The sequence below is a fragment of the Chromobacterium sp. Beijing genome (assembly GCF_021496765.1).
Classification (GTDB): domain Bacteria; phylum Pseudomonadota; class Gammaproteobacteria; order Burkholderiales; family Chromobacteriaceae; genus Chromobacterium.
Genome location: NZ_CP053750.1, coordinates 4,014,183 through 4,236,018, shown reverse-complemented (window position 1 = coordinate 4,236,018; position 221,836 = coordinate 4,014,183). Strand labels below are relative to the sequence as shown.

The following is a 221,836-nucleotide window of genomic DNA, read 5'->3' as shown; positions in this document are numbered from 1 at the left end:
GGTGCTGTCGCTGAAATAAGCCATCCCGACGCTAGAAACCCGGCACGCCGCACGGCGCGCCGGCTCCCGGAAAAAGGCGGCGGATTGCCGCCTTTGAACTGTCCGGGACATTTTATGTCTTAGCCTGTTGCGCCAATACCCTTTTAACGATGCCTCAGGCTTGTTACCGGAGTGAAACAACGCTATACCGATTGTCAGCAGCAGGGAGTTAATATCACCTAAGCGCCTAAGACAGTTGCAGAAATAGCGGGGCGCCGGTAATCTTCTCCGCCTGTTGCCAACTCTATGCTGGAAGCACCTATTATGGCCAAACTAACCGAACAGGATATCCTCAACTGGACCGGCGACGATTACATGAACGCCGACCATCTTGAGTTTTTCAAAGACCGGTTGTTGCAGATGCAGCAGGAGTTGCTCTCTAACGCAAATGCGACCGCCAATCACCTGCAAGAGCAGGAAGCCACGCCGGATCCCGCTGACCGCGCCACGCTGGAAGAGGAATACGCGCTGGAACTGCGCACCCGCGACCGCGAGCGCAAGCTGCTGCAAAAGATCCAGGCCTCGCTGCGCCAGATCGAAGACGGTTCTTACGGCTTCTGCGAAGACACCGGCGAACCGATCGGCCTGCGCCGCCTGATGGCCCGCCCCACCGCCACACTGTCGGTGGAAGCCCAGGAACGCCGCGAACGCATGAAGCGTCAGTACGCCGACTGACCGTTCCGGCTCTCGCCCGCAAAACGCCCTGGCCGCATCCGGGGCGTTTTTCATGTCCGCCTGTCCCTCGTCCAAGAAAAACAAGCAGATAAATCGGGAGCCGATAGCTTATCCCTAACGATCATCTAGTATGAATTTAGGGCATTAAAGCAGGCCGGCCGCTTGTCTAGCGTCGTGGAATCCGGTTATCTTGCTGCTATGCAAAAACTGAAATAGCAAGGAAGCCGCCTTTATGCAACGCCAGACCGACGACGTCAGAATCCGCGAAATCAAGGAATTGCTGCCGCCCATCGCCCACCTGTACGAACTGCCGATCACCGAGGCCGCCTCCGAGGTGATTTACGCCGCCCGCCGCGACATCTCCGCGCTCTTGCGCGGCGAGGACGACCGCCTGCTGGTGGTGATCGGCCCCTGCTCCATCCACGACACCGAAGCCGCCATCGAGTACGCCAAGAAGCTGGCGCCGCTGCGCGACAAGCTGTCGCAGGAGCTGGTGGTAGTGATGCGCGTCTACTTTGAAAAACCGCGCACCACCGTCGGCTGGAAAGGCCTGATCAACGATCCGCTGCTGAACGAATCCTTCGACATCAACAGCGGCCTGCGCATCGCGCGCCGCCTACTGCTGACCCTGAACGACATGGGCATGCCGGCCGCCACCGAATTCCTGGACATGATCACGCCGCAGTACTTCGCCGACCTGATCAGCTGGGGCGCCATCGGCGCGCGCACCACCGAAAGCCAGGTGCACCGCGAACTGGCCTCCGGCCTGTCCTGCCCGGTGGGTTTCAAGAACGGCACCGACGGCAATCTGAAGATCGCCGTGGACGCCATCCGCTCCTCCAGCGTGCCCCATCATTTCCTGTCCGTGACCAAGACCGGCCACTCCGCCATCGTCTCCACCGGCGGCAACCCGGATTGCCACGTGATCCTGCGCGGCGGCAAGGAACCCAATTACTCGGCCGAACACGTGAGTGCCGCGGCGGCGGAACTGGTCTCCGTGGGCCTGCCGCAAAAGCTGATGGTGGATTTCAGCCACGCCAACAGCCGCAAGGACTATCGTCGTCAGATGGAAGTGGCCGACGACATCGCCGGCCAGCTGGCCGCCGGCAACGCCAATATCTTCGGCGTGATGGTGGAAAGCCACTTGGTGGAAGGCCGCCAGGACCTGAAGCCGGGCTGCGAGTTGACCTACGGCCAGAGCGTCACCGACGCCTGCATCGGCTGGGACGACACGGAAAAACTGCTGACCACGCTGGCCGACGCGGTGAAGGCGCGCCGCGCGCGTCAAGACTGAGCCGGCGCCAAGCCGACTGCCTCGCGGCGGAGCATGCGCTCCGCCGTTTTCATTGGCTCAGCTGCTCGCCGGCCAGGCGGCCCAGGGTGGCGATCGCCCGCGCCAGCGCCGGCGACCACGGCTGGCCGAAGTTCAGCCGCAGGCAGTGGCCGAAACGCGGCTCGGCGGAAAACACCAGGCCCGGCGCGAAACTGATGGATTCGGCCAGCGCCCGCTCCAGCAAGCGGCCCGCGTCCAGCCCTTCCGGACACTCCACCCACAGCAGCAGACCGCCCTGCGGCCGCCGCAGCCGCGTGCCCTTGGGGAAGGCCGCCAGCACCGCGTCGGCCAGTTGGCCCATCTGCCGCGCCAATTGCCGCCGCAAACGCTCGGCGAAACGCGCGTAGTCGCCGTCGGCCAACACATCCGCCAACAAGCCCTGATACAAGGCCGAGCTCACCAGGCTGCTGCTATTGCTCAGCCGCGCCAGCGCCGCGTGATGGCGGCCGCCGGACAGCCAGCCCAGACGGAACGAAGGCGCGAAGCTCTTGGTGAAGGACGAGCAGTAAATCACCTCGCCGCGGCTGTCCCAGGCTTTCAGCGGCGTCGGATGCTGCTCGCCGAAGTAAAGCTCGCCGAACACATCGTCCTCGATGATGGTCAGGCCGTGACGGTAAGCCAGCTGCAACAAGCGCTTCTTGGCTTCGTCCGGCATCAAGGCGCCGGTGGGATTCTGAAAATTGGTCACCGTCACCAGGCAGCGCGGCGCCGGTCCGTGGCGCAAGGCGAACTCCAGCGCCTCCAGCGACAGGCCGGCGTCCGGCGTGCACGGAATTTCCAGCGCTTTCAGTCCCAGGGCCTCCAGGGTTTGCAGCAGGCCGAAGTACACCGGCGTCTCCACCGCCACGGTGTCGCCCGGCCGGGTCAGCAAGCGCAGCGACAGGCTGATCGCCTCGGTGATGCCGTGGGTGAACAGGATGGCGTCCGGCTCCAGCGCCAGCTGCCACTGCGCCGCCAGCCCGCACACCAGCCGGTGCAGCCGCGCCTGCTCGCCGCGCGGCAGATAGGCGCCGATCAGCTCCGGCCGCTGGTTCAGCGTCTGCTGCAGCCGACGCGCCAGCGCCGCCGCCGGATACATGCTGCCGTGCGCTTCCGCCATGTGCAGCTGGGTGCCGATGTCCAGGCCCGACCATTCGATCAATTGCGACATGCGGCTGTCCACCCGCACCAGGGTCGCCGCCGACGGCAAGCCGTCGTCCCGGGCATGCGCCTGCTGCGCGCGGCTGGGCAAGGCGGCGAAAAAGCCGGCGCGCGGCCGGGCGCTGACGCGTTGCCGGCGCTCCAGATGGCGGTAAGCCGCCAGCGCGGTCAAGACGTTGACGCCGTGCAGGGCGGCCAGGCGGCGCACCGAGGGCAGCCGGCTGCCGGGCGGGTACTCGCCGCTGTCCAGCCCGCGCTCGATGTCCGCGGCAATGCGTAGATACAGGGAATCAGTCATCGCTGTTATATAGAACAGATTGTGCGCAGCATAAACTGTTTGCGTCGGCTGTGGGAAGGCGAGGCGCGGCGCTTGCGCTAGGCTGGCCCTACTTTTCATCGCAAGAAAGCGCATCATGCCGTCCACCTTCTGGCGCGACCTGTCGCCCTCCGCCGCGCTGGCCGCGGCGCTGGCCTTATTGGTCGGCTATTCCGGCCCCTTCCTCATCATCGTCCACGCCGCCCAGTCCGCCGGCTTGTCCCCGGCCCAGCTCGGCTCCTGGATCTGGGCGGTGTCCATCGGCTCCGGCGTGGCCGGCCTCTACCTGTCCTGGCGCTGGAAAGCGCCGGTGATCACCGCCTGGAGCACCCCCGGCGCGGCCCTGCTGCTGGCTGCCCTGCCCGGCGTGCCCTACGGCGAGGCGGTGGGCGCCTTCCTGGCCGCCGCCGCCATCGTCACCCTGCTGGGCGTCAGCGGCCTGTTCGACCGGCTGATGAAGGTGTTCCCCGCCGCGCTGGCGGCGGCGATGCTGGCCGGCATCCTGTTCCGCTTCGTCGCCGAACTGGCCAGCGCCGCCGGCCACGATCCGCTGCTGGTGGTCAGCATGGCCGCGCTGTTCTTCGTCGGCCGCCGCTTCTTCCCGCGCTACGCGCTGCCGGCCGCCATCCTGCTGGGCCTGCTGCTGGCGGCGGCGCAAGGCCTGTTCCAGCCGCTGCCGGCCCACGGCGGAGGCGGCGGTCCGCTGTTCACCACGCCGCAATGGTCGTGGAGCGCCTTCTTCAATCTGGCCTTGCCGCTGGCGCTGGTGGCGCTGACCGGTCAATTCCTGCCCGGCATGGCGGTGCTGGCCTCCTCCGGCTACCGCATCCCGGCCCGCTCGCCGGTGTCGCTGCTGGGCGCGGTGTCCATGCTGACCGCGCCCTTCGGCGGCCACGGCGTGGTGCTGGCGGCGATCACCGCCGCCATCTGCACCGGACCGGAAACCCACCCCGATCCCAAACGCCGCTACGTGGCCGGCGTGATCTGCGGCGCGCTCTATCTGGCGATAGGCGCGGCCGGCGGCGCGCTGGCCAGCCTGATCCTGACCCTGCCCAAGGCGCTGGTGGCCACCGCCGCCGGGCTGGCGCTATTCGGCACCCTGGCGTCCTCCTTGAGCGCGGCGCTGAGCGACGAGAGCCGCCGCGAAGCGGCGCTGATCACCTTCGTGGTGGCGGCCTCCGGCGTCAGCATCGCCGGCCTGGGCGCGCCGCTGTGGGCCTTGCTGGCCGGCGGCGCGGTGGCCTTGATCCTGCGGCCGGCCAAGGCCCGGCAGGCCGAAGCCGCCGTCGGCCAGCGCGGCTGAACCGGCACTGGCAGCCCGGCGGCGGGCATGATAAGTTAAGGGACTGGATACAATATTCCGCGCGGCGACCGAACCGGGCGGACCCTGCCCACCCTCGAGGAAACCATGTTCGCTGCCACCGTATACGCGCAACGCCGCGCCCGTCTGCAAGCGGCCGGCCTGTCCGGCCTGCTGCTGTTTGTCGGCAATGTCGATTCGCCGATGAACTATCACGACAACACCCTGCCCTTCGTGCAGGACTCCAGCTTCCGTTATTTCTTCGGCCTGAACGAACCGGGCCTGGCCGGCCTCATCGACGCCGACAGCGGCGAAGCGACTCTGTTCGGCAACGATCCGGACGTGGCCGACATCGTCTGGACCGGCCCGCTGCCCAGCCTGGCCGAACGCGCCGCGCTGGCCGGCCTGACACACAGCCGCGGCTACGCCGAACTGGCCTCCGCGCTGAGCGCCGCGCGCGCCGCCGGCCGCGCCGTCCATTACCTGGCGCCGTACCGCGGCGAGACCCTGATTGAAATGGGCCGCTTGCTGGACGTTCATCCGGCCAAGGTCAAGGACGGCTTCTCCGCGCCGCTGACCCATGCCGTGGTGGCGCTGCGCGAAATCAAGGGCGACGAAGAAATCGCCGAAATGGAAGCGGCGCTGGCGGTGACCCGCGACATGCACGTCGCCGCGATGCGCCACGCCAAACCCGGCGTGATGGAATACGAGGTGGTGGGCGAGATGGAAGGCATCATGCGCCGCCGCGACTGGCAGCTGGCCTATCCGTCCATCTTCTCCCGCCGCGGCGAAGTGCTGCACAACCATCACCACGACAACCGCCTGGAAAGCGGCGACCTGGCGCTGAACGACACCGGCTGTACCTCCGGCGGCGGCTACGCCAGCGACATCACCCGCACCTTCCCGGTGGGCGGCAAGTTCAGCCCGCGCCAGCGCGAACTGTACAATATCGTGCTGGACATGCAGCTGGCCGCCATCGAGGCGATGAAGCCGGGCGTGCGCTATCTGGACGTGCACAAGCTGTCCGCGCGGCTGATGGTGGAAAGAATGAGCGCGCTGGGCTTCTTCCAGGGCGACGCCAACGCCATCGTCGAATCCGGCGCCTACGCCATCGCCTTCCCGCACGGCCTTGGCCATCAAATCGGCATGGACGTGCACGATATGGAAGGCCTGGGCGAAGACCTGGTGGGTTACGGCGAGGACACCGAGCGCAGCCCGCTGTTCGGCCTGGGCTACCTGCGTCTGGGCAAGCCGCTGAAACAAGGCATGGTGGTGACGGTGGAGCCCGGCATGTACTTCATCCCGGCGCTGATCGAAGCCTGGGCCGCCGAAGGCCGCCACAGCCAGTACATCGACTACGACAAATTCCGCGAATACCAGGACTTCGGCGGCATCCGCATTGAGGACAATGTGTTGGTCACCGCCGACGGCAGCCGCGTGCTGGGCGCGCCGATTCCCAAGACGGTGGAAGAAGTCGAAGCCGCGATGGCCGGTTGAAACCCGCCGCTCCCGCCTTCCAGCCGCCCATGGGCGGCTTTTTCACGCCCGGTCGCCTGCGCTCGCCCCCGCGTCGCATTCTGACCAGCCCCCGCCGCGGGCCGATGCTAGTGTCGGTCTTTCCTTGCGTCAGCATCGGGAGACCCCTACATGGCTGCATTACCGGAAACCGGGGCGACAGACCGCCTCAACCGCACGGTGTTCCTCGGTTCGTCCAGCTGCATTCTGGCGCTGGCGCTGTGGGCGATGCTGGACGCCGACGCCGCCGCCCGCGTCATGGCCCAGGTGCTGGGCTGGATCACCGAGGGCTTTGGCTGGTACTACTTCCTGGCCGCCACGCTCTATGTCTTGTTCGTCCTGGTCATCGCCTGTTCCCGCTTTGGCAGCATCAAGCTGGGACCGGCCCATTCGCGGCCGGAATACAGCCTGTTCACCTGGGGCGCGATGCTGTTCGCCGCCGGCATCGGCATCGACCTGATGTTTTTCTCGGTGGCCGAACCGGTCACCCACCTGCTGGCTCCGCCCGAGGGCGCGCCCGGCACCCACGCCGCCGCGCGCCAGGCCATGTCCTGGACCCTGTTCCACTACGGCATCACCGGTTGGTCGATGTACGCGTTGATGGGCATGGCCCTGGGCTATTTCAGCTATCGCCATCAATTGCCGCTCAGCATCCGCTCGGCCCTCTATCCCATCTTCGGCCGCCGCATCCACGGCGCGCTCGGCCACGGCGTCGACATCGCCGCCGTGCTCGGCACCATCTTCGGCATCGCCACCTCGCTGGGCATAGGCGTGGTGCAGCTCAACTACGGCCTGCGCTTCATGTTCGACATTCCGGAAGGGGTGCTGGCGCAGGCCTTGCTGATCCTGCTGTCGGTGGCGATGGCCACCCTGTCCGTGGTCTCCGGCGTGGACAAGGGCATCCGCCGGCTATCGGAATTGAACGTGCTGCTGGCCATCCTGCTGATTCTGTTCGTGCTGTTCAGCGGCAATACCGTGTTCCTGCTCAACGGCCTGGTGCTGAACGTGGGCGACTACCTGAACGGCTTCGCCGGCATGACCCTGAACACCTTCGCCTTCCAGCGCCCGGTGGACTGGCTGAACGCCTGGACCCTGTTCTTCTGGGCCTGGTGGGTGGCCTGGGCGCCCTTCGTCGGCCTGTTCCTGGCGCGCATCTCGCGCGGCCGCACCCTGCGCCAATTCATCATCGGCACCCTGGTCATCCCCTTCGTGTTCACCTTGATCTGGATTTCCATCTTCGGCAACAGCGCGCTGGACCTGGTGCTGGCCGGCAACCAGAGCTTCGGCAAGACCGCGATGGAGACGCCGGAACGGGCGTTCTATTCGCTGCTGGCGCAATACCCGTGGACCGGTTTCAGCGCTCTGCTCGCCACCGTCACCGGTCTGCTGTTCTACGTCACCTCGGCCGACTCCGGCGCGCTGGTGCTGGGCAACTTCACCTCCATTCTCAAGGACCCGGCCAGCGACGCGCCCAAGTGGCTGCGCATTTTCTGGTCGCTGGCCATCGGCATCCTGACGCTGTCCATGCTGATGGTGGGCGGCGTGCCCACGCTGCAGAACGCCACCATCATCATGGGCTTGCCCTTCTCTTTCGTGATGTTCTTCATCATGGCCGGCTTGTACAAGGCGCTGCGGCGCGAAGGCATGCGCGAAGACAGCCGCCAGGCCAGCCTGGCCGGCTCGCTGTCCGGCCGCACCTACGCCCACTCCGATCCGCGGCTGAACTGGCAGCAACGGCTGAGCCGGGCGATGAGCTATCCGGACGCGGACCAGACCCGAACCATGCTGGAACACAGCTGCCTCCCCGCCTTGCGCGAGGTTTGCGCCGCGCTGCGCCAGCGCGGCGCCAAGGCGCGGCTGGAACAGGAAACAGACCCGCAGACCGGCCTGCCGCGGCTGGGCCTGCTCATCGCCGGCGACGGCGACGCCGCCTTCCGCTACCGCATCCAGGCCGCCATGGCGGCCACGCCCTCCTTCGCCATCCGCGCCGCGCCCGGCCATTACTGCCGATTGGAAGTGCACTTGCAGGACGGCAGCCAGGGCTACAGCCTGTGGGGCTACCACAAGGAACAGATCATCGCCGACATCCTGGACCAGTACGAACGGCATCTGCACTACCTCCACCTCAGCCGGCAAGCGCAGTCCGCCGCCTCATAGGCCTCTGCGCCGCCGGGCTGGACGCCGCCGTCGCGGCGTCGCACCATGCGCTATTCAATCCGGCATGATGGGAAGCGCGATGGAAACCGTGGAATGCGTGGTGATAGGCGCCGGCGTGATCGGCCTGGCCGTGGCGCGGCAGCTGGCGATGGCCGGCCGCGAAGTCCTCATCGTGGAAGCGGAAAGCGCCATCGGCCAGCATGCGTCCAGCCGCAACAGCGAAGTGATCCACGCCGGGCTCTACTATCCGCCCGGCAGCCTGAAAGCGCGGCTCTGCGTGGCCGGCCGCCAGCGGCTGTACGACTACTGCGCCCAGCGCGCGATTGCCCATCGGCGCTGCGGCAAGCTCGTCGTCGCCGCAAACGAGGCCGAACTGCCGCGGCTGCAAGCCTTGCAACAGCGCGCCGCCGCCAACGGCGTCGATGATCTGCGCTGGCTGGACGCGGAACAGCTTCAGGCGCTGGAGCCGGCCTTGCAGGCCCGCGCCGCGCTGTTGTCGCCGTCCACCGGCATAATAGACAGCCACGGTCTGATGCTGGCCCTGCTGGCCGACGCCGAGGCCCACGGCGCGACGCTGGCCTTGAACTCCCCGTTGCAAGACGGCCGCGTGAGCGGCGACGGTTTGGAGCTGAACATCGCCGGCATGCGGCTACGCGCAGGGCTGACGGTCAACGCCGCCGGCGCGTGGGCGCCGCGGGCGGCGGCCAGCATTGCCGGCGTTCCACGTGAAACCATTCCCACGCCCTATTACGCGCGCGGCGTCTATTTCGCGCAGCAAGGCCGCTCGCCGTTCCAGCGCCTGATCTACCCGCTGCCCGAGGCCGGCGGCCTGGGCACGCATCTGACGCTGGACCTGGCCGGCCAGGCGCGCTTCGGCCCGGACCTGGAATGGGTGGACGCCATCGACTACCAAGTGGACCCGGCGCGCGCGGAGCGCTTCTACGCCGGCGTCCGCCGCTGGTGGCCGACGCTGCCGGAACAGGCGCTGGCGCCGGCCTACGCCGGCATCCGCCCCAAGATCGCCGGACCCGGCGCGCCGGACGCGGACTTCCTGATCCAGGGGCCGGCGCAGCACGGCGTGCCCGGCCTGCTCCAACTCTACGGCATCGAATCCCCCGGCCTCACCGCCAGTCTGGCGCTGGCCGAATACGCGGCGGCGACGCTGACGGCATAGCGCCGGGACGAGTTGTCCGCTTACAATCGAACCGTCCCAACCCGCCGCCTCGCAGTCTATGCTCATTCTGAATCAACGCCAGCAGGAATTGCTGGCCATGGTCAAACGCGACAGCTACGTCAGCGTGGAAAAGCTGGCCGAACATTTCTCCGTCACCCGGCAGACCATACGCCGCGACATCGCGCTGCTGGCCGAGCATCAGTTGCTGCAACGCTATCACGGCGGCGCCAGCGTGCTGTCCAGCGTGGAGAACGTCGCCTACCAGGCGCGGCAGGTGCTGTGCATAGACGAAAAGCGCCGCATCGCCGAATGCCTGGCCCGCCACATCCCGGACAACGCTTCGCTGTTCATCAATCTGGGCACCACCACCGAGGAAGTGGCCAAGGCGCTGCACCAGCACCGCGGCCTGCGGGTGATCACCAATAATCTGCACGTGGCGGACACCATGTGCGACTACCCGGACTGCGAAGTCATCGTGCTGGGCGGCATGCTGCGCAAACGCGACCGCGGCATCACCGGCGAGGCCACGGTGCAGCTGATCCGCCAGTTCCGCGTCGATTACGGCATCATCGGCATTTCCAGCATCGAGCTGGACGGCACGCTGCGCGATTACGACTACCGCGAGGTGCGCAGCGCCGAGGCCATCATCCAGCAATCCCGCCATGTTTTCCTGGCCGCCGACCACAGCAAGTTCGACCGCCCGGCGCTGGTGGAGCTGGGCCATCTGTCGCAGATAGACGCGCTGTTCACCGACCAGCCGCCGCCGCCCGCCGTCGTCGAGCTGATGCGGGAGGCGGATACCCAATTGTACGTGGCGGACTGAGCCGGCCTCGGAGCCCGCTCAAGGTCCGTCCGCCTTGCGCCGCGTCTCAGGGCTGCTGCCGCGTCGCCGCCAGCACGATCTCGCGAATGCACACATTCTGCGGCTGCTGATAGGCGTAGACGATGGCGCTGGCTACGTCTTCCGCCGCCAACACGCCGCCCATCTCCTGTTTCCAGGCTTCGTAACCGGCCTTGATCGCCTCGCTGCTGGTATGCGACAGCAACTCGGTGTCCACCGCGCCCGGCGCTATCGTCACCACCCGCACGCCGTGGTCCGCCACTTCCTCGCGCAGATTCTCAGACATCGCGTGCACCGCGAACTTGGTGCCGCAATAGGCCACATGGTTGGGGAAGGTCTTGCGCCCGGCCACCGAGCTGATATTGATCACCGTGCCGCGCTTGCGCTCCACCATGCCGCCCAGCACCGCGTGGATGCCGTTGAGCAGGCCGTGCACATTGACGTCGAACATGGTTTTCCACTCTTCCGGCGCCTGCTCGGCCATCTGCCCCAGCAACATCACGCCGGCGTTGTTGACGATGGCGTCCACCGGCCCGAAGCGGCCCTCCGCCTCCGCCACCGCGGCGGCCAGCTGGGCGCGGTCGGTCACGTCCACCGCGCGGCACAAGGTATTGGGCAAGGCCAGCGCTTCCAGCCGCTCCACCCGACGCGCCAATAGCAAGAGCGGATGGCCTTGTTGCGACAACAAACGGGCGGTGGCGGCGCCGATGCCGGAGCTGGCGCCGGTGATGACAATGAGAGCCTTACTCATGGAACTTCTCCTTTAGCAATAGAAATAACTGATATCAAATCCTTGAGCAGCACTATAATTCGCTGACGATTCCACGAAAAATCGTTTATTCCACTTGCTGCCATCGGTTTAATTTATGGATATCCGCTCACTCAAAGCCTTCATCGCCGTATTCGAAGAGCGCAACATCACCCAGGCCTCGGCGCGTCTCTACCTGAGCCAGCCTGCGCTGTCCGCCACCATCCGGCAACTGGAAGAACAGCTGGGGGCCGCGCTGTTCCAGCGTCAGCCGCGCGGGGTGGAAGTGACCGACGCCGCCCGGCTGCTGTACCCGGCGGCGCGGCGGCTGGTGGAAGAAGCCGACAGCCTGACACAGCTGTTTCGCAGCCGGCAGGACTGCCTTCCGCTGACGCTGGGAGTGGCGGCGGACCTGGGCCAGGCCGACGTGGCGCGCGTGTTGGCGGCGGCCTACCGCGCGGTGGACGGCTTGCTGCTGGAACTGGCGGCGGGCTGCGCCGGCGACGCGCGGCTGGACGAGGAGGCCAATCGTTGCGAGGACGAACTGTTCCTGCCGCTGTGGGAAGAGGATTATGTGCTGGCGATGCGCGCCGACGCGCCGCTGGCGGGACAGCCGCTGCTACGGCCGGGACAACTGCTGGGCCAGGACCTGATCGCCTGCCCGGACCATCCGTCGCACCAGCGCTTCGCCAGCCTGTTGGGCGAGGCGGCGCGGGAACTGGCGGTGGCGGCGCGCTGCGCCACCCTGCAACAGGCGGCGACGCTGGCCGCGGCCGGCGCCGGCGTCGCCTTCGTCCCGCAGGGGCTGGCCAAGGACCACCCCGAGCTGCGCTGCGTGCAGCTGGAACAGGCGGAACTCAGCCGCCGCGTCGGCCTGTGCTACGCGCCGGACGCCTTGGCCAAGCCGGCGCTGGCCCGTTTGAAACAAGGCCTGGCCGGCGGCTGAGGACCTGTTTTAACAGCGGCTGACAAAACTCAGTTTTACGGCTGAGGCAAGACGCGCCGACGTAACCAGTCCCTTGAGCACGGCATCAGCGGTTTTGTCAGCCGCGCTTGGTCTTAGAACCTGTTCAAAGTCTCGCGAGCTAAGGCGAGACAAGGCGAAAACGGCTGAGAAAGCGGAATGTACACGTGGTACATGAGCATTTCGAAGCGGTACTCACCGTGTCACATTTCACAACGCGCAGCAGATCGTAAACAGGTTCTTACTGCACCGCGGCGAAAGCCTTGGCCACATAAGGCGCATTGGCGCGGGTCAAGCCGGCCACGCACATGCGGCCGGTGCCCACCAGATAGACGCCGAAACGCTCACGCAGGGCGTCCACCTGGGCCTGGCTGAAGCCGGTGTAGCTGAACATGCCGCGCTGATGGACCAGATAGGCGAAGTCCTGCTCCGGCAGCGCCTGCTTCAGCACCTCCACCAGAATGCCGCGCATCTCCAGGATGCGGCTGCGCATCTCGTTCACCTCGGACACCCACAGCGCTTTCAGCTCGGCGTCGCCCAGCACGGTGGCGATCAAGCGCGCGCCGGTGGTGGGCGGATTGGAGTAGTTGCGGCGCACCGTGGCCTTGAGCTGGCCCAACACCAGCTCCGCCTCGGCCTGGCTCGGGCATACCACCGACAGGCCGCCGCAGCGCTCGCCGTACAGCGAGAAGATCTTGGAGAAGGAGTTGCTGACCAGGAAGGACACGCCGGCGTCGGCCATCGCGCGGATGGCGTAGGCGTCCTCTTCCAAGCCGGCGCCGAAACCCTGGTAGGCGATGTCCATGAAGGGAATCAGCTGCTTGCGCTTGGCCAGCGCCACCACCTGATCCCACTGCGCATTGTCCAGATCCGAGCCGGTGGGGTTGTGGCAACACGGATGCAGCAGCAGGATGCTGCCGGCAGGCAGGGTTTCCAGCGTGTCCAGCATCGCCGCGAAGTCCACGCCGCGGGTTTGCGGATCGAAATAGGGGTAGCGATTGACCGCGATGCCGGCGCCTTCGAAGATGGCCACGTGGTTGTCCCAGGTCGGATCGCTGACCCACACCTGGGCGTCGGGGAAATAACGCTTGAGGAAGTCCGCGCCCACTTTCAGCGCGCCGGAACCGCCCAGGGTCTGGATGGTGGCGACACGGCCGGCGGCCAGCGCCGGATGTCCCTCGCCGAACAACAGCTCCTGCACCGCCTTGCGGTAGGCCGGCAGGCCGTCCATCGGCAGATAAGTGCAAGGCTGGGCCGGCTGGGCCGCCAGCTTGGCCTCAGCCTGCTGCACCGCGTTCAGGCGCGGAATGCGGCCCTGCTCGTCGTAATACAGGCCGATGCTGAGGTTGACCTTGTCGCCGCGCGCATCCTTGCCGAAGGCGTCGACCAGCGACAGGATGGGATCGCCGGCGTAGGCGTCGACGTGCTGAAACATGTGTTTCTCCTTGAGTAGTGTGGTATCGCCTCGTGCAGCCGTTTAGAACGGCTAACAAACCCCTGATGCTGCGTTGCGCCGACTTGCCGTACTCAACGGCGCGCCATGCCTCAGGCGTGAAACCCATGTTTGTTAGCCGCTCTTAGAACGTGTTTACGATCTCGCGAGCTCAGGCGAGACCAGGCGAAAACCGCTGAGAAAGCGGAATGTACGAGTGGTACATGAGCATTTCGAGACGGTACTCGCCGTGCCATGTCTCACGACGCGCAGCAGATCGTAAACAGCTTCTTACGCCGCCCTCTGACGGGGCGGTAAAGATAGAGTATTGTGCCAGACGGATTCAGGACCCGGACGCCAGATCGTCGCGCTTCAGCGCCAGCATCATCGCCGCGATCCACGGCAGGATCAGCCAGCCGCCCAGCACATTCAGCGCCGCCACCAGCTTCAGCCGCGGGCTGCCCACCAAGGCGGCGGTCAAGGTCGGCACCAGATAAGCGCCGCCCAAGGCCAGCGCATTACCCAGATACATCGCCCATTGCTGCCACTGCGGCTCTCCGCTGTAAGCGCCGTAAGCCCACAAGGCCAGCGCCGCCGCCAGCACCGTGAAGAACAGCTTGCGCGCCATCGTCAAAATCTTCATATCTTCCTAATCCGTTCTCGCCGCGACAGCGCCATCAGCCGCCGCCACAATGAAATGCCAAGCTTAATCAGGCTTGCGCCAATATGGCAAAAGCAATTGCATAAATCAGACAGTTTGCGCCACATTTTTACCAAACAGCGCAAGATTGATATGCATCAGGCAAGCATGGGATTCCCATTTCAACTAATGCGAACCATCTGCCTACAATCCACTTACCCTCACCGCCAACCGCCGCACGCTTAGCGCGCGGCCACCATGAGCCGTCTCGCACCGCGACTGACTGCTCAGAACCTGTTTACGATCTGCTGCGCGTCGTGAGACGTCACACGGTGAGTACCGCTTCGAAATGCTCATGTACCGTTTGTACACTGCGCTTTCTCAGCCGTTTTCGCCTTGTCTCGCCTTAGCTCGCTAGATCGTAAACACGCTCTCAGAGAAGAGGAATGCATCATGACGCCGCGCCCTACCCTGCTTGCCCTGGCCACCGCCCTTGCGCTGGCCGCCCCGCTCGCCGACGCCTGCTCATCGCTGATCGTCGGCAAACAGGCCTCCGCCGATGGCTCCATCATCATCGCCCGCAACGAAGATTATTACATCAATAACTGGAACAAGCGCCTGGTGCTGCATCCGGCGCGCGCGGCGGCCAAGGATGAGACGCTGAGCTTCAAGAACGGCCTGAAAGTGCCGGCGCCGGCACAGTTCTACCGCTACAGCGGCCTGATGGACTGGAACGGCGACAGCGCCGGCGGCGACGGCCTGTACGAGGAACGCGGCGTCAATGAATTCAATGTGGCGGTGTCCGCCACCAATAGCGCGGAGATCAACGCCCGCGCCAAGAAAGCGGACCCGCTGCTGGACAACGGCGTGGTCGAGGCGGTGATCCCCTCGCTGATCCTGCCGCAGGCCAAGACCGCGCGCGAAGGCGTGGAACTGCTGGGCCGCTATCTGAGCCAATACGGCGCCGGCGAAGGCAATGGCGTGCTGATCGCCGATCCGAACGAAGCCTGGTATATGGAAATCGGCTCCGGCCACCACTGGCTGGCCTATCGCGTGCCGCAGGACAGCTATTTGATGGTGGCCAACGGCCTGCGCCTGCACGACATCGACCTCGCCGACCGCGCCAATGTGATCGCCAGCCCCGGCCTGGCCGAGTTCACCGCCAAACACCAGCTGCTGGCCAAGGTGGACGCCAAGCGCTTCAACTTCGCCCAGGCCTTCGGCGTCACCGGCGACAAATACAATGTGGACCGCGAATGGCTGGGCCAGCATCTGCTGAACCCGGCGCTGCGCCAGGCCACGCGGCAGACGCAATACCCGCTGACGCTGAAGCCGGAGCACAAGATCGCGGTGGCCGACGTGGCCAAGGTGCTGCGCGCCACCTTCCACAGCACCGCGCTGGCCAAACAGAAGGACGCGGACCGGCCGATGGGCGTGGACCGCACCATAGAAACCCACGTCATCCAGCTGCGCGCCGGCCTGCCCAAGGAACTGGCGGCGCTGACCTGGCAATCCTTCGGCAGCCCGGCCGGCGCGGTGCTGGTGCCGATGTATGAAAACGCGATGAAGGACATCCCCGTGCCGCTGCGCGCCGGCGCGGCCAATTACGAGAGCGGCTCCGCCTACTGGGCCTTCCGCGCCAACGCCACGCTGGCCCAGACCAAGCCGGACAAATATCTGCCGGTGCTGGCGCAATGGCAGGCGCGGCTGGAGCGGCAGTTCCAAAGCCAGCAGCCGGCAGTGGACGCCATGCTGACCAGCCTCTACGCCAGTCAGCCGCAAACCGCGGTAGGCTTTGCCAGCCAGTGGAGCGGCGGCAATATGCTGAGCGCGGTGCAATCGGCGCGCGACGTGCACGCCGGCCTGCTCACCGACCTGACCAAGGCCAGCGAGAAGAAATACAGCCCGGAGGAGCTGGAAAAAATCAAAAATCTATAAGTAGCTAACTGCCAGGAGCGGCGCGGGCAAACCCGGCCGCTCCCGCCAGTCCGGGCGTGTTATCTTTGATGGCATCCCCCTCGCCCGGCTGGCTGCGCCATGACCCTCCACATCGACACCGATCCCGCGCGGCTGGACCGCGAACGCGTCTACCGCTACCTGTCGGAGCAATCCTACTGGGCGCGCCAACTGCCGCGCGACATCTTCGAGCGCTCGCTCGACCATTCGCTGTGCTTCGGCGCCTACGCCGCCGACGGCGAGCAGATAGGCTTCGCTCGCGTGATCACCGACTACGCCACCTTCGCCTATCTGGCCGACGTGTTCGTGGTCGAAGCCTGGCGCGGCCAAGGCGTGTCCAAGCAATTGATGGCGGCGATCGATAGCCATCCCGGCTTGCAGAACCTGCGCCGCATGCTGCTGGCCACCGCCGACGCTCACGGCCTGTACGCGCAGTTCGGCTTCAGCCCGCTGTCCCGGCCGGAATGGATGATGGAAAAAAGAGACGCCGACGTCTACCAGCGGCTGGCCGCGAATCCCGGAAGCGCGGCATGAGCGTGCTCAAACAGTTCTGGGTCGATCCCTACCAGACCGAGCTGCACACCACGGTGGCGCACGTGGACGGCTCGCGGGTCTGGCTGGACGCCACCCTCTTCTACGCCTTCTCCGGCGGCCAGGAAAGCGACAGCGGAAGCATAGGCGGCCGTCCGGTGCTGCGCGCGGAAAAACAGGACCAGGACATCGCCTACACCCTGGCGGACGATCACGGCCTTGGCGCCGGAGACGCGGTGACGGTGGCGATAGACTGGCCGCGCCGCTACCGGCTGATGCGGCTGCACTTCGCCGCGGAACTGGTGCTGGAAACCATTTGCCGCGAGCTGCCCGACGCGGAAAAGATAGGCGCCCACATCGCCGAGGATAAGGCGCGCATCGATTTTGCGCTGGCCCGGCCCATCACCCCGCTGCTACCCGCCATCGCCGCCAAGGTGCAGGCGCTGATAGACGCCGATCTCGCCATCGTCAGCGCCTATTCCGACGAAGCAAACCAGCGCCGCTACTGGGAGCTGCCCGGCCTCTACCGCGTGCCCTGCGGCGGCACCCATTTGCGCCGCAGCGGCGAAGTGGGCGAACTGCGACTCAAACGCAAGAACGTGGGCCAGGGCAAGGAAAGAGTGGAGATCACGCTGGCGCGGCCATAAGAGCCTGTTCAATGTCTGCTGCGCTACGTGAGTAGCGGCGCGGTGAGTACACCTTCGAAATGCTCATGTACCACGTGTACATTCCGCTTTCTCAGCTATTTTCGCCTTGTCTCGCTCTTGCCCGCGAGACTTTGAACAGGCTTTAAGAAAAACCCGCGCGGGCATGCCTCGCGCGGGTGGTTTCACGTGGAACAGCAATCTGCAAACGCTCAGGCAGGCTGCTTAGGCCAGTCCGCCTCGGCCAACTGCGGCCACGCGGTCTGCTGCGGCAGGCGCGACAGCTCGACGCAGTAACGCTTCCACGCCGTCAACAAGCCTTGTTCCTGCGTCGTCGCCAAACCCAGCTCCTGCGCGTCCTCCAAAGGCCGGCGCTGAGCATAGGCAATCGCCAAACGCTGCTGCAACTCCTGCTGCGCCTGCGCCGTCAGCGCCGCGCGCTGCGCATCGGCGTCCACTTTCCAGACTTTCTTGTTCCACACCGCGAAGGGCGGCGGCTCCAGCTCAGTGGCCTGCAAGCTGTCCGGCGTGTCGCCGATTTGCGCCGTCACCGGCTGCGCGCTGGCCTTGCTCCACAGCTTGAGCGCGCGAAAATCCACCACCAGCAGCCAGCCGCCATCGCGGTAGACCGCCGCTTGCCTGTCCCCTGCCTGCGGCGGTTGCTGCTCGGTGGCATTGGCCGGAATCAACCAAGTTTCCTCAACATCCAGCGGCGATAGATCCGCCGTAGTGGTGCCCAGATACTCGCCGGATTCCGGATGGTAGGCGTAGACGGTTTTCTGTTTGCGTTCTTGCATGGCGGTTTCCTTAGTATTTGATGCAGGCGAGAAGGGCTACGTTGCGGGGACGGGTTTCAACGCCAATGCCACTGTTTGCGCCCGTTACGAGTGTCATTTGATCAGATGACAACATCACTCTGCCGTATGCCCAGGCGCCACCGCCCGAGCCAGGAGTAAGCGCCAATGCACCTCCATCGTTTGGGCGTATGATTGTGTGGACATGAGGCCCGACAATCCCGGCCTGAGCACTCCCCAGCGCACGGCCCGGATCAACGTTGCCCCCATCATCCCACCCTCGCACAAACTCCCCGCGCAAATCAGGCAGATTGAACGTCGTCGAGCCATCTCCGGCACCATAAGAGGCTCCAATCACGGCAAACAAACCGGGGTAAGTGCTGCGACTGACCGGAGAGCCGTCGCACTTCAACCAACCAGGCGGCGTATAAGGCATCGCGAAATGCCCTACCAGGCCCGGCGCGCCGGACATGGTCAGCAGATTGGTGATAGGGCCGTCCTCGCACTGGGTCAGGTCCACGTAAAAACCACGAGACTTGACGCCATCGTTGTTGAACACGCGGAACTGGTTGCCCCAGACATCGATATTCACGTCGCTGAGCTTGCTGTCGCTTTGCGGCGCTTGCAATTGCAGCTGGCCGCCTTCCTTGCCGCCCTCGGCCAGGAAACGAGAATTGGGCTGAAAATCCACCCGGCCATTCATCTTGCCGCCGCTCAGCGGCAAAGCATCGGTGATGCCGTAGCCGGCCAGCGTGGTCGGCTTGCTATTGCCGCCCCAGGTCAGCTTCTTCAGCGCCTGCAACAACTGGTCCTTGCGTGCCGGATCAGCGCTCTGGCCGCTGTCGCGTATCACCGTCAACAGCTCGTCCTGGCTGGACTGGGCGGCGGACTGGACATTGTTCAACCACTCCGAGGTCACCACCGTGCCCAATTCGCCGGTGTAAGGGTTGCCGTCGTGGAATAGGCCATCCGGGCTGTTGATCGGCTTCATGGTGTTTTGCATCGCGCTCTCGCTCCATTTACAGGGTTGGCCCGCTGGCCGGGCTGGCGGCTTGGGGCGGACTCCGGGCCGGTAGGGTGGTCCGTAAACCACCCGCTGACCTGCTTCGCTAGTGAATCAATACAGTGATTTTGCCGGGAAGCGACGCGCGTCAGCAGTGGACGGATGTCAGTAGCTTGGAGCGCAGCCACAAAGCAAAACGGCGGCCGAAGCCACCGTTTTCCAAGCACACAAACTCAATGTTTAGACAGGCGCCGCAGGCCAGTCCGCCTTGCCCAGCTGCGGCCACGCGGTCTGCAGCGGCAGCCGCGACAGCTCAACGCAGTAACGCTTCCACGCCGTCAGCAAGCCCTGCTCCTGCGCCGTAGCCAGCCCCAGCTCCTGCGCGTCCTCCAAAGGCCGGCGCTGAGCGTAGGCAATCGCCAAGCGCTGCTGCAACTCCTGCTGCGCCTGCGCCGTCAGCGCCGCGCGCTGCGCATCGGCGTCCACTTTCCAGGCTTTCTTGTTCCACACCGCGAAGGCCGGCGGCTCCAGCTCGGTGGCCTGCAGGCTGTCCGGCGTGTCGCCGATTTGCGCCGTCACCGGCTGCGCGCTGGCCTTGCTCCACAGCTTGAGCGCGCGAAAATCCACCACCAGCAGCCAGCCGCCGTCACGATAGACCGCCGCTTGCCTGTTCCCCGCCTGCGGCGGTTGCTGCTCGGTAGCGTAGGCCGGAATCAGCCAGGTTTCTTCAACATCCAGCGGCGACAGGTCCGCCATGGTGGTACCCAAATACTCGCCGGTTTCCGGATGGTAGGCGTAGACGGTTTTCTGCGTGCGTTCTTGCATGGTGATCTCCTTAGTGTTTGATGCAGGCAAGCAGGGCGATGTTGCGGGGGCGGGTGCCTTTCAAAAGGTTGGTTGTCGACCCTGTAACAGCTTGCGTCAATGTGCCTCCAAGAAGTTGAGCTTGCCAGTTCGGGATCGGAGTTACACCGTAATTAACCACGGAAGTACCATCGACATGGTTGCTCTCAAAACCATCATCAAACAGACCACTCACCCATCCCAATCTATCGTTGTAACTGCTTTGCCATGCACCGCTGCGCGTCGGATCGATATAGCCTTGGTAAGGAATCAATGAGCCCATTTGCCTAGACGCAAATGCACGTCCCACGTCTACTACAGGGTGATCGCTGCTCCAGCCGCGGATAAATTCTCCGCGTAAATCAGGCAGGTTAAACGTTGTTGTCCCATCTCCTGCACCGTATCGCGTCCCAATTGCCTCAAACAACGCGGGATAAACATTGCGGCTGGCCAAGGAGCCATCACATCTCAACCAACCAGGCGGTGCAGATGGCATTGCAAAGTAGGCCACTTCGCCGGCTGGCGCCGCGGCACGCAATTGACTAGTCGTCGCGCCATCGGCAATGCCATAACCAGCCAGCGTACCCGCTTTGTCCGCCTTGATGGAAACCTCTGCCTTAGTGGCCCCATCGGTAATCCCGTAACCCGCCAAAGTAGTCGGCTTGCTATTGCCACCCCAGGCCAGTTGCTTCACCGCCTGTAGCAATTGATCCTTGCGGTTGGCGTCCAATGCCTGGCCGCTGTCCTTGATCAAGGCAATCAACTCGTCCTGAGTGGCGACAGTCGCCTGCTGCAGGCTGTTCAGCCAATCGGCGCTGACGATGGTACCCAGTTCGCCAGTGGTGGGGTTGCCGTCATGAAACAGGCCGTCCGGGCTGTTGATCGGCTTCAAAGTGTTTTGCATCGCGCTCTCGCTCCTTAATGAGTCTGCCCATGAGCCGGGCCGGCGACATAGGCGGGGTACGGACCACATTAGCCGTCGTCAGACCGCCAGTTGACCCGCTTCGCTAGTGAATTAATGCCCTCATTGTGCCGGGGAGCGACGCGCGTCAGCAGCGGACGGATGTCAGTGGCGAGCAGGCAAAAAAATGGCAACCCCGCAGGATTGCCATACTTGAAAACCGATGATGTTTACGGCGCGATCGGCGCTTTGTGTACGTAACCGCCATGCATACCGGACAGCGCTGCAGGCAAGGCCAGTTGGAAGACCGAGTTATTCTCGGCAAAAATGTGACAGTTGCTATAGCCACGCCCCCAGTCAGTCATCCCAGCCATATGCACCCAGCCATCGCTCGGCGTGATGCGCTTATTCTCCATTGGCTTGCCATTGCGATACTGGCCGCAATCAAGGTAAATAGAGCCGCTGATACAACGCAGCCAGCTCATGAATGTAACTAGTCCATCGGTACCGGCCCCATACGCCATCGCCAATGCCATATTTTTTCCATCGAGCACTTGCGCCGAATGACTCAATGCTCCACAGCGCAACTCCGCAATATGAAACTCGTTGCCATAACGCTTTTGATCACGCCCCATGCCATTCAATAAATCCTCTACCGGCTGCGCCAACTTCGGGCCAGGGCCTTCATACGAGCTATTATCATGAATGAAACGCCCCACAGAGCTAACACTCTGGCTATATGAAACATTATGCATGGGGGTGGCAAACGGAGTGGTGATCTGAATGGCTCTCACCTGGGCAATGCCCTCCGGCGTGAATGGATCGAAAAAACGCCCGCCGTCCGCCAATAGATTACGCCGCGGCAGCATGCCCACAGTGATGCCGTCCTGGATGCCGTAGCCCGCCAGGGTGCTGGCCTTATCGGCCTTGACCGCCACTTCGGCCTTGGTGGCCCCATCGCTAATGCCGTAGCCCGCCAGCGTGGTCGGCTTGCTGTCTCCGCCCCAGGCCATTTTTTTCACCGCCTGCAACAACTGGTCCTTGCGGCTGGCGTCCAGCGTCTGACCACTGTCCTTGATCAAGGAGATCAGTTCCTCCTGGGCCGAGCGCGTAGCCAGTTGCAGGTTGTTCAACCAGTCGGCGCTGACGATGGTGCCCAGTTCGCCGGTGGTGGGGTTGCCGTCGTGAAACAGAGTGTCCGGCGTGTTGATGGGCTTGAGTGCTTCTTGCATGGAATCGCCTCCCGCGGAAATGAAGAATCGGCCACGGCCGATGACAGGTGTCGTTACTGAAAGGATTTGGAGGGGATTTTGCAAGAAACACAGCAGCAGCAGCAGTGGACGGATGTCAGTGCACCGGAGGAGGGAGGCTGCTTCAAAATCCAGCGAGTGAGAACGAAACACAGCAATATCAGCTGAATACATACATAACAGAACATTCTGCAGGCATTTTCAACGTCGCTGTCTAGCTACCCTGCTAAAGCGCAGTAGACATTGAACAAGTTTTAAATACCCCGGCACCGATAATACTCCGCAATGACTTGAAGAAAAAACGGCAGCGCATGGCTGCCGTTTTGATTGATAAACCCTGAATCAGACAGGCTGCTTCGGCCAGTCCGTCTCCACCAGCCGAGGCCACATCGCCAATTCAGGCAAACGCGATAGCTCCACACAATAACGCTTCCATCCCAGCAGCCGCGCCAACTCCGCTTCCGTCGCCATGCCGATTTCCGCCGCATCCTCCAAAGGACGACGGCTGGCATAGGCTTCCACGAGGCGCTGCTTCAATTGAGCCTGCATTTGTGCTACCAAAGCGGTAGCCTGGGCCGCCTTATTAATGATCCAGCCTTTGCCATCCCAAGCCGCAAACTCGCAGGGCTCCAGCAAGGTGGCACGCAAGCTGTCCGGGGTCTCGCCTAGCTTGGCCTGGACCGGTAGTGCGGTCTGCTGGCTCCACAGTTTAGTACTGCGCCAATCCGGCATGACCATCCAGCCGCCATCGCGGAATACTGCGGTTTGACGTTCCGCAGTGACCGACGGCTGTTGTTCGGTGCTATGAGCCGGCAACAACCAAACATCTTTTTCCAGTGGCGACAGGTCCGCCTGTGTGATTCCCAGATACTCCCCGGTTTGCGGGTGGTAGGCGTAGACGGTTTTGTTTTTGATTTCTTGCATGAAAGTCTCCTTAGAACTTGATGCAGGCAAGCAGCGCAACGTTGCGGGGACGTGTGGAAAACGCCCCATTATCTCCACTGCCAGGGACAGCAGAGGCAACTGCAACGTAGTAAGTGGTATTGCTCATATCAGTGGGTGTTTTGTTGCCCTCGACATTGACGGACCACCCCTCCGTATTCCAAGCCCCGATAGCGGAAGTGCCTATTGGATAGCCTCCACTCAACTTATCGATCAGATTGCGAATATAGGTAGGGCTCTGGGATGCTCCCAGAGCACGCCCCGAATCCACCCCTCGTCCATCATCCCAACCACGGATGAACTCCCCTCGCAAATCAGGCAGATTAAAAGTCGTTGAGCCATCCCCAACACCAAACCTGGTGCCTATCGCCGCAAATAAAGCGGCGTATTCGGTTCGGCTTACCGCGGTGCCATTAGCCTTCAGCCAACCCTCCGGTGCATCGCTCATGGCAAAATAGGCGACTTGCCCGGTCAGATGACCGTCATGCATCAAGGTATGCCAGGGGTTCCAACGCTTGGCGTCGTCGTTGCGAGTACGAAAACGCATGGTGTTTCCGCGCTGATAGTCGGCCGTCAGTTGGCAGGAGTAGTCAATCTGGCCTCCCAATCCACCAAAGGCGATGAACGGGCCAGTCACGCCGCTGGAGGTGCCATAGTTGAATCCCATTTCCCCGCCGGTGATGGAAGTATCCAACGAGGTGCCATCCTGCGGGTCAATACGATAGCGACGTTTCTTGATCAAAGACGTGTCATTGCCGGAGTGCCATACTCGGAATTCACCGCCGCCTGCCTCTTTCAACACCAGTGTTTCATCGCCATAGCCTTTGTGCACCAAGGCTACCGCGCTATATCCCGGCCGATGTAGGCCTAAGGATGGGAAATCCACGCCGGTGGAGCACAGTTCCATAGTCCCTCTGCTGTACATAGTGGCGTCGTAGTTATTCGGCGTGGTCTTCAGGACATGCACAGTCTGCGCGGTAGACAGCGCCAAAGTATTAATGCCGTAGCCCGCCAGCGAATCGGCCTTATCCGCCTTGCCTGCCAGCTTGTTGGTGATGGTGGCCGCGAAGTCCTTGTCATTGCCCAGCGCCGCCGCCAGTTCCTGCAGCGTATCCAGCGCGCCCGGCGCACCGTTGACCACGCCATCGACAGCGGCCTTCAACTCGGACTTAGTCACGCCATCAGCGATGCCGTAGCCGGCCAACGTGGAGGCTGCGTCAGCCAGTTTCTGCCACTGCGCCCAATGTCCCCGATAACAACAGCGATACCAGATACCAGCATCGTTGTAAGCCTGATAGTTCTGATACACCATATTCTCGTCGGCATAGACTTGCAGCTTGCCGGCATAGGGTGTCGGGTAGTTCTTGCCACTGGCCGCTTGTGCGTCCCCCGCTGGCTATAAAGACCCGTGACGTTAATATCGTTCAGATCCACCACACCCAACGCCGGTTTCAACGGCAAAGCGTCGCCAATACCATAGCCTGCCAACGTGGTTGGCTTGCTATTGCCGCCCCAGGCAATCTGCTTGACTGCCTGCAGCAGTTGGTCCTTGCGCTTGGGGTCGGTACCCTGGCCACTGTCCTTGATCACGGCCAGCACTTCTTCCTGAGTGGCCTGAGCGGCAGACTGCATACCGTTCAGCCATTCAGCGCTGACGATGGTGCCAAGTTCGCCACTGACCGGGTTGCCGTCGTGGAACAGCTTGTCAGGCGTGGGAATGGGCTTGATGGGTTCTTGCATGAGGCGCTCCTGAGGAAAAGAGTAAAGAGCACAGACTCCCGCCCACTGAGGACGGGGCTGTGAGGGGAAGGGAGAAAGGACGGGAAGGTCCGCGTGAGGCGCGGTTTAAGGCTGGTAGGCGAAGTAGACGTAGGTGTGGGCCGGCTTCAGATCCTTGAACAGATCTTCCAGTCGCGGATCGCCGAAGGTGGTCAGGCGTTCTCCGGCCAGCGACTGGCCGGCGCGGAAGAAGTACGGCCGGGTCTTGGCACCGAACACGGTGACTTGCCACACCCAGGGGATGTCCGCCGTCCACAGCTGCTGGCCGGCGCGGTTGAGACCGGCGCGGAACGGCTGCGGCTCGCTGATGGCGATGCGGTAGCCCATGCCCGACGCCAGCCGGGTGAAGTAGGGAATGGACAGGCCGCCGGTTTCCGCCAGCTTGGCCAACACCGCCTGCTGGCGCTGCTGGTAGGGCGCGTCCGTCGGCGGGGTCAGGCCGCAGACGCGCTCCCAATCCGGCAGCAGGCCTTCGGCCAGCAGCGGCGTGGTGGCGCCCACCAGCTGCCGGGCGCCGTTCTGCACCCGGTCCAGCGCCGCGCCTTCGCTGCCCAGCTCGGCTTGCAGCCGCGGTCCGTCCGAACTGTAGCTGACCGGCGGCAGCAAGCGCGTCAGCAGTTCGCTATGCGGGGTTTGCGGACTCATTGCATCCCCCTCACCGTGAGTTTGCCCAGGCGCAGCCATTCCACTGTTTTCTCATTCACCGCCGGCGCGATATTGTCGGCGGGCGACAGCAATTGACGGTCCACCACGCCGGGCAGGTCGGAGATCAAGGCTTCCAGCCGGCTCTTGTACAGCTTGCTGCCGGGGGCCAGGCTGGAGAAATGAGCGGTCAGCACCTGACGCAGCGGCTCGGTGACGGCTTGCACGGTGGTGCCGTCCACCGTCAGCGCCACCTCGATGTCCACCGGACGCGGCGTGGGCGCCAACACCAGGCAGTTCTTGGCGGTGACCGGGCGCAGGTCTTCGATATGGGCTTGCACCGCGGCCAGGGTGTCGGCCGAGGGCAGGCTGTCCTGGGCGGTGATCACCACGTCCACGGTGCCGAGGCCGCGGCGCAACGGGTAGACGTAGGCGGCAGACACGCCCGGCACTTCCAGCGCCCAGCGTCGGTAATCATGGCGGTTGCCGCCGGCCGGCGGGCGACGGATCAGCTCCAGCAGCCGCGCCAACAAAGCGGCGTCGTCCTCTTCGTCCACGCCGCCGTCCATGCTCGCGAAGCTGACGCGGCTGGCCAGGCCGCTGGGCGCGGCCATCAGTTCCGCCACCGTGCCGGCCGGCACATTGCCGGCCAGGCCGGGCAGATCGGCGGCCACCGCCGCGCGGGCCTGGCCGTCCACATCCAGCTGGCCGCCGGCCTGAGTGGTGTAGAGCTGTTCGCCCAAGCGCACTTTCAGACCGGCGGCGAAGCCGGCGCCGGGATTGCCGCTCAGTTGCAACAGGCCTTTGGCCGCCACCGGCGGCTTGCGGCTGAGACCGCGCACCCGGGCGTGCTGTTCCAGATAGTCGCGGTCGGCGCTGTCCGGGAAGATCTGGCGGGCGATCCAGTTTTGATGCTGGTACAAGCCTTCCACCGCGCTGGCGACCGAGCTGGCGCGCACGTAAAAGTCGCTGTCGGGACCGACGTCGGCGTCGGCGCGCAGGTTTTGCAGATCGCGCAGCAGCGCGCCGCGTATGGTTTCAAAATCCGGGGTGGACAAAGGCATCAGGCTATCCTCACATGGTGTTGGAAATGTCGGGTCTGGCCGCCGGCCTCTTCCACTTCGACCAGCAGCAGCAAACGGCCGCTGCCGGGGCGTTGCGCCTCTACGCCGACGCGGCGGGCGCGTCCGTCGCGCAACAAGGGTTGCAAGGCTTGTTCGGCGTATTGGCAGGCCAGCAGGTCTATCTGGTTGCTGTCCTTGCTGCGAGACAATAGATGCAGGCGGGAGCCGAGTTCGGGATCGGCCCACCAGCCGCCCAACGGGGTCATCAGCCTCAGGTAGACGGCATTGGCCAGGGTGTCGGTGGTGCCGCCGGCGTAATCGCCGGTGATGGGGTCCAATAGAGGGTCCATGGCGTTATTTTCCGGGTTTGAAGGGATTGGGGATAAGGGAAGCGGGTCAGTGCCGGCGAGCGTTCAAGCAAGCGATATCAACAGCACGCTTGGTGAAAATCGTGTTTTACAACGGTGGGCTGGTCGTACCATGCACGCCGTTATGTTGGTGTCCCACCAGGCTCTTGCCACCGGCCACCACGTCGCCGCTGACGGTGACATTGCCTTTCACACTGGCGCCGCTGCCGCCCTGGATGGCCATGCCGCCGTTGCCGTTAATCTGGCCCTGAGCCACCAGCTGCGCGCTGGTGCTGAGCGTGGGCGTGGTGAAGCTGGCCTGTTCGCTGGCGTTGACCTGCCAGTTCTTGCAGCGCAGGCTGAAGGTGTCGCACTCCACCTCGATCAAGCGGCCGCGTTTAAGCACGATCTTGCTGCCTTCGTCGCTGTACAGCGCCACTTCGCCGGGTTTGAGCTGCTTCAACCGATAGTTGCCGTGCTCGGTGGCGATCACCACGCCGTGGCTGCTGCGCCCGCCCAAGGGCAGCACCACCGCCATGCTGCCCGGCGGCGGATTGGCGCTGTAGCCGTAATGCTGGAACAGCTCGACGTCCTGCAGTTGCTCGCCGGCCAAGGCGTCGGCCTGCACGGTTTGCACGTCGCCGGCGCTATCCACGCGGGTCAACACCGCGCGAAAGCCCTGCCGCACATTGCTGAAGGCGCGGCGAATTCTCTGGTCTACGTCATTCCACATCGTTTCAACCTTTCTTTAGTTTCAGCGTTTGCGCATGACCGGCAGCCAGCGGCCGTCCTCTTTCAACGTCAGCCGGGTAGTGCTGCCCTGCCCGCGCCCGCCGCTGAAGGTGCGCGCCATCAGGAAATAAGTGCCGCCCTTGATGCCGTGCGGCTCGCTTTCCACCTGGATGCGCTGGCCAGGGGCCCACAGTTCGCCGGCGCTGTTGCGATGTCCGGCCACGGTGGCGCTGAGGGTGTAGCCGGCCAGCCGCGCGTCGGCCAGCATCTTGTCCGCGCGCGCCGCCAGTTCCGCCGGGTTGGCGGCGTCCGGCTCCACCACGATGCGCGGTTTGTGATAACGAACATCCGGGTCCGCGGACTGGTGCTTGAGATCGTGTCTGCCCGGGGTCAAAGCTTGACGGTGGCCCTGGCCCAGCAGGGTCAGCTGCGAGTAACGCGGCGCGTGGGAACGGGTTTCCGCCAGGCTGAGCACATTGTTGCCCTTGCCGTCGCGGCGCAGGATCAGCTTGGCCTTGGCCGGCGCGCTGTAGTCCGGTCCGCCCACCACCAGGGTGCCGTCCGGATCGAACCAGGCGGCCAGGCCGTTGGCTGCGGCGGCGCGGGTGAGCACGTCCCAGGCGCTGTTGCCCGGGTCTACGCTGATTTTCTCGATCTGGCCCTTGGCCTTGCCATCCACGCGCACCCGGCTGACGCCCAGCGGCTTGATCACGTTCTCCAGCACGTCGCTCAGCGTCATGCCCTTGCCAGTGAGCAACGGCGCGCTGCAGTCCAGCAACATGCCGGCCAGATCCCGGCCCGACAGCGTCAGCTGGTGGCTGCCGGCGCCTATGCTGTGACTGATGTCGTCCACCCGCCCCTGCAGCACCACGTCTGCGCCCACCAGTACCTTGACCTCGGCGCCCGGCTCCACCGCTGGCGGCACCTCGCCGCCGGGCAGGCCCAGCGACACCTGCCAGGCGTCGGCGGCCACGGTCAGATCGGAGTCGATGCTGTACTGGGTCCAGTAACGATGAGCCTTGCCGGCGATCTCCAGGCTGACTTCGTTCTTGGCCGAGGCGCTTTTAGCGGGCGTAACCATGGATCAGCTCTCCTGCTTGCAGATGGTTGGGATGCGCCAGCTGCGGATTCAGGCGCAGCAGTTCGGCGGCGCGGCCGCTGTCGCCGTACCACAGGTGGGCCAGCTGACGCAGATTGGCGGCGGACTCCACCTTGCGGGTAATCAAGGGCGGCTTGGCGGCCACCAGGCCGGCGGCGCTGCGTTGCACCTGCAGGCCCAGATCGCGCAGGCTTTCAATCACCTGGCGCGCGTCCTCGCCCGGCAGCGCCTTGCGCCATTGCTCTATGGTCTGCTGCAAGGTGGCGCGCACGTCGCCGGCCACTTGCTCCAGCGCCGGCGGCGTCAATGTCGGCTGCGCGGCTTCCGAGCGGAACAGATCGGCAGCGGCGTTCGCCATCGAGGTGGACACGGTCAGCTTGAGCAAGGCGTCGATGCGGATCTCGTCCTCGGTCCAGACCTCCAGCGCCTTGCCGGCCTGGCTCAAGCTGTCCGACGCGCGGCCGATTTTCTTGGACACGCCGTTGAGCCTGTCCTTCATCGCGTTCCAATCGGCCAGAGTAGCCTGCGGCAGCTTCGCTTCCGCCTCCCACTTCAGGCCCGGCCAGATTTCCAGCTTGACGCCAAAACGCCAGTTGGCGACCTCGTCCACCAAGGACGTCACCTGGCCGATGAAGGCTTGCGGATAGGCCAACAAGTCCACCACCTGGGCAATGCCTTGCTGCGCCATGCCGGCAAGCTGCCGCACGGTATCGCTCAAGCGCACGCGCAGCGCGCCCAGCCGGGTCAGCGCGGTATTGGCGTTTTGCAGCAGGCCCTGAGCCTTGGCGAAGGCCTCGCCGCCCAGGCTGCGCGCCTTGGCCGCCAAAGCGCTGATGGCCTCCACCTGCTGCAAGGGCTGCTGGCTGGCGAAAAAGGGATTGCCCGGCGTGGCCTCCACCCAGTTCGCTTCCACGGTGCAGGAATCCGGCGCGTCAGCCTCGTGACTGATCTGGTAATCCAGCAGTTGCGCCTTGGGCATGCTGCCGAATACCGGGTGAATCAACTCGCCCGGACCGGCCTGGTCCAGCGCGGCGACGAAGTCGCGCAGCCGCTGCTGATAATCACGGCCCCAGAAGAAGACGCTGAGCGAAACCTTGCGCGCCTTGCGGCCCAGGTCTTCTACGTCGGCGCCGTCCAGATAGGGGTATTCGTGCATCGCCTGGTCGCGCTGGGCGCTGTCCACGCTGCGCAGGCATTCGAAGCGCACCCCGCGGAAACTGGCGTCCACCAGCGCGCCGGCGGCGGAACCGGCAAACAGACTGAGATTGAACATCAGCTTCTCCTTTGTTGTTGGCTATTGGCGGTGTTGACGGCGGCGACGATATTGCCGTTTTGGACGTCGACGGTGACTTGGATGGGTTGGGACAGCACGCTGCTGAGTTGGGACAGGGTGGCTTGCAAGGCGGATAAGATAGCTTGCAGTTGTGCAGCATCTGCTCCCCTGTGTTTGTACTGGCAATTTCTCTTCCCTCGGGTAGCAGGATCCCACCAGCCGGTACGGGAGCTGCCTTAGGCTTAGCGGCCTCTTTTACCTTGGCCTGTTCAGCTTTTTGCTTGGCTGCTTCTTGCGCCTTGGCTTGCTCCGCCTTTTGCTTGGCCGCTTCTTGTGCCTTGATTTGCTCAGCTTTTTGCTTGGCCGCTTCATGCGCCTTGGCTTGCTCAGCTTTTTGCTTGGCCGCCTCTTGTGCCTTGGCTTGCTCAGCTTTTTGCTTGACCGCCTCTTGTGCCTTGGCTTGCTCAGCTTTTTGCTTGGCCGCTTCTTGCGCCTTGGCCTGATCAGCTTTTTGCTTGGCCGCTTCTTGCGCCTTGGCCTGATCAGCTTTTTGCTTGGCCGCTTCTTGCGCCTTGGCCTGACCAGCTTTTTGCTTGCCGGCTTCTTGTGGCTGGGCCTGACGCTTGGCCCCTGTGTCTGCAGTCTGTTGTTCAGCTCGGGGCAGTTTGTTCTTGGCCGTCGTTGTGAGCTGAACTTGTTCTTGTGCTCCTACCTTTTGAGCACCTGCTTTGTTCAAATACTCTGCTCTGGGTCGCAAAAACTTTTTAGGGGTTCCCCAATAACCACTATCTGGTCCGAATTTCGCAGAAGCAGGCCCAGTACTAGATTGCGAGCCAAAGAATTTCCCGTTTCCCGTTTTAGCGTCAAACTCCTCAACTAAGCCTGTGTGATTATTTCTCCCACGCCACAAAGCAATATCACCTGGCCGTACATCTTTTAGATCAACCTCCTCGTAGTACTTTGATTTATCCAGTCCACCCGTATTTTCATAGGGTATCTCGTAACCAGCGCCTTTTATTACCTGGCTAACCAAATTTGAACAATCAATTTTACGAACACCACCAGCACTCGCCTTACCGTTACTACCATACCCGTATTGATAGCCTTTGAAATGTTCTCGCTGATCAAGAATAGCCGAATAACTTTTCATTGACTGCAGCTGGTTTTGTACATTTTTAACTGAATTCGAGACACTCCCCTTTGAATTTATATCTTCAGCAGGTTGAGCTTGAGACACCCTAGCTGAGCCAAGTTCTTTCAAGTAATACTGATACCTTTTTTGGCGATCTGACAATCCGTTGCCACCACCATTAATCAGTTTAGTAACGGCCCTCACATTACCATTCCTGGCATATTTAACTATTTCAGGTTGTTTTTTTTGCCAAAACCATGTTGCAATTTTAGCAGCAATTGCTGTATTTTCAGCCAACTCTGGGTTGGCAATCAAATCCAAGTTTAAGGCTTTTCCCGCAGCCTCATAATTAGATCGACCAGTGATTTGTATGAAGCCACGCCCCCGATACCTGAATCCATCACCCTTTTTATTATTTCCTAGATTTTTTTTACCCCACTCACCACCATAAATCGCTTCATAAACTTTTTCTTGACCAGAATTTATTAAGGATTGCACTTGAGACTCTGTTGTAATCCCTTGTGCATTGAGCCGATCTTTGAATTTTTTCAATACATTTTTTGCCGTCCGGTAATTCCCTTCCCGCAAAGACTCAAACCCTCCACTTTCATGAGCCATTTGTGCCAGAAACATTGCCTGTTCTTTAGGGTCACGGATATTTGCTGCTAGCATTTCATCGATCAACCTAGCCTTATTGGAAGCAATAGCCTGTTGGCGTTTCTGTTTCATATTCGCCATAATGTGCCCTCTGGGAAAAAGCGGTGTGCCATCGGCACACCGCATACAGTCAAATTAAGCGTGTTACTCAATTACTTTCCGCAGCGACAGCAGCTTGATATCGCGGCGCGCTTCGCTCTCCACACCGTATTTCTCGCCCACTTCCAGCGTGAAGCAGTCCAGGTAGCTGGTGCGCTTGCCGCCCGGCGCCACCGGGAATTCGGTGAGCTTGGCGCCTTCGATCGCTTCCCAGTCCAGCTCGCCGGACAGCGGGATGGAGACGGTGACGGACAGCTCGTATTCCGAGATGCCGCGCGCGAAGCCGCGGGCGCGGCCACTGCTGTTCATGGTTTTCACCAGCTTGCGGCCGGTCTTGCTGCTGACGTTCAGATCGATGACGTCGATTTCCTGGCCGTTGACTTCCAGTACGATCGAACCTGCGTATTCTTTCAAAGCCATGTGAATGTCCTTTTCGGTTTCATGTGGGCGGCCCGGCCGGTTTGACGGCGGGCCGCCGGATCAAGCGTTAACGGGGAAAAACTAGGTCCACCCGGGTAAGCGCGCAGGGGCAAGACGGCGCGCCGCGGCACCCCGCGTGTTTACCCAGCGCCGCTTACAGCAGCAGATCGATGCGGCCGGCGAACACGTGCAGACCGTTGACCACGTCCACCGGGATCTTGGCGTCCAGACGGTTCACGTCTTGCGCGTCGCGCTCAACGATCAGGCCGTCCTTGTTGGCCTCCACCGCCTCGATGATTTCCAGCTCTTCCAGCTTGTAGAGCACGTCCAGCAGCTCGGAGCGGACCTTGGACGGGGTGCGATCGGACAGCTTTTCGCGCGGGAAGCGCAGCGCCACGCGCTCGCGGCATGCGCGGCGCACGTAGTCCAGAGTGCGGATGGTGGTCAGATCCAGCAGCGACACGTCATCCACGCCCTGCGCGTCCTTGGTGTAGGTGCTGATGGAGCGCACGATCTGCACGCGTTCGCCCGGGCCCACTTCCAGCGGGGTCACGCCGTTGTAGAGGGCGTTTTCCTGCTCGGTGCGGCTGGTGCGGGCGGCCAGTTCCACCACGTCCAGGCCTTTGAGCTCCAGGGTGTTGAGCGGACGGGCCGGATCTTCCTCGCTGGCGATCACCGCGGCGTAAGCGGCGGCCAGTTCGCCCGGCAGCTTGGCGGAGCCGCGATACCAGGCGGCGCTGACGCGGCCGCTGGCCAGTTTGGAGGCGACGGCGCTGACTTCCGACAGCGCGCCGACGGCGCCGACCACGCCAATGGCGCCGCGTTGCTCCATCGGACCGGACACGAAGTCCAGATGGGTGCGCAGCGCGGTGAAGGCGGTGTCGTTGTTGAAGGGGTTGACCACGATGTGGTGGCCGCCGCTGACCACGGCCGCCAGCGCCGGAGCGATGTCCGGATCGGCGGCGCCGCCCTTCATCGCGCCCACGGTGATGCCGAGGCCGGCGATCTGTTCCTGCGCTTTCAAGGCGACGGCGTTGCCGGCCGCGCCCTTGTGGCGAGCGGTCAGGGTCAGCACTTCCTTGGCCGCGACGGCGGTCACCGGCAGATCCGCCAGCTTGTCGACGGCGGCCTTGGCGGCGGCGGCGATCTTGGCGGCGTCGTCGCCGGCGGCCACGGCCACGTCGATGCGGCGGCCGCCGATGAACAGGCTGGCCACGCCGGCGCCGGTGGCCGGGCCGGTGAAGGTGAAGGTGCCGACGGCGGCGGCGGCGCTGTCCGCGTCGTCAACCGCGATCACGCTGAGTTGCAGATAGGGGTTGGCGTTGATGGCGGCGCGGGCCAACAGATGAGCGTAGGAGCCGCGGCCGAAAGCCTGAGCGGCCTGCTCGTCGCTGAACACATCCAGCGCGGCCAGAGCCGGCTGAGCGGAGTCGGCGAAACGCTGGCCGATCACCAGCACGCGCTGCGGATTGCCCGGCAGGGTGCGCACCGCCAGCTTGGTGTTGAACTCGAAGTATTTGCCCGGCTTGCGGATGGACGCCGGAATCTGGTCGAAGCTGATGTTGGGGCTGGCCATAAAGTATGGGCTCCTGATTGATGCGGTTGGGGGAAAGTCGCCGCGCCGGACAGCGCGGCGGGATACTGCGAAAAATCAAACGGCGGGCGGCTTGGGCTGCAGCACGACATCCTGGGCCTTGACGGCCGTTTTGCCGTCCAGGCTGTAGTCCAGCCGGGTGCTGCGCCATTCGGCGGCGGGGCCTTCCAGCCTGCCGCCGAAGCGGGCGAACAGCTGGTCCGGATCCGTCTCGCCTTGCGGCGACGGCCAGTGGCCGTTGTCCAGCGCCTCGTCCAGCCAGTGGGTGGCGAAATCGCAAGCCACCAGGCTCCAAGGCTCGCCGTCCCGCTGCGCCTGAGCCAGCGGTCGCACTTGCTCGGGAATCAGCGGCGACACCGCCAGGCCGAAATCCTGGGCCGCCAGCAAGCGACGCACCGCGTAAACCAGCTGCCAGACGCCGGCGCCGGCGTAGCCGCGATCCGCCTGCAGGCGGTCGCCGACGATGACGGTGAAGCGGGCCTGCGCCTTGTAGCGCTGGCGTTGGCTGGCCGAAGGCTGGCAGGCGATAACGCCGCCGGCCACGGTCCACAACGCCGGCAAGCGCGCCAGCGCCTGCGGATTCAGACCCGGGCTGCCCGCCGCCGGCGTCAGCCGGCTTTGGTAACGGCCTTGCGCCAGATCCAGCCCGCAGAGGCCGGTTTCGTCCAAATCGGCCGCCACTTCGCGCACCATGCGGCCCAGGCCTTGGCGCAGGCGGTCGGCGATGGCGTCTTGCAGTTGGATCAGCTGGGACATGATTTCCTCAATGATTCAGCGGTTTATCGATACGGCTATTGTCTCGCGCCCGCGGTTTTGGGCTTAGCTGAGCGATGTCAGTGGGGGCTTGCAGCCGCGGGCGCGGCCGAGGTGGATCAGGCCTTGATGCAGGCCAGCAGGGCGAGGTTGCGAGGACGGGCGGTGCCGACCGAACTGAGGTAGTTGCTCAGCGCGCCCTTGACGCCGGTCACGTAGTGCATTTCCAGACCGGGGTAGCCGGCCAGGTCCGGAACGTCCGCGCCGAAGGCCGCGGTGCCGGCTGCAGCCTGACCGGTGCCGACATTGGTGCTGATGTTGTACAGCTCGTTGTCGCTGAAATACTCGTTGGCGGCGACCAGCGTGCCCTTCTGCGCGCTGCCGTTCTTGCGCGCCGGATCGACACCGCGGCCGTCGTCCCAGCCACGGATGAATTCGCCGCGCAGGTCAGGGACATTGAACATGGCTTCGTCGCTGTTCTTCGCATCGCGGAAGCTGTCGCCGATCACGCTGAACAAGACGGGATACGCGCTTTTGGCATAGGCCTTGCCATCTGCCTTCAACCAGCCTTCCGGGGCTTTCTCCGCGGCAAAATGCATGACAGCGCCGCTGGGCACGCCTTGTCCCTTGCCTGCCTCTTGGCCGCAACAAGTCGCGTTCATCTGGAACTGCGCGCCCTTGCCATCCGCAGCCATTGCAGCGTCTTCATGGCCAATTAAATTGAACTGCAGCTGCGGCTTGATACAGATCGTCGTTTGCGACATCTGGATTCCTTTCACTAGGTTTGAGAAGGGGGAAATTCGACGCCGCGCCGGAGGCGGGCGGATGAAACGGCGTGCCGCCGCTCAGTGGATCAAGCGCTTGAGGAACTCGCCCAGCAGCGTCACCGCCAGCGCGGACACCGCGCCGGACAAGGCGCCGCTGCGCGCGGCCTGGACTTCGACGTCGCGCAGGCGGCTGTCCAGCTCTTCCAATTTTTTGTCTTGTTTGGCGAGGTGGGCCACGATCATGTCCAGCTTGCCTTCTATGCGGCCCAGGGCCATCAGATTGTCATGTTCCACGTGAAACCCGCCTTTCAGCCTTCGGCCAGTTGTTGGCAAATCACGCAGCGGGTGCAGCTGGGCATGATCGCCCGTCGCGCGGACGGAATGGGGTCGCCGCAATCCTCGCAGTGGCTGTAGCCTGTCTGGTCGAACTGCTGGTAATGGCGGGCAATCGCTTGCTCGCGGAACTCGGTTTCCAGCTCGCTGGCCCGATCGAAAAAGTCGCTCATGGTTGTGGTCCTTCGGAAGTAAACAGCCCGCCGAGCGCCGTCAGCCTTTGTTCCAGCTGCTGGCACCAGGCGCCGTAATCGGCGGCGTGGGCCAGGAGGTCTGCTGCCGGTAGCCCGGCGCCGGCGGAGGCGGCTTGATGGGGATTTGCAATAGATACGGAGTCGGTTGCGGGCACTGCGGCGGCGGCGTAGCCGAGGACTTGCCGGTAGAGGCGCAGGCCGTCAGGGCCAAGGCCGCCATAGCGGCCGCCATCCTGTTGCACGACATATTCGATCCTTTGTTTCTGGTCTCGCAGCCGCTGCTGCAGATCCTGTTGCTGACTCAACAAGCGCGCCTCCTGCCTGCCCAGCAGTTCGCGCAGACGTTGCTGCTGCTGCAAGGCCGCCTGCAGTTGCAATTGGGCGCGCTCCGCTTCCGCGGCCTGGCGGCCTTGATCCGCCGCCCGCTGTTCGGCCAAGCGCGCGCGCCAGTTCTCCGCGCCGTGTCGCAGCCCCAGCGGGTAGGCCAGGCCCGCCGCCAGCAAGGGCGGCAGCAGCCAGCCCCCCAATTTCAGCCATGCGAAGCCCGGCCCCATCAGCGCCCGCCTCGATCGCGCCAGGCGGCGATCAGCCGCAAGCCGGCGGAGTAGCCGCCGACGATGCCGAGATAAATCAGCCAGATATCCGCGCCCAGGGTGCCGCGCAGCCCTTCCACCACGAACAAGAGCGTGGCCGCCGCGCAGGCGATGTTCGCCCACAGCCGGGAATGGCTCAGCCGGCGGCCGCCGGGCCGGGTCAGCAAGTCGGACAGACGCATCATTTTTTCTCCTTGTCGAGGTCGGTCGGATTCAACTCAAAGTGGGGAAACTCGCGGAATGGCGCGTCCGGTCGGCCATACCAATTCAGGCCTAGCGCGGCGCCGATCTCGCCCATCAGCTGCCAGTGCGGATGGTGGGCGTCCCAGACCGGCTTGCCGCCGATCAGCGGCACCACGTCGAAGGCCCGCGCGGCCGGACTGCCGTGCAACATGGCGTTGTGCGCGGACTGGCCCGCGCGGGCGTTGGTGACCTTGAGACCGGGCCGGCTGCGGCCCTGCGCGTACAAGGCGTCCTGTTCCGCGCCGGAGCGCCAGGTGCAGGTGATCAAAGCCTCCACGCCGGCGTCGCGGCAGCGCCGCACAAAGGCCTCGGCCAGGGGTTGCAACTGCGGATGCAGGTCGGAAATAGCTCTGCTGGCCATGAAAACTCCTTGTTGTTGGCGAAACGTGGCTCATCGGCCGGCCGTAAGCCGGCCGCCTTGCGCGGCGCGCGCGCTGCCCTGCCAGGCAGAGGCGGAACCGGCTGGAAACAAACAGGAGAAATCGGAAGAGAGGAGAAGCGGAGTACAGCCTTAATGCAGATCTTGACTGGGCGTTTTCAGCACGCGCCACACCATGCGGTCGCTCAGTTGGAAGCGGATGGCCAGCACGCTGACCGCCTCGTTGGCGCCCAGGCCTTGGTCCAGCAGCTGATCGAAGTCGCTCAACAGCTGCTGATTGCGCGCCAGACGCAAGGCTTGGCTGCAACGCGGCACGTACAGGATGTCGCCGCCAAAATGATGGGTCAGACTGGCGGCGGCGTCCTCCCCTATCACCTCCACCAACGCGGCGAAGCGCAGCTGGCCCGCCTTGCTTTGGTTTTTGGAGATGGGCAAGGTGGTGCCGCCCAGCGCCTGCACCAGTTGCAAGGTGCGCGGCAGCCCGATCAGCTCAGCCACCAGGCGCATGGTTTCGGGCAGGGCCGGGGCAATATTGGCTACGGTCATCGCGGAAATCTCCTTGTGAGCACGGAACAAAGACGATAAGTTCTAAATAAGTTATAATTAATCAAGGCCATGTACGCCGTTCGCATTTAGAACTCGTGTTCTAAACGCTGGCAAGCCCATGAATTCTATTGAATTCGGCCTCCATAGCATCTTCTTCTACGGGGGATGGCTGTGGGCATATTTGTTTTGAACTTTACCCAGGTGCATGAGTGCTATTTTAGTTCAAAACATAAAACTGATCAATTAGTACGATGTCACTACCTGTCCTTTTGTACAGGGCATTTGACCGGGCCGTGGCGCCGGCCTCGCACGCCAAATGGAGTTCTATATGGAAAAAAACTTGGAACAGAGTGACTTCAAGCAACGGCTGGAGTCGTTGATAGGCGCGGAGAAGCCCTACGCCTGGGCCACTCGCATTGGAATCAACAAAGGCTCGTTCACCAATATGTGGTATCACGGCGGCGTGCCGCGCGCGGCCACCGCCAGCAAGATCGCGGAGGCCAGCGGTTGCAGGCTGGAATGGCTATTGCACGGCAGCGGCCCGCAGTACGACGCGGCGCCGCCGGTAGGCGCCTCGATTAGACTAGAACGCGATTCGGACTGTTTTGTACCCGACAACGTCCATGATGAGTTCTGTTTCATCCCGCGCTATAACCTGAAGGCTTCGGCCGGCTTTGGTTCCAATGCCAGCGAAGAGGCGCCGATGTTCTATATGGCCTTCCGCAAATACTGGATCAAGAACCATCTGAACGCCTCCGCCCGGGACTTGGCGGTGATCAGCGTCAAGGGCGACAGCATGAGCGGCGTGCTGGAGGATCGCGACACCATCCTGGTCAACACCGCCGAGCACTCCCCCGGCGAGGGCTTGTACGTAATCCGCATGGGCGAGGACATCTTCGTCAAGCAGTTGCAGCGTTTGCCCGGCGGCGCGGTGCAGGTGCGCAGCGCCAATCCCTTGTACGAGACCTTCACCGTGGACCTGCAACGCAATACCGGCGAGTTCGAGGTCATCGGCCGCGTGGTCTGGTTTGGCCGCCAGATCGGCTGACCCGGACCCGACGCGGGTGTAAACTGCTGTTTTGCCGCACCGCATGAAACGAGACACCACCATGATTCAACACATCGAAGCCAGCCTGAGCGAGGCGCAAACCGCCTTGGCCAATCTGCTGGCCAACCCGGAAGCGCTGGCCAGCATCGACGCGGCGGCGCAAACCCTGATCGCCAGCCTGACGGCCGGCGGACGCATCTTTTCCTGCGGCAATGGCGGTTCGATGTGCGACGCCATGCATTTCGCCGAGGAACTGACCGGCCGCTATCGCAAGAACCGCCGCGGCATGGCCGCGGTCGCCATTTCCGACCCCAGCCACATGACTTGCGTGGCCAACGACTACGGCTACGAGTTCGTGTTTTCGCGCTATCTGGAAAGCCACGCCCGCGCCGGCGACGTGCTGATCGGCATCAGCACCAGCGGCAACAGCCAGACCATCGTCAACGCCGCGGAGGTGGCCCGCGACATGGGCGTCAAGGTCATCATCCTCACCGGCCGCGCCGGCACGCGGCTGGAGCCGCTGGCCGACGTCTACGTCAACACGCCCGGCGGTCAGTTCGCGGACCGGGTGCAGGAACTGCACATCAAGGTGCTGCACATCCTGATTGAATTGGTGGAACGCCACTTCTGCCCGGAAAACTATTGAGTTTCCCTTTCGTCACGCTTGCCATTGTGCGGAAGACGCGCGCCGCGCCCTATGCGACGCCTGTCAGTACAACGGCATGACGGCGCCGCGTAAAAAACCGCCGCCCGGTCAACCCGGCGGCGGTTTTGCTTTCCGGCTGCGCGGCGCTAGCGGTTGAGGAAAGCGCCGATGCGCTGATACACCGCGCGGCATGCCTCGGGCACGATGGCCTCCAGATTGAGAAAGGCGTGCACCATGCCGTCCAGGTGCATGTGCTCCGCCTCCACCTCCGCCGCGCGCAGCTTGTCCGCGTAAAGAAACGCCTCGTCGCGCAGCGGATCGAAACCGGCCGACACCAGCAGGGTCGGCGGCAGTTTGCGGCTGAAGCCGCCATGCAGCGGCGAAGCCTGCAGCCGGTTTTCGGCATGCTGGAAGTAATTGTCGAAATACCAGGCCACCCGCGCCTTGGTCAGCAAATAGCCCTCGCCGTTCTCGTCCACCGAGGGCTGGCTCAAAGTGTAGTCGACGCTGGGATAGATCAGCACCTGACGCTTGATCCGCAAGGAGGCGTCGTACTGGCCCAGGCCGCTGAGGCTGGAGGTCAGCGCGCCGCCGGCGGAATCTCCGGCCAGCGACAGCTGACGCACATAGGGCAGCTGGCGCGCGTCCAGCGCCTGCCACAAGCCCTTGGCCACGACGGCGGCGTCCTGCAGGCCCGCCGGATACGGGCTTTCCGGCGCCAGCCGGTAGTCGGCGGCCACCACCACGTGCTGGCTGGCGGCGGCCAAGCGCCGGCAGATCGGGTCGTAAACGCTGACGCTGCCCACCATGTGTCCGCCGCCGTGGAAAAACGCCAGCACCGGCAGCGCGCGCTTCGGGTCCGGGTGGTAGATGCGCACCGGCACGGTGAAGTCGCGGCCCGGCACCAGATCGTCGTTGACCCAGGCGATGTCCGGCCCCGGCGTCACCATCTGCCGGGTCAGATTGGCCAGCGCTTCGCGCGCGCCGATCGACGTCGCCTTATAGCCTTTGGCCACCAGTTCGGCCAGTTCGCGGTTGTATTCCTCCAGCCAGACGGCCAGAGCGGGATCGAGCTGATGCATGCGAGCTCCTATCGGCCCAGCGTGAAGGACGGCGCTCGGGCGCAAGCGGGAAGAGGGGAAGCCGGACGCGAAACGCGCTGGCAGGCTATTCCGTCTACGGATTTAGCCAGCTTATACCATTGGTATTACAGCGCAAGCCCGCCGCGCGCGCCTGGCATGCCCGCCCCCTTAGAACTTGTTCAAAGCCTGCTGCGCGTCGTGGACGCGTTACACGGTGTGCACACCTTCGAAATGCTCATGCAGCACGAGCACATTCCGCTTCCTCGGCTGTTTTCGCCTGGTCTCGCCCTTGCTCGCGAGATTTTGAACAGGCTCTTTAGGCGCTCAGCCAAACAGCCGTTCCAGCAGGCTGGGTTTGCGCGTTTGCAACAACTGCTCGGCGCCCAAGAGCAAATCGTCTATCAGCCCCGGGTCGGCGCGCGGTTGCCGCGCCTGCGCCGGATTGGAGCGGCCGGACGGCGCCAGCTCCAGGTTCGGCCCGCGCCGCGTCAGCCTATAGCCGCCGGCGCAGCTGGGACAGAAAATTTCCTCGCCGTCGGCCATGCCGCGCGGCACGGCGATGATGGGGCCGCAGCCCTGGCAGCTTTGCAAGGGAATGCCCGGTTCGCTGTGGCCGATGATGTGATCGAAACGGCCGGCCTCGCCCAGCTGGATGAAGCGCTCACCCAGTTCGCGGTCGAACTGGCTGCCCAGGTTCTCCCGGATGATGGCCAAGGCGCGCTCCTTGGGCATGCCCCTCCGGTACGGCCGGGTACTGGTCATCGCGTCGAAGGCGTCCGCGATGCCGACGATGCGCGCCGCCAGCGGTATCTCCTTGTCCCTCAGCCCCTGCGGATAGCCGCGGCCGTCCGGCGTTTCGTGATGGCGCAGCACCGCGTCCAGCGCCAGTTCCGCCAAGGGATGATCGCTCAACAAATCCGCGCCCACCTGCGGATGGGTCTTGATCACCTCGTATTCGGCGTCGCTGAGCTTGTCCGGCTTGTTCAGCACCGCGTCCGGCACGCCCACCTTGCCCAGATCGTGCAGGAAGCCGCCCAGCGCGATGCGTTCCACCTCGGACTGCGGCAGGCCCAGATGATCGGCCAAGGCGTAGCACAGCCGCGACACCCGCCATAAATGCCCGCCGGTGTAAGCGTCGCGCGCCTCCACCATCATCGCCATCGTATACAGCGTTTTCAGCAGCTCCCGCGCTTGTCGCATCTCTATCCCCGCATGCCGATGAGGCCCGGCCGCGAGAGCGATATCTGCAAGCGCTCCGGCGGCGACTCAGGCCGAATGATTTCAATATGGCATATCAATGCGGCTTTGCTGCGCTGGCAGCAATACGACAGTCAAACGCCCGGAAATAGAGCAATCATTCCATTCGCATGAAATTTTCATTTTTCTTGGCTAGCCTAGGCGGCACGCGGATTGCGCGCCGCCCGCGGCGCCGGTCCATGCGTTTTCGCCGTCGCCTGACGGCGTTCCACACGAGGAGACAACAATGAAATCGCTGCTATTGCTGGGCCTTGCCCTGGGCCCCTTGGCCCATGCCGCCGCCGCCGAACCGATTCAACCCGATCCGCGCTACAGCCATGTGCTGTCCTCGTCCGGCCCGCTCAGCCGCGAACAGCTGCTGAAGACGGCTCCGCCGGCGCCGATGAGCCGCGCCGCGCGCGGCGACGCCAATATCGAGCTGATGTCGGTGCCCGGCCCGGCCACCTACACCTATTTGCGCTGCTATTACCGCACCGGCAGCGACGCCGCCAAGCCCACCACCGACTACGTGTGGGGGCTGGACCCCAGCAGCGGCGATTACTACCGCTTGAACGGCTACTGGTGGTCCAGCAGCGCGCTGGACTGGAAAAACATGTATTACACCGACGTGGCGCAGAGCACGCTGCAATCGGTCTGCCGCAACACCTTGCAGAAAAAAGGCATTCAGCAGAACCCGGCGATGGTGTTCGCCGCCGACAACCAGCTGTCCTTCAACTACACCGTGTGGACCAACGGCAAGGCCGGCCAGGGCGCCGCCGTCAACAAGATCGTCGCCTTCGGCGACAGCCTGTCCGACAACCAGAACGTCTACAACGCCTCGATGTGGACGCTGCCCAACCGCAACAGCTGGTTCCTAGGCCACTTCAGCAATGGCCAGGTGTGGGTGGAATACCTGGCCGGCCGCCTGCAGCTGCCGGTGTACAACTGGGCGATAGGCGGCGCCGGCGTGGACACGCAAAAACTGGTGATTCCCGGCGTGCAGCAGCAGGTGCAGTCGTGGAAGGATTACATGAAGCAGGCCCGCGACTACGATCCGGCCACCACCTTGTTCACCATGCTGATCGGCGGCAACGATTTCGTGAACTACAACAACTCGGTGGACAAGGTGATAGGCGGCCAGAGCCAGGCGCTGACCAGCCTGATCGACGCCGGCGCGCGCAACATCCTAGTGCTCAATCTGCCCGACGTGTCGCGGGCGCCGGTGTTCCAGTTCAAATCCGGCGCGGCCCAGGTGGCCGTCCAGGTGCGCGACTACAACCAGCGTCTGAACGCCCTGGCCGACCAGCTGCGCCTCAAGTACGGCAGCGGCCTGAATCTGCGCGTGTTCGACAGCTACGCGCTGTTCAACAAGGTGCTGAACAACCCCTCCGCCTACCAGTTCAACAACACCACCCAGTCCTGCCTCAACATCAACGCGGACTCCAGCACCAACTATCTGAGTTCGCAGAGCCCGCGCGCCAACTGCGTCAATCCGGACAGCTTCGTGTTCTGGGACACCCTGCACCCCACCACCCGCACGCATAAAGTGCTAGCGGACGAGGTGTACGCCTTCCTGAACGGCTCCGCCGCCCTGGCCCGCCGCTGAGCCGCCGCGCATTCTCCAACAGGCCGCCGCAGGCCGCCTGAGCCCGCGCGGAGAGGACGAGGCCCGGCTTTGCCGGGCCTTTGGGCGACACGCGGATGCGCTTGGTCCGCCCCTGGCCTATTGTTTTGCAAAGGGTTTTCCCGACACGCATTTGAGCGCGGCTGCGGCAAAGCATACAATGAAGGATTTTCCGGCGCGCCCGCCTCCGCGCAGCGAGCCGGCCCGGAACCGCAAGCGAAGGCCCCCGATGTCCTCCCTGACCCCATTGCTGCACAGCGCCGAAGCGGCGCGCGCAGAACTGATCGCCCGGCTGCAAGCCGAAGACACCAATTGTTACCGCCTGTTTCACGGCAGCGTGGAAGGCATGCCCGGCCTGACCGTGGACCGCTACGGCGAGCAGCTGCTGGCGCAAAGCTTTCACCAGCCGCTGAGCGACGACGAGCTGGCGGAAATCCGCGCCCATTACCAGGCCAGCCACCCCGGCCTGCCGCTGATGTACAACGACCGCAGCGCCGGCAATTCGCGCATCGGCAACCCGCTGAGCCTGGAACAGCAGGCCGAGGCCGAAGCCGACCACACCATTCGCGAGCTGGGCGTCAACTACCACTACCGCGCGCGCCACAAGGGCCAGGACCCGTGGCTGTTTCTGGACCTGCGCGCCGCGCGCCGCCATGTGATGCAGCTGGCGGCCGGCAAGAGCGTGCTCAATCTGTTCGCCTACACGTGCGGCGTCGGCGTGGCCGCGGCCAAGGCCGGCGCCAGCTTCGTGATGAACGTCGACTTCGCCGAATCCAGCCTCAGCATCGGCCGCGCCAACGCCAAGCTCAATCTGCTGGCCACCCGCCCGCGCTGCGTGCAGAGCGATGTGTTCGCCGCCCTCCGCCAGCTGTCCGGCATCGGCCAGCCGGAACGCGTGCGCGGCAAGAAAATGCCGCCCTTCCCCAAGCTGGAAGCGCGCCAGTTCGACCTGGTGTTCCTGGACCCGCCGCGCTACTCCAAGAGCCCCTTCGGCGTGGTGGACCTGATCAACGACTACCAGGCGCTGTTCAAGCCGGCGCTGCTGGCCACCGCGCCCGGCGGCACGCTGATCTGCTGCAACAACGTCGCGCAAGTGGACGGCGACGCCTGGCTGGAAGCGCTCCAGCGCAGCGCGGCCAAGGCCGGCCGCGAAGTGCGCGCGGCGGAATGGATAAGCCCGGACGCGGACTTCCCCAGCCCGGACGGCAAACATCCCTTGAAGATTGTCGCGCTCAGCGTCTGATCTGTGCTCTTGACGGCTTGAGGCTACGCCCCAGTTGCCGCAACCAGATCCAATCTGGCTAAACGCCCGCCTTGCGCGGGCGTTTTTGCATGAAAAACCACACCGTTTGAACCATATGGCATTTTTACGGATGATTTAAAATTACCGTTTATTTTCACCTGTAAATACTTAAAGATCCCGGTACGGCATCACGCCGCTACAGCCGCGCTAGACGGCATACAACAGACAGCTTGACTCAAATCACGTATCGGGAAAGTCTCTATGAAACCTCAACTGCTACGCGGCCTGCTGGCCGCGGCCGGCCTGTTCGCCGCCAGCCAGGTTCACGCCCAGCTGGACCCGCAACTGGACTATCTGTCCCCGGGCGGCCCGCTCAGCGAAGCCCAGGTCAAGGCCGCGGCGGCCAAACCGGCCGTGGCGATGGGAGCCGCCACCTACACCTATCTGCGCTGCTATTACCGGCTGGACATGAGCCCCGGCAAGCCGCAAACCAATTACCACTGGGCGCTGGATCCCAGCAGCGGCGATTACTACCGCGTCAACGGCTACTGGTGGTCCGGCAGCATCGTCGCGCTGAAGAATATGTTCTACAGCGACGTGGCCCAGGACACCCTGGCCGCCGTCTGCCAGAAGACGCTGGCGGCCAAGGGCCTCAGCCGTCCGGTGGCACTGTACGCCGCCGCCAACAACCAGATGTCCTACAACCACACCATCTGGAGCCAGGACAGCGCCAGCCAGCCGGCCGGCGTCAACAAGCTGATCGTGTTCGGCGACAGCCTGTCCGACACTCAGAACATGTACGGCGCCTCGCAATGGCGGCTGCCCAACGCCAAGAGCTGGTTCATCGGCCGCTTCAGCAACGACCGGGTCTGGGTGGAATATCTGGCCGAACAGCTGAAGCTGCCGATCTACAACTGGGCGATAGGCGGCTCCGCCGGCGATCAGCACCTGGTGGTGCCGGGCTTGCTGCAGCAGGTGGAATCATGGTCGCAATACATGCAGAAAGCCGCCAATTACCGGCCGGAAAACACCCTGTTCACCATGCTGATAGGCGGCAACGACTTGCTCAACTACGGTCGCACCGTGGACCAGGTGATAAGCGATCAGGGCAAGGCGCTGGAACGCATCATCGCCGCCGGCGCGCGTCACATCGTGGTGCTGAACCTGCCCAACCTGGCCCGCACCCCGGCGGCCCAGGCCAGCGGCAAGGCCGCCGCGCTGGCGCCGCAAGTGCGCGACTACAACGCCAAGCTGGCGCTGCTAATCACGCAATTGCAGCAGAAGTACGGCAGCACGCTGAAGCTGAATCTGTTCGACAGCAACACCTTGTTCGACGACCTGCTCGACCATCCGGCCAAGTACCAGGTCAGCAACGCCACCCAGTCCTGCCTGGACATCGCCGGCAACGCCAGCCTGCCCTATATCTGGGAGCAGAAGCCGCGCGCGGAATGCGGCAATCCGGACGCCTTCGTGTTCTGGGACGTGCTGCACCCCACCACCCACACGCATAAGCTGTTGGGCGGCTACGTAGCCAACTTCGTCAAGGCCGCGGATCCGGCGGTCTCCGCCGCGGCGGCGCTGAAGGCGCGCCGCTAAGCGCTGACCCCAAGCCGCCGCCATGGCGCGGCGGCTTGGGGTAAGATGCCGGTTTCAGCCGGACTTTCCGCCATGAGCCAGACACCGCAAACCGCCCTCAGACCCTGCCCCAAATGCGGCGCGCCCGCCTTGCTGGTCAAGGCCGGCTCCCGCCGCCTCTGGGTGCAATGCAGCCGCTATCCGGACAACGGCAATTGCAGCGCCATCGGCGCCCAGGCCGACAACAAGAAAGAAGCCGTCGCCAACTGGAACGCCGGCCGCTGAGCGCGCACCATGAATCTCTCGCCCTATCTGCTGACGCCGCTGCTGCTGGTGTTGTCCAATGTGTTCATGACCTTCGCCTGGTACGCCCACCTGAAGGACATGTCGTCCAAACCCTGGTGGCTGGCCGCGCTGGCCAGCTGGGGCATCGCCTTGTTCGAGTATTTGCTGCAGGTGCCGGCCAACCGCGTCGGCTACGGCGCGATGACGCTGTCGCAGCTGAAGATCATTCAGGAAGTGATATCGCTGTCGGTATTCATACCGTTCGCGGTGTTCTACATGAACCAGCCCTTCCGCTGGGACTATGTCTGGGCCGGGCTGTGTCTGGTGGGCGCGGTCTACTTCATGTTCCGCGGCTGAAGCCGGCTACTGGTTGGCGCGCACCCAGCGATGCCATTGGGAGAACAACTCCGGATTGAGCGCGGCGATGGCGGAACGCTTCCAGATCACATCGCTCCAGTAATCGTCGCTGTTGAGGCTGGCGATCTGGCCGCCGGCCTCTTCCAGGATCACCGCGCCGGCGGCGTAATCCCACAGCCGCTGGCCGCCATGAAGATACAGATCGTAGCGGCCGGCCGCCAGATAACACCAATCCAGCGTGCTGGAACCCAGATTGCGCAGGCTGCCGCAGGGGCAGGTGCTGCCGATGCGCGCGGCCAGCTTGCCGGAGCGCAGGTATTTGACCTCCACGCTGGCGATGGCGTCGCACATGGTGTTGACCACGGTTTTCAGCGGCAGGCGCTGACCGTTCAGATAAGCGCCCTCGCCGCGGCTGGCGTAGAACATTTCCTGGGACACGGGGTTGTAGATCACGCCCAGCCGGCTCTTGCCACCCACCATCAGGCCGACTGAGATAGCGAAATACGGCAGGCCGTTGACGAAGTTGGTGGTGCCGTCTATCGGGTCCACCACCCACAAACCGTCCTGATTTTCCGCCCACAGCCGGTCCTGCTCGGCCAATTCCATCTCCTCGCCCAGCACCGGATGCGGCAGGATGCGGGGCAAGGCGGCCTGCAAAGCCTGCTGGCAAGCCATATCGGCCTCGGTGAACAGCGTGCCGTCGTCCTTGCGGCTTTTGCCCACTCGCAAAAAGCGCGGCATCACCTCGTCGCGCGCCACTTCCCTGAGCACCTGCATCACCTGTTCCAGCACCTGCATTCGTTTTCCCCCAAGGCCGCTGCAATCTATTTGCTGCAATCGCAGCAAACAAAGCAAAATACCGGTATCAACAGCGACTTTCAATACGTCATGCCCAGGTTTTACATTGACGCCGACCTCAGCGTCGGCCAAACGCTGGCCCTGCCGGACACCGTGGTGCGCCATGTCCAGGTGTTGCGGCTAGGCGCCGGCGACGCCGTCACCTTGTTCAACGGCCGCGGCGGCGAGTACGCCGCCACGCTGGACGCGGTGATGAAGCGCGACGCGCATTGCCTCATCGAAGGCTTCGACGACGTTTCACGTGAAACGCCGATCTGGCTGGGCCTGGCCCAAGCCATTTCCGGCGGTGACAAAATGGAGTTCACCCTGCAAAAAGGCGTGGAAATGGGCATATCCGCGTTCCAGCCCATCGCCGCGGAGCGCTCCATCGTCAAGTTGTCCGGCGAGCGCGCCGACAAGCGCGTGGCCCGCTGGCAGGAGATCGTGATTTCCGCCTGCGAACAAAGCGGCCGCAACGCCATTCCTCAAGTATTGCCCATCCTGTCGCTGGAGCAATGGCTGAAACAGGCTCCGGACGCCGACGCGCGGCTGATTCTGTCTCCGGCCGGCACCCGGCGCCTGGCCGACATCGCCGCCGCGCCGGCACGCGCCTGGCTGATGGCCGGCCCGGAAGGCGGTTACTCCGCGCGCGAAGAAGCCGCGGCGCTAAGCGCCGGCTGGACGCCGCTGAAACTGGGTCCGCGCATCCTGCGCACCGAAACCGCGGCGCTGGCCGCGGTGGCGGCGATACAGACCGTGTGGGGGATTACCGCTAGCCCGAGCGGCGCGGGGCGCTCGGCCCCGCTATAGGAAACGCAGCGGATCTATCTTCCACTTGTCCGGCGACTCATGCTTGACGATGCGGTCGCCGCCGCCGAAACCCATGCCGCGCGACAGGTCCACCAGCTCCGGAGGGATGTAGACATTGCTCTTGGTGCTGAAAAACACCTTCACCTTGGGCGAGATCAGATTGCTCTCGTTCTGCTCCACCACCACGCCCAGCCGGCCGCTCTCCAGCCGCACCAGGGTGCCGATAGGATAAATGCCTATGCTGCGCATAAAGGCCTGCACCAGCTGCGGATTGAAGTGGAACTTCGACCACTCGTAGATCTTGCGCAAGGCGTCGGTGGGCGCCATGCCCTTGTGATAGCAGCGGTCCGAGGTCAGCGCGTCGTAGACGTCGACGATGGCCGCCATCTGCCCCAGTTGTGAAATCTCCTCGCCCTTGAGCCCGGCCGGATAGCCGCTGCCGTCGTGGCGCTCATGGTGCTGGGCCGCCACCAGCACCGCGGTTTCGGAAATGCCGGTGGTTTGCAGCAGGATCTGCTTGCTCTCCACCACATGGCACTTCATCACCGAGAACTCCTGCTCGGTCAATTTGCCCGGCTTGTTGAGGATGCGGTCCGGAATCTTCATCTTGCCGATATCGTGCAGCATGCCGCCGATGCCGGCGTGATGAATCACCTCCTTGCTCATCCCCATCGCGTTGCAGAAGCTGACCATCAAGGCGCCGACGCTGACCGAATGCTGGAAGGTGTAATTGTCCTTGTCCTTGATCCGGCACAGCGACAGCAGCGCGCCGCCGTTGCGCAGGATGGACGAGGTCATCTTGCTCACCGAGGGCTCCACCATTTCCAGCTCCACCTGCTTGCCCAGGCGCACGTCCTTGAGAATGCCCTGGATGATCTGGTTGGCTTCGCTGTGGATCAGCTGGGCGCGGCCGAACTCGGCGCCGGCCTCCACCTGCCGCTCCAAAATGGTTTCGCTGCTGCCGAACTCGCGGATCTGCTCCTCCAGCAGCTTCTTCACCTCGGTGGCGGTCGGCGCGGAAGGCAGATCCAAGCCCTTGCGCGTGTCGATGTACACCTCGTGAATGCCGGAGTCGGCAATCTTGTGGATCTCTTCCTCGTGCTTGATCAAAAAACGCTTAAGCAAAAAGGGGTGCGACATCCAATCGCAGTTCAGATCGTGGATGTACATGCCCACCTTGAGATCGGCCACTTCTATGCACTTGATCATTCTGTGCTCTTTATCCCGCCGCGCGCCTGTGCCGCCGGCCGCGCGCATGCGTCTCCGCCATCCTGTCACCCAGACCCCGCCGGCCGATGTCGCCGGCGAAAATGGACCGGCCCGCCCCTTGCCGCCCGGGCGCGCCTTCTTTCAGCATCAACTCCACTATCGGCATTTGCAAGGTATTCCATTAGCCCGTCGGTCAGGCAAGCGGCTTCGCATGACGTGCGAATTCACCGTCAAACTCGCGCAAAGCCTGCTAGATAACGCAGCGCGCCGCCGCTTGTCACGCGGCTGTAAATATTGCCGCCGCGTCCGCTGTGGCGCGCTCCCCACGTTCGGCCGCTTCGCAGCCCGCTTTTAGCGCGTCGGCATGGACCGGTGCGTGGCTCTGGCTTTAATGTCTATAAATAAGGGCAAGACGCCGGGCTTCGCCTCCGCTCGCGCGCGGCCGCGGCAGACCGCCATAGAACAAGCTTCGCAAGGTATTGGGGAAAGAAGAATGGAACAGCAGAAATGGGGCCGCCTGAGCACCCGCATCATTCTGGTGGCCGCGGCCGCCATCGCCGTCGGCTTCGCCGTCATGATCGGCCTGATCGCCTGGCAGAGCTATAGCTCGGCGGTGGACCAGGGCTACAAACTGGCCTCGGAACAGGCCAGCAGCTACGCCAAGGACGCGGAAAGCGACTTCGCCCGCAACTTCACCCTGCCGCGCCATCTGGCCGACGCGGTGCAGGGCATACAGCGCGTCGCGCACCCGGACCGCAAGCACACCGACAACACCATCCAGCAGATGCTGGACAACGCGCCGCAATCCGTGGGCCTGTGGATGCTGTGGGAGCCCAACGCCTTCGACGGCAACGACAACGGCTTCCGCATGGACTGGCCGCGCCACGACCCCACCGGCCGCTATCAGCCCTATGTCACCAAGAACGACAAGGGCAAGGCGCAGATGGACGTGATGATGTCGGCGGACCGGGTCAAGGAATTCCCCAAGTTCAAGGAGCATCCGGAAAGCTATCAGCCGGACTACGAAAAACCGGGCTGGGGCGATTTCTACTACGTGCCCAAGCAACGCGGCCGCGACACCATCACCGAGCCCTACCCCTACGAGGTGCAGAACCGCAAGATCCTGGAAAGCTCGCTGGCCGTGGTGATCAAGGACGCCGCCGGCAAGATGCTGGGCGTGTCCGCCACCGACATCGCGCTGGACGATCTGCAAAAAAAATTCGGCCAGATCCGGCTGTATGAAACCGGCTACGTCAGCATGCTGTCAGAAAGCGGCCTCTACGTGGTGAACCCGGAAGCCGGCCTGCTGGGCAAACCCGCGCCCAAGGACAGCCCGCTGACGCCCTATCTGGCCAAGATCAAGCAAGGCGAGGACTTCGTCTACGAGGCCGGCGGCTTCACCCACTTCTTCCACCCGGTCAAAGTGGCCAATACCGGCCAGTTCTGGACGCTGGGCGTCAGCATTCCCACCGCCGCCATCACCGCCGACGCGCGCAGGCAAAGCCTGACCGCGGTGCTGATCGGCGCGGTGGCGCTGGCGCTGATCCTGCTGGTGCTGGCCGGCGTGGTGCGCGCGCTGACCCGGCCGCTGAATCATCTGGCCGCCACCATGGAACAGCTGGCGTCCGGCAAGGGCGATCTGACCATACGCATCCCGATCCGCAACCGCGACGAAATCGGCCGCACCGCCGACGCCTTCAACCGCTTCATCGCCAGCCTGCGCGACATGTTCGTGGAAGTGCGCGAACAAAGCCTGGCGGTCACCGCGGCGGCGGTGTCCCTGCAGGAGTCCGCGCGCCAAGTGGAAAGCGCCTCCGCCTCGCAATCGGACGCCGCCAGCGCCACCGCCGCCGGCGTGGAGGAAGTCACCGTCAGCGTGCAGCACATCGCCAACACCGCCCAACTGGCGGAGAGCACCGCGCGGGAAACCGGCAGCCTGACCGAGCAGAGCGTCGCCACCGTCAACCAGGTCACCGCCGAAATCCGCCGCATGACCGACAATATGCACGCGCTGGCGGAGCGGGTGAACGGCCTGGGCGCGCGTTCGGCCGAGGTCAGCACCATCGTCAACGTGATCAAGGACATCGCGGACCAGACCAATCTCTTGGCGCTGAATGCGGCGATCGAAGCGGCGCGCGCCGGGGAAATGGGCCGCGGCTTCGCCGTGGTGGCGGACGAGGTGCGCAATCTGGCCGGCCGCACCGCCGAGGCCACGGTGGAGATCAGCCGCATCGTCAACGCCATCGGCCAGGAAACCCGCGACGCGGTCAGCGATGTGCAAAAGAGCAGCCAGCTGGTGGGCAATAGCGTGGCCATCGCCGAAGACGCCAATCAGGCGATGCAGACCGTGCTGGACCGCAGCCACGGCCTGGTGGGCAGCATCGTCGACATCGCCTCCTCCACCCGCGAGCAATCCGCCGCCAGCCTGGAGATCGCCCAGAACGTGGAGCGCATCAGCAGCATGGCGCAGAGCAATAGCGACGTGGTGCGCCAGGTGGCCGCCTCGGTCGGCCATCTGCGCGAATTGTCGGCGCGGCTGGAGGCGCTGGTGGGCGATTTCCGCACTTGAACCGCCGGACCACGAAAGGGAAATCCTGATGACGGCAATCGACTGGTGGCCGTTTGTCGCCGCCTCGCTGCTGCTGGTGGTGACGCCGGGCGCCGGCACCCTGTCCATCCTCGGCGCGCTGAGCGGCGGCGGGCTGCGCGCCGGCTACGCGGCCCAGGCCGGCCTGCTGGCCGGCGACCTGATCCTGATCGCGCTGGCCGGCGGCGGCGTGGCGGCGCTGCTGGCCGCCCACCCCGGCTGGTTCGAACTGTTGCGCTACGCCGGCGCGCTTTATCTGGCCTGGCTGGGCGCCAAGCTGCTGTTCCGCCGCAACGGCGGAGCCGCGGCCGTGACCGCGACGGATCAACGCAGCCCCGGCGCCTGCTTCCGCCGCTCGCTATTGATCACCCTGGCCAACCCCAAGGCCATCCTGTTCTTCATGGCCTTCTTCCCGCAATTCCTGGACGCCGGCCGCGCCGGCCCGGCCGGCTTCGCACAGCTGGCCGCGGTGTTCTGCCTGATCAATATGCTCTACCTGGCGCTGCTGGTGTGGCTGGCCGGCCATCTGCGCCGCCGCGCGTTCGCCCCCGGCGGCCGCCTGCTGCTCAACCGCCTGCTAGGCGTCTGCTTTCTGGGCCTGGGGATCAAATACGCGCTGCGCTGAGGATCTGTTCATAGTCTGCTGCGCGCGCGGAAGTGTCCCTTTTCTGCCATCAATTTCGATAAATGCGACACGGGTCTTACCGCCGATCCAGAATTGGGATTACAATCCCGCAATTTTGTTCGGACCACAGGCAATGAACCACGCAACGACGCTTCCCGCACGACGCACCGCCCGCCACGGCGGCGATCTGGCGTTGGCGCGAGGCCTTGCCGTTCCCGGACCCCGACGCAGTAATAAAACAAGCTCCTGATGCCAGGGGCTTTTTTTTTACCCGCGACTCATAAAGCCAATATTGAAAGGACGCGACCATGGCCAACCCCCTCTACCGCAAACACATCATTTCCATACCGGACTTCAGCCGCGAGGAACTGGAGCTGGTGGTGGCCACGGCAGCCCGCCTGAAACAACAGCCGCGCAACGACCTGCTGAAGGACAAGCTGGTGGGCAGCTGTTTCTTCGAACCGTCCACCCGCACCCGGCTGTCCTTCGAGACCGCGGTGCAACGGCTGGGCGGCAGCGTCATCGGCTTCGCCGACGGCGGCAACACCAGCGCCAAAAAGGGCGAAACCCTGGCGGATTCGATCAAGATCATCGCGTCCTACACCGATGCGGTGGTGATGCGCCATCCCAAGGAAGGCGCGGCGCGGCTGGCCAGCGAATTCTCCGCCGTGCCCATCATCAACGGCGGCGACGGCTCCAACCAGCACCCGACCCAAACCCTGCTGGACCTGTTCACCATCCGCGAAACCCAGGGCACGCTGGAAAACCTCACCGTCGCCTTCGTCGGCGACCTCAAATACGGCCGCACCGTGCATTCGTTGACCCAGGCGCTGTCGCTGTTCGGCGCGCGCTTCTACTTCGTGTCGCCGGAGCAGTTGGCGATGCCGGACTACATCTGCGAAGAGCTGGACGAAAAAGGCATTCAGTACACCGTGGTCGGCAGCCTAGACGACGTGATCCCGCAAGTGGACGTGCTGTACATGACCCGGGTGCAGCGCGAGCGCTTCGACGAGGCCGAGTTCAAGAAAATCCAGGGCAAGTTCGTGCTGCGCGCCGACATGCTGCACAGCGCCCGCACCAATATGAAGATTCTGCACCCGCTGCCGCGCGTCGACGAGATCGAAACCAGCGTGGACGCCACGCCGCACGCTTATTACTTCGAACAGGCCAAGAACGGGGTCTACGCGCGCCAGGCGCTGCTGTCGCTGGTGTTGAACGAGACCGTCTGATTCAGGAAAAGGAAACCATCATGCAATACACCCGCACCGTAGAAGCGCTGAAACAAGGCACCGTCATCGACCACATCCCGGCCGGCCAGGGCCTGATCATCCTGCGCCTGTTCAAGCTCAGCGAAACCGGCGAGCGCGTCACCGTGGGCCTGAACCTGTCCAGCCGCCACATGGGCGCCAAGGACATCATCAAGGTGGAGAACATCGCGCTGTCGGAAGAGCAGGCCAACGAGCTGGCGCTGTTCGCGCCGCAGGCCACCGTCAACGTGATCGACAATTTCGAAGTGGTGAAGAAACACAAGCTGGCGCTGCCGGACACCATCGAAGGCATCTTCTCCTGCCCCAACTCCAATTGCGTCTCGCACAATGAGCCGGTAACCAGCTTTTTCTACGTCAAACCCCAGGCGCGCGACACAAAAATGAAATGCAAGTATTGCGAAAAGGTGTTCAGTAGGGATATCGTTGCAGAGGTGCGCTAAGTCGTACAAGGGTGAATAGAGAAATATCAAGAAAACACTGCGTTCGACAGTGGTAAAAAGCACGAGCAAGCGCCGCAGTCATCTGCGGCGCTTCTCATTTCAGGCTCAGGACGCCGCCGGACCCTCGCTGGCGCCGTCGATGAAGCGCTGCAAGAACACCAGGTCCAGCCAGCGGCCGAACTTGAATCCCACCTGCGGCAGCATGCCCACCTGCTGGAAACCCAATTTTTCATGGAAGCGGATAGAACCCGCGTTGGCGGCGTCCACCGCGCCCACCATGGTGTGTTTGCCCAGCGCCTTGGCGCGCGGGAACAGCGCTTGCACCAAGGCGGTGCCTATGCCCTTGCCGCGCGCGTCGGCGGACAGATGCACGCTGTGTTCCACGGTGAAGCGGTAGCCCGGCTTGACGCGGAAATCGCCAAAGCTGGAAAAGCCCAGGATCTTGCCGTTTTCCTCGGCCAACAGCACCGGATAACCGGCGGCGGTGCGGTCCTGGAACCAGACGGCGAACTCGCCAGCGGACAGCGGATCGTCGTTGTAGATGGCGGTGGTGGTGGCGATGACCTCGTTGTAGATATCGAGTATCGCCGCCAGGTCTTCCAGCGTGGCGTCGCGAATAATCATGTTCTGTCCCTTGCTGATGTGGCTTGTTGTTTGGATCGCGGGCACGGACGCCGACGCGGATCCTTAGAACCTATTTACGATCTGCTACGCGTCGGCGATACCGCGTTGAAACCAACTTCGAAATGCTCATGTACCACCTGTACATTCCGCTTTCTCAGCTGTTTTCGCCTTGTCTCGCCTTAGCTCGCGAGATCGTAAACACGTTCTTTAGGAATGCAAACAGTGTACCAGCAGCCGGTTCAGCCGGCAGCAGCCGGCTTTTTGCGCGGGCTGCGCTTCTTGCGCACCGGCGTCTCCGGCGTCGGCTCCGCCGCGGGCGGCGTTATCACGGGCGCCGCGAGTACGGATTCCCCGTCCTGTTTGAGCCGGATCTCGCAATGCAGTTTGGAGCCGTTGCGACTTTCCTGCACCGTCAGGAAGTCCAGCTTTTTCACCATCTGCGACAGCCGGGAATGACCGTAAACCCGCGGGTCGAACGAGGGGTCGTTCTTGGCCAGATAAGTGCCCACCACCGACAGCTCGGCCCAGCCGCTGTCGCGCGACACCGCCTCGATCGCATTGGTGAACATGTCCTGCAGCGGATGGCGCTCCTTCTCCGGCTGCGGTTTGGCGCGGCTGCGCGCGCTGCGCGTCTTGGGCTTGTCGGCCGCGCTCTTGGCCGCCGCCGGCTCCGGCCGCAGAATCTCGGTGAACACGAATTTGTCGCAGGCGGCGATGAAGGGCCGCGGCGTCTTGGACTGTTCGCCCAGGCCGATCACCATCAGCCCGGATTCGCGCAGCCGGGTGGCCAGCCGAGTGAAATCGCTGTCGGAGGACACCAGGCAGAAGCCGTCGAAATTGCCGGTGTAGAGCAGGTCCATCGCGTCTATGATCAGCGCGGAGTCGGTGGAATTCTTGCCCTTGGTGTAGGCGAACTGCTGGATCGGCGAAATCGCGTACTGGTGCAGCACTTCCTTCCAGCCCTTCAGCTGGCTGGTGGTCCAGTCGCCGTAGGCGCGCTTGACCACGGCGGTGCCGTATTTGGCCACCTCGGCCAGCAACTCGGCGATCAGCGCCGACTGCGCGTTGTCCGCGTCGATCAATACCGCCAGTTTGCGGTTTTCCATGCTTGCTTTCCCTTAGGCAACCGAGCCATGCTAAAACCGGCCGTCGCGGCTGTCAAAACCGGCGGCCGGACGCGGCGATGAACCGCGGCTACGGCGGCGCGGCGCGCAGCGTCTGCTCCACAATGGCGGCAATCCGCCCCTCGCGCTTCATCTGCTCCAAGACGGCGTTCAACTGCCGGATGAAATCGTCCAGATAGGGAAAACGCTGCTGGCCGTGCTTGGTGAAACCGACATAGGCCTGCTCGCCGTTCAGGCTGGCCGCCGCCACCAGTTCGCCGCGCTGCTCCGGGCTGATCGCGCCGCGCCGCTGCAAGCGCTCCAGCACGTAGAGAATGGACAGTTTGTCGTTCAAATAACAGTCGGTGCGGCCATTGATCAGCTTCAGCAGATTGCCCTGGGTGTCCGGCGCCTCGTCCAGCTGGATGTCTCCGCGCTGCACCGCCAGCCAGAACGCCTTGCCGCCGGGACGGAAACCGGCGTTGTTGCCGAAGCGCAGGCCCACAAAGTCCGCCGGCCAGTGCGGACGCGGCGCGCGCATGATCTCCGCCCGGCAATACACCGCCAGCTGCTCCTGCCAGAACGGCGCCGAATATCCCATGTAGTCGCGCTCCGGCCGGTAATACGGCGGCGACAGCGCCGGCGCGCGGCCGGCTTCCAGCTCGGACAGGCCGCGCTTCCACGGCACCGGCCGCAGATCGATGCGATAGTCGCTCAAACGCTGCGAGGCCGCGCGCAGCACCTCGTTGTAAACGCCCTCCGCCCGGCCGTCCTTCTCGTAGGAATACGGCGGATAGCCGTTGTCGACCAAGACCACCACCTGGCGCGGCGGCGCGGCGGCGGCGCCCGCCGCCAGTCCGGCCAGCAACCATAACAACAAGCCCGATCTGATCATTTGAATGACATAATCCGTGTCGATAAACACGTTATAGCCGCTGCGCCGTCCAGGCGTTGGCACGAGTCTTGCAGCGTCGCAGGCATCGTCCACTCCTGCCGCGAGGCCCGCCATGAAACTGTTTTCGCGCCAAACGCCCGCCGCCGCCAGCGAGGTGGTGATGTTCAATTATCGCCGGCCGGTGCGCGCGCGCCAGGTGGCGCTGGGCGGCGGCGGCCGCCTGTGGCTGGTCGAGGCGCTGGACCCGACCCACAATGTCTGGGTATGGCAGGAAGAATCCAGCCAAGCGGAGGCCGCGGTGGACACCGCGCGCCGGCTCAGCCTGATGCTGAACTGAACCGGAATGGTGCGCCGCGGCACCAAGCTGGCGCGCGGACAAGCAAAAAGCCGCCCTTGGGCGGCTTGGATCGCGCTACGCGTCTTCGCTTATTTCTTGGCGACGCTCTTGCCGAAGCTTTCCGCGGCGGCGCGCATCTTGGGCAGCAGCACCGGCTCGGCGGCCTTCAGCGTATCGCCGGCGATGGTGTTGATGATCTGCGGCTGCTGCTTCAGCAGTTTCTGACCGGCGGCGGTCTTGTAGAACACGTTGATCTGCTTGAGTTCGTCGGCGCTGAACTGAGCGCTGTAGGCCTTGGCCACGGTCTGTTCGAACTGCTGCTTGGCCGCGCTGGAACCGAAGTAATCGCTGGCCAGCTTGTGCACGTTCTCGCCGTAGGTCTTGAAGCCTTCCTGCGCTTTTTTCTGCTGGGCTTCGCTCAGCTTGATCTTGTTCTTGACGAAGTATTCCTGCAGCAGCGGCATGGCGCTGGCGGTGGTGCGCTGCGCCAGCTCCGGCAGCATATTGTTCAGGTTCAGCGTGGCGGACAACTCTTTGACGGCGGCGTCCTGGGCGGCGTCGGCGTGCGCCAGCAGCGGCAAAGTCAGCGCCAGGGCGGCCAGGCCGGCTTTGAGCGGGCGTGATGCGAACATGTGGAATCCTTTGGCTTGAGTTGGAAACAGCTGGCGTCGGCCAGGCCGACGCGGAAACACCGGCAGTGTGACACCGCCGCCGCCGCAGGTCAAAAAAGACCGGGAACCGTCTCCTAGCGCGCCGCCGCGGGCGCCGGCGGCAGCTGACTCTGCCAACCCTGATAGGCGCCGATATTGGCGCGGGTGATCAGCTGCACCGGCACCGTCACCGTGCGCGGCTTGGCTTTGGGATTGTCCAGCAATTGACGGCCCAGCTTCACCGCCTCCACGCCGATGGCGTACGGGGCCTGGCTGGAGGACGCCACGATCTGGCTATCGCCGCGCAGCGCCTTCTCGATGTCCGGCGAACCGTCCACGCCGGCTATCATCACCTCCTTGCGCCCCGCCTCTCTCACCGCCTGCTCCGCCCCCAGCGCCTGGCGGTCGTTGCTGGCGAACACGCCGTTGATCTCCGGGTAGCGCCGCAGATGCCGCTCCATCAGCCGCTTGCCGCCCCAGCTGGACGCCAAGCCGCTCTCCTGATGGCTGAGCAGCCGGATCTTGGGGAAAGCGGCCAGACTGCGGCGACAGCCGGCCACCCGGTCCCAGACCGAAGACACCGGCGGACCGCTCTGAATCACCAGCGCGCCGCGGCCGCGCATCCGCTCCGCCAGATAACGGCAAGCCAGCGCGCCGGCCTGGACATTGTCCGATTTGACCGTGCCGTCGGCGCCGGGCGCGTCCACGTCCACCGCCACCACCCGCACCCCGGCCTGATGCGCCAGCCGCACCAGCGGCGCCACCGCCTTGCTGTCCGCGGCCACCAGCAGGATCAGCTCCACCTGCTGGCGCAGCAGCTGCCGCACTTGTTCCTCCTGCCGCTCCAGGCTGAAATTGGCGGACAGGGTGGTGACTTGCGCATTGGGATTGGCCGCGCGCGCCTCGTTCAGCGCGCCGCGCGCGACGATCTGGTAGAAAGGGTTGTCCAGCGCTCCCACGGAGATGCCGATGCGGCTCAAGGGCGCGGCGTAAACGGCTCCGGCCAGGGACAGCCAGCAACAGGCAAGGAATCGGCTCGATCTCATGGCCACCCAGGATGGTTAGATGCGTGTCACCCCAGTTTAGATCACGCCGACCCCGCTACGAAACCGGACTCGGCGCCGCCGAGCCAGGGCGAGGCAAGGCCTTGCGGCCGAAGCCGCGGATAGGCGAGCCCGCTATCGCCCGCCGCAAGGCGGCAGACAGTCAACCGCTTCTCAAGCCGCCTGGTTCAAGCTGGCCCTCACCCTTTGCGCCAGCAAATCCAGCTGCAGCCAGCCCTCCTCCCACTGCCCGTGGCCGGACTCCACATTGATGTGGCCGGCCTGGCGCAGCCAGGCGATGGGCGCGCGCCAGTAACCGGCCAGCCGCGCCGCGCGCGGGGTCTTGCAGAAGGGATCGTTGCTGCTCGCCACCATTCTGGCGGGAAACGGCAGGGCTTGGCGCGGCGTCGGCGCAAAGCCCATCAGCTCGCGCGGCACGAAGGGCCGCTCCACGTCCGCCGGCGCCACCAGCAAGGCGCCGGCGATCCGCCGCGGATGGCGCTGGGCGTAATGCGCCACCGCCACGCAACCCAGGCTGTGGGCGATGACGATGACCGGCTTGCGCGTCCGATCCAGCGCCTGATCCAAGCCCCGCAGCCAGTCGTCCAGCTGCGGCGCGTCCCAATCGCCCACCTCCACCCGCGCGGCGTTCAAGCGGCGTTGCCAATGGCTTTGCCAGTGCCGCGGGCCGGAATTGCGCCAGCCGGGCTGAATGATCAAGTCGAAATCCGCCAGCGAAGGTTCCATCGCTCAGCTCCTCAAAGGGGAACTCGCACTGTAGAATGACTTTGATATTCTTGGAAATGATATTGAACGAGAAACTTATTCCCTATTCCTCTAAAAGATCGCGCCATTACATAGACTTATTTGGAATTTAAAGATAAAAAACAATCACTTCTGGCGCTAAAACATTTCTGATTAGATGCATTCATCGCTTGCCTCCTCAGGACACCGCCATGCCACGTCATACCTTCCGCCACGCCCTGCTGTCTCTCGCCTTGTTCGGCGCCGCCGCGCCGCTGCTGGCCGCCGAGCTGCTCAACGTTTCTTACGACCCCACTCGCGAGCTGTATCAGGACGTCAACAAGGCTTTCGCCGAGCAATGGAAGAAACAGGGCGGCGACGTCGCCATCAAGCAATCGCACGGCGGCTCCGGCAAGCAATCGCTGGCCATCCAGCACGGCCTGGAAGCCGATGTGGCCACGCTGGCGCTGGCCTACGACATCGACGTGCTGGCGGACCAGGGCCTGCTGCCCAAGAACTGGCAAAGCCGGCTGCCGGACAATAGCTCGCCCTACACCTCCACCATCGTGTTCCTGGTGCGCAAGGGCAACCCCAAGGGCATCCGCGACTGGGGCGATCTGATCAAGCCCGGCATCCAGGTGATCACGCCCAATCCCAAAACCTCCGGCGGCGCGCGCTGGAATTATCTGGCGGCCTGGGGCTATGCGCTGAAGCAGCCCGGCGGCAACGAGGCCAAGGCCCGCGCCTATGTCGGCGAACTGTACAAGCATGTGCCGGTGCTGGACACCGGCGCGCGCGGCGCGACGCTGACCTTCGCCCAGCGCGGCTTGGGCGACGTGTTGCTGGCCTGGGAAAACGAGGCGGTGCTGGCAGTGAAGGAACTGGGTCCGGACAAATTCGACATCGTCACCCCTTCTCTGTCCATCCTGGCCGAACCGCCGGTGGCGGTGGTGGACAAGGTGGCCGACAAGAAAGGCAATCGCAAGCTGGCCGAAGCCTATCTGAAGTTCCTGTACACCCCGCAGGGACAGACCATCGCCGCGCAGAACTACTACCGGCCGCGCGACGCCAAGATCGCCGCGCAATACGCCGGCCAGTTCCCCAAGGTCAAGCTGTTCACGCTGAAAGACACTTTCGGCGATTGGCGCGGCGCCCAGCACAAACACTTCGCCGACGGCGGCGTGTTTGATCAGCTCATCACCAAGAAATAACCCGCCCCTCAACGCGAACAGCCCGGCAAAGCCGGGCTGTTGTCAATGCGGGAAACGCGGATCAGGCCGTCTGGCTTTCTCTCCAGGTCAGCCACACCCGCATGTCGAACTCCAGCTGGTGGTAGTCCGGTTCCATGTGGCAGCACAGCTGGTAGAAGGCCTTGTTGTGGTCCTTCTCCTTCAGGTGGGCCAGCTCATGCACCACGATCATGCGCAGGAAGGGCAAGGGCGCGTCGCGAAACAGCGCGGCGACGCGGATTTCGTTCTTGGTCTTCAGCTTGCCGCCCTGCACCCGCGACACAAAGGTATTGGTGCCCAGCGTGCCCTTGACCGGGTGCTGCTGGCTGTCGTACCTCACCTTGGCCGGCAAGGCGGCGTTCTTCAGATAACGCAGCTTGATCTCGGACACGTACTGATACAGCGCCTTGTCCGTCTGCACATCGTGGCTTTCCGGATACTTGCGCGCCAGCCAGCCGCCCAGCTGGCCGGAATCCAGCAGCGCCTGCACCTGGCCGAGCAAGGCGGCGGGATAATGCTGCAAATAGTTGAGGGTAGACATCGCGCCATTGTAAAACGACTGCGCGATCAGGTGTTGCCGCGGCGCAAACCGGCATTACAGCAAGCAGGACGGATCGTCCCACTGATAACTGAGCGCCAGCGCGCGCCGGCCGCCGACGGTGTCCACCTCGCAAGGCGCGGACGCCTCGCCGCCCAGCGCCCGGTAAAAGGCGCAGGCGTCCCGGTTGGCCTGGTAGGCCCACAGAAACAAGGGCCGCCCCGGCGCGACGCGCAAGGCCTCCGCCGCCGCCGCCGCCATCAGCGCGCGGCCGATGCCGCGTCCCTGCTGCCCGGCCTTCACATGCAGATTATCCAGATACACGCCCCGCTCCGGCGCCTCGTCCGGCAATAGGCAAACAAAGCCCGCCGGCTCATCCTGCCACAGCGCCAGCCGCACCCACAGCGCGCCCGGCGCGGCGAAGCGCTCCCGCCACATGGCCAGGCGTTCGTCCGCGGCGCGCAAATCCAGGTATTCGTCCGGCAAGATGCCGCGATAATGCTCTTGCCAACTGGCGACATGCAGCGCCGCGATCCGCTCGGCGTCCCGAGCGTCGGCCGCTCGCAACAACAAACCCTGATTCATGTTCGCTCCCCTTGCCGCGGTGGTTCCACACCGGCGGTCCAACTGGCTCTGGCCAAGGCCGCCGGCAATCGAGACAATACCGATACCGCCTACCTTATGCGAGGAAGACTTTCCATGCATGTCGTGATTTTTCGCGCCGCCACGCGGCAACTGGATGCGGAATACTCCGCGGTCGCCCAGCAGATGCGCCGGCTGGCCATGGAGCACTTCGGCTGCCTCGCCTTTGTTTCCGCCTGTGAGGACGGCCAGGAAATCGCCTTGTCCTACTGGCCAGACGCCGACAGCATCCGCGCCTGGAAGGCGCATGCCGACCACGTGCTGGCGCAGCAACTGGGACGGGAGCGCTGGTATCGGCAATACCGGGTGGAGGTGGCCTGTATCGAACGCAGCTATGAATGGACCTTGGACGCGTCAGACTGAAGTCCGCGGCATGGCGCTGTTTCACGTGGAACCGGACCGCGGCGCGACTAGCCGCTTTTTATCCGCGCCCGCGCTTTCTTTAGCCGCTTTTTACGCGCCGGAGCCTAGCATGCAGCCAAGATCCCACTGCGAGGCCCTTGCCGATGAGCGCAAGCAAACCCGTCCGCCGCGCGCTGCCGACGCGCGGCATTCCCGACTATCTGCCGGATGATGACGCGGCGCCCTTGGCGCTGCGCCGTTATATTCTCAACGCCCGCTTTCCGGCCGCGCCCGCCCGGACCCCGCCCGATGGCGGCTGGCGAGCGTCCTTGCGCGCCTGGTGGCGCTTGGTGAGCGCGCGGCGATGAAGCGCGGCGATCTCGCCCTGCGCCACCGCCGGCTATTGCACGCCTACGCCCAGGCCCGCCATCAGGATAGGCCCTGGCTCAAACGCAAGACGCGGCTGCCGCGCGCGGCCCAAACGGGCTTGCTGCAGCGGCTGCGCGCCTGGCTACGCCTTATTTGAGCCTCAGCGGCTCCACCAGCACATTGTTGGACTCGTCGGCCAGCCACATCTGACCGTCCTGGATGGTGGCGCTCAACTGCATGCTGCGCTGGCAGATGGCGACCAGTTCCGCCAGCGTGGCCGTCTCGACGCGAAACACGCTGAGCTTGTCCAGCCGGGCCAGCTTGTTCTCCATCTGCGGCCACCACACTTCGCTGGCGCGGCCGCCGTAGCTGTACAACACCACGCGCTCGGCGCGGCTGCACGCTTTCTTCAGCCGTTTTTCGTCGGGCTCGCCCAGTTCCACCCACAGCTCGATCTCGTCGGCATAGTTTTTCTGCCACAACTCGGGCTCGTCGTCGGCGCTCAGACCGCGGCTGAATTGCAGGGTTTCGCTGGCGTTGAGCGCAAAGGCGGCCAGACGCAGCATCATGCGTTCCACGGTTTCGGACGGATGCTGGGCCAGCGTCAGCTGATGACTGGCGTAATAGCCGCGATCCATGTCGGATACGGCGAGATTGGCTTTATAAATGGTGGCGGACAGGGCCATGCGGAAACCGGCTTTGCGAAAAAAGAAGCCATTGTACGGGGCCGCCGGCCATTGCGCCCGTTCAATCGCTAGACGGCGGGGCGCGCCGCCATGAACGGCCTCTTAGAACGCGTTTGCGATCTCGCAAGCTAGAGCGAGACAAGGCGAAAACGGATGAGAAAGCGGAGTGTACACACGGTACGAAGCGGTACTCACCGTGTGACGTCTGACGACGCGCAGCAGATCGTAAACAGGTTCTTAAGGCGAAGGCTGGCTGGAGCAGTCCAAAGGTTCGCCGCGCCAGGTGATGCTGGCCTCGCGGCCCTTGATCCACAGTTCCAGCCCCGGCGCCGCGTAACGCGCGCCGCTGCCGCTTAGGCCCTGATGCAGAATGGCGGTGGAGCCGTTGTACTCCAGCTTCACCGTGGGCGGGTGGGTGCGATAGAAGGTGGCCAGCACGGTGCGGGTGGCGTTGCCCTTGCAGACATAGCGCAAGGGCGTCAGCGACGGCGCCAGCCCCCAGGCCGCCTGCAATTGGGTGATGCGCATGATGTAGACGTCGCCCAGACACATATGCATGTCCTCGGTCTTGACGCAGTCCTTCAGACTTTTGACCCAGCGGCGCTGCTCGGCGATCAGCTTGGCCTCGGCCCCCGGCCGGCCTTGCTGGGCCTGTTCCAGCGCCAGGGCGTAGACCTTTTCCAGCCGATTGTCCTGGCGGGTCAGGCTGTCGTCCTGGCACACCATGGCCTCCACCGGATTGCCCGGCTTTTCGCAATTGAAATCGGTCGCCGCCGGCGGATTGGCCTCCGCCGTGTCCTCTGCGATCCTGCCGCTCTCCGCCGCGCGGCCGTGGCCGCCTTCCGACCCGCCCTTGCCGGCGGCCAGCGCCAAGGCCGGACACAATATGATCAAGCCGACCAGCCTATGGGCGGATCCAGGCATACCGATTTCCTCTGAACTGCGTTATTCGCCGCCCATGCCGGGCGGACACATCAAAACAGGGCATCTCTCCGCCGCGGGCCGATGCGCTCAACCCCGGCGACGTGACAGCATGATACCAGTTCGCCCATTCGCATTTATTAATAATATCGGCCGTCAAAAAGGCTTTTCGCGGCTCAGGATTCCGTTGGAATGGATATGACAATGCCGCGACAAGTTCCCAAACCGACAATTTGAAGGTAAACTCCGGCCTCTCGCGCGCAATTCCAATCTTTGCGCGTCGCGCGCGCTTCATCCCGAAGCGCCCATCGCATCCCTAACTTTTTCCCGTCAGCCTGGATTGGTTCGCACATACTGCGATAGGCCGTCGCAGGAGCAAACATGTCCACACTCACCTTTGCCGACCTCGGTCTGGCCGAATCCCTGTTGCGCGCCGTCAGCGAAACCGGTTACACCACCCCCACCCCGATCCAGGCCCAAGCCATCCCGCAAGTGCTGCAAGGCGGCGATCTGCTGGCCGCGGCCCAGACCGGCACCGGCAAAACCGCCGGCTTCACCCTGCCCTTGCTGCAGCTGCTGATGGGCAAGCCGTCCACCCAGCCGGGTCGTCCGCGCGCGCTGGTGCTGACGCCCACCCGCGAGCTGGCCGCTCAGGTGGAGGAGTCGGTGCAAACCTACGGCAAATACCTGCCGCTCAAATCCATGGTGATGTTCGGCGGCGTCAACATCAACCCGCAAACCCGCGAGCTGCGCAAGCCGCTGGACATCCTGGTGGCCACCCCCGGCCGCCTGCTGGACCACGCCGGCCAGCGCAACATCGATTTGTCCGGCGTTGAGATCCTGGTGCTGGACGAAGCCGACCGCATGCTGGACATGGGCTTCATCCACGACATCCGCAAAGTGCTGGCGCTGCTGCCGGCCAAGCGCCAGAACCTGCTGTTCTCCGCCACCTTCTCCGACGAGATCAAGGGCCTGGCCGATCGTCTGCTGGACAGCCCCAAGCTGGTGGAAGTGGCGCGCCGCAACACCACCAACGAGCTGGTGGATCAGAAGATCCACCTGGTGGACCGCGACCGCAAAACCGATCTGCTGATCCATCTGATCAAGGAACACAACTGGTTCCAGGCGCTGGTGTTCACCCGCACCAAGCACGGCGCCAACCGTCTGGCGGAAAAACTGGACAAGACCGGCATCCCCGCCGCCGCGATTCACGGCAACAAGAGCCAGAACGCGCGTACCCGCGCGCTGGCCGACTTCAAGAGCGGCGAATTGCAGGTGCTGGTCGCCACCGACATCGCCGCGCGCGGCCTGGACATCGACCAACTGCCGCATGTGGTCAACTTCGAACTGCCCAATGTGCCGGAAGACTACGTGCACCGCATCGGCCGCACCGGCCGCGCCGGCAGCAGGGGCGAGGCGGTATCGCTGGTCTGCGTGGACGAGTTCAGCTTCCTGAAAGACATCGAGAAGCTCACCAAGCAATCGATCGAGCGCTTCGCGGTGCCGGGCTTCGAGGCCGATCTGTCGGTGAAGCCGGAACCCATCCCGATGGGCGGCGGCAACCGCCGCGGCCAGCCGCAACGCCAGGGCGGCGGCGGCAAACCGCGCCACCAGCCGGACAGCAAGCCCACCGGCCACGGCCATCGCTCGCCGGCGTCCAAGCCGCGCCAGGGTCAAGGACAGGGTCAGGCCAAAAACGCCACAAACGGCCAGCCGGGTCAGCGCTCGTCGCAAGGCCAGGGTCAGGGTCAGCGCGGCAAGCCCGCCTCCTCGCGTCCGAGCTCGGCGCTGTTCAGCCCGCCGAAAGGCCGCTAAGAACCCGTTCATAGTCTGCTGTGCTTCGGCGATACGGCGTTGAAAACAAGCTCAAGATGCTCATGTACCACGTGTACATTCCGCTTTTTCGCTTGTTTTCGCCTTGTCCCGCCCTTGCTCGCGAGACTTTGAACAGGCTCTAAGACCCGCTAACAAAACCCCTGATCCAGCGTTGCGCCTCCTTGTCGTACGACTTGTACTGCCTACGTCGGCGCGCCTTGGCTCAGGTTCTCTGCGAGGTTTGGTTAGCGGCTCTAAGCCCGCGCAAGCGGCGCCGCGCCCTTGCGGCGCGGCCGCCGCCGCGCTTCTTCGCCGACCCCGCGGCGATGGAAGCGCTTTACGCCGGACGCCAAACCTGCCTACGATTCAGCAATAGGCCCTTGGGGCCGACAACAATATCGAGCGGAGACGGCGCGCGCCGCGCTCCGCACGGGCAGCACGCATGCCGCGCGCACAGATCGAGCAAGGATTCGGGGAAATGATGAGACTTCGCAGCTGGCTGCTGGGCAGCCTGGCTGTAGTCCTGCTGGCGGCAGCTCAGCCGCAGGCCGCGCCACGTCTGAAAATCACCCTGTCCAACCAGGAGTGGCCGCCCTATATGGGCAAGGAACTGCCGTACGACGGCATTTTGTCGCGTTTGGTCAAAGAGGCCTTCGCCCGCGCCAACGTCGACGTCGCCTTCCGTTACTACCCCAACAACCGCACGCTGCAATCGGCGCGCAACGGCACCGTGGACGGCAGCTTCGGCTGGGCGCCGACGCCGGAACGCAAGCAGGACCTGCTGTTCACCCAACCGGTGTTGCATGCGCGCATGGTGTTTTTCCAGCGCCGCAGCGCCAGTTTTCCCTGGAACGATCTGTCCAATCTGCGCCACGCGCGGGTGGGCGTCACGGTCGGCAACTTCTATTCCGACGAGTTCAACCGGCAGGTCAAGGCCGGCCACCTGATTCCGGACATGGCGCCGGACGACGTCACCAATCTGCGCAAGCTGCTGGCCGGCCGCATCGACTTATTCCCCATCGACGTGGAAGTGGGCCAATACCTGATCGCCCGCAACTTCCAGCCGCGGCTGGCCCAGCAATTGGAGCCGCAGAGCAAATCGTTCTGGGTGGCGCCGCTGCACGTGGTGATCTGGCGCAAGCACCGCCAGGGCCCGGAGTTGGTGGAACGTTTCAATCGCGGCCTGAAGGCCTTGCAGGACAGCGGAGAGTTCGAGCGCATCGTGGCGGAGACCCGCGCCGCCAGCCTGGCCTACCACAAACCGATCAAGGCGCAGTGAAGCGAAAACGGCGCTAAGGCGCGTCCGCGCTGCTCAACACCACCGGCCGGCCGTGAAAATAGCCCTGGAACCAATGGAAGCCCAGCGCGCGGCAACGTTCGAACTGCTCGCGGCTGTCCACCTTTTCCGCCAGCAGGATGCCGTCGAAATCGCTCAATTGCGCCATCAGTTCCGGCAAGCGTTCCGCTTCCACCGCCGCCACGTCCACTTTGACGATGTCCACCAGCGGCAGCATCGCCGCCTGATCCGGCCCCAGGTGGATCACGTCGTCCAACGCCAGGCGAAAGCCGCGCTGGCGCAACAAGGCCATGCGTTGCAGCAAGTCCTGGGTGACGGTCACCGTTTCCAGGATTTCCAACACCAGCCGCTCCGCCGGCAATTGGTCCAGGATGGGATCTTGCAACAAATCGGCGCTGGCGTTGATGAAGCCGGGGAACTGGCCCAACACATCCGCGCAGCCCAGCTCTCCGAAGGCGTTGCGCAGCACCTCGGCGCTGGCGAGCAGATCGTCGCGCACCAAGGCGAAATTGGCCGGGCTGGAACGGAACAATAGTTCATAGGCCACCAGCTGCTGCTGGCGGTCGACGATTGCCTGCCGGCCAAGATAACGTGAAGAATTAGGCATGCCGACGATACTACAGGATATTGCCGCCGCTGTTGGGCATCTCCTGCTGGTGCCGTCAAAAAATATGACAGCTTATGCCTGACCATCGTCATTAAATGCGGTAAGGTTGCAAATTACCCTCAAGTCAGCGAGTCCGCCATGTTGCCAACCCGACAAATTCCCCGCGAGGAGATCAAGGCGCTGCCGCTGTTCGCCGGCCTGACGCCGGAACAGGTGCGGCTGGCCGCCACGCCGGAGCTGGCCGCCGCCGCGTTGCGGGACCTGGCCGGCTGCGCGGAGCTGGGCTTCGACACCGAATCCCGCCCCACTTTCCACAAGGGCGAAAAACCGACCGGTCCCCACCTGGTCCAGCTGGCCTGCGACGACCGCGCCTGGCTGTTCCCGGTGCAGGACGGCCAGTGCGCGCCGGAGCTGAAAACCCTGCTGGAAGACCCTCAGCGGCTCTTGGTGGGCTTCGAGCTCAGTTCGGACCAGACGCTGCTGCAACAGCGGCTGGGCATCCGCTGCGGCCGGGTGCTGGACCTGGTTGACCACTTCTCCAGCGACGATGCGCGCATCACCGTCGGCGCGGTGCAGGCGGTGGCGCGGCTGTTCGGCCAGTACTTCCGCAAATCCAAGAAGCTGTCCACCACCAACTGGTCCAAACTGCCGCTGACGCCGGCGCAACAAGCCTACGCCGGCAACGACGCCTGGGTGGCGCTGCGGGTGTACCGCGAGCTGGACGCCCGCGGCGGTTTGCGGCGCGGCGGCTGAAGCCGCGCCGGAACATCAAGGCAGCCGCGTGATGCGGTTCAGCGCCGGCACCGCCACTGGCGAAGCGCTGGCGAAATAGCTCTCCAGCACGTCCACGTCCACGCCGCCGCCCACCCGGTTGCTCCCCTGGGTCAGCACGGTGAAGCCGTCGCCGCCGCCGGCGATGAAGTTGTTGACCTGCACCCGGTAGCTGGCCTGCGGATCGATGGCCACGCCGTTGATCTTGATGCTGGCGATGTCCACCTTGGCGCCCGCCGGCGCCGACTGGCTCCAGCTATAGCTGAATCCCTTGGACACTTGCAGAATCTTGACCTTGGACGGATCGCTCCATTGCTGCTCCAGCAGCTGGTCGATCTGCGCGCCGCTCAGGGTCAGCGTGGTCATCACATTGCCGAAGGGCTGGGTGGTGAACAATTGGTTGTACGTCACAGCGCCGCCGACGCCGGGAAGGATGTCGGCGCGCACGCCGCCCGGATTCATGAAGGCCACCACCGCACCCTGGGCGGCGCCGGCCGCCAATTGCGCGTCGGCCACCACGTCGCCCAGCGCGGTTTCGCCGGCCGCGGACGGAGTGCGGTCCAGGATGCCCGCCGCCTGGCCCACCACGCGGTTGGCCACCGGGGCCACCAAATCCTTGTACAGCTTGACCAGATTGCTGACCGAGGCCAGCGGCGCGATGTCGCGCGCCACCACCCGGTTCTGCGCCTGGATGGAACCGGGCTTGACGTCGCGGGTGGCCGGGTCCAGCACGAAGTCGATCTCGGTGAACAACTGACCGTAGTTCTTGGCGCTGGTCACCCGGCGGCCGTCGATCACGCAGTTGTAGGCCTGATGGGTGTGGCCGGTGACCACCAGCTTCACCGCCGGGTCCAGCTTCTTGACGATGTCGACGATGGGGCCGGACACGCCGTTGCATTCATTGAAATTGCCGCTTTGATAGCCGCCCTCGTGCACCACCACCACCACGGCGGACACGCCCTGACGTTTCAGTTGCGGAATCAGCTGATTCACCGTGGCCGCCTCGTCCTGGAAGCTCAGCCCCTTGATGCCGTCCGGCGACACGATTTCCGGCGTGCCTTTCAGCGTCATGCCGATGAAGGCCACCGGGATGCCGCCGAACTTCTTGATCTCGTAAGCGGGGAACAAGGTGCCGCCGTCGCTTTTCTTGACGTTGGCCGCCAGAAACTTGAACTTGGCGCCGGCGAACTTGCCGTTCTGGCAGGAGGTGGTGGGCGCGCCCGTCTTGCAGCCGCCGTTCTGCATGCGCAGCAATTCCTGCTGGCCGTCGTCGAACTCATGGTTGCCGACGGCGTTGAGGTCCAGGCCCAGCAGATTCATCGCCTCGATGGTGGGCTCGTCGTGGAACAGGCCGGATACCAGCGGGCTGGCGCCGATCAGATCGCCGGCCGACACCACCACGGTGTTGGGCGATTTGGCGCGCAGCGATTGCACCCAGGCCGCCAGGTAATCAACGCCGCCGGCGTTGATCTTGATCGTCTTGCTCGGGTCGGCCGGATCCGGCACCGTCAGTTGGCCAGGCATGTCCAGATTGCCGTGGAAATCGTTGAAGGCGATCATCTTCACCGCCACCGGCTGGCGCGAGACGCCGGTGTTCTGGTCGCCCGGCCCCCAGCCGCCGGAGCCGGCGGAACAGCCGAACAGCGCCAGGCTCGCCGCCAGGCACAAGCTCATGGTTTTCAGTTTCACGAAACGCATCCTTGTCTTGTTTGTTGTCGCGCGCGCCGGCGCCGCCGGCCGCGACCGAATGAGGAGACGTCCGTCCACTGCCATGGACCGCGATGGACGCTCCGATCGCGCGCACTATAGCAAAACAAAATGACAAAGAGTTAAAACTTTCATGATGCGAAACAAATCGCCATGCGGCCTCAGTCGGCGCGCGGCTCCGACTCCAGCGCCGCCAGCGCATCCGCAGTGTTGAGATTGGGAAAGAGATGGTCGAAGCCGACTTCGACATGGTTAAGACCGGCCAGCCAACCACGGATGGAACGGCCGCCGCCGGCCAGATAGGCGGCCAGCCCGGCGCGGAGGCCGGGCCCCAGCGCCAGCAGGCTGGGATGCCAGCCTTCGCGGTCGCGCGCGCTGGCGGCCTGGCGGCCGCTCGCCACTTCCGCCAGCAGCCGGCGCGAGAAATCGGCCGGCAGCCGCACCGCGTCGCAAGGCATCACCAGCCAGACCCCGCCGTCCTCGCGCTCCAGAGCCGCCAGCACCCCGGCCAGCGGCCCCGGATAATCCGGCAGACTGTCCGGCAGCAGCGGGCAGCCAAAGCCGGCGTACACGTCCAGATTGCGATTGGCCGAGATCCACACCCGTTCGGGCGGCGGCGTCTGCGCGGACAAGGCGGACAAGGCGTGCGCCAGCAGCGGCCGCCCGGACAATATCACCAGGCCCTTGTCGGCGCCGCCCATGCGCGTGGCGCGGCCGCCGGCCAGAATCAGCGCCTGGTGGCTCATTGCCAGCGTTCCGCCGCCTGGGCGTCGCTGTGTTTGGCCTCCACCCAGCGCTCGCGGCCGTCCGCCAGGATTTCCTTTTTCCAGAACGGCGCGTCCTGCTTCAGATAGTCCATCAGGAATTCCGCGGCGGCGAAGGCGTCGCGGCGGTGGCTGCTGGCCACCGCCACCAGCACGATGGGCTCGCCCAGCGCCAGCCGCCCCACGCGATGGATGACGGTGGCCGCCTGCAGCGGCCAACGCCGGCGCGCTTCCTCCACGATGGCCTCCAAGGCCTTTTCGGTCATGCCCGGATAATGCTCCAGCTCCAGCGCCGTCACATCGCGGCTGTCGCCGTAATCGCGCACCAGCCCGCTGAAGCTGACCACCGCGCCGCAGGCCGGGTTGCCGGACAGCGCGTCGATTTCCACGCCGGCGCTGAAACGCTGCGGCTGCACCCGCACCGTGAACGCGTCCATGCTCATCCTCCGGTCACCGGCGGGAACACCGCCACTTCGTCGCCGTCGCTCAGAACGGAGTCCAACCGCGCCATCTGCTGGTTCACCGCCACGCGGAACACCCGGTCGGCGGCCAGTTCCCGCGACCAGGCCTCGCCGCGCAGCCGCAACTCCACCAGCAGTTCCTCCACCGTGGCCGCGTCGCTGTCCAAATGTTCGCTCTCCAGGCCGAACTCGTCCCGCAAGCGGGCAAAATACAAAAGATTCAGTTTCATCGCCTGCCTCTGCGCAGTTGAGCGGATACCGCAGTGTAAGCAATCCGCGCCGGGCCTCCAATACGTCAAGGTGGCTAGGCGCCCGCCCGCAAAAAAGCCCGCTCGCGGCGGGCTGATCCAAGAAGAAGAACTTGGCCTTACTTAACGATCTGCGCCAGCTCGCCCTTCAGGTATTTATTGGCCATGGCGTCCAGGTTGATCGCCTTGATCTTGCTGGCCTGACCGGCGGAGCCGAAGGCTTCGTAGCGGGCGATACAGATGTCGCGCATCGCGTCGGTGGACACTTTCAGGTATTTGCGCGGATCGAACTCGGCCGGATGCTGGGCCAGGAAGCGGCGGATGGCGCCGGTGGAGGCCAGGCGCAGGTCGGTGTCGATATTGACCTTGCGCACGCCGTGCTTGATACCTTCCACGATCTCTTCCACCGGCACGCCGTAGGTTTCGCCCAGATCGCCGCCGAACTCGTTGATGATCTGCAGCCATTCCTGCGGCACGCTGGAGGAGCCGTGCATCACCAGGTGGGTGTTGGGGATGCGGGCGTGGATTTCCTTGATGCGGTCGATGCGCAGTACGTCGCCGGTGGGCTTCTTGCTGAATTTGTAAGCGCCGTGGCTGGTGCCGATGGCGATGGCCAACGCGTCCACGCCGGTGTCCTTGACGAACTGGGCGGCTTCTTCCGGATCGGTCAGCAGCTGGCTGTGGTCCAGCACGCCTTCGGCGCCCACGCCGTCTTCTTCGCCGGCCATGCCGGTTTCCAGGCTGCCCAGGCAGCCGATCTCGCCTTCCACCGACACGCCGCAGGCGTGGGCGAAATTAACCACGGTGCGGGTCACGTCCACGTTGTAGGCGTAATCGGCCGGGGTCTTGCCGTCGCTTTTCAGCGAGCCGTCCATCATCACCGAGGAGAAGCCGAGCTGGATAGAACGCTGGCACACGTCCGGGCTGGTGCCGTGGTCCTGGTGCATCACCACCGGGATGTGCGGAAACTCTTCCACCGCGGCCAGGATCATGTGGCGCAGGAAGGGCGCGCCGGCGTATTTGCGCGCGCCGGCGGAGGCCTGCACGATCACCGGGGCGTTCACCTTGTCGGCGGCCTCCATGATGGCGCGCATCTGCTCCAGGTTGTTGACGTTGAAGGCCGGCAGGCCGTAGCCGAATTCCGCTGCGTGGTCCAGCAGCTGACGCATGGAAACGAGAGCCATGGTGTTCAATCTCCGCAAACTGCTCCGCCGGGGCGGAGCATGGTTGGCGCCCGGACCGCGCGGCGGCCCGAGGCGAATTCATCAATTCAGTGTCTGGACACGCCGGACAACAACAGGCCGGCGCCGACGAAAGCGCCGCCGGACACTTTGTTGACCAGCTTGAGGCGCCGCGCGCTGTTCAGCCAGCCGGCCAAACGCGCGCCGCCGCCGGCGTAAGCCAGCTGCCAGGACGCCTCGATCACGTAAAACGTCGCCGCCAGGATCGCCAACTGCGGCCCCTGCGGCTGCTGCGCGTTCATGAACTGCGGGAACAGCGCGGTAAAAAAGATAAAGGCCTTGGGATTGCTCATCGCCACCAGAAAACCGGTGCGGAACATGCCCCAGGGCGTGTGCTTGCCGGCCGCCGCCTCGCGGATTTCCTCCACCGGCTGCGGCTGGCTGCGCCAGGTCTTGATCCCCAGATAGATCAAATACGCGGCGCCGGCGTATTTTACCAAGGAAAACAGCAGTTCGGAGGTGGCCAGCACCGCGCCCAGTCCGGCGGCGGAGCCGAACATGATCAAACCCAGCGCCGTCATCAGGCCAAGACAAGTCATCAGCGTGCGCCGCACCCCGTAGTGAATGCCGTGGGTCATCGCCAGCAGCATATTGGGGCCGGGCGTGGCCGAGACGAAAAACACAGTGGTGACGAACAGCAACCAGGTATTGAGCGACATGGATATCTCCGGCGGGTGGGCCATCAGAATGAAACGGCGGCGAATACGCCAGTGTAACGCAAGCCATTCATCCCGATAGCCTTTTTCCCCTCAGCCCGCGCGCTCGGCCAGGATGGCCACCGCCGGCAACTCCTTGCCTTCCAGGAACTCCAGGAAGGCGCCGCCGCCGGTGGAGATGTAGCTGATGTCGTCGGTGATGCCGTACTTGGCGATGGCGGCCAGGGTGTCGCCGCCGCCGGCGATGGAGAAGGCCGGCGAGGCCGCGATGGCCTGGGCCAGGGTCTTGGTGCCGCCGCCGAACTGCTCGAACTCGAACACGCCCACCGGGCCGTTCCACACCACGGTGCCGGCCTGGGCGATGATGGCGGCCAGCGCCTGCGCGGAATCCGGGCCGATGTCCAGAATCATGTCGTCGGCCTCCACCTCCGCCGCGCTCTTGGTCACGGCGGCGGCGGTTTCGGCGAACTCCTTGGCGCAGACCACGTCAGCCGGCAACGGCACATCGCCGCCGCGGGCGCGAATCTTGGCGATCACTTTTTTGGCTTCGTCCACCAGCTCGGCCTCGGCCAGCGATTTGCCTATGGCCTTGCCCTCGGCCAGCAAGAAGGTGTTGGCGATGCCGCCGCCCACGATCAACTGATCCACCTTGTCGGCCAGCGATTCCAGAATGGTCAGCTTGGTGGACACCTTGGAGCCGGCGACAATGGCCACCAGCGGCCGCGCCGGCGCTTGCAAGGCCTTGCCCAGCGCTTCCAGCTCGGCGGAGAGCAGCACGCCGGCGCAGGCGGCCGGCGCGAACTGGGCCACCGCGTGGGTGGAGGCTTCGGCGCGGTGGGCGGTGCCGAAGGCGTCGTTGACGAACACGTCGCACAAGGCGGCGTAGGCGCGGCCCAGGTCGGCGTTGTTCTTTTTCTCGCCCTTGTTCAGGCGCACGTTTTCCAGCATCGCCACTTCGCCGGGCGCCACGCTGAGGCCGGACTGCCAGTCCGCCACCAGGCGCACCGGCCGGCCCAGCAGGCCGGACAGGCGCTCCACCACCGGCGCCAGACTGTCTTCCGGCTTGGGCTCGCCCTCGGTGGGGCGGCCCAGATGGGTCATCAGGATCACGCCGGCGCCGGCTTTCAGGCACAGCTCGATGGACGGCAGGCTGGCGCGGATGCGGGTATCGTCGCCGATGACGCCGTTTTTCACCGGCACGTTCATGTCCACGCGGATCAGCACGCGCTTGCCGGCCAGGGCCTGTTCGGAAAGTTTATTGAATTTCATCGTTCGCTCGCTCGGGTTTGGATTCGCTTGTCGATTGATTCATCGGCGCAGGCTCCGGCTTGGCGCCGGGGCGGCCGCATTTTTTGCAGTACGGAAAAAAGGCGAAATTGCGCGCGCCGCAGTCGCAGCCGCGGAACAGCTGCAGGCCGCAGTGCACGCAGTAGTCGGCGTCGTCGCCGGCAATATTGTATTGATGGTCGCAGGACGGGCAAGTTTTCTTCTGGTAGGCGCCCAAGGCCTGGGCGTAGGCCACGTGGCGCGCGCGCTCGCTCTGGCTTTGCTGCAGCTCGGCGCGCTTTTTCTCGGCGTAGCGCTGGAAGGCCTGAATCATGCGCAGGCCGGCGAACACCGTCAGCGCGATGCCGACGGCCAGCCGCACATAGCCGCCGAAATTGGGCAGATAGGGCAGCAGTTCGACGAAGAAGGCGAACAGCGCGAACAGGCCGAAGCCGTAAACGAAGAACCAGTAACGATGCGTCCGATAGCGGCTGAACAGCCATACCGCCAGCAAGAGCAGCGGCAGGATCACCGCCAGCCGCAGCAGGAAGACTTTCAACTCGAAACGCTGGTAGGCCTGCTGGTAACGGTCCTGGGCGACGGCATCCACCCGGGCGATCTCTTCTTGCAGCGTTTGCCGGCTCCGCTCCAGCGCGCGCAGGCCGTCGCTCGCCCGGTCTTCCTTCTGCTGCCATTGCAGGATCTGCGCCTGCAGGGCGTCCAGTTCCCGGGTGCGGCGGCTGACTTCGGCGCTTTGCTGCGGATCGGCGCTGGCGGCGCGGCTGGCCAGCCAGTTGGCCAGGCCCTTGCGCTGAGTCTGGTAATTGCGCTCCAGCTGCTCGCGGGTGGCGCCGAGGTTTTCCAGCTGGGCGCGCTGCGCGTCGTTCTGGCGCTGCAAGACCTGCTGCCGCTGCCGCAGCGGCTCGATGCCGGCCTGCCGCTGCAGCGTTTCCAGCTGCGGCGGGCCGCCGTCCGGCACGTAGAACAGATCGCGGATCACCAGCTCGCCCAGATTGGACAGAAAGCCCGCGAACACCAAAGCCACCAGCCAGGAGGCCAGCCGAACCCATTTTTCCGGGCGGGACAATGCTTGGTTCTGTCGCATGCTGCTCTCCTGTGACGGCGGTTCAGCGGGGGGCGATATCGGCGATCGCCCGGCCAGTGTATGCCAAAAAAACGGCCCTACCTTAACACCAATCAAATGCCGGTGGATGTAGCGCCCGCGCTAGCGGACGCAAAAAATCCGGGCCGGCAACGCATGCCGGCCCGGATTTCCTGGATCACTTCGTCGTCAGCAAGCGAACATCGCGCGCGCGGTACGCAGCATCTGGCAGCTGAAACCCCATTCATTGTCGTACCAGGCCAGCACTTTCACCATATTGCCGCCGGTCACCTTGGTCAGCGTCGAATCGAAGGTGGAGGCTTCCTCGGTGTGGTTGAAGTCGCCGGACACCAGCGGCAGGGTGTTGTAGCCCAGGATGCCCTTCATCGCGCCGTTGGACGCTTCCTTCAGGATGTCGTTGACCTCGTCCTTGGTGGTGTCGCGCGCGGCGCTGAAAGTCAGGTCCACCAGCGAGACGTTGATGGTGGGCACGCGCACCGAGAAACCGTCCAGCTTGCCCTTCAGCTCCGGCAACACCAGGCCCACGGCCTTGGCCGCGCCGGTCTTGGTCGGAATCATATTGTCGGTGGCGGAGCGGGCGCGGCGCAGGTCCTTGTGCTTGACGTCGGTCAGTACCTGGTCGTTGGTGAAGGCGTGAATGGTGGTCATCAGGCCTTTCTTGATGCCGATGGCCTGGTGCAGCGCCTTGGCCACCGGGGCCAGGCAGTTGGTGGTGCAGCTGGCGTTGGACACCACGGTCATTTCCGGCTTCAGCACGTCGTGATTGACGCCGTAAACGATGGTGGCGTCGACATCGTCGCCGCCCGGCGCGGAAATCAGCACCTTCTTGGCGCCGGCGTCCAGGTGGGCCTGGCATTTTTCCTTGCTGGTGAAGGCGCCGGTGCATTCCAGCACCAGATCCACGTCCAGCGCTTTCCACGGCAGTTCCGCCGGGTTGCGGGTGCTGAAGAACGGGATTTTGTCGCCGTTCAGGATCAGGTGGGCGTCGTCCTGCTCGACCTCGCCGGGGAAACGGCCGTGCACGGTGTCGAACTTGGTCAGGTGGGCATTGATGTTGAGATCGCCGGTGGCGTTGACGGCCACTACTTTGAAATCGTCATGCAGCTGGTTTTCGTAGATGGCGCGCAGTACCTGGCGGCCGATGCGGCCGTAACCATTGATGGCGATGCGGATAGTCATGCTTCTAAATCTCCTGGGGACGATCCGGAGCGCCCGGTTTCCCGGCCGGCGCTCCGCGTGTTGTGTAGTGCGTCCACTACATGAAACGGCGAACAAAAGGCCATTGCTTTCGCAATGGCCTGTCTTTACATCACAGCAGCGCTTTGGTCTTGGCCACTACATTGTCGACGGTGAAGCCGAAGGCCTGGAACAGCTGCGGGGCCGGGGCGGATTCGCCGAAGTGGTCGATGCCGACCACGTCGCCGTCCAGGCCCACGTATTTGCGCCAGAAGTCCGGGTGGCCGGCTTCGATCGCCAGCCGCGGCAGGCCCGCCGGCAGCACGCTGTCGCGCCAGGCCTTGTCCTGGCGGTCGAACACATTGGTGCACGGCATGGACACCACGCGCACGGCGACGCCTTCCGCCGCCAGCGCATCCTGCGCCTTCAGCGCCAGTTCCACTTCGGAACCGGTGGCTATCAGCACCGCGCGGGCGCCGGCGGCGTCGCGCAGCACATAGCCGCCCTTCTGGATCGCGGCCAGCTGCGCCGCGTCGCGGGCGACGAAGGGCAGGTTCTGGCGGCTCAGCACCATGCTGCTCGGCGTGGTCTTCTGCTCGACGGCGTGCGCCCAGGCCGCCGCGGTTTCGGCGGTGTCGCACGGACGCCAGGTGTGGTGGTTGGGGATGTAGCGCAGCGTGGCCACTTGCTCCACCGGCTGGTGGGTGGGGCCGTCTTCGCCCAGGCCGATGGAATCGTGGGTGAACACGAAGATCGGATTGATCTTCATCAGCGAAGCCATGCGCAAGGCGTTGCGCGCGTATTCGCTGAACATCAGGAAGGTGCCGCCGTACGGACGCAGGCCGCCGTGCAGGGTCATGCCGTTCATGATGGCGGCCATGCCGAACTCACGCACGCCGTAGCTGATGTAGTTGCCCTGGCCGTCGCGGTCAATCCACTTGGAGCCGGACCAGTTGGTCAGGTTGGAGCCGGTCAGGTCGGCGGAACCGCCGACGAATTCCGGCAGCGCCGGTGACAGCGCTTCCAGCGCGATCTGGCTGGCCTTGCGGGTGGCCACGGTCTGGGCGGCGTCGGCGATCTTGGCCAGCGCGGCGGCCTTGGTCTCTTCCCAGCCGGACGGCAGCTCGCCCTGCATGCGGCGGCTGAATTCGGCGGCCAGTTCCGGGAAGGCGGCGCGGTAGGCGTCGAAGCGCTTGTTCCATTCGATCTCGGCCAGCGCGCCCTTGTCGCGCGCGCTCCACTCGGCGTAGATCTCGGCCGGGATCTCGAACGGCGCGTGCGGCCAGTTCAGGCCTTCGCGCGCGGCGGCGATTTCGGCCGCGCCCAGCGGCGCGCCGTGGCAATCGTGGCTGCCTTGCTTGGTGGGCGCGCCAAAACCGATGGTGGTCTTGCAGCAGATCAGCGTCGGACGCGCGCTTTCCTTTTGCGCGGTGGCGATGGCGGTGGCCACTTCCACCGGATCGTGGCCGTTGACGTTCTTGATCACCTGCCAGCCGTAGGCTTCGAAGCGGGCCGGGGTGTCGTCGGTGAACCAGCCTTCCACATGACCGTCGATGGAGATGCCGTTGTCGTCCCAGAAGGCGATCAGCTTGTTGAGCCCCCAGGTGCCGGCCAGCGAGCACGCTTCGTGGCTGATGCCCTCCATCAGGCAACCATCGCCCAGGAAGGCGTAAGTGTGATGGTCTACGATCTGATGGCCGTCGCGGTTGAACTGCGCCGCCAGCATTTTCTCGGCCAGCGCCATGCCCACCGCGTTGGTGATGCCCTGGCCCAGCGGGCCGGTGGTGGTTTCAATGCCGGGAGCGTAGCCGTATTCGGGATGGCCGGGAGTCTTGGAGTGAAGCTGACGGAACTGCTTGAGGTCTTCGATGGAGAGGTCGTAACCGGTGAGGTGCAACAGGCTGTAGATCAACATGGAACCGTGACCGTTGGACAGCACGAAGCGGTCGCGGTCTGGCCAGTTGGGATTGGCCGGGTTGTGTTTCAGGTGATCGCGCCACAATACTTCCGCGATGTCTGCCATCCCCATCGGGGCGCCGGGGTGACCGGATTTGGCTTTTTCAACGGCATCCATGGACAGGAAACGGATGGCGTTGGCAAGCTCGGTACGGGTGACCATTTCGGGAAAACCTCAAGACTTGTGTGGAAACCGGGACGACGGCCGCGCCATCCGAACATGCCTCCGGCATGGACCAACCGTCGCAAAATCATGGAATTATCGCCGATTTTCACCATTGGCGGCAACCGCCCCGCCGCGCGGAATACCGCTGCGGCATGAAGGGGCATGAAAAATAGCCGGATGCGGCCGTTTTGCAAGATAATGCCCAGGCCGGCATAAAATGCATTTTGAATCAAAAGCCTGCGAGCGACTCCGCGCCGGGTTCCGCCGATGACGAATGGGCAGAATGCGCGACGGACGCGCCGGCAGGGAAACCCGCGACGCAAATCGCTGTCAGTCTGGCTCTGTCTTTAGCCGCGAAAAAAAACGAACCGGCCGACGCGGCCAAGCGCCGCCGGCTCGATCGCCACAACCTTTTTGGAGATTTCGATGCAATCATTCGATGCCCTACCCGCTCCGCGCAAAGTCGCTTTCGGACGCGGCTGGCGCTGGATCGTGGAGGCCTTTTACATCGTCCGCCAGCAGCCGCTGACCTGGGTCCTGCTGGCGCTGGCCTATCTGGTGATCAATTTCATCGTCAACATGATCCCCTTGCTGGGCGGCCCGCTGTCCTTCTTCCTGGCGCCGGTGTTCGCCGCCGGCTTCATCCTGGCGGCGAAGAAATGCGAGCAGGGCTCGGAGCTGGAACTGGGCGATCTGTTCGCCGGCTTCAAGACCGCGCTGCGGCCGCTGATCAATGTGGGCATGCTCTACCTGGCCATCCTGATCGTCATCGGCGTGGTGCTGGGCCTGTTGATGGGCGCGATGGGCGTGAGCGTGGCCAAGAGCGATCCCAACGCGATCCCGGTGATCGCCGGCCCCATCGCGCTGTTCGCCTTCATCGGCGGCGTGGCCATCTTCCTGGTCAGCCTGGCTTACTGGTTCGCGCCGGCGCTGGTGACGCTGAACCAGGCCGGCCCGTGGCAAGCGATCCGCACCAGCTTGCAAGCCGGCCTCGCCAACTGGGGCGCGGTGCTGGTCAGCGGCCTGATGCTGGCGGTGCTGGCCTTCATCGCGATGATTCCGCTGGGCCTGGGCCTCTTGCTGTGGTTCCCAGTGCTGTACGTTACCGCCTACACCGGCTGGAAGGATATCTTCGGCCAATCCGCGGCGCCGGCGCGGCCGGACGAGCCGGTGGTATTCTAAAGGCCGTTGAATAAGAAAAGCCCGCCGTCAGGCGGGCTTTTTTTGCGGCTGCGGCGGCGCTTACAGCGAAGGCAGCAGGCCGGCTTCGACGAAGCGGTTGTAAGAGCCGCTGGCCACCAGCGCGGCGGCTTTCTCGATGTCCGGCGCGAAGTAGCGGTCCTTGTCGTAGAAGCTCACCTGTTCGCGCAGCTCGGCCTTGGCCGCTTCCAGCTTGGCCGAGGTCTTGTGCGGCGCGCGGAAGTCCACGCCCTGGCAGGCGGCCAGCAATTCCACCGCCAGGATGCCGGCGGTGTTGCCGGCCATGTCGCGCAGACGGCGGCCGGCGAAAGTGGCCATGGACACGTGGTCTTCCTGGTTGGCCGAGGTGGGCAGGCTGTCCACCGAGGCCGGGTGCGCCAGCGATTTGTTTTCCGAAGCCAGGGCCGCGCCGGTGACCTGGGCGATCATGAAGCCGGAGTTGACTCCGCCGTTGTTGACCAGGAAGGGCGGCAGCTTGGACAGATTGCTGTCGATCAGCAGCGCCATCCGGCGCTCGGACAGCGAGCCGATTTCGGCCAGGGCCAAGGCCAGGTTGTCGGCGGCGAAGGCCACCGGCTCGGCGTGGAAATTGCCGCCGGACAGGATGTCGTTGTCGGCGGCGAACACCAGCGGGTTGTCGGACACCGAGTTGGCCTCCACCGTCAGCACCGCGGCGGCCTGGCGGATCTGGGTCAGGCAGGCGCCCATCACTTGCGGCTGGCAGCGCAGCGAATACGGGTCCTGCACCTTGCCGCAGTTCTCGTGCGAGCCCTCGATCTCGCTATGCTCCAGCAGATCGCGGTAGATGCGGGCGGCGTCGATCTGGCCGGCGTGGCCGCGCACCGCGTGGATGCGCTCGTCGAACGGGGTGCGGCTGCCCAGCGCGGCTTCCACCGACAGCGCGCCGGCCACCGAAGCCGAGGCGTACAGGTCTTCCGCGGCGAACAGGCCTTCCAGCGCGAAGGCGGTGGACGCCTGAGTGCCGTTCAGCAAGGCCAGGCCTTCCTTGGGCGCCAGAGTGATGGGTTCCAGGCCGGCGGAGCGCATCGCCACCGCGCCCGGTACGCGGGTGCCGTTGACGAAGGCTTCGCCCTCGCCGATCAGCACCGCGCTCATATGCGACAGCGGCGCCAGATCGCCGGACGCGCCCACCGAGCCCTTCTGCGGGATCACCGGGTAGATGCGCTGGTTGAACAGGGTGATCAGCGCCTCGATCACCAGCCGGCGGATGCCGGAAAAACCGCGCGCCAGCGAGTTGATCTTCAAGGCCATCACCAGGCGCACCGTGGATTCGTCCATCGGCGCGCCGATGCCGGCGGCGTGCGACAGCACGATGGAGCGCTGCAACAGCTCCAGCTCCTCCGGCGCGATGCGGGTATTGGCCAACAGGCCGAAACCGGTGTTGATGCCGTAGGCGGTGCGGCCTTCGGACAGCACCCGCGCCACGGTGGCGGCGGAGGCGTCGATGCCGGCGTGGCTGGACGGGTCCAGATGCAGTTGCAGATCGGTTTCACGTGAAACGCGGCGCAGCTCGGCCAGGCTGAGCGTGCCGGGAACGATGTTCAATACCATCTTGAGATTCTCCTTCTAAAGCGTTTGCAGCGCCGCTTGCCGCGGTGAGCGCTGGTCTTGTGTTATCGCGCCCTGCCGACAAGCGGCTTGAATGTTCCGGCGAGCCCACGCCCGCCGGACAGAAAACCTTGCGCCGCGCGTTTAGGCGGCGTCGCGCCGAGCCTCCGCCTCCGCGCCGGGCGCCAGCACCCGGCTCCACAGGAAGTGGCCGGCCACCACCAGCGCCACCCAAGCGGCGCCCACCAGCAGCGCGGAGCGGGTATCCTCGAAGTAACCGAGCACGCCGATCACGAACAGCATGAACCCTATCGCCGCCAGCGGCGCGTACGGCCAGAACGGCACCGGGAATTTCAGCTCCGCCGCCTGCTCCTTGCTCATCTGGCGACGCATCGCCACCTGAGACAGCAGAATCATCAGCCATACCCACACCGTGGCGAAGGTGGCGATGGAGGCGATCAGCAGGAACACGTCCTTGGGCATCAGGTAGTTGAGCACCACGCCCAGCAGCAAGGCGGCGGCCATCACCAGCACCGTCATCCACGGCACGCCGTTGGCCGACAGCTTGGCGAAGCTTTGCGGCGCCTGGCCCTGACGCGCCATGCCGTACAACATGCGGCCGGCGCCGAAGATGTCGCTGTTGATCGCCGAAATCGCCGCCGAGATCACCACCGCGTTCAGAATGTGGGCGGCGGCGGGAATGCCCAGGCTTTCGAAAATCTGCACGAAGGGGCTGCCCTGGCTGCCGATCTTCGGCCACGGGAAGATGGACATCAGCACGGTCAGCGTCAGCACGTAGAACAACAGGATGCGCACCGGCACCGCGTTGATCGCGCGCGGGATGGTGCGCTGCGGATCCTGCGCCTCGCCGGCGGAAATGCCGATGATCTCGATGCCGCCGAAGGCGAACATCACCACCGCCAGCGAGGCGATCACCCCGCCCCAGCCATTGGGCATGAAGCCTCCGTGCGACCATAAATTATGCAGGCCGCTGGCCTCGGCGCTGCCGAAGCCGAACAGGATGATGGCCACGCCGCCTATGATCATCGCGATAATGGCCCCCACCTTGACGATGGACAGCCAGAACTCCATCTCGCCGAACACCTTGACGCTGCACAGGTTCAAGGCGCCGATGAAGAAGATGATGCTCAGCACCCAGACCCAGCGGTCCACTTCCGGAAACCACAAACTCATATAGATGCCGAAGGCGGTCACGTCGGCCAGGCAGACGATGATCATCTCGAAAGCGTAGGTCCAGCCGGTGATCACCCCGGCCAAGGGGCCCAGATAGCTGGTGGCGTAATGGCCGAAGGAACCGGCCACCGGATTGTGCACCGCCATTTCGCCCAGCGCGCGCATCACCATGTAAACGGCGGCGCCGCCGATCAAATAGGCCAGCAATACCGCCGGACCGGCCATCTGTATCGCCGCCGCCGAACCGTAGAACAAGCCGGTGCCGATGGCCGACCCCAGCGCCATGAAACGGATGTGACGGGCGGACAGGCCGCGCGTCAGTGTTTGTGTTTGCATCTCTCTCCTCCTGGGCATGGCTGCGCTTGCCGACCGAACGCGGATGCGCCCGCTACGCCGCATCCCGCGGCCCGGCATGTTTCGTTGAGCAACCCAGCGCCGGCAAACTGTAGAGCCAGCGTGGGCGGATCACAAGACCAAGACGCGGAAAGAGCGGCCGGTCATGACGAAGCAATGCGGACTGCGGGCGCGAACGCGCCGGTGCGTCTCAGTGGACGGGCAAGAACAACATGACCGTTTTTTTCCTTTGCAAGACGATTGCCAGCCCCGCCGCTTATTTGTACAAGCTTGTCGTGCGGGACCGCGGATCCGGGCCCTCCCGGATGCCGCCAGCCGCCGCCGGCGTGAGCGCGGCGGCGTTCCTACATTCAGAACAGGTTTACGATCTTGCGCGCTAGAGCGGGACAAGGCGTGGCGGTTGAAGAAACGGAATGGTCATATGGCACATGAGCATTCTGAAGCGGCTTTCAACGCCCTTTTCCATCTATCCTGCCGACGCGCAGCTGATCGTAAACAGGTTCTCAGCGCTTCAGCATCGGCAGGTCCAGCCCTTGCTCGCGCGCGCAGTGCTCGGCGATCTCGTAGCCGGCGTCGGCGTGACGCATCACCCCGGTGCCCGGATCGTTGCGCAGCACGCGGCCCACGCGCTTGGCCGCGGCGTCGCTGCCGTCGCAGACGATGACCACGCCGGAATGCTGGGAGAAACCCATACCCACGCCGCCGCCGTGATGCAGCGACACCCAGGTGGCGCCGCCGGCGGTGTTGAGCAAGGCGTTCAGCAGCGGCCAGTCCGACACGGCGTCGGAGCCGTCCTTCATGCTTTCGGTCTCGCGGTTGGGCGAGGCCACCGAGCCGGAGTCCAGATGGTCGCGGCCAATCACGATGGGCGCTTTCAATTCGCCGTTCTTGACCATCTCGTTGAAGGCCAGGCCCAAACGGGCGCGGTCTTGCAGGCCGACCCAGCAGATGCGCGCCGGCAAGCCCTGGAAGCTGATGCGCTCCTTGGCCATGTCCAGCCAGTTATGCAGATGCGGATCGTCCGGGATCAGCTCCTTGACCTTCTGGTCGGTCTTGTAGATGTCTTCCGGATCGCCGGACAGCGCTACCCAGCGGAAGGGGCCGATGCCCTCGCAGAACAGCGGACGCACATAGGCGGGCACGAAGCCGGGGAAGTCGAAGGCATTGGCCACGCCCTCTTCCAGCGCCATCTGACGGATGTTGTTGCCGTAGTCCAGCGTGGCGGCGCCGCGTTCTTGCAAAGTCAGCATCGCGCGCACCTGCGCCGCCATCGATTTCTTGGCGGCGGCGGTGATTTCGGCGCCGGAGGTCTTCTGCTTGGCGCGCCATTGCTCCACGGTCCAGCCCTGCGGCAGATAGCCGTGCACCGGGTCATGGGCCGAGGTCTGGTCGGTGACCACGTCCGGGGTGATGCCGCGCGCCACCAGCTCCGCGAACACGTCGGCGGCGTTGCCCAGCAGGCCCACCGATACCGCCTTGCCGCTGTGCTTGGCCTCGTCGATGATGGCCAACGCCTCGTCCAGAGTCTTGGCCTTGCGGTCCACATAGCGGGTTTTCAGGCGGAAATCGATGCGGGTTTCGTCGCATTCGACGGCGATCATGCTGAAGCCGGCCATGGTGGCGGCCAGCGGCTGGGCGCCGCCCATGCCGCCCAGACCGCCGGTCAGGATCCAGCGGCCTTGCGGCTTGCCGTCGAAATGCTGATTGGCGACGGCGAAGAAGGTTTCGTAAGTCCCCTGCACAATGCCTTGCGAGCCGATGTAGATCCAGGAGCCGGCCGTCATCTGGCCGTACATCATCAGGCCCTTCTTATCCAGCTCGTTGAAGTGCTCCCAGTTGGCCCAGTGCGGCACCAGATTGGAGTTGGCGATCAAGACGCGCGGCGCGTCGGCGTGGGTCTTGAACACGCCCACCGGCTTGCCGGACTGCACCAGCAGGGTTTCGTCGTCCTCCAGACGCTTGAGCACGTCCAGGATGGTGTCGTAGCACTTCCAGTCGCGGGCGGCGCGGCCGATGCCGCCGTACACCACCAGGCTTTGCGGGTGCTCGGCCACTTCCGCGTCCAGATTGTTCTGGATCATGCGGTAGGCGGCCTCGGTCAGCCAGCTCTTGCAAGTCAATTCGCTGCCGCGCGGCGCGCGGATGTGGCGGGTCGGATCAAAACGCGGGTCGGACATCGGTATTCTCCTTTGTAGGCCCGCCGCCGGTTGTGGCCCGGCGGGCGGGGAATGACGCTATCGCTATCAACGGGTTCAGGGCTGTTTCAGATGCCGGCCTATGCTCCACGCCAGCCGGGCGGCGGTTTTGGCGCCGTGGCTGTCGATGTCGAAGGCCGGGTTCAGTTCCACCAGGTCGGCGGCCGCCAATTTGCCGCTTTCGGCCAGACGCCGGACCAGGGCCTCGACCACGGGCAGCGCCACCCCCATGGCGGCGGGGGCGGAAACCGCCGGCATCACGCTGGCGGGCAATACATCCAGATCTATGGTCAGGTAGACGATGTCCACCTGATCGACGAAGGCCATCATCGCGCTGCGCACCGTGGACAAGGTGTCCAGCGTCATATCGCTGTCCAGCGTCCACTTGACGCCGAGCGCGCGGGCGCGGGCGAACAAGGCCTGGGTGTTGGACGGCTCGGCCACGCCCAGGCACAGATAATGGAAGGGACGGCCGGCCTGCGCGCAGTCGGCGGCGATCTGGGCGAACGGGGTGCCGGAGGTGGCTTCGGCCGCTTCGCGGATGTCGAAATGGGCGTCGAAATTGACGATGCCTATCACCTTGTCCGGATGCGCGGCCGCCAGTCCGCGCCAGGTGCCGTAGGCGGTTTCGTGGCCGCCGCCCAGCACCAGCGGAAAGTGGCCGTCGGCGCGCAGCCGGCGCACCTGTTCGCCCAAGCGCGCCTGCGCGGCGTCCAGGTCGCCGTCGGCGCAGGCCACGTCGCCGGCGTCGCACAAGGGCAAGGCCTGATGCCAGGCCAGATTGGCCAGCGCCTTGCGGATCGCCGTCGGGCCGGCGGCGGCGCCGACGCGGCCCTGATTGCGGCGCACGCCCTCGTCGCAGGAGAAACCGACGATGCCGACGCCCGGCTCCAGCCCGGCGGCGTAGGGACGCGCCAGCTGATGCCAGCGCCGCGCCAGATCGCCCTCGCCGGCGTCGACCCGGCCGCTCCAAACACTCATGTCTACGCTCATGCTTCAACAGCCTTTCATATGCTGCGCCACGCCGCGGAACACGCGCTGACGCAAAGGATTGTCGCCCAAGCCGTAAACGATCTCGGCCGGCGAATCGATGTCCCACACCAGCAAGTCGGCGACACGGCCGGCGGCCAGCCGGCCGTGGCTGGCGCCGCGGCCCAGGGCTTGCGCCGCGTGGCGGGTGACACCGGCCAGCGCCTCTTCCGGCGTCAGGCCGAACAGCACGCAGGCCTGGTTCATCGCCAGCCGGATGGAGGCGAACGGACTGGTGCCGGGGTTGAGATCGGTGGACACCGCCATCGGCACGCCGGCGGCGCGCAGCAGGTCCACCGGCGGCTTTTGGGTTTCACGCAGGAAGTAGAACGCGCCCGGCAGCAGCACCGCCACGGTGCCGGCGGCCTTCAGCGCGGCCACGCCGGCGGCGTCCAAGTATTCGACGTGATCGGCGGACCAGCCGCCGAACTCGGCCACCAGTTCGGCGCCGTGCAGATTGGACAGCTGCTCGACATGGCCTTTGACCTTGAGGCCGTGCGCGCGCGCCGCTTCGAACACGCGGCGGGTCTGCGCCGGGCTGAAGCCCACGCTTTCGCAGAAAGCGTCCACCGCCTCGGCCAGACCGGCGCGCGCGGCGGCCGGCAGGATGGCGTCCACGATGTGGTCGATGTAGGCGTCGGGCCGGCCGGCGTACTCCGGCGGCAGCGCGTGGGCGGCCAGCAAGGTGGCGGACACTTCCACCGGCAGCTCGTCCCGCAGGCGCCGCGCCGCGCGCAGTTGCTTGAGTTCGTCCTCCAGACTCAGGCCGTAGCCGGACTTGATCTCCACCGTGGTCACGCCCTCGGCCATCAAGGCGCGCAAGCGCGGCTTGGCGGCGGCGGCCAGGCCGGCTTCGTCCAGCGCCCGGGTGGCGCGCACGGTGGAGACGATGCCGCCGCCCTCGGCGGCGATCTGCTGATAAGGCACGCCGTTGAGGCGCTTTTCCCATTCGGCGGCGCGGTTGCCGCCGTAAACCAGGTGAGTGTGGCAATCGATGAAGCCGGGCGTGATCCAGGCGCCCTTGGCGTCGATCACCGCGCCGTCGAAGCCGGCGGGGTCCACGTCCGCGGCCGCCGGCAGCGCGACGATGCGGCCGGCTTCCAGCAATAGCGCGTGGCCGTCCAGCGCGCCGTAAGGCGCCGGGCGGCTAGGATCCATGGTCGCCAGCCTGGCGTTGATCCACAGGCTGCGGCGATCCGTTTCGGCTTGACTCATGGTGGGCTCGCTGCGGGTTATTTGTATATACAATTAATCCTATCCAAACAGCCTGTCAAGTTTGAAGCGGTGATTTTTGTAAACAGGCCGAATTGGCAGATTTTACTTATAGTCCAATCACTTGATGTTGCATGGCAACAAAAAAGCCGCCCGGCGGCGGCTTGAGGCGACTGGAAAATTCAGCCTCTATTTGTATATACAATATTGCGCTCGAACAAGCGCGGCAAGCTGCGGCGCAGCATCCCCGCCGCCGCTCAGCGCTTGACCCGGGTTTGCGAACGCAATTTGTAGCGCGAGCCCGGATGCGTCAGCCGCGCGAAGCTGACCAGCTTCTTGTGCGACCAAGTGCGGCGCAAAACCAACAGGCAGGGCTCCTGCGCCCTCATGTCCAACATCGCCTGCTCGGCCGCGCTGGGCAACACCGCCTCCACGCTGTGCTCGATGTCGGTCAGCGGGCAGTTCTTCATCAGGTAGTCGTTGGGCGTGCGGCTGCTGAAGTCCTGTTCCAGATAATCCGGCGCGAAAGCGGGATTGACGTAACGGTCTTCCAGCTGGATGGCCACATCGTCCTCGCGGTGGACGATGAGCGAGCGGAACACCGTGCTGCCCTCCTTCACCCCCAGGCGCAGCGCCACGTCTTCGGTGGCCTGCACGGCCTTGAGTTCGTAGACGTCGGCGCTGTGGCGATGGCCGCGCGCCTCGATTTCTTCGGAGATGTTGTTGATGTCCAGCAGCGGGGACTCCGCCTTGCGCTCCGCCACATACGTGCCGTCGCCGGCGAAGCGCAGCAGGATGCCGGCCTCGGCCAGATCCCGCACCGCCTTGTTGACGGTCATGCGCGATACCTGGAACTGACGCGCCAACTCCAGCTCGGGCGGAATCTTGCCGCCTGGCAGAAACTGGCGGGAACGAATGCCTTCAAGGATGTATTCCTTGATGCGCAGATAACGCGGTTGTGCTGTGGATGACACCTTGGGAACCCAGACATTAACGGTTGGCAAAAGGATTGTAGCCCAAGGCGGCGCGCAAGCCCCTGATCCAGCGCAGACAAAACCGGCCGCGGGCATTGCCGCCGCCGCTTGTCTGCGCCAAGATGGAAGCCCGTCGCCCGTTTGCGAGGCCTGACATGACGCTTGAGCAATGGTTGCAAGAGTATGATCTCAGTCACCGCCATCCCGTCAATATCCGCATTCATAAAATCTGCGTGCCCGCCATCGTGTTCGCGCTCTTGGGCCTGCTCTCCAGCGTGCCCTCGCCGCTGAACCTCGCCTGGCTGGCGGCGGCGGCCGGCCTGGCCTTCTATTGGCGGCTGGGCCGCGCGCCCGCGCTGGCGATGGCGGCGATGTGCCTGCCCATGCTCTTGCTTCTGGAGGCGGCGTCCCGCGCCGGCCTGCCGCTGGCGCTGCTCTCTCTGGGGCTGTTCGTCGTCGCCTGGATCGGCCAGTTCGTCGGCCACGCGATCGAGGGCAAAAAGCCCTCCTTTCTGCGCGACCTGCAATTCCTGCTGATCGGCCCGCTGTGGACGCTGCGCCGCTGGCTGTAGCGCGCTATCATCGGTTTTTTGCCCGGAAGCTCCGTATGTCCGTCGCCCTGCCTCCCGCCGCCGCGCTGTCCAGCCGCGCGCCCGGCGTCGATATCCTCGTCATCTCCACGGCGGATTTTCACGCGGAAATCTCCTTGCTGGGCGGCCAGTTGCTCAGCTTCCGCGCCGCCGGCCAGCAACCCTTGCTGTATTTGTCGCCGCAGGCGCGCTACCAGCCGGGCAAGGCCATACGCGGCGGCGTGCCGCTGTGCTGGCCCTGGTTCGGCCCGCACCCCGACGACGCGAGCCTGCCGGCCCACGGCGTGGCGCGCACGCAAGCCTGGCGCCTGGACGAGGTCCGCGAGGACGCCGGCGCGTTCCACGTGAAACTCTCCGGCCCGGAATGCGACGGCCTGACGGCGGAAATGGAATACCGGCTGGGCGCGGCGGTGGAAGCGGCGCTGACCACCCGCAACCGCGGCGACCGCCCGCAACGCCTCGGCGCCGCGCTGCACAGTTATCTGGCGGTGGGCGACGCGCGCCAAGCCGCCTTGTCCGGCCTGGACGGCGAGCGCTGTCACGACAAGGTGGCCGGCCGCGAAAGCCGCTGGCCGGACGGCGAATTCCGCTTCCGGGGCGAGGTGGACAGCATTGTTTACAGCGAGCGCCCCGCCTTGCTGCGTGACCCGGTCTGGCGACGTTGCATTCGCGTCACAGCGGAAGGCGCCGGCAGCGTGGTGGTGTGGAATCCGGCGGCGGAGAAAACCGCCTTGCTGGGCGACTTGCCGGACGCCGCCTGGCTTGATTTCGTCTGCGTGGAAACCGCCAACGCCGGCGACGATGTCCGACTGCTCGCCCCCGGCGCCAGCCACCGCCTGGCCTGCCGCTTGACGCTGGAACCCTTCCACGGCGAGGCCGGGGTATAATGAGGGCCGATGCCGCCGCGGCACACAGCCCGGCGGACCGCGTTTTTCAGTTCCGGAACCCCTAGCGATGGCCAGACCCGACAAGATTTCCCGTTTCCTGCCGATTTCCTTTGCCAACGGCAACAGCGTGCGCCGCTTCGGCAAACACTGCCCCAGCTGCCGCGCGATGGTGGGCTCGGAGCATATGGAAGGCATCGCCAGCAAACAGCAGGACAAGATCTTCCTCGCGGCCCAGGCGCGCTGCCCGTCCTGCGGCGCCGGTTTCCCGGTGCGTTGCGTGATCACGGACGACAAGCGCGTGCACCGCGTGCTGCTGCCGCACTGGGCCTTCCGCATGTGGCTGCACATGGCCACCCGCAACGATCCGCAGCCGCCCGGCGACGAAAACTGGACGCTGGAGGCAAGCCCGTCGGAAACGCCGCAGCAAGGCTTCGTGCTGCCCGACAACGCCTTCGTCACCCGATCGGAAGAAGTGCTGGGCCGTTTTCAGGGCGAGCCCATCAACGCCTGGATCGAATATCAGGGCCAGCGCTTCGTGTTCGAACGCGCCGCGCCGCCCAGCGGCGACGCCCGGCTGGATTCAAGCGAGCTGCTGTTTGAAGGCCGGCTGATCTACCGCCAGGCCTGAGGTCTATAGCGCGGCTTCTGCTGCTGAGCGAGGACAAAGAAAACGGCAGCCCTTGGGCTGCCGTTGTCATGCGCGGCCTCAGAATGTGTTTACGATCTCGCGAGCGAAGGCGAGCGTCTGAGAAAGCGGAATGTACACATGGTACATGAGCATGTTGAGCTTGTACTCACCGTGTAACGCTCCGCGACGCGCAGCAGATTATGAACAGCTTCTCAGTGCGCCGCGGCCGGGTAGCGCTCTCTGACCCAAGTCTCGAAACGGCGGCACATTTCCGCCTCCCCGGCCTCGTTGTCGGCGATCAGCTCGGCGCCGTGCACCAGCCGTATCGTCGCGTCCAGCCGCTCCGGGTAATCCCGCGCGTAGTTCCGCTCCGCGGCGGCGGCGATCTGCCGCTCCGCCTCTTGCCAGGCCTCGGCCGCGCTGCGCTTGCAGGCCTCGGCCAGATAAAGGGCGTTGAAATGCTCGCCGGTCAGGCTCAGCAAGGTGGCGTCGTGGCTGAGGCTGTTGCCCGGCGCCCAGTAATGCTCGGCCAGCAGCGGGCCGATCGCAGGGTTGTCGGTCAGATAGCCGTATTCGCGCAGGAAATGGGCGCGGGTCTGATACACCGCCATATGCGCCAGCAAATAGCCGTGATAGGACGCCGCCGATTCCTGATTCAGCAGATGCGGAATCGCCAGCAAGGGCCTCGGACCGCATTCCACGCCCAGAATCTCGCGCTCGCAACGACGCGCCAGCGCCAACACCGTCTCCGGCTTCAGTTCCGCCTCCGGCAAGCGGTACAGCTCGCGCTCGAAGTAGGCGACCACGGCGATGGAGCGCTCGGAGAAGGCGAAGAAGGGCTGGACCGCTTCGATGCGCGCGCGGATCAAGGCGTCCGGCATCGCCTCCCCCGCGGCGTTGCGCGCGTAGCGCTTCAGCCAGTCGGCGTCGTTCAGCAGGCTGTCGCAGAACATGCTCTGGGTTTCGGCATAAGCCATCGAAGTGGGCGCGAACTCCTGGGAGAAGCACGGCGCGTTCTGGATCACATTGGCGAAGTGCGCGGCGTGGCCGCCTTCGTGGAACAGGGTGTTGATTGCGCGCGCGCCGCTGCCCACCTGATCCGGCGTGGCGTCGGCGGTGAAATTGATCCGGCCCGGCACCCAGCGGTCGCCGTCGTAAAAGCTGGGCACCGGCCCGTGGCAGAAACCGTTCTGATACTTGCCCTTGCGCTCCACCAGGTCCAGCTGCATCGTGGCCTGCCGGTATTGCACGCCCAGCCGGCGGAAACTCAGCACCCAGCGCTCCACCGCCTTGGAGAACGGCAGATAGGGGTCCATCTGCCGGGTGACGTCGCCGCTCATGTGAAAACGCAGATTGTGCGGCAGCAGCGCGTCCTCGCCCTTGTCGTCGGCCAGACGCCGCAGCGCTTGCTGATTGGCCTCGCGGGTGCGCGCCTCGAAATCGTCGAGAACGGCGAACAGCGCCTCCGGCGTCATCTGCTCGTTCTTGCGCACCTTGTGCTCGAAATAATCGGCGCTGCCCAGGCTGCGCGCCAGCGCGTTGCGCTGTTTGACGATGTCGAGAAAGCCGTTGTCCAACACCCAGCGCTCGAGATCGAGCAAGGCGTCGTGCGAGCTCTTGCGCGCGGCGGCGTCCGGGTTGGTGGTCATATTGATGCTCAACATGGTCAGCGTCGCCTCTTCGCGCTCGCCGCGCTCGTTGATGTGGCTGAGCGCGAGATCGCGGCGCTTGGCGAACAACGCGGCCTCCATCTCGATCAGCCGGCGCATCTGCTCCTGCGCCGCCTCGCTGTCGACGATATTGCTCTCGAACAAGGCCAACCATCCCCGATAACCGTGCAGCAGGGCGTCGCGCTCCGCGCCGGCCGGCTGCGCCTGCAAGCCCTCCAGCGCCGCGCGCACCGCCGTCAGCCGCTCCGGGCTGGAGATGAAGGCCTTGTAGGCGGCTTCCGCGCGGGCGAAACCGTCGTGGTCGTCGGACACCGCCATATAGGTGTCCCAGAACAGGTCTTCCTTGGTCTTGTGCACCGCCAGGTAATCGCGGTTGAGCTGGTCGAAGCCCGCGCGCAGTTCGGCAATCGCTGTCATCTTGCTCACTCTCCTTTGCGCTGTCCGTCGGCCGCTTGTGGCGGGCCGGAACAGTCTGTTTATGAAGTTTGCATTAAGTGTGCGCGAGCGTCCTCCGCCGGTCAAGCGCGGGCCGCGCCCAAGCTAGCCGCGCGCTTCCGCCGCCCATTGCAGGACTTCCCGCCGCGGGCCGGCGAAGGGCGGCGGCACCGCGGACAAGAGCAGGCTCAGCCTCGGCTCAGCGCCCAGCGGCTGCACCACGAAACCCAAACGCCGCGCCAATTGCAGCATGGCGATGTTGCCAGGCGCGCAATCGGCCCAGATCCGGTGCCAGCCCAATTGGCGGTAGCCGAAGTCCAGCATCATCCGCGCCGCCTCCAGCGCGTAGCCCTGGCCCCAGGCCGATTCCGCCAGTTCGATGCCGAAGCCGGCTTCGCCGCCGCGTCCCAGGCCGCGCAGGCCGACCGAACCGAGCAGCGCCTTGTCTTCGACGCGCACGATGGCCAGCTGCCAGCCGCGGCGGGGGGCGTCGCGCTGCTGCTCCAGAAAGCGCAGCAACAACTGCCCGCTGCGCGCAGGCGTGAGTTCTTCCGGCGGGTAATGACGGGCGAACTCGCGGCCGCTGCGCGCCATCGCGTAGGCGGCGTGATCGTCCGGGCGGAAATCGCGCAGCATCAGACGCCGGCTGTAGAGCAAGGGGCTCAGCATAAGCCGCCCTTCTCCAGCCGCAGCCGGTGAATGCGCTGTTCCAGCTCCTGGCGACGGTGTCGCTCTTGTTGATCCTGGTGTTGAGTCTGGCTTCTCAGCCATGCTTTATCGGTCAACGCCGCGTGGTCGTCGCCGAGAATGTCGCGCAGCAAGTGCCGCGACAGGGGAATAAAGAACAATGCCATGATGGCGTAACCTGTAAAGAACGATAAAGATCATGGACGGCTGGCCCGCGGGGAGCGGGAAGGCGTCCGGCATGCGTCGTCCGGCTTGTGGGGCCGAGCGACGCTGCGCAGTCTGCTACCGGGATGGCATGACGTCAAGCATAATCTGAGCGAAAAATACCTATGGCATGGAGAGAGGGAAGCCGTAGCCGCTAAATCCGTTTACGCTCCTCGCGAGCGGGAACGAGACAGGCGAACGCCGCCGAGAAAAGCGTAGGAGCGGTACGAAGGGGCGCGCCGCGCCCGGCGGGCATGGCGCAGGCGCTCAGCGCCACCAGCCGAGATAACGGGCCAGGCTGGTGGAAATGGCCGCGTCGGTCAGACCCAATTGCAGGCCCACCATCGCCGCGTAGAGCTGCATGCCGTGTTCGTCCGGCATATAGGGCAGCGCCCAATCGCTCAACATCGGATACAGCAAGCACGCCAGCAACAGGCCTGCCGCCAGCGCCGCGCCCACCCAGGCGCGGGAACGCGCGCGCAGGGCCAAGCGGATCAGAAGATCCGAACCGAAGAAAACCACGCTAACCAGATAGAGCGCCATGACGCGCCTCCTTGCAAAATATTGACCATGTCACTCCGCCGCCGGCGGCACGAGGGCGGCTCGGAGCGAATGCTTGTTTTTGGGGCAATCAGGGGCGGCAACGCATTGCAATGATGCATGGGCGGCGCGGTGCAACCGCGCTCGGTGCTTTTGAACGGCTGGCGCGGGCCGGATTCGGCTCGGCAATGGGCCGACGCCGGAAACACTCGGCGACGGCCCATTGAGTGGTTTATAGCAGACTCTCCTAATGAAAACAGCCCGCGTTTCTTGCGAAACGCGGGCTGCTCCAAACGCGGAAAAACTCAGGTCGCGGCGGCGCGTCGCCCCTGCCACATCTGCAGCAAACCGGCGGCGGAGTACAGCAGCAGGGCTGCCCAGATCAGGCCGAAACCCAGCGCGCGGCCGCTGTCGAACGCTTCTCCGAACAAGAGCACGCCCAGCGCCAGCTGGATGCTGGGGCCGATGTACTGGATCACTCCCACCGTCGCCAGCTTGAGCCGGCGCGCGCCGGCGGCGAACAGCAGCAAGGGCACCGCGGTCACCACGCCGGCGCCTATCAGCAAACCGGTCTGCGCGGCGGAGCCATGGCCGAAAGCGCCCTGCCCCTGCCATTCGAACCAGACCAGGGCCAGCGCCGCCAGCGGCGTCATCAGGAAGGTTTCCAAAGCCAGGCCCTCCAGCGAGGCCAAGGGCGCCTTCTTGCGCAGCAGGCCGTACAAGCCGAAGGTGGCCGCCAGCGACAGTGCGATCCACGGCAAGGCGCCGGCGCTGTAAGTGATCCAGGCCACGCCCGCCGCCGCCAGCAGCAAGGCGGCGTTCTGCAGCCCGCTCAAACGCTCGGACAGAAAGATCCGGCCCAACAACACATTAAACAGCGGATTGATGAAATAGCCCAGGCTGCCCTCCACCACGTGGCCGGCGTTCACCGCCCAGATATAGATCAGCCAGTTCAGCGACAGCAGCAAGGAAGACAGGCCGAAGATGCCCAGCTTTCGCGGCTCGCGCACCGCGGCCGGCAGCCAGCCCCAATGATTGCGCGCGGTCAGCACCGCCGCGACGAACACCGCAGACCAGACAATGCGGTGGCACAGAATTTGCAAAGCCGGGACATCGTGCAGCGGCTTCCAGTACAGAGGAAACAGACCCCAACAGATGAAGGCGGCAACGGTGAAAACGACGCCGCGGCCGCTTTCGGAGGTAGAAGAAACTGAACTCATGGGATTTCACACAGCAAGGGAGGGGGTCAGGATGACAGCTTAACCAAATTGCCTCAGCGGAAAAACCGCTATTCAATCAACAGATTGTTCAATATTTAAAACAATGACTTTCCGGATGGCAAACATGCTGCGCTGGCACAATCGCCGCAGCCGCCGTCCAATTCAGTCAATCTCTTTGACGTTGACGTAAACGTAACTTATAGTCCGATCAAATAGAGAAAAGACTCTAGAAACCAGCCCCGGACCAGGGACCGCGCCGGCATGCAAAACATGCCGGCGATCAAAAAAACACCGGCTGGAAGATGGAGCTCAACCGCTGACAGCAAAGGAGAAGCCGTCGGCGCCGCACAGACCGCACACATGCGGCGGGCGCAGACACACCGGGCCGCCGCCCTTGCATAGAACCTGTTCAATGTCTGCCGCGCTCAACGCGCGAAACTTGAAACAGGCCCTCATAAGGGCGGTGACACCGGGCCAGCGGGTCTAAAACTTAAGGAGAAGGCCGGCCGAACGCGCCCACAAGGCGCAGGCCGGCCCCATCGCCACAAGCGATGGGACGTCCGCCGCGCGGCGGACGCGCCCGAGAATGACAGGAGGAGAAACCATGTCGATCCGCCACGCAGACCTGGAAGAAAAATACACGGCCCCCACCGGCCAGGTGCTGATGACCGGGATTCAGGCGCTGGTGCGCCTGCCCATGCTGCAACAACAACTGGACCGCGCCGCCGGGCTCAATACCGCCGGCTACGTCACCGGCTACCGCGGCTCCCCGCTGGGCAATGTCGACCAGACCATGCAGAAGGCCGGCAAATACCTGAAGGAACACAATGTGGTGTTCCATCCCGGCCTCAACGAGGACCTGGCCGCCACCGCGGTCTGGGGCACCCAGCAGGTGAATATGTTCGACGGCCCCAAATACGACGGCGTCTACGCGCTGTGGTACGGCAAGGGTCCGGGCGTGGACCGCTCCGGCGACGTGCTCAAGCACGGCAACGCCGCCGGCACCAGCCGCCACGGCGGCGTGCTGCTGGTGGCCGGCGACGACCACGCGGCCAAGTCGTCCACCTTCCCGCATCAATCCGACCACATCCTCGCCGCCAGCATGATTCCAGTGCTCAGCCCGTCCGGGGTGCAGGAAATCCTGGACTACGGCCTGCACGGCTGGGCGATGAGCCGCTATTCCGGCTGTTGGGTGTCGATCAAGGCGATCTCCGACACCATTGAAAGCTCCGCCATCGTCGACATCTCCCCGGAACGGCTGCAGTTCAAGATTCCGGAAGACTTCCCCTTGCCCGAGGACGGCCTCAACATCCGCTGGCCGGACGCGCCGCTGGCGCAGGAAAAACGCGTGCTGCACCACCGCCTGTACGCGGCGCTGGCCTATGCCCGCGCAAACAAGCTGAACCACATCACGCTGGATTCCCCCAAGCCGCGGCTGGGCATCATCACCTGTGGCAAAAGCTATCTGGACGTGATGCAGGCGCTGGACGATCTGGGCATAGACGAGGCGCTGGCCGCCGACATCGGCCTGCGCATCTTCAAGGTGGGCATGGTCTGGCCTCTGGAGCCGGAAGGCGTACGCCAGTTCGCAGAAGGCCTGGAAGAGATCCTGGTGGTGGAGGAAAAACGCCAGATCATCGAATACCAGTTGAAAGAGCAGCTGTACAACTGGCGCGACGACGTGCGCCCGCGCGTGGTGGGCAAGTTCGCCGAAAAAGGCGAATGGGCGCTGCCGCACGGCGACTGGCTACTGCCGGCCGCCGGCGAGCTGACCCCGGCGATGATCGCCCGCGCCATCGCCGGCCGGCTGGCGCTGATCTTCGACAGCCCCATCATCCACGACAGGCTGAAGTTCTACGACGACAAGGAAGCCCAGCTGGTCAAACCGCGCGAGTCCATCGCCCGCGTGCCCCACTACTGCTCCGGCTGTCCGCACAACACCAGCACCAAGGTGCCGGAAGGCAGCCGCGCCGTCGCCGGCATCGGCTGCCACTATATGGCGCACTGGATTCAGGCCGACAGCACCAAGACCTTCACCCAGATGGGCGGCGAAGGCATCACCTGGGTGGGCCAGGCGCCGTTCACCCACACCAAGCACATCTTCACCAATCTGGGCGACGGCACCTACTTCCACTCCGGCCTGCTGGCCATCCGCGCCGCCGTGGCCGCCAAGGTCAACATCACCTACAAGATCCTGTACAACGACGCGGTGGCAATGACCGGCGGCCAGCACGTGGACGGCTATCTGGACGTGCCCATGATCACCCGCCAGCTGGCGGCCGAGGGCATCAAGCGCATCGTGATCACCAGCGACGATCCGGACAAATACCAGAACGTCCAGGGCCTGGCGGCCGACGTGGAAGTCTTCCACCGCCGCGAACTGGACCGGCTACAAAAAGAACTGCGCGAAGTCGAAGGCACCACCATCCTGATCCACGATCAGACCTGCGCCGCCGAGAAACGCCGCCGCCGCAAACGCGGCGACTACCCCGACCCGGCCAAGCGCGCCTTCATCAACCAGCAGGTCTGCGAAGGCTGCGGCGATTGCGGCCAGAAATCCGGCTGTCTGTCGGTGTTGCCGGTGGAAACCCCGCTGGGCCGCAAACGCAAGATCGACCAGTCCAGCTGCAATAAGGATTACTCCTGCGTAGAGGGCTTCTGCCCCAGCTTCGTCACCGTGGAAGGCGGCCAGCTGAAGAAATCCGCCGGCAGCAGCGCCAGCCTGGGCGCGATGCCGGCGCTGCCGGAGCCGACGATTCCGCAACTCCACGAACCGTTCAGCATCATGGTCACCGGCGTCGGCGGCACCGGCGTGGTCACCATAGGCCAGGTACTGGGCATGGCCGCCTATCTGGACCGCAAGGGCGTCACCGTGCTGGACATGGCCGGCCTGGCGCAGAAAGGCGGTTCGGTGTGGTCGCATGTGCGCATCGCCGATAGCCAGGACAAGCTGCACGCGGTGCGCATCGCCGCCGGCGACGCCAACCTGGTGCTGGGCTGCGATCTGGTGGTCACCGCCGCCGAGGAGGCGCTGGCCAAGATGCGCGACGGCTTCAGCCACGCCATCGTCAACAACTACGAATCGCCGACCAGCGCCTTCCTGAAAAACCCGGACGTGCGCTTCCCCAGCAAGGCGATGAAGGACGCCGTCGTCGAATCGGTGGGCGCCGGCCGCTACAGCGAGGTCAACGCCACCCGGCTGGCCACCTCCCTGCTGGGCGACGCCATCGCCAGCAATATGTTCATGCTGGGCTACGCCTGGCAAAAGGGTTTGGTGCCGGTGACGCTGGAAGCCATCATGGAGGCGGTGCGCCTGAACGGCGCCGCGGTCAAGTTCAATCAGGACGCCTTCAGCTGGGGCCGCCACGCCGCCCATGATCCGGCGCGCATCGAAGCGCTGGTCAGCCCGTCGGCTGTGGTGGCCTTCGTTCCACGTGAAACGCCGGACGCGGTGCTGCACCATCGCGCCAGCGCGCTGACCGCCTACCAGAACGCGGCGCTGGCCGAACGCTACAAGGCGCTGGTCGGCCGCGTGCGCCAGGCCGAGGAAGCGCTGAACCCGGCCAGCAGCGCGCTGACGCTGGCGGTGGCCAAGAACTACTACCATGTGCTGGCCTACAAGGACGAGTTCGAAGTGGCCCGGCTCTACACCGACGGCGGCTTCCAGCGTGAGCTGGCGCAGCAGTTCGACGGCGATTACCAGCTGCGCTTCCACATCGGCGCCGGCTGGATCACCGGCGGCCAGCCGCGCAAAGTGGCTTTCGGCCCCTGGCTGCTGACCGGCATGAAGTGGCTGGCCAAGCTGCGCTTCCTGCGCGGCACCCTGCTGGACCCGTTCGCTTGGCAGGCCGACCGCAAGCTGGAACGCAGGCTGATCGGCGAGTTTGAACAACAGGTGGACGCCTTGCTGGGCGGTCTGACGCTGGACGCGCTGCCGCGCGCGGTGGAGCTGGTGAAAACCTGGGAAGGCGTGCGCGGCTTCGGCCACATCAAGGAGCGCAACTACCAGCAGGCCAAGAGCAAGCAAACGCAGCTGCTGAACGAGTTGAAGCCGGGGGGCAAAAACCGCCAGGTGGCCTAAGTTGAACAGATTGAAGTTGCTGTAAACGTAGTACCCGAGTGTTCCTACAGCTTGCGGGCGTCGACCAAGGTCGACGCCCTTTTTTTACCCATTCTTTCTGCCGGTCGCGCCCTGCTCGCATTGAAAATGCCAAAAGCATTTCCTAGCCTCAAGACTGGCGCACTCTCGCGCCGTCCCATCCCAAGCTTGTCCGCATAGGAGACCCCATATGTCCCTGAACTGTCGCCACTGGCTGCTCGCCTCCGCCTGCGCGCTGCTATTGGGCTGCGCGTCCACGCCCGGCAGCGACCGCTGCGCCGGCCTGACCCAGCCAGCCCTGCCCGGCATGGCCGCGGTGGACAATCCCGATCTGCTGAACAGCGCATTGGGCCAGCCCGGCAAAGGCGGCCTGTGCGCCGGCCAGGTACGGCGCCAGGAGCCGGCGGATCAAACCGTGACGGTCTACCGCGTGTACGACAGCGCCAAGGCCAATTCGCGGCTGGGCCGCTGGTGGTCGTTCAGCCAGCCGCAAGGGCCGGTGGCCGCCTACCGCGCCGCCAACGCCATCTGCCCCAGCTGGAGCCAGCTCAACCGCATGGTGCGCTGCCAATTGAAAGTGGGCGCCCAGGTGGCGGTGGGTCCGGGCCAGAGCGCCGATTGCGCGCCGGACGCCAACTATCCGCCCTCGCCGGTCAACCAGGTCTACATCCCCAACGCCAGCCCGGACAGCCTGCTGGTGGAGCGCTGCGAGGACCTGGGAGATTTCCCGCCGGCCTCTTGAGCGAGACCCCACTCAATTGACGCCAACCTTCTAAGCCATCAGCATGGTCGTTTATTCCAACAAGAGAAACGACCATGCGCCTTAAGCCCCTTCTCGCCGCCAGCCTGTGCGCCGCGCTGTTCCACGCCGGCCCAGCGTTCGCCGCCGAAGACAGCGTCGCCGCCGCCAAAGCCCTGCTGCGGGCGATGCGTTACGACGAGATCATCGCGCAAACGATGCAACAGATGGAAGCCTCCATGCAGCAGCAAATGGAGCAGCAGCTGTGGCAAAACCTGCCAAACTGCGCGGAAACGCCGGACTGCAAAAGCAAGGTCGGCGCTTTTCTGCAGCAGGTGATGAAAACCCAGCAAGCCTATTTCCACTCCCCCGAAACCCGCAAATTGATGAACGAAGTGCAGGTCCAGGCGCTGAGCAAGAATTTCAGCGTCGCCGAGATCCGCGAGATGAGCGCTTTCTATCAGACCCCCACCGGCAGCAAGATGCTGCGGCTGATGCCCAAGATCACGGCGGAAATCGGTCCGGTGCTGATGAAGGACATCGGCCAGCGCTTGATGCCCGAGCTCAAGCAGCAGATGGACGAGTTCGCGCGGCGGAACGACGTCCGCTAAACCGGCCAACACGCAGCAAAACGGGGCCAGCGGCCCCGTTATTGTTGTCCAGCGCCCGCGGCGCTCAGCTCTGACGCACCACCATCGCCTGCTCCGGCGCCGGGAAGCCGCCGGCGGCCAGGGTCTCGCGAATCACGCGGTTGCTGTCGAAATACACCTGCCAGTAATCCTGCGGCTTGCAATAAGGCCGCACCGCCAACACCGGTCCCAAGGGCGTGAACTCCAGCAGGCCGATGTCCGGCGCCGGGCTGGCCAGCACATTGGGCACCTTGGCCACCGTCTCCCGCAGCAAGCTCATCGCCGCGGCGTGATCGGCGCTGGCGGCCAACTGGGCTTTCAAATCCACCCGCCGCTGTTCGTTGACGCTGAAGTTCTGGATGGTGTCGGAGAAGATCTTGTTGTTGCCGATCAGGGTCAGCACCCCGTCCGGCGTGTCCACTGCGGTGGCGAACAAGCCGATGTGCTTGACCGTGCCGATCACGCCGGCCACGCCCACCAGATCGCCCACTTTGAACGGCCGCAACACCACCAGGAAGATGCCGGCGGCGAAATTGGCCAGCAGTCCGCTCCAGGCCATGCCCACCGCCACGCCGGCGGCCGCGATCACCGCGGCGAAGGTGGTGGTCTGCACCCCGAAGAAACCGAGGATGCCGATCACCAGCACAATGGTCAGCGTCACGTCCAGGAAGGACTTCACGTACTGGCGGATGGTGTGGTCCAGCGACTTGCTGGCCAGCTTGGCGTCCAGCAGCCGGGTGGCGAAATTGATCAGCCAGCGGCCCACCAGCCACAGCAAGATGGCCGACAAGATATTGAGGCCGATCTTCACCGCCAGATCGGTCCAGTGAGTCCAGTTAATGGCATCCATTTGTAAATTCCCCTTTTGAACGGTTTTGCAACATGTTTAAAGATAGGAGTTTGCCACAGAAATACCAAATGAATTTTAAATGCGAAACCGCCTCGTCGTTTTTTAGCACCGGTTCAAAGTCCCGCGAGCCGACGCGCGGCGGGCCCTGCGCCGCCTCTCAAGCGTCGGACAAGGCGCGGCAGGTCTCCCCGATGCCGCCCAGAATGCGCAGGTCGAAAGCGTGGTCCATGCGCGTGGGCGTGTAATTGATCAAGGCGGTGGCCACGCCGGCCTGCGCCGCCTCCAGCGGGATCAGATTGACCGGCGACACCTCCAACGACGAGCCCATCACCAGCAGCAGGTCCGCCTGCAAGGCGGCGTCGAAGGCCAGCTCGATCAAGGGCACCGCCTCCCCGTACAGCACCACGTCGGGCTTGAGCACGTCGTGACACAGCCGGCAGACCGGCAGCGGGTGATGCAGCACGTAGTCCAGCGCGTGAGTGGTGTCGCAGCTGGGGCAGCTGGCGGTCAGCAAGCTGCCGTGCAATTCCAGCACCTGGCCGCTGCCGGCGCGCGCGTGCAGGCCGTCTATGTTCTGGGTCAGCACCGTCACCCGCTTGCCCTGCTGCTCCAATTCCGCCAGAAACTGATGGCCGGCGTTGGGCCGGTAATCGCCAATCAACTTGATGCGGAAGATCTCGCGAAACGCCTGCCAGAACGCCTCCGGATCGCGACGAAAATAATCGATGGACACCACTTCGGCCAGGCTCATGCTGCGCGACCACAGGCCGTTGGCGGAGCGGAAGTCCGGGATGCCGGATTCGGTGCTCATGCCGGCGCCGGTCAGCGCCACAATGGTTTCCGCCTGCTCCAGCATCTGGCGCAGGCGGTGGATTTGCTCGGACATCTATGCATTCCAGCTATTGATTGAATCCACTATAGAAGCTGGCCGCGTCATGCACTCGCGTACCGTGGCCTCAGCTTAGCCGTTTTCATGCCATACGCTCAGCCGGCCGTTGGCACAGGGTATTTGACGGCGTTCTTGGCCATTTTGTCGCGTACCGCCGCGTCCAGGTCCACTCCCGTCACCATCGCCAGCCGCGTCAGGTAGAGCAGCACATCGGCGATTTCCTCCTGCAGATGGGTGAAGCGCACCGGATCGTCGCGCAGCGCGGCGGCTTCCTCGTCGCTCAGCCATTGGAAGATTTCCGCCAGTTCACCCACCTCGCCCACCAGCGCCAGCATCAGGCCGCGCGGCGTGTGGTAGCGGTTCCAATCGCGTTCATCGGCAAAACGCTGCAATGCGGCGGTGAGTTTTTCAGTAGCAATCAGGGCTTCGGTCATCGTTCAATCCGGGTTTCACGTGGAACATCAGGCGCTTGCCGCCCCAGAGCCTGTTCAAAAGCTCGCGAGCGAGACAGGGCGTTGCGGCTGAGAAAGCGGAATGTACACGTGGTACATGAGCATTTCGAAGACCGCTTCAACGCCGTATCGCCGACGCGCGGCAGACTATGAACAGGTTCTCATACGCCAAGCACCTTCAAGGCCGCCTGCTCCCCCCACCACGCGGCCTCCTCGAACAGCGACAGACCGCTGAGATCGGAATGGGCGAACAAGAGCGGGCCGTCGGCCTCGCGCAAGGCGCGCAAGCCGGGGTTGGACAGAAAGCCCGGCGCCGGACTGGCCATCGCGTGGCCGCGCGCGGTCAGTTCCACCTGCAACAGCGACTGGCGGAAACGCCAGCCGTAGACGGTCCGCAAATCGGCGGCGGCGGTGGCGAACAGGTCCTCGGCGCTGGCGGCCTCCAGCATTTTACGCGCATCCGCCGGCGCCGGGTCGGCGAAGGCGTGGTAAGTGGTGAACACGCTCTGCTCCGGCTTGGCCGCGCGGATCAGCTGGTGGGTGGATACCACATAGCCCAGGCCGCGGCTGCCGTACACCACATTATCCCAGGCCAGCGGCGCGGCGGCCGGCTCCGCCGGGAAACGGTCGATCAGGAAGTTGCCTATCAGCCACGGCGCGCGCGGCGGCAGGTGGCGGCGCTCGAAGCCCAGTTCCGGCAACTGCTCGCTCAGATGCAGACTGACATGCAGCGGCGTCGCCAGGATCACCCGTTCGGCCAGCAGGCGCCGGCTCACGCCGGCCGCGTCCAGATAGTCCACCGCCATGCCGGCGCCGGCCGGCGCCGCCCGCCAGGCCACGCCCGGCCATTGCCGCTCGGCGCCGATGCGGGCGCGCAGATGGCGGATCAGCGGGTTGAGCCCGTCCGGCCAGGTCAGCACCGCGCCCTCTTCGGCATTGGCCGCCTGGCCGCCGCGGCTGCAGAAATAATGCAGGCCGGCCCAGGCCGAAGTGGCGGCCAGCGCGCTGCCGTAATCGTCGCGGCAGCAGTAGTCCAGATACCACAGCAGGCCGGGCGCGGTGTAGCCGTTGGCGCGCAGCCAGTCGGCGAAGCTCAGCCTGTCCAACGCGGTCCAGGCCGGGTCTTGCGAGGACAGCGCCAGCGGCACGCAGAACACGCGGCGGCCGTCGCGGCCGCGCTGTTCGCGCCAGGCGGCGGTCTGGGCGAGAAAACGCCGCTGCTGCGCCAACTCGTCCGCGCCCATGCCCAGCCGGGGCAGCAAGCCTTCCTGCCACTGGCCGTTTACCCACAGCCGCTCGTCCGGCGCGTGCACGGTCGCGCGCTCGTCGAAACGCGGCCGCGCGCCGTAGGGATCGGCCTCGATCACCCCCATCTCGGCCAACAGTTCGCGCACATGGCGCGACTCCATCGACGGCAGCGGCAGATAGTGGGCGCCGGTGGGATAGCGATAGCCGCCGAAAGCGCCGGCCGCGGCGTTGCCGTCCGGCTCCGGCCCGTCCAGCACCACCACGTCGTCGAAGCCCTCCTTGCGCAGCCGCCAGGCGGCGAACAGGCCGGCCACGCCGCTGCCGACGATGGCGACGCGGCAGCGGCGCGTTTCGCGCGGCAGCGGCGGTCTCATGCCGCCGCGCAGCCGGTGGCCGGCGGCCATGCCCGGCCGGTTCAAGCGCAAGGGCAGGCCCAGCCACATCACCCGTTCGCAGCCGGACAACAGGGGCAGGCCGGCCAGCGCCGCCGCCAGTTGCAAGACCTCGCGGCGGCGCATCAGCGCAGCACCTGCGACCAGTCCTGCTCGAAGTAGTGCACCAATTGCTGATTGTTCAGCTCATTGGGCAGCACCTTCCAACGCGGCATGTCGGGCGGGAAAAAGAACATCTGTCGCGTGGCCTCCTTGTCCAGGAAACGCAGCGGCACCGTATAGCGTTCCGGCGGCGTGTAGCCCGGCTTCTTGGAGGCGATGATGAAGCCCCATTCGCCGAAGGACGGCACATAGGCGTGGTAGGGCGTGGTGTGCAGGCCGGCGGCGCGCAAGGTGGCGTCCACGCTCCAGAACGAGCGCGGCGCGTGCATGGGCGAGGTGGACTGCACCACCGCCAGGCCGTTTTCCGCCAGGTGGCGCGCCAGCAGCCGGTACAGCGGCACCGAATACAATTTGCCCAAGGCGAAATTGGACGGGTCCGGGAAATCGACGATGACGGCGTCGAAACTGCCATGGTCCTGCTCCAGCCAGCGCGCGGCGTCGTCGTTGACCACGGTGACGCGCGGATCGGTCAAAGAGCCCTGGTTCAAGGCGCGCAGCGGCTCGGAGCGGCTGAACAGCCGGGTCATCGCCGGGTCCAGATCCACCAGGGTGATGCGCTGGATATTGCGGTATTTGAGCATCTCGCGCACCGCCAGACCGTCGCCGCCGCCCAACACCAGCACATTGCGCGCCCACGGCAGCTTGGCCAGCACCGGATGCACCAGCGCCTCGTGGTAGCGGTGTTCGTCGCGGCTGGAGAATTGCAGATTGCCGTTGATGTAGAGCCGCAGATCGCTCTTCCACTTGGTGATTACCAAACGCTGGTAGGGCGTGGTCTCGGCGTGGATGATCTCGTCTCCGTACACCGCCTTCTCGCTCCAGCGCGTCAGGTGATCGGAGGCCAGAAAACCGCCGATCAACAGCAGCAAGACCACGCCGCTGCGCGCCATTTGCAGGCCTGGCCGGCGCAATTCGTGGCGGAAGGCGCGGCAAGCCCATAAGGCCACGCCGGCGTTGAGCAGGCCGAACAGCAGCGCGCTGCGCGCCAGGCCCAGCCGGGGCGCCAGCACCAAGGGAAACAGCAAGGACACCGCCAGCGCGCCCAGGTAGTCGAAAGTCAGCACCTGGCTGACCAGCTCGGAAAAGCTCGCTTGACGCTGGTTCATCGCCCGCATCACCAGCGGGATTTCCATGCCCACCAACACCCCGATCACGAAGACCAGACCGTAGAGCACCAGGCGGAACGGCTCGCCGGCCCAGGCGAAGACCAGGAACAACACGGCGGCGGACACGCCGCCGATCAGGCCGACCAGCAGCTCGATTTCGATGAAGGCGTCCAGCACCCGCTCGTCCTTCACGTACTTGGACAGGTGGGAGCCCACGCCCATGGCGAACAGGTAACAGCCTATGATGGAAGAGAACTGCAGCACCGAGTCGCCCAGCAAGTAACTGGCCAGCGCGCCGGTGATCAGCTCGTAAGCCAGCCCGCAGGAGGCCACGATAAACACCGATACTATCAGCAAGCGATTTCGCATTGGATTGTCATTGTGGGTAAAATAGCCGCCATTATGCCCCAGCCCGCGGCCCGCCGCCGCGCGCGCTCCGCATCGACAAAGGACGCCTGACCATGATTGCCGCCTTCCTGCCCGCCCTGATCGCCTACCTGACCTATATGGGCAGCGGCCTCGCGCTGTTGGCGCTGTTCGCGGTGATTTATTGCTGGGTCACCCCGATAGACGAGCTGAAGCTGATCCGCGACAACGGCCACGCCGCCGCGGTGTCCTTCGCCGGCGCGCTGCTGGGCTTTTCGCTGACGCTGGCCTCCAGCGCCTGGCACCTGAACAACTGGAACAGCTTCATGCTGTGGGCGCTGTTGGCCATGCTGGTGCAGATCGTCGTCCACATGGTGGTAGCGCGCTGCCTGAAGGACCTGAGCCGCGCGCTGATAGACAATAATCTGGCGATGGGCATCCTGGCCGGATCCATCCACCTGGCGGTGGGCCTGATCAACGCCGGCAGCCTGTCCTGAACCCGGCCGCGCCTTTTCAATTGGAGCAGACACTATGAGCCTGATGTCTTTCATCAAGAAGCAGTTCATCGACATCCTGGAGTGGCAGGAACAGGAAGACGGCGTGCTGGCTTGGCGTTATCCGATGCAGGACAACGAGATCCAGTACGGCGGCAGCCTGACGGTGCGGGAATCGCAGGCGGCGGTGTTCATCAACGAAGGCAAGATCGCCGACGTGTTCGAACCCGGCATGTACAAGCTGACCACCCAGACCCTACCGGTGCTGACCTATCTGAAGAACTGGGACAAGCTGTTCGAATCCCCCTTCAAATCCGATGTGCACTTCTTCAGCACCCGGCTGCAACTGGGCCGCAAATGGGGCACCGCCCAGCCGGTGACGATACGCGACCAGGACTTCGGCATGGTGCGGTTGCGCGCCTTCGGCGTCTATTCCTACCGCGTGGCCGATCCGCGCCTGTTCTTCACCGAGGTCAGCGGCACCCGCGACAGCTACAGCCGCGACGATCTGGAGTTGCAGCTGCGCAACCAGGTGGTGGCCACCATGAGCAGCGTGCTGGGCGGCAGCGGCGTGCCCTTCCTCGACATGGCCGGCAACCAGGGCCTGATGGCGGACAAGATCCGCGAAGCGCTGATCCCGGTCTTCCAGCGCCTGGGCCTGGAGCTGGACAGCTTCGCGGTGGAGAACATCTCGCTGCCGGAAGAGCTGCAAAAAGCCATAGACAAGCGCATCGCCATGGGCATGGCCGGCGATCTCAACCAATACACCCGCTACCAGGCGGCGGAAAGCATTCCGCTGGCGGCGCAGAACGAGGGCGGCATCGCCGGCCTGGGCGCCGGCTTGGCGGCCGGCGTCGGCGTCGGCCAGCTGATGGGCCAGGCCATGCAGCAGGCGGTGCAGCCGGAGGCTGCGCCCGCCGCGCAAGCCGCGCCGGCAACGCCAGCCGCCGCGCCTGCGGCGGACAATCCGCAAGCCAAGCTGGCCCAGCTCAAGGGCCTGCTGGATCAGGGCCTGATCACCCAGGCGGATTACGACGCGGCCAAGGCCGACGTGCTGAAGAAACTGGTGGGTTAAGCTAGCGCATGTACCGTATTGCCTGCCCCTCCTGCGGCGCCGATGTCGAGTTCAAGTCCGAAGCCTCCGCCATGGCGGTGTGCGCCTATTGCCAGAGCACCCTGCTGCGCAGCGCGGACAGCGTGCGCGACATCGGCAAGATGGCGGCGCTGCTCAATGATTACTCGCCGCTGCAAATCACCAGCTGCGGCCTGTACATGGACCGCGGCTTCAGCGTCGTCGGCCGCATCCAGCTGCGCTACGACGCCGGCCTGTGGAACGAGTGGTATGTGCTGTTCGACGACGGCGGCGATGGCTGGCTGTCGGAAAGCGTCGGCCAGTACACGCTGACGCTGGCCGCCGGCGCGGCGCCGCAAGCGGCGGGCTTCGAACACCAGCGGCCCGGCGCGGTCTTCCGCCACGGCAAGGCCGATTTCGTGATCTCCGACGTTCGCAGCGCCGAATGCACCGCCGGCGAGGGCGAGCTGCCCTTCCAGGTGGGCGCCGGCTGGCAGGCCAAAGTGGTGGACGCGCGCCGCCAGGCGCAATTCCTGACGCTGGATTACTCCGACAACCCGCAAAAGCCTCAGCTTTTCCTCGGCAACGCCGTCACCCTGCAGCAGCTGCGCATGGAGCGCTTGCGCGATGCGCGGATGATAGAAGAAGCCACCGGCAAGCTGAAAGGCAGCGTCGCCTCGCTGGAATGCCCGTCCTGCGCCGCGCCGCTGAGCTACCGCGCCGGCGCCGCCACCCAACTGGTCTGCGGCCACTGCCACACCCAGGTGGACGCCAGCGGCGACCAGGCGCTGGCGCTGAGCAAGGCGCAACAGCGGCTGGACGCGCCGCTGACGCTGGAGCTGGGCAAGACCGCCACCATAGACAAGCTGCCGTGGACGCTGACCGGCGCGCTGGTGTGGGCCGAGGAAGAGGACGCCGACAGCCGCTGGTGCGAATACCTGCTCTACAACGTGGACAAGGGCTTCCGCTGGCTGGTGGAAAGCGGCGACGGCTGGTTTATCGGCGAGTTGATGGACGTGTGGGTGGACAGCTTGCGCGCCGATTACGCGATGCTGGGCAACAAGGCCTATCAGCGCGCCTATCCCGACTACGCCGCCCGCATCGTCTACGCCGCCGGCGCCTTCCCCTGGCGCGCCCAGTTGGGCGATCAAGCGCTGCTCAGCGAATACCAGATCTCCGGCGGCCAGAAGCGCTTGTCGCGCGAACTCTCCGCGCAGGAACTGAGCTGGAGCTGCAGCCGCCTGGCCACCTCGGTGGAGGTCGGCCGCTGGTTTGGCAGCGCCACGCCGATCGAACCTGGTTTTTCCGCCGCCGAGGACGACGGCGAGGATTTGAAGGCCATCGCCGTCAAATTCGGCCTGGTGCTGTTATTGATCAACCTGCCGCTGGCCTTCCTGGGTCAGGATATCGGCGATGGGCTGCTGATTTGCTTCTTCGCCTGCTGCGTGCTGGCGATACCGCTCAAGCAGAAGGAATGAAGGCCGATGTCGCCAGGACTCTATAAAGCGTTTTGCCTGCTGGTGATCGTGATCACCACCATGCTCAACTTTTCCAATATGGACAGCGGCGGCTCCAGCTCCCGCAGCTGGAGCAGCGGTAGCGGCGGCGGCTCCTCCGGCTGGGGCAGCGGCGGCGGCCATAAATGAAGACGGCGATCGGCCGGCATCTGCTGGCGGATTTTCACGGCTGTCCGCCGCAGCGCCTCTGCGACCCGGCCCAGGTGGAACAGGCGCTGCGCCAGGCGGCGCAGGCCGCCGGCGCCACCGTGCTGGCCGGCCATGTCCACCACTTCGGCGAAGCCCAGGGCGTCACCGGCATCCTACTGCTGATGGAGTCCCACCTCAGCATCCACACCTGGCCGGAACACGGCTACGCCGCGCTGGACCTGTTCATGTGCGGCCAGGCCCGCATCGACGCCGCGCTGGCGCGGCTGCGCGAGGCGCTGCAACCGGCCGAGGTCCACAGCCAGCTGCATCGACGCGGCGAACTGGCCGCATCGCCCATTCCCGATATCGCTAACAGCAATACGCGAGAACAGGCTTAGCGCTTGTTCAAAGTCTCGCGAGCCAGAGCGAGACAAGGCAAAAACGAGCGAAAAAACAGAATGTACGAGTGGCACATGAGCATTTTGAGCTTGTTTTTAACCCTGTACCGCCTCAGCGAAGCAGGTCGTGAACAGGTTCTTAAACCTTTCTCTTATTCCACCAGCTCCAGGCTCACCGAACCGTCGCCATGCTCCGCCGCCAGGCGGAACTGCGGCTGGCGCGCCAGATAGCGCAACGCGCCGGCGCCGGTGTCGAAGCGCATGGCGACGCCGGCCACCGGCAGGATGCGCCAGGCCGGCTTGGCCGCCGGGTCCACCACCTTGCGCTCGGCCAGATAGGCGGCCACCGCCGCGCGGTTTTCGTCCGGCGAATCCACCACCACGCGGCTGGAGTCTATGCCGGGGAAGTGGCCGCCGCCGGAGGCGCGGTAGTTGTTGGTGGCCACCAGGAAACCGGCGTTCTCGTCTATCGGCTTGCCCTGATAGCTCAGCTTGACGATGCGATGGCTGTCCGGCGCCGCCAGCTTGCCGTCGGCGTCGTAGCGCGCCGGCCGGCTGACGTCGATCTCATAGCTGACGCCGGCGATGCTGTCGAAGTTGTAAGAGCGGAATTCCGGGTTCAGCAGCGGCTGGGTCTTGGGGCCCTTGGGATCGATGCGCAGGAACTGCCCGGCCGACATCTCCAGCCACTCGCGCACTTCGCGGCCGCTGACCTTCACCGCCTTCAGCGTATTGGGATAGATGTAGAGATCGGCCAGATTGCGGATCGCCAGCGGACCGGCCGGGATGTCGGTGTAGTAATTCCAGCCCTGGCGGCCGCCGGCCTTGAACGGCGCGGCGGCGGACAGCACCGGCAAGCCTTCGTACTCGGTGCCCTTGATCGCGTTCTTCACATACCAGGCCTGGGCCTCGGCCACGATCTGCACCGAGGGGTCGTCCGCCGCCTGGGCGAAGTAGCTGTAAATCGGCGCGCGGGTTTCCGCCACCTTGCCGCGCACATAGTCCAGCGTCCGGCGGTGTTCGGCGGCGATCAGCTCGGCCACCTTGGGCTCGGCGGCCGCCAGCGATCGCTTGGCCTGCTTGTCGTAGACGGCGCGCAGGCCGGCCTGTTTGCCGCTGACTTTCCAGCCGCCGTCGCCCCGCTCCAGCACCAGGTCCACCACGCCGATATGATCGCCCCAGCGTCCCGGCATCACCGCCGGCACGCCGTTGATGGTTCCGGCGGCCAGGTCCACCTTGGGATAGCCGGCGAAGGCGGAAGACGGGAATTCCGCGTGAGCGTGGCCAAACAAGATGGCGTCGATGCCGGCCACCTCGGCCAGGCCGGCCACCGAGTTCTCGGCGAAGCGCGCGCTCTCACCTTTTTCGAAACCGGAATGCGGCACCGCGATCACGATGTCGGCGCCCTTCTGCTTGAGTTCGGGCAGATAAAGACGCGCGGTGTCGACGATGTCCCTCACCTCCACCTTGCCCTGCAGATTGGCCTTGTCCCACTGCATGATCTGCGGCGGCACAAAGCCGATCACGCCGATGTTCAGCGTCTGCGGCTGGCCGTCCTCGTCCTTGAACTCCCGCTTCAGCAACACATAGGGCTGGAAATACGGCCGGCCGGTCTTGGCGTCCACCACATTGGCGTTGACGTAGGGAAAGGCCGCCGTCTTCAGCGCCTGACCCAGAAAGGGCAAGCCGTAATTGAACTCGTGGTTGCCGATATTGCCGGCGTCGTAACCCAGCCAGTTGAGCACTTTGTAGGCGGGATGAACCTCGCCGGCGCGCAGCGGCTGAACCTTGGCCACCAGATCGCCCAGCGGATTGCCTTGTAACAGATCGCCGTTGTCTATCAGCAGGCTGTTGCGCGCCTCTTGCCGCGCCGCGCGGATCAGCGTCGCCGCGCGCGCCAGGCCGAAGTCCTGCGTCGGCTTGTCCTGGTAGTAATCGTAATCCAGCAGGTTCATGTGCACGTCGGAGGTTTCCAGCACCCGCAGCTTCAGCGGGGCGGCCCAAGCGTTCACGGCCGTCGCGGCCAACAGGGAGGTGAGGAGGAGAGGCGCAAGTTTCACGGGACAGCCTTTTTCTGGTTTTATCGCGCCCGCATTATACGCCCGCCGTCGGCCGCTCCAGATAGAAAGCGCCCCAGGCGCACATCGCGTCTATCACCGGCCGCAGCGTGTCGCCCAGCTCGGTCAGCCGGTAATCCACCCGCGGCGGCACTTCCGCGTAAACCGTGCGCGCGATCAGGCCGTCGCGCTCCAGTTCGCGCAGTTGCTCGGTCAACACTTTCTGCGACACCCCGCCCAGCAAGCGGCGCAGTTCGCCGGTGCGCCGGCTGTCCTCGGACAAATGGCAGAGGATCGCGCATTTCCATTTGCCGCCCACCAGCCGCACGGTGGCGTCGATGGGGAAATTCAGTTCGCTCATGCGGGCACAGTTACCTCTTGGTGCTTATGAAACAAAAAAGTGCATACTTATCAACAACTTGATCCATTGTTAGCATGCCCTCTCCCATTTTACAGGAAGCGCCATGAAAACCCTGATCATCGTTGCCCACCCCGATCTGGAACAATCCCGCATCAACCGCCGCTGGATGGCCGCGCTGAGCCGGCATCCGGAGCGCTACACCGTGCACTCGCTCTATCAGGCCTACCCGGACGGCAAGATCGACGTGGCGCGCGAACAGGCGCTGCTGAACCGCCACCAACGCATCGTGCTGCAATTCCCGCTGTACTGGTTCAGTTCGCCGCCGCTGTTGAAAACCTGGCAGGACCAGGTGCTGGACGAGGGCTTCGCCATCGGCGCATGGCCGGAAGACTGGCGCATGCGGGACAAGTGCATCAGCGTGGCGGTGTCCACCGGCATACGCGAGCGGGACTTCGCGCCCGACGGCCGCTATCTGTACCGGATGGAGGAAGTGCTGCGGCCGTTCGAGCTGACCTGCCGCTACCTCCGCGCCGAATGGCTGCCCGGCTTCACGCTGCACGGCGCCGAGCACGATCTGAGCGACGCCGAGATCGAGGCCAGCGCGGACGCGTATCTGCGGCACCTGCAGGCCGAGGCGGTATAAATCCACTCGCCATGAAAAATGCCCGGCTAAAGCCGGGCATGATCTTGTCTGGAACAGCGAACTTACTCCTGTTCCACTTGGAATTATTCCAGCAAGCCTTCCGCCTTCAAGGCCTGCTGCACGAAGGGCAGCGCCGCCACGCGTTTCTGGAAATCGATCAGCGCCGGGAAATCGCCCAGCGAGCGCTGGACGAACTGCGCCCAGTTCAGGCAGGTGAACAGATAGGCGTCGGCCACGCTGAAACGTTCGCCCAGCAGATAGGGCGTTTTCGCCAGCTGCTGCTCCGCCAGCCCCAGGCGGCGGGTCAGCTTGTCCCAGGCCTGCTGCTTGAGCTCGTCGCTATTGGGGTAGAACAGCGGCGAGAAGCCCTTGTGCACCTCGGTGGAGATATAGTTCAGCCACTCTTGCAGCCGGTAGCGCTCCAGCGTGCCGTTGGCCGGCGCCAACTGCTTGGCCGGCACCTGATCCGCCAGGTATTGCACGATGGCCACGCCCTCGGCCAGCAGTTCGCCGTTGTCCAGCTGCAAGGCCGGCACATAACCGCGCGGATTGATGGTGGAGAAGTCCACCCCGCCCTCGGTCAGATGCGGCTGAACCTTGAGATTGACCTTCTCGGTATCGAAGGGCAGGCCGCTGGCGAACAACACGATATGCGGGGACAGCGAGCAGGCGCCGGGGGAAAAATACAGTTTCATCGCTTTTCTCCAGTTCAGAATGTCTCGGGACAAAACGCAGGATTGCGGAAAACCCGGACAGCCTGATCCAAATCGATGACAGTTGCAACCCTGCCGCCGATAGGGCCGCAGCCTCGGCGGCTCAGCCCAGCAAGGAAACGATCCAGCCCGGATGGATGTTCCAGCCGGCGAAACCCGCCAGCCAGAAAAACACGCCCAGCGCGCCAAAAGCCCAGGCGCACAAGAGCGGGATGAAATTGGCGGCCAGCGCCGCCACCGCGGCGCAGGCCACGGCGATGGACAGGCCGGCGTCGCTGACGTCGAACAGCTCATGGCGCGCGTTCAACTCCTCGAAGCCCTGCTCCTTGGCCTTGGCTTTCTGCTGCAAAGCCTGCGCCTCCGCCGCGTAGCGGGCGATATCGCCTTGAATCGTCGCTTGCTCCGGCCGCAAGGCCGCCGCCGCCGCCGGATTGGCCAGCGCCAGCAAACGCGCCTGGCGCAGGCTGCTTTCCGCCAGATGCTGTTTGATCTTCTTGGATTGGTATTCGGACCAGCCGTCCACGGCATCCGCCTTCAAGAGCTGGCGCGCCTGCACGATATTGTCGTCCTTCAGCTTGCCCAGTCCCATGAACACCGACAGCAGCACCACGGTCAGCGCCACCAGGCTGTTCAAGTACTTCTTCTCCGCTTCCACGCTGATTTCCAGTTCCATCTCACGCTCCCGGCTGACGATAGGGGGTTCCCATCGCCATAACGCAATACAGCGTCAAACCGTGGACAGGGACAATGGATCGTCAGGACGATTTTTTGGAAAACAGCCGCGGACGGGAGTCCGTTCCGGAACCGGCGGCCGCCTGCGGCCGGGTCTTCAGCGCCACGAACAAGTCTTCCACCTGCTGGCGCGCCCACGGGGTGCGGCGCAAGAAGGCCAGGCTGGATTTGACGCTGGGATCGTGATTGAAGCAGCGGATCTGGATGCGCCGGCCCAGCTCCGGCCAGCCGTAGTGGCCGACCAGCTGGTTCAGCATCTGTTCCAACGTGACGCCGTGGGTGGGGTTCTTGGCTTGCGATGCGTTCATGATCGTGTTTTCTGGCTTGGGCGGGCGCAGTGTACCTTGCGCCCGCCGCGCCGCAAAGCCATCCTCACGCGGCCGGCTTGGGCTTGCGTTGTCGCGGCGCGCGCTGGGGCGCGGGCTTGACGGGCGCCGGGGCCGCGGCGGGAGCGGCGTGCCGCTGCGCCAAGCCCATCGCCAGCGCCAGCCGGCCCAGTCGCTGTTGTTTTTCGCCGCTGATGGGCCCGGCCGCCTGCAACAACAGGATGGCCAACTCCAGCGAGAACTGGCGCTGCTCCTCGGTGGGCAGCAAATGCTCCAGCGTCGCCAGCGCGCGTTTCTCGTCGTTGCGCACCAGCCAGGTTTGCCGCCGCACCGCCTGCTTGAACTGCTCCAGCGTCAAATCCTCGCCCAGGGCGGTTTCCTGCATCACCCGGCGGATGGCGTTGAACGGCCTCACGTCCACCACGCCGTTGCCGATGGCGACATAGATCAGCAGCCGCAAAAAGCCGTCCACCGGCCCGCCCTCGGCGTAATGGGCCTCCAACTCCTGGCGCTTGAGCCGCAGCATCTCGCTGCGCTCCCAGCTGCCGTCCGCCTTGCGCACTCCGTATTCGCGCTGCGGCTTCAAGCCGGTCAGCGCCGCGCTCCACGGCGATTCGAACAGGCTACGGAAACTCAGTTCCTGCCAGGCGTCGCGGCCGTCGCGCCAGCCGTCCAGCGCGGTCTCCATCAAGCGCGCGTAGCTTTGCTGCCATTGCCAGAAGGGATTGTCCTCCGCCGCCGGCCGCCGCTCGTCGCGCACTTGCTCCGCCCATTGCCTCAGCCCGGCCAGCCAGGGGTTGCGGCTGGAGAACCAGCGCCGCTCCAGGCGCGACGGGTGCATTTCGCGCCACCAGCGCGCGGTGTGCTCATTGCCGTACAAACGCAGCCAGGGCGAGACGAAGGTGTCGTACAACTGCTGGTTGACCTCGCCCACCCGACGCACCACTTCGAAAGCGGCCTCGCCCTGGCGGCCGTCGCCCAGGGCCAGGATGTCGTCGATGTCGCGCGGCTCGAAGCGGATCACATAGCGCCCTTGCAGATATTCCAGCCCGGCCATTTCCGGGTGGGTATCGGTAATGATGGCCTCGTACAAGCCGGGCGGCAGCACGTCGATCAGGTCCAGCGCGCTGGCCAGTTCGCTGTGCTCCTTGTTGGCCACGCCGGCGGACACGAAAATGCCCAGATGGCCCACCTGTTCGTGCAGGCAATAGACGATGGTCTGCTCATTGACGCGGATGTCCTCCACGCTGTGGTACAGATCCGCGATCCAGAACAAGGCCTGCTGCGGCGGCGTGATGTTGTCGCCCCAGGAGGCGAACACCACGATGGGCGAACGGATATTGCGCAAATCCACCGCCTGCCGCCCCTGCTCCAGCGTCACCTCGCCGTGGCTCAGCCGGTTGCCGACGAACAGGTTCTGCACAATCCACTCCATTTCCGCCTTGTTCAGCAGATAGTGGCCGCCCCACCAGCGTTCGAACTCCAGAAAGCGTTCGCGCTCGCTGTCCACCTTGGCGTACAGGGTGTAAGGCTTTTTCCAGTAGGTGTTGGCCGGGTCCAGCTGCTCGAAATTGCTGACCAGGTGGGCGCCGTCGAACTGGCCGTGGCCCAGGTCTCCGGCCAGGGAGGCCATCCAGGTGCCGCCGTAGAGGCCGCCGGAATAACGCATCGGATTCTTGCCGGCCACGCCGGCCCAGTAGGACAAGGGCGAACCGGCCAGCAGGATGGGGCCCACCAGCTCCGGCGCGGTGGCCGCCAGCATCGCCAAGGCCCAGCCGCCCTGGCAATTGCCGATGACGAAGGGCTTGCCGGAACTGTGCGGATGCAGTTGATTGACCTTTTGCAGAAAGATCTTCTCGGCCCGCCACACGCATTCAATCGTCTGCTTGGGCTCCGGCACCGGGAAGAACATCACGAAATAACAAGGATGGCCTTGGCGCAGCGCGATGCCGATCTCGCTGTCCATCTTGAAACCGCCTATGCCGGGCCCGTGGCCGGCGCGCGGGTCTATCACCACGAAAGGCCGTTTGGCCGGGTCCGGTTTCGGGCAGCCGTCCGGCGGACGGATGGCCGACAAGGCGTAATTGACCGGCTGCTCCAGTTCGCGGCCGTCGACGATGATGTCGTAGTCGAACACCAGCACCGGCGGGTGGCCGGAGGCGGCGTGCTCCAGATAGGTGTCGCCGCGCTGGCGCAAAATATCGCAATACAGCACGGAACGCTGCCAGGCATCGATCCAATATTCCACCAAGGCGCCGTTCAAACCGCCCGCGCCCAGCGTGGAGAACCAAGGAAATGAAGAGTCAGGCAGGCTCATGCGAAAACGCTCCGGCGACGATAAGGGAATGCCGCAATTCACTCTAGTTCAAATCCCCGCGCCGGTCGGGAAAAAGCCCGTAGGCAAAACGCTTGCGGACGGGCTTTACATTTGGTAACAATTGACCCCGGCCAACTCATACTTAATTGACAGTCGCCATCCAGAATAATGGAGTGATCCTGCCGATGCCGTCCGCCCGCGTCGCAGCCATCAATGGAATGGCCCGCCTATGAAACCGCAGATACCCTTTATACTCGCCAGCCTCGTCGCCGGCGCCGCTCTAGCCGCGCCGCCGGAGCCCGCATGCCCGCCGATGGGCAACTTCGCCGGCCGGTCGTGGAAGATAGACCCGGCCAAGCGCGACGCCTTCATCGCCCAGCACCAGAAAGCGCTGCACGACAAGCTCAAGATACAGCCGGCGCAGGAAGCCGCCTGGCTGGCCTTCGCCAGCGCCACCCGCCCCGGCCCGCCGCCGCCTTGCGAAAACGCGTCCACCGCGCCCGAGCGCATGGAGCAGCGCGTGCTGATGGCGCAGCGCCACCTGCTGAACCTGCAAAAGCGGCTGGAAGCGCTCAAATCCTTCTACGGCCAGCTCACGCCCGAGCAGCAAAAAATCATGGACCAGGACAGCCCGCCGCTGATGGGCGGCCGAGGCCAGGGGCCGATGCGCAAACTGCAGGCCGGCCAAGGCAACGAGCCCCACAACTAAGAAGCGGTTCAAAGCCTCGCGAGCAAGATCGGGGCAAGACCTTGCGGCTGAGAAAGCGGAAGGCGCCCACGGCAGATGGGCCGGTCGCGTCTCACCAAGCGCAGCAGGCTTTGAACAGACTCTAAGCATCGCTTAATCGCCTCGCCGGCAGGATAGAACCTTAAGCAGCCGGCCCCGACGACATCTCTCCGCGCATTGTTGCAAACTGCTAAGCCGGCCGGCCCGGTTAACACTCGATAACAAGCCCCGCCCTAGCCGCAACACTTGCCAGACATCCGTGGTCAATACTGGCTGCATGATCAACCTCGGTAGGAGTCTTCAATCATGACCAAGCTGTTCAAGCCCATGCTGATCGCCACGCTGCTGGCCGCCGGCGTTGCCGGTTCCGCGCTGGCCGCCGGCGAGGCCCCGACGCAAAGCCCGATGCCGATGATGGAAAAAGGCCGCCACATGGACCCGGCCCAGCGCGAAGCCATGGCCGCGCGCCACCTGCAAGGGTTGCACGATCAACTGAAGCTGCAGGCGAACCAGGAAGCCGCCTGGAAAACCTTCGCCGCCTCGATGAAGCCGGGCGAACGGACGATGCCGCCCAAGCCCCAGGCCGGCGACACCGCGCCGCAGCGCATGGAGCGTATGCTGGACATGATGAAACAACATCAGGACGCGATGCAGAAGCGCCTGGACGCGCTGAAAACCTTCTACGCCCAATTGACGCCGGAGCAACAGAAGGTGATGGACCAATGGCACGGCCAGATGGGCCGCCGCATGAGTCCGATGGCCAAGCCGCAACCCAAGTAAGCGCCGCGCGCCGGCCAAGAAAAACGGCAGCCTCCGGCTGCCGTTTTTAGCGTGTTGACTCCCCGCCCATCACTCAAGCGCGTCCAAACCACTTGTCGCCGAAGTTGACCAACAACACCCCGCCCACCACCAGCGCCGCGCCCAGCAGCCGAGGCGCGTTCACCTCGCGCAGCGGCATCGCCAGCCAGCCGAAACGGTCGAACATCAGGGATACGCACACCTGGCCGGCGATCACCAGGGACAGCATGGCCACCACGCCCAGCCGCGGCGCCAGCAAGGTGGTGCCGAACACGAACATCGCCCCCATCGCGCCGCCCAGCAACATCCACCACTCTACCCGGCCCAACTGCGCCAAATCCTGCCATTTCTGACCGGTGGCAACGGCCAGGCCGGCCAGACACAGGCTGCCCACGGAAAACGACACCAGCGCCGCCAATAACGTGCTATTGCCCAGCACGCCCTTGAGCTGGTTGTTGATGGCGGCCTGCAGCGGCACCACGACGCCGATGAGGAAAGCGAATAAAGGATAAATGGGGTTCATGACGATCCAGTCGAATCAACGGAGGGTTTCACGTGAAACAGCGTTCACGCCGCGGTGTTGCGATGGAAGGCGATCTTCTGCGGATTGCGGGTATACGCGCAAAAGCCCGGCTTGGGGCCCACCTTGGGATGGTTGCGGCAGGTATTGGGCCGCCGCTCGTAGATAGTGCACAAACGGGTCTTCTGATCCAGGTGCATGCAATCGCCGTTGGCGCGCCGCGCCAGCGTGAACAGCTCGCGCTTGAAATTGAAATGCTGGATCAGCCGCTGCTTTTCCAGACGCTTGGCGATGTTCTTGATCGGCTCTTCCAACTCGAACTCGTCCACCACGCCCATGCGCACCAGATCGGGCAGCCGCACTTCCACCGGCATGGAACAGCAGCTGCCCATGCAGTCCTCGCATAAACCGTTCTTGTATTTGACCCAGGTGTCCAGGCGCTCGATGTCGGCCACGTTTGATTCCCCGTGCTGCCGGCGTGACCGGCGATCGTCTATTAAAGGATTGTTCCAAATAGGAAAAAAGGAAAGAGGCGCATTTTACGCGCCTCCCCGCCGCCGCCGCAATCGGCGCGCCGGCCGTTTCAGGCCGGCAATCCAGCGCTCAAGACTGCGGACGCTGCTTGAAGAAGGTCAGGGGCGCGGTGTAGGGCACTTCGCTCGGCGGCGCCGCCTTCAGGATGTGCTTTTTCATCTTGCCCATCACATGCATCTCGCAGGGCCGGCATTCGAACTTCAGCGTATAGGTCTCGTTGCCGGACTTCAGCGTCATCGGATCGGCGCGCACCTGGCCCATCACGCCCTTCACGCCCTTGGCCTGCTTCGGACACAGATTGAAGGAGAAGCGCAGGCAGTGCTTGGTGATCATCAGGCTGACCTCGCCCTCTTCCTCGTGCGCTTCGTAGGCGGCGTCGATGAGCTCCACTCCGTGCTTGCGGTAGAACTGCCAGGCCAGGTTGTTGTAGACATTGGCCAGATAGCTCAGCGTCTTTTCCGGATACGGCGCCGGCGGCTCCAGCGCCGCCTTGCGCGGCTGGCGCGGCCAGGCCTGCAAGCGCGCGGCCTCCAGCCGGGCGATGGCGTCGCGGCGCAGCGCGTTGATCGCCGAGGCCGGCACGAACCACGGCTGGGACAGCTGCAGCGTCACCTCGTGGGCGACGAACATGGTGTTGCCCAGCTTGCCCAGATTGTCGCGCAGGCCGGCCAGCGCCTTGTCGGCGTCCTTGGCCGGCTCCAGCGCCAGCGGGCTACAGGCGGAGGCGCTGACGCCGTCCTCGTCGGTAATGCTCAGTTCCAGGCCTTCGGCGTTTTCGCTCAGCCTCATCCACACGCCCACCTTGCGTTCGGCGGACTTCTTCAGCAGCGCCAGTTCCCAGGCGTGGTCGCGGTTGCGGCTGATGTCCACGCCCGGCTTGAGGCCGGCCAGCACCGAAACGTCGTTGGGAAACACCCGCCACAACAGCTCGCCGTCCGCGGTCTTGCCCACTTGCTGCACGGTGTTGGCCTGCACGCCCACCACTTCGCGCTTCTTCATGAAGTTGATGCCGTCGCCGTTGCTCATGGTTTCGCCGGTGGCGATCTCCAGCCAGTCCGAGCCCACCTTGCTGACCACGCCCAGGCCGACGCCGACGAATTTGGGCGAATCGAAGGCGCCGATGTCGATCTTGCGGCCGGTGGCGAAGTAGTCGGTGCCGCCGCGGTGGAAGGTCTTGTCCGGGTCCGGCGCGAAGAAGATCTCGCTGTCGCCGCTGGAGGCGCGCGCCAGCTCCGGCCGCCGCTCGATGATCTCGTCCAGCAGCAGCCGGTAATGGGCGGTGATGTTCTTCACATAGGACACGTCCTTGTAGCGGCCCTCGATCTTCAAGGAACGCACGCCGGCGTCCAGCAAGGCCTCCAGATTGGCGCTCTGGTTGTTGTCCTTCATCGACAGCAAATGCTTGTCGAAAGCCACCACGCCGCCGTCCTTGTCGGTCAGCGTGTACGGCAGCCTACAGGCTTGCGAGCAGTCGCCGCGGTTGGCGCTGCGGCCGTTGTCGGCGTGGCTGATATAGCACTGGCCGGAGAAGGCCACGCACAGCGCGCCGTGGATGAAGTATTCGATGGTGGCGTCGTCGCCCACCGCGTCCGCCGCCTTGCGGATTTGCGGAATGGTCAGCTCGCGGGCCAGCACCACCTGGGAGAAGCCGGCGTCGGACAGGAAACGCGCTTTTTCCGGCGTGCGGATGTCGCATTGGGTGGACGCGTGCAGCTGGATAGGCGGCAGGTCCAGTTCCAGGATGCCCATATCCTGGATGATCAGCGCGTCCACGCCGGCGTCGTACAACTGCCAGATCAGCTTGCGCGCCGGCTCCAGCTCGGCGTCGTGCAAGATGGTGTTGAGCGTGGCGAAGATGCGCGCGTGGTAGCGGTGGGCGAACGCGGTCAGGCCGGCGATGTCCTCCACGCTATTACAGGCGTTGTGGCGCGCGCCGAAGCTGGGCCCGCCGATGTACACCGCGTCGGCGCCGTGCAAGATGGCCTCGCGGCCGATTTCGGCGGTCTTGGCGGGCGATAGCAACTCGATCTGGTGCGACAACAGGCTCATGGCGTTTCCTGACATTTAGTATAGGTGGCCGCGTCGGGCGATGGCGGCCGCAAAGGGGCGGAATTATAACGGAATCATGGAGTTATAGGTAGAATTTTGCAGCAGCGGCTTTTAAGTTAAACCCCCAGGTTCACGGCCTTGCCATGCCGCCGTCACATGCCGCGACTACACCTCCAAATAGTCAAAATCGGTTTTATGCATGCAAAAACCAATTCGGAGAGCGTCATGTTCAACCGCCTGACCATCGCCCAGCGCCTAAGCGCGCTCGTCGCGGCCCTGCTGGCCATCACCATCCTGATCAGCCTGTTTGGCCAACATGCGCAAAAAGGCATACTCGACGACTTCGCCACCACCTACAACGACCGGGTGGTCTGCCTGAAGCAGCTGAAAACCGTGGCCGACAGCTACGCGGTGGGCATTGTGGACGGCGCGCACAAGCTGCATGCCGGCGCCATCGACGCCGCCGGTTTTCTAGGCGGCATCGACGCCGCGCAGGCGGCGCTGAAAAAACAATGGGGCGATTACCGCGCCACCTATCTGACCGCCGAGGAAAAAACCCTGGCCGACCAGGCCGAGGCGGCGATGCGTCAGGCCGACGCCAGCGTGGCGCGGCTCAAAAGCCTGGCCCAGTCCGGGGACCGCGCCGCGATGCAGCTCTTCCTGGACAAGGAAATGTACCCGGCCATCGATCCCATCGCCAACCGCATCGCCGCGCTGATCGACTTGCAGCTGCGGGTGGCGGCGGAAGAGTTCGCCAAGGCGCAGGAACGCGCCGCCGCCAGCCGCGCCGTCGCCATCGCGCTCTTGATCTGCGGCGTGGCGCTGGGCGCCGTGCTGTCGCTGATCATCATCCGCTCGCTGATGGCCGAGCTGGGCGGCGAGCCGCGCGACGTGGTGGCGCTGACCGAACGCATCGCCAACGGCGACCTCAGCCAAAGACTGCAGGTCAAGGCGGGCGATCAGCACAGCGTGATCGCCTCCATGGCGCGGATGCAGAGCGGGCTGATCCGCATGGTGCGCGCCATGCAGCAGATCATCAGCCAGCTAAGCGCCAACGCCACGGAACTGGCGGCGGCGGCGGAGCAGGTGGCCGCCAGCGCGGAGGAACAGACTCGCGCCGCCTCGTCGATGTCGGCGTCGGTGGAACAGTTGTCGGTCAGCATCTGCTCGGTGGACGACAACACCACGGACGTGGCCACCGAATCCGTCTCCACCGGCGAACTGGCCACCCGCGGCGAATCCATCATCGACCAGACCCTGCACACCATAGAATCGGTGGCCGACATGGCGCGCGCCTCGCAAGACCAGGCCGACCTGATGAGCAGCCGCTCGCAGCAGATCGCCAACGTGATCCAGGTGATACGCGACGTGGCGGACCAGACCAATCTGCTGGCGCTGAACGCCGCCATCGAGGCCGCGCGCGCCGGCGAACAGGGCCGCGGCTTCGCCGTGGTGGCCGACGAAGTGCGCAAACTGTCCGAGCGCACCGCCCAATCCACCTCCGAAATCGGCGCCAGCATCCGCGAAATGCTGGATAGCAGCGCCCACGTGGTGCAGAACATCCACCACACCGTGGACCATATGGAAGTGGGGCTGCAACAGGCCAGCGACGCGCGCGCCGCCATCACCGGCATCAACGACAAGGTGGCCAGGGTCAAGCAATCGCTGAGCGCGATCTCGGTGTCCCTGCACGAACAGCAGGCCGCCGGCACCGGCATCGCCGCCAATGTGGAGAAAGTGGCGCAAATGTCCGAGGAAACCAGCGCCGCCGCCAGCCAGACCGCGGACTCCGCCAGCCAGATGGAACAGATGTCGCACGAGCTGCAATCCAGCATCAATTACTTCACCCTGCCTCAGGCCGGTCAAAGCCAGGGCGGCGAAACGCCGCTGCAGACCGGCCATTCGCTGGCGGCCGCCGGCTGAAGCGCCGCTTACCTCCTCTCCGCACTTGGCCTGGCGCTTGCCAGGCTTTTTTTTAGTCTGGCAATGGCCGGTGGCCTATGGGTCAGCCGGAGCCGAACTTGGCCTCAAGGTCATACTGCATAGCAGCAATGTCGACAAGCGAACATTCTACGCGCCCACACACGCTATCGCGACTGAAAACGCATAGCCTCCACGGCCAATCATTCGTTGGCGCTCCAAATTTTGTTCGTAAAAACAAAAAGCAGATGCCTTTCATTCGCATTCAGCGTCCATCTGACGTCAAAGAACGGCTACTTCCAGCAAACCCATGTGCATGGCAGCATTGCAACAATATGACGAATTATTTTGCAATACCAATGAGATACCAATTGAGAACCAGTAAAAGACCAGATAGTTTTAGCGCAGGACATCCGCCAGAGGTGTCGCCACGTGATTGGAGTGACTGAAATGCCTAAGCCGACCAAGCTTGCCCTACTGCTGTTGACCGCCCTGCCCTGTGTCGTCATGGCGGCGGAAGACTCGATTCCGACCAACGACACCTCGCCCACCCAGGGCGCGCCGTCCACCTTCGAACCGGTGGACGTCTACGACTTGATCACCAAGTCCGAAACCACCGTCAGCGCCATCTATTACGGCCGCAACCGCCAGGCGGACTGGCCGGCCCCGCCCAATGGCAAGAACCGCGACGACATCACCGTCAACGCGCTCAACCTGGGCCTGAACTTCCGCTCCGGCTACGCCTGGAACAAGCTGGGCTTCGACGCCGCCGCCCACGCCGCCATCCGCCTGGACAGCGGCAAAGGCTGGTCGGAAGTGCTGAATCACGACGTCAACGACAGCTCCCAGCCCGGCGGCGTGGACAAGAGCGCCGCGGTCTTGAGCCAGGCGGCGCTGAAATTCCGCCAGCACGAGGACGGCCAGGGCTTCTCCGCCCGCGCCGGCTACACCCCGATAGGCATCGGCACCCTGGGCACCTCCGGCGGCCTGCAATCCCACGCCTACCGCGGCGTGGAAATGAAATACAAGTTCGGCGACTTCGAAGTGGGCTACGGCTGGGCCGACCAGTTCCGCAACGAATGGGACACCCGCTTCCGCGACATGAGCAACTCCTGGGAACAGGGCCGCAGCAACGGCAGCACCGCCAAGCGCGTCGACTACGTCAACAGCCTGGGCTTCCGCTACGCGCCCAAGAACGGCTTCGTCGACGTCGGCGTAGGCGAAGGCAAGGACTACCGCCGCAACGCCCAGATCGCCGGCTCCTACTCCTGGCAGCTCAACGGCGACGACAAGCTGACCGCCACCGGCTACTACTTCACCGGCAAGTACCAGACCCAGCTCTCCGGCATCCAGAACCCCAAGAACGAATACCACGCCAGCGGCAGCGTCAGCTACGCCACCAACGGCTGGACGCTGATGGGCGGCCTGGGCTACACCAAGGCCCCGGACTCCGGCGAACTGAACTTCCGCATGACGCCGTGGGGCAATAGCGACAACCGCAACTTCATCCAGACCTGGGGCCAGCTGGACGACTTCGTCTGGGACGGCACCACCGTCTACAAGCTGGGCGTCAACTACGACCTGGCCAAGGTGGGCGTGCCCGGCCTGACCGTGGGCCTGTCCGGCAACTACGCCACCGGAATGAAAAACTCGGGCAAGGCGGACACCAAGGCGCACGAGGTGGACTTCAGCATCGGCTACAGCGTGCAAAGCGGCATGTTCAAGGGCGCCAGCATCGGCGTCTACCCGGCCTGGCTGCGCACCGACGGCTTCTACGGCAAATCCGACCGCAACGACGTCAAGGTGATCGCTTCCTACAGCAAAACCTTCTGATCCGCGCGGCCGGCCGGGGCCCTTCCTCCCCCGTCCGGCCGTCGGCTCACTGGCATTGAACTGGTCTCGCTTTCATTGACACCACTTCAATGCCACAATGCGGAAAAACGCCAATCAAATGGCATAACAACACAGCAAGCCCGCCGTCAGACTGGCCGCCCGCCAGCGCCGGCCTCCAAGGAGAAACCATCATGAAACTCAACGCCTTCGCTCGCGCCGCCCTGCTCATCGCCGGCTGCGCCGTCGCCCTGCCGGCGCTGGCCGCCGACAAACCGGTGCTGGAAGTGTGGACCATGAGCCTGTCGCCCAAATTCGACGGCTACTTCAAGGACCTGGTCGGCAAATACAACGCCCAGAATCCCAATGTCGAAATCAAATGGACCGACTACCCCTGGGACGTGATCCAGTCCAAGTTCACCGCCGCCGTCGGCGCCGGCAAACCGCCGGCCCTGGTCAACCTGAACGTGCCCTGGGCTTACGACTACAAGCAAAGCGGCCTGCTGCAGCCGCTGGACGGCGTGATCAACAAGGGCCAGTACGTGGACGGCGCGATCAAGGACGTGACCTTCGACGGCAAGGTCTACGCCTTCCCGCACTACAACGGCGCCAACGTCATCGCCTATAACGCCGAACTGTTCAAGAAAGCCGGCCTCAACCCGGCCAAGCCGCCCAAATCGCTGGACGAGCAGCTGGCTTACGCCAAAACCATCAAGGCCAAGACCGGCGTCGCCGGCTTCGCGCCGGCGCTGGGCCCCACCAAGATCGAAGGCTTTCTGATCCAGAACGGCCTACCCTTGCTCAAGGACGGCAAACCGGTGTTCAACAGCCCGGCCCACGTGGCCATGCTGAAAAAACTGGGCGACGCCTACAAATCCGGCGCGCTGCTGAAGGACAATCTGTTCGCCCAGGACAACTTCCAGGTGTCCATCGCCGCCTACAACAGCGGCCGCATGGCCATGCTGGTCACCACCCCGGCCTCGCTGACCCGGGTGCGCGACGAAGCGCCCAAGCTCTACCAGTCCACTCAGGTGGCTCCGGCGCCCATCGGCCCCACCGGCATCGCCGCCGGCGGCTGGATGTTCAACTTCGGCGTGGCGCGCAACGTCAACAAGGCGCTGCTGCCGGAAATAGGCAAGTTCGGCAACTACCTGACCAACGCCGACAACCAGCTCGCCTTCGCCAAACTGGCCGGCACCCTGCCCACCGCGCGCAAGGCGGCGCAGGATCCCTACTTCCAGAAAGTGGCCAATGACGCCGGCGCGGCGGAAAAAGCCGTAGGCGTGGCCGCCGCCAGCCTGGACAAGACCCGCACCATCTACCTGGCCGGCGTCAAGGATCCGGACGTGCTGTCCGCCCGCCTGGCCGCCGCGGTGGAAAAAGCCGTCACCGGCCGCCAGGACCCCAAGGCCGCGCTGGACGAGGCGGCGGCGTTCTGGAGCGGCAAGCTCTGAGAACGTGTTTACGATCTCGCGAGCGAAGACGAGACAAGGCGTTGCGGCTGAGAAAGCGGAATGTACGCGTGCTACATCAGCATTTCGAAGCGGTACTCACCGTGTGACGTCTCACGACGCGCAGCAGATCGTAAACAGGTTCTGATACGCGCTTGAACGCGGCGGCGTCCCAGACCCCGCCGCCCCGCAACCCGCAGGCCGACGCCGCATCCCGGCGCCGGCCTGCCGCTACGTCACAAGGTTCTGCCCATGCGCACCAAGACCACGCTGCAAGCCTATCTGTTCCTGGCCCCGGCGCTGCTGCTGATGCTGGCGTTCTCCTTCTGGCCGGTGGGCTTCGGCAGCTTCATCGCCTTCACCCAGTACAATCTGATCGACAGTCCGCGCTGGGTGGGCCTGGACAATTTCCGCGATTTGTTCGGAGACGAACTGTTCCTGGCCTCGCTGAAAAATTCCGCCGTCTACCTGCTGGTGGTGCCGGTGATCCAGATCATCGCCATGCTGCTGGCGGTACTGGTCAACAACCAACTGCCGGCGATCAAGTGGTTCCGCGCCGCCTACTACCTGCCCGTGGTCACCTCGGTATCGGTGATCGGCATCATCTGGAACTTCATGTACACCGAGGACGGCGTGCTCAACGCCGCGCTGCACTGGCTGCGGGTGATCAACGAACCGGTGGGCTGGCTCAACGACGACCGCATCGCGCTGTTCGCGGTGATGTTCATCACCGTCTGGCGCGGCCTGGGCTGGTATATGGTGCTCTACCTGGCCGGCCTGCAAGCGGTGCCGGCCGACATCTACGAAGCCGCGCAGCTGGACGGCGCCAACGCCTGGCAGCGCTTCTGGCGCATCACCGTGCCCCTGCTGGCGCCCACCATCCTGCTGTGCTCGGTGATGTCGGTGCTGGCCGCGGTCAAGGCCTTCGAAGAGGTGCAGATCATGACCAAGGGCGGACCGATGCAATCCACCTACACCGCGCTGTTCTACGCCTACGAGTTCGGCATCAAATCGCTGAATTTCGGCCGCGCGCTGGCCGCCAGCCTGGTGATGTCGGTGTTCTGCGTGGCGCTGGCCTGGTTGAACTTCCGCTATCTGCAGCCGCGCGACGCTTAAGGAAACGCCATGCACAACACCGCCACCCTCGCCGCGCCCGCCGCCCGCCGCCACAGCGCCCGGCTGAGCAAGCTGGCCGGCCGCGGCCTGCACTATCTGGTGCTGAGCCTGATCGCCGTCGTCACCGTCTATCCGTTCTGGTGGACGCTGGTCACCGCGCTGTCCACCGAGGGCGACGTGTTCGCCTTCCCGCCGCCCTTGCTGCCCAGCGCCCCCGGCCTGGACAACTTCAAGGAAGCGGTGTCCAGCATCGATCTGCTGGCCTTCTACAAGAACTCCGTCGTCATCGCGCTGGCCACCGTGGCCGGCACCCTGCTGGTCAGCGCGCTGGCCGCCTACCCGCTGGCGCGGATGCGTTTTCCCGGCCGCAAGCTGGTGTTCGGCGCCATCCTCGCCACCATGATCCTGCCCAGCGAAGTCAATTTCCTGGTCAACTTCATCACCGTGTCCAAGCTGCAGCTCACCGACAGCTACAGCGGCGTGGTGCTGCCCACGCTGGCGGGCGCGGTGGGCATCTTCCTGATGAAGCAGGCCTTCGAAGCCGTGCCGCAGGATCTGATCGACGCCGCCCGCGTCGACGGCGCCGGCGACTGGCAGATCTTCTGGAAAATCATGCTGCCGCTGTCGCGCCCGGCCTTGGCGGCGCTGACCATACTCACCATGGTGTCGGCGTGGAACCAATACATCTGGCCGTCCATCGTGATGTCCAGCCCGGACAAATTCCCGCTGTCGGTGGGCGTGCTCTACCTGTCCGGCGCCTTCAGCTTCAAGACCCGGGTGGTGGCCGCCGGCGCGGTGCTGACCGTGCTGCCCATCCTGCTGGTCTTCCTGTTCACCCAGCGCTACTTCCTGCGCGGATTCGATGGAGCCGTCAAATGAGCGATACCCTGCAACAACTGGCCGGCCAGGCGCTGATGGTGGACGTGGCCGGCCCTCGCCTGGGTGATGAGGAAGCCGCCTTCCTGCAAGAATTGGGCGCGCGCGCCATCTGCCTGTTCCGCCGCAATGTGCCGGACGAGGCCAGCATCCGCCGGCTGATCGCCGATCTGCAATGCGCGCTGGGCGAGGACATCCTGATCGGCATGGATCAGGAAGGCGGCGCTGTGATGCGCACCCTGTTCCTGCCGGCGGCGCCGTCGGCGATGGCGCTGGGCGCGGTGGACGACGCCGAACTGGCCGAGAAAGTGGGCGCCGCGGTGGCGCGCGGCCTGGCCAGCCTGGGCGTGAACTGGAACTTCGCCCCGGTGCTGGACCTCAACAACAACCCGGCCAATCCGGTGATCTCGGAACGCTCCTTCGGCGAGGACCCGCTCAAGGCGACGCGGCTGGCGCGCGCCTGGATCAACGGCCATTTGTCCGAAGGCGTGGCCTGCTGCGTCAAGCACTTCCCCGGCCACGGCGACACCCATACCGATTCCCACCTGGACCTGCCGGTGGTGGACAAGCCCAAGGCCGAGCTGCGCGATTACGAACTGTCGCCGTTCGCCGCGCTGGCCGACCTCGCCCCCGGCATGATGAGCGCCCACATCCGCTTTCCGACGCTGGACGCGGACTGGCCGGCCACGCTGTCGCCGGCCATCTTGCAGCAACTGCTGCGCGAGCAGCTGGGCTACCAGGGCGTGGTGATCACCGACGGCATGAATATGAAGGCCATCCGCGAACGCTGGGGCCAGGCCCAGGGCAGCGCGCAGGCGCTGGCCGCCGGCGCCGACCTCAGCCTGGTGCTGCAATTCCCGGACGAAATGGAGGAGAGCAAGCAGGCCTTGATAGCCGCCGTCTCCGCCGGCCGGCTGAGCGAGGCGCGGCTGCAAGAAGCGGCCGCGCGCGTGGACGCGCTGATCCGGCGCTACCCCAGCCGTCAGCGCGATTACGACGCGGCGCAGCGCGCCGCCGACGCCGACTTGTTCGCCGACGCCTGGCGCCGCGCGCTGACCGCCCACGGCCAGCCGCAACGGCCGCCGGCCGGCGCCACGCTGCGCCTGGTGGTGCAGGACCAGGCGCCGTCCGACGGCGTGTCCGAGGCCGGCCTGTCCGCCGACGCGCTGATCGCTCGGCTGATCGCCCAGCTGTCGCGCCGCTTCAGCCTGGAAGTGATCCGCTACCAGCGGCGCGAGGAACTGGACTGGCGCCGGCTGCCTCAGGACGGCCGCTACACCGTGGTCGCCTCCACCACCCGCGAACGCTACGGCGCGCGCGAGCGCGCCGAATGGCGGCCGGATCTACACCTGGCCTTGTGGAACCCCTACGCCGCCGCCGATCTCGACGCGCCGGCGCTGATCAGCTACGGTTTCGCCGACGCGGCGCTGGACGCCGTCGCCCAATGGCTGGCCGGCGAGATAGACGCCGCGGGCGCGCTGCCAGCGCGCCTGCACTAAAAGGATTCGATATGGCCCACCTCAAGCTCAGCAATATTAAAAAAGTCTACGACGACGGCAACGCGGTCATCCACGGCGTCGACCTCGCCGTCCGCGACGGCGAATTCATGGTCTTCGTCGGCCCGTCCGGCTGCGGCAAATCCACGATGATGCGCATGATCGCCGGCCTGGAAGACATCAGCGCCGGCGAACTGTGGATAGGCGGCCAGCTCGCCAACGACATCCAGCCGTCCAAGCGCGGCGTGGCCATGGTGTTCCAGAGCTACGCGCTCTATCCGCACATGACGGTGCGGGAAAACATGGCCTTCGGCCTCAAGCTGGCCGGCAAGAGCAAGCAGGAAATCGCCGCCGCCGTGCACCGCGCGGCGCTGACCCTGCAGATCGAACACCTGCTGGACCGCAAACCCAAGGCCCTGTCCGGCGGCCAGCGCCAGCGCGTGGCCATCGGCCGCGCCATCGTGCGCAAGCCGGAGGTGTTCCTGTTCGACGAGCCGCTGTCCAATCTGGACGCCGCGCTCAGGGTGCAGATGCGCATCGAACTGGCGCGTCTGCACAAGGAACTGGGCAGCACCATGATTTACGTCACCCACGACCAGGTGGAAGCGATGACCATGGGCGACCGCATCGCCGTGTTCAACGCCGGCCGCATCGAACAAGTGGGCACGCCGCTGGAGCTCTACCAGCGCCCGGCCAACCGCTTCGTCGCCGGCTTCATCGGCTCGCCCAAGATGAACTTCCTGCCGGCGGCCATCGCCGCGGACGGCCCGGCCGGCCTGGCGCTGGAACTGCCCGGCGGCCACCGGCTGAGCCTGCCCTTCCAGGGCCGCGCCGGCGACGCCGCCACCCTGGGCGTGCGCGCCGAACACCTGCGCTTCGCCGACGCCGGCGTGCCGGCGACGGTGCAGTTGGTCGAACACCTGGGCGATGTGCAGATCGTCTACGTCCAGGCCGACGGCGTGGCCGAGCCCATCGCGGTCAAGCTGGGCGGCCAGGACGCCGCCCCACCGGCCGGCAGCGCCTGCCGCCTGGCGCTGGACGCCGAGCACTGTCATCTGTTCGACGCCCGGAACCAGGCCTTGCCCCGGCTGACGACTCAAGCGCAGGCCCAGACCGAGACGGTGTGAACAACGGCAGCGCATACGCAAAAAGGACGCGATCGCGTCCTTTTTCATTTATCCACAGAAAACCTTATCCTGCCGTTTTATCCACAAGCCGCCATCGCCGCGCGACGATGCTCGGCTAAAAGCAGGCCTGCGCCACTTACCCACAAGCCGGCGTCTTCACGCCGCTTTATCCACAGCGGCCAGTTCAAAGCTCGCCCGCGCCGCGTCCAGTTCGAAACGCAGCAGCCTTCCGGCATGCGGCCGCAGTTGCTCAGCCAGCCAGTCCATGCCCGCCGCGCCGGAAGGAAACCCCTGATCCGGGCGCTCGCTGACGAAGACCACGTCGCGGCTGCCGGCGTCCAGCTTGAACAGGTCCGACTCCAGCCAGTTCAGACAGCGGCACACCACCCGCCGCTCGCCGTTCAGCCACACCGCCTCGCCCGGCTGCGGCGTTTCCGCCTGATCCCGTCCCAGCGGCAGGAAGGACTCGTCGCCCGCCGCCAGATCCAATTGCAATACGCCGCCCAGCTTGGCGATGTCCTCGCCGCCAAACGGGCTCAGGCTCGACAAGGACGCCTGATTGTACAAGTCCACCAGCGGCAGAATGCTGCGCAGCTTGTCCTTTTGCGCCGCCTTGACCAGGTATTCCAGCGAACAGCGCGCCTTCTTGTCGCCGGGCAAGTCCTTGTACAACTGCTTCCAGGCTTGCAGCAGCGCGTCCAGATCGCGCTCCGGCTCCGGCAGCGTCGGCAAGCGCGCGGGCAAGGCGGCGGCGTCTATCTCCAGCGCGATCAGGCCGCTGACCTGGATCTGCGGCAGGCGGGACAATAAGGCGGGGCTCAGGGCAATCTGCATCTCGGACTTTCCACGGTTGAATCCGCCTCAGCATAGGCCCGCCGCGGACAAAGGGGAAACGCGTTTTTTTGCTGGGGCATTAGTGAAACTGAATCCATTATGATTTCTGGCTGCCCACGCAATAAAAACCATTACTGCCAATAAATAACCCATCATTAAAAATAAGCAAAGCATCAATCATTTTTAATGTATTTATTTTTTTATATAAACGCAATGGAATGCAAATAGAAATACTAGTCTTTAAGCCAGTTGCCGGCACCTACCATTAAATAAATCATCATTATTTTTAAATAATCAGGGGTGCAATCATGGGAACTTGGCATCAAGTTGCACTGGATGGGAGTGTGAGCCAAAAAGGCGGAGTATTGAAAGCCACCAGCAAAATCACCTGCGACAATATAAAAGTGGGTCAGACCGGCGATATTGTCGAATATCCGGACGGCAGCACCGCCATCGTCAGCGCTGGCTGCGGCCACGCTTTCTATAACAGGGAAACCGGTAAATCGCTGGCGCTGATAGGCAGCCCGCTCAGCAACGGCGACAAGATCCGTTCGGGCCCGCCCAGTGGCTTGCGCTTCCTTGATGAATACGAAGGGAAACCCATCCCCGGCTTCTTGGACCCTGACTGGAGCCCGGACCTTGTCAAAGAGATATAACTGCTGCCTTGGAGCAAGCACCACCGCCGGCGGCGTCATCGTAGCCGCCAGCGGGCAAGGACGCATCGAGGGCAGGGAACTGGCCGTTGAAGGCGACCCCATTCATTGTCCGGCCTGCAACCGCCTAGGCCGCATCCTCTGCGTGCCGCCGCGGACATCGGAAATCTGGCATGGCAAACAAGCCGCGCTGGAGGGCGATCTGTGCATCTGCCAGTGCGAACCGCCGCCCAAACTGATCGCCAATCAAAAGCTGAAAAGCAATTCGACCGATGAAGGCGAACCTCCGCCTCCGCCGCCTGGACATGCGGCAACACAGGACTATGTCTCGCCCTACCGCTTCGAAATCCAGTACCAACTGGTCAGCGAGACAACAGGCAAACCGCATGTGGGCATGCCTTATCGCATAGACCTGCAAGACAACACCTTCAGAACCGGACTGACGGATTCGCTGGGCATGACCCAACTCATCGTCAGCACCCTGTGCATGAACTCAACCTTGACGGCCCCCTACCATGACGACAATACACAGACCTTTGATGGCGAGATCGGAAGCGACGCCTGTTGTAGTGACGATTCCTGAACCCGAACTCAGCGGCATGGCCTGGGTGGAGCGCTATCCAGCAAGTGCTAGCATTTCTGAACTGGAGCCGACTTTCCAGGCCAATGTCCGGGCTTTTGTTGAGGCATTGAAAGCGGCAGGAGCAACTGTGCGAGTAGCGTCAACTTATAGACCGGAAAAACGGGCTTACCTTTTTCATTGGAGCTATCTAATTGCTAAGAAAAAAGTGAAACCAAATAAAGCTGTTCTACGCCCTGACATCCATATCCTATGGGATCATGGTAATGATGAGAAATCCATTTCTGCTGCAAGAGCCATGGCTCAGTACTTTGAAATTCTTCACTTAGGCACTATTCCAGCACTTAGAACACGACATACTATGCGCCAAGCTATTGATATGAGTATCACTTGGTCAGGCGATTTGATAATCACCAATAACGATAGCTCGATCATAACAATCAAGACAACACCTCGTACTGGCATGAACAAGGAGTTACACGCGGTCGGGGCCACTTATAATGTCGTAAAATTCAAACTTGGCTCAAAAGACAAGCCTCATTGGTCCGTAGATGGAAGATAATATGAAACAATCAGTCACGATATTAATATTAATGCTAACTTTAAACAATAGTTACGCCAGTAATCTCGAAAAAAAAGAGATACAGGTATTTTTTGAAAATGCTCAGATTTGTGAACATTTATCCGGGGAGGTCAGTGGAGGGTATAAGGCAAAAGCTATTGATATCAAAAATGCTAATAAATATTGTGGAACAGCCAAGCGGCAAAGGAAAAAATTGTTGGAAAAATATAAAAATGATGAAGAAGTAATAAAAGCAATTAGGGAGTTTGATGAAACACTTGACCCAAAATATTGAAGAATAATAAAAATATCCGTTTATGAGTAATTAAAAATCTTTAGCCACAATGTAATTTCTATCTTATTTAACAATATGAAAAATTTACTCACTATTTTGGTAATGCTCTCCAGCAATCTCTATGCCGGCAACCTCAGCAATAAGGATGTAAAAAGCTTTATGGATAATGCAGAGATTTGTGAGCATCTGTTAGGTGAAGTATCAGGGGATGGTGATGCCCGCCAGATGGACGTTATTAAGGATGCTAACAAGCATTGCGAAAGGGCAGATAAATTGAGAAGGCAATTGTTAGTGAAATACAAAAATGATCATAAGGTCATTAAAGCCATAAGACAGTTTGATGAAGTATTGGATTATAAGGATTGATAATTGCGATTGTTTTAACGACAATTAACAAACACTGATATCATGACCATCAAACAATGGCAAGTTGCGAATAAAGAACAGCATATCGCCGTTATCATCTACGATATTGTAAAATTTAAATGGGAGAAAAGTATTTTTATTTATTAATATGAAAAAGTTTCTCACTATTTTGGCACTACTCTCCAGCAACCTCTATGCCAGCGACCTCAGCAATAAGGATGTAAAAAACTTTATAGATAATGCTGAAACCTGTGAACATTTGTCAGGTGAAATATCCGGCGATAATGATGCTCGTCAACGCGAAGTTATCCGTGATTTAAATAAATACTGTAATCGAGCAATGAAACAACAAAAACGATTACTAATAAAATACAAAGCAAACCCTGAAGTCGTAGCTGAATTGAAGAAATGGAATGAAGTATTCGGTATTGTGGAATGAACCGAGTGATGGATGCCCACCGCTAGACATGCGGGCTTGGATGCTGTGGATAAGAACAGCCCGCAGCTAAGCGGCGTCAGCTTCTAAAGCAGCATGCTGCAAACCAAGCAAGCCGGGCACAAATAGCAAGCCCGGCGCCATGGCCGGGCAGAAACCGCATTGGCGCGAGCTCAGTGGATAGAGCCGCCCATCTTGCCATCCGCGTCCAGGAGTTCAACCGCGTTGAGCACCGCCTCTTCTATCAGCGAAAAAAAGCCGGCCCAGTATTCGCCTTCCAGCCCTTCCGCAGTGAAATCGGCGTGCTCCGCCATGCGCGCCAACAGCGAATCTTCCGCATGGCAGGGGTGCTCCGCCACGTAGGCCATGTAATGGCCGGCAAACGCGCGGCCCATCCGGTAAGCCTCTTGATTGCTTACCGTGGCTGGCACCAACTGGCAGTACAAACGCAAACGCGCCGGCAGACACACGGCGAAAGAGGGCTCCTGCAAGGACTCCGTCTGGGCGACGGAATGCTCATCATGACGAAATGGACGTTTTACGGACATAAAGCCTCCCATTGGTCGTAGAACCTGTTCAATGCCTGCGCTGCGCGAAGCTTTTCGCGGCGAACGCCGCTTCAGAACGCCCACTACCGTATTCTTCAGCCGCGGCGCCTTGCCTCGCTCAAATTGATCAGGCTCCCACTGCATGCCTGGCTTCAGGCTAGGAAAACAAAGAGTAGCAGCTTTGGCGCGCCAAGGCCCGCGCATGCCGTCCCGGCCCCGCCGAGGGCGGGCGGCGAGCGATCAAGCCGGCCGCTTGCCTGCGCTGTGGATGAATCCGGGTTTCAGGCTTGCCTGTGGATACATCCGCTAAAGTCCGCATCGCGCCGCCCGCCAAAGAACCGGCAAAGAAAAAGCCCGGCGCAAGGCCGGGCTGTTCTGGCTTGAAACCGCCTTGAATCAGGCGGTCAGCCGCTGCTCGCGCGCGGCGGCCTGGCCCAATAACCAGGCGTCGATCACCTGGGCGGCGTGCGCCGGCAGGTGCAGCTTGAGCTTGGAACGGCGCCACAGGATATCCTCGCTGCGCGTCGCCCATTCCTCGTTCACCAGATAACGCAACTCGGCTTCGTACAAGCCGGGCAGGAGTTCCGCGCCCAATTGCTCCAGGCCGGCGGCCTCGCCTATCAATCTAGCCACACGGGTGCCGTAGGCGCGCGCCCAGCGTCGCGCCAACGCTTCCGGCAGCCACGGATATTGCTGGCGCAGGCTTTGCAGGAAGCGCTCGAAATCCGCGCCCGGCATATCGCCGCCCGGCAGCGGCGCGTCGGCGGTCCAGGTGGTCTTGTTGTTGCCCAGCAACGGCGCCAGCTTGTCCACCGCCTCTTCCGCCAGTTTGCGGAAGGTGGTGATCTTGCCGCCGAACACCGACAGCAGCGGCGCGCCGTCCAGATCCATTTCCAGCGAGTAATCGCGGGTGACGCTGGCGGCATTGCTGGCTTCGTCGTCCAGCAGCGGACGCACGCCGGAGTAAGTGGACAGCACGTCGGCCGGGCTGATCTGGGTCTGGAAGTAGCGGTTGCTCATCTGACACAGATACGCCACTTCCTGATCGTCTATCGCCACCTTGGCCGGATCGCCGCGGTATTCCACATCGGTGGTGCCGATCAGGGTGAAATCCTGCTCGTAGGGAATCGCGAAAATGATGCGCTTGTCCGGGTTCTGGAAGATGTAGGCGTAAGGGTGGTCGAACAGCTTCTTGACCACGATGTGGCTGCCCTTGACCAGACGGATGGACTTGCCGGACGGCAAGGCCAGCGTGTCCTTGATCAGGCTTTCCACCCACGGGCCGGCGGCGTTGACCAGCGCGCGGGCGCGCGCCTGGCTGCGGCTGCCGTCTTCGGCCTGCAGTTCGCACAGCCAGTGTTCGCCGTCGCGGCGGGCGCCGACGCAGGCGGTGCGGGTCTGCACCCGCGCGCCGCGCTCGGCGGCGTCCTTGGCGTTGAGCACCACCAGGCGCGCGTCCTGCACCCAGCCGTCGGAGTAGACGAAGCCGCGCTTGAACGCCGGCTTGATCGGCTGGCCGGCCGGGTGGCTGGCGAAGCTGACGGTTTCGGAGCCGGGCAGCACTTCGCGGCGCGCCAGGTGATCGTAGAGGAACAGGCCGCAGCGTATCATCCATTCCGGACGCTGGTTCTTGTCGTGCGGCATCACGAAGCGCAGCGGCCAGATGATGTGCGGCGCGGCCTTGAGCAGCACTTCGCGCTCTTGCAGCGCTTTGCGCACCAGGCCGAATTCATAGTATTCGAGATAGCGCAGGCCGCCGTGAATCAGCTTGGTGCTGGCGGAGGAGGTGTGCGCGGCCAGATCGTCCTTTTCGCACAGCATCACCGACAAGCCGCGTCCGGCCGCGTCGCGCGCGATGCCGGCGCCGTTGATGCCGCCGCCGATCACCATCAGGTCGTAAATCTCCACTGCCATCTTCCCTACCTCTTTCTTTCCAGGGGCCTGCTTAGAGGCTGTTCAAAGTCTGCTGCGCGTCGTGGAGCATCACACGGTGAGTACAGCTTGTACCACGTGTGCATTCCGCTTTCTCAGCCGCAAGGCCTTGTCTCGCTCTTGCTCGCGAGACTTTGAACAGCTTCTTAGCGCCGTTATTCCCTCGCCGGCGCGCGTCAACGCCCCAGCAATGCCATCCTACCCAGAATAATTATAAACGAACAAAAATACAACATTTTGCTTTCGTTTATACGTTGTTAGCACGCGGTTTTGTCTTTTTAACCGACTAAACGCGGAAATACGCAAAAAAACAGGCGGCAACCTGAGTCGCCGCCTCGTAAAGCGCCCGGCAGCGCCGGGCCCTGCGGGATCTACACCCGGTTCAAGGCGGCGTCCTGATCGCGCCCATGCCAAGTGGTCAAAGCCAGCAGCACGATGGCGGCGACGCAAGAGCCCACCATCAGCATGAAGCCGCCGTCCCAACCAAAGTGGTCGACGGTGTAGCCGACCACCGCATTGGCGGCCACCGAGCCGCCCAGATAGCCGAACAGGCCGGTGAAGCCGGCGGCGGTGCCGGCGGCTTTCTTCGGCGCCAACTCCAGCGCGTGCAGGCCCACCAGCATCACCGGGCCGTAAATCAGGAAGCCGATGGCGATCAGCGCCAGCATGTCCACGGTGGGATTGCCAGCCGGGTTCAGCCAGTACACCACGGTGGCCACGGTCACCAGGGCCATGAACAGCATGCCGGTGGCGCCGCGGTTGCCCTTGAACAGCTTGTCGGACATCCAGCCGCACAGCAGGGTGCCGGGAATGCCGGCCCATTCGTACAAGAAGTAGGCCCACGACGATTTGTCCACCGAGAAGTGCTTGACCTCTTTCAGATAGGTGGGCGCCCAGTCCAGCACGCCGTAGCGCAGCAGGTAGATGAACACGTTGGCGAAGGCGATGTACCACAACAATTTGTTGGGCAGGATGTATTTCTTGAAGATGTCGCGCGCGCTCAGCTCTTGCTCGTGGCTGGCGTCGTAGTCTTCCGGGTAGTCGTTCTTATAGGCTTCCACCGGCGGCAGGCCGCAAGACTGCGGGGTGTCGCGCATGGTCAGATAGGCGAAGATGGCCACGCCGATGGCGGCGGCGGCCGGCACGTAGAAGGCGGCGCGCCAGTCGTTGAACCAGCCCATGCCCAGGATGAACAGCGGGCCGATCAGGCCGCCGCCCACGTTATGCGCGCAGTTCCAGATCGACACGATGCCGCCGCGCTCCTTCTGCGACCACCAGTGCACCATGGTGCGGCCGCTGGCCGGCCAACCCATGCCCTGGAACCAGCCGTTGAGGAAGAGCAGCACGAACATGATCCCCACGCTGGACGTGGCCCAGGGGGCGAAGCCCATCAGCAGGAAGATCGCGGCGGACAAAATCAGGCCAACGCTGAGGAAGACGCGGGGGTTGGAGCGGTCGGACACCGCGCCCATCAGGAATTTGGAAATGCCGTAGGCGATGGCGACGCCGGACATGGCGAAGCCCAGGTCGCCGCGCGAATAGCCTTGCTCCACCAGGTAGGGCATGGCCAGGGAGAAATTCTTGCGCACCAGGTAATAACCGGCGTAGCCGATGAAGATGCCGAGGAAGATCTGCCAGCGCAGTCTCCGGTACAAGCTGTCTTGCTCAGAGGAGGGCAATAGCGGCTGATGCGCCGCCGGACGGAACATGCTGATCATGGGAACACCTCATTTTTTAGTGTGGCAACTACGGTCCGATCTGCGCCGGCTCCGGATTACAAGCGCGGCGGCTAAAACGCCGCCGCGCGAAAACTGCGGCCGGCTCCAAGGAACCGGCCAGGCATCACAGGGTATAGGCCAAGGCCGCCAGCGCGCCGCCGATCAGGGAGCCGACCACCGGCACCCAGGCATAGCCCCAGTCGCTGTCGCGCTTGCCGGGAATCGGCAGGATGGCGTGCATGATGCGCGGCGCCAGATCGCGGGCCGGGCTCATCGCATAGCCGGTGGTGCCGCCCAGCGACACCCCGATGCCCAACACCAGCAGCGCCACCGGCAGCGCGTCGATGGCGCCCAGCGACATCTTGGGCGCCACCATGCTGAGGATGGCGAACACCAGCACGAAGGTGGCGACGATTTCGGACACCAGATTGCCCGGCAGGCTGCGGATGGCCGGGCCGGTGCAGAAGGTGGCCAGCTTGGTGTCGGCGCAATCGGTACTGTCAAAATGCTTGCGGTAGATCAGCCACATCAGGCCGGCGCCGCTCATGCCGCCCAGCATCTGCGCCAGCACGTAGCCGGGCACCTTGGCCCAGGCAAACTTGCCGGCCACCGCCAGCGCCACGGACACCGCCGGGTTCAGGTGGGCGCCGCTGATCGCCGCCACGCTGAACACGCCGACGAAGACCGCCATCGCCCAGCCGAAGGCGATGACGATGAGGCCGCTATTGTGGCCCTTGGTGTTTTTCAACAGCACATTGGCCACCACGCCGTTGCCCAGCAACACCAGCAAGGCGGTGCCGATGAATTCGCCCATTAAAGGATTCATGATTGTTTCTTCCGGATAAGGAGTGCGTCCGCCGCGCCCGGGCGGCGGAACCTATCAGTCGTCGCGTCCGAGACAGGCCGCGTTCATCAAGCCTGTTCGTCGTCGGCCCAGACCTTGGCGGCGTTCACCGCGCGCCGCCAGCCCTTGACCTTGCCGGCCACGTGCGCGGCTTCCAGCCGCGGCTTGAAGCGGTGGTCCAGCTGCCATTGGCCCTGGACGTCGTCGACGTTCTTCCAGTAGCCGACGGCGAGGCCGGCCAGATAGGCGGCGCCCAGCGCGGTGGTTTCGGTGATCTTGGGGCGCACCACGTCCACGCTCAGGATGTCGGACTGGAACTGCATCAGCAGTTCGTTGACGGTGGCGCCGCCGTCCACGCGCAATTCGGCGATGTCGAAGCCGGCGTCGGCCTCCATCGCCTTGAGCACGTCCATGGTCTGATAGGCGATGCTGTCCAGCGCCGCGCGGGCGATGTGGGCGGCCTTGGTGCCCAGGGTGGCGCCGACGATGGTGCCGCGCGCGTTCGGATTCCAATGCGGCGCGCCCAGGCCGGCGAAGGCCGGCACCAGGTAGACGCCGTCGCTGTCGGCCACTTCCTGGGCCAGCGGGCCCACGTCGGCGGAATGGCGGATGATGCCCAGGCCGTCGCGCAGCCACTTGACCACCGCGCCGCCGATGAAGATGGAGCCTTCCAGCGCGTACTGCACCTTGCCGTCCACCTTCCAGGCGATGGTGGTCAGCAGATTGTTCTTGGATTCGATCGGCGCGTCGCCGGTGTTCAGCATCATGAAGCAGCCGGTGCCGTAGGTGTTCTTCACCATGCCGGGGCGGGTGCATTGCTGGCCGAACAAGGCCGCCTGCTGGTCGCCGGCCACGCCGGCGATGGGGATGGCCACGCCAAGATGGGCGGCGTGGGTGTGGCCGTAGACTTCGCTGGAGCTTTTCACCTCCGGCAGCATGCTGGCCGGAATGCCCATGATGTCCAGCAGCTCGGCGTCCCATTCCAGGGTATGGATGTTGTACAGCATGGTGCGCGAGGCGTTGGACACATCGGTGACGTGCACCTTGCCGTGGGTGAAATTCCAGATCAGCCAGCTGTCCACGGTGCCGAAGGCCAGCTTGCCGTCGCGGGCGCGTTCCCGCGCGCCCGGCACATTGTCCAGAATCCACTTGATCTTGCTGCCGGAGAAATAGGCGTCCACCAGCAGGCCGGTCTTGGAGCGGATCAACTCGCCCAGGCCGCGCCCCTTCAGCTCATCGCAGAATTCCGCGGTGCGGCGGTCCTGCCATACGATGGCGTTGTAGACCGGGTGGCCGGTTTCGCGGTCCCATACAATCGTGGTTTCACGCTGATTGGTGATGCCGATGGCGGCAATGCTGCGGCCGTCGATGCCGGCCTTGGCCACGGCCTCGGCCGCCACGCCCACCTGGCCGCCCCAGATTTCCTGCGGATCGTGCTCCACCCAGCCCGGCTGCGGGTAGATCTGACGGAATTCCTTTTGCGCCAGCGACACGATGTCGCCGCTGCGATTAAACAAAATGGCGCGAGAACTGGTGGTGCCTTGATCCAAGGCCAACACGAATTGATCCTGCATAGGGTTTCTCCTGTTCAGCCGGTGGGCGGCCTGGTGTCTGTTCGTTCGTTGCATGCGGCGGCGGATGCCGGTTGCGGACCGTGCTCCATCGCTCAAGTTATTGATAATGTTTCTTTTTGTACTTATGACGTTCGTTTTATTTTCGAGCCATTCTAGGCCCCGGCCAAAGCTTGTCAATCGTTCTTCGTAAAAAAATCTTAATATTGCGACTTTCCGCGCCGCTCCAATTCATGCTGCAAAGCAATAACAGCAAGGGTTTGCTCCCTGTAGCGCTCCACTACAAAGGGTGCCGTTTCAGCAAGTTATCGAGTAAAAGCCCTATGTTGCAGCGCATTGGCCGCCATGATTCTCCACTGACTCTGTGTTGCAACAAAGTTTTTGTCTTTATCTGGAGATAAAATAACCCTGCTCTGGTCCCAAGATCCCCTAGGGCCAGCTTTTCGGCGGCTTCTCTCGCTTGCCGCTGAAAAGGGTAAAACGCGCAAAAAACGAACATTCACCCTGATCCAGTGGCGGGATTCGCACACAGGCCGCGCGTTTTCCGGCCTTAAACGCCGCCGGCCTTACGTAGTCAAGCCGCTACAGTCCGACTGTGGCAGCATGACAGACAGTTCCATCAAACGCGGCGCAGCCTAGATGGAAAGACGCACGGATGTGATTGGCAAAACAACACCGCCCACGCCAGGCCGCGCAACGCCTCGCGGCCGGACCGGGCATAAAGGACTGTCATGCTTCGCAATACCAAAATCCTAGCCACGCTGGGCCCGGCTTCCAGCACGCCCGAAATCATCCTGGAACTGGCGCGCTCCGGCGTGAACGTGTTCCGCCTCAATATGAGCCACGGCAGCCATGACGATCATCGCGCGCGCCTGGCCTCCATCCGCGCCGCCGAAGCCGCGCTCGGCTGCCCGCTGGGCGTGCTGGTGGACCTGCAAGGACCCAAGCTGCGCATCGGCCAGTTCGCCGTGCCGACGATGGTGAACACCGGCGACGCCTTCGACTTCGTGCTGGACGAGGTGGACGGCGACGCGCAACGCGCCAGCCTGCCGCATCCGGAAGCCTTCGCCGCGCTCAAGCCCGGCCATCGCATCCTGGTCAACGACGGCAAGCTGGCGTTTCACGTGGAACAAGTGGAAGCGCGCCGCATCGCCACCCGGGTGGAGGTGGGCGGGGAGTTGTCCAGCCGCAAGGGCTTCAATCTGCCGCAAACCATCCTGCCCCTGTCCGCCATCACCGACAAAGACCGGCTGGACGCCGAATTCGCGCTGAAGGAAGGCGCGGACTGGCTGGCGCTGTCCTTCGTGCAAACCGCCAACGACGTGCGCGAGCTGCGCGAACTGGTGGGACAGAAGCTGGGCATCATGGTCAAGATCGAAAAACCGTCGGCGGTGGACGAGCTGGACGCCATCACTGAACTGGCCGACGCGGTGATGGTGGCGCGCGGCGATCTGGGCGTGGAGCTGCCGCCGGAAGACGTGCCGGTGGTGCAACGCCGCATCGTCCATCAGTGCCGTCATCTGGGCCGCCCGGTCATCGTCGCCACCCAGATGCTGGAATCGATGATCACCGCGCCCACGCCCACCCGCGCCGAGGCCAACGACGTGGCCACCGCGGTTTACGAAGGCGCCGACGCGGTGATGCTGTCGGCGGAAACCGCCGCCGGCCAGTTCCCGCTGGAAGCGGTGCGCATCATGGACCGGGTGATCCGCCGCGTGGAAAGCGCGCCGGACTACCGCCGGGTGATGGCGCTGGATTACAGCGCCGCCGACGCGCCGGACCGCGCCGACGCCATCGCCGCCTGTGTGCGCAAAGTGGGTTCGCTGCTGCCGGTCACCGTGTCCGCCGCCTTCACCACCAGCGGCTCCACCTGCCTGCGGCTGGCGCGCGAGCGCCCGCACACCCCCATACTCGGCATCTCGCCGCGGCTGAACACCGCGCGCCGGCTGACCCTGGTCTGGGGCGTGGTGGCCTATAACGGCCCGGACGCGGAAAACCTGGAAGACATGGTGGTGAAAACCACCTTCGCCGCCACCAAGCTGGGCCTGGCGGAACAAGGCAAGCCCATGGTGATCATCGCCGGGGTGCCCTTCGGCACGCCGGGCACCACCAATTTGCTGCGCATCGTCTACCCTTGAACGCCGGCCGAGCGTCACAGCAAACGGAACCTTAGGGTTCCGTTTTCGTTTGCCCGTCGTCGGCCGCGGCAGCGGCTATGCTTAGCTGATCAGCACGTTCCGGATTCCTCTCGATGATCGCTAGCATCCGCCGCCTCGGCCTGACCCTGCTGCTGCTCGGCGCCTGCCTGACCGCGCCCTGCCGCGGGCAAGACGCGGACATCCTAACCGTGGCGGTGGACGCCAACGCGCCGCCCTTCATGTACGAGGAGAACGAACGGGTCGGCGGCCTCTACCCGCGCCTGGTCAGCGCCGTCTGCGATAAAGCCGGCATTCCCCATGCATTTCGGGCCCTGACGTGGCGCCGCGCGATCTTCGAACTGGACCGCAGCGCCATGGCGGCGGCCGGCATCTACAAAACCGTCAACCGCGAACAGCGTTACGACTTCAGCCTGCCGCTGTATCAGGAACGCATCGTGGTGGTCTACCTCCGCCAACGCCCCATCGATTTTCGCAGCCTGACGGATCTGGACAATAAGCGCGTCGGCGTGATGGCGGGCTGGAGCTACGGCGACGAATTCGACCGCGCCCGCGCCGACAAGCGTTTCAGCGCCTACGACGGCGACTCCGACCGCCAGAACCTGCAACTCCTGCAGCGCGGCAATCTGGACGCGGTGCTGGCGATACAGGAGGCGATGGACGCCAGAATGCAAAACGGCGCCTACGCCAATCTCGCGGTGGCGCCGGCCATCCTGGCCAGCAAAGCCACTTATCTGGCCATCAACAAAACCTCGCCGCAGCTGCCGCTGTTGCAGCGCTTCAACCAAGCGCTGGAGAAAATGCGCCAGGACGGCAGTTATCAACAATTGGTGAAGCAGTTCTTCTCCGGTCGCCCCCCTCCAAACCCTAGGCCGGACTTAGCGCCCCCCTGAGCAAAACGGTTTTTGCTATAGTCATCCACCTGTCCTACCGATGACCATGCCATGTCCATTTTGCACCTGTCGCCGCAGCAAGCCCGCCATCTGCAACTGGCCGCCCAAGGCCTGCTGAGCCCGCCGCGCCGCAAAGCCGGCAAGGCCGACGTGCTGGCCGCCATCCGCCGCATGGCCTTATTGCAGATCGACACCATACACGTGGTGGCGCGCAGCCCCTATCTGGTGCTGCACAGCCGGCTGGGATCCTACGATCCGGCCTGGCTGGACCAATTGCTGGCCGAAGGCCGGCTGTTCGAATACTGGGCGCACGAAGCCTGTTTCGTTCCCGCCGAGGACTACGGCCTGCTGCGCCATCGCATGCTCAAACCCGAGGCGATGGGCTGGAAATTCTCGCTGCGCTGGCTGGAGCAGCACCGCGCCGACATCGACGCGCTGATAGACGGCATCCGCGTCAACGGCCCGGCGCGTTCGGCGGACTTCGAACGCAAGGACGGCAAGGGCAACGGCTGGTGGGACTGGAAGCCGGAGAAACGACATCTGGAAGTGTTGTTCACGCTGGGCCGGCTGATGGTCAGGGAAAGACGCAATTTCCAGCGCGTCTACGATCTGGCGGAACGGGTGAAGCCCGGCTGGGACGACGCGCGCGACCTGCCCACCGAAGAACAGGCGCAATGGCGGATGCTGCGCAACAGCTGCCGCGCGCTGGGCGTGGTCAAGGCCGGCTGGGTGGCCGATTACTACCGGCTCAAGCGCGGCCGCTACGACGCCATGCTGCACCAGATGGCCGATGCCGGCGAACTGATCCCGGCCCGCATCGACGGCTGGCAGCACGACGTCTTCGTCGACGCCGATCTGGCGGAACGCCTGCCCCAAGCCGTCTCCGGCGAGCTCAAGGCCACCGCCACCGCCATCCTGTCGCCGTTCGACCCGCTGGTCTGGGACCGCAAGCGCGCGTCGGAGCTGTTCGACTTCGACTACCGCATCGAATGCTATACCCCGGCGCCCAAACGCCAGTACGGCTATTTCGTGCTGCCCATACTCAACCGCGGCAAGCTGGTGGGCCGGCTGGACGCCAAGGCCCATCGCGCCCAAGGCGTGTTCGAGGTCAAGGCGCTCTACCTGGAGCCCGGCGTTCGCCACAGCGCGCGGCTGAGCGCCGATCTCAAGACCGCGCTGCAAAAGCTGGCCGACTGGCACGGCGCGCCGCGGCTGCACGTGGAGCGCGCGCCGGGGGCGCTGGCGGCCGCTCTGAACGCCTGAGCGGAGGCGCTCCTAAAGAGGCGTCAATTGCTTGCGGTACTGGATATAACCCAGGTTCTCCGCCAATTGATCGTAAAGCCGCCGCGCGGTGGCGTTGGTCTCATGGGTCAGCCAATACACCCGCGAACACTCGCGCTCGCGCGCCCACCGGTACACCCATTCGATCAGTTGCCGCCCGGCGCCCAGGCCGCGGCAATCCTCGGCCACGAACAAATCCTGCAAATAGCAATAATCGCCCAAGGTCCAGCTGCTGGGGTGCAATACGATGTGCACCAGCCCCACCGCCCGCTCGCCGTCCCAGGCCAGCCAGCCGCGCATCGCGTGATCCGGCAGCAGATAGCGCCGCCAGGTTCCCATGACCGTGGCCTCGTCCATCGTCACTTGGTAAAAACGCTGATAGCCGCGCCAGAGCGGCAACCAGGCCTCGTAGTCTTCGGCCCGCAACGGGCGGATGGAAAGCGTATCGCTCATGCCGATCTCCAGTGGCGGCGCAAACGCGCCCAATGCGCGCATTGTGGCCCAAGCAAGACGGAGTCATAAGAACCACTTGGCCTTGCAGCCAGGAGCCACCCCGGAACTTCGGCCTTCGCCGGCGCTCAATACAGCATTTTCCCCAACGAGGACGTTTACATGCGCGCCACGCTTTTGATCGCCGCCGCTTCCGCCCTGGCTCTGGCCGCTTGCAGCGAGAAGCAAACCAACCAATTGCAAGAATCCGCCTCCAGCGCCATCGGCACGGTGCACAACACGCTGCAGGACAGCAGCGCGCCGCTGGGCCAGCTCAAGGAACAGGCCAGCGCCGCCATCGGCGTCGCCAAACAGGCAGGCGCCGCGGCCGCCGCGCTGAGCCCGGAACTGAAAGAGCAGGTGAACAAGCTGAAAGAACAGGCTTCCGCCGTGAAGGGCGCGCTGCAGGCCCAGGAGAAAAAGGCCGAGCAGCCGCAATCCGAGCAAAAATAAGCCCGGCCGCGTTGGCGGCATTTTTATGCCGCCGCGCGTTTTCTTTAGCGGATCTTTAGCCCCTGCTGACTAGGATGAGGTCGCACCCCTAGCCAAAGGAGAAATCCGCCATGCTGACCCTGCCCGACCTCTGCGGCCCGCAAGACATCCTGCTCAATCAAACCCTGGCCGACAAGGCCGCGCTGCTGGAACACGCCGCCTCCCAGCTGGCCCAGCGCCACGCCCTGCACCGCCCGACGCTGGCCGCCGCGCTGCATGAGCGCGAACAGGCCGGCAGCACCGCGCTCGGCCACGGCCTCGCGCTGCCGCACGCCCGCATCGAGGGCCTGACGGAAGCCCGCGCGCTGCTGCTGCGGCTGCAAACCCCCATCGCCTTCGACGCCCCGGACCAACAAGCGGTACATACCGCGCTGGTGCTGCTCCTGCCGCGGCAAAGCCGCGAGGCTCATCTGCATATTTTGGCCAGCTGCGCGCGCATGTTCGCGGAACGGCCGTTCCGTCAGGCGCTGGAACGCTGCCACAGCGCGCAGGCGCTCTATCACCTGCTATGCGACTGGGCCGATCCGGAAGAGCTGAACGACCCGCACTTCCTGCTGGACAGCAACCGTTACTTCATGGACAGCGAAGCCAGCCTGCGGCCGGATTACACGGTGAAGCGCAAGATGGTGGCCCGCTTCTGATCACAGCTTGCCGATGGACACGCCGCCGTCGACGAACAAGGTGGTCCCGGTGACGAAGCTGGACGCGTCCGACGCCAGGAACAAGGCCGCCCGCGCGATCTCCTCCGGCGCGGCCATGCGCTTGAGCGCGTGCAGGCCGGCCACCGCCTCGCGTTGCTCCGGCGTCGCCGCCGCGGCGCGGCCCATCTCGGTGTCGGTGCCGCCCGGCAACAAGGCGTTGACGCGCAGGCCCCGTGCTCCGTATTCCGCCGCCAGCGTGCGCGCCAGCCCCACCAGCCCCGCCTTGCTGGCCGCGTAAGCGGCCATGCCGGGAAAGCCGATGGCGTGGCCGACAAAGGACGAGGTGAAGATCATCGATCCGCCGCCGCTGCGCAACAAGGCCGGCAGTTGGTGCTTGGCGCACAGAAAGGCGCTGCTCAGATTGCTGTCCAGCGTCTCGCGCCAGCCGTCCAGCGACACCTGGTCCAGGCTGCCCAGCGCGCCCAGGCTGCCGGCGTTGTTGAAGGCGACGTCCAGGCCGCCGAATCTATCCAGCGCCAGCTCCACCGCCTCCCGCGCGCAATCCTCCGAGGTCAGATCGCCGGCCAGAGCCGCCGCCTGACCGCCGCCGGCCACGATTTCCGACACCAGCCGATCCAGCTTGGCCGCGCGCCGCGCCACCAGCACCACGCGCGCGCCTTCGCTCGCGAACAGCCTGGCCGCCGCCATGCCGATGCCGGAACTGGCGCCGGTGACGATGGCGGTTTTATTGATCAATGCGTCCATTGGGTTTCCTCCTGAAAGTGAATGAGGCCCGCGCCGGTCTTCGGCGCGGCGACAGCTTCAGTTTCAGGCCGATCAACCCGTTTGGCATTCCGATTCTTGCTGACTTGATGCGCGGTTTCGACGCGAAAACCGTTTATCATGGCGCGATTCCATTTCCATCCGGATTTTCGTCATGAAAGCATTCAAGGTTCAGTTAGTTGGCGCGCTGCTGGCGCTGAGCGCCGCCGTCCACGCCGCCCCCGTTCTGGACGCGGCGCCGCGCACCGCCGTGGTTTCGGCTTTCGGTCCGGAGGAAACCCTGCTGCTGAACCAGGCCGTCGATAAACGCGAATACCGCGTCAACGGCGTGCGTTTCACCACCGCGCAACTGGAAGGCCGGCCGGTGCTGCTGTTCATGAGCGGGGTCAGCATGAGCAATGCGGCGATGAACGCCCAGCTGGCGCTGGACCGCTTCAATGTGAGCCGCATCGTGTTCAGCGGCATCGCCGGCGGCGTGGACGACCGCTTGCGCATCGGCGACGTGGCGGTGCCGCGGCGCTGGGGCAATTACGCTGAAGCCATCTACGCGCGAGAAACCGCGCCCGGCCGCTACGCGCCGCCGCCGTACGCGGACCCGGCCGCGCGCGCCCACTACGGCATGATCCACCCGCGAGACGTCAAGCTGGCCACCGCCGACGGCGGCAGCGAAACCCGCTTCTGGTTCGAGGTGGACCCGGAACTGCTGCGGCTGGCCAAGAACTTGCCGGCGGACACCCTGCGCGGCTGCGACGCCGCTCAGCGCTGCCTGTCCGCGCCGCCGCGCATCGTCGCCGGCGGCAACGGCCTGTCCGGCCCCATCTTCATGGACAACGCCGGCTACCGCGATTACCTGGCCAAGACTTATCAGGCCCAGGTGGTGGATATGGAAACCGCGGCGGTGGCCCAGGTGGCGCACGCCAACCGCGTGCCCTTCATCGCCTTCCGCAGCCTGTCCGATCTGGCCGGCGGCAGCGAACACGCCAATGAAATGGACACCTTCATGCAGATCGCCGCCGACAATGCCGCCAATACGGTGCGGGGGCTGCTGCGCGCGTTGAAACCCTAGCCCAGCTGCAACAACACCGCCAGCTCATCCACCTCCTCGCTCCAGTCCGCGTCCTCGGCCAAGGCCTGACGCAGAAAATCCGCCTGCGCCGGCGTCCAGAACGGCGCGTCGGCCAGCACCGCGTTCCGCGGCAAGGGATGGCTGGCGATGAAGGCGCGGATGGCGGCGGGCTCGTCCGCCAGGCCCAACTGGCGGAACAGCCCGGACAGGGAATGCTCGCTGGTGTCCATGACGCTTCTCCTATGAGGGGATGTCTGATGATAGACCCGAATCGCCGCCGCCGCCGCCGGCCCTTGCGCCATGAAAAAAGGCGGCCGCGGCCGCCGTTTTCTCCTGACTCCGGGCTCACACCTTGTCGTAAAGCTTGGAGCCGCCCTTCAGAAACTCCACCGACTTGACCTCCATCCCCCGCGCCAGCGCGTCCTGATCGCTGATGCCCTGCTTGGCCGCGTATTCGCGCACGTCCTGGGTGATCTTCATGCTGCAGAAATGCGGACCGCACATGCTGCAGAAATGCGCGACCTTGGCGCTGTCCTTGGGCAGGGTCTCGTCGTGGAAGGCGCGCGCCTTGTCCGGATCCAGGCCCAGGTTGAACTGGTCTTCCCAGCGGAATTCGAAACGCGCCTTGGACAGCGCGTTGTCGCGGATCTGCGCGCCGGGGTGCCCCTTGGCCAGGTCGGCCGCGTGCGCGGCCAGCTTATAGGTGATGATGCCTTCCTTGACGTCGTTCTTGTCCGGCAGGCCCAGGTGTTCCTTCTGGGTGACGTAGCACAGCATCGCGGTGCCGTACCAGCCTATTTGCGCCGCGCCTATCGCCGAGGTGATGTGGTCGTAGCCGGGCGCGATGTCGGTGGTCAGCGGCCCCAGGGTGTAGAACGGCGCCTCGTGACACCACTCCAGCTCCTTGTCCATATTCTCCTTGATCAGCTGCATGGGCACGTGGCCGGGGCCCTCTATCATCACCTGCACATCGTGTTTCCAGGCGATGGCGGTCAGCTCGCCCAGAGTCTTCAATTCCGACAGCTGCGCCTCGTCGTTGGCGTCCCAGACGCTGCCCGGCCGCAGGCCGTCGCCCAGGCTGAAGGCCACGTCGTAGGCCTTCATGATTTCGCAGATGTCCTCGAAATGGGTGTAGAGGAAGTTTTCGCGGTGATGGGCCAGACACCATTTGGCCATGATGGAGCCGCCGCGCGACACGATGCCGGTCATGCGGCCGGCGGTCATCGGCACATAGCGCAGCAATACGCCGGCGTGGATGGTGAAGTAATCGACGCCCTGCTCGGCCTGTTCAATCAGCGTATCGCGGAAGATTTCCCAGTTCAGGTCCTCGGCCTTGCCGCCCACTTTTTCCAGCGCCTGATAAATGGGCACGGTGCCGATGGGCACCGGCGAATTGCGGATGATCCATTCGCGGGTTTCATGGATGTTCTTGCCGGTGGACAAGTCCATGATGGTGTCCGCGCCCCAGCGTATGCCCCAGGTCATCTTGTCCACTTCTTCGCTGATCGAAGACGTTACCGCGCTATTGCCGATATTGCCGTTGATTTTGACCAGAAAATTGCGGCCTATGATCATGGGCTCGGATTCGGGGTGATTGATATTGGCCGGCAGGATGGCGCGGCCGGCGGCGATCTCGGCGCGCACGAATTCCGGCGTGATCTCCTCCGGCAGCGCCGCGCCGTAAGCCTGGCCGGGATGCTGGCGCGTCATCAGTTCCGCCAGCCGGCTGTTCTTGCCGCCGGCTGCGCGCAGCGCGTCCAGGTATTCGCGGCGACGCAGGTTCTCGCGGATGGCGACGAACTCCATTTCCGGCGTGACGACGCCGCGGCGCGCGTAATGCATCTGGCTGACATTGCGGCCCGGCAGCGCCCGCCGCGGCTGGCGCGTCAGGTTGAAACGCAGCTCGGCCAGCTTGGGGTCGGCCTCGCGGACGCGGCCGTATTCGCTGGACAGGCCGGCCAGCTGCTCACAGTCGCCGCGCTCGGCGATCCAGCCGGCGCGCAGCGGCGGCAGCCCGCTCTGGATGTCGATGCGGGCGTCCGGATCGGTATACGGGCCGCTGGTGTCGTAGACGGTGATGGGCGGGTTGGCCTCGCCGCCGAACTGAGTGGGCGTGTCGCTTTGGCTGATCTCGCGCATGGGCACGCGGATGTCCGGCCGGCTGCCGGCGACGTGGATCTTGCGGGAATTGGGCAAGGGCTGGATGGCGGCGGTGTCCACCACCATGGCTTGATTGGGTGTTGCGGGCGCGTTCATCGGGCGATTCTCCTGGTCGATGAATGGCGCAAGGAGCGGACCGCCGCTTGGGCGGGCTGCGGGCCGGTCCGACAAGACAATGCCGGGCCGAAGGCAGCTGACGCTTCCCTACGCCGGTATTATCCGGGTCAGGTTCCAAGGGTGTTTCTCACCCGCGCAACAATCTTTAACGATTATCCTATCCTTTCAAGGATATGGATCATCTTGCCGACCGTCGCGCAGGACCCCTAGCGATGCTGTGAAGGTACGGCAAATGTGGGATAATCGCAAGTTATCGTCATGACACGCCGCCGCTTTTTTCACTCGGCGGCAAGCCCCTCCGGAGTGAGCTGATGGATTTTGAGAATGCCCGTTTCAACATGGTCGAGCAGCAGATTCGTCCGTGGGACGTACTTGACACGAACGTGCTGGACCTGCTGTTTCACGTGAAACGCGAGCAGTTCGTCGCCGCCGACAAACGCAGCCTGGCCTTTGTCGACACCGAACTGCCGCTGCCCAACGGCAGCTTCATGCTGCAGCCCAAAATGGAAGCGCGCCTGGTTCAGGACGCAGCCATCCAAGCCAAGGACAAGATCCTGGAAATCGGCACCGGCAGCGGCTATCTGACCGCGCTGCTGGCCAAGCAGGGCCAGCATGTCTACAGCGTGGAAATCGACCCCGCCCAGCGCGAAGCCGCGGCCGCCAACCTGAAACAGGCCGGCATCGCCAACGTGACCCTGGTGGAAGGCGACGGCGTGCTGGGCCTGCCGCAACAAGCGCCCTTCGACGTGATCGTGGTCGGCGGCTCGCTGCCGGTGGTGCCACAGGAACTGAAAGACCAGCTGGCCGTGGGCGGCCGTCTGATCATGGTGGCGGGCGATCTGCCGGTGATGACCTGCAAGCTGATCAAGCGCGAAACCGAAGCCAGCTTCAGCGAAACCGGCCTGTTCGAAACCTGTATCGCCCGCCTGGCCAAGGCGGAAGCGGTAGAGCCGGAACGCTTCGCGTTTTGATGGTTCAGGAAATCCGCGCCCGCGATCTGGCGGCGGCGCTGGCCGACACCACCGCGGAACCGCCGGTGCTGCTGGACGTGCGCGAAGCGTGGGAAGTGCAGCTGTGCATGATTCCCGGCTCGCGGCACATCCCGATGAATCTGATTCCGCTGCGCATGAGCGAGCTGCCGGACGCGCCCATCGTGGTGATCTGCCACCACGGCGTGCGCAGCGCGCACGTGGCGCGTTTCCTGCTGGACGCCGGCTTCGAACAGGTACTGAGCCTGGCCGGCGGCGTGGAAGCCTGGGCCGCGGAAGTGGACCCGCAAATGGCGCGCTACTGACTTAGCCGCCGCGCGCCGTCATCGCCAGCCGTTCCCGTGGGAACGGCTTTTTCATGGAACGAAACCGGTCTGCCGGATTCCAATCCCCCACACGATAGCAAGAGCCGTAATTTTCCATGCAAGCATTGTCTTACCTGTCTCCCGCCCTGGCCCGAGTTCATCCCGACTGGGAGAAAGTGCTGTCAACGCCGGTCATTCAACAGCAATTGGCCGGCATAGACCGGGAACTGCAAACTCAGCAAGCGCAGGGCAAAATCCTCTTTCCCCCCGCGCCGCTGACTTTCAACGCGCTGACCTTCACCGCGCCGGCCGATGTACGCGTGGTGATCCTGGGGCAAGACCCCTACCACGGCGACGGCGAGGCGATGGGCTTGTCGTTTTCCGTGCCCCCCGGCGTGCGGGTGCCGCCCAGCCTGCGCAATCTGTACAAGGAGCTGGCCGCGGATCTGGGCTGCGGCGTGCCCAATAGCGGCGACCTGACCCACTGGGCGCAACAAGGCGTGCTGCTGCTCAACAGCGTGTTCACCGTGGAGCGGGACAAGGCCGGCAGCCACGCCAAGCTGGGCTGGCAAATGGTCAGCGACGCGCTGATCGACGCCGTCAACGCGCAAAGCGCCGGCTGCGTGTTTCTGCTGTGGGGCAATTGGGCCAAGACCAAGGCCGAACGCATCGACGCCAGCCGCCACCTGGTGCTGGACGCCGCCCATCCCTCGCCGCTGTCCGCCAGCCGCGGCTTCCACGGCTGCCGCCATTTTTCACAGGTCAACGCCTGGCTGCTGTCGCGCGGCCGCGGCGCCGTCCAGTGGGGCGCGCCGGCGCCGCAGAACAGCCTGTTCTGAGCAGGATGGCGGGCAGCCCTCCCCTGCCCGCCCTTCTTGTCTCGCTCTTGCTCGCCAGACTTTGAACTGGCTCTTAGACTCTTTTCCAGCGCGCCGTCATGGCCTAAGCTAGGGCTCCCTCTCCTCAGCCCCAGTCCTCGCCGTGGAAATTCTCGTTCTGCTGTTCCTGATTCTGCTCAATGGCCTGTTCGCCATGGCGGAAATCGCCATCGTCTCTTCCCGCAAGGTCCGCCTGCTGCAACGCGCGGACGACGGCCAACGCGGCGCGCAAGCCGCGCTGAAACTGGCCAACGACCCCAGCCGCTTCCTGTCCACGGTGCAGATAGGCATCACCTCGATCAGCATCCTGTCCGGCGTTTACGGCGAGGCCGCGCTGTCAGAACAACTGCGCCGGGCAATGCAGGACTATCCCTTGCTGGAGCCCTACAGCAAGCCGCTGTCGGTGGCGCTGATGGTGTTCATCATCACCTTGCTGTCGCTGATCTTCGGCGAGCTGGTGCCCAAGCGGCTGGCGCTGCTCAATCCTGAGGCGGTGGCCACCGCGCTGGCGCGGCCTATGCTGCTGCTGTCGCGGCTCAGCGCGCCTCTGGTCCAGGCCCTGAGCCGCTGCACCGACGGCCTGTTGCGGCTCTTGGGCGCCAAGAAGAGCAGCGATCCGTCCATCACCGAGGAGGAAATCCGGGTGCTGATGGAACAAGGCGCGGACGAGGGGGTGTTCGACCGCGCCGAACAGGAGCTGGTGACCAATATCTTCCGGCTGGACAACCGCAAGGTGGCCGCGGCGATGACGCCGCGCAAGGACATCGTGGCGCTGGATCTGGACGACGCGCCCGAACTGAACCACCGCCTGCTGCAAAACCACCATTTCAACCATTTCCCGGTCTGCCGCGGCAGCATCGAGCAGATCGTCGGCGTGCTGCACGCCAAACGCGTGCTGGACCGCATGCTGGCCGGGCAACAAGCCGACGTCGCCGCCGAACTGTCCCAGCCGCTCTACGTGCCCGCCAAGATCACCTTGATGCAGCTGCTGGAGCAGTTCAAGCAGACCCGCCATCACATGGCGCTGGTGGTGGACGAGTACGGCGAGCTGGAAGGCCTGGTGACGATGAACGACGTGCTGGAAGCCATCGTCGGCGACATGCCCGCCATCAGCGCCGAAAACGACGACATCGCCCAGCGCGAGGACGGCAGCTGGCTGATAGACGGCATGCTGTCGCTGGACCGCTTCAAGGAGTTTTTCGACATAGACGAGGCGCTGCCGGGCGAAGCCGGCGGCAATATCCACACCCTGGGCGGCATGGTGATGTTCCAGCTGGGCCGGGTGCCCAGCGTCACCGACCGTTTCGACTGGAACGGCTTCGGCTTCGAAGTGGTGGACATGGACAAGACCCGGGTAGACAAGATTCTGCTCACCCGACTGCCGACGCCGCCGGCGGCGCTGCCGGCCGACGACGGCATTTAGAACCTGTTTACGATCTCGCGAGCCGGAGCGAGACAAGACGAATAGCGCTGAGAAAGCGGAATGCACAGGCGGTAGGCGAGCATTCTTAAGCGGTTTTCAACGCTTCCTGCTTAAAGTCCCGCCGCAGCGCCGCAGACCGTCAACGGGTTCTTAAGCGCTCAGCCCAGCATGCGTCCGCACACCGTGCTGCGACGGCTGCCGCCGGCGCGGCGTTCCCAATCGTCGAAGCTGGCCAGTTCGACGAAACCCGCCTTGCGCATCATGCCGCCGGACGCGGCGTTTTCCTCGTGGCGGTCCGCCGTCACCCAGCGCGCGCCGCGCGCGGCCAGATCCTCGCAAGCCTGCCGCAACAACAAGCTGCCCAGGCCCTGTCCGGCCTGATCGCGCCGCACCACCGCCTCCATGATGTAGCCGGCGGCGTCCGCCGCCACCTCGGCCGGCCGGTGTTGGGGAAAAGCATCGTGCAGCCGATACAGGATGGCGGCCCCCAGCAGGCCGTCTCGCTCGAACAAGGCCGCCCAGGCTTCGCCGGCAGCCACCTGGCGCAAACTCCGCTCCACCCCGTCCGCCGGCAGCCAGTTCCACGGATTGGGTCCGTGTTCCGTGATCAGCGTCCGCAACGCGTCCACATCCCCCGCCCCGGCCAAACGATATTGCCAACTCATGCGCATCCTTTCGCAAAACGCAGCGTAGCCTGGCCCGCGTCCACTTCCAGTTCGGCCCAGGCGCCGTTCATCAATGTCCATTGCGGCGGCACATGGCCGATATCGGCGTCCACCGCCACCGGATACGGCAGTCCGTCCAAAGCCGTTTCCACGGCCTGGCTGTAGCTCAAGGCGTTCGCGTCCGCGGCGTCCGGTCCGCCGCTGCGGCCCAACACCAGCCCGCTCAAGCCGTCCAGCGCGCCGGACAGGCGCAGGCCCAGCAGCGCGCGCAGCAACTCGCAAGGCCTCAGCTCGCAGTTTTCCAGGTAAAGAAGCGCGGGTTCCCGTTTGAACGCGCGCAAATCGAAATAAGGGCTGCCCTGCAGCCGGCTCAGCGTATCCAGGCAGCCGCCTATCAGCCGGCCGGCCATGCGGGCCCTTTGCGCGCCCAACACGCGCAGCGTGGACGGATAAGACTCTCCCGGAGCGTCCCAGCGCCAAAACGCCTTGTAATGGCCTTGCTGAGGCGGCAAACCGTGGCGCAAGGCGTGCAGCAGCGCCGAATTCTCTTCCATCCGCTGCGGATTGCCCAGATCGAAGAGGTTCGGTCCGTGCAAGGTCGCCCACCCCGCCAACAGGGTCAGCGGCGTCAGCACGGTGGAAATATCGGAAAACCCGGCCAGCCATTTGGGCGGCAAACGCGCCAAGGCGGCGAAATCGATGCCGGCCAGCAATTCCATCGCCCTTTCGCCGCCCCAGGGCGGCAGGATGGCGCGAACCTCCGGATCGAAAAGAAAATGGTTGAGCTCCGCCAGACGTTGGGCGGCCGGCGCGCTGGCGTCCTGGGATTCGCCGCGCAGGCAAGCGCCCTCCACCACTTGCCAGCCCTGATCGCGCAGACATTGCAGCGCGCGATCCAGTTGTCCGTGCAAGACCGGAGGCACGCCGGAGGAAAAAGCGGTGACGGCGATGCGGTCGCCTGGCCTCAAGGGCGCGGGAAAAGCCGTCATCGGCGATTGCTCCTGTGGATAAACATCAAGGCAGGACGGCTTCCTCGCTCAAATCCCGCGCAAAGCTGTGGCTGGTCTTCAGTTGCCGATAACCAAGATGACGATAGAAAGCATGGGCTTCGACGCGATGAACGCTGGAGCGCAGCCGGATATGCCGATAACCGAGTTGCCGCGCCCAGGCTTCGCAAGCGCTGAGCAAACGCCGTCCCAAACCCTGGCCCTGACAAGCCGGGCTGACCACGATGCCGACAATCTCTATCGCCGACGGCGCTTGCAGCAGGTGCACGCCGCGGCAATGCGCCCAAGCAAGCACGACGCCGTCTCTTTCGGCCACCCAAACCTGGTTGTCCGGCAGTGTCGTCAACCTGGCGAAACGCTCGCTGATGTCCGCTTCCGTCGCTTCATAGCCCAGATCCAGGCATAGCCGCGCCGCGGCGGCGGCGTCCGCCGCCCGCATTGTCCTGATCTCCACCATCTGTCTTCGCCTAGTTGCTCAAGGAAATGACATTGTCGGCATAAGGAGGGATAGCCGGCAAGCCGGTTATTTGTTCTTCAGCCGTCGCAGTTCGATCAATTTGGCGTATTTGATGTAGCTGTTGAAGCAACCGATGCTGATGTGGACCAAACCGGGGACGCCGTCGAGAAAACCGCGGTGAAAAAAATAGAACTTCACGAAGCGCAGCAGCGGGCTGAGGATAAGTTTGCCGATACCCACACGTTTTCCCCTTTGCAACAGTTGTTCCGCCTGCAAGCTGGTATAGCGGTTCTGCTTGCTCAGATACAGCGCGATGTCTTCGCCGGATTCGTGCATCAGCTCGTGACGCAGCTTATGCACAGGGCCGTCGGCGATCACATACTCGTGAACCAGATCGTCGGACCAACGCGCGTGAGCGCGATGGAACAAGCGCAAAGACCAGTCCGGATAGCCTTCTCCGTGTTTCAGAAAACGACCCATGAAACGGTTGCAACGCGGGAACTGGAAGGCCGTGGCCTGTGGATTGTCCAGCAGTTCTTTGATTTCATTGACTAAATTTTCAGACAACCACTCGTCGGCATCCAGGCACAGCACCCAGTCGTGGCTGGCCGCCCTTACCGCCAATTGTTTCTGAGGACCGAATCCCAGCCAGTCTTGGTGGATAACTTTTGCCTTATAGGCGGAAGCTATCGCCAATGTCCTGTCGGCGCTGCCTGAATCCACAAGCACGATTTCATCGGCGAAGCCCACGCTGTCCAGACATTTTTCCAGCGAGGTTTCCGCATTCTTGGTGATTAGCACCACGCTAATTCGCGCACGCATCTTGTTATATGTTTTCCCATATGTAATTTAAAGAAACTGGTAGAAGGCGTCCCATTTCTGTGGATAACCCTATTTTTTCCATTGTTTTCATCATGTTGTACAAGTTGGAATCTTGTTGTTCACCCTGCGTTTTGCAGACGGAAGACTTGTGGATAAATCTGAGAGAACGGTGAAGTCCCTGCTTGTCCACAGCTCCGATCCCCTTTGTTCCCACCTGCTTGTGCATGGCGTGAATTTACCTGCCTAGCTGCTACAGCCACCGATAACTCTTTAACGCAATTTTATATTGATGAAACTGATATAGTCGGCCATTGCTGTGGATAAGCGACAAAAACTTCAAAGGGTTCAGTTACTTGTCCTGTTGATGGGCTTTGGATAGTTTAGGTGCGCTGCGGCATTGCAAATTGTGGATAAATTCGCGCTCAGTTGTCCACAGCGCTTTATCCACAATTGAACTGCAGGGATTTTACTTGGTTAACCACAGCCATGCTCGGGTACAATGCGCGCCATGATGAATGTGCTGATTGTGCGCACCTCGTCGATGGGCGACCTTATCCACACCTGGCCCGCCATTTCCGAGTTGAAAGCGCATTACCCGAATTTCCGCATCAGTTGGCTGGCCGAAGAGGCTTTCGCCGACATTGCCCGTTTGCATCCGGCGGTGGACAGGGTGATCGCCTTGAATGGGCGGCGCTGGCGCAAACGCTGGTGGCTGCCCTCCACCTGGCGCGAGATCCGGGCTTTGCGTAAAGAACTGCGCGACACGCCCTGGGAATTGGTGGTGGACAGCCAGGGCCTGTTGAAAAGCGCCTTGCCGGCCCGCTGGGCCAAGGCGCCGCTGACCGGTTACGACTGGGGCAGCGCGCGCGAGTCTCTGGCCAGCTGTTTTTACGATAAGCGCCACAAGGTGGACTGGAGCTTGTCGGCGATAGAACGCAACCGGCTCTTGTTCGCGCGGGTGTTCGGTTATCAGCCGCAGGGCGAGCCCCGTTTCGGGGTGCCGGCCGGCGAACGGCCCGCCTGGGTGCTGTCCGGCCGCTACGCGGTATTGCTGCACGCCACCAGCAAGGCGTCCAAGGAGTGGCCGGAAGGCCATTGGGTGGAACTGGGCAAACGCCTGTCCATGCAGCATGATCTGGTGATGGTGCTGCCCTGGGGCAATGAACGCGAACGCGAGCGCGCCGAAAGGCTGGCCGCGCGGATGCCGGCCGCGGTGGTGGCACCCAAGATGGGCCTGATCGAGGCTGCCGGCCTGCTGGGCCACGCCAACGCGGTGGTGGGCGTGGACACTGGGCTGACTCATCTGGCCAATGCCTTGAACGTGCCCTTGGCGGCGATTTACACCGATACCGATCCGGCCGCCACCGGCGTGGTGGAAACGCCGTGGGCCACCAATTTGGGCGGCATAGGGCTGTGCCCGTCGGTGGACGAGGCGCTGCAAGCCTTGTTCGCGCGCAAGGACTGGACATGAACTGGCAACGCAGACTGTATTCCTGGGCCTGGCTGCTGGCCACGCCGCTGGTGCGGCACTATCTGAAGAAGCGGGCGCGCAAGGCGCCGGCTTATCTGGAGCACTGGGACGAGCGTTTCGGCAGTCAATTGCAGCCGCGCGCAGAGGGCGCGATCTGGATCCACGCGGTGTCGGTGGGTGAAACCCGCGCCGCTCAGCCCTTGGTGGCGGCGCTGCGCGAAGCCTGGCCGGACGCGCCGCTGCTGATGACGCAGATGACGCCCACCGGGCGGGCCACCGCCTTGCAGCTGTATCCCGACGCAGAAGTGCGTTATCTGCCTTACGATTATCCGCAAGCCGCGCAAGCTTTTCTCGCCGCCTACCGGCCGCGCCTGGGCGTGTTGATGGAAACCGAGCTGTGGCCCAATCTGATTCACGCCGCGGCCGAGCAGCAGGTGCCCTTGTTCCTGGCCAATGCGCGCTTGTCTGAAAAATCGCTGAACGGCTATCTGAAAATCAGCGGTCTGATTTCGCCCGCGGTGGCGGCTTTGAGGGCCGTTGCCGCGCAAACGCCGGAAGATGGCGAACGTTTGCGTCAATTGGGCGCTAAATCCATCGAAATCTGCGGCAACACCAAGTACGACATTCAGCCGCCGCCGGCGCAGCTGGCGCTGGCGGAAGCATTCAAGTCCAGGATAGGCCGACGCCGGGTCCTGGTCTGCGCCAGCACCCGCGACGGCGAAGAGGCTTTGATTCTGGATGCCTGGCGGGCCGCGGCCCAAGCGTTGGGCGACGCGCTGCTGGTGTTGGTGCCGCGTCATCCGGAACGGTTCGGCGAAGCGGCCGCGCTGGCCGAGAGCCGCGGCATGAAAGTGCAGCGCCGCAGCGACGGCGCGCCGGTGGACGCCGCCACCCAGGTTTGGCTGGGCGACAGCATGGGCGAGGCCTTCGCCTATTTCGCCTGCGGCGACCTGGCCTTCGTCGGCGGCAGCCTGCTGCCCTTGGGCTGTCATAATCTGATCGAACCGGCCAGCGTGGGCGTGCCGGTGCTGTTCGGTCCGTCCATCTTCAATTTCAAGCAGGCGGCGGCGCTGGCGCTGGCCGCCGGCGCGGCGCGCCAGGTGGCCAATGCGGCGGACTTGATCGGCACCGTCGTGGAACTGCTGGGCGATGAGCGCCGCCGTCAGGCGATGCGCGAGTCGGCGCTGGCCTTCAGCGGCGCCCATCGCGGCGCCAGCCAGCGCATGAGCGCCCTGTTTCGCCGCAAGCTGAGGGCCGAACGGGACGAATGACGGACCCGCGGCCGCGTTTGCGAAAAAATTAATCATTCGCCGGCTGATCTGCGCCGCGCCTTCTTCTACTCTTCAAACAAGAGCCGCGTCGCCGACGCGGTTCTCCCGAGGCCGCCGGCCCGGGAAGGACGTGCAAAATCCAGTCATGCCCCAGGCCGGTCCACGCCGTCGGAGAACTTCCGAGCGGACAGATCGAATATGACGGGCGCAAAGCGCCGCCGCATCGACTCCGCTGTCTAAGAAGACAAGGAGCTACCATGTTAGCCAACTACAGCGTGTTGCCCACGATGAGCCTGCCGTCCACCACCGACCTGGTGCGCCTGGATCAGCGCCCGCACCCGCCTATCACCCTGAACAGCCCGGCCTTGGACGTGATGACCGATTTGCGGCTGATCAATCCGGTGGGCATTCATCAGAACGCCAGCTTGCGCGAAGCGCACGACCGAATGATCAGCCACGGCATCCGGCTGCTGTTCGTCCACGATGGCGACGGACAGTTCGCCGGCCTGATCACCGCCACCGATCTGCTGGGCGAGCGGCCCATCCAGTGCATGAAGGAACACGGCAAGCACTATGCGGACATCGGCGTGGGCGATGTGATGACGCCGCGCAAGCAGCTGGAAGCCTTGAACCTGGGCGATATCGAACACGCCAGCGTGGGCCATATGGTGGCGACGATGAAGCAGATGGGACGCCAGCACGCGCTGGTGGCGGAGTTCAACCCCGGCAGCGGCCATCACGAATTGTGCGGCCTGTTCTCCACCTCCCACATGGCCAGGCTGCTGGGCATGCCGCTTTCCTTCATCCGCGTGCCGCAGGCCCTGTCGGAAATTCAATATTCCTTGCTGCACGCGATATGAGGGGCGCGGCGCGCAAGTGGGCAAGAATCGGGTCGCCGCGGCGGCCCGATCTGCTTATGCTGGGGCTGTGATCGAATGGAGAGCAGACCATGCACGGCGAAATTCTCGAGGAAGACCGCGACTACGGCCGCATTCGCGACGCCATCCGCTATCTGGTGGCCAACGCCGAGCGCCAGCCGGAGCTGGCCGAGCTGGCCGGCGCGCTGCACCTGTCGGAATCGCGCTTGCAGCGCTTGTTCACCCGCTGGGCCGGCGTCAGCCCCAAGCGCTTTTTGCAGCATCTGACCTGCGAGGCCGCCAAGGCCAGGCTGAGCGGACAGGCCTTGTTGCCGCTATCGCATGAACTGGGCTTGTCCGGCGGCGGGCGCTTGCACGATCTGTTCGTGACGCTGGAGGCGATGACCCCGGGCGAATACCGCAACGGCGGCGCCGGATTGGCGATCGAATGGAGCGTGGAAGCCAGCCGTTTCGGCCCGGTGCTGGTGGCGCGGACCGCGCGTGGGGTGTGTGCGGCGCAATTCGTCGCGGACGAGAAAGAGGCTGTGGCCTGGCTGAGCCGGCGCTGGCCCAAGGCCGCGTTGAGCCATGTTCCCGGCGGCGGCGCTGAGGTGGCCGCGGCCATGTTCGAGCCGCTGCGCGCCGAAGGCCAGGCGCCGCTGGCACTGCGGGTGCAGGGCAGCAATTTCCAGATCCAGGTCTGGCGCGCGCTGCTGTCCATTCCCTACGGCGGCTTCGCCAGTTACGGCCAGATCGCCGCCGCGGTGGGGCGGCCGCGCGCCGCGCGGGCGGTGGGCAGCGCGGTGGGCGCCAATCCGGTGGCCTGGCTGATTCCCTGCCACCGGGTGATACGCGCCGAGGGCGCTTTGGGCGAATACCGCTGGGGCGCGGAACGCAAGGTGGAGTTGATAGGCTGGGAAGGCGCGGTGATGGCGGGCTTGCAGCCGGCCTAGGCCGCGAACTGGCCCAGCGCGCGGAAGAACAGCCGGGACAGCAATTCCAGCCCGTCGTCGTCGCGCTGGCGGTAGAGCGCCAGCGGCACCGCCGGCAGCGGCGGCAGGCTGTGTTCCGGCAAGGGCCGCAGCTGCGCGGAGACGGCGTCGGGAAACAGGGCGCCCACGCCCAGGCCCGCTTCCAAGGCCGCTTGTACCGCCAGCTGACTGGTGCTTTCGAAGACGATGCGATAAGGCTGGTCAAGCTGGTGCAAGGCGCGCAGCATCGCGTCGCGCCAGCTGCAAGGCGCGGAGAACATCACCAAGGGCAGGACCTCCGCTTCCGGTTTCACGCCGTCGCGCGCCAACCATTGCAAGGGGTATTCCAGCACCCAGCTCGGCGTCCGCTCCAGCCCGCACTGACGCGGGTTGGCGATCAGCAGATCCAGTTCTCCCTGGCGAAAAGCCGGGCTGAGTTCCCGTTCCAGGGCCACCCGCACTTCGAGCTGCCACTGCGGCTGGGTGGCGGCGAAGTCGGCCAGCACCTGCGGCAGATGACGGCTGATCACATCCTCGATCAGGCCCACCCGGCAACGCCGCGCGGCGGCGGGCGCGGCCGTCGGCTGCATCTGTTCGGTCAGGCTGACGATGCGTTCGGCGTAGGGCAGCAATTGCAGCCCCGCCGCGGTGAGGCTGACGCCGCGCGGAGAGCGTCGCAACAGGGTCTGGCCGCAGTGCTGTTCCAGTTTGCGCAGTTGCAGGCTCAAGGCGGGCTGCGTGCGCCCCAAGTCCGCCGCCGCGCGGTTGATGCTGCCGTGGCGCGCCACCGTGATCAGCGCACGCAGCAAGCCGGTGTCCAAATCTCCAGTCATGATTTTTTCTTATAACAATGCCCTGATTTTTCAGTCTACCTATAAGCGGCGGGAAAGTTTAGCCTAGGGACGGATATTTCTCATGAGGCGTTCAAACATGTTCATCGCGGCTTTATTGCTGGCGGTCGCCGGCTCCGTCGTCTATCACCTGTCGATCAAGCAGGTGCCGGAGGCGGCGAATCCTTTCTTTTCATTGGCGGTCAGTTACGGCGTGGCCATGCTGGTGTGCGTGCTGGGGATGTGGTGGCTGCCCGGCGGCGGCCAGCGCGGGCTGGCCGCGCTGAACTGGAGCAGCCTGGGCGTGGCGGCGGGCATTGTCGGCATCGAACTGGGCTTTTTGCTGGCCTATCGCGCCGGCTGGCATGTCGGCTACGCGGCGCTCAGTTCCAATGTGCTGACCGCGCTGGTGTTGCTGCCGCTGGGCTATCTGCTGTTTCGCGAACAGCCGTCGCTGGGCAAGCTGGGCGGCATGGCCTTGAGCATGGGCGGGTTGTGGATGATGCTGCGCTTCCGCTGAGCGCCGCCCGGTAGACGGGCGACGCTCGGACCGCGTTATCAAGCGGCGTTCAGCGGCAGATGCACGGCCAGCTTGAAGCCGTCCGCCTGATCGCAGAACTCCAGCCGGCCGCGGTGTTGCTTGACCACGCGGCTGACGATGGCGAGGCCGAGGCCGCTGCCGCCGTCGGTGCCGCGGTGTTCGGCCAGCCGTTCGAACGGCGCCAGCGCGGTTTCGCGCAGCTCGGCCGGAATGCCCTTGCCGTGGTCCAGCACGCTGAGCACGGCGAAGCCGTTGTCTTGTTCGACGCAGACCTCCACCGGCGGCGCGCCGTAGCGGCGCGCGTTTTCCAGCAGATTGGACAATAAGCGCTCCAGCGCCAGCCCGTCGCCTTGCAGCTCCGGCTCGGCCAGCCGCTTCAGGCGCACGTCCATGCCCTCGCGGGCGAAGCGCGACACCACGCTGGCGGCGAGGTCGGCCAGCGCCACCGGCTCCAGCCGGGTGGTTTCCTCGGCGCGGGCGAAGTCGATGAACTGGCGGACGATCTGCGACAGCTCGTCGATGTCGGCCAGCATATCGTGCTGATCCGGGCTGTCCTGCTGCAGTTCCAGCGAGAGCTTGAGCCGGGTCAGCGGCGTGCGCAGATCGTGGGACAGGCCGGCCAGCATCAGCCGGCGCTCGCGCGCGGCGCTGTCCAGCGCTTGCGCCATCAGGTTGAAATTATGCGCCAGCACCTTCACCTCGCGCGGGCCGTCCTCCGGCACCGCGGCCGGCATGGTGCCGGCGGCCAGTTCCCGGCTGGCCAGCACCACGCGGCTGATCGGCCGCGTCACCCGCCAGGCGACGACAAAGGCCAGCAGGCTGGCGACGATGGAGGCCAGCAGCGCCGCCTGCATGATGGTGTTGATCGGGCGGTCGCTGTAGCGGCCGAAGGGCAGCACCAGCCAGTAGGCCTGGTCCAGCACGTGCACATTGACCCAGAGCTCGCTGCGATCGTCGATCTGGGCGTGGCGCACTTCTATCGGCTCGTTGAGGCCGTGCGACAGCCGCTGCGCCAGGGTCTCGCCCAGGCGCGGCACGTAGTCGGTGAAATTGACGCCTTGATCGGCGTTGATCGGCAGCAGGCGCGGCAGGCCGGGCCGGTTATAGCCGGCCAGGAATTCGGCGCGCTCGGTGTTGGTCATCGCCTCCATCGTGCCTTCCAGGAAGGCCAGGGTGTCCACCGTCTGCGAATACAGCTGCTTGTCCAGCAGTTTGTGGCGTTCGCCGGCGGCCATCCACAGGGTGACGAACTGGGTGGTCAGCACCACCAGCACCACCAGCACCGCCAGCCGGAAAAACAGCGAGCCGGTCAGCTTGCGCACCGCTTACTCCCGCGGCGTGCCGTCCGGCACGAACACATAGCCGTAGCCCCATACCGTCTGGATGAAGCGCAGCTGGCTGTCCCCGCTTTCCAGCGCCTTGCGCAACCGGGAGATATGCACGTCTATGCTGCGGTCCAGCGATTCGCCGTTGCCCTTGCCCAGCGCCATTTCCATCAATTGCTCGCGGGTCAGCGGCCGGCGCGGATGGCTGACCAGCACTGACAGCACCGCGAATTCCGCGCTGGTCAGCGTCACCGGCTGGCCGGCCTTGCGCAGTTCCCGCTGGCCCAGATTGAGCACGAATTCGCCGAAGCTCACTTCCTCGTCGGCGTCGTGGCGCGCGCCCAGCGCCGGCGTGGCGTGATGACGGCGCAGCACCGACTGGATGCGGGCGGTGAGCTCGCGCGGATTGAACGGTTTGGGCAGGTAGTCGTCGGCGCCCATTTCCAGGCCGAGGATGCGGTCGATGTCCTCGCCGCGCGCGGTGAGCATGATCACCGGAATGGTTTCGCCCTGGGCGCGCAGCCGGCGTACCACGGCCAGTCCGTCCTCGCCCGGCATCATCACGTCCAGCACCATCAGGTCCGGACGATTGCGCGCCAGCTTGCGGTCCAGGTCCTTGGAGTCCGGCAGGGCCTCCACCGCGTAGCCTTGCTGGCTCAGATAGCGGGTGAGCAGCTCGCGCAGCTTGGCGTCGTCGTCGACGACCAGTATCTTATTGTGTTCCATGCGATTTTTCCTCGGAGCGGTGTGTCAGCTTAGCGGCTGGCCCCGGGCTGCGGCAGCGCGCCTGATGAAGATATGTTAAGCCGGTTCCCGCGATCACACACCTTAACAAATCAGCGATTGTCGCTCATGTCTGCCTCATGCCGCGAGTCTAGGCTGCCTAATGAGGCGTTCCGGCGGTTTGGCCGCGGGGAGATGCCTTTGGCATCGGCGGCGCATGGTGTATGCTGTCCGCCCTCGCCGGCTCGGATCTTGGGATCCGGAGGCCTTTACCAGCCCCTTCGACAGGATAAAACAGCTTTCATGACGCGGTTGCCGATTCTTCTCATCTTTGCCTTGCTGCAAGCGCTCGCCAGCGCGCCGGCCCTGGCGCGAGGGAAGGAGCGCGGCCCCATGCCGCCGGACCTGGAGCCGGCGCCTAGCCGCCGCTGCCAGGCGCGGCCGGATCCTGACTGCAAGGAATTGCGCCGCCTGCGCAATTTGCGCCTGCGCGAAGCGGTGCAGGACGGCGATTTGCCGCCGGAGCTGATGCATCGCGCGCCGCCGCCGTACTGGCGGATGAACCCGGACGGCGCCGCGCCGCCGCCGCCGGATCGCGTCAAGCCTCATTTCTGGCGCGACCGCCGCAAACGCGGCTCGGAGTGAGCCTCCGACGCGTCAAGCCCGGCTGGCGAAGCGGGATTTCTATTGATAAGCTTTGAATAGAGTACGCCAGCCTTTTCATTCCAATTCCAATTCTCATTGCCGGAACGGTTTGCGGAGCAAAACGATTTCGCCGGCATGAGCCTGGCTGGCCGTCCGCCGCGCCGTTAGCGCGCAGCGTCGTTTTCGCCCAATAAAAGCGGTTCACGCTCTCGCGAGCGATAAGGCGTTGCGGCTGAGAAAGCGAACAGTACACGCGGCGCATCAGCATTTCGACATTGAGCGGATCGTCAACAGCTGTGCTTAGGCGGGCGTGGAGATAAGCGGTCATGCGCAAGGGGCATGCCTTGAAAAACAATAGGGGATACGGCGCGTTGCGGCGCGCCTGGGGATGGGGGCTGGTCTTGTGCTGGCTGGCGGACGCGGCGGCGGCGCAATGGGATTGCAGCCGCGCCACCGCGCCGCAGCGCTGCGAGCTGCACCGTCAGGGCACGATGGCCTGCAATGATTTGCCGGTCAACGGGCGGCACGCCTGCCTGGAATTTTACACGCCGGCCTTGAGCTGCCTGCGCGAGCGCGACGCCAAGCGTTGCGAAGCCTTGCGGGCGGCGCACAGCTCTTGCGACGGGCTGGAAGGCAAGGCGCGCCGCGTCTGCATCAACGAGCGGCTGCCGCCGCCGGATTGCGCGCGTTCGGCCAATCCCGCGCGCTGCCGCGCCCGCGCCGAGGCCGAACTCAAATGCGCCGACCGCGAAATAGCCCAGCGGCTGTGCGTGCGCCAGGCCTTGCAAGCGGAGTGAGCGCGTTTATTTAGCCGTGGTCGGATCGAACCACAGGCCGCGGTCGGCGAAAGGCGTGCTGGGCGGCAGGAAGGGGTTGTCGATGCGGATCAGCCGCCGGTGCTTCAGGTCCAGCCGCTGGATCAGCCCGGCGTGGTATTTCTGGAACAGCCGCTGGTATTCGCCGTTGCGCAGCATCAGCCGCATGCCCTGTTCCACGCGTTGCGCCAGCCTCTGCCCTTCCGCGTCGCGGCCGAACCAGAAATAGGTGGGCAGCGGGTAGTACAGCAATAAAGACCGCTCCAGCGCGATATGCTTGTATTGCGGCTGGTAAACGCGGATCTCCTCCTCCACTTCCGCCACGCCGCGCGAGAACGCGTCGCCCAGACCGCGTTCCAGCATGCGGAACAGGCCCTCGTAATTGGGGTCGGTCACCACGGTCAGTCCGGCTTGCTTGAGGATGGCGTTGTCGCCCCAGCCGTCCCCTGGATGACGCTGAAACGGCGCAAGTCGGCCAGACCCGTCACCGCGTCGAAATCCGCTTGCCGCGCGTCGCGGATCAGCAGCACGCGATAGCCGAGCAGGCCGCGGTCTATCGGAATCCGCACCGGCAGATAGCGGCGTTCGTAGTCGCGGTTGGTTTCGCGAATCACCACATTGAGCCGGCCGCGCGGGTGGCCCAGTTCCTGCAGCTGGCGGGCTTCGTTCATCCGCGGGGCGAAGCGCAGGCTGTAATCTCCCCAACGCGGGCGGGTGGCGTCCAGCGCCGCGCGCAGAATCGCCCAGTGATAGTCGTAGCGCTCGTCGGCGGGGGTTTCCGGCGCGTGGCCGACGTAGATCATTCCGGCCGCCTGAACGGACGGGGACATGCCGCCGGCCAAGGCGATGAGGACGGCCAGCCAGCAGCCGGCCAGCCGGCGAAGGAATAGGGATTGCCGCATCGGAATAACCTCGAGATGGCGCGCGGAAGCTGCGCGCCGCCCCTTCATGATGGATAGCCGCGCCGCGCCGCGCAAGGGCCGCTCGCCGTTGCCGGGTTTGCGCGCAGTCAAGCGCTTATGCAAAACCAGGACTAGCAGTGAATATTCATATCGACATGAATATATCTGCCTCCTATCATCTCCCGGATGCCGGAACGGCCTTGTCGGCAAGCGGCATTCACACTCGGGGGACGATTTATGCAATTCAAGAAAACACTGCTGGCCTTGTCGCTGGGCCTGGCCCTGGCGCCCGCGCTGACCATGGCGGCGCCGCCGTTGACCGCGGCCAACAGCGGCTCCACCGCGGAAGCGGCGCGCGGCAACGCCTGGCTGGAAATCGACAAGGCGGCGCTGGATCACAATCTGGCCGAACTCAAGCGCCTGGTGGGCGCCGACACCAAGGTGTGCGCCATTTTGAAGGCGGACGCCTACGGCCACGGCATCGCCAACGTGATGCCGTCCATCATCGCCCAGGGCATTCCCTGCGTGGGCATCGCCAGCAATGAAGAGGCCCGCGTGGCCCGCGCCAGCGGCTATAAGGGCGTGGTGGCGCGCGTGCGCAGCGCCACGCAGGAAGAGATAGCGGACGGCCTGCAATACGATATGCAAGAGCTGGTGGGCAATCTGGAACTGGCGCGCCAGGCGTCCGCGCTGGCCAAGCGCCAGGGCAAGACGCTGCAAATCCATCTGGCCATCAACTCCGCCGGCATCAGCCGCAACGGCGTGGAGCTGGCCAGCAAGCAAGGCCGCCGCGACGCGCTGGCCATGCTCAAGCTGCCCAATCTGCAAGTGGTGGGCATCATGACCCACTTCCCGGTGGAGGATAAGGCCGACGTGGAAAAAGGCCTGGCGGCCTTCAAGCAGGAAAGCGCCTGGCTGATCAAGGCGGGCGGCCTGGACCGCAGCAAGATCACCCTGCACTGCGCCAACAGCTTCGCCACGCTGGAAGTGCCGGAAGCGCGGCTGGACATGGTGCGTCCGGGCGGCGCCATCTTCGGCGACACCGTGCCCAGCCATACGGAATATCTGCGCGTGATGGCCTTCAAATCGCGCGTGGCGGCGGTGAACCGCTATCCGGCCGGCAACACCGTCGGCTACGACCGCACTTACACCCTGAAGCGCGAGTCCTTGCTGGCCAATATCCCGGTCGGCTATTCCGACGGCTATCGCCGCGCCTTCACCAATAAGGCGCATGTGCTGATCAACGGCCAGCGCGCGCCGGTGGTGGGCAAGGTGTCGATGAATACGCTGATGGTGGACGTGACCGAGATTCCGGGCGCCAAGATCGGCGACGAGGTGGTGTTGTTCGGCAAGCAGGGCAAGGGCGAAATCGGCGCCGCCGAGCTGGAGGACATCAACGGCGCCTTGCTGGCCGACCTGTACACGGTGTGGGGCAATTCCAACCCCAAATTGCTGGTGAACCGCTAGCGCCGGTTCAAGGCCGCGCGCGTTTTGAATAGGCGCTGAGCCTGGCCGCGCCGCCGCCGTTCGCGGCGGCGGCGTGTGAGTCTTCACAGTCTGCTGGCGAATTGCCCTGGTTTGGACTTAGATGAATCATGTTCACGCATCAGGAGTGCGCCATGCAGTTCGACGAAGTTCGCCCAGAGCATTTCACCACGCTGTCCCGCAACCCGTTTCCGCATATTCTGATCGACCGGGCCTTGCAGCAGATCGCCGGCGGCAGCGCCGATGGCTCGCAGTTCCGCAAGGACGTGCTGGCCGCGGCGGGCTGGAGCCATGGCGGGCTGACGCCGTTCGGCAAGTATCCGGCCGACGCCTGCGTGGCGTTCAACCGCATCCGCAAGGTTTTGGAAGTGACCCAGGAGCCTGGCGCGATTCTGGCGGAGCTGGAGAAGGACGCGCCCACGGTCTGAAGCCCGGCGCGCATCATGCAAAAGCCCGCCTGTCGGCGGGCTTTGTTCTTGCGCGCAGACGCCGGATCTAGCCGGCGGCCTTTCTCAGGATGATGTACAACTCATCCTTCAGCCGCAGTTTTTCCTTTTTCAGGGTTTCGATTTCGAAGTCGACGGAAGGCTCGATGCGCGCTTCCATATTCTTGATCTTCTGGTCCAGGTCGTTGTGTTTGTTGAACAGGCGGGTGAAGTGCTCGTCTTCGGTTTTCAGCTTGCTGATCAGTTCGCGGTATTCGGGAAACATGGGCGACTCCTTGGGCGGGTGGATACATGGAGCGGCTGACGACGCGGACCCGGGCGAAGCCTAAGGGCAAAGACAGCGGCCGTCAGCGATCAGATACTGCCAAACCATGCTAACACCGCGCGGCGGCGAAGGTTATTGATCCAGAGCAGACACCCACCCTTAGGCCAGCCGGGCGCGGCAAGGCGCGCTCAGAGTCTGTTCAACGCCGTATCGCCGAAGCGCGGCAGATTTTGAACGGGTTCTCAGGGCTTGAACCAGGGGCGTCCGCGCTGGGTGGGCAGCTGATAGCGTTCGGCCAGTTTCTCGTAGCCGCCGGCGGCGGCGAAGCGGCGCAGGCCCTGGTTGAAGCGGTCGCGGTCGCGGACGTCGCGGAAGGTCAGCCGGTAATGGGTGGGGGTGAACAGCGCGTACGGGCAGAGCTTGGCGCCGACGTCGATTTCCCGGCGCAGCTCGTGGCTCAACTGCTGGAAGATGTTGACGTCGGAAATCGCCACGTCGGCGCGCTCGCTGTACAGCAGGCGGTTGAGGGTGACCTGCGGCGATTCTTCCCGGTAGGACGTAATCAGCGGCGCCAGCGCGGCGAAGTCGGGGCCCAGGTAGAGGTGGGCGCCCTGGAAGGCGGCCACCCGGAAACGGGCCAGGTCGTCCAGCCGGCGCAGGCGGATGCGGCGTTTGCATAGCGTGATCGCCATGTTCTGGTAGACGATGTAGGGCTCGGAAACATGGCCGCCGCTATTGGCGATGGCGGCGTCCACCTGGCCGTTGGCCAGCCAGTTGTGCGCGCGCAGATTGGGGCCGAAGCGGATCTGGGGCTGATAGCCGGCCTGGATCAGGGCCTGGCGGACGATATCGTATTCCACGCCTTTGGCGCGCTCTGCGTCGATATAGGGCTGCTTGGTTTCGCCCAGCGCCACCCGGATCGACGGCAGCGCGGCTATCGGGGCGCTGAGCGCGCCGAACAGCAGGGCCGGCAAGGCGCGGCGGGCGAGGTGGAGCGGCGAGAAAGCCATGGGGCGGTAGCGGATATCGATGTCTTGCAATGGCGCGCGCGCTTGGGCGGGGCCGCCGAATAGATTATTTATAGCCGCTGGTCCGGGTCCGGTCTTGTCTGATGCGCGGACGCGGGCCGCGGCTGCCGCATTGTAGCGATTGCGCGGCCGGGCTTCCCGGCTTTCCGGCAAGGGTCCGGCAAAAAGCGAGAATATGGCTTATCCACAGGATTTGGCGCAATGCCGTGCTTATCCACAACGTGCTTAGCGCAGAGCCTGCTGCGCTTCGGCGATGCCGTGTTGAAAGCCCTTCTTATTTGATGCCCAGCCTTTCCATCCGATAACGCATGGAACGGAAGGTCACGCCCAGCTGCTTGGCGGCCTGGGTGCGGTTGAAGCGGGTGCTTTCCAGCGCCTTGAGTATCGCCTCGCGCTCCACCCGGTCCAGAAAGTCCTGCAGCGCCTCGCCGTCGGCGCATGTCGGCGCTTCGCCGTCGCCGTGGCCGCCGTGATCGCCAGGCAGTAGTTGCAGGTCCGGCAACTCGATGCGGGCGTCGTTGGCCAGCGCCACCGCGCGCTCCAGGATGTTTTCCAGTTCGCGGAAATTGCCCGGGTAATTGTATTCCAGCAAGGCCTTGAGCGCCGCCGGCGCCAGCCGCGGCTTTTCATCGGGGGAAAAGCGTTCCAGCAGGCCGGCGATGTAGCGCGGCAGATCCTCGCGCAGTTCGCGCAGCGGCGGCATGCGCAGCGGCAGCACGTTCAGCCGGTAATACAGGTCTTGGCGGAAGCTGCCGGCGTCCACCCGCGCCGCCAGGTCTTTGTGGGTGGCGCAGATGATGCGCACGTCCACCGCTTCTTCCTGGGCGTTGCCGAGGCGGCGCACTTTCTTTTCCTGAATCGCGCGCAGCAGCTTGACCTGCATCGCCAGCGGCAGATCGGCCACTTCGTCCAGAAACAGCGTGCCGCCGTTGGCTTGCTGAAAGAAGCCGTCGCGGTCGTTGTCGGCGCCGGTGAACGCGCCTTTGCGGTAGCCGAAGAATTCGCTTTCCATCAGCGTTTCCGGGATGGCGCCGCAGTTGACCGGAATGAACGGCCGTTCGGCGCGCGCGCTGTGCTCGTGTATCATCCGCGCCGCCTGTTCCTTGCCGGTGCCGGACTCGCCGCTGAGGTAGACCGCGGCCTGGCTGCGCGCCAGCTTGCCGACCAGGCGCAAGGCTTCCTGGATCGCCGGGGATTCGCCGTCCAGCCGCACCGCGGCGCCGGGCTTGCCGTTGTCCACGCGCAGCACGGACTTCACCAGGCTGCGCAATTGCGCCAGGCTGACCGGTTTTTGCAGGTAGTCGAAGGCGCCCGCCTTCATCGCCAGCACCGCGTTGTCGGTGTTGCCGTAGGCGGTGATCACCGCGATGGGCACGTCCAGCCCCTGCTCGGCGATATGGCGCACCACCTCGATGCCCTCGCCGTCCGGCAGGCGCATATCGGTCAGCGCCAGGTCGAAGGGCTGGCTGTTCAGGCTGAGTTTGGCGGCGCCGACGCTGGCGGCGGTGGCCACGTCCAGCCCCATCTTGATCAGGGTCAGTTCCAGCAGTTCGCGGATGTCCGGTTCGTCGTCGATCACCAGCACGCGCAGGGAGGATTTAGCCATAAGCCTTGTGACAGATCAGACGGAACACGCCGCCGGGCGGGCAGTAGTCCAGCCGCGCGTCGTTGGCTTCCGCCAGCTCGCGCGCAATGTACAGGCCCAGTCCGGTGCCGGCGCTTTCCGTGGTGAAAAAGGGTTCGAACAAGCGGGCCTGGGCATCTTCGCTCATGCCCGGCCCATCGTCCATGACCTTGATGGTCAGGTGGTTTTCCACTTCGCCCACTTCGATGCGCACCGCGCCCGGCTGTTTGCTGGAGTAGCGCCAGGCGTTGGCCAGCAGATTATTGAGAATCTGGCCGAAATGACCGCGGTCGAACTGGACCGCGGCGGCCTGCGCCTGGTAGACGCAGCAGATCGCGCCGGCGGCGGCGGCCTCCACCACGCCGAAGTGGTCCAGCAGTTCGTCCAGAAAAGGCTGCAGCCGGATGGGCTCGGGCTTGATCCGGTCGCGGCGGTTCAAGGCCAGCACTTCCTGCACCATGTGGTTGATGCGCTTGCTATTGCCTTGCACGATGCGGATCAGCCGCTGGCGCGCGGGATCGGTTTCGTCTTCGGCCAGCAGATCCGCCGCGTGGTTGATCGCCGACAGCGGGTTGCGGATTTCATGGGCGATATTGGCGGTGAGCCGTCCCAGCGCCGCCAGCTTCACGCGTTTGCCCTCTTCCGCCATGTCGGCCATATCGCGCATGAACAGCAAGAGCGCGTGGTCGTCGCCCATCAGCACCGGCACCATGCGGCCCACCAATTGGCGGCCGCGGATATTGCGGTCTATGAAGCTGGGATTGGGCGGGCAGCCGTTGTGCCGCCAGCGCTCCACCAGCGGCAGCAGTTCCGGGACGACGTGGCCGCGGCGCATGGCGCCGAAGTAGCGCGCCGCCTGGTTGTTGAACTGGCGCAGCAGGCCGGACGGGTCCAGCACCACCACCGCGTCGCGCTGGCTTTGCAGCACCAGTTCGTTCAGGCGGTTGAGGTTGGCGATCTCGCCGCCGCGGCGGGTGGCCAAGGCCTCGGAGTCGCGCGCCACCCGGCCCAGCTTCCAGGTGACGATGGAGGTGATGAAGCCGGCGGTGGCCAGCAGCGCGGAGTAGTAGAAGTCGGAACCGCGGCCTATGCCCAGGTATTGCTCGACGCCGACGAAGGACAGCAGGATCAGGGTGGCGATGGAGGCGTAGAACAGCGCGTAGCGGCCGGAGGACAGCAGGCCGGCCACCGCCAGATAGGGCAGGAGCAGGATGCCGTAGCCGCTGCGCACGCCGTCGTTGATGCCCATCAGCAGCACGATCATCGCGATGTCGGCGGCGATGGCCAGGGTCAGCTGCAGGGTGTGGGCCAGCCGGCCGTTGCGCAGCAGGAACCAGGCGCCGATCAGCGCGGCGTAGACGCCGCTCCACAGATAGAAGGCCTTGCCGCCGGCCACCAGCGATTCGCCTTCGCGGTTGGCGAACAGCGACATCGCCAGCAGCACCAGCAGCAGCGCCGCCCGGAAGCTGTTGATGAAGACCAGCCCGCTGCGCGGGGTCAACGGCGTGGGCGGGCGGTCCCGGTTCATGTCGTCGGCAGCTCGCTGATGGCGCCGACGCTCCATTTCTTGGGCATCAGCTTGCCCTTCTTGCCGCGCTTGCCGGCGAACTCCGCCAGCGCCAGTTTTTCATCGGAGGCCTTGCCGCGCACCGACAGCGTGGACAGCAGCGCCTTGTCGCCGTTGACGAGGCCGACGGCGGTGAGGGCTTCGCCGTTGTCCAGCGCCATCAGCATCAGGCCGCGGCCCTTGGCCAGCTCCTTGAGCTCGGCGGCCGGGAAGGCCAGCAGCCGGCCGTTGTCGGCGGCGGCCACCAACTGGGTGGCTTCCGCGATGCCGGCGGCCGGCAGCGGCGCCGGGGTCAGCACGGTTTCTTCCGGGTTCAGCGTCAGGAAGGCCTTGCCGGCCTTGACCCGTCCGGCCATGTCGCCCAGCTTGGCGATGAAGCCGTAGCCGCCGGAACCGGCGACGACGAAGCGGGCCTCGTCCTTGCCGGACAGCATCTGAGCCGGCTTGGCGCCGTCCTGCAGGTCCACCAGCGAAGCCACCGGCACGCCGTCGCCGCGGCCGGTGGGCACGTCGGCCGGATCCACGGTGTAGGCGCGGCCCTTGGAGTCCAGCACGATCACCGACCACACGGTGCGGGTTTCCACCACGGTATGCAGCGCGTCGCCGTCCTTGAAGGCCAGCGCGGCGAGGTCGACGTTGTGGCCGACGCGGGCGCGGATCCAGCCCTTTTGCGACAGGATGATGGTGACCGGCTCGTCGGCTATGGTCTGGGTCAGCACCGCGCGCTCGGCGGTCTTGATCTCGCTGCGGCGCTTGTCGCCGTATTTGGCGGCGTCGGCCTGGATTTCCTCGCGCATCATGGTGCGCAGCGCGTCCGGGGTGTCCAGCACGTGGCGCAGGCCTTCGCGCTCCTCGCGCAGGTCGGACAGCTCTTTCTCCAGCTTGAAGCCTTCCAGCCGCGCCAGTTGGCGCAGGCGGATTTCCAGGATGTCCTCGGCCTGGATCTCGGTCAGGCCGAAGGCCTTGATCAGGTCCGGCTTGGGCTCGTCGGATTCGCGGATCACGCGTATCACTTCATCGATGTGGATGAAGGCGATCATCCGCCCTTCCAGGATGTGGATGCGCTTTTCCACCTGGGCCAGCCGGTGCTGCAGGCGGCGGGTGACGGTGGTGCGGCGGAAGTCCAGCCATTCGCTGAGGATGGGCTTGAGGCCTTTCTGACCCGGCCGGCCGTCCAGGCCTATCATCACCAGGTTCATCGAGGCGTTGCCTTCCAGGCTGGTCTGCGCCAGCAAGGTGTTGATGAATTCGTCCGGGTCCTGGCGGCTGGATTTGGGTTCGAACACCAGGCGCACCGGGCACTCGCTGTCGGATTCGTCGCGCACGCGGTCCAGCAGCGACAACATCAGGCTCTTCAGGTTTTGCTGGTCCTGGGTCAGCGCCTTCTTGCCGGTCTTGACCTTGGGATTGGTGGCTTCTTCGATCTCCGCCAGCACTTTCTGCGCGCTGGAGCCGGGCGGCAGTTCGGACACGATCACGCGCCACTGGCCGCGCGCCAGTTTTTCCACTTCCCATTTGGCGCGCACGCGCACGCTGCCGCGGCCGCTCTCATAGGCGGCGAGGATGTCTTCGGCCGGGGTGATGATCTGGCCGCCGCCGGGGAAGTCCGGGCCGGGCACGTATTGCATCAGCGCCGCGGTGTCCAGTTCCGGATCGTCCAGCAGCGCGACGCAGGCTTGGGCCACTTCGGTCAGATTGTGCGGCGGGATTTCGGTGGCGAGACCCACGGCGATGCCGGAGGCGCCGTTGAGCAGCACCATGGGCAGGCGCGCCGGCAGCAAGCGCGGCTCTTCGAAGGCGCCGTCGTAATTGGGCACGAAGTCCACGGTGCCCATGTCGATTTCCGACAGCAGCAGATCGGCGATCGGGGTCAGCCGCGCCTCGGTGTAACGCATCGCCGCCGCGCCGTCGCCGTCGCGGCTGCCGAAGTTGCCCTGGCCGTCGATCAAGGGGTAGCGCAGCGTGAAGTCCTGCGCCATGCGCACCAGCGCCTCGTAGGCGGAGCTGTCGCCGTGCGGGTGATATTTACCCAGGATCTCGCCGACCACGCGCGCGGATTTCACCGGCTTGGCGCCGTGGGCCAGGCCCATGTCGCGCATCGCGTACAGGATGCGGCGCTGCACGGGTTTCTGGCCGTCGGCCACCTCCGGCAGCGCGCGGCCCTTGACCACGCTCATCGCGTATTCCAGGTAGGCGCGCTCGGCGTAAAGGTCCAGCGGAATCCACTCGCCGTCGTCGGCGTCTGCCGCGGGCGGAGTGGGCGGCGGCGGGTCAGGGCGGCGGCGCCGTCCGGCGTAATCTCGGCAAACAGATCGGTATCGTTCATATGGGCAAGGCAGGAGTTGAATCGGTTAGCGTTCATCGGCCGGCGTTTGCGCCACGGCAAAGCCTGTCCTCACGGTTATAGCTGGCAAACACGCCTTGTCGTAAGCTTGGCCCGGGCGCGCCGCTAAGCCGGCCGATGATAATGAATCAGTTCAGGGGAATTCTACTATGGCAAACCGAGTTGCGTGGCACTGCCACCGTTTCGATGGTTTTACGCCGCTGGCGCTGTATCGGGCCTTGCAGTTGCGCGACCGGGTGTTCGTGGTGGAGCAGCAGTCGATTTACGGCGACGTGGACGGCGTGGATCTGCACTGTCTGCACTTGTCCGGCCACGACGACGGCGGCCGGCTGCTGGCTTACGCGCGCCTGATCGCGCCGGGGAGAAATACCCGGACGCGGCGGCGATAGGCCGGGTGGTGGTGGCGCCGGAGGCGCGCGGCCAGGGCCTGGGCAAGGCGCTGCTGGCGCAGGCGGTGGCGCAGTGCCGCGCGCATTTCCCGCAGGCGGCCGTCATGTTGTCGGCGCAGACCGATGCGCAGGCCTTGTACGAAAGTTTCGGCTTCTGCGTGGTGTCCGCGGCTTACGACGACGGCGGCATTCCGCATGTGGACATGCGGCGAGAGGCCGGCGTCTGAGAACCTGTTTACGATCTGCTGCGCGTCGGCGGAATAGTTAGACAAGGGCGTTGAAAACGCTTTCAGAATGCTCATGTACCCCCTGTACATTCCGCTTCTTCAACCGTTTTCGCCTTGTCTCGCCTTAGCTCGCGAGATCGTAAACACGTTCTGAGCGCTCGCGGCATGGCCCACAATGAAAAACCCACCCCGGGAGGGGGTGGGCGCATTGGACGGGGCGTTGGGCTCAGCGCTTGACCGCCGGGCCGTCGCTGCCCAATTCCACCGCGTAGGCCAGCGCCAGTTGCGAGAACTTCAGCGCGTGGCGAGCCTGGTTGCCGGCGCTGGCGAGGGTGTCGCGCACGGTGTGGATATTGGGGTTGGACTGGTTGAAGGCGGACTCGAACGGGAAGGACGCCGGGTAGCCGTTCTTGTGCCAGGAGGCGTGGTCCGAGCACGCGTAGCCGCACGAGCTATAGCCCACTTTCAGATTGGGCAGATAGACCTTGGCCAGGTTGGCGAGGAAGGTGTTCTGCGACGCGTTGGTGTAGTCGGTGAACAGGAAGATGTCCTCCGCGCTGCCCTGGTAGTTGGTCATGTCCAGCTGCAAGGCGCCCACCACGTTGACCTTCTGCTGCTTGTAGCGGTTGGCGATGTCGGAGGAGCCGCGCAGGCCCACTTCTTCCGCCGCGTAGGCCATGAACTTGATGGTGCGGCGCGGCTGGTAGTTGTTGGCCATCAGCACGCGGATCACCTCGGTCAGGCTGGCGATGCCGGAGGCGTCGTCGTCGGCGCCCGGCGCGCGGCTGGTTTCGCCGGTGCCGTTGCCCACGGTGGAGTCCAGATGCCCGCCCAGCACCAGGGTTTCGGCGGCGTTGTCCTTGCCCTTGATGGTGAGGATCACCGATTTCTGCGGCCAGGCGCTGTGGGCGAACTGCTCCACGCTCACGTCGCCGCGGCCGGCGGCCAGCTGCCGCCATTGGCTGGCGATCCAGTTGGAGGCATTGACGCCGTGGCTGGTGGTGTAGAAGCGGTTCTGGTAGTTGGACAGGGACTGGATGGTGCCGAGGATGTTGCTGTCCTGCAGCTGCGGCAACAGCTTGTTGACGGCGGCCTGGTCGTTGATCTGGTAGCTGGGCAGCAGCGCGCTGGCGACCGGGGCTTTCAGCGCGGTGCGCGCGTCCTGCAGATCCTTGTGCACGATGAAGCCGCCGCAATGGCGCAGGCTGTGGTGGATGGCGTCCGACAATTGCGGCAGCACGCTGTCGTCCACTTGCACCAGGTGGACCTTCTCGGTGGCCACGCCCTTGGCGGACACGCCGGCCGGCAGCGCGCTCACCGCCAGCTGGCGGCTTTCCTGACTGCGGCTTTTCGGGCTGACCTGTTGCAATAGCTGGTAGGCGTCGTCGCCGATGGAAATCCACACCGGGGCGGCCTGGGCGGCGCCGGCCAGGCTGGTGGCGGCCAAGAGCGCGACGAGACTCGGTTTGAGAGTGAGCATTCCGGAATTCCTGAGCGATGCCGGCCATGGACGGGCCATGGCCGGCGGATGGGAGAAACGGCGCGGGCCGTCATGGCCGCGCCGTCAGGCGGTCATCAGCTGCCGCAAGCCACGCCCACGGCGGTGAAGGCCTTGGTCACGTCGGCCTTGCTGTAGCCGCGCGCTTCGGCCGCTTTTTCAACGCCGCAAGCGGCGCTGTTGTAAGTGGCGTTGGAGGTCCAGTACAGGCGGTTGGCGTCCACGAACACTTCAAAGGCCTTGCGGGTGTTCCAGCCGGCGCTGGTGGCTATCAGGTAGAAGGCCTTGTTGTACACGCCGCTGGAGTAGTGCACGTCCAGGCCGCTGGTGTAGTCCTTGGCGTGGCCGATGGAGCGGCCGTCCTTGGTCGGATCGGCGAAGTAGCGCAGCGCGCCGGTCTGCTTGAAGATTTCCGCGCCCACCAGGAAGTCGTTCTTGCCCTTCATGTAGTACTCGGCGGCTTCGCCGGCCATGTCGGAGAACGCTTCGTTGATGCCGCCGGACTGGCCGCTGTAGACCAGGCCTGAGTTCTGCTCGGTGAAGCCGTGGCTGACTTCGTGAGCGGACACGTCCAGCGACACCAGCGGATAGAAGCGGGTGGCGCCGTCGCCGAAGGTCATCGCGCTGCCGTCCCAGAACGCGTTTTCATAGTTGCGGCTGTAATGCACCTTCATCAGCAGCTTCTGGTTGATCGGACGCAGGTTGAACCAGTCCTTGTACAGATTGAACACCACGTTGCCGAAGTAGTGGGCGTCGTTCAGCGGCGAGTAGGCGCCGTTGATCTGCTTGTAGGTGTTGGTGGGGCAAGCGAACTTGTACGGGGTGGTGCCGCTGGTGCCGCCGTTCAGGTTGATGGTGGCCACGTTGCCGCTGTCCATCTTGCAATCGCTGGTGACGATCAGCGGGCCGTAGTTGGTGCCGTACAGGTATTTGCCGGTCTTGGCGTTGCCGCCGGGGCCGTTGGCTTCGGCGTGGTTCAGGCCTTCCCACTGCTTCAGCACCTGGCCGCTGTTGGCGTCGATGATGAGGTGCGGGCGGCTGGGCTCCTTGCCGCCTTCCACCAGGAAGGACACCAAGTAAACCAGCTGGGCGGTGTTGTTGTCCAGACGGACCACCAGTTCCGTCTTCTCATTGCGGGTTTCGTAGCCGTTGGCCTTCAGCGCCTTGGCGCTGGCCAGCACCTGGGAGGCGCTGAGCGCCGGCTTGACCGAAGCCAGGTCGGAGCCGATGCCGCGCACATAGTAGCCGGACAGCTTGCTGGCCGCGGCGGTGGACGAGCCTTTGGCGAACTGTTTTTCCTCCACCACGGCCTCGCCCCACACCGGCACGCCCTGATAGAACTGCTGGTAGCGGGTGACGACTTTGCCGTTGGGGAACTGGGCGCTGCGCTGCGCTTTCAGTTCGCCCTGGTTGATGCCGGCGGCGCTGAACACGCTGGCGCCGTCGACGAGTTTGCTGGATTTGGCCAGCGCTTCCAGGTTGACGCGCTCGGCGGCGTGGGCGGAACCGTAAGCCAGGGCGAGAGCGGACAGCACCAGTACGCGAACCATCGCAGTTTGGGTTTTCATCACGACTTTTTCTCCAATGTAGATCAGCAGGACACGGTAATGCCCGCGTCAAGCCGGCGGGTCTTGCATAAAGGCCGCCGGCGCCAGACAGGCTTGCGCCTGCCCTTTCGGACGCTTGGAAACCGTTCCCTCAAGATGGCTGCCGCCATCGGGCGGGGAGGTTTTCGCCGCGTCCCTTATGCATTCCCGACATGGGACGTCGCTCTGAGCATGGGAAAGGAATTGCTGAAACCAGAGGACGTTGGCTTGGTTTGTTCTGACGACCACTTGCCAAATGCATAAATTATGTATTGGTTTTTCCGACTTGATATGCATCTGTTCTAAGTGCCAGTTGCCTGGGCATGGCCGGCGGCGGGCATGACTGAAATCAAAGCGGGGCGTCGAATCCTTGGTAGACAAGGAGAAGAGAGGAAAACATCAAGAAAATGAAAAGCCGCATCATCCCGATGCGGCTTGTTGTGATGCGGCAACATCCAAATCGCTATAAAAGCGGACAAACTGTCTAATTTGAGATGGTTGCAGCTTTTTGAATATGCGTAAAACTCATTATTTCAATGAGTTGTCCTCACCGGAGACCGGTTCACGGCGCCAGCCGCGCGATCTTCCAGCCGCCGTCTTCCCGCAAGGCGTACTGCACCCGGTCATGCAGCCGGCTGGGTCGGCCCTGCCAGAATTCCAGCCGGTCCGGCGTCACCGCGTAGCCGCCCCAATGCGGCGGCCGCGGCACGTTCAGCGGGTGTTTGACCCCGAACATCGCCGCGCGCGACACCAGCACGCCCTTGGAGCTGATCTCGCTGCTCTGCTCGCTGGCCCAGGCGCCTACGCGGCTGGTGTAGGGCCGGCTGGCGAAATAGGCGTCGGATATTTCCGGCGCCACCTGGGCGGCGCGGCCCTCGATGCGGATCTGCCGTTCCAGCTCCGGCCAGAAGAAGGTCAGCGCCACATAGGGGTTGTCGCTCAGCTGGCGGCCCTTGCGGCTCAGATAATTGGTGTAGAACAGCAGCTGGCCGTCTTCCACGCCCTTGAGCAACACGATGCGCGATGTGGGGCGTCCGTCCGCGCCGGCCGTGGCCAGGTTCATTGCCGTGGGTTCCGGCACCTGCGCGGCGATGGCCTGGTCCAGCCAGCTCTCCAGCTGGGCCAGCGGGTCCGGCAGGCACTCCTCCGGCGACAATTCTTTCTTGGAAAAATCCTTGCGGATGTCTGCGAGGTTCAGCGACATTTCGTCCTCCTTGATGGGGCTTATCTTATGCCAGCTTCGCTTGGCCCATATAGGGTTTGCGCAAGAAGAACGCGTTATTTGGGACGCGCGCGGCGTCGGATTCTGCTATGTCGTATAAGGCGCCGGCGACGGGCCGGCGCGGCTTGCCGCCGCGGCGCAGGACTTGCGGTTCAAGTTAGGCTAAAATACCCCATTTCTTTCCGCGGCTTATCCGCCCATGCATCTGTTCGCCCTTGGTTTGAACCACCATACCGCACCGCTCTCCATCCGGGAAAAGCTGGCTTTTCCTGCGGAGGTGTTGCCCAAGGCGCTGGACAGCCTGGTCAGCTCGCATGCGGCGCGCGAGGCGGCCATCGTCTCCACCTGTAATCGCACCGAAATCTATTGCACCGGCGGCGATCCGCAGGCGGCGCTCAGCTGGCTGGCGCAATATCACGGCCTGGCGCTGGCGGAAATGCAGCCCTATCTGTATCAGCTGGACGAGGCCAACGCCGCGCGCCACGCTTTTCGCGTCGCCTCCGGCCTGGACTCCATGGTGCTGGGCGAAACCCAGATCCTGGGCCAGCTGAAGGACGCGGTGCGCAGCGCCGAACACGCCGGCACCATGGGCACCCTGCTCAACGGCCTGTTCCAGCGCACCTTCGCCGTGGCCAAGGAGGTGCGTTCCAATACCGCGGTGGGCGCCAGTTCGGTGTCGATGTCGGCGGCGGCGGTCAAGCTGGCCGAGCAGATCTTCCCCACCATTGGCGAACTGAACATTCTGTTCGTCGGCGCCGGGGAAATGATAGAGCTGGTGGCCACTCACTTCGCCGCGCGCAATCCCTCCTGTATCACCGTGGCCAACCGCACGCTGGAGCGCGGCCAGCGGCTGGCGGAGCAGTTCGGCGGCAACGCCGTCACCCTCGCCGAGCTGCCGGACATCCTGCCGCGCTACGATGTGTTGGTCACTTCCACCGCCAGCCAGCTGCCCATCATAGGCAAGGGCATGGTGGAGCGCGCGATCAAGGCGCGCCGTCACCGCCCCATCTTCATGCTGGACTTGGCGGTGCCGCGCGACATCGAAGTGGAAGTGGGCAAGCTGGCCGATGTGTTCCTGTACAGCGTGGACGACATCGCCAGCGTGGTGGAAGTGGGCAAGGAAGCGCGTCAGAGCGCGGCCGCGGAAGCCGAAACCATCATCCAGGCCCGGGTTTGCGAGTTCAGCGACTGGCTGAAGAAGCGCGAAACCGTGCCCTTGATCCGCGCGCTGCGCGACGACGCGGACCGGCTGCGCCGCGCCGCGCTGGACGCCGCGCTCAAGCAGCTGGCGCGCGGCGAAGCGCCGGAGCGGGTGTTGGAAACCCTGTCGGTGCAACTGACCAATAAATTGATGCATCCCCCACCCGGGCCTTGTCGTCCGGGCGCGGCGCGGAGCACGACGCGCAGGTGGAAGCCGTGGCGCGTCTTTATCGTTTACACCCGGAGTCGTAATGAAAGCGTCAATTGCGGCCAAACTGGCGCAACTGGCCGATCGTCTGGAAGAGGTGACCCACCTCCTGGCCAGCGAGGCGGCCACTCAAAATATGGATGCGTTCCGCAAGCTCACCCGCGAGCACGCCGAACTCAGCCCGGTGGTGGAAACCTACCAAGGCTATCGCCAGTGCGAAAGCGACATCGCCGCGGCGGAAGACATGTTGTCGGACCCGGAAATGAAGGAGTTCGCCCAGGCGGAAATCGCCGAGGGCAAGGATAAGCTGGCGGTCTTGGAGCTGGAGTTGCAGAAGCTGCTGCTGCCCAAGGACCCCAACGACGAGAAAAACATCTTCCTGGAAATCCGCGCCGGCACCGGCGGCGACGAGGCCGCGCTGTTCGCCGGCGACCTCCTGCGCATGTATACCCGCTACGCCGAACGCAATCGCTGGCAGGCGGAGATCGTCTCCGCCAGCGAATCCGATCTGGGCGGTTATAAAGAGGTCATCGTGCGCCTGATCGGCTTCGGCGCCTATTCCCGGCTCAAGTTCGAATCCGGCGGCCACCGCGTGCAGCGGGTGCCGGTGACCGAGACCCAGGGCCGCATCCACACCTCGGCCTGCACCGTGGCGGTGATGGCCGAGGCCGACGAACTGGCCGACGTGGTGCTGAACCCGTCTGATCTGCGCATCGACACCTTCAGGGCCAGCGGCGCCGGCGGCCAGCACATCAACAAGACGGATTCCGCGGTGCGCATCACCCATATTCCGACGGGGATTGTGGCGGAGTGTCAGGACGGCCGTTCCCAGCACGCCAACAAGGCCAGCGCCATGCAAGTGCTGGCGGCGCGCATCATGGACATCCAGCGCCGCGAACAGCAGCAGAAGGAAGCGGCCGAGCGCAAGAGCCTGATCGGCTCCGGCGACCGTTCCGAGCGCATCCGCACCTATAACTTCCCGCAAGGCCGCATCACCGACCACAGGATCAATCTGACGCTGTACAAGCTGGATTACGTGATGGATGGTGATCTGAGCGAACTGACCGGCGCCTTGATCGCCGAGCAGCAGGCGGAACTGCTGGCGGAATTGGGCGAGTGAAAGCCGGGCGGTACTAGCCAGGATTATTGCGTTGCCGCTGTCGGCGCAACGCGCTACACTCGCAAACTCAAGAACGGGCGGTTCGCCGCCCGCGCCCAAGCGACGTTCGCGCCGCCTGGGCTTATTCTCCGAACTTTGGGCCACTCGCGTGGCCTTTTTTCTTGTCCGCTCGCCGGAGCGCGGGCAAAAAAAAGCCGGGCCCTGTCTGAACCCGGCAATGCCCAACGTGGATTGGCAGTTAATCTGGCGACGCCGCCGCAGTTTCGGCGACACGCGATAAGCGGTGGAAAATTCTCGGTTGCAAGCGGATGTCATCCTGTAATATTTATAATCCGTTACTATTTCAGTACGGATAAAGCCTTAGGCTCGGGAATGACGGTTCCGTTTCCGGGAAAGCCAAGGCCGGGCTTGGTTTTGGCTGCGGGCGCCGCGCTGGAAATCGGGGAGCGCGGCAGGGACGGTTCGATCAACGCGGAGCGGCGGTCTTCATGCCATTGACGCATGGCGGCGGCTTGCATGCCGCGGTCAGCCGTTCCAAGTCCAGCCGTGCCCGGCATGCCTAGCATACGATGTTGCGCCTGGCATGACAAAGCAGTTAATTTCATGATAACCATGATAAAAAGGCATGTAAGATGAAGCTGCCACCGCTGAATGCATTACGCGTATTTGTCGTCGCCGCCGAGCATTTGTCCTTCACCCGCGCCGCCGCCGCGCTCAGCCTGACCCAAGGGGCGGTCAGCCGCCACGTGCAAACGCTGGAGGAATACTACGGCGCCACCCTGTTCACCCGGCAGGCGCGCGGCCTGTCGCTGACCGCCGAGGGCGAGGCGCTGATCAAGCCGGCGCGCGAGGCCTTCCAATTGCTGAACGAGGCCAGCGAAGCGCTGCGGCTGCGGCAGAGCGATCTGCGCGTGCGCATGCCGCCCACCCCGGCGATGCGCTGGGTGTTGCCCAATCTGCCGGACTTCCAGACCCGCTATCCGGAATACACGCTGCACCTGGTGACCCAGCTGATTCACGACAAGCCGTTCAACCGCGCGGAGTACGATCTGGCGGTGGTGGGCATGGCGCGCGCCGAAGTGGCGCCGGACCTGCGCACCGAATGCATCTGCCGCGAAAAACTGATCCCGGTCTGCTCCCCGGCCCTGCTCAACGGCAAGCACCCGCTGAACACCCCGGACGATTTGCGCCATCACACCCTGCTGCACCCCTGGCGCGATCAGGACACCTGGAAGCGCTGGCTGAAACTGGCCGGCGTCAACGGCGTGAATCCGGAAAGCGGCGTCACCTTCGACGCCTCCGAATACGCGCTGCACGCCGCCGTCGCCGGCATGGGCGTGACCCTGGCCCAGGTGTCCATGGTGACCCAGGACCTGGATTCCGGCCGGCTGGTGATGCCTTTCGACACCGTGCTGGAGACCGAGTGGAGCTACTACCTGGTTTATCCGCACGAGCTGGCGGAACTGCCCAAGGTCAAAGTGTTCCGGGACTGGCTGGTGGCCATTCTGGCCAAGAGCGAGGCCAGCAGCTGGCTGGCCCGGCGCGGTTACTGAAGCGCGCGGCGGCGCGTCCGCGCCGCCGCCTAAGAACCCGTTCTAAGTGTGCGGCGCTTTGGCCGGATAGTTTAGACAAGGGCGTTAAGAACGCTTTCAGAATGCACAGGTACCCGCTGTACATTCCGCTTCTTCAATCGTTTTCTCCTTGCCCCGCTCTTGCTCGCGCGCCTTAAACAGGCTCTAAGAGCCCCTGCTTTGTAAATCTTTGTGTCCGCCACTGGATTCCTGGCCCTTCTCGGCGCAAAATAGTTGACTAGTCAATTATTGATGGATCAACAAAAATGAACACCTTAGCCGCAACCGCTGGAGCGGCCGGCGCGCTGGATTTCCGCCAGAAAGTGCTGGCCATGCTCGGCCTGTGCTTCGTGCTGCTGATGGTGGCGCTGGACCAGACCGTGGTCGGCACCGCCATGCCCACCGTGGTGGCGGAGCTGCACGGTTTCGACCTGTACGCCTGGGTCGGCACCGCCTACCTGCTCACCTCGGTCATCACCGTGCCCATCTTCGGCAAGCTGGGCGACGATCACGGCCGCAAGCCCTTCGTGCTGACCGCCATCATCCTGTTCACCGTCGCCTCCATGCTGTGCGGCCTGGCCCAGAACATGCTGGAACTGGTGCTGGCGCGCGCGCTGCAAGGCGTGGGCGGCGGCATGCTGGTGGCCACCACCTTCGCCTGCGTGCCGGACATGTTTCCGGAAACCGCGCAGCGTCTGCGCTGGCAAGTGATGCTGACCGCGGCCTTCGGCCTGGCCAACGCGGTGGGCCCGACCCTGGGCGGCTTTCTCACCGAATACCTGGGCTGGCGCTGGGTCTTCTTCGTCAATCTGCCGGTGGGTCTGGCCAGCCTGTGGTTCGTCTGGCGCTATCTGCCGGCGATGCGCCGCGCCGGCGCCGCGTCCAAGCTGGACTGGCAGGGCGGACTGCTGATCGCCGCGCTGCTGGGTTCGATGCAATTGCTGGTGGAATGGCTGCCGCTGCACAAGCCGCTGTGGCTGATGGCCGGTCTGGGCCTGAGCGGCCTGGCCGCGCTGGCCGGCCTGCTGTGGTGGGAGCGGCGCTGCCCCAACCCGCTGCTGCCCTTGGACATGCTGAGCCACCGCAGCCTGGCGCCCTTGTTCGGCCTGTCGCTGTTGCTGGGCGGCGGCATGTTCGCGGTGATGTACTACGCGCCGCTGATGTTCCAGGGTGGTTTCGGCCTGTCGCCCAACCAGGCCGGCCTGCTGGTGACGCCGCTGGTGGTGTGCATCACCCTGGGCAGCATCCTGAACGGCCGCATCGTCACCCGGCTACGCCGCCCCACCTTGCTGCTGGGCCTGGGCTTGCTGCTGTTCGCCTTCACCGCCGGCGCGCTGGCCTGGGTGGACGCCGGCACCGCGCACTGGCTGGTGGCCGCGCTGATGGCGGTGGGCGGCTTGGGCCTGGGCCTGTTGCTGCCCAATCTGACCATCTTCGTGCAGCAGAGCGCGCCGCGAGAGCAACTGGGCGTGGCCACCGCCATGATTCAGTCCACGCGGATGATAGGCGGCATGTTGGGCACCGCGCTGGTGGGCGTCTTCGTCACCCACCGCTACGTCGCCGGCGTCAACGCCCTGCCGGCCGCGCCGCAGTGGCAGGCCTGGCTGCGCGATCCGCAAATCCTGCTCAGCCCGGACACCGCCGCCCGTTTCGAACAACTGACGACGGCGGCCCGGATCAACGGCGGCGCCTTGCTGGACGCCTCGCGGCTGGCGCTGGTGGACGCCATTCACCTCAGCCAGTGGCTGGTGGCGGCGCTGGCGGTGCTTGGCTTATTGCTTGTGCGGCGAGTCCCGCATGTAGAATTGCGCGATGTCAAAACCAAGACGGCGGTAATCCATGACTGAACGCGCTCCCAATCTGCTGCAGCAAATCGGCCGCACCGGCCGCGCCATGTACGCGGCGTTTGAACAGCAGGTGGGCTATCCCTTGCCGCGCTGGCGCATACTCGCCGCGCTGACCGATCTGGAGCAGGCGACGCAGAAACAGCTGGCCACCCGGCTGATGATGGATCCGGGCGCGCTGACGCGGCAGTTGAAGGGCATGGAGGAGGAGGCACTGGTGCGGCGCATCACCGATCCGGCCGACAACCGCCAGACCCTGGTGACGCTGGCGCCGGCCGGACAGGCGCTGATAGAGGAGGTGCAGCCCAAGCGCGAGGCGTTTTTCCGGCATGCGCTGGCGGATATTCCCGCCGAGCAGATGGAAACCGCGCTGGAGGTGATGCACCGGCTGGAGCAGCGCTTCCGCGGCCAGGATTAGAGCCGGCGCCGCCGGCCGGCGGCGCTCATTCCTGCGGCTGCCATTGATAGGTTTTCAACACCGCCTTGATGCGGCCGCTTTTCTGCAGACGGTCTATCGCCTGGTTCAGTTGCGCCACCTTGATGTCGGAATGCGGCGCCACCGCGCACATGGTGGGCATGAAGGTGACCACCAGCGGGTGCAGCTTGAACTGCGCCGCGTCCTGCGGCCAGTTGCGCGCCCAGGCGGCGAACTCCAGTTCCGACACGATGGCGGCGTCGCTCAGCCGCTTTTGCACCGATTTGATCAGCAGCTCCATCCGCGCCTCCTCGTTGTGGGAGGCCGGGTTGCCGCGCCAGAAACGCTCCAGCGTCGGGTAGTTGTAGCCGCGTATGGTGACGATGCGCTTGCCGGCGAGGTCGTTCACCTGGCGCACCTCGGTGGCTTGCTTGAGCGTCAGCGGACGCTCCAGCTGCGGATAGATCTCATGGGTCCAGCCCAGCCGCGCGGCGTTGCCGAACCAGTCCGGATTGGCGTTGCAGACGATGTCCACCCGGCCCGATTCGATGGAGGCCTCCACCCGCTTGCGGGCGATCAGAATGAATTCCGGACGCAGGCTCAGCTCGGCCGCCAGCATCTCGCCGATATCCTTGGACAGGCCGCCGCGCAGGTGCTCGCCGTCCGGCGACAGCATCACCACCGGCGCCGCGTCGGTATCCGCCACGCCTATCCGTAAACTGCCCGCCGCCCACGCCTCCCCGCACCATGCCGCCGCCAGCCCCGCGAGCAGCCACAGCTTATTCGTAATGGCCATATGGATGTTCTCTCTTTATTCTTAAGCAAGCGCCCGGACAGTTGATTGCGAGTGTTAAGATGAGCTTTTGAGTCCGTTGCGCTTGTTATCGTTGTAGACAAAAAAAGTTCAGCCGCCATGACAAAAACATCCTCGCATCCCCTCCGGCAACACCTATCCCAACGCATTCTGATCCTGGACGGCGGCATGGGCACCATGATCCAGCGCCATCAGTTGGAGGAGGCCGATTATCGGGGCGAGCGCTTTGCCGACTGGCCCAGCGACGTCAAGGGCAACAACGATTTGCTGGCGCTGACGCGGCCGGACGTGATCGGCGGCATTCACCAGGCCTATCTGGACGCCGGCGCGGACATCATCGAAACCAACACCTTCAACGCCACCTCCATCGCCATGGCGGATTACGCGATGGAAAGCCTGGTGTGGGAAATCAATCATGCCGCGGCCAGGCTGGTCAAGGAACTGTGCGAAAAGGCCAGCGCCGCCAATCCGGCCAAGCCGCGCTATTGCGCCGGCGTGCTCGGTCCCACCAACCGCACCTGTAGCATCAGTCCGGACGTCAACGACCCGGGCTACCGCAACGTCAGCTTCGACGAACTGGTGAGGTCCTACACCGAGGCGATAGACGGCTTGGTGCAAGGCGGCGCGGACCTGCTGCTGGTGGAAACCATCTTCGACACCCTGAACGCCAAGGCGGCGGTGTTCGCCATTCACAAATACTTCGACGAGCGGCCGGACACGCCGCGGCTGCCCATCATGATCTCGGGCACCATCACCGACCAATCCGGCCGCACCCTGACCGGTCAGACCACCGAGGCCTTCTACAACTCGCTGTCCCACGCCGACGCGGTCAGCTACGGTCTCAACTGCGCGCTGGGCCCGGACCTGCTGCGGCCCTATGTCGAGGAGATGGCGCGGGTGTCCGCCGGCTATGTGTCGGTGCACGCCAACGCCGGCCTGCCCAACGCCTTCGGCGGCTACGACCTGGAGCCGGAGGCGATGGGCGTGTACGTCCGAGAATGGGCGGAGTCCGGCCTGATCAATATCGTGGGCGGCTGTTGCGGCACCACGCCGGAACACATCGCCGCCATCGCCCGCGCGGTGGACGGCGTCGCGCCGCGTCCGCTGCCGGCGATAGAGGCCAAGTGCCGGCTATCCGGCCTGGAGCCGTTCAACATCGGCGACGGGGATCTGTTCGTCAACGTCGGCGAGCGCACCAACGTCACCGGCAGCCGCGCCTTCGCCAAGCTCATCCTCAACGGCGACTACGCCACCGCGCTGGACGTGGCGCGCCAGCAAGTGGAGAACGGCGCCCAGGTCATCGACATCAATATGGACGAGGGCATGCTGGACGCCCACGCCGCCATGGTGCGCTTCCTCAACCTGATCGCGTCGGAGCCGGACATCGCCCGCGTGCCCATCATGATCGACTCCTCCAAGTGGGACGTGATCGAGGCCGGCCTCAAGTGCATACAGGGCAAGGGCATCGTCAACTCGATCTCCATGAAGGAAGGCCGGAACAAGTTTGTCGAACAGGCGCGCTTGATCCGCCGCTACGGCGCCGCGGTGATCGTCATGGCCTTCGACGAGGCCGGCCAGGCCGACACCTACGCCCGCAAGATAGAAATCTGCGAGAACAGCTACCGCATTCTGGTGGACGAAGTGGGCTTCCCGCCGGAAGACATCATTTTCGACCCCAATATCTTCGCCGTGGCCACCGGCATCGAGGAGCACGCGCGCTACGGCCTGGACTTCATCGAAGCCACCGGCTGGATCAAGCAACAGCTGCCGCACGCCAAGATTTCCGGCGGCGTGTCCAACGTCTCCTTCTCCTTCCGCGGCAACAACAAAGTGCGCGAGGCCATCCACGCCGTCTTCCTCTACCACGCCATCCAGCGCGGCATGACCATGGGCATCGTCAACGCCGGCGCGCTGGAAGTCTACGACGAGGTGGACCCGGAACTGCGCGAACGGATCGAGGACGTGGTGCTGATGCGCGCGCCCAAGGACGGCGGCGACGCCACCGAACACCTGATCGCGCTGGCGGAAAAATACAAGGGCGAAGCCGCCGGCGAGAAAAAGGGCGAAGACCTGGCCTGGCGCGCGCTGCCGGTGGAAAAGCGGCTGGAGCACGCGCTGGTCAAGGGCATCACCACCTTCATCGTCGAAGACACCGAGGAAGTACGGCAGAAAGCCGCGCGCCCCATTCATGTGATCGAAGGTCCGCTGATGGACGGCATGAACGTGGTGGGCGATCTGTTTGGCGCCGGCAAGATGTTCCTGCCGCAGGTGGTCAAATCCGCGCGGGTGATGAAGGCCGCCGTCGCCCACCTGGAGCCCTTCATCGAAGAGGAAAAGATCCGTCTGGGCCTGGCCGACGCGCCGGCCAAGGGCGTGATCATCATGGCCACGGTCAAGGGCGACGTCCACGATATCGGCAAGAATATTGTCGGCGTGGTGCTGCGCTGCAATAACTACCAGGTGATCGATCTGGGCGTGATGGTGCCCTGCCAGAAAATCCTGGACGCCGCCGTCGAACACAAGGCCGACATCATCGGCCTGTCCGGCCTGATCACCCCCAGCCTGGAAGAAATGAGCCATGTGGCCAAGGAAATGCAGCGCCAGGGCTTCAGCGTCCCGCTGCTGATCGGCGGCGCGACCACATCCAAGGTCCACACCGCGGTCAAGATCGCCCCGCACTACCAGCACCCGGTGATCTACGTGCCGGACGCCAGCCGCGCCGTCGGCGTGTGCTCCAACCTGCTGTCCGACACCCTGCGCGACGGCTTCGTCGCGGAAAACCAGGCCGAGCAGGACCGCGCGCGCGAAGGCCACGCCAATAAGGCGAGCCGCAAGGTGGTGAGCCTGGAACAGGCGCGCGCCAACAAGGAGGCGATAGACTGGGCCGCCTACCAGCCGCCCACGCCGCAATGGCTGGGCGTGCGCCGTTTCGAGCGCTATCCGCTGGCCGAGATCGCTGCCTACATCGACTGGACGCCGTTCTTCCAGAGCTGGGAGCTGGCCGGCCGCTTCCCGCGCATCCTGAACGACGAGATCGTCGGCGAATCCGCGCGCGCCTTGTACGAGGACGCGCAAGTGATGCTCAAGCAGATCATTGCCGAGAACTGGCTGGGGGCTAACGCGGTGATCGGCCTGTTCCCGGCCGCCAGCGTCAACCACGACGATATTGAAATCCGCGATCCGGACAAGCGCGCCAGCCTGATGAGCTGGGTGGGCCTGCGCCAGCAACTGCCCAAGATGGACGGCAAGGCCAACTGGGCGCTGGCCGACTACATCGCGCCGCGGGACAGCGGCGTGCAGGACTATATCGGCGCCTTCGCCGTCACCGCCGGCATCGGCATCGAGCCGCACGTCAAACGCTTCGAGGACGCCGGCGACGACTACTCCTCCATCCTGCTCAAGGCGCTGGCGGACCGGCTGGCCGAAGCCTTCGCCGAACTGATGCACGCCCGCGTGCGCCGCGAGTTCTGGGCTATGCCGCCGCCGAGCAGCTGGACAATGAAGCGCTGATTGACGAAAAGTACCAGGGCATCCGCCCCGCGCCCGGCTACCCGGCCTGCCCGGACCACACCGTCAAGACCGCGCTGTTCGAGCTCTTGGACGCGCCGGCCATCGGCATGACGCTGACCGAAGGCTATGCGATGCTGCCCACCGCCGCCGTGTCCGGCTTCTACCTCAGCCATCCGGCCTCGCGCTATTTCGGCGTGGGCAAGATCGAGCGCGACCAAGTGGCCAGCTACGCCCAACGCCGCGGCGTCAGCGTGGAACAGGCGGAACGCGACCTCGCCCCCAATCTGGGCTATGACGCCTGAGGCGGGCAAGCCCTGGCCCAGGCTGCTGCTGGGCAGCCTGATCTTCGGCGTCGGCGCCTGGCTGCTGTTCAGCTTCCGCGACCGCTACGTGGTGCTGTTGCTGGCCGGCGCGCTGCTGGCCTGGCAAGCGTTGCCGGCCGGCTTTAAAGCCCGCGCGCTGCTGTTGAGCGCGGCCGCCTGTCTGCTGGACTTCGCCGTCTCCGGGCTGGGTCTGTACCGCCTCGTCGGCGTCGGCGGCCTGCCCTTGTGGCGGGTCGTCTTGTGGCTGAGCTTCAGCTGCTGGTGGTTGCGGTTGCTGGCGGTCTGGCGGCCGTCGCCGCGTCTGCTGGCGCTGGTCGGCGCGTTTGCTGCCGATGGACCAAGGATCGGCGGCGCAGGCGTGACTGTGGATAAGAAGGCGGTTCTTGCCGACCTGTGGATAAACTAACGCGTTGTCGCGTTCATGCCTTGAGCGCATTTGGCGTCCCCCTGAATAAAAACCGCATCGTTTACGATGCGGTTTTTATTTGTTTAATCCGAAAAATCATAATTCAATACAAAATTAATTAAATATGGATTATTAAAACTGTTGGAAAAGCGGTGAAAATTAACAAAGCGGCTATTTCAGTTTCAGCACAATCGTATCGCGGCGCGCCACAGGCGGATTAGCCGCGTGCGCAGTAAGAAGTTTTAATAAAAACTTATGACTTTGTTATTTTAACGGCGGCCGGGCATGGAAAATTCACACATGAAAATCATTTCGAAAATCACATAATCATTGCAACCGGACGGCAGGCTCGCAACGAGGAATTGGCAGATTCCGAGCGAATCAAGGCGGCCTCGTCCGGTATTTTTGGATGATGAAAACCGCAATAACGATTTTGAAAAGGATATTCCGTGAATAAACTCATTGTCGCCGCATGCCTGTTGGCCAGCGCGCAATTGACCGCCGCCGCGCCGTTCTCTCCCACCGAAACCCATTACGTCAAATTGGATTTCCGCGGCTCGTCCGGCGGCAATATCTGCGGCGGCTCGCTGGTGGGGCCGGACCTGGTGCTGACCGCCTCGCACTGCATTCTGGACAACTGGAACAGCGTGACCGCTCATTACGGCCGTCACTTCGCCCAGCGCGTGGAAACCGCGCGCAACAACGCCAAGCCCAACTGGATCAAGTTCGACCACAACGGCGTAGCGGTGGACCTGGCCCTGCTGAAACTATCCCGCCCCATCGCCGGCCTTGACGGCGCCAGAACGGTGCCGGTGGTGGCGCAAGAGGACTGCAACGGCGCGATAGGCGCGATGCAAGCCAATCTGCGCATGGCGGAGACCGGCGGCCAGCTGGCGGCCAGTCTGATGGACGTCCGCGTCGCCAATATACAGCGGCTGGGGCCGTCGCCCTTGGCCAACGGCGTGTCCCTGCTGGCCAACGGCACGGTGGGCCGCGGCGGGGACTCCGGCAGCCCGTTGCTGTCGCCCAAGGGCGTGCAAGTGGGCGTATACAACGGCAACGCCGGCAATGTCTCCGCCTACGCCGCATTGTGCAAATACGCGGGCAGCATCAAGGCCTGGTCCGATGTGCTGAGCCCGTCCGGCAGCCAGACCCCGCCGCCCGGCGACTGGGTGTGGCCGGACGCCGCGCGACGCTGAAACCGAGCGTCCAATACGAAAGCAGCCCTTGGGCTGCTTTTTTTTAGTTTCAGTCATTGCGCCTCTGCTCTTCGTGTCTGTTCACGGTTTCGCGAGGCAGGGCGGAAGCGGCTGAGGAAGCGGAGTGTAAAGTGGTAGCTTTGCGTTTCGACAACAGTTTTAACGCTCTTGTCTAACTACCCCGCCAACACGCAGCGGATTGCAAACAGGTTCTAACGGCCGGGCAGGCATTGAACAACTTGGGGGAGGTCTGCGGCCACTGGTCCGCACGTCTTGGCGCTGCGCATCGTCCAGTTAGCGAGATGTCTGCATTGACATGCGGCATGCCAAAAGCCTAATAGCGACCTTGGATTGCTTGTTTTCGACATTTTCCTTGTGCGGATAAGTCTACAAACGCATAATCGCTCGTCCTAAAAATGATTGTTTGTTGTAAGAATGAACCGGCATTTCCAGTTTCCCCTCCTTGTTGCGGCCTGCCTGGCGGTAGCCGCGTGTTCCGGCGGCCCCGCCACTCAGCCGGTGCGTACCGGCGTGTTTGTCGATAGCCCGGTAGCCGGCTTGGACTACGACAGCGGCAGCCACGCCGGTAAAACCACCGCCACCGGTGAATTCCACTATCTGGATGGCGAAACCGTCGCCTTTAGCATTGGCAAGTTGCAGTTGGGTCGCGGTCTGGGCGCACCCCATCTCAGCCCGCTGCAATTGGCCGGCAGGTCGGACGCGGCGGACCCTAAGGTGCTGCGTCAGGTACAACTGCTGTTGACCCTGGACCAGGACGGCAATCCCGACAATGGCATTCAGATCGCGGCGGAGACCGCCGCCCTCTTTAACCACAGCCAAAATCTGGAACAGGTTGGCGATCTGCAAACCTTGCTAGATCAGGCCGGCATTGCCCGCCGCCTGATCAGCGCTGATCGCGCCGCCTATCATTTCCAGCTCAGCCTGGCTGCTTTGCTCACTCAGCCTTCCACTCCGCGCTTCATCCCCTTGGCCGAAGCCGATGGCGTGCCGTTGGATGGGACCACGCAGCGCGCCGGCTGTGTGCAGGACAAGCAGACCGGCCTGATCTGGGAGGTGAAAGCTGAACAAGGCCTGCGCAGCCAGTTCCATAGCTACTACGCCAGCACCGGCGGCATCCTCCCGCGGCCGGCCCAATGCGAATCCGATCAGTCGGATTGCCTGGTCGCCACTTATGTCCAGTCTGTCAGACAGCAGAAGCTTTGTGGTTTCAACGATGAGACGGCGGTGGTGATCGTGGCTGGAGGCTGCCAACAGAACGGGAGCTGAAGACGCTGTTGGATTGGAGCCAGCGGGACAAAGCCCTTGGTTTGCCGGCCTTGGATCGCTACGCATTTCCGGATGCGGCGGCCACCTTCTATTGGACCGACACTAGCTATTCAGAGGAGAGGACGGTGGTGGTTGCCTTCGATGATACTCACCGCAGCCTAGCCAGTATCAGTCTGGGCAAGGATCAAGCGGCAAGGGTGCGTCTGGTGCGAGGTCCCAAGCTGGCCGACGAGCCGCCGCCGCATGGCATGGCCAAGTCCACGCTGGGTTATGCCTCGGTTCGTTCCGAGAATCCTTCCCCCCTCCGCGGCTTGGGCCGTCCGCTCTGATTACTGGCTGTTCGCAATCCCTTTAATGCCGCGTCGCGAAAGACGCGGCATTCAGTCTCTCCTGATCTAGAACCACAAGCCCACCCTTGTGACCGCGAGTGAGCAAGGCGCGACTCCGGCTTGCCTATCCTCGACATGCTTCTTGTACGAACAACTCTACAAACGCATAATCTGCCGTTTTGAAAATAATTCTCAATTACAAAAATGCACTCGCGCCTTGCACTCTCCCTCATTCTGGCGGGCAGCCTGGCCGTGGCCGCCTGCTCCGGCGGCCCCGCCGCTCAGCCGGTCCGCACCGGCGTCTTTGTCGATAGCCCGGTAGCGGGCCTGGACTACGATAGCGGCAGCCATGCCGGCAAGACCACCGCCAACGGCGAATTCCGCTATCTGGACGGTGAAACCGTTGTCTTCCGTATCGGCCAGCTGGAACTGGGCCGCAGCCTGGGCGCGCCCCAGCTGACTCCGCTGCAACTGGCCGGCAGCCAGAACCCGGCGGATCCCAAAGTGCTGCGCCAAGTGCAGCTGCTGCTGACGCTGGACGAAGACGACAATCCCAACAACGGCATCCAGATCAGCGCCGACACCGCCGTCCGCTTCCGGCGCAGCATGCGCTTGGAACAGGCCGGCGATCTGCAAACCCTGCTGGACAGCGCCGGCATCGCACGCAGCGTGGTGGCCGCGGACTACGCGGCCAGCCACTTCCGCCTGAGCCTGGCCGCGCTGCGCGAACAGCCGCCCGGCCCGCGCTTCACCGCACTGGCCGAAGCGGACGGCGCACCGCTGACCGACGCCGGCGAACGCGCCGGCTGCGTGAAAGACAAGCAGACCGGCCTGATCTGGGAAGTGAAATCCGTGCAAGGCCTGCGTAGCCAATTCCACAGCTATTACGCCAGCGCCAGCCGCAATCCGGAACGCTCGGCCCAATGCGAACCCGGTCAGGAAGACTGCCTGGCCGTCACCTACACAGAGGCCGTGAGCAAGCAAAAACTCTGCGGCTTCGAAGACAGCGAAGAAGACATCGCCGCGGAACGCGGCTGGCGGCTGCCCACCGAGCGCGAACTGAAAACCTTGCTGGACTGGAGCCAGTACGACCGCTCGCGCGGCCTGCCGGCCATGGACCGCCACGTCTTCCCGGATGCCGAAGCCGCCTTCTACTGGACCGCCACCAGCCGCCGCGGCGAAGGTTCGCTGGCGGTGGCCTTCGACGACACCCACCGCACCCTGCCCAGCGTCAGCCTCAGCCTGGGCCAGCCGGCGCGGCTGCGTCTGGTGCGCGGCCCCAAGCTGGCCGACGATCCCAATCCGGAACAAAATCAGACGAAGCCGCCGGCCTACATCCCGGTCAGCGCCGACGGCCAACTGGCCGCGCCGGCCCAGGCCGCCTGCGTCGACGACAACCAGCATCCGGACGGTTGGCGTGACATCATCCTGTGGCAGGCCCGGCCGCGGCCGGCCGGCGCGGCCAGCCTCAACCCGGCGCTGGCCGCGCTGCAACAGCAGCGGCTGTGCCAGCAGGACAACTGGCGGCTGCCCACGGTGGCCGAGGCCATCCGCTGGCTGCAACTGCAACAGGACCCGGACTATCCCGCCGCCAATACCGCCGCGCGGGTATGGGCGCGCGACGCCGGCGGCGAACTCTACGGCCTGGACCGCGACGGCGGGAAACAGAGTGCCGCCCGGCTCGCTGCTGAGGCCGAGCAGCCGCTGCTGGTCGCCCTCTCCATCCGTCCGGCCAAACCGCCGCTGCCGGATAGCGACGGCAAGGCGCCGGACGCCGCCCAGCTGGCGCAATGGCGGACCAGTTACAGCCAATACCAGCCCGGCGCGGAGCGCCAGGCGGCTTGGCCCGCGCCCACGCTGGACGCGTCGGCGCAAGCCGGCTTCCGAGATCTGGGCCTGCTGCCCGCGGCGCCGTTTCCGGCCGACAACCCCTATAGCGCCGCAAAAGTGGTGCTGGGCGACAAACTATTCCGCGATCCCCGGCTGTCCCGCAATAACCGCATCGCCTGTATCAGCTGCCACGCGCCGGAACACGGCTGGAGCGATCCGCGTCCGGTGTCCCAAGGCCACATCGGCCAATTGGGCGGCCGCAACGCCATGACCCTGCTCAACACCGCCTACGTCGGCGCGCTGTTCTGGGACGGCCGCGCCGCCAGCCTGGAAGAGCAAGCCAAGGGCCCGGTGGTCAACCCGCTGGAAATGCATCAGCCGCTGGGCCAGGCCGTGGCCAAGATCGCCGCCGCGCCGGAATATGCGCCGCTATTCGCCGCCGCCTACGGCGACAGCCGGGTGGATCTGGACCGCATGGCCAAGGCCATCGCCACCTTCGAGCGAACCCTGATCAGCCAGGACAGCGCTTTCGACCGCTTCCTCAAGGGCGAGCGCGCCGCGCTGGACGACCAGGCGCTGTGGGGCCTGCATCTGTTCCGCACCAAGGCGCGCTGCATCAACTGCCACAACAGCCCGCTGCTGTCCGACAACCAGTTCCACAACACCGGTCTCAACTACATCGGCCGCAATAAGGAAGACCTGGGCCGCGGCGGCGTCACCGGCTTGCGCGCCGATCTGGGCAAATTCCGCACCCCCACCCTGCGCGATCTGCTCTACACCAGCGACTACATGCACACCGGCGACATGCCGCTGGATGAAGACGGCGCCGGCGTGATCGAGTTCTACAACAGCGGCGGCAATCTGGTGGAAGTGGTGGGCGTGGAAAAATACACCCTGCCCAAGCCCTCGCCGCTGCTCAAGCCGCTGGGCCTCAGCGCCGCGGAAAAGCAGGCGCTGCACGCCTTCCTGCAAGCGTTGTCCGGCCCGCTGCGGCTGCAGCCGGCGAGCGAAGCTGAGCTGTTCCGGCGCTGAGAACCTGTTTACGATCTGCTGACGCGTCGTCAGCATGGCATTGAATCTCCATGGCCCGGCCTCGCCGCCGGGCCGCGTTCGCGCTGGAATCCACTGGCGCAAACGCCGTTTACGGTTTATTTCAAAATATCGCGCCATGACATGCGCGTGTTTTGCAAGTGGAAACCGTGAACAACAAGGGGAGATGCGATGGCGTGGTCTTTGCAAAGAGCTTTCAATAACGCCGGGAACGGCGCCAACGCCGCCGGGGTGTGCGAGGCCGCGGTCTGCCTGTGGCTCAAGCACATCCAGGACCGCGTGGGCAAACGCAACTGGGGCAGCAGCGCCGGCGACTACCTGCCCACCACCCAACAGGCGGACGCGCTTTACCAGCAGTTCGACAACGGCGCCTATCTGTTCCGCTTCGCCTCCTATCTGGAACAGCAGGTCTATCCCTCGGTGGCCGCCCACAATCGGGTGGGAGACGCCAATCACGCGGAAACCTTCGGCCTCACCTTCTGCCACTACTGCAACAACGCCCACGGCGCCAGCGCCCAAGCCTGGCAAGACATTATCGAAAATCGGATGGTGCGCGGCGACGCGCTGTTCCTCAACCTGATGCATAACGGCGGCGCTTCCGGCCACGCCGTCGGCGTCTATAAGGGCAGCGACTATATCTGGGTGTTCGATCCCAATAGCGGGCTCTACCGCGGCAATGTCAGCGCCGGCTGCTGCAGCGCGGCGGACCTGTTCCGCGCGGCGCAATATCTGGCCAACCTCACCGGCGGCTACTGGAACGAGACGGTTTACTACGGGCTGCATATGCGGGCCTGAGCCGAGCGCCGCGTAAGACCGCGGTGTGCGGGCGGGTGAGCGAAATTTGATAGCAGGGAAACAGGGGTTTACTCACTATCGAAACCATTCGCTTCATCATCCCGCTCGTTTCAGCCCATGACCACACTCAATCTCAATACTTTCGTCCAGGCGGCTAGGCTTGGCGGCAGAGTCGTCGTCAATGAAAAGACGCCTGAACCCACGGTGACCGTCGCCAGCCAAGGCTTCAAGGGTCGGCTCTATGCCTGCCTGTCCCAACTACCGCTGCTGAAAAACCTGGAAGCCGTCAAAAGCTATAGCCAGCGCGTACAGGCTGAAAACCAAACCGCTCTGGGCGTCTTCATCAACACGCTCTCCCGGCGTTATGGCCAGGAAAGTGCCCAAGCGGCGCTGGACAGCATGGGCCGGCTCCAGGGCGCGCCGCTCAAGCAGCGGGTGGTGGAGCAACTGATTGCCGTGGCCGAACGCTTTCATGGCCAGGGCGACGCCAAGCCTTTGGCGCGGCAAGTCGTATTCCGCTCTTGGGAATGCAAGGGCATGGATCATCCCGGCCACGCCTCCGTCACCATCAAGAACAAAATCGATGTGAACGCCAATAAGCATGTGCAGGAGCACATCAGCTGGTGGCCGTTTAGCGACGCCCAGGGCGGGCAAATCGGCCGTCTGTTTGGCCAGCGGCAGGGAGGTTCCCTGGGCAGCTATCGGGAGGACAAGCAAGAAGAGGTTTCCAGCCGAACCGCGCAGAAACTCAGCGACGGCGAAGACGCGCGTCAGCAACTGGGTACCGCGGGCTATAAAGCCGCCAGCCAGGACCTGATGGCCAAAGCCCAGTACTACCCCCGCGCGGAACAAAAACGCACGCGGGACGGCGGCTGGGGCGTCAGCGCCCGCAAAGTCTATCTGCCGATGATGGGACGCAATAAAGAAGTGGCCGCCAGCGGCAAAACCGCCAAATTCGTATTGTTCGGCCTCAATGAAAAAGCCATCCTCCACGAGGCTCGCCACGTCAAGCAAGAAGCCGCCGAAGGCCGGATTGGCTATACCCTGGCCAGCACTGAGGAAAACTGCGCCTCCATGGCGCTGCGCATGCTACGCGCCGGCGGCGCGGAAAACTTCGTGCCGTTCAGCGCCAGCTGGGTCACCGAAGACCCCAACAAGGCCCATGCCTATGCCGAGCGCCTGCAAGCCAGGATGGACAGCCTCAACCGCCAGGTCGCCGACATCGGCGAGCGTTGCAGCGGCATGCTGCAACAGCCCGGCGTCAAAACGGAATGGGACGGTTTCCTCAATCAGGGCCGCATGGGCGAACTCAAGAGAGAAATCAGCCAGCTCAAGCAGCAAATCAACAAGGAAAGAAGACCGGAAGCCCAAGCCGTGCAACGCCAAGCGTTGAAGGAGCGCAATGCTCAGCAAGTCTTTCGCATCGGCGCCCACTTCGAACAATTGGCCGTCGGCAGAGCTGACGCCCTGGGGCTGGTCAAGGCCATGCGTGAAGGCGCCCCCAATATCGACGACGACGCGGCCGCCCTCACCCGTAAAACCGCCGGTCTGGTGGAGGCGTTGCACCACTATCTGGAAAGTCATCCCCAAGGCGCGGAGCAACTGAGCCTTGCCGCCCACGCCATGATCAAACGCAGCGAAGAGCTGATAGGCCTCGCCATTCAATGAGCGCCCGAACCGTTGCCGGTCCGCTCACAAGGTATCTCCATGGACAAAAACGCAGAACTTCTAGACAGCCTGGGCCGCGCCATCGGCATGGAACTTACGCTGGACTCGCACGGGCAATGTTTTCTGTTGCTGGACCAGCGGTTGATGCTCTCTATTCGTAGCCTGCCCGACAGTCTTATCCTGTACGGCATGCTGGGTGAATTCAGCGCCAACGGCAGTGCCGGGTTCTGGCAACAAGCGCTAGCCCTTAATCTGACGCTGGCCGAGGCCGGCGAGGGCAGCTTGGCGTTTGACGACAGCACCGGAGCCGTCATGCTGGTCAAACACTTGCCCAGCGATACGCTATCATCCCATGACTTCATCGAAGCCGTGGACCGATTCGCCGCTCGCTTGGAACAGCTGATCGCTTCTCTGGGAGAGATGGAAAGCTTCGATGCGCCCACCGGCTTGCGTTGCTGATTGAGGAAGTCTACCCCAGGCTTCCTCCTGCTCTTGACCCCGCCCGCCACAGCGGCAACAATCCGCCTTGTGCCGCGCAATGGCGGCATCGGGAGTGCAAACCTGAATAGTAAGGAACACGCGTTGCAAACCGCGCGCGTGCCAACCATCGCGCCGTGTTGCGCGGCCACGATGGTGACGGCTGTACGCCAATCCCTTACGTTCTAGTCTGTTCCCATAGTGATGGGTTCAGAGAACTACATGGGCAAATGAAATCAGAGTCGCATTTTTCATTTTCATGTGGTCTTGGCGCTGAACTGCGCAAGTTCAGCGACAGGCTTTGCTCAGGAGCTTGTATATGAATCCATTTTTTCCCCCGCGCCGCCGCTACAAAGGCGCCTCAAGAGAAGCCGTCGAAACTCTGTTGCCCTTCGTCAGCCTCATCCCCGACCGCACTTATCCCCATTACTGGCAGATCGAGCCCAGCTACGACTCTTATCCACAGGCCTGCGCCGACGGCCGCGAATACGCCGCCCATCTGCTGCAATGGCTGAAGGACAATCCGCTGTTGGTCGGCTCCGGCCTGCTCGGTCGCATCGCCCGCGACATCGACTTCGCCAATGCGCAGCAGCGCGGCGTTTGGGTGGCCTTCTTCAACCATCTGGAACGTGTTCTATCTCTGGGGCTGCGCGGCTTGGACGTGTTCGCCCATGTCGATGGCCAGCACGACTACCACCGGGCGGTGGAGGCGAGTTTTGAGCTAGAGGGCAAGGTGAGGAAGGCTTAAGTCAGTCTGAGAAGTGAAAGCCCGGCGTTGCCGGGCTTCTTTCGTTTTTACGCTCAATTTTCTGACTTATTGATGAGAGAACTTTTTAGCGTTCCACAGAGTGATAACGACATCCATCTGTTGGTTATGACTTTTTTCTACTCCATTCATGATAAGTTTCCATAGAAGCGCCGCATTGGAGGCTAGTAAGGGATTATTTGTTATGATTTCTAATGCGGTTAATGCATATTTTTGATTTTTTACTGAGTTTGTATAGTGTCCTTTTGGTATTCCCTTAATTTTCCCTTCAGAGGCCAGTCCCAAAAAAGCGGACTTAGGGCAACCCTTTTCAATGCTTGCCTGCTGCTTCTGGCTAAATATTTTGATGGCGGCTAGATGCCAAGCCTCTGGCAATGGAGTACCAGTCTTATAAAGCTCAATGGCTTCTAAACTTACTTGGCCATATTTGTTTTGGGTGGTATGTAAAATATCCGCGGCCATGTTTTACGCCACTCCGACACTTCCATGCGTCACAAACCCCGGCCGTTGAATCAGCCGCTGGTAATAGGCGTGCGCATGCGGCAGCTCCGGCTTGTCGAAAGGCGTCAGCTGCCAGCGGTGGATGGACAGGCCGAGCACGATGTCGGCCAGGGTGAAATCGTCGCCGCAGATATAGGGTGTATTTTGCGCGGCTAGTTGCCGGTCCAGAATGGCCATATAGTGGCCCCATTGCTGGATGCTGGCCTGGATTAGCGCCGGGTCCTGGTGTTCCGGGCTGTGGCGGCTGAGGCCGTGGAAGGCATAGCCCCAGGAGCCGTTCAGCTCGGTGGCCTGCCAGTCCATCCATTTTTCCACCTGGGCGCGGCTGCGCGGATCGGCGGGCAGCAAGTGGCTGGCCCGGCGCGAGTCGGCCAGGTAGCGGCAGATGGTGTTGGATTCCCACAGCACCAGGCCGTCGTCCACCACTGTCGGAATCAGCGCATTGGGGTTGAGCGCCAGGAATTCCGGGCTGCTGGCGGACTGGAAGCCGCGGCCCCAGTCTTCGCGTTGGTAGTCGATGCCGATTTCATGACAGGTCCACAGCACTTTGCGGACGTTGATGGAACTGGTGCGGCCCAGGATGCGCAGCATGGGAATCTCCGGCGAGGATGGATGGACCGGAGCAGTGTAGTCTCGCCGGGCGCGGGCATGCCATTTAAATGCTTGACTGTGGCGGGGATGCGCCAGCCTGACGCCGCGCCAGCGGCGGGCCTTGGCAAAGCCCAGCCGCTTGGCATATGATGGCGTTCACTTTGGGCCGATAGCTCAGCTGGGAGAGCGCTGCGTTCGCAATGCAGAGGTCGGGAGTTCGATCCTCCTTCGGTCCACCAATTCCCCCCTTCTTGTTTTTTCCTGCGGTGAAACTAGAGAGCATTTTTTGCAGCTGCTGCAAAGATAGGCGATCGGGCCTTACACGAGAGAGTTCGTAAGCATTGGCATTGGCCCGTGCACATAACACTGAACTGTGCATCACTATCCCAGCAAACCCGCCTAACGGCGGGTTTGTCGTTGCTATTGTGTGCTTATTCAGCTGAAGTCGTCGTCCAGCGCCACTACCTATGGATGCAGTTTCGGCCAGAGCGGGAATCCCCCTCAAGGCAAGCAATGATGGCTTCCAAGCCACTGCTACCGGCTGAACACCCGTCCTGGTCTGCCCTCGCCGGTGCTCATGGAGCTAGCGGTGGCGTGCGCGGCGGGATCATGCGCTTGTTGCCGGTGGCTTCAAATGCGGCGGCGAAGCGCAGCAGCGCGTTGTCATCATAGGCGCGCCCGGCAAAAGTCAGCCCCACCGGCATGCCGATATCAGCCATCACTCCCATCGGCACGGTAACAGTGGGGACGCCAAGATGGCGGATGGCGAGGTTGCCATTGGCTACCCAGACGCCGTTGCTCCAGGCGATGTCGGCTGAGCGCGGATTGACGTCCGCATCTGCGGGGCCGACGTCGGCCACGGTGGGGAACAGCACGGCGTCCAGCTTTAGCTCATCCATCCAGTCTTCCAGATCCAGCTTGCGGGTCTTTTCCAGGCCACGCAGACCATCCGGTACGCTTTCAATCCGGTCATAGGACTTGAGGCCCCGTTTGGCCATGTTGACGTACTCGTCCATGCCGGCGGCCAGGTCCCCTTCGCGGTTGGGCAAGGTGCCCGGATCGTGCGGGAAGATCTTCGGACCATCCGCGTCAGCCAGTTGCTTGAGCTTGGGGTCGCCGTTGGCGCGCAGGAACTCATCGAAGGCCCAACCGGACAGCTCCCACAGCTCGTCATTGAGGAACTCAGCTGAGACGATGCCGCGGTTGAATACGGTGGGCGCGCCGGGACGATCGCCTTCGCAGTTGGAAACCAGCGGAAAATCCACTTCGATGACTTCCGCTCCGGCGGCTTCCAGCGCCTGACGCGCCGCTTCCCAGAGATCGATCACCGACGCGCGGGTATGGATGCGCTGTCCGGTCGGGCCGCCGATGCCAGGCGTCTCGCTGGTGCCGGCCAGTTCGTCCTTGTTGATGTACATGCGTGGTATGCCAAAGCGCTTGCCTTTGAGTGCATCGGGCTGCGCCAGCAGGCCGGAATAGGAATCTGGCCGGATCGCCGAGGCTTTGGGAATCTCCACCCAGGGCTGCAGGCGCCATAGGTCGCCACGGCTGATCGGGTCGTCCGCGACGATGACGTCGAGCACTTCGAGCAAGTCCGCCATGGTGCGGGCGTACGGCACGACAACGTCCATGGTCGGCGTCAATGGCCAGTTGCCGCGTACCGAGATGACCCCGCGGGACGGCGTATAGGCGCACAGGCCATTGTTCGAGGCCGGGCCGCGGCCGCTAGACCAGGTCTCCTCGGCCATGCCGAAGGCGGCGAAGCTGGCGGCCGTCGCGGTGCCGGCGCCATTGGAAGAGCCGGAGGCGAACGGCGCCGTCAGGTAGTTGGCGTTGTAGGGGCTTTCGGCACGACCGTAGCAGCCGCGCTGCATGCCGCCATTGGCCATGGGCGGCATATTGGTCTTGCCCAGGCAGATGGCGCCGGCTGCGCGCAGGCGCGCTATGGTGAAGGCATCGTGTTGAGCTACCAGATCCTTGAACGCCGGGCTGCCTGAAGCGGCGGTCAGCCCCTTCACCAGATAGCTGTCCTTGGCGGTATAGGGGATGCCGTCCAGCGGGCTCAGCGTTTCACCACGGGCGCGACGGGCATCGGATGCCTCGGCTTCCTTGATCGCGTCCGGATTACGCACCACCACCGCATTGAGCCTGGTCTCCGTCGCGGGGCCATCGTAGGCCTCTATCCGCGCCAGATAGGCTTTGACCAGTTCAACCGCTGTCGAACGCCCGGATTCGAGCGCGGCACGCAACTCGGCAATGGATAGCTCGGTAACCTCAATCATGCTACTACCTCCACTAAGAAGACGGATTTCATTCCCATCGCGGTGACTGTTTCCTGCAGGCGCAGGCGGGTCATGCCGCACGGCAGCCGGCGCACGCATGGGCTGTTCTGCAATATGGCGGCTAATCTACAAGAGATAGCGTTATGCGGGAAAATGATTCATTTTGATGCACTTATTCATGCGGCGAATACCGGGGCAGTGCCGCATCATCGGATTCGATGAGGCTGCGCATCAAATCGCGCAGCCAGTGCAGCGCAGGATTACTATCCTGTACAGGGTGCCAGATGCAGTTAAGGTGGTAGCCTGGCAACTCTTCCGGCAATGCAACCATCTTCAACGGCCAGTAGCCCGCCATCATCGCCGCTACTTTCTTAGGCAGGATAAACAAATGATCGGTGTTGCTGACGATGGCGGCTGCAGCCATATAGCTTTGGCTGTGCACCGAAATCTTGCGTTGCAAGCCGCGCTCGGCAAGAAAACCATCCATTGGCGATCCCAGATTGCCCAGCGGCGCGTGGAAGACATGCGGCAAGGCAATCAGATCCGATAGTGTCAGCCTATCATTCTGGAGCGGGTGATCATGGCGCAAGATGCCGATCAGCGGCTCGTTCAGCCAGGTTTCCCGGCATAGATAGCTGGGGATGGACATGTATTCGTCAAAACCCAGCAGGAAGTCGATTTCACCGTCGGCCAGCGCCAGTTCCGGAATGTCTTCCCGCAGGATGGTGATGTCGATATGAACGTTGGACGCTTCCTCCGCCAGTTTTTTCACCAGAGGCGGAATCAGCACGCACTCTACATAATCCGTGGTGCACAGGGTGAAGCGGCGCGCCGATGTTGCCGGGTCAAAGGCCTCCGGCTGGCTGAAATGGCTTTGCAGCAGGCTGAGCGCCTGATGGACGCCCTGTTGCAGATAGAGTGCTTTTTGCGTCGGCAGCATGCCATGCGGCGAGCGCACCAGCAGCGGGTCGTCGAAGAATGTCCGTAAGCGGTTGAGCGAGTGGCTCATCGCCGGCTGGCTGACAAACAGTTTCTCTGCCGCCCGTGTGACACTGCGCAGGCTGATCAGGGCATCCAGTGCCAGCAGCAGGTTCAGGTCCAGTTGATGCAGCTTCACACCATTCACCGTATTTATGAAAGTATTCGTATTGTTCATTTGCTGAATAGTTTGGCTCTCCATAGACTACGCCTGTCAATCACTTCGTCGTTCATTGCAGAGGAAATCTGCAGTTCCAGAACGCTGATCCGCCCGGCGAATGTGTATTGGTCGAGCCCCCGCATCGCGCAGATCGGGAGACGTGCCGAGTCTGTCATCCGCAAATGCACGATCTATTGAATACTTCTGATGGCATTTATCAAGTCGATGGTGATCAAAATGAACAATAAAACGCACAATGGCCTACCTGCCGCCGACGGTTTTCACATGCCGGCTGAGTGGGCGGAGCATCAGGCGGTATGGATGATCTGGCCGCAGCGCCCGGATAACTGGCGCCATGCCGGACGCGAGGCGCAACAGGCCTTTGCTGCCATCGCCAAAGCCATTTCGGCGGCCACGCCTGTGTTCATGGCCGTGCCAGAACCGTTCATGTCGCAGGCGCGCGCAGTCATGCCGTCCGAAGTCACCCTGGTCGCGATGAATAGCGATGACTGCTGGATGCGCGACAGCGGACCGACCATGGTGATCGATCCGGCGGGCCAGCTGCGTGGCGTGGACTGGAAGTTCAATGCCTGGGGCGGCTTCAATGGCGGGCTGTACCATCCTTGGGATCAGGACAGTGAAGTTGCGGGCCAGGTGTTGGCCCACCATGGCTTTGATCGCTACCTAGCTCCGCTGGTGCTGGAAGGCGGCTCGATTCATGTCGATGGTGAAGGCACGCTGCTCACCACCGCGGAATGTCTGCTCAATCCCAATCGCAATCCGGATTTGTCCAAAGCCCAGATCGAGGCCCTGCTTGCCGAGTATCTGAATGTGACGCACTTCATCTGGCTGCCGGAAGGCGTGTTCATGGATGAAACCGACGGTCACATCGACAATATGTGCTGCTTTGCCCGTCCAGGGGAGGTTGTGCTGCACTGGGTCGACGATGAACAGGATCCGCAGTATCCGCGTTCGCAAGCCGCCTACGAAGTGCTGTCCAAAGCGCGCGACGCCAAGGGCCGCCAGCTCAAGATCCACAAGATGCTGGCCCCGGGTCCCTTGTTCTATGAGCAGGATGAAACGGTTGGCGTGGTGGCTAGCGGGCAGGCCGTGCCGCGTGAGGTTGGCGAGCGCATGGCCGCTTCTTATGTCAATTTCCTGATCAGCAACGGACAGATTATTTTCCCGCTGCTGGATGAGCGTACCGATGCCGCGGCCGCCAGCCGCTTGCAGGAGATCTTCCCGGAGTACCGAATTGTCGGCGTTCCGGCGCGCGAGGTGCTGCTTGGTGGCGGCAATATCCACTGCATCACCCAGCAGATTCCGGCGGGCAAGGCTAGCTGAGGCGCTATCGTGCACGGCGGGTGAATGCCCGCCGTTTCTGTCTACCATGAGCCTAGCTTGTGCAGTGTGCGATCAACTTATGGTTCCCAAGTGCGGCCAGCCGATACTTCCGGTTTCACGTTTCCGGCCTTTCTAAACTCTCCCGCCGCCATTTCGTTTTCTTCCCGCCACATCCCTTGAATGCATTGCTCGGCAGGCTGCGTTGATGTGCCGCGCTGTGCTAGGCCACGACCCGTTTCATCAGGCTCAGCCGCTCATTCTGGCCAGCCGCGGGAACAGGGCCAGGGCGTTGTTGCGCCTGATCGCGGCATGTTCTTGCGGAGACAGCCCGGTGTAGGCATCCAGCTGGGCGGTGAATGAGGCTCCAACCGCTGCCGGCGCATAGGGATAGTCGCTGCCGTACAGGATGCGGCCGACGCCGGCGAAGGCGGTCAGGCTGGGCAGGGCCACCGGACCAGAGGTCAGCGCGGTGTCGAAATAGAAGCGCTGGAACAGGCGCAGCAAGTCTTCGGTCGCCGGGACATCATGGCGTACGCCCGGAGCCAGTTCGGCGAAGCGATGGGAGGCGTACGGCAGAAAGCCGCCGGCATGGGACAGAATGATGTTCACGTCCGGATGGCGCGCCAGCGTGCCGTTCAGCACCATCTGCACCGCGGTGCGGGTGGTGTCGAAGGGGTAGTCCACCAGCGGTCCGGGCATGCCGGCGATGGCGTCGATGCCGGGTTTGCCCGGGTGGATGAACACGGTGGCGCGCCGCCGGTTGAGTTCGGCCCAAACCGGCTCGAATGCCGGATCGCCCAGATATTGACCGTGATAGTTGCTGAGCAGCACCACGCCGTCCGCTTTCAGCGCGTCAAAGGCAAATTCGATCTCCCGCAGCGAACCTTCTATGTCCGGCAGCGGCACGGTGGCGAAGTTGCCGAAGCGATCTGGGCGCTGCTCCACCAAGCCGGCGGTGTATTCATTGACGCGGCGGGCCATGTCCAGCTTGGCTTGGCCGGACCAGCCTTGCACGCCGGGGGCGGTCAGCGATAGCAGGCCGGTGGCGATGCCCTGGCTGTCCATGAAGTCGATGGCGCTTTGCGGGCTCCACGCCGGGCTTTTCCAGCCGGAAGGGTCGCCGCCGTGAGCGGGCAAGGCTTCAGCCCAGAACGGGGGGACGACATGTTGGTGAACATCGATGCGTTGACTGATCGTCATTATTTTTCTCCTGATGATGACGTCGCGAAGCGGCGTCTGCTGCAAAGCGTAGGCGTGCTTGAAAAATCACTCCAATAGATTAAATTTCGGTATTGATCATTTTGAATGATGAATAAGACCCGATGGAGCTACGTCATTTACGCTATTTCCTGGCGGTGGCCGACGAGGGCCATTTCGGCCGCGCCGCCGAGAAGCTGCACATCGTCCAGCCCGCCTTGAGCGCCCAAATCCGCTCGCTGGAAGAGGAGCTGGGCGTGACCTTGTTTGTACGCAGCACGCGCAAGGTGGAGCTGTCCGATGCCGGACGGATCCTGTTGATCGAGGCGAGGCGGACGGTGGAGCAGGCCGAGCGCGCCAAGAGCGTGATGCGCCGCGCCGCGCGCGGCGAAACAGGAGTGGTGAGGATAGGTTTTGTCGGCAATGCCGTCGCGGCGGGCCGGCTGTCGGATGATTTGCTGGCATTCCACGCCGCCTGGCCGGATGTGGCGGTGGAGTTGCATGAAATGGCCTCGGCGGCGCAGATGGAGGCGATTCTCGCCGGGCGGCTGGATGTCGGCTATTGCCCGCAATTGGGCCGTCCGCTTCCCGCCGGCTTGCAGGCGAGGCCGGCGGGAAGCTGGCATTGGGAGGTGGCGATGGGGGCGCGGCATCCCCTGGCCGCGCGCCGCTCATTGCGCGTGTCTGATTTGCTGGAGCAGCCGTTTATCGTTTACGCCGGCGATGGTGACGAGGGGCAATTGCCGATGCTGTGCCAGCTATTGGGCGGCGAACCCCGCATCGCTTATAAAGTGGGGAGCACGATGTCGGTTCTGGCCTTGGCCGCTGCCGGCCTGGGCTTGGCCTTGGTGCCCACGCCGCTGCGCAAGCTGGCGCTGCCCAATCTGGTTTATCGCAGGCTGGCGGAACGCTCGCCACTGGTATCGGAATTGGCGGCGATCAGCCGGGCTGGCGACGAGTGGGGCGCGGTGCGGCGCTATCTGGACCTGCTGGATGGCTGAGGATGTGCGATGCAGCGCGCCTGGCCTTGTCCTTTGCAATCACTGATCCCTGGGCAAGCCGGCTCACGGAGGCTGGGGCCGGCCGCCACGCAGATCGTGCATCGTCACACGTCGCGTCCCAAGAGCTGGCAGGGCCAGCCGTCAATGTCCAGGGCGGCAATTCGCTCGTAGCCGCAGGATTCATAAAAGCGCACCAAGGCGCCGGAGCCGCCGCCATAGCAATCGACCCGCATGCGTTTCACGCCCGCCAGCCTGGCCTGATCCTCCGCGAAAGCCATCAAGCGCCGGCCAATGCCGCGTGCGCTGGAGTGGCGCGAGGCGACCAGCAAGCGCACATATATTTCCGGTGCCGTCGCGGCCGGAACATAGGGCATGGCCTCGCCCAGCACCAAGGCCGCGCGGATAGGGCCGCCGCGCTGTTCCGCTACCCAGGCGCCGGGCAGCGAGCAGGCTTCGACCACCCTCGTCACTTGTCGCGGCTGGCTGGACCAAGGCTCCGCCCCCATTGTCCCGGATTTTGTATTTCGGCAAACCAGGCGATGATTTCATCGAAAATGCTCAACACCGCGGGGGCATCGGCGGCGCTGGCGCGCCGGATGATCAAGCTGTCTGACTCTGTGTTCGCCATGTGAAATCTTCCACTCATTACTCGTCTAGAGGGTGCGGCCTATCCGCCTTGCATCCCATGGTTCGCGGCCAGGGGCTGGGTCATTTTACTCGATTGACATCCTTCAGGCCGGTGGCGGTTCCAATTTGTCCAGCAGGAAGCGACCGCGCGCGGCGATGGATGGACAGGCGTCTGCGGCCAGTTGCCGTACCAGGCGCAATGGGGCTTGGCCGGTTTTTTCCCAGTCGCGGATCAGCATTTCGCCGGCAACCCGTCTGACGATGGGAGAGCGGTCCTCGGCCGCTTGCCACGCCATGTCCGGGAAGGCAGCCTGGATGCTGAGCGCGCGGGTGCCATGTATCGGCTTGAGGTGCTTCTGGACCCTGCGTATATCCGTCCATTCCCATTCGCGGCCAGCCAGCCAGGTCATTCTGCCCTCCAGTAGGCAGCGATAGGCCTTGGCGCGCAAGGAGGGCTGGATGGCCCGCTTGGCGATGTCCTGCAAATACGCATCCAGCGTGTCCTTGCGGCCAAGTTGCGCCAGCACGGCGACCATGGGGCCGGAGGGGCTGGCTATCAAGCTGTCCTTGAGCGCGCGCTTCACTTCGTCCTGCGCGGAGATGGCCATCAGCGTTTCCTGTTCCGTGGCCTCCAGGCGCCCCCAGGATGTCCAGTTAGGCAGGAGCGCGCACAAGGCCGCGGCGACGTGTTGCGGTGCGGTATGGCTGGCGATGTCCGGCAGGGCTTCGCGCGCCGCGGCTCGGACTTGCGGCACCCAATCGTTCAGCCGGCGCAGGGCGAGGGCGAAGAAGAAAGCGTTGGGCGCGCCGTGCTTCAGCGCGCGCAGCGTTTTTTCCCGCAGGTAGCCGTCTTCGCTGCACAGGTCCAGCCAGGTCGGCCCCGGCTTTTGCCGGAACAACAGCGTCCATTTGCTGGGCGCGGCGAGCTGCCATGCCCGGTAGCGCTCCCAAGACAGAAAGCGTTCCCAGTGCTCCAGATTTTTCAAGGGCAGGGCGGACGTCGCCGCCGCCAGGGTCGCTATCTCGGGGTCGCTGCCCGCGCGGACTGATTGGACGAATTTCCGGATCGCGGCGAAAAGATTGGTTTCATGCATGTGTTGTTGCGACATCTGAATTTTCCACTCCAAAGCGTTATTGAGTGCCAGCTCCTCGGCGGCTTGGCTCGCGTGCCCAAGTTCCAATCCGCTAGGCCGGCTCCTGCCGCGCGAAAAATCGCGCCGGCGAATCGCCGAAGGCGCGTCGGAACATCGCGATGAAGTTGCTGGGCGAGGCATAGCCCAAGTCGTCGGCCACCACGGCCACGGCGACGCCGCGCGCCAGCATTTCCATGCCGCGTATCAGCAGCGCCTGTTGCCGCCATTGTCCAAAACTCATGCCGGTCTGCGCCTGAATGTGGCGGCGCAAGGTGCGCGGCGACATCGCCGCCGCGTCCGCGCAGTCGGCCAGCGCGAGTTTGCCGGCGGGCTCGGTCAGCAGGCGATGGGCCAGTTCCGCGAGGCGCGGATGTTCCGGTATCGGCAGGCAGAGCGCCTGCTGCGGCGCTTGCCGCAGTTCGTCCAGCAGCACCGCGGCGATGCGTTCCTGCTCCGGCCGCCATTGCGCGTAATCCGTCCAGGTCACCGCGCGGCGCACCGCGGCGCGCATCAGTTCGGTGATCGCCAGCACCTGCGGCTGCGGATTCAGCGTCCGGCTCCAGTCCGGGCTCAGCAGCAGGCTCCAGCCGGTCAGCGCGCCGCTGACGCGCACCCGGTGCGGGACGCCGGGCGGAATCCAGCCGGCGCGGTGCGGCGGCAGCACCCAGGCGCCGCGCGGGGTGCGGATCTGGATCAGGCCGGTTTCCACGCATAGCAGCTGTCCGCGCGCATGGCTGTGCCAGTCGTATTCGCGGCTGCCCAGCCGGTAATCGCTGTCTTCCCGGTCGTTGCCGGGGACGGCGATCAGCGGCGGGCCGCCGGTCCATTCGCTGAGGTCCGGCGTGTCTTCCGGCGGCGTGACGTCGATCTTGGCCATTTTTCACCATTTGTTGGCAAAACAGCGTTATAGCAGCTTTGGCGGAGGCGCGCACAATCGTCGGCAAGGGTCGGGATGGCCGCCGGCGCGGCGGCGGTCCTGACCGGGTTTCCTCCTGATGAGCAAAGGACAAGCTATGCAATCTCTACGCATTGGCATCGTCGGCGCCGGCCTGGGCGGGCTGTGCCTGGCCCAGGGCCTGGCGCGCGCCGGCGTCGCCGCCACGCTGTTTGAACGCGACCAGGCCGCCGACAGCCGCTGGCAGGGTTATCGGCTGCGCATCGACGGCGACGGCCAGCAAGCCTTGCGGCAGGTCTTGACGCCGCGGCTGTTCGAGTTGTTCCGGCAAAGCTGCTCGCTGGGCGGCGACGATTGTTTCGTCGATCCGCAACTGCGCGCCTGGTCGGAACGCAAGCCGGCGCACTGGCGGCCGTCGGCGCAGGACGAGGACGCGGCGGAGCGCGATCTCAGCGCCAACCGCCAGACACTGCGGGAAATCCTGAGCAGCGGCCTGGAGGACCGGATCCGCTGGGGGCATGCGCTGCGCGGTTTCAGGGAGACGTCCGGCGGCTTCTTGCTGGATTTCCAGGACCGGCCTGAGTTCGAGGTGGATGTGCTGATCGCCGCGGACGGGGCGGCGTCGACGGTGCGCCGGCAGTTGGCGCCGGACGGAGATCCGGCGGACGAGGGCGCGGTGGTGCTTTACGGCCTTACGCCGCGGGACGCGCTGCCGTCCGAGGCGTTGACGCCGGAGTTGGGTCAGGGCGTGTGCGTGGTGTTCGGCGACGGTCTGACGGCGGTCATCGAGGCGATGCGTTTTCGCGCGCCCTTGCCGGAGTTGGCGCGGCGGCTGGCGCCGGAGGCGGCGCTGAGCCCGATGCCGGATTACTGGTATTGGGCCTGCGTGGCGCGGGCCGAGGATTTGGGCGGGGCTTTGCCGGCGGAGCGTTTGAGCGGCGATGCGCTGCGGGCGAGGGTGTTGCGGGCGACGCGCGGCTGGCACCCGCGTTTGCAGGCCGTTTTCGTCCATGGCGATCCGCAGTGCCTGGGCGCGCGCGCCATCCGCATGGCGGCCGAGGTGCCGGCCTGGCGGTGCGAGCGGGTGGCCTTGCTGGGCGACGCGGCGCACGCGATGAGCCCGGCCGGCGGGCTGGGCGCCAATACCGCGCTCTGCGACGGCGCGGAACTGGCGCGGGCTTTGGCGCCGACGGGCACGGCGGCCGAGGCGGCGGCGGCGCTGCGCGTTTGGGAGTGGGACATGCGGCGTCGAGCCGAGCGCGCGCTGCGGGCCTCGCGCGAGGGCAGCGCGCGCTTGCTGCAAAGAACGGCCTTGTGAGACGCGGCCGCCGCCATGGCTTGGCGGCGGCGGGCCTTACTTGCCGTTTTTGATGATGTGCTCGATATTGCGCTCGGCCAACGCGGAGATGGTCAAGGAGGGATTGACCGCGCCGGCGCTGCCGGGGAGCAGCGCGCCGTCCATCACGTACAGGCCGGGATGGCCGATGACGCGGCCCCAGGCGTCGGTGGCCTTGCCTATCACCGCGCCGCCCAGCGGATGCGCGGTCCAGTTCATGCCGGTGACGCCGGCTATGATTCCTGGAAAGCCCGGAACGGTGCGGGTGGCCGCGGCGATTTTATCGTTCACTGTTTTGGCCGCGGCCACGCTGTCGCGGTTGCCGTTCTTCGGCCAGTTCAGCTCCACGCGGTCGGTGGTCGGGTTATAGCTGAAGTGCCCGCGATTGCTTTGATCGAAGGCCATGCCCAGCGAACCGATCACCGTGGTCAGGTCCAGCGGCAAGCCCGGCACGTACCAGTTTTCCAGGGTGAGCGGTAGCCCGCTGTTCGAGTCGTGGATGCGGGAGGCGCTGGGCGTGCCTTGGGTGGCCAGCGATATCGTGCTGAAGCTGCGCGTGACGATGGTGTCGCCGTTGCTGCCCCAGCCTTGGCCTATGTGTTCGTTGAGATTGCGCAAAGTGCCCTGCGCCCGCGCCTTGACCAGCAGTTCCGAGCTGCCGATGGAGCCGGCGGCGAGAAAGAGCCGGTCGCAGTTGAGCCGGTAGCGGTCCAGTTGCCGGCCGTCGGGCGCGCGTTTGACCACGTCGACCTCGTAGCGGCTGCCGTCCCAGGCGATGCTGAGCACCTCGTGGCCGGGATAGATCGCGGCGCGGCCGGTGGCCTGCGCCTGGGCCAGGTAGTTCTGGTTGAGGTCGAATTTGGCGCCGTTGGAGTTGCCGTGGTTGGACAAGCCCATGGTGGCGGAGGGCCAGGATTGCGTGCGCAGTTCTTGGCGGATCACGTCCCAGTTGAAGATGGAGTCGTTGGCCGTGGTGGTGTAGCCGGCCTTTCGCACCTGGGCGTCCCAGACGCGGGAATGGTGAAAGGGAATGCTGTTGTAGATGTCCGTCGGCATGGCGTCCAAGCGCAGCATTTTCCGGACTCTGGGGTAGTAGGTCTGGTTCATTTCCGCATAGCTGACCCAATGGCCGAACAGGGCTTCGAAATAACGCTGTTCCGGCTGAATCATCACCCCGGTGAACACCACCGATCCGCCGCCGACGCAGGCGCCGCGCCAGACGTTCATATTCGGGTAATCGGTTGAATCCAGCACCCCGCCGAAGGAGTCGAAATACTTGTTCACGCCTATCAGCATCTTGGCTTGGCTGCGATGCCAGAACGCGCGTCCGTCCGGGAAGGTGTCGTTGGAGAAGATGTCGCGTTTCGGGCCCTTGGGCCAGCGGTGACCGCGTTCCAGCACCGTGACCTGCTGACCGGCCAGGGCCAGACGCAGCGCTGAGATGGCGCCGCCAAAGCCGGAGCCTATCACCAGATTGGGGGTGTAGGCGGGCGGACGCGGCACGGGCTGGAACAGTTCGGGAATCAGCCGCTGGTATTTGGCCAGCTGGAAAGCGCTTGAGCCGAGGAAGGCGGAGGCGGGCGCCGGCAGCATCAGGCCGGCGGCGCCCGCGCTCGCGCCCAGCAAGAGCTGGCGTCGGTTCAGCTGCGCGGCGAGCGGGGAGGAGTGTTCATTGTCTGGGAGGGAAGCCATGGAATCGCCCTTTCTTGTGGAAGAGCCTATTCAAAGCCCGCTGTGCGTCGTGAGGCGTTGCACGGCGAGTCGCGCTTCTCACTCCGCCGTTTTCATCTTGTCTCGCCCTTGCTCGCTAGGTTTTGACCGGGCTCTAAGCAGCCATTTCGGCTAAACAATTTGCTTATTAAGTAAGCGGGTAGATTCTTGTCTAGCCATGAGAGTGGGCGATACTGTCATTTATGACAATTATTTAATTGACATTAAATCATTTTTGAAACAATTAAGTTGATAATAAGCCATCAAGCCGCAGTGTCGGGCTTGGTTTCAGAACCCTGCGGTGGGCGCGGTCCCAGCCAGCCCGGCCGCCGCAGCGGCGCGGACCGGCTCGCCAAACCGTTTAGGCCGTGGCTTCAAACGCCGGAGGGTAGCTGACGCTGCCGGAAGGCAGCGGCGCGCCCAAGCTTTGCGCCATGAAGTATTCGGCCGGCACGCCCGGCAAAATCAGGCCTGGCCGCGCTTGGAAGCCGAAGCGCGCGTAGTAGCCGGGATCGCCCAACACCACGCAGCCCGACGCGCCCAGCTCGCGCAGCGCGGCCAGCGCCTGTTTCATCAGCAGGCTGCCTATGCCCTGGCCCTGTCGCTCCGGATGCACGGACAGCGGGCCGATGCCGTGCCAGCCGGCGGCGCCGGAGGAGACGAGCACCGGCGAGGCGGCGATGTGGCCCAGCAGACGTTTGCCGTCCAGCGCCACGATGGAAAGCGTGAGCTGGCCGCTGCGGCGCAGCGTGTTGACGATGAAGTGCTCGGTGTGGCTGGAGTGTTCTTCGGCGAGGAAGGCGGCCCGGGTCAGTTCGAAAATGGCGTCGATGTCGCGGTCTTGTTCGTTTCTCAGCATGAGAGTCATAGCGTTCTCCTGGCGCGCCAGCGCGGCCGCCGCTTTTGCGCGGCTGCGCGGCGGCGGTGGTCATTGGTTGTCGAGTTGGCCGCGTACGGCGCGCAGGCCGGCCTTATTGATTTGGTAAGGCTGGCCGTTCTTGGAGCTGATCAGGCGTTTGGTCCTGAGCTTCTGGAACACGAGCAGGGTGCAGTCGGACAGCAGATACCCTTCACGGGTATAGCATTCCACGGTGAAGATACGGCCCGCGTCGTCGCGCAGGTGCGCGATGCGGCCGCCTTTGGCCAGGACGTGCAACGTCCTTTGCTCCGGCTTGGAGATATTCATATTGGATGATCATTCGGCAATCAAATGCGAAAACGGGCAGCCGCCGCGATGCGGGCGCTACCAGCTCAGGGGCATTTTGATAACGGCCAGCCGGGAAACCGGGCGGCGTTATCGGATTGCTGCAATCTCCAACATGCAAAGCCTTTGCGAGGATGAAAGAAGGGCGCTCATCAAGATGAGCAGGTCAAAATTCTAAGCGGATAGCTAAGTAAAATCAACAGTCTGCGCGCTCAGCGCCAATTCCAGCTGACAATCGAAAGGCTCCAGCGCCAGTTGCGGCGCGTGCAGCCAGCGAGCGGGCGCGCAGCCGCAGGCTTCGTAGAAGTCGACGGTTTCAACGGCGGAGTGCGAGGAGATGTAGAGCGCGTCCGCGCCCAGCGCCCGGCCGGCGGCGGCTGCCGCCGCCAGCAACGCCCGCCCCAGCCCTCGGCCGCGCCAGCGGCGGTCCACTTGCAGTTCTTTCAATTGCCGGTAGCCGCCGTCCGGGCCCAGCGCTTGCGGGTCGATGGCGGCGAAGCCGGCCAGGCCGCCGTCCATGTCCAGCGCCAACACCGCGCCGTCGGCGGCGATGCGCGCCAGTTCCCGCGTCAGCTCGCGTCGTTCCGCTGGGGACCAGTCGTCGATGAAGGGCTCGGCCACGCACTGCCGGCCATCGGCTCCGGCGCGATAGACCAGATCAACATCCTGACGGCGCTGGAAGGCGTCCAGCCAGTTGGCGGGGATGTCGCGCGGGCTCAGCCGGCGGATGGGCGGTGCAGACGGGCGGATGGACATGGCTCGGATGAGGATGGCAAGAACGGAATTATCTCAGAAGCTGTTCAAAGTCCGCTGCGCTTTGTGAGACGCGGCGCGGCGCGCGCGCTGGGGCCGGATGGTTTTGGCGCCGGCTCCGGAAACGCGGCGTGTAAGCCGCTGATATTCTATTTGAATTTTATCTATCAATCATGCGTATTGATAGATAAAACGAATTAGTCGATTCAATTATTTCAATTTTCACAGATATTAACAGAATGTTAGGATTCATAAAAATCAAAGGCATAGCGTAGACCCGCCGCGCCGAATAAGGGTTTGCAAGAGCTTGCCCTGTTCGAGCGCGGTGTGTCGCGAGCGGAGTGCCTGAATGCAGTGACAAGCCAGCGCCGCCGGCGGAGCCGCGTCGCGCCCCTGGACCGAACCGCGGCCGGCCATGGGTTTTCGGCGGGAATGCGCGTCTTCGCGTTTATCCCGCCCTAAGCCTGGAGCCGGCGGCGGGCTTGCCTGCAAAGACTTGCCTTAAGTGAATTCCATCAATCTGAAGAATGTGGTCTGTGAAATGAGTAATAAAGCATCTGAAGCAAAGCGTTTGTCCTCGCCCTCTCTGGCCTTGAGCGCATTGAGCCTGGCCGTGGCCTGTTCCTGGTCCGCCTTGGCGAGCGCCGACACGATCTCCAGCGTCGGCAGCAATAATGTCTACGGCGCGGGTTCGGTGGACCCGGCGGTGGCGAGCAACAGCAATAACTCCATCTATGGCGTGGGCGCCGGCAGCAATATGAACGGCACCAACAACTCGGCCTTTGGCGCCGCCGCCGGCGTGAATGTGACGGGGAGTTACAACACCTCGATCGGTCAGAACGCGGGCACCAATGTGCAGGGCAACAATAACGCTTTCATGGGCAACGACTCCGGCTACAACGTGACCGGCGACGCCAACGTGGGCACCGGCATCAACACCATCCGCAACGTCACCGGCACCGGCAACACCGGCAGCGGGGCCAATGCGGCCCAAGACATCCAGGGCGATTTCAACGCCGGCCTGGGCAACAACTCCAACCGCAACGTCACCGGCAGCTACAACACCAGCAGCGGCACCTTCTCCGGCTGGAACATCAAGGGCAGCAACAATACCGCCAACGGCGCGAATGCCGGCAGCAATGTCACGGGGGACAACAATACCGCGGTGGGCAGCTATGCCGGGCGCGGCGTGACCGGCAGCGGCAACTTCGCCGCCGGCAACCAGGCCGGCCAGAATGTGTCCGGCAGCAATAATGTGGCCATCGGCAATCATGCCGGTTCCAACACCAATGCCAGCAATGCGGTGGCGGTGGGCGACAATGCCGCCGCCAACGCCAACAATGCGCTGGCGCTGGGCAGCAACGCCCAGGCCAGCAACGTCAACGACGTCGCCTTGGGCGCCAACAGCCGGACCGCGGCGGCCAATCCCACCGCCAGCGGCGTGGTGGACGGCGTAACCTACAGCTACGCCGGCGCGGCCCCTTCCAGCGTGGTGAGCGTGGGCAGCGCGGGCAATGAGCGTCAAATCAGCAATGTCGCCGCCGGCCGGGTGAGCGGGACC

General features: G+C 64.2%; 218 protein-coding genes, 1 tRNA gene, 3 pseudogenes and 1 riboswitch (2 of these 223 only partly in view). Of the genes and pseudogenes, 101 read left to right on the top strand and 121 right to left on the bottom strand.

The genetic code is table 11. The features are described from left to right. From HQN78_RS19665 to aroG, 3 genes are all read left to right on the top strand, one after another. Positions 1-19: the final stretch of a c-type cytochrome gene (locus HQN78_RS19665; RefSeq protein ID WP_107801226.1), read on the top strand. 287 nt of this gene lie to the left of the window's left edge; only the last 19 of its 306 coding nucleotides appear in the window; its start codon lies beyond the left edge, outside the window; it ends in the stop codon at positions 17-19. Positions 20-303: 284 nt separating this feature from the next. Next, positions 304-714, top strand: coding sequence for an RNA polymerase-binding protein DksA (gene dksA / locus HQN78_RS19660; protein ID WP_019102526.1), 411 nt, complete (start codon positions 304-306; stop codon positions 712-714). Between the two features lie 232 nt (positions 715-946). Beyond that, a complete protein-coding gene (gene aroG / locus HQN78_RS19655; protein ID WP_235085726.1) occupies positions 947-2,008 on the top strand; it encodes a 3-deoxy-7-phosphoheptulonate synthase AroG in 1,062 nt (353 codons plus the stop codon). A 49-nt stretch (positions 2,009-2,057) separates the two neighbouring features. Here the strand turns inward: aroG and HQN78_RS19650 are convergent, their stop codons facing one another. Further along, positions 2,058-3,485: a PLP-dependent aminotransferase family protein gene (locus tag HQN78_RS19650; protein WP_235085722.1), complete on the bottom strand. Its 1,428-nt coding sequence runs from the start codon at positions 3,483-3,485 to the stop codon at positions 2,058-2,060. 115 nt (positions 3,486-3,600) lie between these two features. Between HQN78_RS19650 and HQN78_RS19645 the strand changes: the two genes are divergently transcribed. From HQN78_RS19645 to HQN78_RS19625, 5 genes are all read left to right on the top strand, one after another. Then, on the top strand, positions 3,601-4,806 hold the full coding sequence (locus tag HQN78_RS19645; RefSeq protein WP_235085720.1) for a benzoate/H(+) symporter BenE family transporter: 1,206 nt from the start codon (positions 3,601-3,603) through the stop codon (positions 4,804-4,806). 105 nt (positions 4,807-4,911) lie between these two features. Then, complete coding sequence (locus HQN78_RS19640; protein WP_235085718.1) at positions 4,912-6,300, top strand: aminopeptidase P family protein; 1,389 nt, start codon at positions 4,912-4,914, stop codon at positions 6,298-6,300. Between the two features lie 150 nt (positions 6,301-6,450). After that, complete coding sequence (betT, locus tag HQN78_RS19635; protein WP_235085715.1) at positions 6,451-8,475, top strand: choline BCCT transporter BetT; 2,025 nt, start codon at positions 6,451-6,453, stop codon at positions 8,473-8,475. Between the two features lie 79 nt (positions 8,476-8,554). Next, a complete protein-coding gene (locus HQN78_RS19630) occupies positions 8,555-9,649 on the top strand; it encodes an NAD(P)/FAD-dependent oxidoreductase (RefSeq protein ID WP_235085713.1) in 1,095 nt (364 codons plus the stop codon). A 58-nt stretch (positions 9,650-9,707) separates the two neighbouring features. Further along, positions 9,708-10,472, top strand: a complete 765-nt coding sequence (locus tag HQN78_RS19625) for a DeoR/GlpR family DNA-binding transcription regulator (protein ID WP_107801233.1) — start codon at positions 9,708-9,710, stop codon at positions 10,470-10,472. 46 nt (positions 10,473-10,518) lie between these two features. Here HQN78_RS19625 and HQN78_RS19620 read toward each other — a convergent pair whose 3' ends face one another. Next, a complete protein-coding gene (locus HQN78_RS19620) occupies positions 10,519-11,241 on the bottom strand; it encodes an SDR family oxidoreductase (RefSeq protein ID WP_107801234.1) in 723 nt (240 codons plus the stop codon). A 115-nt stretch (positions 11,242-11,356) separates the two neighbouring features. On the opposite strand from HQN78_RS19620, the gene HQN78_RS19615 reads away from it, so the two are divergent. Then, a complete protein-coding gene (locus tag HQN78_RS19615) occupies positions 11,357-12,184 on the top strand; it encodes a LysR family transcriptional regulator (RefSeq protein WP_235085710.1) in 828 nt (275 codons plus the stop codon). A 259-nt stretch (positions 12,185-12,443) separates the two neighbouring features. On the opposite strand, the gene HQN78_RS19610 is transcribed toward HQN78_RS19615, so the two are convergent. After that, complete coding sequence (locus HQN78_RS19610) at positions 12,444-13,637, bottom strand: amino acid aminotransferase (protein WP_235085708.1); 1,194 nt, start codon at positions 13,635-13,637, stop codon at positions 12,444-12,446. Between the two features lie 340 nt (positions 13,638-13,977). Continuing rightward, positions 13,978-14,277 (bottom strand): superinfection immunity protein, encoded by a 300-nt coding sequence (locus HQN78_RS19605; RefSeq protein WP_107801237.1) that lies wholly within the window; start codon positions 14,275-14,277, stop codon positions 13,978-13,980. Between the two features lie 450 nt (positions 14,278-14,727). Here HQN78_RS19605 and HQN78_RS19600 point away from each other — a divergent pair, with 450 nt between their 5' ends. The 3 genes from HQN78_RS19600 (at position 14,728) to HQN78_RS19590 (ending at position 17,408) form a co-directional block, all read left to right on the top strand. Continuing rightward, positions 14,728-16,212: a C69 family dipeptidase gene (locus HQN78_RS19600; protein ID WP_235085706.1), complete on the top strand. Its 1,485-nt coding sequence runs from the start codon at positions 14,728-14,730 to the stop codon at positions 16,210-16,212. A gap of 99 nt (positions 16,213-16,311) precedes the next feature. Continuing rightward, positions 16,312-16,764 carry a GNAT family N-acetyltransferase gene (locus tag HQN78_RS19595; protein ID WP_235085702.1) on the top strand — a complete coding sequence of 151 codons (453 nt, stop codon included), beginning with the start codon at positions 16,312-16,314 and terminating at the stop codon, positions 16,762-16,764. Continuing rightward, entirely contained in the window at positions 16,761-17,408 is a 648-nt protein-coding gene (locus HQN78_RS19590) for an alanyl-tRNA editing protein (protein ID WP_235085700.1), read from the top strand. The genes HQN78_RS19595 and HQN78_RS19590 overlap by 4 nt, the downstream gene beginning before the upstream one ends. A gap of 209 nt (positions 17,409-17,617) precedes the next feature. On the opposite strand, the gene HQN78_RS19585 is transcribed toward HQN78_RS19590, so the two are convergent. From HQN78_RS19585 to HQN78_RS19465, 25 genes and pseudogenes are all read right to left on the bottom strand, one after another. Next, positions 17,618-18,202, bottom strand: coding sequence for a tail fiber assembly protein (locus HQN78_RS19585; protein ID WP_235085698.1), 585 nt, complete (start codon positions 18,200-18,202; stop codon positions 17,618-17,620). A gap of 10 nt (positions 18,203-18,212) precedes the next feature. Further along, positions 18,213-19,202 (bottom strand): phage tail protein, encoded by a 990-nt coding sequence (locus tag HQN78_RS19580; protein ID WP_235085695.1) that lies wholly within the window; start codon positions 19,200-19,202, stop codon positions 18,213-18,215. A 240-nt stretch (positions 19,203-19,442) separates the two neighbouring features. Further along, entirely contained in the window at positions 19,443-20,027 is a 585-nt protein-coding gene (locus tag HQN78_RS19575; protein ID WP_235085693.1) for a tail fiber assembly protein, read from the bottom strand. Positions 20,028-20,037: 10 nt separating this feature from the next. Then, positions 20,038-20,949 carry a phage tail protein gene (locus tag HQN78_RS19570; RefSeq protein ID WP_227105773.1) on the bottom strand — a complete coding sequence of 304 codons (912 nt, stop codon included), beginning with the start codon at positions 20,947-20,949 and terminating at the stop codon, positions 20,038-20,040. A 227-nt stretch (positions 20,950-21,176) separates the two neighbouring features. Further along, positions 21,177-22,178 (bottom strand): hypothetical protein, encoded by a 1,002-nt coding sequence (locus tag HQN78_RS19565; protein WP_235085691.1) that lies wholly within the window; start codon positions 22,176-22,178, stop codon positions 21,177-21,179. A gap of 360 nt (positions 22,179-22,538) precedes the next feature. Beyond that, positions 22,539-23,120: a tail fiber assembly protein gene (locus HQN78_RS19560; protein WP_227105775.1), complete on the bottom strand. Its 582-nt coding sequence runs from the start codon at positions 23,118-23,120 to the stop codon at positions 22,539-22,541. Between the two features lie 10 nt (positions 23,121-23,130). Next, positions 23,131-24,342 (bottom strand): phage tail protein, encoded by a 1,212-nt coding sequence (locus HQN78_RS19555; RefSeq protein WP_235085688.1) that lies wholly within the window; start codon positions 24,340-24,342, stop codon positions 23,131-23,133. Further along, on the bottom strand, positions 24,312-24,878 hold the full coding sequence (locus tag HQN78_RS19550) for a hypothetical protein (protein ID WP_235085686.1): 567 nt from the start codon (positions 24,876-24,878) through the stop codon (positions 24,312-24,314). Before HQN78_RS19550 ends, HQN78_RS19555 begins: the two co-directional genes overlap by 31 nt. A gap of 105 nt (positions 24,879-24,983) precedes the next feature. Then, positions 24,984-25,562 (bottom strand): YmfQ family protein, encoded by a 579-nt coding sequence (locus HQN78_RS19545; RefSeq protein ID WP_235085684.1) that lies wholly within the window; start codon positions 25,560-25,562, stop codon positions 24,984-24,986. Beyond that, complete coding sequence (locus tag HQN78_RS19540) at positions 25,559-26,623, bottom strand: baseplate J/gp47 family protein (RefSeq protein ID WP_235085682.1); 1,065 nt, start codon at positions 26,621-26,623, stop codon at positions 25,559-25,561. The genes HQN78_RS19545 and HQN78_RS19540 overlap by 4 nt, the downstream gene beginning before the upstream one ends. Further along, positions 26,623-26,973, bottom strand: coding sequence for a phage GP46 family protein (locus HQN78_RS19535; RefSeq protein ID WP_107801249.1), 351 nt, complete (start codon positions 26,971-26,973; stop codon positions 26,623-26,625). Before HQN78_RS19535 ends, HQN78_RS19540 begins: the two co-directional genes overlap by 1 nt. 106 nt (positions 26,974-27,079) lie before the next feature. Next, entirely contained in the window at positions 27,080-27,703 is a 624-nt protein-coding gene (locus HQN78_RS19530) for a phage baseplate assembly protein V (RefSeq protein ID WP_235085679.1), read from the bottom strand. A 21-nt stretch (positions 27,704-27,724) separates the two neighbouring features. Beyond that, positions 27,725-28,783 (bottom strand): phage baseplate assembly protein, encoded by a 1,059-nt coding sequence (locus tag HQN78_RS19525; RefSeq protein ID WP_235085675.1) that lies wholly within the window; start codon positions 28,781-28,783, stop codon positions 27,725-27,727. Beyond that, on the bottom strand, positions 28,767-30,074 hold the full coding sequence (locus HQN78_RS19520; RefSeq protein ID WP_107801251.1) for a DNA circularization protein: 1,308 nt from the start codon (positions 30,072-30,074) through the stop codon (positions 28,767-28,769). The genes HQN78_RS19525 and HQN78_RS19520 overlap by 17 nt, the downstream gene beginning before the upstream one ends. An 838-nt stretch (positions 30,075-30,912) precedes the next feature. Further along, positions 30,913-31,824 (bottom strand): annotated as a pseudogene (locus HQN78_RS19515) (glycoside hydrolase family 19 protein); the annotation flags it as partial. 183 nt (positions 31,825-32,007) lie between these two features. Continuing rightward, the gene (locus tag HQN78_RS19510) at positions 32,008-32,382 is read right to left on the bottom strand and encodes a hypothetical protein (RefSeq protein ID WP_043589272.1); all 375 of its coding nucleotides are present in this window, start codon (positions 32,380-32,382) and stop codon (positions 32,008-32,010) included. 154 nt (positions 32,383-32,536) lie between these two features. Next, entirely contained in the window at positions 32,537-33,958 is a 1,422-nt protein-coding gene (locus HQN78_RS19505; protein ID WP_235085674.1) for a phage tail sheath C-terminal domain-containing protein, read from the bottom strand. A gap of 75 nt (positions 33,959-34,033) precedes the next feature. Then, entirely contained in the window at positions 34,034-34,732 is a 699-nt protein-coding gene (locus HQN78_RS19500; protein WP_107801254.1) for a DUF1834 family protein, read from the bottom strand. Between the two features lie 116 nt (positions 34,733-34,848). Further along, positions 34,849-35,493, bottom strand: a complete 645-nt coding sequence (locus HQN78_RS19495) for a phage tail protein (RefSeq protein ID WP_235085672.1) — start codon at positions 35,491-35,493, stop codon at positions 34,849-34,851. An 81-nt stretch (positions 35,494-35,574) separates the two neighbouring features. Continuing rightward, positions 35,575-35,790: a hypothetical protein gene (locus HQN78_RS19490; protein ID WP_019102036.1), complete on the bottom strand. Its 216-nt coding sequence runs from the start codon at positions 35,788-35,790 to the stop codon at positions 35,575-35,577. Positions 35,791-35,804: 14 nt separating this feature from the next. Then, positions 35,805-36,002 carry a TraR/DksA family transcriptional regulator gene (locus tag HQN78_RS19485; protein ID WP_043589247.1) on the bottom strand — a complete coding sequence of 66 codons (198 nt, stop codon included), beginning with the start codon at positions 36,000-36,002 and terminating at the stop codon, positions 35,805-35,807. Further along, positions 35,999-36,577 (bottom strand): hypothetical protein, encoded by a 579-nt coding sequence (locus tag HQN78_RS19480; protein WP_235085670.1) that lies wholly within the window; start codon positions 36,575-36,577, stop codon positions 35,999-36,001. Before HQN78_RS19480 ends, HQN78_RS19485 begins: the two co-directional genes overlap by 4 nt. After that, positions 36,577-36,801, bottom strand: a complete 225-nt coding sequence (locus tag HQN78_RS19475) for a hypothetical protein (protein ID WP_227105798.1) — start codon at positions 36,799-36,801, stop codon at positions 36,577-36,579. The genes HQN78_RS19480 and HQN78_RS19475 overlap by 1 nt, the downstream gene beginning before the upstream one ends. Next, the gene (locus HQN78_RS19470) at positions 36,798-37,220 is read right to left on the bottom strand and encodes a M15 family metallopeptidase (RefSeq protein WP_107801257.1); all 423 of its coding nucleotides are present in this window, start codon (positions 37,218-37,220) and stop codon (positions 36,798-36,800) included. The genes HQN78_RS19475 and HQN78_RS19470 overlap by 4 nt, the downstream gene beginning before the upstream one ends. Positions 37,221-37,370: 150 nt before the next feature. Beyond that, a complete protein-coding gene (locus HQN78_RS19465; RefSeq protein WP_048415913.1) occupies positions 37,371-37,784 on the bottom strand; it encodes a Mor transcription activator family protein in 414 nt (137 codons plus the stop codon). Positions 37,785-38,112: 328 nt separating this feature from the next. Between HQN78_RS19465 and HQN78_RS19460 the strand changes: the two genes are divergently transcribed. Together HQN78_RS19460 and HQN78_RS19455 are read left to right on the top strand one after the other, a co-directional pair. Next, complete coding sequence (locus HQN78_RS19460; RefSeq protein ID WP_158274387.1) at positions 38,113-38,832, top strand: helix-turn-helix transcriptional regulator; 720 nt, start codon at positions 38,113-38,115, stop codon at positions 38,830-38,832. 61 nt (positions 38,833-38,893) lie between these two features. Next, positions 38,894-39,478, top strand: a complete 585-nt coding sequence (locus HQN78_RS19455) for an SIS domain-containing protein (protein WP_235085668.1) — start codon at positions 38,894-38,896, stop codon at positions 39,476-39,478. Positions 39,479-39,624: 146 nt separating this feature from the next. Here HQN78_RS19455 and HQN78_RS19450 read toward each other — a convergent pair whose 3' ends face one another. Beyond that, positions 39,625-40,560, bottom strand: a complete 936-nt coding sequence (locus HQN78_RS19450; protein ID WP_235085665.1) for an alpha/beta hydrolase — start codon at positions 40,558-40,560, stop codon at positions 39,625-39,627. Between the two features lie 324 nt (positions 40,561-40,884). Beyond that, positions 40,885-41,760: an HD domain-containing phosphohydrolase gene (locus HQN78_RS19445; protein WP_235085663.1), complete on the bottom strand. Its 876-nt coding sequence runs from the start codon at positions 41,758-41,760 to the stop codon at positions 40,885-40,887. Between the two features lie 283 nt (positions 41,761-42,043). Here HQN78_RS19445 and HQN78_RS19440 point away from each other — a divergent pair, with 283 nt between their 5' ends. The 5 genes from HQN78_RS19440 (at position 42,044) to HQN78_RS19420 (ending at position 46,880) form a co-directional block, all read left to right on the top strand. Next, positions 42,044-43,402 carry an SGNH/GDSL hydrolase family protein gene (locus tag HQN78_RS19440; RefSeq protein WP_235085661.1) on the top strand — a complete coding sequence of 453 codons (1,359 nt, stop codon included), beginning with the start codon at positions 42,044-42,046 and terminating at the stop codon, positions 43,400-43,402. A gap of 247 nt (positions 43,403-43,649) precedes the next feature. Beyond that, on the top strand, positions 43,650-44,663 hold the full coding sequence (locus HQN78_RS19435; protein WP_235085658.1) for a class I SAM-dependent rRNA methyltransferase: 1,014 nt from the start codon (positions 43,650-43,652) through the stop codon (positions 44,661-44,663). A 261-nt stretch (positions 44,664-44,924) separates the two neighbouring features. Beyond that, positions 44,925-46,259, top strand: coding sequence for an SGNH/GDSL hydrolase family protein (locus tag HQN78_RS19430; RefSeq protein WP_235085656.1), 1,335 nt, complete (start codon positions 44,925-44,927; stop codon positions 46,257-46,259). Between the two features lie 72 nt (positions 46,260-46,331). Continuing rightward, positions 46,332-46,523, top strand: coding sequence for a Lar family restriction alleviation protein (locus HQN78_RS19425; protein ID WP_235085652.1), 192 nt, complete (start codon positions 46,332-46,334; stop codon positions 46,521-46,523). 9 nt (positions 46,524-46,532) lie between these two features. Continuing rightward, the gene (locus tag HQN78_RS19420; protein ID WP_107801265.1) at positions 46,533-46,880 is read left to right on the top strand and encodes a DMT family protein; all 348 of its coding nucleotides are present in this window, start codon (positions 46,533-46,535) and stop codon (positions 46,878-46,880) included. A gap of 6 nt (positions 46,881-46,886) precedes the next feature. On the opposite strand, the gene HQN78_RS19415 is transcribed toward HQN78_RS19420, so the two are convergent. Next, positions 46,887-47,672 (bottom strand): inositol monophosphatase family protein, encoded by a 786-nt coding sequence (locus tag HQN78_RS19415; protein ID WP_197081382.1) that lies wholly within the window; start codon positions 47,670-47,672, stop codon positions 46,887-46,889. 96 nt (positions 47,673-47,768) lie between these two features. Here HQN78_RS19415 and HQN78_RS19410 point away from each other — a divergent pair, with 96 nt between their 5' ends. Then, on the top strand, positions 47,769-48,527 hold the full coding sequence (locus tag HQN78_RS19410) for a 16S rRNA (uracil(1498)-N(3))-methyltransferase (protein ID WP_235085650.1): 759 nt from the start codon (positions 47,769-47,771) through the stop codon (positions 48,525-48,527). Here the strand turns inward: HQN78_RS19410 and HQN78_RS19405 are convergent. Then, positions 48,522-49,736, bottom strand: a complete 1,215-nt coding sequence (locus HQN78_RS19405; protein ID WP_107801266.1) for an HD-GYP domain-containing protein — start codon at positions 49,734-49,736, stop codon at positions 48,522-48,524. The two genes, HQN78_RS19410 and HQN78_RS19405, sit on opposite strands and share 6 nt — an antisense overlap. 493 nt (positions 49,737-50,229) lie before the next feature. Here HQN78_RS19405 and HQN78_RS19400 point away from each other — a divergent pair, with 493 nt between their 5' ends. The 4 genes from HQN78_RS19400 to pyrI all read left to right on the top strand — a co-directional run bounded on the left by HQN78_RS19400 (position 50,230) and on the right by pyrI (position 54,656). Then, positions 50,230-52,305 (top strand): methyl-accepting chemotaxis protein, encoded by a 2,076-nt coding sequence (locus HQN78_RS19400; protein WP_235085648.1) that lies wholly within the window; start codon positions 50,230-50,232, stop codon positions 52,303-52,305. 28 nt (positions 52,306-52,333) lie between these two features. Continuing rightward, positions 52,334-52,948, top strand: coding sequence for a LysE family transporter (locus HQN78_RS19395; RefSeq protein ID WP_235085645.1), 615 nt, complete (start codon positions 52,334-52,336; stop codon positions 52,946-52,948). A gap of 308 nt (positions 52,949-53,256) precedes the next feature. After that, on the top strand, positions 53,257-54,177 hold the full coding sequence (gene pyrB, locus HQN78_RS19390) for an aspartate carbamoyltransferase (protein WP_227105817.1): 921 nt from the start codon (positions 53,257-53,259) through the stop codon (positions 54,175-54,177). Between the two features lie 20 nt (positions 54,178-54,197). Continuing rightward, positions 54,198-54,656: an aspartate carbamoyltransferase regulatory subunit gene (gene pyrI, locus HQN78_RS19385; RefSeq protein WP_107801270.1), complete on the top strand. Its 459-nt coding sequence runs from the start codon at positions 54,198-54,200 to the stop codon at positions 54,654-54,656. 105 nt (positions 54,657-54,761) lie between these two features. On the opposite strand, the gene HQN78_RS19380 is transcribed toward pyrI, so the two are convergent. From HQN78_RS19380 to HQN78_RS19370, 3 genes are all read right to left on the bottom strand, one after another. Then, positions 54,762-55,280: a GNAT family N-acetyltransferase gene (locus tag HQN78_RS19380; RefSeq protein ID WP_107801271.1), complete on the bottom strand. Its 519-nt coding sequence runs from the start codon at positions 55,278-55,280 to the stop codon at positions 54,762-54,764. Between the two features lie 239 nt (positions 55,281-55,519). Then, entirely contained in the window at positions 55,520-56,386 is an 867-nt protein-coding gene (locus HQN78_RS19375) for an NYN domain-containing protein (RefSeq protein ID WP_235085643.1), read from the bottom strand. Positions 56,387-56,474: 88 nt separating this feature from the next. Beyond that, entirely contained in the window at positions 56,475-57,278 is an 804-nt protein-coding gene (locus HQN78_RS19370; RefSeq protein ID WP_235085640.1) for an ABC transporter substrate-binding protein, read from the bottom strand. Between the two features lie 112 nt (positions 57,279-57,390). Between HQN78_RS19370 and HQN78_RS19365 the strand changes: the two genes are divergently transcribed. Further along, positions 57,391-57,615, top strand: coding sequence for a hypothetical protein (locus HQN78_RS19365; RefSeq protein WP_107801274.1), 225 nt, complete (start codon positions 57,391-57,393; stop codon positions 57,613-57,615). Positions 57,616-57,704: 89 nt separating this feature from the next. Here the strand turns inward: HQN78_RS19365 and HQN78_RS19360 are convergent, their stop codons facing one another. The 3 genes from HQN78_RS19360 to HQN78_RS19350 all read right to left on the bottom strand — a co-directional run bounded on the left by HQN78_RS19360 (position 57,705) and on the right by HQN78_RS19350 (position 60,055). After that, on the bottom strand, positions 57,705-58,247 hold the full coding sequence (locus tag HQN78_RS19360; protein ID WP_107801275.1) for a DUF2059 domain-containing protein: 543 nt from the start codon (positions 58,245-58,247) through the stop codon (positions 57,705-57,707). A gap of 113 nt (positions 58,248-58,360) precedes the next feature. Then, positions 58,361-59,311 carry a substrate-binding domain-containing protein gene (locus HQN78_RS19355; RefSeq protein WP_235085637.1) on the bottom strand — a complete coding sequence of 317 codons (951 nt, stop codon included), beginning with the start codon at positions 59,309-59,311 and terminating at the stop codon, positions 58,361-58,363. 171 nt (positions 59,312-59,482) lie between these two features. Then, on the bottom strand, positions 59,483-60,055 hold the full coding sequence (locus HQN78_RS19350) for an alpha/beta hydrolase (RefSeq protein WP_107801277.1): 573 nt from the start codon (positions 60,053-60,055) through the stop codon (positions 59,483-59,485). 209 nt (positions 60,056-60,264) lie between these two features. Between HQN78_RS19350 and HQN78_RS19345 the strand changes: the two genes are divergently transcribed. Next, positions 60,265-61,263, top strand: a complete 999-nt coding sequence (locus tag HQN78_RS19345) for a sulfate ABC transporter substrate-binding protein (RefSeq protein ID WP_235085634.1) — start codon at positions 60,265-60,267, stop codon at positions 61,261-61,263. Positions 61,264-61,324: 61 nt separating this feature from the next. Here HQN78_RS19345 and HQN78_RS19340 read toward each other — a convergent pair whose 3' ends face one another. Both HQN78_RS19340 and HQN78_RS19335 read right to left on the bottom strand, forming a co-directional pair. Further along, positions 61,325-61,822, bottom strand: a complete 498-nt coding sequence (locus HQN78_RS19340; RefSeq protein WP_107801279.1) for a M48 family metallopeptidase — start codon at positions 61,820-61,822, stop codon at positions 61,325-61,327. A gap of 54 nt (positions 61,823-61,876) precedes the next feature. Then, positions 61,877-62,404 carry a GNAT family N-acetyltransferase gene (locus tag HQN78_RS19335; RefSeq protein WP_158274389.1) on the bottom strand — a complete coding sequence of 176 codons (528 nt, stop codon included), beginning with the start codon at positions 62,402-62,404 and terminating at the stop codon, positions 61,877-61,879. Between the two features lie 114 nt (positions 62,405-62,518). Between HQN78_RS19335 and HQN78_RS19330 the strand changes: the two genes are divergently transcribed. The 3 genes from HQN78_RS19330 (at position 62,519) to HQN78_RS19320 (ending at position 63,329) form a co-directional block, all read left to right on the top strand. Beyond that, positions 62,519-62,824, top strand: coding sequence for an antibiotic biosynthesis monooxygenase (locus HQN78_RS19330; RefSeq protein ID WP_227105831.1), 306 nt, complete (start codon positions 62,519-62,521; stop codon positions 62,822-62,824). Between the two features lie 143 nt (positions 62,825-62,967). Further along, the gene (locus HQN78_RS19325; protein ID WP_107801282.1) at positions 62,968-63,171 is read left to right on the top strand and encodes a hypothetical protein; all 204 of its coding nucleotides are present in this window, start codon (positions 62,968-62,970) and stop codon (positions 63,169-63,171) included. Next, the gene (locus HQN78_RS19320; RefSeq protein WP_158274390.1) at positions 63,168-63,329 is read left to right on the top strand and encodes a hypothetical protein; all 162 of its coding nucleotides are present in this window, start codon (positions 63,168-63,170) and stop codon (positions 63,327-63,329) included. The genes HQN78_RS19325 and HQN78_RS19320 overlap by 4 nt, the downstream gene beginning before the upstream one ends. Here HQN78_RS19320 and HQN78_RS19315 read toward each other — a convergent pair. Both HQN78_RS19315 and HQN78_RS19310 read right to left on the bottom strand, forming a co-directional pair. Further along, positions 63,322-63,858: a YaeQ family protein gene (locus HQN78_RS19315; RefSeq protein WP_107801283.1), complete on the bottom strand. Its 537-nt coding sequence runs from the start codon at positions 63,856-63,858 to the stop codon at positions 63,322-63,324. The genes HQN78_RS19320 and HQN78_RS19315 overlap by 8 nt on opposite strands. Before the next feature lie 237 nt (positions 63,859-64,095). Then, positions 64,096-64,782, bottom strand: a complete 687-nt coding sequence (locus HQN78_RS19310) for an MliC family protein (RefSeq protein WP_107801284.1) — start codon at positions 64,780-64,782, stop codon at positions 64,096-64,098. Between the two features lie 378 nt (positions 64,783-65,160). On the opposite strand from HQN78_RS19310, the gene HQN78_RS19305 reads away from it, so the two are divergent. Together HQN78_RS19305 and HQN78_RS19300 are read left to right on the top strand one after the other, a co-directional pair. Further along, positions 65,161-66,594 carry a DEAD/DEAH box helicase gene (locus tag HQN78_RS19305; RefSeq protein ID WP_235085632.1) on the top strand — a complete coding sequence of 478 codons (1,434 nt, stop codon included), beginning with the start codon at positions 65,161-65,163 and terminating at the stop codon, positions 66,592-66,594. Between the two features lie 478 nt (positions 66,595-67,072). Further along, entirely contained in the window at positions 67,073-67,873 is an 801-nt protein-coding gene (locus HQN78_RS19300) for an ABC transporter substrate-binding protein (RefSeq protein WP_199225955.1), read from the top strand. Positions 67,874-67,886: 13 nt separating this feature from the next. Here the strand turns inward: HQN78_RS19300 and HQN78_RS19295 are convergent, their stop codons facing one another. Beyond that, positions 67,887-68,498: an EAL and HDOD domain-containing protein gene (locus HQN78_RS19295; protein ID WP_107801286.1), complete on the bottom strand. Its 612-nt coding sequence runs from the start codon at positions 68,496-68,498 to the stop codon at positions 67,887-67,889. Between the two features lie 138 nt (positions 68,499-68,636). Here HQN78_RS19295 and HQN78_RS19290 point away from each other — a divergent pair, with 138 nt between their 5' ends. Beyond that, the gene (locus tag HQN78_RS19290) at positions 68,637-69,251 is read left to right on the top strand and encodes a 3'-5' exonuclease (protein WP_227105838.1); all 615 of its coding nucleotides are present in this window, start codon (positions 68,637-68,639) and stop codon (positions 69,249-69,251) included. Between the two features lie 15 nt (positions 69,252-69,266). Here HQN78_RS19290 and HQN78_RS19285 read toward each other — a convergent pair whose 3' ends face one another. From HQN78_RS19285 to tkt, 10 genes are all read right to left on the bottom strand, one after another. Continuing rightward, on the bottom strand, positions 69,267-70,958 hold the full coding sequence (locus tag HQN78_RS19285; RefSeq protein WP_370646567.1) for a bifunctional UDP-sugar hydrolase/5'-nucleotidase: 1,692 nt from the start codon (positions 70,956-70,958) through the stop codon (positions 69,267-69,269). A 179-nt stretch (positions 70,959-71,137) separates the two neighbouring features. Continuing rightward, the gene (gene mobA / locus HQN78_RS19280; RefSeq protein ID WP_235085625.1) at positions 71,138-71,722 is read right to left on the bottom strand and encodes a molybdenum cofactor guanylyltransferase MobA; all 585 of its coding nucleotides are present in this window, start codon (positions 71,720-71,722) and stop codon (positions 71,138-71,140) included. Further along, on the bottom strand, positions 71,719-72,177 hold the full coding sequence (gene moaE, locus HQN78_RS19275; RefSeq protein WP_107801290.1) for a molybdopterin synthase catalytic subunit MoaE: 459 nt from the start codon (positions 72,175-72,177) through the stop codon (positions 71,719-71,721). The genes mobA and moaE overlap by 4 nt, the downstream gene beginning before the upstream one ends. Before the next feature lie 2 nt (positions 72,178-72,179). Beyond that, positions 72,180-72,431, bottom strand: coding sequence for a molybdopterin converting factor subunit 1 (gene moaD / locus HQN78_RS19270; RefSeq protein ID WP_107801291.1), 252 nt, complete (start codon positions 72,429-72,431; stop codon positions 72,180-72,182). Between the two features lie 137 nt (positions 72,432-72,568). Further along, complete coding sequence (gene fba, locus HQN78_RS19265; protein ID WP_107801293.1) at positions 72,569-73,633, bottom strand: class II fructose-bisphosphate aldolase; 1,065 nt, start codon at positions 73,631-73,633, stop codon at positions 72,569-72,571. An 86-nt stretch (positions 73,634-73,719) separates the two neighbouring features. Beyond that, positions 73,720-74,349 carry a LysE family translocator gene (locus HQN78_RS19260; protein WP_107801294.1) on the bottom strand — a complete coding sequence of 210 codons (630 nt, stop codon included), beginning with the start codon at positions 74,347-74,349 and terminating at the stop codon, positions 73,720-73,722. 90 nt (positions 74,350-74,439) lie between these two features. Then, entirely contained in the window at positions 74,440-75,615 is a 1,176-nt protein-coding gene (locus HQN78_RS19255; RefSeq protein WP_107801295.1) for a phosphoglycerate kinase, read from the bottom strand. After that, positions 75,602-76,717, bottom strand: coding sequence for a serine endopeptidase (locus HQN78_RS19250; RefSeq protein ID WP_235085623.1), 1,116 nt, complete (start codon positions 76,715-76,717; stop codon positions 75,602-75,604). The genes HQN78_RS19255 and HQN78_RS19250 overlap by 14 nt, the downstream gene beginning before the upstream one ends. Before the next feature lie 186 nt (positions 76,718-76,903). Further along, positions 76,904-77,914, bottom strand: a complete 1,011-nt coding sequence (gap, locus tag HQN78_RS19245; protein WP_048408492.1) for a type I glyceraldehyde-3-phosphate dehydrogenase — start codon at positions 77,912-77,914, stop codon at positions 76,904-76,906. Positions 77,915-78,044: 130 nt separating this feature from the next. Continuing rightward, complete coding sequence (gene tkt / locus HQN78_RS19240; protein WP_235085620.1) at positions 78,045-80,030, bottom strand: transketolase; 1,986 nt, start codon at positions 80,028-80,030, stop codon at positions 78,045-78,047. Positions 80,031-80,459: 429 nt separating this feature from the next. Here tkt and HQN78_RS19235 point away from each other — a divergent pair, with 429 nt between their 5' ends. Next, positions 80,460-81,215, top strand: a complete 756-nt coding sequence (locus HQN78_RS19235; protein ID WP_227105849.1) for a BPSS1780 family membrane protein — start codon at positions 80,460-80,462, stop codon at positions 81,213-81,215. A 60-nt stretch (positions 81,216-81,275) separates the two neighbouring features. On the opposite strand, the gene hutH is transcribed toward HQN78_RS19235, so the two are convergent. The 6 genes from hutH to hutC all read right to left on the bottom strand — a co-directional run bounded on the left by hutH (position 81,276) and on the right by hutC (position 89,760). Then, entirely contained in the window at positions 81,276-82,805 is a 1,530-nt protein-coding gene (gene hutH / locus HQN78_RS19230; protein WP_107801298.1) for a histidine ammonia-lyase, read from the bottom strand. 141 nt (positions 82,806-82,946) lie between these two features. Beyond that, on the bottom strand, positions 82,947-84,332 hold the full coding sequence (locus HQN78_RS19225) for an amino acid permease (RefSeq protein ID WP_107801299.1): 1,386 nt from the start codon (positions 84,330-84,332) through the stop codon (positions 82,947-82,949). Between the two features lie 521 nt (positions 84,333-84,853). Beyond that, positions 84,854-86,527 (bottom strand): urocanate hydratase, encoded by a 1,674-nt coding sequence (gene hutU, locus HQN78_RS19220; protein WP_107801300.1) that lies wholly within the window; start codon positions 86,525-86,527, stop codon positions 84,854-84,856. Positions 86,528-86,602: 75 nt separating this feature from the next. Continuing rightward, the gene (gene hutG / locus HQN78_RS19215; RefSeq protein ID WP_227105852.1) at positions 86,603-87,526 is read right to left on the bottom strand and encodes a formimidoylglutamase; all 924 of its coding nucleotides are present in this window, start codon (positions 87,524-87,526) and stop codon (positions 86,603-86,605) included. A gap of 15 nt (positions 87,527-87,541) precedes the next feature. Next, positions 87,542-88,789, bottom strand: coding sequence for an imidazolonepropionase (gene hutI, locus HQN78_RS19210; protein WP_235085618.1), 1,248 nt, complete (start codon positions 88,787-88,789; stop codon positions 87,542-87,544). Positions 88,790-89,043: 254 nt separating this feature from the next. Next, entirely contained in the window at positions 89,044-89,760 is a 717-nt protein-coding gene (hutC, locus tag HQN78_RS19205) for a histidine utilization repressor (protein ID WP_199225959.1), read from the bottom strand. 155 nt (positions 89,761-89,915) lie between these two features. Between hutC and HQN78_RS19200 the strand changes: the two genes are divergently transcribed. The 3 genes from HQN78_RS19200 (at position 89,916) to HQN78_RS19190 (ending at position 91,865) form a co-directional block, all read left to right on the top strand. Further along, positions 89,916-90,332 (top strand): DUF962 domain-containing protein, encoded by a 417-nt coding sequence (locus HQN78_RS19200; protein WP_107801302.1) that lies wholly within the window; start codon positions 89,916-89,918, stop codon positions 90,330-90,332. A gap of 35 nt (positions 90,333-90,367) precedes the next feature. Then, positions 90,368-91,237, top strand: a complete 870-nt coding sequence (locus tag HQN78_RS19195) for a D-hexose-6-phosphate mutarotase (protein WP_107801303.1) — start codon at positions 90,368-90,370, stop codon at positions 91,235-91,237. Positions 91,238-91,304: 67 nt separating this feature from the next. After that, a complete protein-coding gene (locus HQN78_RS19190; RefSeq protein WP_227105857.1) occupies positions 91,305-91,865 on the top strand; it encodes a hypothetical protein in 561 nt (186 codons plus the stop codon). A 212-nt stretch (positions 91,866-92,077) separates the two neighbouring features. Here the strand turns inward: HQN78_RS19190 and HQN78_RS19185 are convergent, their stop codons facing one another. The 5 genes from HQN78_RS19185 to rarD all read right to left on the bottom strand — a co-directional run bounded on the left by HQN78_RS19185 (position 92,078) and on the right by rarD (position 96,621). Further along, positions 92,078-93,952, bottom strand: coding sequence for a M3 family metallopeptidase (locus tag HQN78_RS19185; RefSeq protein ID WP_235085615.1), 1,875 nt, complete (start codon positions 93,950-93,952; stop codon positions 92,078-92,080). A gap of 123 nt (positions 93,953-94,075) precedes the next feature. Then, on the bottom strand, positions 94,076-94,639 hold the full coding sequence (locus HQN78_RS19180) for a GNAT family N-acetyltransferase (protein WP_158274391.1): 564 nt from the start codon (positions 94,637-94,639) through the stop codon (positions 94,076-94,078). Continuing rightward, the gene (locus HQN78_RS19175) at positions 94,633-94,824 is read right to left on the bottom strand and encodes a hypothetical protein (protein ID WP_158274392.1); all 192 of its coding nucleotides are present in this window, start codon (positions 94,822-94,824) and stop codon (positions 94,633-94,635) included. Before HQN78_RS19175 ends, HQN78_RS19180 begins: the two co-directional genes overlap by 7 nt. A 304-nt stretch (positions 94,825-95,128) precedes the next feature. Continuing rightward, the gene (locus HQN78_RS19170) at positions 95,129-95,404 is read right to left on the bottom strand and encodes a hypothetical protein (RefSeq protein ID WP_081547485.1); all 276 of its coding nucleotides are present in this window, start codon (positions 95,402-95,404) and stop codon (positions 95,129-95,131) included. A gap of 302 nt (positions 95,405-95,706) precedes the next feature. Beyond that, the gene (gene rarD, locus HQN78_RS19165; RefSeq protein WP_227105863.1) at positions 95,707-96,621 is read right to left on the bottom strand and encodes an EamA family transporter RarD; all 915 of its coding nucleotides are present in this window, start codon (positions 96,619-96,621) and stop codon (positions 95,707-95,709) included. Positions 96,622-97,225: 604 nt separating this feature from the next. Here rarD and HQN78_RS19160 point away from each other — a divergent pair. The 3 genes from HQN78_RS19160 to HQN78_RS19150 all read left to right on the top strand — a co-directional run bounded on the left by HQN78_RS19160 (position 97,226) and on the right by HQN78_RS19150 (position 102,070). Beyond that, positions 97,226-100,702 (top strand): indolepyruvate ferredoxin oxidoreductase family protein, encoded by a 3,477-nt coding sequence (locus HQN78_RS19160; protein ID WP_235085613.1) that lies wholly within the window; start codon positions 97,226-97,228, stop codon positions 100,700-100,702. Positions 100,703-100,910: 208 nt separating this feature from the next. Further along, complete coding sequence (locus HQN78_RS19155; RefSeq protein WP_107801309.1) at positions 100,911-101,462, top strand: hypothetical protein; 552 nt, start codon at positions 100,911-100,913, stop codon at positions 101,460-101,462. A 74-nt stretch (positions 101,463-101,536) separates the two neighbouring features. Continuing rightward, complete coding sequence (locus HQN78_RS19150; protein ID WP_235085611.1) at positions 101,537-102,070, top strand: DUF2059 domain-containing protein; 534 nt, start codon at positions 101,537-101,539, stop codon at positions 102,068-102,070. A gap of 64 nt (positions 102,071-102,134) precedes the next feature. Here the strand turns inward: HQN78_RS19150 and HQN78_RS19145 are convergent, their stop codons facing one another. The 5 genes from HQN78_RS19145 to HQN78_RS19125 all read right to left on the bottom strand — a co-directional run bounded on the left by HQN78_RS19145 (position 102,135) and on the right by HQN78_RS19125 (position 107,556). Further along, complete coding sequence (locus HQN78_RS19145) at positions 102,135-102,938, bottom strand: mechanosensitive ion channel family protein (protein ID WP_107801311.1); 804 nt, start codon at positions 102,936-102,938, stop codon at positions 102,135-102,137. Between the two features lie 157 nt (positions 102,939-103,095). Next, entirely contained in the window at positions 103,096-103,824 is a 729-nt protein-coding gene (locus tag HQN78_RS19140; protein ID WP_107801312.1) for an NAD-dependent protein deacylase, read from the bottom strand. Positions 103,825-103,922: 98 nt separating this feature from the next. Then, positions 103,923-104,261, bottom strand: a complete 339-nt coding sequence (locus HQN78_RS19135) for a nucleotide pyrophosphohydrolase (RefSeq protein ID WP_235085608.1) — start codon at positions 104,259-104,261, stop codon at positions 103,923-103,925. A gap of 179 nt (positions 104,262-104,440) precedes the next feature. Then, entirely contained in the window at positions 104,441-106,045 is a 1,605-nt protein-coding gene (locus HQN78_RS19130) for an NAD(P)/FAD-dependent oxidoreductase (RefSeq protein ID WP_235085606.1), read from the bottom strand. Continuing rightward, entirely contained in the window at positions 106,045-107,556 is a 1,512-nt protein-coding gene (locus HQN78_RS19125) for a polyamine aminopropyltransferase (RefSeq protein WP_235085604.1), read from the bottom strand. The genes HQN78_RS19130 and HQN78_RS19125 overlap by 1 nt, the downstream gene beginning before the upstream one ends. Before the next feature lie 92 nt (positions 107,557-107,648). Between HQN78_RS19125 and HQN78_RS19120 the strand changes: the two genes are divergently transcribed. From HQN78_RS19120 to speD, 5 genes are read left to right on the top strand one after another with little or no spacing between them, the layout of a single operon-like run. Beyond that, positions 107,649-108,050, top strand: coding sequence for a DUF350 domain-containing protein (locus tag HQN78_RS19120; RefSeq protein ID WP_235085601.1), 402 nt, complete (start codon positions 107,649-107,651; stop codon positions 108,048-108,050). Positions 108,051-108,090: 40 nt separating this feature from the next. Beyond that, positions 108,091-109,122, top strand: coding sequence for an SPFH domain-containing protein (locus HQN78_RS19115; RefSeq protein ID WP_370646615.1), 1,032 nt, complete (start codon positions 108,091-108,093; stop codon positions 109,120-109,122). 8 nt (positions 109,123-109,130) lie between these two features. Further along, positions 109,131-110,597: a DUF4178 domain-containing protein gene (locus HQN78_RS19110; RefSeq protein ID WP_235085595.1), complete on the top strand. Its 1,467-nt coding sequence runs from the start codon at positions 109,131-109,133 to the stop codon at positions 110,595-110,597. 6 nt (positions 110,598-110,603) lie between these two features. Then, positions 110,604-110,765, top strand: coding sequence for a hypothetical protein (locus HQN78_RS19105; protein WP_235085593.1), 162 nt, complete (start codon positions 110,604-110,606; stop codon positions 110,763-110,765). Continuing rightward, a complete protein-coding gene (gene speD, locus HQN78_RS19100; RefSeq protein WP_235085591.1) occupies positions 110,762-111,163 on the top strand; it encodes an adenosylmethionine decarboxylase in 402 nt (133 codons plus the stop codon). Before HQN78_RS19105 ends, speD begins: the two co-directional genes overlap by 4 nt. Before the next feature lie 152 nt (positions 111,164-111,315). Here the strand turns inward: speD and HQN78_RS19095 are convergent, their stop codons facing one another. Both HQN78_RS19095 and HQN78_RS19090 read right to left on the bottom strand, forming a co-directional pair. Next, complete coding sequence (locus HQN78_RS19095) at positions 111,316-113,223, bottom strand: bifunctional 2',3'-cyclic-nucleotide 2'-phosphodiesterase/3'-nucleotidase (protein ID WP_255701175.1); 1,908 nt, start codon at positions 113,221-113,223, stop codon at positions 111,316-111,318. Positions 113,224-113,257: 34 nt separating this feature from the next. Further along, a complete protein-coding gene (locus tag HQN78_RS19090) occupies positions 113,258-113,581 on the bottom strand; it encodes a helix-turn-helix domain-containing protein (RefSeq protein ID WP_107801315.1) in 324 nt (107 codons plus the stop codon). Positions 113,582-113,684: 103 nt separating this feature from the next. On the opposite strand from HQN78_RS19090, the gene HQN78_RS19085 reads away from it, so the two are divergent. Continuing rightward, positions 113,685-114,224 carry an NAD(P)H-dependent oxidoreductase gene (locus tag HQN78_RS19085; protein WP_235085586.1) on the top strand — a complete coding sequence of 180 codons (540 nt, stop codon included), beginning with the start codon at positions 113,685-113,687 and terminating at the stop codon, positions 114,222-114,224. A gap of 83 nt (positions 114,225-114,307) precedes the next feature. On the opposite strand, the gene gstA is transcribed toward HQN78_RS19085, so the two are convergent. The 4 genes from gstA to HQN78_RS19065 all read right to left on the bottom strand — a co-directional run bounded on the left by gstA (position 114,308) and on the right by HQN78_RS19065 (position 118,312). Beyond that, positions 114,308-114,919, bottom strand: a complete 612-nt coding sequence (gene gstA, locus HQN78_RS19080; RefSeq protein WP_107801317.1) for a glutathione transferase GstA — start codon at positions 114,917-114,919, stop codon at positions 114,308-114,310. A gap of 121 nt (positions 114,920-115,040) precedes the next feature. Next, positions 115,041-115,610, bottom strand: a complete 570-nt coding sequence (locus HQN78_RS19075) for a DUF4337 domain-containing protein (RefSeq protein WP_107801318.1) — start codon at positions 115,608-115,610, stop codon at positions 115,041-115,043. Positions 115,611-115,692: 82 nt separating this feature from the next. After that, complete coding sequence (locus HQN78_RS19070; protein ID WP_107801319.1) at positions 115,693-115,977, bottom strand: VF530 family DNA-binding protein; 285 nt, start codon at positions 115,975-115,977, stop codon at positions 115,693-115,695. A 64-nt stretch (positions 115,978-116,041) separates the two neighbouring features. Beyond that, positions 116,042-118,312, bottom strand: a complete 2,271-nt coding sequence (locus HQN78_RS19065; RefSeq protein ID WP_235085584.1) for a TerB family tellurite resistance protein — start codon at positions 118,310-118,312, stop codon at positions 116,042-116,044. A 229-nt stretch (positions 118,313-118,541) separates the two neighbouring features. Here HQN78_RS19065 and HQN78_RS19060 point away from each other — a divergent pair, with 229 nt between their 5' ends. Together HQN78_RS19060 and HQN78_RS19055 are read left to right on the top strand one after the other, a co-directional pair. Beyond that, positions 118,542-119,021: a Spy/CpxP family protein refolding chaperone gene (locus HQN78_RS19060; RefSeq protein ID WP_107801321.1), complete on the top strand. Its 480-nt coding sequence runs from the start codon at positions 118,542-118,544 to the stop codon at positions 119,019-119,021. 324 nt (positions 119,022-119,345) lie between these two features. Next, positions 119,346-119,819: a Spy/CpxP family protein refolding chaperone gene (locus HQN78_RS19055; protein ID WP_227105879.1), complete on the top strand. Its 474-nt coding sequence runs from the start codon at positions 119,346-119,348 to the stop codon at positions 119,817-119,819. Between the two features lie 73 nt (positions 119,820-119,892). Here the strand turns inward: HQN78_RS19055 and HQN78_RS19050 are convergent, their stop codons facing one another. From HQN78_RS19050 to HQN78_RS19040, 3 genes are all read right to left on the bottom strand, one after another. Then, a complete protein-coding gene (locus HQN78_RS19050) occupies positions 119,893-120,360 on the bottom strand; it encodes a DMT family transporter (RefSeq protein ID WP_235085582.1) in 468 nt (155 codons plus the stop codon). 44 nt (positions 120,361-120,404) lie between these two features. After that, positions 120,405-120,749 carry a YkgJ family cysteine cluster protein gene (locus HQN78_RS19045; RefSeq protein WP_256477448.1) on the bottom strand — a complete coding sequence of 115 codons (345 nt, stop codon included), beginning with the start codon at positions 120,747-120,749 and terminating at the stop codon, positions 120,405-120,407. Between the two features lie 211 nt (positions 120,750-120,960). Further along, the gene (locus HQN78_RS19040; protein WP_235085577.1) at positions 120,961-122,940 is read right to left on the bottom strand and encodes a U32 family peptidase; all 1,980 of its coding nucleotides are present in this window, start codon (positions 122,938-122,940) and stop codon (positions 120,961-120,963) included. 225 nt (positions 122,941-123,165) lie between these two features. On the opposite strand from HQN78_RS19040, the gene HQN78_RS19035 reads away from it, so the two are divergent. The 7 genes from HQN78_RS19035 to HQN78_RS19005 all read left to right on the top strand — a co-directional run bounded on the left by HQN78_RS19035 (position 123,166) and on the right by HQN78_RS19005 (position 132,756). Continuing rightward, positions 123,166-124,863, top strand: coding sequence for a methyl-accepting chemotaxis protein (locus HQN78_RS19035; RefSeq protein WP_107801325.1), 1,698 nt, complete (start codon positions 123,166-123,168; stop codon positions 124,861-124,863). Between the two features lie 447 nt (positions 124,864-125,310). Continuing rightward, a complete protein-coding gene (locus tag HQN78_RS19030; RefSeq protein WP_235085575.1) occupies positions 125,311-126,693 on the top strand; it encodes an OprD family outer membrane porin in 1,383 nt (460 codons plus the stop codon). Between the two features lie 191 nt (positions 126,694-126,884). Further along, a complete protein-coding gene (locus HQN78_RS19025; protein ID WP_227105885.1) occupies positions 126,885-128,144 on the top strand; it encodes an ABC transporter substrate-binding protein in 1,260 nt (419 codons plus the stop codon). A 249-nt stretch (positions 128,145-128,393) separates the two neighbouring features. Then, positions 128,394-129,257 carry a carbohydrate ABC transporter permease gene (locus HQN78_RS19020; protein ID WP_235085573.1) on the top strand — a complete coding sequence of 288 codons (864 nt, stop codon included), beginning with the start codon at positions 128,394-128,396 and terminating at the stop codon, positions 129,255-129,257. 9 nt (positions 129,258-129,266) lie between these two features. Further along, positions 129,267-130,136, top strand: coding sequence for a carbohydrate ABC transporter permease (locus tag HQN78_RS19015; RefSeq protein ID WP_107801329.1), 870 nt, complete (start codon positions 129,267-129,269; stop codon positions 130,134-130,136). Beyond that, positions 130,133-131,632, top strand: coding sequence for a beta-N-acetylhexosaminidase (gene nagZ / locus HQN78_RS19010; RefSeq protein WP_235085571.1), 1,500 nt, complete (start codon positions 130,133-130,135; stop codon positions 131,630-131,632). Before HQN78_RS19015 ends, nagZ begins: the two co-directional genes overlap by 4 nt. A gap of 11 nt (positions 131,633-131,643) precedes the next feature. After that, the gene (locus HQN78_RS19005; protein ID WP_235085569.1) at positions 131,644-132,756 is read left to right on the top strand and encodes an ABC transporter ATP-binding protein; all 1,113 of its coding nucleotides are present in this window, start codon (positions 131,644-131,646) and stop codon (positions 132,754-132,756) included. Positions 132,757-132,912: 156 nt separating this feature from the next. Here the strand turns inward: HQN78_RS19005 and HQN78_RS19000 are convergent, their stop codons facing one another. Next, on the bottom strand, positions 132,913-133,590 hold the full coding sequence (locus HQN78_RS19000) for a B3/4 domain-containing protein (RefSeq protein ID WP_227105891.1): 678 nt from the start codon (positions 133,588-133,590) through the stop codon (positions 132,913-132,915). A 308-nt stretch (positions 133,591-133,898) separates the two neighbouring features. On the opposite strand from HQN78_RS19000, the gene HQN78_RS18995 reads away from it, so the two are divergent. From HQN78_RS18995 to HQN78_RS18970, 6 genes are all read left to right on the top strand, one after another. After that, a complete protein-coding gene (locus HQN78_RS18995) occupies positions 133,899-134,246 on the top strand; it encodes a hypothetical protein (protein ID WP_235085566.1) in 348 nt (115 codons plus the stop codon). Next, a complete protein-coding gene (locus HQN78_RS18990; protein WP_158274394.1) occupies positions 134,230-134,826 on the top strand; it encodes a PAAR domain-containing protein in 597 nt (198 codons plus the stop codon). Before HQN78_RS18995 ends, HQN78_RS18990 begins: the two co-directional genes overlap by 17 nt. Continuing rightward, positions 134,813-135,385 (top strand): hypothetical protein, encoded by a 573-nt coding sequence (locus HQN78_RS18985; RefSeq protein ID WP_235085563.1) that lies wholly within the window; start codon positions 134,813-134,815, stop codon positions 135,383-135,385. Before HQN78_RS18990 ends, HQN78_RS18985 begins: the two co-directional genes overlap by 14 nt. A gap of 1 nt (position 135,386) precedes the next feature. Next, positions 135,387-135,680 carry a hypothetical protein gene (locus tag HQN78_RS18980; RefSeq protein ID WP_235085561.1) on the top strand — a complete coding sequence of 98 codons (294 nt, stop codon included), beginning with the start codon at positions 135,387-135,389 and terminating at the stop codon, positions 135,678-135,680. A 75-nt stretch (positions 135,681-135,755) separates the two neighbouring features. After that, complete coding sequence (locus tag HQN78_RS18975) at positions 135,756-136,046, top strand: hypothetical protein (RefSeq protein ID WP_227105901.1); 291 nt, start codon at positions 135,756-135,758, stop codon at positions 136,044-136,046. 148 nt (positions 136,047-136,194) lie between these two features. Continuing rightward, a complete protein-coding gene (locus HQN78_RS18970; RefSeq protein ID WP_235085559.1) occupies positions 136,195-136,485 on the top strand; it encodes a hypothetical protein in 291 nt (96 codons plus the stop codon). A 170-nt stretch (positions 136,486-136,655) separates the two neighbouring features. Here HQN78_RS18970 and HQN78_RS18965 read toward each other — a convergent pair whose 3' ends face one another. The 5 genes from HQN78_RS18965 to glpK all read right to left on the bottom strand — a co-directional run bounded on the left by HQN78_RS18965 (position 136,656) and on the right by glpK (position 143,098). Then, positions 136,656-137,174 (bottom strand): hypothetical protein, encoded by a 519-nt coding sequence (locus tag HQN78_RS18965; RefSeq protein WP_235085557.1) that lies wholly within the window; start codon positions 137,172-137,174, stop codon positions 136,656-136,658. Positions 137,175-137,426: 252 nt separating this feature from the next. Further along, on the bottom strand, positions 137,427-138,944 hold the full coding sequence (gene glpD / locus HQN78_RS18960) for a glycerol-3-phosphate dehydrogenase (protein WP_235085554.1): 1,518 nt from the start codon (positions 138,942-138,944) through the stop codon (positions 137,427-137,429). 389 nt (positions 138,945-139,333) lie between these two features. After that, complete coding sequence (gene glpT / locus HQN78_RS18955) at positions 139,334-140,680, bottom strand: glycerol-3-phosphate transporter (RefSeq protein ID WP_227105909.1); 1,347 nt, start codon at positions 140,678-140,680, stop codon at positions 139,334-139,336. Between the two features lie 124 nt (positions 140,681-140,804). Beyond that, positions 140,805-141,506: an MIP/aquaporin family protein gene (locus HQN78_RS18950; protein ID WP_107801339.1), complete on the bottom strand. Its 702-nt coding sequence runs from the start codon at positions 141,504-141,506 to the stop codon at positions 140,805-140,807. Positions 141,507-141,592: 86 nt separating this feature from the next. Next, positions 141,593-143,098 carry a glycerol kinase GlpK gene (gene glpK, locus HQN78_RS18945; RefSeq protein WP_107801340.1) on the bottom strand — a complete coding sequence of 502 codons (1,506 nt, stop codon included), beginning with the start codon at positions 143,096-143,098 and terminating at the stop codon, positions 141,593-141,595. 728 nt (positions 143,099-143,826) lie between these two features. Here glpK and pyk point away from each other — a divergent pair. From pyk to HQN78_RS18930, 3 genes are all read left to right on the top strand, one after another. Then, the gene (gene pyk / locus HQN78_RS18940; RefSeq protein WP_235085552.1) at positions 143,827-145,233 is read left to right on the top strand and encodes a pyruvate kinase; all 1,407 of its coding nucleotides are present in this window, start codon (positions 143,827-143,829) and stop codon (positions 145,231-145,233) included. A gap of 113 nt (positions 145,234-145,346) precedes the next feature. After that, on the top strand, positions 145,347-146,144 hold the full coding sequence (locus HQN78_RS18935) for an ABC transporter substrate-binding protein (protein WP_235085549.1): 798 nt from the start codon (positions 145,347-145,349) through the stop codon (positions 146,142-146,144). Between the two features lie 51 nt (positions 146,145-146,195). Continuing rightward, complete coding sequence (locus tag HQN78_RS18930; protein ID WP_235085547.1) at positions 146,196-147,407, top strand: winged helix-turn-helix domain-containing protein; 1,212 nt, start codon at positions 146,196-146,198, stop codon at positions 147,405-147,407. A 12-nt stretch (positions 147,408-147,419) separates the two neighbouring features. Here the strand turns inward: HQN78_RS18930 and HQN78_RS18925 are convergent, their stop codons facing one another. Continuing rightward, a complete protein-coding gene (locus HQN78_RS18925; protein ID WP_227105913.1) occupies positions 147,420-147,878 on the bottom strand; it encodes a GNAT family N-acetyltransferase in 459 nt (152 codons plus the stop codon). Positions 147,879-148,037: 159 nt separating this feature from the next. On the opposite strand from HQN78_RS18925, the gene HQN78_RS18920 reads away from it, so the two are divergent. Both HQN78_RS18920 and HQN78_RS18915 read left to right on the top strand, forming a co-directional pair. Further along, positions 148,038-148,367 (top strand): hypothetical protein, encoded by a 330-nt coding sequence (locus HQN78_RS18920; protein ID WP_227105915.1) that lies wholly within the window; start codon positions 148,038-148,040, stop codon positions 148,365-148,367. 110 nt (positions 148,368-148,477) lie between these two features. Then, complete coding sequence (locus tag HQN78_RS18915; protein ID WP_107801347.1) at positions 148,478-149,047, top strand: PTS sugar transporter subunit IIA; 570 nt, start codon at positions 148,478-148,480, stop codon at positions 149,045-149,047. On the opposite strand, the gene HQN78_RS18910 is transcribed toward HQN78_RS18915, so the two are convergent. Continuing rightward, a complete protein-coding gene (locus HQN78_RS18910; protein WP_235085544.1) occupies positions 149,048-149,812 on the bottom strand; it encodes an SDR family oxidoreductase in 765 nt (254 codons plus the stop codon). Positions 149,813-149,984: 172 nt separating this feature from the next. On the opposite strand from HQN78_RS18910, the gene HQN78_RS18905 reads away from it, so the two are divergent. Further along, positions 149,985-150,896 carry a 5'-methylthioadenosine/S-adenosylhomocysteine nucleosidase gene (locus HQN78_RS18905; RefSeq protein WP_235085542.1) on the top strand — a complete coding sequence of 304 codons (912 nt, stop codon included), beginning with the start codon at positions 149,985-149,987 and terminating at the stop codon, positions 150,894-150,896. On the opposite strand, the gene HQN78_RS18900 is transcribed toward HQN78_RS18905, so the two are convergent. Both HQN78_RS18900 and thiC read right to left on the bottom strand, forming a co-directional pair. Continuing rightward, a complete protein-coding gene (locus HQN78_RS18900; protein ID WP_107801350.1) occupies positions 150,893-151,126 on the bottom strand; it encodes a DUF2789 domain-containing protein in 234 nt (77 codons plus the stop codon). The two genes, HQN78_RS18905 and HQN78_RS18900, sit on opposite strands and share 4 nt — an antisense overlap. A gap of 115 nt (positions 151,127-151,241) precedes the next feature. After that, positions 151,242-153,122, bottom strand: coding sequence for a phosphomethylpyrimidine synthase ThiC (gene thiC / locus HQN78_RS18895; protein WP_235089869.1), 1,881 nt, complete (start codon positions 153,120-153,122; stop codon positions 151,242-151,244). A gap of 118 nt (positions 153,123-153,240) precedes the next feature. Beyond that, positions 153,241-153,391: riboswitch (TPP riboswitch) on the bottom strand. A 93-nt stretch (positions 153,392-153,484) separates the two neighbouring features. On the opposite strand from thiC, the gene HQN78_RS18890 reads away from it, so the two are divergent. The 4 genes from HQN78_RS18890 to HQN78_RS18875 all read left to right on the top strand — a co-directional run bounded on the left by HQN78_RS18890 (position 153,485) and on the right by HQN78_RS18875 (position 156,768). Further along, on the top strand, positions 153,485-154,144 hold the full coding sequence (locus HQN78_RS18890; protein WP_107801352.1) for a protein-L-isoaspartate O-methyltransferase: 660 nt from the start codon (positions 153,485-153,487) through the stop codon (positions 154,142-154,144). Further along, positions 154,144-154,467, top strand: a complete 324-nt coding sequence (locus HQN78_RS18885) for a rhodanese-like domain-containing protein (RefSeq protein WP_227105922.1) — start codon at positions 154,144-154,146, stop codon at positions 154,465-154,467. The genes HQN78_RS18890 and HQN78_RS18885 overlap by 1 nt, the downstream gene beginning before the upstream one ends. A 116-nt stretch (positions 154,468-154,583) precedes the next feature. Then, complete coding sequence (locus HQN78_RS18880; RefSeq protein ID WP_227105924.1) at positions 154,584-155,306, top strand: uracil-DNA glycosylase; 723 nt, start codon at positions 154,584-154,586, stop codon at positions 155,304-155,306. Positions 155,307-155,448: 142 nt separating this feature from the next. Further along, positions 155,449-156,768 (top strand): hemolysin family protein, encoded by a 1,320-nt coding sequence (locus HQN78_RS18875; protein WP_107801355.1) that lies wholly within the window; start codon positions 155,449-155,451, stop codon positions 156,766-156,768. A gap of 158 nt (positions 156,769-156,926) precedes the next feature. Here HQN78_RS18875 and HQN78_RS18870 read toward each other — a convergent pair whose 3' ends face one another. The 4 genes from HQN78_RS18870 to HQN78_RS18855 all read right to left on the bottom strand — a co-directional run bounded on the left by HQN78_RS18870 (position 156,927) and on the right by HQN78_RS18855 (position 159,701). Further along, complete coding sequence (locus tag HQN78_RS18870) at positions 156,927-157,433, bottom strand: GNAT family N-acetyltransferase (protein WP_227105926.1); 507 nt, start codon at positions 157,431-157,433, stop codon at positions 156,927-156,929. Beyond that, positions 157,430-158,422, bottom strand: coding sequence for a S66 peptidase family protein (locus HQN78_RS18865; protein ID WP_235085540.1), 993 nt, complete (start codon positions 158,420-158,422; stop codon positions 157,430-157,432). The genes HQN78_RS18870 and HQN78_RS18865 overlap by 4 nt, the downstream gene beginning before the upstream one ends. Before the next feature lie 25 nt (positions 158,423-158,447). Further along, the gene (locus HQN78_RS18860; protein WP_235085538.1) at positions 158,448-158,897 is read right to left on the bottom strand and encodes a GNAT family N-acetyltransferase; all 450 of its coding nucleotides are present in this window, start codon (positions 158,895-158,897) and stop codon (positions 158,448-158,450) included. A 66-nt stretch (positions 158,898-158,963) separates the two neighbouring features. After that, positions 158,964-159,701, bottom strand: coding sequence for a glycosyltransferase family 2 protein (locus HQN78_RS18855; RefSeq protein WP_235085536.1), 738 nt, complete (start codon positions 159,699-159,701; stop codon positions 158,964-158,966). 529 nt (positions 159,702-160,230) lie between these two features. Between HQN78_RS18855 and waaC the strand changes: the two genes are divergently transcribed. The 4 genes from waaC (at position 160,231) to HQN78_RS25715 (ending at position 164,271) form a co-directional block, all read left to right on the top strand. After that, entirely contained in the window at positions 160,231-161,190 is a 960-nt protein-coding gene (gene waaC, locus HQN78_RS18850) for a lipopolysaccharide heptosyltransferase I (protein ID WP_107802083.1), read from the top strand. Then, positions 161,187-162,461, top strand: a complete 1,275-nt coding sequence (waaA, locus tag HQN78_RS18845; protein WP_107801359.1) for a lipid IV(A) 3-deoxy-D-manno-octulosonic acid transferase — start codon at positions 161,187-161,189, stop codon at positions 162,459-162,461. The genes waaC and waaA overlap by 4 nt, the downstream gene beginning before the upstream one ends. Before the next feature lie 257 nt (positions 162,462-162,718). After that, positions 162,719-163,321: a CBS domain-containing protein gene (locus HQN78_RS18840; protein WP_107801360.1), complete on the top strand. Its 603-nt coding sequence runs from the start codon at positions 162,719-162,721 to the stop codon at positions 163,319-163,321. A gap of 89 nt (positions 163,322-163,410) precedes the next feature. After that, the gene (locus tag HQN78_RS25715; protein ID WP_107801361.1) at positions 163,411-164,271 is read left to right on the top strand and encodes a methylated-DNA--[protein]-cysteine S-methyltransferase; all 861 of its coding nucleotides are present in this window, start codon (positions 163,411-163,413) and stop codon (positions 164,269-164,271) included. Here HQN78_RS25715 and HQN78_RS18825 read toward each other — a convergent pair. Further along, positions 164,268-165,122 carry a LysR family transcriptional regulator gene (locus HQN78_RS18825; RefSeq protein ID WP_107801362.1) on the bottom strand — a complete coding sequence of 285 codons (855 nt, stop codon included), beginning with the start codon at positions 165,120-165,122 and terminating at the stop codon, positions 164,268-164,270. The two genes, HQN78_RS25715 and HQN78_RS18825, sit on opposite strands and share 4 nt — an antisense overlap. An 82-nt stretch (positions 165,123-165,204) precedes the next feature. On the opposite strand from HQN78_RS18825, the gene HQN78_RS18820 reads away from it, so the two are divergent. Beyond that, on the top strand, positions 165,205-165,639 hold the full coding sequence (locus HQN78_RS18820; RefSeq protein ID WP_227105935.1) for a hypothetical protein: 435 nt from the start codon (positions 165,205-165,207) through the stop codon (positions 165,637-165,639). Positions 165,640-165,677: 38 nt separating this feature from the next. Here HQN78_RS18820 and HQN78_RS18815 read toward each other — a convergent pair whose 3' ends face one another. Together HQN78_RS18815 and ompR are read right to left on the bottom strand one after the other, a co-directional pair. Continuing rightward, positions 165,678-166,982: an ATP-binding protein gene (locus HQN78_RS18815; RefSeq protein ID WP_107801364.1), complete on the bottom strand. Its 1,305-nt coding sequence runs from the start codon at positions 166,980-166,982 to the stop codon at positions 165,678-165,680. Between the two features lie 3 nt (positions 166,983-166,985). Next, positions 166,986-167,711 (bottom strand): two-component system response regulator OmpR, encoded by a 726-nt coding sequence (ompR, locus tag HQN78_RS18810; protein WP_043636475.1) that lies wholly within the window; start codon positions 167,709-167,711, stop codon positions 166,986-166,988. Between the two features lie 300 nt (positions 167,712-168,011). On the opposite strand from ompR, the gene HQN78_RS18805 reads away from it, so the two are divergent. After that, positions 168,012-168,353: a hypothetical protein gene (locus HQN78_RS18805; RefSeq protein ID WP_227105936.1), complete on the top strand. Its 342-nt coding sequence runs from the start codon at positions 168,012-168,014 to the stop codon at positions 168,351-168,353. A 326-nt stretch (positions 168,354-168,679) separates the two neighbouring features. Further along, positions 168,680-169,150, top strand: a complete 471-nt coding sequence (locus HQN78_RS18800) for a hypothetical protein (protein ID WP_146176767.1) — start codon at positions 168,680-168,682, stop codon at positions 169,148-169,150. A 6-nt stretch (positions 169,151-169,156) separates the two neighbouring features. Here HQN78_RS18800 and HQN78_RS18795 read toward each other — a convergent pair whose 3' ends face one another. Both HQN78_RS18795 and HQN78_RS18790 read right to left on the bottom strand, forming a co-directional pair. Continuing rightward, complete coding sequence (locus HQN78_RS18795; protein ID WP_235085533.1) at positions 169,157-169,564, bottom strand: hypothetical protein; 408 nt, start codon at positions 169,562-169,564, stop codon at positions 169,157-169,159. 5 nt (positions 169,565-169,569) lie between these two features. Next, complete coding sequence (locus HQN78_RS18790) at positions 169,570-170,181, bottom strand: hypothetical protein (protein ID WP_235085530.1); 612 nt, start codon at positions 170,179-170,181, stop codon at positions 169,570-169,572. A gap of 126 nt (positions 170,182-170,307) precedes the next feature. Between HQN78_RS18790 and alr the strand changes: the two genes are divergently transcribed. Then, on the top strand, positions 170,308-171,537 hold the full coding sequence (alr, locus tag HQN78_RS18785; RefSeq protein ID WP_107801368.1) for an alanine racemase: 1,230 nt from the start codon (positions 170,308-170,310) through the stop codon (positions 171,535-171,537). Between the two features lie 152 nt (positions 171,538-171,689). Continuing rightward, positions 171,690-171,983 (top strand): hypothetical protein, encoded by a 294-nt coding sequence (locus HQN78_RS18780; RefSeq protein ID WP_107802085.1) that lies wholly within the window; start codon positions 171,690-171,692, stop codon positions 171,981-171,983. Positions 171,984-172,050: 67 nt separating this feature from the next. Here the strand turns inward: HQN78_RS18780 and HQN78_RS18775 are convergent, their stop codons facing one another. From HQN78_RS18775 to parC, 5 genes are all read right to left on the bottom strand, one after another. Next, a complete protein-coding gene (locus HQN78_RS18775) occupies positions 172,051-172,266 on the bottom strand; it encodes a YdcH family protein (RefSeq protein ID WP_107801369.1) in 216 nt (71 codons plus the stop codon). A 242-nt stretch (positions 172,267-172,508) separates the two neighbouring features. Further along, positions 172,509-173,306, bottom strand: coding sequence for a transporter substrate-binding domain-containing protein (locus HQN78_RS18770; RefSeq protein WP_235085528.1), 798 nt, complete (start codon positions 173,304-173,306; stop codon positions 172,509-172,511). A gap of 262 nt (positions 173,307-173,568) precedes the next feature. Continuing rightward, complete coding sequence (locus HQN78_RS18765; protein WP_227105942.1) at positions 173,569-174,900, bottom strand: sigma-54 dependent transcriptional regulator; 1,332 nt, start codon at positions 174,898-174,900, stop codon at positions 173,569-173,571. Next, entirely contained in the window at positions 174,893-176,446 is a 1,554-nt protein-coding gene (locus HQN78_RS18760) for a PAS domain-containing sensor histidine kinase (RefSeq protein WP_107801372.1), read from the bottom strand. Before HQN78_RS18760 ends, HQN78_RS18765 begins: the two co-directional genes overlap by 8 nt. Next, positions 176,443-178,707 carry a DNA topoisomerase IV subunit A gene (parC, locus tag HQN78_RS18755; RefSeq protein ID WP_235089866.1) on the bottom strand — a complete coding sequence of 755 codons (2,265 nt, stop codon included), beginning with the start codon at positions 178,705-178,707 and terminating at the stop codon, positions 176,443-176,445. The genes HQN78_RS18760 and parC overlap by 4 nt, the downstream gene beginning before the upstream one ends. Before the next feature lie 271 nt (positions 178,708-178,978). Here parC and HQN78_RS18750 point away from each other — a divergent pair, with 271 nt between their 5' ends. Beyond that, positions 178,979-179,218 carry a hypothetical protein gene (locus tag HQN78_RS18750; RefSeq protein WP_235085526.1) on the top strand — a complete coding sequence of 80 codons (240 nt, stop codon included), beginning with the start codon at positions 178,979-178,981 and terminating at the stop codon, positions 179,216-179,218. An 8-nt stretch (positions 179,219-179,226) separates the two neighbouring features. Further along, the gene (locus tag HQN78_RS18745) at positions 179,227-179,445 is read left to right on the top strand and encodes a GNAT family N-acetyltransferase (RefSeq protein ID WP_235085523.1); all 219 of its coding nucleotides are present in this window, start codon (positions 179,227-179,229) and stop codon (positions 179,443-179,445) included. Positions 179,446-179,671: 226 nt separating this feature from the next. On the opposite strand, the gene HQN78_RS18740 is transcribed toward HQN78_RS18745, so the two are convergent. The 3 genes from HQN78_RS18740 to pdxH form a co-directional block, all read right to left on the bottom strand. Further along, complete coding sequence (locus HQN78_RS18740; RefSeq protein ID WP_107801375.1) at positions 179,672-180,925, bottom strand: M28 family metallopeptidase; 1,254 nt, start codon at positions 180,923-180,925, stop codon at positions 179,672-179,674. Positions 180,926-181,020: 95 nt separating this feature from the next. After that, a complete protein-coding gene (locus tag HQN78_RS18735; RefSeq protein ID WP_107801376.1) occupies positions 181,021-182,511 on the bottom strand; it encodes a M4 family metallopeptidase in 1,491 nt (496 codons plus the stop codon). Positions 182,512-183,091: 580 nt separating this feature from the next. Continuing rightward, positions 183,092-183,733: a pyridoxamine 5'-phosphate oxidase gene (gene pdxH, locus HQN78_RS18730; RefSeq protein ID WP_235085521.1), complete on the bottom strand. Its 642-nt coding sequence runs from the start codon at positions 183,731-183,733 to the stop codon at positions 183,092-183,094. Between the two features lie 217 nt (positions 183,734-183,950). On the opposite strand from pdxH, the pseudogene hemA reads away from it, so the two are divergent. After that, positions 183,951-185,203 (top strand): annotated as a pseudogene (hemA, locus tag HQN78_RS18725) (glutamyl-tRNA reductase). After that, positions 185,203-186,279: a peptide chain release factor 1 gene (prfA, locus tag HQN78_RS18720; protein ID WP_107801379.1), complete on the top strand. Its 1,077-nt coding sequence runs from the start codon at positions 185,203-185,205 to the stop codon at positions 186,277-186,279. Before hemA ends, prfA begins: the two are co-directional and overlap by 1 nt. 338 nt (positions 186,280-186,617) lie before the next feature. Here the strand turns inward: prfA and HQN78_RS18715 are convergent, their stop codons facing one another. Next, entirely contained in the window at positions 186,618-186,893 is a 276-nt protein-coding gene (locus HQN78_RS18715) for a hypothetical protein (protein ID WP_235085519.1), read from the bottom strand. Between the two features lie 18 nt (positions 186,894-186,911). Between HQN78_RS18715 and gcvA the strand changes: the two genes are divergently transcribed. The 3 genes from gcvA (at position 186,912) to HQN78_RS18700 (ending at position 190,112) form a co-directional block, all read left to right on the top strand. Beyond that, positions 186,912-187,832, top strand: a complete 921-nt coding sequence (gene gcvA, locus HQN78_RS18710; RefSeq protein ID WP_019102440.1) for a transcriptional regulator GcvA — start codon at positions 186,912-186,914, stop codon at positions 187,830-187,832. Positions 187,833-188,116: 284 nt separating this feature from the next. Further along, on the top strand, positions 188,117-189,697 hold the full coding sequence (locus HQN78_RS18705) for an MDR family MFS transporter (RefSeq protein ID WP_235085516.1): 1,581 nt from the start codon (positions 188,117-188,119) through the stop codon (positions 189,695-189,697). Beyond that, the gene (locus HQN78_RS18700; RefSeq protein ID WP_107801381.1) at positions 189,690-190,112 is read left to right on the top strand and encodes a MarR family winged helix-turn-helix transcriptional regulator; all 423 of its coding nucleotides are present in this window, start codon (positions 189,690-189,692) and stop codon (positions 190,110-190,112) included. Before HQN78_RS18705 ends, HQN78_RS18700 begins: the two co-directional genes overlap by 8 nt. Before the next feature lie 25 nt (positions 190,113-190,137). Here HQN78_RS18700 and HQN78_RS18695 read toward each other — a convergent pair whose 3' ends face one another. Next, positions 190,138-190,905, bottom strand: a complete 768-nt coding sequence (locus HQN78_RS18695; protein WP_107801382.1) for an ABC transporter substrate-binding protein — start codon at positions 190,903-190,905, stop codon at positions 190,138-190,140. 117 nt (positions 190,906-191,022) lie between these two features. Between HQN78_RS18695 and metH the strand changes: the two are divergent. From metH to HQN78_RS18645, 10 genes and pseudogenes are all read left to right on the top strand, one after another. Continuing rightward, positions 191,023-194,735: pseudogene (metH, locus tag HQN78_RS18690) on the top strand (methionine synthase). Beyond that, positions 194,725-195,162 carry a DUF2878 family protein gene (locus HQN78_RS18685; protein WP_235085514.1) on the top strand — a complete coding sequence of 146 codons (438 nt, stop codon included), beginning with the start codon at positions 194,725-194,727 and terminating at the stop codon, positions 195,160-195,162. Before metH ends, HQN78_RS18685 begins: the two are co-directional and overlap by 11 nt. A gap of 449 nt (positions 195,163-195,611) precedes the next feature. After that, positions 195,612-196,361: a trypsin-like serine protease gene (locus HQN78_RS18680; protein ID WP_107801385.1), complete on the top strand. Its 750-nt coding sequence runs from the start codon at positions 195,612-195,614 to the stop codon at positions 196,359-196,361. Between the two features lie 435 nt (positions 196,362-196,796). Then, positions 196,797-197,648: a hypothetical protein gene (locus HQN78_RS18675; RefSeq protein WP_235085511.1), complete on the top strand. Its 852-nt coding sequence runs from the start codon at positions 196,797-196,799 to the stop codon at positions 197,646-197,648. Between the two features lie 8 nt (positions 197,649-197,656). Further along, entirely contained in the window at positions 197,657-197,977 is a 321-nt protein-coding gene (locus tag HQN78_RS18670; protein WP_235085509.1) for a DUF1566 domain-containing protein, read from the top strand. A gap of 204 nt (positions 197,978-198,181) precedes the next feature. Next, a complete protein-coding gene (locus HQN78_RS18665; protein WP_235085508.1) occupies positions 198,182-200,839 on the top strand; it encodes a cytochrome c peroxidase in 2,658 nt (885 codons plus the stop codon). 189 nt (positions 200,840-201,028) lie between these two features. Then, a complete protein-coding gene (locus tag HQN78_RS18660; protein WP_235085505.1) occupies positions 201,029-201,652 on the top strand; it encodes a hypothetical protein in 624 nt (207 codons plus the stop codon). 117 nt (positions 201,653-201,769) lie between these two features. Further along, complete coding sequence (locus HQN78_RS18655; protein WP_235085503.1) at positions 201,770-203,320, top strand: type III secretion system effector BopA family protein; 1,551 nt, start codon at positions 201,770-201,772, stop codon at positions 203,318-203,320. Between the two features lie 39 nt (positions 203,321-203,359). Next, complete coding sequence (sicP, locus tag HQN78_RS18650; RefSeq protein WP_235085500.1) at positions 203,360-203,779, top strand: chaperone SicP; 420 nt, start codon at positions 203,360-203,362, stop codon at positions 203,777-203,779. A gap of 337 nt (positions 203,780-204,116) precedes the next feature. After that, positions 204,117-204,545: a hypothetical protein gene (locus tag HQN78_RS18645; protein ID WP_235085497.1), complete on the top strand. Its 429-nt coding sequence runs from the start codon at positions 204,117-204,119 to the stop codon at positions 204,543-204,545. A 66-nt stretch (positions 204,546-204,611) separates the two neighbouring features. Here the strand turns inward: HQN78_RS18645 and HQN78_RS18640 are convergent, their stop codons facing one another. Both HQN78_RS18640 and HQN78_RS18635 read right to left on the bottom strand, forming a co-directional pair. Beyond that, positions 204,612-205,025, bottom strand: coding sequence for a hypothetical protein (locus HQN78_RS18640; RefSeq protein ID WP_235085495.1), 414 nt, complete (start codon positions 205,023-205,025; stop codon positions 204,612-204,614). Between the two features lie 3 nt (positions 205,026-205,028). Then, on the bottom strand, positions 205,029-205,655 hold the full coding sequence (locus HQN78_RS18635) for a glutathione S-transferase family protein (protein WP_235085492.1): 627 nt from the start codon (positions 205,653-205,655) through the stop codon (positions 205,029-205,031). Between the two features lie 163 nt (positions 205,656-205,818). Here HQN78_RS18635 and HQN78_RS18630 point away from each other — a divergent pair. Further along, positions 205,819-205,894 (top strand) — tRNA-Ala (locus tag HQN78_RS18630). 336 nt (positions 205,895-206,230) lie between these two features. Here HQN78_RS18630 and HQN78_RS18625 read toward each other — a convergent pair. Together HQN78_RS18625 and HQN78_RS18620 are read right to left on the bottom strand one after the other, a co-directional pair. After that, complete coding sequence (locus HQN78_RS18625; RefSeq protein ID WP_235085490.1) at positions 206,231-207,937, bottom strand: amidase; 1,707 nt, start codon at positions 207,935-207,937, stop codon at positions 206,231-206,233. 172 nt (positions 207,938-208,109) lie between these two features. Then, positions 208,110-209,117 (bottom strand): LysR family transcriptional regulator, encoded by a 1,008-nt coding sequence (locus HQN78_RS18620; protein ID WP_199225962.1) that lies wholly within the window; start codon positions 209,115-209,117, stop codon positions 208,110-208,112. 165 nt (positions 209,118-209,282) lie between these two features. On the opposite strand from HQN78_RS18620, the gene aguA reads away from it, so the two are divergent. Further along, positions 209,283-210,419 carry an agmatine deiminase gene (gene aguA, locus HQN78_RS18615; RefSeq protein ID WP_233246764.1) on the top strand — a complete coding sequence of 379 codons (1,137 nt, stop codon included), beginning with the start codon at positions 209,283-209,285 and terminating at the stop codon, positions 210,417-210,419. 246 nt (positions 210,420-210,665) lie between these two features. Here the strand turns inward: aguA and HQN78_RS18610 are convergent, their stop codons facing one another. Further along, a complete protein-coding gene (locus HQN78_RS18610; protein WP_107801392.1) occupies positions 210,666-211,619 on the bottom strand; it encodes an amidohydrolase family protein in 954 nt (317 codons plus the stop codon). Between the two features lie 122 nt (positions 211,620-211,741). Here HQN78_RS18610 and HQN78_RS18605 point away from each other — a divergent pair, with 122 nt between their 5' ends. Then, positions 211,742-212,617 (top strand): LysR family transcriptional regulator, encoded by an 876-nt coding sequence (locus HQN78_RS18605; RefSeq protein WP_235085488.1) that lies wholly within the window; start codon positions 211,742-211,744, stop codon positions 212,615-212,617. A gap of 104 nt (positions 212,618-212,721) precedes the next feature. Here the strand turns inward: HQN78_RS18605 and HQN78_RS18600 are convergent, their stop codons facing one another. From HQN78_RS18600 to HQN78_RS18585, 4 genes are all read right to left on the bottom strand, one after another. Beyond that, a complete protein-coding gene (locus HQN78_RS18600; RefSeq protein ID WP_235085486.1) occupies positions 212,722-213,087 on the bottom strand; it encodes a GNAT family N-acetyltransferase in 366 nt (121 codons plus the stop codon). Next, on the bottom strand, positions 213,084-213,245 hold the full coding sequence (locus HQN78_RS18595) for a hypothetical protein (protein ID WP_235085483.1): 162 nt from the start codon (positions 213,243-213,245) through the stop codon (positions 213,084-213,086). The genes HQN78_RS18600 and HQN78_RS18595 overlap by 4 nt, the downstream gene beginning before the upstream one ends. 103 nt (positions 213,246-213,348) lie before the next feature. After that, positions 213,349-214,353 (bottom strand): hypothetical protein, encoded by a 1,005-nt coding sequence (locus HQN78_RS18590; RefSeq protein WP_235085481.1) that lies wholly within the window; start codon positions 214,351-214,353, stop codon positions 213,349-213,351. 76 nt (positions 214,354-214,429) lie between these two features. Next, the gene (locus HQN78_RS18585; RefSeq protein WP_235085479.1) at positions 214,430-215,254 is read right to left on the bottom strand and encodes a helix-turn-helix transcriptional regulator; all 825 of its coding nucleotides are present in this window, start codon (positions 215,252-215,254) and stop codon (positions 214,430-214,432) included. A 136-nt stretch (positions 215,255-215,390) separates the two neighbouring features. Here HQN78_RS18585 and HQN78_RS18580 point away from each other — a divergent pair, with 136 nt between their 5' ends. Continuing rightward, the gene (locus HQN78_RS18580; RefSeq protein ID WP_235085476.1) at positions 215,391-216,590 is read left to right on the top strand and encodes an NAD(P)/FAD-dependent oxidoreductase; all 1,200 of its coding nucleotides are present in this window, start codon (positions 215,391-215,393) and stop codon (positions 216,588-216,590) included. Between the two features lie 36 nt (positions 216,591-216,626). Here the strand turns inward: HQN78_RS18580 and HQN78_RS18575 are convergent, their stop codons facing one another. The 4 genes from HQN78_RS18575 to HQN78_RS18560 all read right to left on the bottom strand — a co-directional run bounded on the left by HQN78_RS18575 (position 216,627) and on the right by HQN78_RS18560 (position 220,278). Next, the gene (locus HQN78_RS18575; RefSeq protein WP_235085473.1) at positions 216,627-218,300 is read right to left on the bottom strand and encodes a GMC oxidoreductase; all 1,674 of its coding nucleotides are present in this window, start codon (positions 218,298-218,300) and stop codon (positions 216,627-216,629) included. Between the two features lie 379 nt (positions 218,301-218,679). Continuing rightward, complete coding sequence (locus tag HQN78_RS18570; RefSeq protein ID WP_235085471.1) at positions 218,680-219,186, bottom strand: GNAT family N-acetyltransferase; 507 nt, start codon at positions 219,184-219,186, stop codon at positions 218,680-218,682. A gap of 60 nt (positions 219,187-219,246) precedes the next feature. Continuing rightward, positions 219,247-219,504 (bottom strand): YjhX family toxin, encoded by a 258-nt coding sequence (locus HQN78_RS18565; RefSeq protein ID WP_107801397.1) that lies wholly within the window; start codon positions 219,502-219,504, stop codon positions 219,247-219,249. Between the two features lie 204 nt (positions 219,505-219,708). Then, a complete protein-coding gene (locus HQN78_RS18560; protein WP_227105983.1) occupies positions 219,709-220,278 on the bottom strand; it encodes a GNAT family N-acetyltransferase in 570 nt (189 codons plus the stop codon). A 568-nt stretch (positions 220,279-220,846) separates the two neighbouring features. Between HQN78_RS18560 and HQN78_RS18555 the strand changes: the two genes are divergently transcribed. After that, positions 220,847-221,836, top strand: partial view of a YadA family autotransporter adhesin gene (locus HQN78_RS18555; RefSeq protein WP_235085468.1) — the 5' portion only. The gene runs 675 nt beyond the window's last position; only the first 990 of its 1,665 coding nucleotides appear in the window; it begins with the start codon at positions 220,847-220,849; its stop codon lies beyond the right edge, outside the window.

What these genes read in the sequence shown, in the direction of transcription:
- HQN78_RS18705 (WP_235085516.1), top strand. Translation starts at nt 188,117, where the DNA reads ATGAACACCTTAGCCGCAACCGCTGGAGCGGCCGGCGCGCTGGATTTC.
- waaA (WP_107801359.1), top strand. Translation starts at nt 161,187, where the DNA reads ATGAACTGGCAACGCAGACTGTATTCCTGGGCCTGGCTGCTGGCCACG.
- HQN78_RS19120 (WP_235085601.1), top strand. Translation starts at nt 107,649, where the DNA reads ATGATTGCCGCCTTCCTGCCCGCCCTGATCGCCTACCTGACCTATATG.
- HQN78_RS19380 (WP_107801271.1), bottom strand. Translation starts at nt 55,280, where the DNA reads ATGATTATTCGCGACGCCACGCTGGAAGACCTGGCGGCGATACTCGAT.
- HQN78_RS19110 (WP_235085595.1), top strand. Translation starts at nt 109,131, where the DNA reads ATGTACCGTATTGCCTGCCCCTCCTGCGGCGCCGATGTCGAGTTCAAG.
- HQN78_RS18800 (WP_146176767.1), top strand. Translation starts at nt 168,680, where the DNA reads ATGCGCAAGGGGCATGCCTTGAAAAACAATAGGGGATACGGCGCGTTG.
- HQN78_RS18700 (WP_107801381.1), top strand. Translation starts at nt 189,690, where the DNA reads ATGACTGAACGCGCTCCCAATCTGCTGCAGCAAATCGGCCGCACCGGC.
- HQN78_RS19550 (WP_235085686.1), bottom strand. Translation starts at nt 24,878, where the DNA reads ATGCAAGAACCCATCAAGCCCATTCCCACGCCTGACAAGCTGTTCCAC.
- gap (WP_048408492.1), bottom strand. Translation starts at nt 77,914, where the DNA reads ATGACTATCCGCATCGCCATCAATGGTTACGGCCGCATCGGCCGCCAG.
- hutI (WP_235085618.1), bottom strand. Translation starts at nt 88,789, where the DNA reads ATGAGTCAAGCCGAAACGGATCGCCGCAGCCTGTGGATCAACGCCAGG.
- HQN78_RS19150 (WP_235085611.1), top strand. Translation starts at nt 101,537, where the DNA reads ATGCGCCTTAAGCCCCTTCTCGCCGCCAGCCTGTGCGCCGCGCTGTTC.
- pdxH (WP_235085521.1), bottom strand. Translation starts at nt 183,733, where the DNA reads ATGTCGCTGAACCTCGCAGACATCCGCAAGGATTTTTCCAAGAAAGAA.
- HQN78_RS19605 (WP_107801237.1), bottom strand. Translation starts at nt 14,277, where the DNA reads ATGAAGATTTTGACGATGGCGCGCAAGCTGTTCTTCACGGTGCTGGCG.
- HQN78_RS19450 (WP_235085665.1), bottom strand. Translation starts at nt 40,560, where the DNA reads ATGCATCAGCTCGATCCCGCTCTGGCCGTCTGGCTGGAGGAATACAAC.
- HQN78_RS19350 (WP_107801277.1), bottom strand. Translation starts at nt 60,055, where the DNA reads ATGGAACCTTCGCTGGCGGATTTCGACTTGATCATTCAGCCCGGCTGG.
- HQN78_RS19050 (WP_235085582.1), bottom strand. Translation starts at nt 120,360, where the DNA reads ATGAACCCCATTTATCCTTTATTCGCTTTCCTCATCGGCGTCGTGGTG.
- HQN78_RS18825 (WP_107801362.1), bottom strand. Translation starts at nt 165,122, where the DNA reads ATGACTGGAGATTTGGACACCGGCTTGCTGCGTGCGCTGATCACGGTG.
- HQN78_RS19325 (WP_107801282.1), top strand. Translation starts at nt 62,968, where the DNA reads ATGAGCGCAAGCAAACCCGTCCGCCGCGCGCTGCCGACGCGCGGCATT.
- HQN78_RS19200 (WP_107801302.1), top strand. Translation starts at nt 89,916, where the DNA reads ATGACGCTTGAGCAATGGTTGCAAGAGTATGATCTCAGTCACCGCCAT.
- HQN78_RS18995 (WP_235085566.1), top strand. Translation starts at nt 133,899, where the DNA reads ATGGGAACTTGGCATCAAGTTGCACTGGATGGGAGTGTGAGCCAAAAA.
- HQN78_RS19640 (WP_235085718.1), top strand. Translation starts at nt 4,912, where the DNA reads ATGTTCGCTGCCACCGTATACGCGCAACGCCGCGCCCGTCTGCAAGCG.
- HQN78_RS19330 (WP_227105831.1), top strand. Translation starts at nt 62,519, where the DNA reads ATGCATGTCGTGATTTTTCGCGCCGCCACGCGGCAACTGGATGCGGAA.
- HQN78_RS19300 (WP_199225955.1), top strand. Translation starts at nt 67,073, where the DNA reads ATGATGAGACTTCGCAGCTGGCTGCTGGGCAGCCTGGCTGTAGTCCTG.
- HQN78_RS19460 (WP_158274387.1), top strand. Translation starts at nt 38,113, where the DNA reads ATGGAAAAAAACTTGGAACAGAGTGACTTCAAGCAACGGCTGGAGTCG.
- HQN78_RS19430 (WP_235085656.1), top strand. Translation starts at nt 44,925, where the DNA reads ATGAAACCTCAACTGCTACGCGGCCTGCTGGCCGCGGCCGGCCTGTTC.
- HQN78_RS18950 (WP_107801339.1), bottom strand. Translation starts at nt 141,506, where the DNA reads ATGAATCCTTTAATGGGCGAATTCATCGGCACCGCCTTGCTGGTGTTG.
- HQN78_RS19025 (WP_227105885.1), top strand. Translation starts at nt 126,885, where the DNA reads ATGAAACTCAACGCCTTCGCTCGCGCCGCCCTGCTCATCGCCGGCTGC.
- hutU (WP_107801300.1), bottom strand. Translation starts at nt 86,527, where the DNA reads ATGTCCGACCCGCGTTTTGATCCGACCCGCCACATCCGCGCGCCGCGC.
- HQN78_RS18665 (WP_235085508.1), top strand. Translation starts at nt 198,182, where the DNA reads ATGCACTCGCGCCTTGCACTCTCCCTCATTCTGGCGGGCAGCCTGGCC.
- aroG (WP_235085726.1), top strand. Translation starts at nt 947, where the DNA reads ATGCAACGCCAGACCGACGACGTCAGAATCCGCGAAATCAAGGAATTG.
- HQN78_RS19500 (WP_107801254.1), bottom strand. Translation starts at nt 34,732, where the DNA reads ATGTCCCAGCTGATCCAACTGCAAGACGCCATCGCCGACCGCCTGCGC.
- HQN78_RS19370 (WP_235085640.1), bottom strand. Translation starts at nt 57,278, where the DNA reads ATGATCAGATCGGGCTTGTTGTTATGGTTGCTGGCCGGACTGGCGGCG.
- HQN78_RS19140 (WP_107801312.1), bottom strand. Translation starts at nt 103,824, where the DNA reads ATGTCCGAGCAAATCCACCGCCTGCGCCAGATGCTGGAGCAGGCGGAA.
- HQN78_RS19585 (WP_235085698.1), bottom strand. Translation starts at nt 18,202, where the DNA reads ATGCAAGAACGCAAACAGAAAACCGTCTACGCCTACCATCCGGAATCC.
- HQN78_RS19510 (WP_043589272.1), bottom strand. Translation starts at nt 32,382, where the DNA reads ATGGCTTTGAAAGAATACGCAGGTTCGATCGTACTGGAAGTCAACGGC.
- HQN78_RS19615 (WP_235085710.1), top strand. Translation starts at nt 11,357, where the DNA reads ATGGATATCCGCTCACTCAAAGCCTTCATCGCCGTATTCGAAGAGCGC.
- HQN78_RS19235 (WP_227105849.1), top strand. Translation starts at nt 80,460, where the DNA reads ATGCAATCATTCGATGCCCTACCCGCTCCGCGCAAAGTCGCTTTCGGA.
- HQN78_RS19475 (WP_227105798.1), bottom strand. Translation starts at nt 36,801, where the DNA reads ATGATGCGTCTGTCCGACTTGCTGACCCGGCCCGGCGGCCGCCGGCTG.
- tkt (WP_235085620.1), bottom strand. Translation starts at nt 80,030, where the DNA reads ATGGTCACCCGTACCGAGCTTGCCAACGCCATCCGTTTCCTGTCCATG.
- sicP (WP_235085500.1), top strand. Translation starts at nt 203,360, where the DNA reads ATGGACAAAAACGCAGAACTTCTAGACAGCCTGGGCCGCGCCATCGGC.
- HQN78_RS19125 (WP_235085604.1), bottom strand. Translation starts at nt 107,556, where the DNA reads ATGCGAAATCGCTTGCTGATAGTATCGGTGTTTATCGTGGCCTCCTGC.
- HQN78_RS19485 (WP_043589247.1), bottom strand. Translation starts at nt 36,002, where the DNA reads ATGAGCGACTTTTTCGATCGGGCCAGCGAGCTGGAAACCGAGTTCCGC.
- speD (WP_235085591.1), top strand. Translation starts at nt 110,762, where the DNA reads ATGAAGACGGCGATCGGCCGGCATCTGCTGGCGGATTTTCACGGCTGT.
- HQN78_RS19075 (WP_107801318.1), bottom strand. Translation starts at nt 115,610, where the DNA reads ATGGAACTGGAAATCAGCGTGGAAGCGGAGAAGAAGTACTTGAACAGC.
- moaE (WP_107801290.1), bottom strand. Translation starts at nt 72,177, where the DNA reads ATGGACGCGTTCACGGTGCGGGTGCAGCCGCAGCGTTTCAGCGCCGGC.
- HQN78_RS18765 (WP_227105942.1), bottom strand. Translation starts at nt 174,900, where the DNA reads ATGGCTAAATCCTCCCTGCGCGTGCTGGTGATCGACGACGAACCGGAC.
- HQN78_RS18860 (WP_235085538.1), bottom strand. Translation starts at nt 158,897, where the DNA reads ATGGTGGAGATCAGGACAATGCGGGCGGCGGACGCCGCCGCCGCGGCG.
- HQN78_RS19090 (WP_107801315.1), bottom strand. Translation starts at nt 113,581, where the DNA reads ATGAGCGAACTGAATTTCCCCATCGACGCCACCGTGCGGCTGGTGGGC.
- HQN78_RS18870 (WP_227105926.1), bottom strand. Translation starts at nt 157,433, where the DNA reads ATGAGTTGGCAATATCGTTTGGCCGGGGCGGGGGATGTGGACGCGTTG.
- thiC (WP_235089869.1), bottom strand. Translation starts at nt 153,122, where the DNA reads ATGGTGGTGGACACCGCCGCCATCCAGCCCTTGCCCAATTCCCGCAAG.
- HQN78_RS19435 (WP_235085658.1), top strand. Translation starts at nt 43,650, where the DNA reads ATGTCCTCCCTGACCCCATTGCTGCACAGCGCCGAAGCGGCGCGCGCA.
- HQN78_RS19040 (WP_235085577.1), bottom strand. Translation starts at nt 122,940, where the DNA reads ATGAGCCTGTTGTCGCACCAGATCGAGTTGCTATCGCCCGCCAAGACC.
- HQN78_RS19465 (WP_048415913.1), bottom strand. Translation starts at nt 37,784, where the DNA reads ATGACCGTAGCCAATATTGCCCCGGCCCTGCCCGAAACCATGCGCCTG.
- HQN78_RS19070 (WP_107801319.1), bottom strand. Translation starts at nt 115,977, where the DNA reads ATGAACGCATCGCAAGCCAAGAACCCCACCCACGGCGTCACGTTGGAA.
- HQN78_RS19620 (WP_107801234.1), bottom strand. Translation starts at nt 11,241, where the DNA reads ATGAGTAAGGCTCTCATTGTCATCACCGGCGCCAGCTCCGGCATCGGC.
- HQN78_RS18620 (WP_199225962.1), bottom strand. Translation starts at nt 209,117, where the DNA reads ATGGAGAGCCAAACTATTCAGCAAATGAACAATACGAATACTTTCATA.
- aguA (WP_233246764.1), top strand. Translation starts at nt 209,283, where the DNA reads ATGGCATTTATCAAGTCGATGGTGATCAAAATGAACAATAAAACGCAC.
- HQN78_RS19195 (WP_107801303.1), top strand. Translation starts at nt 90,368, where the DNA reads ATGTCCGTCGCCCTGCCTCCCGCCGCCGCGCTGTCCAGCCGCGCGCCC.
- HQN78_RS18660 (WP_235085505.1), top strand. Translation starts at nt 201,029, where the DNA reads ATGGCGTGGTCTTTGCAAAGAGCTTTCAATAACGCCGGGAACGGCGCC.
- HQN78_RS19340 (WP_107801279.1), bottom strand. Translation starts at nt 61,822, where the DNA reads ATGTCTACCCTCAACTATTTGCAGCATTATCCCGCCGCCTTGCTCGGC.
- HQN78_RS18715 (WP_235085519.1), bottom strand. Translation starts at nt 186,893, where the DNA reads ATGGTTATCATGAAATTAACTGCTTTGTCATGCCAGGCGCAACATCGT.
- HQN78_RS18965 (WP_235085557.1), bottom strand. Translation starts at nt 137,174, where the DNA reads ATGCAGTGGGAGCCTGATCAATTTGAGCGAGGCAAGGCGCCGCGGCTG.
- HQN78_RS18735 (WP_107801376.1), bottom strand. Translation starts at nt 182,511, where the DNA reads ATGAAAACCCAAACTGCGATGGTTCGCGTACTGGTGCTGTCCGCTCTC.
- HQN78_RS19055 (WP_227105879.1), top strand. Translation starts at nt 119,346, where the DNA reads ATGACCAAGCTGTTCAAGCCCATGCTGATCGCCACGCTGCTGGCCGCC.
- mobA (WP_235085625.1), bottom strand. Translation starts at nt 71,722, where the DNA reads ATGAGCCACCAGGCGCTGATTCTGGCCGGCGGCCGCGCCACGCGCATG.
- HQN78_RS18865 (WP_235085540.1), bottom strand. Translation starts at nt 158,422, where the DNA reads ATGACGGCTTTTCCCGCGCCCTTGAGGCCAGGCGACCGCATCGCCGTC.
- HQN78_RS18570 (WP_235085471.1), bottom strand. Translation starts at nt 219,186, where the DNA reads ATGACTCTCATGCTGAGAAACGAACAAGACCGCGACATCGACGCCATT.
- HQN78_RS19525 (WP_235085675.1), bottom strand. Translation starts at nt 28,783, where the DNA reads ATGGTTACGCCCGCTAAAAGCGCCTCGGCCAAGAACGAAGTCAGCCTG.
- HQN78_RS19580 (WP_235085695.1), bottom strand. Translation starts at nt 19,202, where the DNA reads ATGCAAAACACCATGAAGCCGATCAACAGCCCGGATGGCCTATTCCAC.
- HQN78_RS18605 (WP_235085488.1), top strand. Translation starts at nt 211,742, where the DNA reads ATGGAGCTACGTCATTTACGCTATTTCCTGGCGGTGGCCGACGAGGGC.
- HQN78_RS19175 (WP_158274392.1), bottom strand. Translation starts at nt 94,824, where the DNA reads ATGGCATTGTTCTTTATTCCCCTGTCGCGGCACTTGCTGCGCGACATT.
- HQN78_RS19135 (WP_235085608.1), bottom strand. Translation starts at nt 104,261, where the DNA reads ATGACCGAAGCCCTGATTGCTACTGAAAAACTCACCGCCGCATTGCAG.
- HQN78_RS18900 (WP_107801350.1), bottom strand. Translation starts at nt 151,126, where the DNA reads ATGGACACCAGCGAGCATTCCCTGTCCGGGCTGTTCCGCCAGTTGGGC.
- HQN78_RS18565 (WP_107801397.1), bottom strand. Translation starts at nt 219,504, where the DNA reads ATGAATATCTCCAAGCCGGAGCAAAGGACGTTGCACGTCCTGGCCAAA.
- HQN78_RS19020 (WP_235085573.1), top strand. Translation starts at nt 128,394, where the DNA reads ATGCGCACCAAGACCACGCTGCAAGCCTATCTGTTCCTGGCCCCGGCG.
- HQN78_RS19590 (WP_235085700.1), top strand. Translation starts at nt 16,761, where the DNA reads ATGAGCGTGCTCAAACAGTTCTGGGTCGATCCCTACCAGACCGAGCTG.
- HQN78_RS18595 (WP_235085483.1), bottom strand. Translation starts at nt 213,245, where the DNA reads ATGGCGAACACAGAGTCAGACAGCTTGATCATCCGGCGCGCCAGCGCC.
- HQN78_RS19320 (WP_158274390.1), top strand. Translation starts at nt 63,168, where the DNA reads ATGAAGCGCGGCGATCTCGCCCTGCGCCACCGCCGGCTATTGCACGCC.
- HQN78_RS18840 (WP_107801360.1), top strand. Translation starts at nt 162,719, where the DNA reads ATGTTAGCCAACTACAGCGTGTTGCCCACGATGAGCCTGCCGTCCACC.
- HQN78_RS19470 (WP_107801257.1), bottom strand. Translation starts at nt 37,220, where the DNA reads ATGGCCAGCAGAGCTATTTCCGACCTGCATCCGCAGTTGCAACCCCTG.
- HQN78_RS19260 (WP_107801294.1), bottom strand. Translation starts at nt 74,349, where the DNA reads ATGTCGCTCAATACCTGGTTGCTGTTCGTCACCACTGTGTTTTTCGTC.
- HQN78_RS19185 (WP_235085615.1), bottom strand. Translation starts at nt 93,952, where the DNA reads ATGACAGCGATTGCCGAACTGCGCGCGGGCTTCGACCAGCTCAACCGC.
- HQN78_RS19565 (WP_235085691.1), bottom strand. Translation starts at nt 22,178, where the DNA reads ATGCAAGAAGCACTCAAGCCCATCAACACGCCGGACACTCTGTTTCAC.
- HQN78_RS19105 (WP_235085593.1), top strand. Translation starts at nt 110,604, where the DNA reads ATGTCGCCAGGACTCTATAAAGCGTTTTGCCTGCTGGTGATCGTGATC.
- HQN78_RS19065 (WP_235085584.1), bottom strand. Translation starts at nt 118,312, where the DNA reads ATGAGCCTGCCTGACTCTTCATTTCCTTGGTTCTCCACGCTGGGCGCG.
- HQN78_RS18775 (WP_107801369.1), bottom strand. Translation starts at nt 172,266, where the DNA reads ATGTTTCCCGAATACCGCGAACTGATCAGCAAGCTGAAAACCGAAGAC.
- HQN78_RS18915 (WP_107801347.1), top strand. Translation starts at nt 148,478, where the DNA reads ATGCTGACCCTGCCCGACCTCTGCGGCCCGCAAGACATCCTGCTCAAT.
- HQN78_RS18585 (WP_235085479.1), bottom strand. Translation starts at nt 215,254, where the DNA reads ATGGCCAAGATCGACGTCACGCCGCCGGAAGACACGCCGGACCTCAGC.
- HQN78_RS19545 (WP_235085684.1), bottom strand. Translation starts at nt 25,562, where the DNA reads ATGAGTCCGCAAACCCCGCATAGCGAACTGCTGACGCGCTTGCTGCCG.
- HQN78_RS18975 (WP_227105901.1), top strand. Translation starts at nt 135,756, where the DNA reads ATGAAAAATTTACTCACTATTTTGGTAATGCTCTCCAGCAATCTCTAT.
- HQN78_RS19085 (WP_235085586.1), top strand. Translation starts at nt 113,685, where the DNA reads ATGAAAACCCTGATCATCGTTGCCCACCCCGATCTGGAACAATCCCGC.
- HQN78_RS19335 (WP_158274389.1), bottom strand. Translation starts at nt 62,404, where the DNA reads ATGAATCAGGGTTTGTTGTTGCGAGCGGCCGACGCTCGGGACGCCGAG.
- HQN78_RS18610 (WP_107801392.1), bottom strand. Translation starts at nt 211,619, where the DNA reads ATGACGATCAGTCAACGCATCGATGTTCACCAACATGTCGTCCCCCCG.
- HQN78_RS19005 (WP_235085569.1), top strand. Translation starts at nt 131,644, where the DNA reads ATGGCCCACCTCAAGCTCAGCAATATTAAAAAAGTCTACGACGACGGC.
- HQN78_RS19180 (WP_158274391.1), bottom strand. Translation starts at nt 94,639, where the DNA reads ATGCTGAGCCCCTTGCTCTACAGCCGGCGTCTGATGCTGCGCGATTTC.
- ompR (WP_043636475.1), bottom strand. Translation starts at nt 167,711, where the DNA reads ATGGAACACAATAAGATACTGGTCGTCGACGACGACGCCAAGCTGCGC.
- HQN78_RS18675 (WP_235085511.1), top strand. Translation starts at nt 196,797, where the DNA reads ATGAACCGGCATTTCCAGTTTCCCCTCCTTGTTGCGGCCTGCCTGGCG.
- HQN78_RS18740 (WP_107801375.1), bottom strand. Translation starts at nt 180,925, where the DNA reads ATGCTCACTCTCAAACCGAGTCTCGTCGCGCTCTTGGCCGCCACCAGC.
- dksA (WP_019102526.1), top strand. Translation starts at nt 304, where the DNA reads ATGGCCAAACTAACCGAACAGGATATCCTCAACTGGACCGGCGACGAT.
- HQN78_RS18635 (WP_235085492.1), bottom strand. Translation starts at nt 205,655, where the DNA reads ATGCTGCGCATCCTGGGCCGCACCAGTTCCATCAACGTCCGCAAAGTG.
- HQN78_RS19255 (WP_107801295.1), bottom strand. Translation starts at nt 75,615, where the DNA reads ATGAAATTCAATAAACTTTCCGAACAGGCCCTGGCCGGCAAGCGCGTG.
- HQN78_RS18885 (WP_227105922.1), top strand. Translation starts at nt 154,144, where the DNA reads ATGGTTCAGGAAATCCGCGCCCGCGATCTGGCGGCGGCGCTGGCCGAC.
- HQN78_RS19505 (WP_235085674.1), bottom strand. Translation starts at nt 33,958, where the DNA reads ATGGCCAGCCCCAACATCAGCTTCGACCAGATTCCGGCGTCCATCCGC.
- HQN78_RS19600 (WP_235085706.1), top strand. Translation starts at nt 14,728, where the DNA reads ATGACGCCGCGCCCTACCCTGCTTGCCCTGGCCACCGCCCTTGCGCTG.
- HQN78_RS19420 (WP_107801265.1), top strand. Translation starts at nt 46,533, where the DNA reads ATGAATCTCTCGCCCTATCTGCTGACGCCGCTGCTGCTGGTGTTGTCC.
- HQN78_RS18575 (WP_235085473.1), bottom strand. Translation starts at nt 218,300, where the DNA reads ATGGCTTCCCTCCCAGACAATGAACACTCCTCCCCGCTCGCCGCGCAG.
- HQN78_RS19410 (WP_235085650.1), top strand. Translation starts at nt 47,769, where the DNA reads ATGCCCAGGTTTTACATTGACGCCGACCTCAGCGTCGGCCAAACGCTG.
- HQN78_RS18980 (WP_235085561.1), top strand. Translation starts at nt 135,387, where the DNA reads ATGAAACAATCAGTCACGATATTAATATTAATGCTAACTTTAAACAAT.
- HQN78_RS18935 (WP_235085549.1), top strand. Translation starts at nt 145,347, where the DNA reads ATGATCGCTAGCATCCGCCGCCTCGGCCTGACCCTGCTGCTGCTCGGC.
- HQN78_RS19530 (WP_235085679.1), bottom strand. Translation starts at nt 27,703, where the DNA reads ATGTGGAATGACGTAGACCAGAGAATTCGCCGCGCCTTCAGCAATGTG.
- rarD (WP_227105863.1), bottom strand. Translation starts at nt 96,621, where the DNA reads ATGAGTTCAGTTTCTTCTACCTCCGAAAGCGGCCGCGGCGTCGTTTTC.
- HQN78_RS18780 (WP_107802085.1), top strand. Translation starts at nt 171,690, where the DNA reads ATGCAGTTCGACGAAGTTCGCCCAGAGCATTTCACCACGCTGTCCCGC.
- HQN78_RS18695 (WP_107801382.1), bottom strand. Translation starts at nt 190,905, where the DNA reads ATGGCCATTACGAATAAGCTGTGGCTGCTCGCGGGGCTGGCGGCGGCA.
- HQN78_RS18910 (WP_235085544.1), bottom strand. Translation starts at nt 149,812, where the DNA reads ATGGACGCATTGATCAATAAAACCGCCATCGTCACCGGCGCCAGTTCC.
- HQN78_RS19540 (WP_235085682.1), bottom strand. Translation starts at nt 26,623, where the DNA reads ATGCCTTTGTCCACCCCGGATTTTGAAACCATACGCGGCGCGCTGCTG.
- HQN78_RS19345 (WP_235085634.1), top strand. Translation starts at nt 60,265, where the DNA reads ATGCCACGTCATACCTTCCGCCACGCCCTGCTGTCTCTCGCCTTGTTC.
- HQN78_RS19155 (WP_107801309.1), top strand. Translation starts at nt 100,911, where the DNA reads ATGTCCCTGAACTGTCGCCACTGGCTGCTCGCCTCCGCCTGCGCGCTG.
- HQN78_RS19480 (WP_235085670.1), bottom strand. Translation starts at nt 36,577, where the DNA reads ATGGGGCCGGGCTTCGCATGGCTGAAATTGGGGGGCTGGCTGCTGCCG.
- nagZ (WP_235085571.1), top strand. Translation starts at nt 130,133, where the DNA reads ATGAGCGATACCCTGCAACAACTGGCCGGCCAGGCGCTGATGGTGGAC.
- HQN78_RS19405 (WP_107801266.1), bottom strand. Translation starts at nt 49,736, where the DNA reads ATGATCAAGTGCATAGAAGTGGCCGATCTCAAGGTGGGCATGTACATC.
- HQN78_RS18760 (WP_107801372.1), bottom strand. Translation starts at nt 176,446, where the DNA reads ATGAACCGGGACCGCCCGCCCACGCCGTTGACCCCGCGCAGCGGGCTG.
- HQN78_RS19315 (WP_107801283.1), bottom strand. Translation starts at nt 63,858, where the DNA reads ATGGCCCTGTCCGCCACCATTTATAAAGCCAATCTCGCCGTATCCGAC.
- HQN78_RS19645 (WP_235085720.1), top strand. Translation starts at nt 3,601, where the DNA reads ATGCCGTCCACCTTCTGGCGCGACCTGTCGCCCTCCGCCGCGCTGGCC.
- HQN78_RS19030 (WP_235085575.1), top strand. Translation starts at nt 125,311, where the DNA reads ATGCCTAAGCCGACCAAGCTTGCCCTACTGCTGTTGACCGCCCTGCCC.
- prfA (WP_107801379.1), top strand. Translation starts at nt 185,203, where the DNA reads ATGAAAGCGTCAATTGCGGCCAAACTGGCGCAACTGGCCGATCGTCTG.
- HQN78_RS19595 (WP_235085702.1), top strand. Translation starts at nt 16,312, where the DNA reads ATGACCCTCCACATCGACACCGATCCCGCGCGGCTGGACCGCGAACGC.
- hutH (WP_107801298.1), bottom strand. Translation starts at nt 82,805, where the DNA reads ATGGTATTGAACATCGTTCCCGGCACGCTCAGCCTGGCCGAGCTGCGC.
- HQN78_RS18580 (WP_235085476.1), top strand. Translation starts at nt 215,391, where the DNA reads ATGCAATCTCTACGCATTGGCATCGTCGGCGCCGGCCTGGGCGGGCTG.
- hutG (WP_227105852.1), bottom strand. Translation starts at nt 87,526, where the DNA reads ATGAGTGTTTGGAGCGGCCGGGTCGACGCCGGCGAGGGCGATCTGGCG.
- glpT (WP_227105909.1), bottom strand. Translation starts at nt 140,680, where the DNA reads ATGATCAGCATGTTCCGTCCGGCGGCGCATCAGCCGCTATTGCCCTCC.
- HQN78_RS19365 (WP_107801274.1), top strand. Translation starts at nt 57,391, where the DNA reads ATGAAACTGTTTTCGCGCCAAACGCCCGCCGCCGCCAGCGAGGTGGTG.
- HQN78_RS19035 (WP_107801325.1), top strand. Translation starts at nt 123,166, where the DNA reads ATGTTCAACCGCCTGACCATCGCCCAGCGCCTAAGCGCGCTCGTCGCG.
- HQN78_RS19145 (WP_107801311.1), bottom strand. Translation starts at nt 102,938, where the DNA reads ATGGATGCCATTAACTGGACTCACTGGACCGATCTGGCGGTGAAGATC.
- HQN78_RS19495 (WP_235085672.1), bottom strand. Translation starts at nt 35,493, where the DNA reads ATGTCGCAAACGACGATCTGTATCAAGCCGCAGCTGCAGTTCAATTTA.
- HQN78_RS19290 (WP_227105838.1), top strand. Translation starts at nt 68,637, where the DNA reads ATGTTGCCAACCCGACAAATTCCCCGCGAGGAGATCAAGGCGCTGCCG.
- HQN78_RS19190 (WP_227105857.1), top strand. Translation starts at nt 91,305, where the DNA reads ATGGCCAGACCCGACAAGATTTCCCGTTTCCTGCCGATTTCCTTTGCC.
- HQN78_RS19535 (WP_107801249.1), bottom strand. Translation starts at nt 26,973, where the DNA reads ATGGACCCTCTATTGGACCCCATCACCGGCGATTACGCCGGCGGCACC.
- HQN78_RS18930 (WP_235085547.1), top strand. Translation starts at nt 146,196, where the DNA reads ATGTCCATTTTGCACCTGTCGCCGCAGCAAGCCCGCCATCTGCAACTG.
- pyrI (WP_107801270.1), top strand. Translation starts at nt 54,198, where the DNA reads ATGCAATACACCCGCACCGTAGAAGCGCTGAAACAAGGCACCGTCATC.
- pyrB (WP_227105817.1), top strand. Translation starts at nt 53,257, where the DNA reads ATGGCCAACCCCCTCTACCGCAAACACATCATTTCCATACCGGACTTC.
- HQN78_RS19440 (WP_235085661.1), top strand. Translation starts at nt 42,044, where the DNA reads ATGAAATCGCTGCTATTGCTGGGCCTTGCCCTGGGCCCCTTGGCCCAT.
- HQN78_RS19060 (WP_107801321.1), top strand. Translation starts at nt 118,542, where the DNA reads ATGAAACCGCAGATACCCTTTATACTCGCCAGCCTCGTCGCCGGCGCC.
- HQN78_RS19570 (WP_227105773.1), bottom strand. Translation starts at nt 20,949, where the DNA reads ATGCAAAACACTTTGAAGCCGATCAACAGCCCGGACGGCCTGTTTCAT.
- HQN78_RS18750 (WP_235085526.1), top strand. Translation starts at nt 178,979, where the DNA reads ATGGCAAACCGAGTTGCGTGGCACTGCCACCGTTTCGATGGTTTTACG.
- HQN78_RS18560 (WP_227105983.1), bottom strand. Translation starts at nt 220,278, where the DNA reads ATGTCCATCCGCCCGTCTGCACCGCCCATCCGCCGGCTGAGCCCGCGC.
- HQN78_RS19160 (WP_235085613.1), top strand. Translation starts at nt 97,226, where the DNA reads ATGTCGATCCGCCACGCAGACCTGGAAGAAAAATACACGGCCCCCACC.
- HQN78_RS18645 (WP_235085497.1), top strand. Translation starts at nt 204,117, where the DNA reads ATGAATCCATTTTTTCCCCCGCGCCGCCGCTACAAAGGCGCCTCAAGA.
- HQN78_RS19395 (WP_235085645.1), top strand. Translation starts at nt 52,334, where the DNA reads ATGACGGCAATCGACTGGTGGCCGTTTGTCGCCGCCTCGCTGCTGCTG.
- HQN78_RS19250 (WP_235085623.1), bottom strand. Translation starts at nt 76,717, where the DNA reads ATGCGACAGAACCAAGCATTGTCCCGCCCGGAAAAATGGGTTCGGCTG.
- HQN78_RS18905 (WP_235085542.1), top strand. Translation starts at nt 149,985, where the DNA reads ATGAAAGCATTCAAGGTTCAGTTAGTTGGCGCGCTGCTGGCGCTGAGC.
- HQN78_RS18920 (WP_227105915.1), top strand. Translation starts at nt 148,038, where the DNA reads ATGCGCGCCACGCTTTTGATCGCCGCCGCTTCCGCCCTGGCTCTGGCC.
- HQN78_RS19610 (WP_235085708.1), bottom strand. Translation starts at nt 13,637, where the DNA reads ATGTTTCAGCACGTCGACGCCTACGCCGGCGATCCCATCCTGTCGCTG.
- HQN78_RS19045 (WP_256477448.1), bottom strand. Translation starts at nt 120,749, where the DNA reads ATGGGCAGCTGCTGTTCCATGCCGGTGGAAGTGCGGCTGCCCGATCTG.
- HQN78_RS19130 (WP_235085606.1), bottom strand. Translation starts at nt 106,045, where the DNA reads ATGCGCCGCCGCGAGGTCTTGCAACTGGCGGCGGCGCTGGCCGGCCTG.
- HQN78_RS18925 (WP_227105913.1), bottom strand. Translation starts at nt 147,878, where the DNA reads ATGAGCGATACGCTTTCCATCCGCCCGTTGCGGGCCGAAGACTACGAG.
- HQN78_RS19375 (WP_235085643.1), bottom strand. Translation starts at nt 56,386, where the DNA reads ATGGAAAACCGCAAACTGGCGGTATTGATCGACGCGGACAACGCGCAG.
- HQN78_RS19000 (WP_227105891.1), bottom strand. Translation starts at nt 133,590, where the DNA reads ATGCAGATTGCCCTGAGCCCCGCCTTATTGTCCCGCCTGCCGCAGATC.
- HQN78_RS19400 (WP_235085648.1), top strand. Translation starts at nt 50,230, where the DNA reads ATGGAACAGCAGAAATGGGGCCGCCTGAGCACCCGCATCATTCTGGTG.
- HQN78_RS19310 (WP_107801284.1), bottom strand. Translation starts at nt 64,782, where the DNA reads ATGCCTGGATCCGCCCATAGGCTGGTCGGCTTGATCATATTGTGTCCG.
- HQN78_RS18640 (WP_235085495.1), bottom strand. Translation starts at nt 205,025, where the DNA reads ATGGCCGCGGATATTTTACATACCACCCAAAACAAATATGGCCAAGTA.
- HQN78_RS19425 (WP_235085652.1), top strand. Translation starts at nt 46,332, where the DNA reads ATGAGCCAGACACCGCAAACCGCCCTCAGACCCTGCCCCAAATGCGGC.
- glpD (WP_235085554.1), bottom strand. Translation starts at nt 138,944, where the DNA reads ATGGCAGTGGAGATTTACGACCTGATGGTGATCGGCGGCGGCATCAAC.
- HQN78_RS19630 (WP_235085713.1), top strand. Translation starts at nt 8,555, where the DNA reads ATGGAAACCGTGGAATGCGTGGTGATAGGCGCCGGCGTGATCGGCCTG.
- moaD (WP_107801291.1), bottom strand. Translation starts at nt 72,431, where the DNA reads ATGAAACTGAATCTTTTGTATTTTGCCCGCTTGCGGGACGAGTTCGGC.
- HQN78_RS19560 (WP_227105775.1), bottom strand. Translation starts at nt 23,120, where the DNA reads ATGCAAGAAATCAAAAACAAAACCGTCTACGCCTACCACCCGCAAACC.
- pyk (WP_235085552.1), top strand. Translation starts at nt 143,827, where the DNA reads ATGCTTCGCAATACCAAAATCCTAGCCACGCTGGGCCCGGCTTCCAGC.
- HQN78_RS19355 (WP_235085637.1), bottom strand. Translation starts at nt 59,311, where the DNA reads ATGAGATCGAGCCGATTCCTTGCCTGTTGCTGGCTGTCCCTGGCCGGA.
- fba (WP_107801293.1), bottom strand. Translation starts at nt 73,633, where the DNA reads ATGGCTCTCGTTTCCATGCGTCAGCTGCTGGACCACGCAGCGGAATTC.
- HQN78_RS19625 (WP_107801233.1), top strand. Translation starts at nt 9,708, where the DNA reads ATGCTCATTCTGAATCAACGCCAGCAGGAATTGCTGGCCATGGTCAAA.
- HQN78_RS25715 (WP_107801361.1), top strand. Translation starts at nt 163,411, where the DNA reads ATGCACGGCGAAATTCTCGAGGAAGACCGCGACTACGGCCGCATTCGC.
- HQN78_RS19295 (WP_107801286.1), bottom strand. Translation starts at nt 68,498, where the DNA reads ATGCCTAATTCTTCACGTTATCTTGGCCGGCAGGCAATCGTCGACCGC.
- betT (WP_235085715.1), top strand. Translation starts at nt 6,451, where the DNA reads ATGGCTGCATTACCGGAAACCGGGGCGACAGACCGCCTCAACCGCACG.
- HQN78_RS19445 (WP_235085663.1), bottom strand. Translation starts at nt 41,760, where the DNA reads ATGCGACAAGCGCGGGAGCTGCTGAAAACGCTGTATACGATGGCGATG.
- HQN78_RS18590 (WP_235085481.1), bottom strand. Translation starts at nt 214,353, where the DNA reads ATGTCGCAACAACACATGCATGAAACCAATCTTTTCGCCGCGATCCGG.
- glpK (WP_107801340.1), bottom strand. Translation starts at nt 143,098, where the DNA reads ATGCAGGATCAATTCGTGTTGGCCTTGGATCAAGGCACCACCAGTTCT.
- HQN78_RS19575 (WP_235085693.1), bottom strand. Translation starts at nt 20,027, where the DNA reads ATGCAAGAACGCACGCAGAAAACCGTCTACGCCTACCATCCGGAAACC.
- HQN78_RS19360 (WP_107801275.1), bottom strand. Translation starts at nt 58,247, where the DNA reads ATGTTCGCATCACGCCCGCTCAAAGCCGGCCTGGCCGCCCTGGCGCTG.
- HQN78_RS18970 (WP_235085559.1), top strand. Translation starts at nt 136,195, where the DNA reads ATGAAAAAGTTTCTCACTATTTTGGCACTACTCTCCAGCAACCTCTAT.
- HQN78_RS18655 (WP_235085503.1), top strand. Translation starts at nt 201,770, where the DNA reads ATGACCACACTCAATCTCAATACTTTCGTCCAGGCGGCTAGGCTTGGC.
- gstA (WP_107801317.1), bottom strand. Translation starts at nt 114,919, where the DNA reads ATGAAACTGTATTTTTCCCCCGGCGCCTGCTCGCTGTCCCCGCATATC.
- HQN78_RS19305 (WP_235085632.1), top strand. Translation starts at nt 65,161, where the DNA reads ATGTCCACACTCACCTTTGCCGACCTCGGTCTGGCCGAATCCCTGTTG.
- HQN78_RS18805 (WP_227105936.1), top strand. Translation starts at nt 168,012, where the DNA reads ATGACGCGGTTGCCGATTCTTCTCATCTTTGCCTTGCTGCAAGCGCTC.
- HQN78_RS18625 (WP_235085490.1), bottom strand. Translation starts at nt 207,937, where the DNA reads ATGATTGAGGTTACCGAGCTATCCATTGCCGAGTTGCGTGCCGCGCTC.
- HQN78_RS19015 (WP_107801329.1), top strand. Translation starts at nt 129,267, where the DNA reads ATGCACAACACCGCCACCCTCGCCGCGCCCGCCGCCCGCCGCCACAGC.
- gcvA (WP_019102440.1), top strand. Translation starts at nt 186,912, where the DNA reads ATGAAGCTGCCACCGCTGAATGCATTACGCGTATTTGTCGTCGCCGCC.
- HQN78_RS18880 (WP_227105924.1), top strand. Translation starts at nt 154,584, where the DNA reads ATGCAAGCATTGTCTTACCTGTCTCCCGCCCTGGCCCGAGTTCATCCC.
- HQN78_RS19455 (WP_235085668.1), top strand. Translation starts at nt 38,894, where the DNA reads ATGATTCAACACATCGAAGCCAGCCTGAGCGAGGCGCAAACCGCCTTG.
- HQN78_RS18820 (WP_227105935.1), top strand. Translation starts at nt 165,205, where the DNA reads ATGAGGCGTTCAAACATGTTCATCGCGGCTTTATTGCTGGCGGTCGCC.
- HQN78_RS18890 (WP_107801352.1), top strand. Translation starts at nt 153,485, where the DNA reads ATGGATTTTGAGAATGCCCGTTTCAACATGGTCGAGCAGCAGATTCGT.
- HQN78_RS19170 (WP_081547485.1), bottom strand. Translation starts at nt 95,404, where the DNA reads ATGGCGCTCTATCTGGTTAGCGTGGTTTTCTTCGGTTCGGATCTTCTG.
- HQN78_RS18685 (WP_235085514.1), top strand. Translation starts at nt 194,725, where the DNA reads ATGACGCCTGAGGCGGGCAAGCCCTGGCCCAGGCTGCTGCTGGGCAGC.
- HQN78_RS19520 (WP_107801251.1), bottom strand. Translation starts at nt 30,074, where the DNA reads ATGTTCAATCTCAGTCTGTTTGCCGGTTCCGCCGCCGGCGCGCTGGTG.
- HQN78_RS19650 (WP_235085722.1), bottom strand. Translation starts at nt 3,485, where the DNA reads ATGACTGATTCCCTGTATCTACGCATTGCCGCGGACATCGAGCGCGGG.
- waaC (WP_107802083.1), top strand. Translation starts at nt 160,231, where the DNA reads ATGAATGTGCTGATTGTGCGCACCTCGTCGATGGGCGACCTTATCCAC.
- HQN78_RS19225 (WP_107801299.1), bottom strand. Translation starts at nt 84,332, where the DNA reads ATGCAAACACAAACACTGACGCGCGGCCTGTCCGCCCGTCACATCCGT.
- alr (WP_107801368.1), top strand. Translation starts at nt 170,308, where the DNA reads ATGCAATTCAAGAAAACACTGCTGGCCTTGTCGCTGGGCCTGGCCCTG.